Below are 230,686 nucleotides of genomic sequence, written 5' to 3' on the forward strand. Positions count from 1 at the left end.
ACAGACCCAGGGCACCGAAGTCCGTATCGAAACCGCGAAAACCATCATTACCCGCAACAGCTCGCCGGATATCCCGTTTGACCGGGCGATCAACCCGTATCGCGGCTGCGAGCATGTTATCGTCGAAACAAAAATGTATGGCCAGACTGTCTAGTGATGCTTGATATTGCTGGCTAAAGACCCAATCCAATTGGAGGTCAGATGCCACGCAAACCCTTCTCCAAGTCTGCCCTTGAGTCGAGTGAACGACCGCTCCTCCAGCGCAAGCTGCCAGAAAACACCCCCCAAGCAATCCAAAAAAGAAGCACTGCAAGGGGACAAGTGGATGTTTCAGCTCAAGGGTTGCTTGTCCGAAACAAGACCACTGGCACCAAGGACTTCGTCCGTGACTTCACCGATTTTGTCAATGAGTATCCGCACCATAAATTAATTGTTCAGCAGTTACTCATAGGTGCGCAGCTCCATGCCGCAAAAAGATTGATCACGTATCAATCCCATCAAGACATCTATTACTCAATCCAAGAGTTTGTGCTGTTTCTAAATAGCGCTGAGCCGATCAATAAATCAGTCAAAGGTGTTGCTGATGTCGATGGGCAGGTATGCATGAATTTTAGGTCATTTTTAATTCGTTCGTATCCAGGCCGCACCGTAAATAGAAAAAGATACGGTGCATTAAAAAATATATTCATCTCGTTGAAAAATAAATATAAAGGGCAGGGCTGGGTCGGCAAAGAGTTTCAATGGCCACTTGGACCGGCGATGAACGAGCAAGTAACAGAAGGATATAGCAGGGAGATTCATAATAAGCTTGTAGAGGGATGCCTGGTTGATATTAAGTTTATTATGAAGTGGATGGAGAGTTACAAAGGTCTAGTGAAAGACGGGCAACCAATGCTGGAATACGATCTTTCATTAGAAAACTTGATGTTTGATCTAGTTATGAATGAGCAGGCCAAAAGATCCAATGGGTCGATCAAGGCGACACATGTTAAGGGGTTTGAGTGGGTCATACGCATCACTGGAGATGTTAAATATTACATACGGGAAAATGGAATAAGTATAGAGAAGTTTCTGGGCATTTACCGAGCCCGCGCCCATGAACTGGCGGCTAAAGGTCGCCCTGTAGTTGGTACTGAGGTCAGTGAACGGGGGATGGTGTATGGCTGTGATCGAGAAGAATCTGGGCGAATTGCAACTGCAAATGTAGGAAGACTTTATCCTGATTGGCCTATGCAAGTGAGCTTCGAGGAAGCTGGACATCTCTTTTCCTCTGAGTGGAGTAAAAACACCGCTCACGGAACAAACAAAAAATATTCTACGCTGGAAAAAAGATTACGGTCGGCCTTGATGTATATGAGGGTCGGGCCAGAGCACCTACCCTATGAAGTAGGTCAAATGGCATACTTCAGCAGAGTAGCTTTCACAATGGGAACTATATTCCCATTCTTTCTCTTCGTGATGTTGCAGACGGGCTGGAACTTTGAGGTTGTGGTATCGATAAGCGATAACCTAGACGACCACATTGAGGAGGACCTTCTGGATGATGACTATGTGATTATTTATGGGTACAAGGGACGGTCCGACAAAAGCCAAATGCATAGATCAAACAAGCGAGATAAGTTTGGCGCGTATCAGGTCTTGCGCTTTGTTGCCGCTGAAGTAACCAAGCATTTGTCGTCGCCTCATTATTTAAAGGGTAAATTATTCCAGTGTGTCATTTCGAAGAATCTTTGGAATAAGTTTGGTCGCTTATGCGCGCCCGTAACCACTACGAATTTTGGGCACGCTTCAACGGAGTTTCTACTTCGCCACGGCATAAAATTGGATACGGATACCAAGTCCCCCAGAATTGAAACGAAACGTCTTCGAACTACCTATGAAACTCGACGGAGAGAACAGGGTTTAGATATTGACGAGGTTTCGGCAATGATGGGGCATTCGAATCTCGATACCACAGTAAATCATTATGATAGTGACTGGGGGGCGGCAGAAATATTAAATGGTCGTCTAAGGAAGATTCAGAGAAAACATGAAGAAGATTTTAGAAGTTACTCAGCAAATCTTCTTACAGATGTGTCTTTGGTTGAGCTGCGTGAAGCCACTCTACGTTGCGGTAGCAAAGAAGAACTAAGGTCAGTTGTTGCACCATTAGTCGGTAGGCTGAATTCTTCTGAAGATGCGGTAATACAGTTGCTTTCTCCGGAAGGTCAGACATTCATTGCAAGTTGTCTAAACTCAAGGCGACCAGATTGGCCAGGCGCTGAAAGTTTTCTTAGGACGGATACGCCGTGCAACTACTTCAATCGTTGTCCGTTATGCTCACAGTGTGTGATCTTCAAAGAAGCATTACCTTTTATTGCAAGAAGAATTTCCGACCTTGACGGTCTGAGGGAGCGGTTAAATCCCTTAGAATGGGAGAAAAGCTATCGGGCTGAGTATTTAGGGTGGAAGGGGGTTATAGAGGGCTGGGGGGACCCGATTGAGATTGCGGAGGCAATAGATCAATCGAAACATCACTGCTATGCACTGCCATTGACAATGATAGGGCTCTCATGACAACTCCAACACGTGACCAATTAAAAGCAGTTTTAGAAGAAATAAGAAGTGGACTGGGTTATTACGAGGAAGAGTCAGAGCCTATCTCTGCTGAAGAAGATGATGAGGCTCTGAGTGGCGACTCTTCACTTGGGCTCATTTTCGATAATGTAAATATACTCAATCTTTCAAAAATAGATAAGAGCGAGTGGAGTTATATTAGGGTAAGTCCTAGAAGCTCTTTCGGCGATCCGGTTTGGGATTTTGGGGATTACCCCTCACCCTATGGATACCCCATACGAATCAATTTTGATTATGATAATATGTATGGTGTGAATGTTTGTGGCGTAGGGCACGAACATTGGGTGAATATTGCTAGGGCGCTGCTATTTTACCGTGTACCGCATTTCGGAATTCATGGTCGTGTTAATGCTTATACATCTCTAGAGACAGATAAAACTAAAGTATTAAGACTTGTCGGGTTGTTTCATGCCGAGGGTCTATATTTAGGTTCTGATAATTCACCAGATTATAGGACGGTGAATGATTTGGCCAAGTCGAGTGTGGAGCACTATATAGAGTCGCTTCCCACCTCTGGAATTAAGTGGGAGTTCTGTTACTTAATGTCCTTCTGGCAGGGCATGTCATCGATGGGTATGCTTCCGCCAGAGTACTCACTATACGATTCATACGTAACTAAAGATCTTGTCGCCAAATATAGAAGAGAATACGACGAGTCCTCTCGACCTTTCGAACCAATTCCGCTCGATGACTATGCAGAAATATTTAAATACTGCGTGGGATTTGTTGAAAACTATAGCGCTGATGTCCTATGGTTGTATAAAAACTTTGCACCAACGATAGTAGGCGCTTTTGAGACTCCCGAAAAGCTTGCCGCGATTAATTTTGGTGTTTCAACGGCGTCCGTTGAGGGGGTTGAAAGATTTAGGGATTATAAGCCAAAGTTGCTAGATAACGGTATGCCCTGGTGGGGAATAGTAATCAAAGAAAGAACGCATGAGAATGATGAGGGGCAGTATTTAAATCAAGCAGCTGTAATTAGCGTCGTTGTAGCTCTGATAGATGCGTGTATCGTACTTCTTCTTTGTCTGACTGGCATGCGTCGATCAGAGGTCATTGGACTTAAGGTGGATTGTCTTTCATTTAAGGCTGATGGATATTGGCTTACTTATACTGTTTTCAAAACTTCGATTTCTTCACAGGGCGATATTAAAACAATACCTATTCCGAAAATTGCTGCGGACGCAATTGAAGTCGTAGTAGAAATGGGACGTGATGCTCGTGCTTATGGTAAGCACGACTATCTGTTTGCCAAGATACCAAAGTTCAGTTTTGGAAACATTCCGCAGACCACTGGGATTGAGCGATCTTGCAATCGAGTGGCAGGCAACCTAGGTATTCAATATAGAGTACACCCACATCGTTTTCGGAAGTCTCTAGCCCTTTATATAATTCATCAAGACTCGCGTAATCTAGAAATTATTAAACGCCTTTTTTCTCACCGTAGCTTAAAAATGACGCTAAAGTACATCCTTTCTTTACCTGGCGTGAACGATGAAGTCAAAGCTACCTTGATTGAGGAAAATACGGAGATTCTTGTCGAAGTTTTGCAAGGAGTCATTTCTGGTCAAATTGGGGGCATTGGCGGGAAAAGGTTGGCCAAGACTGCTAATTCTTCTCCAATACTCAGGGCTAAATTGCAAAACGCGGGGAAAGAAAGCTTAAGTCAGTATGTCGCATCTTTGCTTGATGAAGGTGTGAAGCTTTTGCATAGAACGAATCTTGCAATCTGTTTGCGAACGCCAGGACTTACCAGCGAGTCACCTTGTGATGCTAAGAATGATAGCCCTGGGTCGAGGCTTCATCCAAATTTGTTTGCGTGTGACCCATATAATTGTAGATATGCTGCATTTGTCGAGGCTAATGTTCCATCATTAAAGAATGAGATAATTTTCCACGATAATATGATTAAGCATAGGTACTGTGGAGCGACTCAGAAGGAGTATTCGCAGAAACGAATCGCTGAAGCTTTTAAGAGGCTTCACGAGGTTGTAGGGGATGAGGCACATAATTTCCTTAAGCAGGTAGCGAATGGCTAAGCAAGAACTGCTCAACCGGGTATATGGGACTATTTCAGCGCTCCACAGAGGCGGCCGAAAAAAAATATCCGTGATGGAGGTTGCTAAATTATCTGGTGTCGCTCGGGCAACAATCAATCAAAAGCATGATCCTGACTGGGTGAAGGTCAGGGAAGTCATAAAAAGAACAGTTCATTCGGGGGGGGATGTAGAGGATTCAAGTGTGGTTTTCGAACAACCACTCAAAAACTCTCAAGAAATACATCATCGACTGAAAGAGTTGGAGGAGCAGTTATCCCTACTAAGGGAGAGAGCTAACACCACATATAATCAGTTGATCGAGAGGGTGCAATATTACTTTGCGTTGGCTAGTGAAAAGCCAGCTAAGCAAGTTGAGAAGGCTAAGGTCCTTCAAGAGCTAACTCATCAGAAGAATCAGAACGCAATTTTGCGTGCAGATCTCAAGGCGGCTCTTGCTGAATCATTAACTCCTGCGGTATCAGGAATTATTACTTCAAAAATTATTTTGGAAGTGCCTAATGCAGTATCAGAATCTGAGGCCATTCTGAATTTTTTGGAGAAACTGGACTCGTTATCTAATCAAAATCGATCTTCACTTGTTACCACAGTCTACATAATGTTCGGTCTTCCAATGTGCGGCAAGTCATCTTGGATTGAAAACCACAAGCCATCTACTCCAGGTGTATCCTTATATGTTAGTGGAGCAAGTGATACAGTTTCAATTCGGAGTTTGTTAATTTCTAGAATTAGGAAGGAATTTAACGTGCCTGTGCACTGTGTTCGATTTAGTATAGGCCTTGATGTCTGTATCTCTAGGGCCGAAAAACAGTTCAATGGTGCGGCTCTTGAATTGAATATTTTATCCATTAAAGGTGCGGCTGCGCGGCTCGAAGAAATACAATTCAGCGAAAATTTCGACTCAATCATTTTGGCATGAAATCAGTGAATGGTCTGAAGCGTTTCCAATCGTTTGTTGAAGAGCGACGTCGCTTGGGAGACTGGGCGGAATACGGTTCAGCAGATATGACTAGGCTTTCAAGAGTAAAGCTTGTTGAAGCATGTGGGATTAAGCGGAGCTTAATTTATCAAAATTCACAGGTAGTAGCTCTGCTTCGTGACCTAGAATCCGAATTAAGAGCACATGGTGTTCTATATGCGCGCAGTGCGGATAATAATTGTGTTCCCCAGAATGGTTCAACTCATGACGAGGAATTTGAGCTACGGTTAGTTGATTTATCTGCTTCGCTTTGTCAGTTTAATCAGTATTTAAGTGATGTTTCTAAGTCACTTCTGATGTACCCCTTATCGAGGCCAAAATAATTGTGTGTATCCTTCATTTTGGAAACGGTTTGGCCAGCCACTCTGGCTATATGCGAGCGCGCGTAGGAATTTATTTTGATGATAATCACAACGTCCTTGAAGCACCGACCATGTGGGCGATGGCTGTCTCGAAGATACGTTCAAGGAGTGATGAAACGACAAGAAACTATGCGAATATCCTGAGAAGGTTTTTGCAGTGGTTGGACGATAGCCCAATCGAAGGGGGTGAAGTTGTATTTGGTGCGCAGAACTGGCAGTTGGTGGATGAGGATGTTTTTGATGCCTTCCTTGTTCACATAGCATCTCCAACGGATGCGCTTCCTGATGGTCCGTCTCACAAAACCATGTATCACATTGCGGCAAGGGTCTGGAGCTTCTATCAGTGGGCCGAAAGGCAGGGCTATAAACACTATTTGGATATCAGTAGGACTGATATCCGATACATGCTGAAAGACCAGAAACTCCTGGCCCATATCAACCCAGGGGTTAAAGTTACTACCTTGGGATTTAATCTGCCCAGTGGTAGACCAGCAATGCATCAACGAGAAATGCAGAAATTTGTAAGGCAAACTGATTATGAAATAGCTCTCGGTGTGATGAATGATCCTGTTTATCAAATTATCGCAGCGATCATACGAATTACCGGGCTTAGACCGATTGATCTTTTTCAATTGCCCTACCGAGGGAAAAATGAAAATTATGGATTCATTCCTTATGATGAGGGTGAGTACCCAGAAGGGTTAGATAATGGAGCTATCTATTATTATTTTAGGTCCAAGGGAAAATGGCGTTCCATAGACTTTCCAGGGAAGCTGTGGAGAGTTATTTGCGAGTATTATTTACCCTTAAGGCGGCAACGAGCGAAGCTATATGAGGCTAAGCATGGCATTCCACCAAGGAATAGCGACTTGTTTCTTTCCGCTCGTGGTGATGTTGTTACTCATGGAATGCTTGGTTATAACTTTAGCAAGGTGGTTTCTGCAGCGAAGAACTCCGAGAGCGCTACTGATTTTAAAGCCATACGATTCAATGCACGAATGCTCAGGCACACCTGTGCGACATATTTTGTTTATGAGGCGTTGAAAGCCCAGAATAGACTTGGAAGGAGTTTTGTTTACGATGCAGCGCTCGACGAAGATCTCAGGAAAATGCTGGGCCACACTAATGTTAGAACTACACTCGAATACTATGTTCATCTAGTCAACCGATATGTGCACGACAATCTTCTGACTGATCTTCATCGCTCACGCGTTGATGCTGGTTTGTCCGCTATTTTAGACCGACATAATTACTCTGAGATTGTGGTATAGAACAGGCACTAGAGATGCTGCCTTCTTGGTGAGCAGCTCTGGACACGTCGATATGGTCCGCCTTCAGTCTCTTGGGGCGGCATTGGCCTGAACCCGCAGTCCAAGCTTGCCGCAATTTCCCCAATAATTTTCCTACCTGATTCCTGCGTTGGGAGGGTGTTCCGTGTGTTCTTTTTAGCGCAAGGCAGCTCGCGCGGTGAAATTATGTATTTTCACATAATTGCGCATAATTTAGAAATCTTGGCAGCAACGGCTTGATTCACCGCCCGGTTAGCAACTTTTCCATAGGTATTTGTTGGATAGGCGGAAATATTTGCGTGACAGGTGGAAGCTGGAACTATCTTCCGTCCTGGCCAAGTGACAGTATGCTCAATGTCTTGAGCACCTGGTTACTATGCCGAGGTGTCCTTATCTTCAGTAACTGGGCGGCCGCATGGAGGCACCATGACCACAGACCAGATCCCTGCTTCCTCTCTCACCGATAGCCCACCCTTGATCCCAGCGGGGCCTTCCCCCAAAGCAGCTGCAGCTATCGACACCCCACCGATCCGGCTCGCCTGCCTTGAGGTCTGTAATTTTCGACGCCTGGCCAAGACCCGACTTGAGCTCGACGAGGTCACTACCATTTTGGTAGGTGCCAACAACAGCGGCAAAACTTCCCTTCTTACAGTCCTCCGCAACTTCTTGAGCGAGTCACCCGGATTCCGCGCGTTCGACATTAGCCTTTCGCAGTGGGCGAAGCTGCGCGAGGTATGCCACCGCTGGGAGGCACTTGATGAGGATCCCACGACGGACTCCAAGGATGCCGAATCATGGGAGGCCGAGTATCAGGAACTCCAGGCGTGCATGCCCTTCATTGATCTTTGGTTCGACGCTAAGGAGGGGGCGTACAGCCATGTTGCGCCGTTCATCACCTCGCTGAAGTGGTCGGGTGGCGCAGTTGGTGTACGGGTACGGCTCGAACCTGTTGCAGACGCGAACGAACTTCGCAATCTGGCTTGGCGCTACCGTGAGGCGCGCGCCCCGGTCCGAGAGCTTCCGAAGGATGGCCATGCCTGGCCGATAGATCTGCTTGACTACTGGCTTAGACATTCTGCGGATCTGCGACGCATAGCCGCTTACCGTCTCGACCCCGTGAAGGGCCCCTTGGCCGATAAATCGCGCCGTGACTTGCAGGAGCTGCCACTTGGATCACAACCGATCGAGTTGCAGCATCTGCGCAAGCTCATTCGTGTGGATTTTGTACCGGCTCAACGAGGACTCGGTGCCGAAGAAGACGAAATGCGGTCAGAGTCCGCAAGTTCTCGGCCCGGATTGTTCTCAAGCCAACTCATGAAGTTCGCTCGGCAACACTTGAACGTAGCCCCATCCGGTCACGGACATCGAGAAGACTTGGTCAAGGCCGTTGCTAATGCACAAGCAGACCTCGACAAATCTATCTACAAGGCGTTAAAGCCAGCGATGGAGGACGTGGAGATTCTGGGTTACCCAGGCCTGCATGACCCTCACCAGTTCCATTTTCGTACAAGAATCCAGACCGCAGACCTTCTTGCTCACAGCACGGCCGTACAGTACCTCCTGGACAAAACTGCTGTTGATGAGTCCTTGCCTGAACACTCTATTGGCCTCGGCTATCAGAATCTGCAGTCGCTGAGCTTCATGCTCGTGTCATTCCGCGCCGCACGCCTCAATCCGCCGCAGGGCAGTCCGGCGGCAGTTCACCTCGTGATGGTTGAAGAACCTGAGGCCCATTTGCACGTTCAGGTTCAACGAAATTTTTCGAAGAACGCCCACGAGCTCATTCGTCCAAAGGAGCAGGTGCATAGCTACCTCCGCAGTCAGCTGCTGATCAGCACGCACTCGAGCCATCTGGCTCATGGAGACAACTTCACGCGTCTGCGGTACGTGAGGCGGGTGGCCAGCACGGTGCTTGGCGCAAAACCCAGCACGCAGGTCGTTAACCTGGGCGATGCGTTCGGCGAAGACGCTCCAACCAGGACGTTCGCCGAACGCTACTTTCAGGTGCAACACACCGACCTGCTTTTCGCTGACGCCGCCATCTTCGTGGAAGGAACAGCAGAGAGAATGCTGGTGCCACTTTTCATCGAGCGGGATTTCCCCAAACTTGCCAAGAAGTATGTTTCTTTCCTCGACATCGGCGGTAGCCACGCTCACCGCCTTAAACCCCTGGTGGAGCGATTGGGGATTCCGACGATCGTTATCACTGACTTGGATCCGGTTCTGCCAACCCGAACCGATAAGGGGCGCCTAGTCCGGGCAGCGGTGCACATCGCCGGCCAAGAAAAATTGGAGTGTGGGAATGACACATTGACCTCATGGCATCCGATGCTGGCGGAGTTTCAAGCTTTTGGTAAGCCGACGCCTGCCCAGCTGGTGTGGACATCCGACACAGGCGTTCAAGTCCGCTTCGCGTGGCAGCTTCCGGTTGCGGCTGCCAGCGAGCAGTGGCCCAGCTCGTTTGAGGACTCTCTAGTTCTCTCCAACATCGATTGGTTCAAAGCGTTGGAAGAGGAGGTTGACCCAATCACCGCTGCCAAAGTAAAGCACCGCGGCACCTTGGCAAAGGTGATAGGTCTTGTGCTCGACTACCCAGACCACGCCGAGCTGCTCAAGGAACTCCATGCGATGCTCCGCGGGAGCTTCAGTAAAGGAGATTTCGCGGCAACCCTGTTCGAACGGCTAAATGCTGGCCAAGACCTGAAATGCCCCGCATACATCACAGACGCGCTCACCTGGCTGAGCGGGCAACTCAACGTCACTGCGGGAGAGACCCCTTGAGTACCGCTCTGCCATCGTTTGGAAACGATCGCGACGCTCATGTCGTCGAAGATATCTGCGGCTACATCACGACAACCCCGCCTCGGAGTTTCTTTCTCTTCGCTGGCGCAGGGTCCGGAAAGACTCGCACGCTAATTGAGGTTTTGCGTCGAGTTACTGGAGTGATAAAGCATGAAGCGGGGGCTCACTATGCCGAACGACTTAGGTCTCGTGGACAGTCGGTGCGTGTTATCACCTACACCAAAAACGCGACCGCCGTCGTCAACGGTCGTCTCGGCGAAAATTACCTGACCGAAGTATCGACCATCCATTCCTTTTGCTGGGAACTCATCCAGGGCTTTGATGATGACATCCGGGAAGCCTTGCTTGCGTTCAATGCCGAAGATCTTGTGGCTGCCAAGGCCCATGCGATGGGTAAGAAAAGGGGCGAGTCCGACACCGACCGGCGGAAGTATGCGGAGATCGAGGCAGAGGCGGAGGAATTACGAAAGACTGATGAATTTAGGTATAGCCCGGACAGAAACACATTCGGTCCGGGGGCGCTATCGCACACCAACGTCCTGGACGTGACCGCATGGCTAATTGTTAAACGCCCAACGCTGCAGCGCATCCTAGAAGACCGTCACCCCCTCATCCTTATTGATGAATCCCAGGACACGATGAAGGGAGTACTTGATGCACTATTTGAACTCTCCAAAAACCGTCCGGATCGCATCACATTGGGGCTCCTCGGGGATCATCGGCAGCGAATCTACCCTGACGGTCACCACGACTTACCGTCACACGTGCCGGAAGATTGGGCGCGCCCTGCATTGCAGATGAATCATCGTAGCCAAAAGCGCATTGTTGAACTCATTAACAAGATTTGGGACTCGGACATCGAGGGCCGTACTCAGCCCAAGACTGGTGTCCCCCAGCACCCTAGGACAGAGAAAAACGGTGGAACCGTTCGAATCTTTGTCGGCGATGCTAAGACCGATTCCGCCGAAAAGATCCGGAGGGAAACGGAATGCGCGTTGGCCATGTCGGCCGAAACTGCCTTATCCGCCTGGCAAGAGCGTGGGAGTGGCTACAAAACCCTCGCCCTTGAACACAAACTTGCCGCCAAACGAGGCAATTTTTACGAGGCATACCGCGCGATGGAGCTGCTGGACAAGGATGCCGCAGTGCCTAAGAGCAATGGCGAGCGGACGGGGCCCACTATGGTGAGGCCGCTCCTCGGCCCAATGGTTGAACTTGCAGAATGTCTGCAGCCTGATGGTTCAGTGAACGAGTTCGCCGTCATGGATGTGTTGCGTAGGCACGGCGCACTTGCAAAGGTCCCGGAATCTCGCGCCGAGCGTCAGGCCGCGCTGGACAAAGCTCACGCTGCAGTTATGAGGTTCGCATCCGCCGCCACCAAGCCCGGAATAACCGTGCGAGAAGTCTTGGAACCGATCATCGAAGCCAGCCTCTTCGAAGTGGATAGTCGCCTAGTTGAGGCCTACGGTGATTCGTCGCCTCCTCCTCCAGAGCCAAAGACAAGGAGCAAGGAAGCGAAGGAGGACCGACGTAAGCGTGGCTGGCACGCCCTCTTCGGCACGCCCTGGCAAGAAATTGCTCGTTATCACGCCTATCTTGGGGGTGAAACCGAACTCGCGACGCATCAAGTCGTTAAAGGCTCTGAGTTCAAGCATGTCATGGTCATCATGGATGATGAGGAAGCTGGCGGCACGTGGTTCTCCTACGACAAGCTCTTCGGCGCTGAGGAATTGAGCCCGACTGATCTTGAGAACGTTGAAGGGGGAAAAGAGACCACTATTGATCGGACCCTAAGGCTACTTTATGTCACCTGCAGTCGAGCCGAGGAAAGCCTCGCTCTGGTTCTTTGGGCGAAGAACCCCGCTACAGCGCTCGACGCAATCAAACAGTCCGAATGGTTTACCGAGAACGAGCTTACCGCTTTGTAGTAGCTACTGCAGGCGCGTTGCGATGACCACGCGATTTTACAATTGTCGGTTTCCCTGCACTGGCGTTGGGTCTCCCTCAGCCGCTTGCCTTGTTATGCGACTAGATGATCTGTCTCGAAGAAACAAGCTTCAACCTCAGCGAGGTGCGACGGTAACTGCCGAATCAATCGCTGCCAGCCAAAGTGGCAACAGGCTTCGAGAACGGTATGGGAGTGCATACGGTCAGGACAAATCGGGAAGGTGCCGCCGGCTGACTTGCCTCTGTAGATAGGTCTGGACGCATCAGCGCTTTAAACGCCAACGGCTTTGGGTTCGAAGTGATTTCGCCTGCCCCTCTTCAGTTACACTCGGCGCTTTGCACGCCTTTCAAGGAGCAGTTGCGTGAACACGGAAAACCATTCCCAGACGGCCGCTTTCCTCTGGTCGATTGCCGACCTGCTGCGCGGTGATTTCAAGCAGTCCCAGTACGGTCGCATCATCCTGCCGTTCACCCTGCTGCGGCGGATGGAGTGTGTGCTGGAGCCGACCAAGGAAGCGGTGATCCGTGAGTCCTATGCGCAGGAAGGCCGGCCTGATCTGGTGCGTGAGCGTCTGTTGCTACGCGCCGCCGGCCAGCAGTTCTTCAATGCCTCCAAGCTGACCCTCGGTACCCTGTCCGACACCCAGACCGCCGCCGACTTGATGAGCTACGTGCAGTCCTTCAGCAAGGACGCCCGCGAGATCTTCGAGCACTTCCACTTTGAAGACTTCGTGCAGCAGCTCTCTGCGGCCAACCTGCTGTACCAGGTGGTGCAGCGCTTTGCCGCGACTGACCTGAGCCCGGAGCGCATCAGCAACTTCGGCATGGGCATCATCTTCGAAGAGCTGATCCGCAAGTTCGCGGAAAGCTCCAACGAAACCGCCGGGGAGCACTTCACCCCGCGCGATATCGTGCACCTGACCACCTCCCTGGTGATCACCGGGCAGGACGACAAGCTCAAGCCCAACAGCATCGTCACCATCTACGACCCGACTGCCGGCACCGGCGGCTTCCTCTCCGAGGGCGACGAGTACATCCAGTCCATCAGCCAGCAAGTCACCGTGTCGCTGCACGGCCAGGAGCTCAACCCCGAGTCCTATGCCATCTGCAAGGCGGACATGCTGATCAAGGGTCAGGACGTCACCAGCATCAAGCTGGGCAACACCCTGTCTGACGACCAGCTGGCCGACAGCCGCTTCGACTTCATGCTCAGCAACCCGCCGTTTGGCGTGGAGTGGAAGAAAGTCCAGAAGCAGATCACCGACGAGCACAGCGAAAAGGGCTTCAACGGCCGCTTCGGCCCGGGCCTGCCGCGCGTGTCCGATGGCTCGCTGCTGTTCCTTCTGCACCTGGTCAGCAAGATGCGTGACCCGCGTGAAGGCGGCTCGCGCATCGGCATCATCCTCAACGGCTCGCCACTGTTTACCGGCGGCGCCGGTTCGGGCGAGTCGGAGATTCGCCGCTACCTGCTGCAGAACGATCTGGTCGAAGCCATCATCGCCCTGCCCACCGACATGTTCTACAACACCGGCATCGCCACCTATGTGTGGGTGCTGAGCAACCACAAGGCCGCTGTGCGCCAGGGCAAGGTGCAGTTGATTGATGGCAGCCAGCACTTTGCCAAGATGCGCAAGTCCCTCGGCAGCAAGCGCCAGTACCTCACCGAGGAGCAGATCGACGAGCTGGTGCGCCTGTATGGCCGCTTCGAGCAAACCGCGCAGAGCAAGATCTTCCCCGTCGAAGCCTTTGGCTACCGGCGCATCACTGTCGAGCGCCCGCTGCGCCTGAACTTCCAGACCAGCGCCGAGCGCATCGAAAAAGTGCAGGAAGAAAAAGCCATCGAGAAGATGGACGCCCCGGCACGCCAGCGCCTGATCGAAGCCCTGCAGGCGATGGACGAAAGCCAGCTGCACCGCAACCGCGAGCAGTTCAGCAAGCTGCTGAAAAAGGCGCTCAGCGCTCACGATGTATCGCCCAGCACGCCCGAACTGAAGGCCATCCTCAACGGCTTAAGCGAGCGCGACCCCGAGGCGGATATCTGCCTGGTCAGAGGCCAGCCGGAAGCCGATGCCGGCCTGCGCGACAACGAAAACGTGCCGCTGGGCGAGTCGGTGTACGACTACTTCGAGCGCGAAGTAAAACCCCATGTGCCGGATGCCTGGATCGACGAGAGCAAGCGTGATGAACAGGACGGCGAAGTCGGCGTGGTCGGTTTTGAGATTCCCTTCAACCGCCACTTCTATGTGTTCCAGCCACCGCGTCCGCTGGCAGAGATCGACCGCGACCTGAAAGCCTGCACCGACCGCATCAAGCAGATGATCGAGGGGCTGTCGGCATGACGTTTCCGAGTTATCCGGTTTACAAGGATTCCGGGGTGGAGTGGCAAGGGGCTGTGCCTGCTGAATGGCCACGATCCGCATTAAAGTTTCTTGCCGATTATCAAAATGGCTATCCATTCAAGCCTGAGGACTGGGGTGAAGAAGGGCTACCGATTATCCGCATCTCTCAGCTAACAGGTGATACAGCACCAAATTATTACTCCGGCGAGCTTGATTTTCGTGTCAAGGTTGGCGATGGAGATTTGCTTTTTTCATGGTCTGCAACAATCGACTCGTTCATTTGGACGGGTGGCGCCGCCTGGTTGAATCAACACATATTTAAAGTCTCGCCTACAGTCGAAGCTGATCAAAAATTTCTTTTCTATTTGATAAAGCTTGTTGCTCCAAAATTGGCAGACTTTGATGCTCATGGCAGCACCATGAGGCATATAAAAAAGGAGAGCCTTTCTGAGCGTCTCCATGTTCCGACTTTGGTAGAACAAACCCAAATCGCCCGTTTCCTCGACCACGAAACCGCCCGCATCGACGCGCTGATCGAAGAGCAGCAGCGCCTGATCGAACTGCTCAAGGAAAAGCGCCAGGCCGTGATCTCCCACGCCGTCACCAAAGGCCTCGACCCGACGGCGCCGATGAAAGACTCCGGCGTGGAGTGGCTGGGTGAGGTGCCGGCGCATTGGGTTGTTAGGCGCATCAAACACTTGACCGAAGTGATTTCTAAGGGAACTACTCCAACAACCATTGGTGAAGACTTTCAGGACGAAGGTGTTAGGGATGGTCTGAAGTAGCCATGTATTTCCCCGGCATACCACCTAGCGCAACTTTTAAACTCGCCAAATGATCAAAAAACAATCAATTCGACGAGTATTTCTTACGTTTTCGCCACCCGGACCCCACTCCGGTGGCCATTTCCCGCATTACAGGCGCACCTCTCCTGCATTCGTCAGTAAATGTCGGCGCGCCATCCACAGGTTCGACAGAGCGAACAGTGTCACCAGTTGCGCCGTGTTTTTGGCCAAGCCGCGAAAGCGCACCTTGGTGTAACCGAACTGGCGCTTGATTACCCGGAACGGATGCTCGACCTTGGCGCGCACCTGAGCCTTGGCCTTTTCAATCTTGCGCTTGGCTTTGTACAGCACGCTGCGCTTATCGAGTTTTTTGTAGGTGCTGCGGCGTGCCGCCACCTGCCAGATAACTTCACGTCCTTCATGCTCGGGCCGCTTTTCGACACCGGTGTAGCCTGCATCGGCGCAGACCACGTTTTCGTCGCCATGCAGCAATTTGTCCACCTGGGTGACATCCGCCACATTGGCCGCCGTGCCCACTACGCTGTGCACCAGACCCGATTCGTCATCGGCGCCGATGTGGGCCTTCATGCCAAAATAATACTGGTTTCCCTTCTTGGTCTGGTGCATTTCCGGGTCGCGCTTGCCGTCCTTGTTCTTGGTCGAACTGGGCGCATTGATCAGCGTTGCATCGACGATGGTGCCCTGGCGCAGCGACAGGCCGCGGTCGCCCAGATAGCCATTGATGACAGCGAGGATGCCGGCCGCCAGCTCGTGTTTCTCCAGCAAGCGGCGGAAGTTGAGAATGGTGGTTTCGTCGGGGATGCGCTCCAGGTTCAGCCCGGCAAACTGGCGCAGGATCGTGGTTTCGTACAGCGCTTCCTCCATCGCTGGATCGCTGTAGCCGAACCAGTTCTGCAGCAGATGCACACGCAGCATCGCCATCAACGGGTAGGCCGGACGGCCACCTTCACCCTTCGGATAATGTGGCTCGATCAAAGCAATCAAGCCCTTCCACGGCACCACCCGATCCATCTCGATCAGGAACAACTCCTTGCGGGTTTGCTTGCGCTTGCCAGCGTACTCGGCGTCGGCGAAGGTCATCTGCTTCATCGGGAAACTCGGTGGGTGGGGTCGCGGTATTTTGCCAAATCAGAAAGTCTTTTTCAGAGTTTCCCTAGGCTGACAAGCCAAGCGCTGGATCGCAACCATCCATCACCTTATCCAGCTAGATCTGCCTCCTCCAATAAGTGCCGCACAAATCCCGGCGGGTGCAGATTTCCGGGAGGTTTGCGCCAGATCAGTTGGAGACGCTTTTCAAGCCCCGGGATGGGAAGAGCTACCAGCGCGCCACTGCGAACTTCGTCTTGTACTGCGGAAGCCATCACCAACGACACGCCGAGTCCCGCCCTCACTGCTTGTTTGACTGCCTCGGTGCTGCCTAGCTGCATACCGCTGCGAGGCACGCCCAGTTCGCCAAAGTATTCGGTCAGAAGCCGTCCGGTACCGCTACCCGGTTCACCTCCCAGCATCGGCAGGTCCACCAGACGATCACGTTCTATGCACCCTGCTTCAGCCAGCGCATGGTCGGGGCTGACGATAAGCACCAGCGGCTCGACCCGCCAGAGGCGGTGTTCGAAGTCGGGGTGAGGTAGCCACCATTCCATGATCGCGGCGTCGAGCTGGCCCGCCAGTAGCTGGTCGGCCACATCCGGGTTGGCGGCGATGCGCAGATCCACCTCGCCCCTCTCATTTGCGGTCGTCAGATAGTTGCGCACGAATGGCAGGAGAAGGTAGGTGCCGATGTTGGAGCTGGCCCCGACGCGCTCACGATTGCCATGCAGGGCTTCTAGCGCCCGGGCGTGCATGTCGAGCAAGGCGGTCGCATGCGGCATGAAGGCCAGCGCCCGTGTGGTAGGCTGGCAGCCGCTACGACTGCGCTGCACCAGCGTTACGCCGACCTGCTCTTCAAGCTTCTGCAAGTGCTGCGACACCGTCGGCTGGGCCAGCCCCAACGCCCTCGCCGCGCTCTGAAAACTGCCTGTTTGAACGATCGCTACCAGGCTCTTCAGCCAGACCGGATTCAACATGCGGCAGGCTCGGCCTTGGGCAGACGGTTCGCAGCGTTGATTGGGCGCGCACCTGCCAATGCCTGGATGATGTTCTGCGCTGCACAACGTTCAATCTCCAGGCGCACCGCGCGCACTGCCGACCCTATGTGCGGAGTGAACAGCGTATTCGGATGCGCGAGCAGCGCAGGATCGATCAGCCGCGGCCGGTCCGCGCGAGCCCAGTCTTCCATTTCGAATACATCCGCCGCATACCCGCCGAGCTGGCCTCGCTCAAGCGCCGCGAGCACGGCGGCTTCATCCACTACCGAACCACGACAGGGGTTTACAAGCAGAGCGCCCGGCCGTACGAGGGCAAGCAGCTCGGCGTTGACCAGATGCTGGGTATCGGCATTCAAGGGAAGCGCCAGCAGGATGAAGTCCGAGCTGGCGAAGAGTTCGCTGCACGCCACCCGGCGCAGGCCGAGCCGTTGCTCGGTTTGTGTATCCAGAGCCTTCGCCTCGTGGTACTGCAGGGTCGCGCCCCATCCCTGCAAGCGATCAGCCATGGCCAGTCCGATGGCGCCCATGCCAAGGATGCCGACCGTAGCGTTATCCAGCCCCGTGCCGTAGAACTGTGGTTGCCAGCCCTGGAACTTGCCAGAGCGGACGAACGCATCTGCTGCCCGCAGATGCCGCCCCAGCCCCACCGCCAGTCCGATCGCCAGCTCGGCAGTCGGGACCGTCAACAGATCAGGCACGAAGGTCAGCCAGACCCCGCGGGCAGTACAGGCGTCCACATCGAAATTGTCGAAGCCCTTGAGCGCGCAGCCGACTACACGCAGCTCAGGGCAGGCTTGAAGAAAGTCTGCATCGACCCGATCGGGCATGAACGCCATCATCGCCTGAGCATCGCGGCAGCGGCGCAGAATTTCCTCGCGCGGCAGCGTGCTGTCGGTCTGGTTGGTCATCAGCTCGCAATGTGGCGCCAGCAGTTGCAGGATCTCATCGTGTACTCGGTGAGTTATAACGAGTTTCGGCAGCATGGTTTGTCCTATTTGAAACGTTTGCGCAGCACGCCACTGAAGGCGTCTACTAGCGTGACCATGGCCAGGATGACCAGCAGGATTGCTGCAACCTCCTGGTACTGCATGATGCGCAGCGAGCCCATGAGTTCGAAGCCGATACCGCCGGCGCCAACCATGCCCATCACGGTGGAGGCGCGAAAGTTGTATTCCCAGCGGTAGATCGCCACGTCGGCGAACTGCGGCGTCACCTGTGGCAAAACCGCGTGCAGCAGCACTTGCATCGGCGTAGCCCCCGCCGCCCGAGCGGCTTCCACCGGCGCTTCGTCGACGTGCTCGATGGCCTCGGCGAAGAACTTGCCGACCATGCCGACCGAATGCAGACCCAGGGCAAGCACGCCCGGCAAGGCGCCGAACCCTACGGCTGCAACGAAGATGATGCCCATGATCAGCTCCGGCACCGACCGCAGGGCATTGAGCAGCACCCGGGCAACACCGAACACAAGGGGGTGCGGCGCCGTATTGCGCGCTGCAACGAAGGCCACCACCAGCGAGAACACCACTGCGATGGCCGTACCGGCGATGCTCATCGCCAAGGTGTCGATCAAGGGGCGAATCCAGCTTCGATAGCCCGAAAAGTCTGGCGGCATGGCCTCGCCTGCCAGGGTCGCGATGGAGGGCAGCCCGTTCAGCAGCGTGGTGGCATCGAGCAGCCCCACGTACCAGCAGGCCAACAGCACCACTCCGAATACAATCGCCACCTGCCCCAGCTGGCGCCACCAACCGAGGCCGAAGCCTCGAAGGATGTGCTCGCGTTGCTCTGCAGGCAGCGCCTGCACGTCGTAATGAGTAGACATATCGGTGCTCACATCGTGGCGAAGTCGAGGCCGAGCAGCGATCCCATGTTGCGGATCACATCGTAGTCGGCGTCGGTGATTGGCGCGAAGGCCTCGGCCTTGAAGTTGCGCAGCACTTCGGGATCGTCGATACCGACGAATACATCCCGCACCTTGGTTTTCAGCTCGGGGCTCAGGTTCGAGCGCATCGCCCAGGGGTACTGGGGGTATTCGCCGCTGTAACCAAGTACTTTCACCTTGCTCGGATCGATTAGGCCACGTTCGACTGCGTGATTGAAAATTACCTCCGACAGCCCACCCGCATCGGCGTTGCCGTTCGCCACGTTGACGGCAACGGCGTCATGCGTGCCCACAAAATGTTGTTCGTAGTCCTGCCCACCCGTCAAACCGGCCGTCTCAAGAAGCACGGCTTTGGGAATCAAATGGCTGGACGTCGATGCCCGGTCACCATAGGCCATCTTCTTGCCCTTAAGGTCGGCATACTCATTCACGCCTGACGCCACATTGGCGATAATCACCGAGCGATAGGTCGGCTTGCCGTCGATGACCATGGCAGCGAAGGGCTCGATGTCGCTTTTGCTTTTGGCCATGACGTAGGACAGCGGACCGAAATACGCCAGGTCGATACGGCCAAAGCGCATCGCCTCAATCATCGAGGAATAGTCGGTGGTTACGATCAGCTGCACCTTCTTGTCCAGATGCTCTTCCAGATAATCCTTCAGCGGCTGGTTACGCTTGATCAGCTCGGAGGCGTTTTCGTCCGGCAGCAGGGCAACCTTTAGCACATCCGGATCGGCATCGGCCGCTAGGGCGGACAAACTTGAAACAGCGGACAGCAAGCAAGTCAATAAGAGCGCGGATAAGCGTTTCATCGGGACATCTCCAGTGAAGGTTCGAGCATGACAGGTGGTTCAGCCGGAGCATTCGCTGGCTGAGTCGTAGAGCGGCCTGCATAGATGCGCTCAAGCTGCGCATCGGTGAGTTCCGAGGGCGCGGCATCGAAAACGATCTGAGAATCGGCCAGCCCGACGACGCGATCGGCGAAGCGGCGGGCATATTCGAGTTGATGCAGCGAAACGATGGCGGTGATGCCGTCTTCCTTGCAGATGTCGCGCAGCAATCCGAGAACACGGACCGAAGTGGCCGGGTCGAGACTGGCTACCGGCTCATCGGCCAGAATGATCGCCGGCTGTTGCGCTAGCGCACGCGCGATGCCTACCCGCTGCTGCTGGCCACCGGACAGTTTGTCCACCCGGCTTAGCGCCTTGTCTGCCAGACCGACCCGAGCGAGGCAACTGAGCGCAATCTCCTGATCGGCACGCGGCAGAGGAAACAGCGAGCGGAGCGTGTTGTGAAAGGCCAGCCGACCGGTAAGCACATTAGCCAGTGCGCTTTGACGTTCGATTAGCTGGTGGTGCTGAAAGATCATGGCGGTACGCCGACGATGCTGACGCAAGGCCGAGCCGCTGCCGAGTTCACCGAGTTCGCTGGTGACACTGCCGCCAGTGGGCGTGACGAGTCGATTGAGACTACGGAGCAAGGTCGACTTGCCTGCGCCCGAGAGACCAAGCAGCACGGTGAACTCACCACGCCGAAATGCAATCGAGGTATCGCGTAGGGCTGTCACGCCGCCTGGATAGACGACGCTCAACCGGTCGACCCGCAGCACGGCGTCCTGTATCGGATGGGGCGTCATTTGATCACCTTTCGCAATATTGCTGGCCGCACAATTGCGGTTCGCGATGCAAAGGGTAGAAATTCCTTGTTAACGCACTGCTTCTAAAGGATGACATTTCGATGAATACTTCGAATCTGCCGTAGCGGGGCGGCAAGCGAAGCCGTGGAAGAACGGGCGCAACGTAGCGTCTTTCTTCACGCGGGATACAGGAGGCTTTGATTGATACTGCTGCGGATTCGCTACAGTAACGTTGGGCCAGAACGTAATGCCATCCAAGCAAGAGAGCGCACACTAGCGGACTATAGGAGACATTCTATTCTTGCCCGTCGATTGACCTAGGCCGTTATGTGGCTGGTCGAAACCTTCAGGTGCCGCCCAACTAGACGTCTGTTGTCGCGCCCAGCTTAATGCTAGGGAAACTCTGAAGAAGACTTCCAGATTTTGGCAAAATACCCGGATTCCACCCACCGAGTTTCCCGATGAAGCAGATGACCTTCGCCGACGCCGAGTACGCCGGTAAGCGCAAACAAACCCGCAAAGAGTTGTTCCTGATCGAGATGGATCGGGTGGTGCCGTGGAAGGGTTTGATTGCCTTGATCGAGCCGCATTATCCCAAGGGTGAAGGCGGTCGTCCGGCCTATCCGCTGATGGCGATGCTGCGCGTGCACCTGATGCAAAACTGGTTCGGTTACAGCGATCCAGCGATGGAAGAGGCGCTGTACGAGACCACCATCCTGCGCCAGTTCGCGGGGCTGAGCTTGGAGCGTATCCCCGATGAAACCACCATCCTCAACTTCCGTCGTTTGCTGGAGAAGCACGAACTAGCCGCCGGCATCTTGGCTGTCATCAATGGCTATCTGGGCGACCGAGGGCTGTCGCTGCGCCAAGGCACGATCGTCGATGCCACGCTGATCAATGCGCCGAGTTCGACCAAGAACAAGGACGGTAAGCGCGACCCGGAAATGCATCAGACCAAGAAGGGTAACCAGTACTGTGTGTCACGAACACAGGTCAGATGACCTGTGCTGCTGTGCCGAAGATGGAAGTAGGCCTTCCGAAGTCGGCTTGCAGGAGCGGACTTCAAACCACCCGGTGCTGCTGCATCCAAAAGGTGTGGTGGTGAGCGACCGAGGAAAAGTCATCCCTGAGGATGGCAGGTGAGTATGGAGAAGATGAGCGAAAGCAAACCGTCCGATGACGCATCGTTATGCCCAAGGTGCTGCCGAAACTGAGGTGGAGTACTGGCTTCAGGACAAGTCGGGGCGTTACCTGCTTACGGACCCGATGGCAGCCGGTGTATAGGCGGCATGATCTTCATACAGGCTTTGGTACGGAACGTGAGAACCTTGTTCCAGATGCGAAGGAAAATGACAAATGGCCAACACCATGAGGAAGAATACCGATGCTGGAACGAGGGGCGGAGCCTCCCGTAGTAGCGATGAAGCCTCTGTAATGGAGGTGGAGCGAAGGGGCGGCGTTATCCGGCCGACGAGCGTTGCCAACCTCCGGGGATGAGTGGCGTGAGCTCGGCGAAACCTTATGACATAGCGAAACGCACGGTATGGGACGCCTACCAGCAGGTCAGGGCCAACCGCGGTGCTGCCGGCATCGACGATGAAACCATCGCCGATTTCGAGCGGGATCTGTCTAAGAATCTCTACAAGCTGTGGAATCGGATGTCGTCGGGGTCGTACTTCCCGCCTCCGGTCAAGCAAGTAGAAATTCCCAAGGCATCGGGAGGCACGCGCAAGCTGGGAGTGCCCACGGTTGGTGATCGTGTCGCGCAAACCGTGGTCAAGCTTCTCATCGAGCCGGAGCTGGACTCGATCTTCCACTCGGACTCCTATGGGTACCGGCCGGGACGATCAGCGAAGCAGGCGGTGGCGATCACGCGTGAGCGCTGCTGGCGATACGACTGGGTGGTGGAGTTTGATATCAAGGCAGCCTTCGATCAGATCAATCATGGGTTGCTGATGAAGGCGGTGCGCCTGCACATCAAGGAGGACTGGATACTTCTGTACATCGAGCGGTGGCTGGTTGCGCCGTTCGAAACGGATCACGGTATGCGCGTCCGACGCGAACGCGGCACCCCGCAAGGTGGAGTGATCAGTCCCCTCCTGATGAATCTGTTCATGCACTATGCCTTCGACACCTGGATGCAACGTACCAGCCCCAACTGCCCGTTTGCCCGCTACGCCGATGATGCGGTGGTGCACTGCCGCAGTCGAAAGCAAGCGGAGTACGTGATGCGCTCCATTGCTTCACGGCTGGCTGCCTGTGGCTTGACGATGCACCCCGAGAAATCGAAGGTCGTGTACTGCAAGGACAGTAACCGTCGCGCAGGTTATCCGCATGTGAGCTTTACCTTCCTCGGCTTCACCTTTAGGCCGAGGAAGGCGCTCAGCAAACAAGACCAGCTCTTCACGAGCTTCCTTCCGGGAGCGAGTGCGGATGCCTTAAAGCGGATGCGGCAAGCGGTACGCAGGTGGCGACTCAATCGCCAAACCCACGTGACGCTGGTCGACGTGGCTCGGCTCTACAATCCAGTGATACAGGGGTGGTCGCAATACTATGGCTCGTTCTATCGGACAGCCATGCTTGGCATCTTCCAGCACATTGACCGCGCGCTTGAACGCTGGGCCCGACGAAAATACAAGGCTCTTCATAGGCGCAAGCGGCGCATTAGCCAATGGCTGGACAAGATGCGGACTGTGGTACCCCGGCTGTTTCATCACTGGCGAGTGACCGGGCAGCAAGGTTGGATAACGGGAGCCGTATGACGCGAGAGTGTCACGTACGGTTCTGCGAGCGGCTGCGGGGGCAGTTCCCGCGGCCGACTCACCACTTCGGCATGAAGGCGCACATCGGTGTCGATGATGAGTCGGGCTTGGTGCACAGCGTGGTGGGCACGGCGGCCAACGTGGCCGATGTCACCCAGGTCGATAAGCTGCTGCACGGCGATGAGAACATGGTCGGTGCCGACGCGGGTTACACCGGCGTCGAGAAACGCCCTGAACATGAAGGCCGGGGGGTCATCTGGCAGATCGCCGCCCGCCGTAGTACTTACAAGAAGCTTGATAAGCGCAGTGCTTTGTACAAAGCCAAGCGCAAGATTGAGAAGGCCAAGGCTCAGGTACGAGCCAAGGTCGAGCATCCGTTCCGGGTGATCAAGCGCCAGTTCGGTTATGTGAAGGTGCGCTTCCGTGGTCTGGCGAAGAACACGGCGCAACTGATGACGCTGTTCGCGCTGTCGAACCTGTGGATGGCGCGCCGACATTTACTGGCGAATGCAGGAGAGGTGCGCCTGTAATGTGGAAAATGGCTGCCGCGAGGTGCTCGCGGCGGCTAAAAACACAGAAATAAGCGGGTGATCTGAGCGTTTTTGATCGATTTGCCGCTTTTAAAATCGGCAGGGGCTGAAGTCAGCCAGAAATACACAACTACTTCAGACCATCCCTAGGTTCGTCGGATCCTGCCGATGCTATTTACGGGAGCCCAGTGTACGAGCGATTTTGCGAGGAGATTGATAACCTGCTATCGGGCGAAGCGGCAGACACCAATGCCTACGACTATTCGTGTGAAGATTTTGAGGTGACATCTTCGTCGTATGATGAAACCAAAGGCCTACTGGTACTGGAGGTTTCGTTTACTTACTCGGGTGAGCAGGATCAAGATCGTCCATACGCTGGTTGTGAATTTTATCTGGACGTTGAAGTTACGTTGGTGCGGCGCCCTGGTGAGTGGCTATTCGAAGAGGGCTGGGTAGCAGTAACCAAGATTGAGACAGATCAGGATCGCGACCGAGAGGCTGAGCTTGCTGACATGTACGCAGATTACTTGAAGGATAAAAAGCGAACTGATGGCATGTAAGTAAGAGCGCTGCGTGCGCAAAATGGCCGATAGTGGACTCTGGTGATAGCCGCTGTCGGCCAGGAGCAGACATCTGCGAGCTGCAACTCGGACAGTCAGTACCCGCGAATTACCGCGATCATTGAGCCGTGGCTGGGCAGACCGTGACTGGTCGGAAGCTAGGGGCTCGGGTACGCTGGCGACTCCATGAGTTGTAGTGTTAATTCGAATTTATTCTATTTAGCAATTACGAGAGATCAAAAAAATGCAGGGAGGCGATGAAAAAAGCACTCCAGATGTGCTAGATGTTACTCAACTGATACGCATCGAAGCGGTACACAGAGGATTCTTATATCAGCACCTGTATACCGTTGGTTGCTTGCTATTAGCGCAGGCGGCCGCCGTCGATGTGGTGATGGTTGAGCTTGATGAGGATATTGAGCTTGTTACCGATCAGGGACGAATCTATGTGCAGGTTAAGACCCGTTCAAAACCAATCATTCCCAGCGATATTTCAAGCGCCCTAGAGCGTTTTGAAAACCTGCGAAATGAGCATGCTGAGGGGATGCGCAAAGGCGAGGCTGCCTTTGTTATCGTCGCGAACCAAGCACCGAGCGTTCAGTTCCAGCAGACTATCAACGATAAAAAACTCCCCCCTGATGTTCTTTTCGTTTGGCCCCAATCTACTTCTGAACGCCACCCGGCACTTCCGCCCGCCTGGGAGTCGCTAACTGATGCAGCGGCATGGTGTATCGCCCAAGCGGAGAAGCTGAATTTTTCATTGTTGTCCCCGGATTCCCTGATATGGAAGCTAGCCGGACTGGCGCAGCTTGCAGCCACGGGTAGTGCCCCGAACAAACAGCATGCGTTTCACGCCAAAGACCTACCTGCGCTATTTGAGCAACTCATCGTTCAACTACAGGATTTCCCCGCACCTCCAGCGTTTTACAGGCCACAAAAACTGGAGCCATCTCTCGCATCCGACGAGCGTGTACGTATCATTTGCGGATTATCCGGTGCAGGCAAGACAGCGTGGGCAGCGCAGGCAGCTCTACACTGCTCTCAGCTGTGTGCCTACTATGACACCGGCGACCTTCCGGGCCCTGCTCTGGCGAGCACACTGGTTCGTGAGTTGGCAGCGAAATTTGCAACGCCGGATCGGGATGGTCTGCGAAAAATCCTGCTGCCGGGCGCCAGTGGTTACGAGGCACTCAGAACATTCGACACATTTCTGGATCAGCAAGGAGCCACCCTGCTGCTGATTTTAGATAATGCGCATCGTGTTCCTGTAGAAAATCTGCGCGATACACTGAATGCAACCAAATGCATTCGTTTCGTCCTGCTGTGCCAGCCCCATGACAACGTCCGCGAGCTGGAAGCTGTTACTGGACTGCAGCGTGAGGCACTTTTGGGGTGGGATATTGATACGGTGGCCGCAGCAGTAGACGATCTCGGTGGCTATGCCACCGCTCAAGGCTACGAGCAACTGCGGACTTATACCGGTGGACTGCCGCTGTATGTTCAGAGCGCTGCAAAAATAGCGGTCACAGAATACGGAGGCAATGTCGATGTGCTGTGCGCTGAACTTCAGCAGCAGGAAAACAGTGTCGAGACTGCGCAGGAAGTCATCCTTACCCGTATTTATCAGGGGTTTGATAAGTTAACTCAGGATTCGCTGGCATTGTTCAGCCTGACTGATGTGGGGTTGAGTCGCGAAGAAGTTTGTGAGCTTCTGGTCAAGTCACTAAATGTATCCACAGGTGGCGCTGCCTCAATTCTTAAGAAAATGCGGGCCACCGGCACCGTTGAGATTTTTGGGAACCAGATGCTGAAGGTACATGACGCCGTCAGAGCACTGGGGCTGCAGCACTTGGAGCTTATGGATCCGGCGGTGGCAAATAACGCACTTATGGCATTGAAAGAGCTGCTGGTCGTGAGCCTTCACAAAACTCGCGACACATCAAGATTCGCGTTGTTGACCCAGGTTTATATCAAACTCAACGATGTCATGACACTCATCGCACTTTCAGGCGAGGAGCTATTTTATGAGATGGGTATTAACGTCGACATACTGGCAAGTCTAGAACGAGCAACGAATTCAGATACACTGGAACCTGTTCATAAATTCTGGGCGTTGGATGGACTAGTTTTCTCTGAGCTTCGAGAAGGCCGTCCTGATAAAATCGTCCAGCGACTTGAGGCCATGGAAGCTCTTCTTATTGAGTATAAGTTTGATTTTCGTGAACAAATTGCATATGCAATGAAACGGATATTATTCTCAGCAGAAAATGGTAACGCATACGAGGTTAAGCGGCTTGTAGAGCAGGCCATCACGAAGTTGCCCGATGCTGAGCATGAACGCATATTTGACTATAACCATGCCATAGCTCTATGGAAGTTAAAGAGATATAAGGAGGCAGAAGCGCTGTGCTGGAAGGTCACTGATGGATATTACGACCTGTTCGGTATTCGTCCGGCAGATGTGATGGGTAAAAATGCGGATGTGCTATGGAAAATTATAAAACGCCCAGAAAATGTTCATGAACATCTCAAACATCTCGCCGACGCACTAGAGTTGTACGCAATAATCCTTCAAGCGCGTGGAAAACCAACGCCATTCATCCGTATTCATTCGATGAAGTTCTACAACATGGCCGGTGCGCCAGAGTCTATGGTGCGGGTCGGCCAGGATTTGGCGGATGAATTTGTCGCCAGGAAAGACTATGAAGGCGCCAGAGAAGTCATGGAGCAGCACGTTTTGCCGATTGTAAATACGGCTGGACTGGTGAACAGGCTGGTTCAGGTACGAAGCCAATATGCGGTGATACTGGCACTATGCGGGCGGCACGATGACGCAGATGCTGAAATGACACGTTTGGGTCCTTATTTTGACGGGTTGACTGGCGAGCAACGTCAGGAAGTTGAAAATCAATCAAATTACATTGCCCAACTCGCCTATGAGGCGTTGAAACCTACTATCGGGCAGATGTTCGGTGCGGTAGGAAGAAATGATCGATGCCCCTGTGGCTCTGGCCTGAAATATAAAAAATGTCATGGGGCTTGACGGCCTAAGACTGAACAGGGCGCGAGCCTCTTCAACATCGCAGAAATGTCTGCTCTTGGCCGAAAACTGACCACTCCAAACGGTCAATGAGCCGGTTCGGCCGTACGCTTGTATGGTGGGTTATTAGCAGGGAAGCAGTCTTGGAACTCCTTGTAGATGCCTGCCATCATCCCTGTCTCCGGCGGTACACCACTAAGGATCAAAAGCAGATTGCCTGCGATTCCGAGCAGACCATTCGAGTGCTGGATCTCTGCTAAAACCAGCTCTGGCGGAAACCCCCTTCCGTGACGATTAACTGCATGGATGCCTCCATGCACGTAGGAACTCAAAGGTCTCCAAGAGTAATGCTTAAACTCCTTTAGGTGTGCTACCGGAGCGTGCGGAGCTTTCACCTCAATCTCTTCCAACATTTGGCTGAGCATAGGGATTTTGCTTGCCTGCTTTGCCGTCTCATGTGTGAGCTCAGCAAGCATTAAATCCGCCTGACCATCCTTGGCTACATAAAGCACCCACAGTGCGCGAACTAGTGATTCGTACTGTACTCGCAGCAATGCTGCAGCAGAGGTGTACAGCCCTGCTGCCACCAGATGCTTCAGGCCCCGGGCGTGCTCAAATCCTAGACTAGCTAGAGCTTGGGTTGCCTGCAGGCGACTGGAGGCATTGACCAAGGGCAGGGCGAAAAAGCCGACAAGCCTGTCCTCAAGCATGGCCGACCGTGCCAGTAATTCATCGAAGTGCATACAGATGCCCAAGTCAGAGCAGAGTCATGTAGCCAAGGATTCTATCGACACCGGGCAATGACCGCATCTGGCCGATTCCGGCCTGCTACTACCTGGAACTCCCAGCCAAAAGTGGCATCGTGTGTCTCAAAAGCTGGGACGATTCACTACCTGCAGCCATAAACCTATGACGTAGTGGCAGGTTCGGCTCTGGTCGAGGCTTGTTAAGGAGCCGACATCTGCTGTTAGCTGGGCAGCCAATGCCGATGAGCCCGTTGGCCCTAGGTCACGCCGCGGATGCGATTCATTTCTGTTAGACCCGGTATTTCTACCTCTCCCTGGTGATACCCTCACACATCGGTGTCTAGGGGTTGACTTAATGGATAAGGACCGGTTGTATCTACTGCTATGCGCGGCCCAGCCACGCGTATTGGGACCTGTCGCCGGGGCTGGACTTCGAAACCAAGCTGATCGCCAAGACCAACGCCGCCGAGGTGCTTGAGCAGCAACTGTCGAAACCGGGCTACACCTGCGCGCCGATCAACCTGGGCTCCAACACCGACCCGTACCAGCCCATCGAGCGCGAGTACAAGATCACCCGGCAAATCCTCGAAGTGCTGCTGCGCTACCGTCATCCGGTGACGATCATTACCAAGGGCTCGCTGATCCTGCGGGACCTCGACCTGCTGACCGAGCTGGCGCAGCAGCGGCTGGTGGCGGTGATGATCAGCCTCACCAGCCTGGACGATGAACTCAAGCGCATCCTCGAACCGCGCACGGCTGCGCCCAAGGCCCGGCTGCGGGCGATCCGGGTGATGCGTGAGGCGGGGATCCCGGTGGGCGTGCTGTGTTCGCCGATGATCCCGATGATCAACGACAGCGAGCTGGAAAGCCTGCTGGCCGAAGCTCATGCCGCGGGGGCACAGAGCGCGGCGTACATGATGCTGCGTTTGCCTCTGGAGGTGGCGCCGCTGTTTGAGGAATGGCTGGCGGCCCATTACCCGCAGCGCGCGGCCCATGTGATGAGCCTGGTGCGGCAGGTGCGCGGCGGTGAGGTCTACGACAGCCGCTTCGGTGTACGCATGCGTGGCGAAGGGCCGTTTGCCGATTTGCTGGCGCAACGTTTCGCCAAGGCGATCAAACGATTGGGGCTCAACCGGCGGGAAGGGTTTAATCTGGATTGCACGGCGTTTTGTCCGCCGGGCAGACAGATGGCATTATTGTAAACTGCTGGATAAGCGTACTTTTCTGTAGGAGTAGTCGCGTTTTGATATCACTGAAAGCCCCGATCTAGAGCGGCTCATTCAGTTTGAGTTAAGTTTCGGCGGGTACCTTGTTCATCGAGTGACTAATGAGTCGGCGTTTCAGTTCGGGCGCCGGCCGCACTGGAAAACTCCCCTGCTCCAACCAAGAGGATGAATTATGAGTGACAAGGATAAACAGCCGTTGGCTGCGTCGGCTTCAGCCCCTCACGAGGCGGAATCCGCCGATGCAGCGCTGCAGCACATCGTTGAAGGCTTTTTGCATTTCCATAACGAGATCTTCCCCCAGCAGGAAGAGCTCTTCAAAAAACTCGCCACGGCCCAGAGCCCGCGGGCGATGTTCATTACCTGCGCCGACTCGCGCATCGTTCCCGAGCTGATCACCCATAGCTCCCCTGGGGATTTGTTCGTGACCCGTAACGTCGGTAACGTCGTGCCGCCTTATGGGCAGATGAACGGCGGTGTTTCAACGGCTATCGAGTACGCGGTACTGGCCCTTGGTGTGCAGCACATCATCATTTGCGGCCACTCCGACTGCGGCGCCATGCGCGCGGTGCTCAACCCCCAAAGCCTGGAAAAAATGCCCACGGTAAAGGCCTGGCTGCGCCACGCCGAGGTCGCCAAGACCATGGTCCAGGACAACTGCGATTGCGCCAACGAACACGAAAGCATGCACGTGCTGACCGAAGAAAACGTGATCGCCCAACTGCAGCACCTGCGCACTCATCCCTCCGTGGCCTCGCGCATGGCCAACGGGCATTTGTTTATCCATGGCTGGGTCTACGACATCGAGACCAGCGAAATCAGGGCCTACGATGCGGATCAGGCAGCGTTCCTGCCCTTGAACGGTACCCAGCCGATTCCATCCGCGACGCCTAAAGCGCGCTTCTAAAACAATCCCCTGTCGGGTAATGCGATGGCTGCCATTCGAGCAGCCAGGCCTTGCCACGCCCGGCGAATGCCTCGGGAGAGTCATTATGCGTGCTGCTCAATTGAAAGCTGTGCTGCCACGGGAGCTGCTGGCTTCCGTGGTTGTGTTTCTGGTCGCCCTGCCGCTGTGCATGGGGATCGCCATCGCGTCCGGAATGCCTCCGGCCAAAGGCTTGATCACCGGCATCATCGGTGGCCTGGTGGTCGGTTGGCTGGCGGGGTCGCCGTTGCAAGTCAGCGGTCCGGCGGCAGGTTTGGCGGTGTTGGTGTTCGAACTGGTTCGCCAGCATGGCATGGCCATGCTCGGGCCGATCCTGTTGCTGGCGGGCTTCCTGCAATTGGTGGCCGGGCGTTTGCGCCTGGGCTGCTGGTTCCGCGTGACTGCGCCTGCAGTGGTGTACGGGATGCTGGCAGGGATCGGGGTGCTGATTGTCCTGTCGCAAGCACACGTGATGCTCGACGGTGTGCCAAAGCCCTCGGGGCTGGATAACCTCGCCGGCTTCCCTGCGGCACTGATCCAGGCGATCCCCACATTGGGCGGCGGGCTCGGCTGGCAGGCCGGTTTGCTCGGGCTGTCGACGATTATGGTGATGTGGCTGTGGGACAAGTTCCGCCCGCAAAAGCTGCGCTTCGTCCCCGGCGCCCTGCTCGGCGTGGGTTTGGCGACAGTCACCAGCCTGGTGCTGGCGTTGCAGGTCAAGCGGGTGGAGGTGCCGGAAAATCTCGCGGATGCCATCGATTGGCTGCGCCCCAGCGACCTGCTGAACCTGGCGGATCCCAATCTGTTGATCGCGGCCTTCGCCGTGGCATTTATCGCCAGCGCTGAAACGCTGCTTTCGGCGGCGGCAGTCGACCGTATGCACAGTGGCCAGCGTTCCGACTTCGACAAGGAATTGTCGGCACAAGGCGTGGGCAACATGCTGTGTGGCCTGGTCGGCGCCCTGCCGATGACCGGTGTGATCGTGCGCAGTTCGGCCAACGTCCAGGCCGGCGCTACCACGCGTTTGTCGGCGATGTTCCACGGCTTGTGGCTGCTGGCGTTCGTGCTGTTGCTGTCCAGTGTGCTGCAAAGCATTCCGGTGGCAAGCCTGGCGGGTGTGCTGGTGTACACCGGGATCAAGCTCGTGGACATGAAGGCGTTTCGTGGCCTGGCGCGCTACGGGCGAATGCCGATGTTTACCTACGCGGCGACGGCGCTGGCGATCATCTTTACCGACCTGCTGACGGGTGTGTTGGTGGGCTTCGGGTTGACGCTGGTGAAGCTGGCGTTCAAGGCCTCACGCTTGAAGATAAGCCTGATCGACCTGCCGCAGGAGGGCGAGATGGAGCTGCGATTGACGGGGGCCGGGACCTTTCTCAAGGTGCCTGCATTGACCCAGGTGCTGTCGACGGTACCCGCCGGGACCATCTTGCATGTGCCGCTCAGTAACCTGAGTTATATCGACCACTCCTGCCTTGAGCTATTGGAGGAATGGGGTCGGGCCAATGCGGCCAAGGGCTCGAAGCTGATGATCGAGGCGCGGGGGTTGAAGCGCAGGTTGGAGGGACGGGTAAGAACGACGACCGGAATAGGCTCGGCGCCGTCTGTTGGCTGACGAAACCGGATCAAAATGTGGGAGCGGGCTTGCTCGCGAAGGCGCAGTGTCAGTCACTGAATGTGTTTCTGATACACCGCTTTCGCGAGCAAGCCCGCTCCCACATTGGATCTTTGCAAGCCGGCAAATCTAAGCTGGCTGGTCCAGCTCAAGACCCACGCCCAACTGCCGCGACAGGCACGGCCAGCGCTTCCACGCCGCTTCCGTGTCCGGGCTCTTGAGCTTGTCGCGGTAGGCTTCGACCGACTCCAGCGCAAAACTCTCTTCGTTAAGCATCTCATCCACCGCGTGGTGCACCGCCTCATCCAGCTGATTGGCAAACGCCTCGCCGATCAATTGGTGCGCAATCACGTTCGCCACAGTGGTATCCAGCGGAATCAACGGCTGGCCGAAGTGCTTGATATACAGATCGTTGACCTCTTCCACCAGGCGATGCGCCAGGTAAGCCTCATCCAGCAAACCGTCCAGGCCTTCATGCCCGGCCAGGATCGCCGGCGGCTGCAGGAAGAAATGCTCGGCGATTTTCAGCACCGGTTTGATCTGGCTTTCAATACCGGCTTCGCGGGCAACATCGTTGGCCGCGTCCAGCAGATCGGGGACCTGGTCGATGTAGGCGCTTACAAAACGCGTCATCACGCCCTTGGCGTCGACGTCAGGCACGGAAATCGCCGGGTGCAGGTGCGGTAACTGGACTTCCAGCTGCTGAGCAAGCTGGCCAGTGCTGGATTCGTGTTGATGGGCACGGGAAATCTGCTCGCGCAATGCGGCGGTGTTCATGAAAGCTCCAGTGATGCAGGCGTAGGAAATAGGGAGAGCATAAGGTAGCTCGTTTATACGAGAGCCTAAGACGCATTTGTCATAATTATTTCATGGTTATGCGCTGGCGTTATATCAAATTGCCATCGTTCGTCGGATAACGCGCGCCACCGGTCCTGTTGTGTGGTCCGTTTCCTCATTTTCGTTCATTTGCCCGATCACATTGCGGGGTGGCGGTCGCTGTCTATACTCGATTTTGTACGCAATTAGCTGATGACGCCCGACTGCATGAGCAGGCAAGGCCTGGCGGTTGTAAGCAGTATGGAAGCCGCTCCCTTGGCCGCAGGTGCAAACCGGCGGGATAACAAGAATGATAAGGGGAACCCGCAATGACGCGACATCCACATGTTTGGATGGGCCTCCTGTTGTGGTCAGTATTCGGCCAGGCGCAAGCCGCCTGGACAACGAATATGGCGCCAGGGGCCACTGAAGTCAGTCACGCCGTGTTTGACCTGCACATGACCATTTTCTGGATTTGTGTGGCGATTGGCATCGTCGTGTTTGGCGCGATGTTCTGGTCGATGATCGTTCACCGGCGCTCCACGGGACAGGTGGCAGCCAAGTTCCACGAGAGTACGACGGTGGAGATTCTCTGGACCGTGGTGCCCTTGCTGATCCTGGTGGCGATGGCCATTCCGGCCACCAAGACGCTGATCAACATCTACGACAGCACTGAGTCGGATATCGATATCCAGGTCACCGGCTACCAGTGGAAGTGGCATTACAAATACCTGGGCCAGGATGTCGAGTTCTTCAGCAACCTGGCCACGCCCGCCGAGCAGATCCATAACCAGGCCGTCAAAGGCGAGCATTACCTGTTGGAAGTCGACCAGCCGCTGGTGCTGCCGGTGGGCGCCAAAGTGCGTTTCCTGGTGACCGCTGCGGACGTGATTCACTCCTGGTGGGTGCCGGCGTTTGCGGTGAAGCGTGATGCGATTCCCGGCTTCGTCAACGAGGCCTGGACCCGCATCGAAAAGCCCGGCATCTATCGCGGCCAGTGCGCTGAACTGTGCGGCAAGGACCACGGCTTCATGCCCATCGTGGTGGAGGTCAAATCCAAGGCCGACTACGACACCTGGCTCGGCGAGCGTAAGGAAGAGGCGGCCAAGCTCAAGGAGCTGACCTCCAAGGAATGGACCCTGGATGAGCTGGTGGCCCGTGGCGACAAGATCTACCACACCACCTGCGTCGCCTGTCACCAGGCCGAAGGCCAGGGCCTGCCGCCGATGTTCCCGGCGCTCAAGGGCTCGCCGATTGCCACCGGGCCCAAGGAAGACCACCTGCACCGCGTGTACTTCGGCAAGCCCGGCACCGCCATGGCGGCGTTCGGCAAGCAACTGTCGGAAGTCGATATCGCGGCGGTCGTGACCTATGAACGTAACGCCTGGGGCAACAACAAAGGCGACATGGTCACACCTAAAGACGTGCTGGCTCTGAAACAGGCGGAAAGCAAATGACTTCCTTCATTGCATATTCCCTGAACCGTCCCGCCCACTCGTTCGCAGGAGAAAGGCCATGAGCGCTGTGATCGATGACCACGGTCATGCCGGTGACCACGCTCACGGCCCCGCCAAGGGCCTGATGCGTTGGGTACTGACCACCAACCACAAAGACATCGGCACGATGTACCTGTGGTTCAGCTTCTGCATGTTCCTGCTTGGTGGCTCGTTTGCCATGGTGATCCGTGCCGAGCTGTTCCAGCCGGGTTTGCAGATCGTCGAGCCGGCGTTCTTCAATCAGATGACCACCATGCACGGCCTGGTGATGGTGTTCGGTGCGGTGATGCCAGCGTTTGTCGGCCTGGCCAACTGGATGATCCCTTTGATGATCGGCGCGCCCGACATGGCCCTGCCGCGCATGAACAACTTCAGTTTCTGGCTGTTGCCGGCGGCGTTCCTGATGCTGGTTTCCACCCTGTTCATGCCCGGCGGCGGGCCGAACTTCGGCTGGACCTTCTACGCCCCGCTCTCCACCACCTACGCGCCGGAAAGCGTGACGTTCTTCATCTTCGCGATCCACTTGATGGGCATCAGTTCGATCATGGGCGCGATCAACGTCATCGCCACCATCCTCAACCTGCGCGCTCCCGGCATGACGTTGATGAAAATGCCGCTGTTCGTCTGGACCTGGCTGATCACAGCCTTCCTGCTGATCGCGGTGATGCCGGTACTGGCGGGCTGCGTGACCATGATGCTGATGGACATCCACTTCGGCACCAGCTTCTTCAGTGCCGCCGGTGGTGGTGACCCCGTGCTGTTCCAGCATGTGTTCTGGTTCTTCGGCCACCCCGAGGTGTACATCATGATCCTGCCGGCGTTCGGTGCCGTCAGCTCGATCATCCCGACCTTCTCGCGCAAGCCGCTGTTCGGCTACACCTCGATGGTGTACGCCACGGCGAGCATCGCGTTCCTGTCGTTCATCGTGTGGGCGCACCACATGTTCGTGGTGGGCATCCCGCTGGTGGGCGAGCTGTTCTTCATGTACGCCACGCTGCTGATCGCGGTGCCCACGGGCGTGAAAGTGTTCAACTGGGTCAGCACCATGTGGCAAGGCTCGCTGACCTTCGAGACGCCGATGCTGTTCGCGGTGGCCTTCGTGATTCTGTTCACCATCGGCGGTTTCTCCGGGCTGATGCTGGCCATCGCCCCGGCGGACTTCCAGTACCACGACACCTACTTCGTGGTGGCGCACTTCCATTACGTACTGGTGCCTGGGGCGATCTTCGGGATCTTCGCCTCGGCCTACTACTGGCTGCCGAAATGGACCGGCCACATGTACGACGAAACCCTGGGCAAGCTGCACTTCTGGCTGTCGTTCGTGGGGATGAACATGGCGTTCTTCCCGATGCACTTCGTAGGGCTTGCCGGCATGCCGCGTCGGGTGCCGGACTACAACCTGCAGTTCGCCGACTTCAACATGGTCTCTTCCATCGGTGCCTTCACCTTTGGCGCGACGCAGATCTTCTTCCTGTTCATCGTCATCAAGTGCATCCGTGGCGGCCCGCCTGCGCCGGCCAAGCCGTGGGATGGCGCCGAAGGGCTGGAGTGGAGCATTCCTTCGCCCGCGCCGTACCACACCTTCACCACGCCACCGGAGGTCAAATGAACACCTCCCTATCCTGTGGGAGCTGGCTTGCCTGCGATGGCATCACTTCGGTGTACCTGAAAGACCGAGTTGCCAGCATCGCAGGCAAGCCAGCTCCCACAGAAAGGCCATTCGCAGAACATTCATTCGCAGGTGGCCGCCATGCTTGAGTCCGTGCCTATCAAGCGCCTGGTCACGCGCCTGCTGATCCTGGTGGTGGCGATGTTCGCCTTCGGCTTTGCCCTGGTGCCGATCTACGACGTGATGTGCAAGGCGTTCGGCATCAACGGCAAGACCGCCGGGCAGTACGAAGGCGAGCAGGTGGTGGACCCGACGCGGCAGGTGCGGGTGCAGTTCCTGTCCACCAATGCCATCGATATGGTCTGGGAATTTCACTCCAAGGCCGACGAGGTGGTGGTCAATCCCGGCGCAGTCACCGAGATGCTGTTCGTGGCCTACAACCCCACCGACAAGCCGATGACCGCCCAGGCGGTGCCGAGCATTTCGCCGGCCGAGGCGGCGATGTACTTCCACAAGACCGAGTGTTTTTGCTTCACCCAGCAAGTGCTACAGCCAGGTCAGCGCATAGAGATGCCGGTGCGCTTCATTGTCGACCGCGACATGCCCAAGGATGTGAAGCATTTGACCCTGGCGTACACGCTGTTCGATATCACCGCGCGCCAACCGCCCGTGGCTGTCCATACCGGCGGCTAGGCGTTGCTTGCGGGCTCGATTAGGAGAACGAATACATGTCGACTCATGATACGTACTACGTACCAGCGCAAAGCAAGTGGCCCATAATTGCTACGTTGGGGATGCTGATCACGGTGTTCGGATTGGCGACCTGGTTCAACGATTTGAAGGCCGCACGCCCGGAATCCCACGGCCCGCTGATATTTTTCGTCGGTGGCCTGCTGCTGGCCTACATGATGTTTGGCTGGTTCGGCGCGGTGATCAAGGAAAGTCGCGCCGGTTTGTACAGTTCGCAGATGGACCGCTCCTTTCGCTGGGGCATGACCTGGTTCATCTTTTCCGAAGTGATGTTCTTCATCGCTTTTTTCGGTGCGCTGTTTTATGTGCGGCACATGTCGGCGCCGTGGCTGGCGGGCGAAGGCCACAAGGGCATCGCGCACATGCTGTGGCCGAACTTCGAATTTGCCTGGCCGCTGCTGAACAATCCCGACCCGAAAATGTTTCCGGCGCCCAAGGGCACCATCAGCCCGTGGGGCTTGCCGCTGATCAACACGATCTTGCTGGTCAGCTCCAGCGTGACCATCACTATCGCCCACCATGCCTTGCGCAAAGGCCATCGCGGCGCACTGAAGATCTGGCTGGCGATCACCGTGTTGCTGGGTTGGGCGTTTCTCGGGTTCCAGGCCGAGGAATACATCCATGCCTATAAGGAGTTGGGCCTGACCCTGGGTTCCGGCGTGTACGGCGCGACCTTCTTCATGCTCACCGGCTTCCACGGTGCCCACGTGACCATCGGCACGATCATTTTGTTTGTGATGCTGATGCGCATCCTGAAAGGGCATTTCAACAACGAACACCAGTTCGGGTTCGAGGCGGCCAGTTGGTATTGGCACTTTGTGGACGTGGTGTGGATCGGGCTGTTTTTCTTCGTTTACGTGCTTTGAGGTGTTTCACCAGGGCGCATGAGATACCAGCTGGCCGCTGAAGAAACCCCAGGTGATCAACCCCAGGGTGATCACGGCCAGCACCACACGCACGGTCAAGGCAGTGACGAGGCGGTTGGAGTTGCCCTCGTCCTTGACCAGGAAGAACAAGCCACTGAACAGGCTCACGACGGTAGCAATCAGCATCAGGGCAATGGCTGCTTTGAGCATGGTGGGCTCCGGGGCTCTTTTTTGGAGGGGGCGAGCAATGAGATTCAGTATAGCCAGCGCAGCACCGACCTCTGCGGCAATGCCATGAAACCCTTTCGCCCCGGTATTGCGCCGACGCTGGTGGTACTCGTGCTGCTGCCGTTACTGGTATTTCTCGGCTTTTGGCAGCTGTCTCGCGGTCACGAAAAACAGGCGCTGCTGGACACTTACGCCGAGCGCCGCGCTGCCGAGCCCATGAGCAGTACGCAACTGCAGGCCACCGAAGATCCGGCGTTCCGTCGTGTGCATTTGCGCGGGCAGTTCGATGCCGAGCACAGCGTGTTGCTGGATAACCGCTTTCGCGACGGCAAGGTCGGTGTGGAGCTACTGCAACCTTTCCATGATCAGGCCAGCGGCGAGTGGCTGTTGCTCAATCGTGGCTGGCTGCCCTGGCCGGACCGCCGTGCACCGCCGGTTTTCACCACTCCCGAACAACTGTTGAATCTCGACGCCTGGGTCTATGTGGCGCCTGGCGAGACCTTCCAGTTGCATGCCGATCCGGCGGGCGCACAGTGGCCACGATTGTTGACCGCACTGCATCCCGCAGCGCTGTGGACCGAGTTGGGCCGCAGCGGATTCGCCTATGAAGTGCGGGCTGAAGCGGGCCCTGGCACTTTCGAAACCAACTGGCCCGTGGTCGCCATGGGCCCGGAAAAACACCTGGGCTATGCCGTGCAGTGGTTCGCCATGGCGGTGGCGCTGTTCGGCCTTTACCTCTACCTCGGATGGCACAACACAAAAAAGGAGAAGCGCCATGGGAGCGGCCATGAATCCACTCAACATGTCTGACACGCCGGCAGCGCCCAATCGGCGCAAGGGCCGCTGGCAACTGATCCTGATCCTGCTGATGGTGGTCGGCCCGATGGTGCTCGCCACCTTTATGTACAAATTGCAGTTCTGGGTGCCGGACAGCCGCAGCTACCACGGCGAGATGATCGGCAATGGCCAGACCCGTGCCGACATTGGCGTGCAGGCTGACGAAGACCGCTGGCAACTGCTGGTCACCGCGCCCACCGCCTGCGCCGCCGACTGCCAGCAACTGGTGTACCTCGCACGCCAACTCCAGATCGGCCTGGGCCGTGATGCCTCCCGCGCCAGCCACGCCCTGGCCAGTGCGCAGCCGGTCAGCACCGCGTATGACGCCAAACTCAAGGCCGAATACCCGCAACTGCAACGCTATTCCCTGGACCTGTCGACCTTCAACAAAGACGCCGCCGCCCAAGGCAGCGGCGATGCCCAGCTGTGGATCGTCGACCCCCACGGCAACCTGGTGCTGCGCTACGACGCCCGGGTCAAGGGCAAGGACCTGCTCAACGACCTGCGCCTGCTGCTGAAACTGTCGAACATCGGATAAGGACACCGTCATGGCCAAACCTGGATTTCGCCTCGCGCTGTTTGCCACCCTGCTGGCCCTGATCGTGGTGCTGCTGGGCGCCTATACCCGCCTCACCCACGCGGGTCTCGGTTGCCCGGACTGGCCGGGTTGCTATGGCTTTATCAGCGTGCCGAAAAGCGAAGCCCAGCTGGCCCATGCCGAACTGCATTACCCGGACACTCCGGTCGAGGCGGACAAGGGCTGGAACGAGATGACCCACCGTTACTTCGCCGGCACCCTCGGGCTGTTGATCGTGCTGCTGGCGGCGCGCGCCTGGACCCATCGGCATCATCCGGGCCAGCCGTTGAAGCTGCCGTTGTTCCTGTTGGCGGTGGTGTTCGCCCAGGCAGCGTTTGGCATGTGGACGGTGACGCTGAAGCTCTGGCCGCAAGTGGTCACCGGGCATTTATTGGGCGGGTTTGCGACGTTGAGCCTGCTGTTCTTGCTGACGCTGCGATTGTCCGGCGTATTGCCGGCGCTGATTGTGCCCAGGCGTTTGCAGTATTGGGCCACGGCCGGGCTGGTGCTGGTGATCGGCCAGATCGCGCTGGGTGGATGGGTCAGCTCCAACTACGCAGCCGTGGCGTGTATCGACCTGCCGACCTGTCACGGGCAATGGTGGCCGGCGGCGGATTTCGCCAATGGCTTTCACCTGACCCAGCATATCGGCCCCAATTACCTCGGCGGGCAACTGGACAGTGATGCGCGCACGGCGATTCACCTCACCCACCGGATTGGCGCGCTGCTGGTCACTGTCGTGTTGCTGGGCCTGGCCTGGCAGCTCAAGGTGGTCGGCATGACCCGCCTGGCGGGCCTGTTGCTGATCGCCCTGGCGGCGCAACTCTGCCTGGGCCTGAGTAACGTGTACTTCCACCTGCCGCTGCCGGTTGCGGTCGCGCATAACGCCGGCGGCGCGGCGTTGCTGCTGACGCTGGTGCTGGTCAATTACCACGCCCGCACCAGCCTGGTTCGGGTGCGACATCAGTTGCCGTTCGGCTGGCGCTTCAGCCCGCGTAAACACGTGTCGGGCCTCATGACCATTAAAGGAGAGATGCCATGGCGACCTTGATCAGCGAGCGTCACAGCCAGGCGATCTGGCGTGACTATCTGGAGCTGACCAAGCCAAAAGTGGTGGTGCTGATGCTCATCACCTCGCTGGTGGGCATGTTCCTCGCCACCCGCGCCGGGGTGCCGTGGCCGGTGCTGATTTTCGGCAACCTGGGGATCGCGCTGTGTGCCGGCGGCGCGGCGGCGGTCAACCATGTGGTGGACCGGCGCATCGATGCGCTGATGGCGCGTACCCATAAGCGCCCGCTGGCGGAAGGGCGCGTATCGCCTGTGGCGGCGCTTGTTTTTGCGATGGTGCTGGCGGTGGCCGGGCTGGCGCTGTTGCTGGCGTTTACCAATCCGCTGGCCGCCTGGCTGACCCTGGCTTCCCTGTTGGGCTACGCCGTGATCTACACCGGTTTTCTCAAGCGTGCGACGCCGCAGAACATCGTCATCGGTGGGCTGGCCGGCGCCGCGCCGCCGTTGCTGGGTTGGGTTGCCGTCACTGGCCACGTCAGCGCCGAGCCGTTGCTGCTGGTGCTGATCATCTTCGCCTGGACCCCGCCGCACTTCTGGGCCCTGGCGATTCACCGCAAGGAGGAATACGCCAAGGCCGACATCCCGATGCTGCCCGTGACTCACGGCGAGCACTACACCAAGGTGCATATCCTGCTCTACACCTTCGCCTTGCTGGCGGTCAGCCTGATGCCCTATGTCATCCACATGAGCGGCATGCTGTACCTGGTGTGCGCACTGGTTCTGGGCGGGCGCTTTCTGCAATGGGCCTGGGTGCTGTACCGTGGCAGTCGGCCGCACGCGGCGATCAACACCTTCAAGTACTCTATCTGGTACTTGTTCGCGCTGTTTATCGCCCTGCTCGTAGACCATTACCTATTGTTGAACCTATGACTCGAACTCAAAAAACTGTCTTCATTCTGGTGGCCATTGTCGCGTTGATCATGGGCCTGACCGTCAACAAAGTCCTAAGTGGCAAAGGCCAGGGCGACCCGACGGCCTTGATCGATGCCGGCATCATCCTGCTGCCGCAAAGCCGCCAGTTGCCGCCGGTGACCATGACCAACCAGGACGGCCAGCCGGTGGTGGTCAACGAGCTGAAAGGCAAGTGGAGCGTGCTGTTCTTCGGCTACACCTTCTGCCCGGACATCTGTCCGACCACCCTCGCCCAGCTGCGGCAGATCAAGAGCGAGCTGCCCAAGGACGTTGTGGATAAGTTGCAGGTGATTTTGGTCAGCGTTGACCCGAACCGCGATACACCGGCGCAGCTCAAGCAGTACCTGGGCTACTTCGATCCACAGTTCGAGGGCCTGACCGGTGCGAGTGTGGACGATGTGCAGAAGGTTTCGAATGCGGTGAGCATTCCGTTTATTCCGGCAGACACCAGCAAGCCCAACTACACCGTCGACCACAGCGGCAACCTCGCGCTGATCGGGCCGGACGGCACCCAGCGCGGGTTTATCCGGGCGCCGTTGAACAACCAGAAGCTGGTAGCGCAGTTCCCGGGGTTGTTGCAGCGTAAATAAGCCTGCCGACCATTTTCTGAGCGACACAAATCAAATGTGGGAGCGGGCTTGCTCGCGAAGGCGGTGTGTCAGTCAACAGATGTATCGACTGAACCACCGCCTTCGCGAGCAAGCCCGCTCCCACATTGGTTTGGATCGTTCCCACGCTCTGCGTGGGAATGCCCCACTGGACGCTCTGCGTCCGCTTTTTCGATCGGGGTTTCGGCCTTGGATCAGAACGCCGGCAGGATCGCGCCTTTGTACTTCTCAAGAATGAACGCTTTCACTTCCGGGGTGTGCAGGGCTGCTACCAGCTTCTTCACCGCGTCCGAATCCTTGTTGTCTTCGCGGGTCACCAGGATGTTCACATAAGGCGAGTCGTTGCCTTCGATCACCAGTGCGTCCTTGGAGGGGTCCAGCTTGGCTTCCAGGGCGTAGTTGGTGTTGATCAGCGCCAGGTCGACCTGGGTCAGCACGCGCGGCAGGGTGGCGGCTTCCAGTTCGCGGAATTTCAGGCCTTTCGGGTTTTCAGTGATGTCCTTGATGGTCGACAGGATGTTGGTCGGGTCCTTCAGGGTGATCAGGTTGTGCTTGGCCAGCAGCAACAGCGCACGGCCGCCGTTGGTGGCGTCGTTCGGGATCACGACGTTGGCGCCGCTTGGCAGGTCTTCCAGCTTCTTGTACTTGCTGGAGTAGGCGCCCAGAGGCTCCAGGTGCACAGCGCCAACGCTCACCAGGTGAGTGCCCTTGGCTTTGTTGAACTCATCCAGGTACGGCTGGTGCTGGAAGAAGTTGGCGTCCAGGCGCTTTTCGGCTACCTGTACGTTTGGCTGAACGTAGTCGGTGAAGACTTTGACCTGCAGGTCCACGCCTTCCTTGGCCAGAGCCGGCTTCACGAATTCGAGGATTTCAGCGTGCGGCACCGGGGACGCGGCCACGGTGAGGGTTTCGGCGGCGTGGGCGGAGAACGCGGCAACGGCGGCGAAAGCAACCAGTAGTTTTTTCATTCAACAAGCTCCTTGTTCGGGAATTGGCCGGCTTAACGCCGGCAATAGCCGTTATTTTCGAGAAAAGTGCACCACCAGCTTGTCGCCGACGGTTTGCAGAATTTGTACCAGGATCAGCAGCAGCACCACGGTGACCACCATCACGTCGGTCTGGAAGCGCTGATAACCGAAGCGGATCGCCAAGTCACCCAGGCCACCGGCACCCACTACACCGGCCATGGCCGTGTAGGAAACCAGTGTAATCGCCGTCACCGTAATCGCCGCGAAGATGCCGGGGCGGGCTTCGGGCAGCAACGCGTTGGTAATGATCTGGCGAGTGGTCGCGCCCATGGCCTGGGTCGCTTCGATAATCCCGCGGTCCACTTCACGCAGCGCGGTTTCCACCAGGCGCGCAAAGAACGGCGTGGCACCCACCACCAGTGGCGGAATTGCACCGGCAACACCCAGCGAGGTGCCGGTGATCAGCACCGTGAACGGGATCATTACGATCAACAGGATAATGAACGGCAGCGAACGCAGGATGTTCACCACCAGCGACAACAGCGCATAAACATTCTTTTGCTCGAACAGCTGACGCGGGCTGCACAGGAACAGCAGCACGCCCAACGGCAAGCCCAGCAATACGGTGAACAGCAGCGAGCCGAACAGCATGGTCATGGTGTCGCCGGTGGCGAGCAGGATTTCCGACCAGTCGATGTTCGAGAAAAAGCTCAAGAGGATTTCCATTAGCGCAGCACCTCCATATGGACGTCTGCCGCGGTGAAGGCGGCGAAGGCGGCCTCCATGTCACCGCCGGTGACGGCGAGGGTCAGTTGCCCGTAGGGAATGTCTTTGATGCGGTCGATACGACCGGCGAGGATGCTGTAGTCCACACCCGTGTCGCGGGCGACGGTACCCAGCAGCGGCGCGTAGGTCGCTTCGCCCTGGAACGTCAGTCGCACGATGCGCCCCGGTACATGGGCGAAGTCATCACGCTGTTCGCCTTCGTCGACTTGCTCGGATTCCTGCACGAAGCGCTTGGTGGTCGGGTGCTTGGGGTGCAGGAATACGTCAGCGACGGTGCCTTGCTCGACGATCACGCCGGCGTCCATCACGGCCACGTGGTCGCACACGCGGCGGATCACGTCCATTTCATGGGTGATCAGCACGATGGTCAGCTTCAGCTCGCGGTTGATCTCGGCCAGCAGTTGCAGGACCGAGGCCGTGGTCTGCGGGTCGAGGGCGCTGGTGGCTTCGTCGCACAGCAGGATTTTCGGCTTGGTGGCCAGGGCGCGGGCGATGCCGACGCGCTGCTTCTGGCCGCCAGACAACTGCGCCGGGTACTTCTTGGCATGGTCGGACAGGCCGACCCGCGCCAGCAATTCGGCCACGCGCAGGTCGATTTCCTTGCGGGAAAGTTCGCCCGCGAGAGTCAGCGGCAGCGCCACGTTGTCGGCAACGGTCTTGGATGCCAGCAGGTTGAAGTGCTGGAAGATCATCCCGACCTGTTGCCGGAAACGGCGCAGGCCGTTGGCGTCGAGGGCGGTGACTTCTTCGCCATCGACCTTGATCTGGCCGCCGCTGGGTTGCTCCAGGCGGTTGATCAGACGCAGCAAAGTACTTTTTCCCGCACCGGAATGGCCGATCAGACCAAACACCTGGCCATTTTCGACGCGCAGGTTGGTGGGATGCAGTGCGGGGATATCCTTACCGGCGACCCGGTAGGTTTTATGGACGTTATGAAACTCGATCACGTAGCGAACCTTGTGGGGCGCATTAAAAAGGGATCAGCGGTTAGCCGGGCGCGCATTTTAGCCTGTCCGTATAGCGTTTCTTAGCATTTATTTCTCATCCGACCAGCGATTTGGCAATAACGCGATCAAAGGTCATAAAAAAGGAACGGTACAAAACCGTGTCAGTCACTACATAAGCAACTCGAAACTCCCAGGTGCCGTGCCTGGGGTTTTGCTCAAGAAGAGCCGGGGATCGCTCTGGCCTACGCAAACGAGGAGTTTTTGTCTGATGAGTACTAAAAAGCCAGTTACCCCGCCCAAGAGCGAACTTGCGGGCACCGACACTCTGGACCGTGGCAACACCAACGCCAAGCTGCAAAGCCTGGAAACATTCCGCTCCGACGCGACGGGCCAGGCACTGCGCACCAACCAGGGCGTGAAGGTTTCCGATAACCAGAACAGCTTGAAGGTCGGCTCCCGTGGCCCATCGCTGCTGGAAGACTTCATCATGCGTGAAAAAATCACGCACTTTGACCATGAGCGGATCCCGGAACGTATCGTTCATGCTCGGGGTACCGGTGCCCATGGTTATTTCCAGACCTACGAAAACCACTCGGCGCTGACCAAGGCCGGATTCCTGCGTAACCCCGAACACAAAACCCCGGTATTTGCGCGTTTCTCTACGGTGCAGGGCCCTCGCGGCTCGGGTGATACCGTGCGTGACGTGCGTGGCTTTGCCGTGAAGTTCTTCACCGATGAGGGCAACTTCGACCTGGTGGGTAACAACATGCCGGTGTTTTTCATTCAGGACGCGATCAAGTTTCCTGACTTCGTGCATGCGGTAAAACCTGAGCCCCACAACGAGATTCCTACCGGCGGCTCAGCCCACGATACGTTCTGGGATTTTGTCTCGCTGCAGCCGGAGTCGGCGCACATGGTGATCTGGGCCATGTCTGACCGGGCGATCCCGAAAAGCCTGCGAACCATGCAGGGTTTTGGCGTGCACACCTTCCGCCTGGTGAACGCCGAGGGCAAATCCAACTTCGTCAAATTCCACTGGCGGCCTACCGTCGGCACCTGCTCCCTGGTGTGGGACGAGGCGCAGAAGCTGGCGGGCAAAGACACGGACTTCCACCGTCGTGACCTGTGGGAATCCATTGAAAGTGGCGATTACCCGGAATGGGAATTGGGCGTGCAGATCATCGCCGAAGAAGACGAGCATAAGTTCGACTTCGATATTCTCGACCCGACCAAGCTGATCCCCGAAGAGCTGGTGCCGATCACGCCGTTGGGCAAGATGGTGCTCAACCGCAACCCGGACAACTACTTTGCCGAGACCGAGCAAGTGGCGTTCTGCCCGGGGCATATCGTGCCGGGCATCGACTTTTCCAATGACCCGCTGCTGCAAGGCCGTCTGTTTTCCTACACCGATACGCAGATCAGCCGACTCGGCGGGCCGAACTTTCACGAGTTGCCGATCAACCGTCCGGTAGCGCCGTTCCATAACGGCCAGCGCGATGCCATGCACCGCACCACCATCGACAAGGGCCGCGCGTCCTACGAGCCGAACTCGATTGATGGCGGCTGGCCGAAAGAAACTCCGCCTGCGGCGCAGGACGGTGGTTTTGAGACGTATCCGGAGCGTATTGATGCCCACAAGATCCGTGAGCGCAGCGAGTCGTTCGGTGATCACTTCTCCCAGGCGCGCCTGTTTTTCCGCAGCATGAGCAAGCACGAGCAGGAGCACATCATCGCCGCCTACAGCTTTGAACTGGGCAAGGTGGAGCGTGAGTTTATTCGCGCTCGCCAGGTGAACGAGATCCTCGCCAACATCGACTTGGAACTGGCCAAGCGTGTGGCGCAGAACCTGGGCTTGCCAGCACCGACTAAAGGTACGGTGCCAGAGCGCAAGACGTCTCCGGAACGCTCGCCAGCGTTGAGCCAGGCCAATTTGCTGTCGGGTGATATTAAGACCCGCAAGGTGGCGATTCTGGCGGCGAACGGTGTTGATGGTGCGGCGATTGATGCCTTGAAGAAGGCGCTTGAGGCTGCAGGTGCGCATGCGAAGTTGCTGGGGCCTACCTCGGCGCCGGTAACGACGGCGGATGGCAAGAGCCTGCCGGTGGATGCTTCCATGGAAGGCTTGCCTTCGGTGGCGTTCGATGCGGTGTTTGTGCCGGGTGGCGCCAAGTCGGTTCAGGCGTTGAGCGCTGATGGTGTGGCGTTGCATTACCTGCTGGAGGCCTACAAGCACTTGAAAGCAATTGCCCTGGCCGGTGAGGCGAAGCAGTTGCTGGATGTGCTGAAGCTTGAGGCGGATGCGGGCTTGATTGTGGGCGGCGACGCGAAGGTGTTTAAGGCGTTCTTTGCGGCGATTGCCCAGCATCGGGTCTGGGATCGGGAGCCGAAGGCTAAAGCTGTTCCGGCTTAAGGTATTGGTCGTTTGTTAGATCGCCTTCGCGAGCAAGCCCGCTCCCACATTTGACCGCATTCCAAAGTTGGAACTCGGTTAAATGTGGGAGCGGGCTTGCTCGCGAATGGCGTTATTCAGTCTTACGCGGAATCAGCACGACCTGCGCCGGAACCTTCTTCAGGATCTGCCGGTGAATCTTCAGGTCATACCCCGAATCGATGCGCTTCACCCGTTTGGTCAGCAACGTGGCCAGCCATGGGTAATCTTCGGTGCGCGGTGCCTGGATGCTCACATCGCACTGGTAATTCACCACATCGGTGGCGATCTCATCCAGTTGATGGCGCAGCGCCTCGATATCGGTGAGGTTCAGCGCAACCGTAGTGCTTGGCGCTGCCGGGTCGATGACCTTGGCCGGCGGCTTGGCTTCGGCGGCTTTCAGGGCGGCCTCGGCTTTGTCCAGCTCGACTTTACGGGCATGGGCGATCGCACTGTTGACGCCACCGGTCAGCGCCGGAGCCTTGGGCATCAATGCCCGTGCGCGGCTCAGGGCCGTCGCGGCAGCGTTGACATCACCCTTTTGCAGGACGATCTGGCTGCGCTGCAAATAGGCTTCGGCCAGTTGGCGCTGATAAGGCTCCAGCGCCGGATCGTTGGGCGACTGGGCCTGCAAGGCGGCCAGCTCGTCTTCGGCGGTGGCCAGTTCACTGCTGGCGAGGTTTTGCTCCAGCTGTGCGATGGCCGCAGCACGTGCGTCCGGCGCCTGGGGGGCGGCGGGCGGGGTGCTTTGGCAGGCGCCCAGCAGCAAGGAAAATGCGGCAAGGAGCAGATAACGGGCGTTGAACAGCTTCATTCCTGCGACTCTCTAATTGCGCAAAAAGCGAGCAAGTCTACACCCCACGACGGGGCAGGACAAAACTCAGCAGAAACAGGGCGGCCGCCGTGACCACAATCGACGGCCCGGCCGGGGTGTCCTTGAACCAGGACAGCGCCAGGCCACCACACACCGCGAGCATCCCCAGAAGGCTGGCGCCGAGCGCCATTTGCTCCGGCGAGCGGGCGTGACGCTGGGCCGCAGCAGCCGGGATGATCAGCAGCGATGTGATCAACAATACGCCGACAATCTTCATCGCGACAGCGATCACCACGGCGATCAGCAGCATCAGGGTCATGCGCAGCGCCGCCACGGGCAAGCCTTCGACGGTGGCCAGTTCTTCGTGAACGGTGATCGCCAGCAGCGGGCGCCACAGCGTCACCAGCAGCACCAGCACTGCCGCGCTGCCGCCTAGAATCCACGCCAGGTCGGTGGGGCTGATCGCCAGCAGGTCGCCGAACAGGTAGGCCATCAGGTCGATGCGCACTTCATGCATGAAGCTCAGCACCACCAGGCCCAGGGACAAGGTGCTTGGGGCCAGGATGCCCAGCAGGGTATCGGAGGCCAGAGGCTGACGCTGTTGCAGGGTCACCAGCAGCACAGCCAGCAGCAGGCAGCCGACGGTGACGGCAATGGTCGGGCTCACATCCAGCAGAAATCCCATGGCCACGCCCAGCAGCGCAGCGTGGGACAGGGTGTCGCCAAAATAGGCCATGCGCCGCCAGACCACGAACGAGCCCAGTGGGCCCGCCACCAGCGCCAGAGCCAAGCCTGCCAGCAGGGCGTAGAGCAGAAAATCAGCCATGCTTGCAGCTATCTCCATGAACGTGGGTGTGGGATGCGGTGGAGTCATCGACTACAGCGCCATGCAGGTCATGGGCGTGGTCGTGATGGTGGTGGTAGATCGCCAGGCTCTGGGCGTTCTTGCCGAACAGTTCGACGAAGGCCGGGTCACCGCTGACCTGTTCCGGGTGGCCGGAGCAGCACACGTGGCGATTGAGGCACACCACCTGGTCGGTGGTGCTCATCACCAGGTGCAGGTCATGGGAGACCATCAGCACGCCGCAGCCATGACGGTCCCGCAGGCGGGTGATCAGGCTGTACAGCTCGGCCTGGCCGGCCACGTCGACACCTTGCACGGGTTCATCGAGTACCAGCAATTCCGGCTCGCGCAGCAGGGCGCGGGCCAGCAGCACGCGCTGCATTTCGCCGCCGGAGATGCTTTGCACCGGGCTGTCGATCACCTGTTCGGCGCCCACTTCCTTGAGGGCGGACTGTGCGCGGGCACGGTCGACACCGGGCACCAGGCGCAGGAAGCGCAGCACCGAGAGGGGCAAGGTCGGGTCCACATGCAGCTTCTGCGGCATGTAGCCGACCCGCAGCCTCGGCTTGCGCCACACGCTGCCGCTGTCGGGCTTGAGCAGGCCGAGTACGGCGCGCACCAGGGTGGTCTTGCCGGCACCGTTGGGGCCGATCAGCGTGACGATCTGACCTGGCTCGACGCTCAGGGCGATGTTGTCCAGCACGTTTTGCCCGGCGAACGTGACCCCGACCTGCTCCAGGCGGATTAACGCAGTGCTCATCAAGCCCCCTGGCAGCCCGAGCACACACCGACGACTTCGACGGTTTGCCCTTCGACCTTGAAGCCGACGTCGCCGGCGCTCTTGATGATGCTGTCGCTGATGCTTTTTTGCTCAAGTTCGATGGCGGCGTGGCACTCGCGGCAAATCAGGAACTGGCCCTGGTGCGCGTGTTCCGGGTGGTTGCAGCCGACAAAGGCGTTGAGCGATGAGATGCGGTGCACCAGGCCGTTGTCCAGCAGGAAGTCCAGCGCGCGGTACACCGTGGGCGGCGCGGCGCGGCGGCCATCCTGCTCGCTGAGCACGCCGAGGATGTCGTAGGCACCCAGCGGCTTGTGGCTTTGCCACACCAGCTCCAGCACCCGGCGACGCAGGGCGGTCAGGCGCAGGCCTTGGCGCGCGCACAAGGCGTCGGCCTCTGACAGTGCGCTGTGCACGCAGTGAGAGTGGTCATGGGGACGGCTGGCAAGCGGTGTTTTAGGCATGAGCGGCGACAGATATTTGTGAGAGACGTTATTATGTTACCTGTTCCTGCCTCCTTGAGTGGTCATCGTGTCCAGACTTTTTCCCGTTTTTGTCGTATTTGTCACCAGTTTGCTGCTTGCCGGTGCCGCTCAGGCGGAGGTTCGGGTGCTGACCAGTATCAAACCGTTACAACTGATTGCTGCTGCTGTGCAGGATGGCGTGGCGATTCCCGAGGTATTGCTGCCGCCGGGCGCTTCGCCGCATAACTATGCGTTGCGCCCTTCCGACGTACGGCGCGTGCAGTCGGTGGACCTGCTGTATTGGATCGGCCCGGACATGGAAAGCTTTCTGCCGCGTGTCTTGAAAGGCCGCAGCTTGCCGACGGTGGCGGTGCAGGACCTTCCGGGAATGAAACTGCGTCGGTTCGCCGAAGATAGCCACTCCCATGCTGAAGATGCCGACGAACATGATCATGACCATCGCCCGGGCAGCCTGGATGCGCATTTGTGGCTGTCGACGGTCAACGCCCGGGTGATTGCGAACCGCATGGCGGCGGACCTCAGCGCTGCCGACCCGGCGAACGCCGAGCGTTACCAGAGCAACGTGAAGGCCTTTGATGGCCGTATGGATGCACTGGACGCGCGCTTGAAGGCACGTATGGCGGACGTCGCCGGCAAGCCGTACTTCGTGTTCCATGAAGCCTTCGATTACTTCGAAGATGCCTACGGGCTCAAGCACACCGGGGTGTTCAGCGTGGCCGCAGAAGTGCAGCCGGGCGCCCAGCATGTGGCAGCGATGCGTACGCGTTTGCAGGAAGTGGGCAAGACTTGTGTGTTCAGCGAGCCGCCGTTGCGCCCGCGCCTTGCGGAAACGCTGGTGGCGGGTTTGCCGGTGAAGCTGGCGGAGCTGGATGCGTTGGGCGGCTACACGCCGGCCTCCGCCCAGGGGTATGAGCAGGTGCTGGAGAAGCTGGGGAATGACCTGGCTGGGTGCCTGGAGTCGCTCTGACAGACGCCGCATAACCACTGTGGGAGCGGGCTTGCTCGCGAATGCGGTGGATCAGTCAGCGCATCTGGTGACTGAAACTCCACATTCGCGAGCAAGCCCGCTCCCACATTTTGATCGCGTACGATCTTTACAGCGCGAACGGCAGCGGGGTCTTGACCTGCTGGCGTTGCGCCAGGCGCACTTGAAACTCTCGCGGGTCGTGAATCAGCACGTCCTGCCCGGCGAACGATTCCGCCGCAATCAGGCGTGACAGCCAGAACCGCACACAGGCCACACGCAGCATGGTCGGCCACAGCTCCGCTTCCTTGGCGGTGAACGGCCGCAAGCCCGCATAAGCCCCCAGCAACGCCCGCGCCCGTTGGCCGTCGATCACGCCGTCGGCGTCCGAGCACCAGTCGTTCAGGGCGATCGCCACGTCGTACAGCATCGGCCCCGAGCAGGCGTTGTAGAAGTCGATCAGCCCGGTCAGGTGCGTGCCTTCGAACATCGCGTTGTCGCGAAACAGGTCGGCGTGGATGTTTGCCCGGGGCAGCGTGAGGATCTGCGCCTTGTGCGCCTCGATCTCATCCAGCGCGGCTTGCAGCAGGCGCTGTTGTTCTGTGTCGAGGTGCGAAATCAGTTGCGCGCCTTCGCTGAGCATCCAGTCCAGCCCGCGATCGGTCTTGCGTTCCAACACCTTCTCGCCTTGGGTGGCCAAGTGCAGGTGCCCGAGCAATTCGCCCACTTGCACGCAATGCTGGGCGTTGGCGTCCTTGATGTGCTTGCCCGCCAGGCGCGGTTGCAACAGCGCCGGTTTGCCCGCCAACTCGCGCAAGGCCACGCCGTCGGTGGTACGCAGGGCGTAAGGCACTGGCAAATCAGCGTCGTGGAGCACGTCCAGCAGTTCGATGAAGAACGGCATTTCCTGCACGGGGCCGCGTTCGACCAGGGTCAGGACAAATTCGCCCTGTTCCAGGCTGATAAAGAAATTGGTGTTTTCACTACCAGCGGCAATCCCCTGGAAATCAAGCAGGCGGCCGAGCCCGTAAGGGGCAAGAAAGGTTTCCAGCTCGGGCCGAGCCAGGGGGGTGAACACAGACATGGTTAAAACTGCCGTTACGGGCGCTGCGGGGAGCAGCGCCGATTAAAGTTAAGAAATCATTTCCATTCGAAGATCTTCCATGACGGGATCAGCATATCCGGCTGGTCAGAGCGGATGAAGTTCGCATCGGTTCCGTCCGCGCGCACCAGGAAGTAAGGCGGAAAGCCTTTCTGGGTCACCTTGATCGCGTACAGGAAACCATTCTGGCGGTATTCCTGGATGGTCTTGTCGCCTTCCGTGCGAATGGTGACTTCCGGGTCGCCCGAAGGGGCAGTATCTGCCGCCATGGCCACCATCGGAGTGAGTGCAATCAAGCCGGTCAACAACAGGCGATTTACTGTACGCATGATAACCTTGTCCCTTTGTCGTCATTGGTCCGGCTATTCTAGCGCCTGACCCGCCGAAAAGGTTGATCCTGCTCATGAGCCAAGCCCCCCTCGTCCTGGTGGACGGTTCTTCTTACCTGTACCGCGCCTTTCACGCGCTGCCGCCGCTCACCACTTCCAAAGGCCTGCCTACCGGCGCGGTCAAGGGCGTGTTGAACATGCTCAAAAGCCTGCGCAGGCAATACCCGAACAGCCCGTTCGCGGTAGTGTTCGACGCCAAGGGCGGGACATTTCGCGATGAGCTGTACGCCGAATACAAGGCCAACCGCGCAAGCATGCCCGATGACATGCGCGTGCAGATCGAGCCGCTGCACCAGAGCGTGATCGCCCTGGGCTTCCCGCTGCTGTGCGTCGAAGGCGTCGAAGCGGACGACGTGATCGGCACCCTGGCCCGCAGCAGCGCGGCCGCCGACCGTCCGGTGGTGATTTCCACCGGCGACAAGGACATGGCGCAGCTGGTCGACGGGCACATTACCTTGGTCAACACCATGACCGGTAGCGCCATGGACGTTGAGGGCGTGAAGGAGAAATTCGGTGTCGCTCCCGAGCAGATCATCGATTACCTGGCGTTGATGGGCGACTCGTCCGACAACATCCCGGGCGTTCCCGGCATTGGTCCGAAGACAGCGTCCGGCTTGCTGGTAGGCGTCAACGGCGGTTTGAAAGAGCTCTACGAGCAGCTCGATATCGTGCCGACCTTGCCGATTCGTGGTGCCAAGACCCTGGTCGCCAAACTGGAAGAGCATAAGGCGAGTGCGTTCCTGTCCTACGAGCTGGCGACGATCAAGATCGACGTGCCGCTGGATGTGGGCCTGGATGATTTGCACCTGATCGAGCCGGATCGCGAGAAGCTGCTGGAGCTGTACACGCTGCTGGAGTTCAAGAGCTGGATTGACGAGATTCAACGCGATGCCAAGCGCGTCGAGTTGAGCGCTGCTCCTTCGGCCGCGGTCGCCGAGGAAGCGGTTGAGGTGGTCGCGCCGGTTTCTGTGGAGCCGGTGTACGAAACCATCCTCACCCAGGCCCAGTTCGATGTCTGGCTGAAGAAGCTCAACGACGCCAAGCTGTTCGCCTTTGATACCGAGACCACCGGGATCGACGCCCAGAAAGCGCAACTGGTGGGTGTGTCGTTTGCCGTGCAGGCCCATGAAGCAGCCTACATTCCGCTGACCCACTCCTACATCGGCGCGCCGGAACAGCTGGATCGGGACACCGTGCTGCTGGCCCTGAAGCCGTTGCTCGAAGACCCGGAAAAACTCAAGGTCGGCCAGCACGCCAAGTTCGACATGAACATCCTGGCCAACTGCGCCATCGGTGGTGACCCGGCACTCGGCATCACCGTGCGCGGCATTGCCTTCGATACCATGCTTGAATCCTATGTGCTGAACTCCGTGGCGACGCGCCATGACATGGACAGCCTGGCGAAGAAGTACCTGGACCACGACACCGTCAGCTTCCAGGACATCGCCGGCAAAGGCGCCAAGCAGCTGACCTTTGACCAGATTGCCCTGGAGCAAGCCGGCCCTTACGCGGCGGAAGACGCGGATGTGACCCTGCGTTTGCACCAGGAACTGCACAAGCAGCTTGCCGCTATTCCTACCCTGGCCAGCGTATTGTCCGACATCGAGATGCCGCTGGTGCCCGTGCTGGCGCGCATTGAGCGTCAGGGCGCCCTGGTGGATGCCGCCTTGCTGGGCATCCAGAGCATCGAGCTGGGCAACAAGATGGTCGACCTCGAGCGCCAGGCGTATGAGATCGCCGGCGAGGAATTCAACCTGGGCTCGCCCAAGCAGTTGGGCGCGATTCTCTACGAGAAACTCGGGCTGCCGGTGTTGAAGAAGACCGGCAAGGGCCAGGCCTCGACGGCCGAGGAAGTCTTGGCCAAATTGGCTGAAGACGACTACCCACTGCCGAAAGTGCTGATGCAGTACCGCAGCATGAGCAAGTTGAAAAGCACCTACACCGACCGTTTGCCGGAGCAGATCAACCCGCGCACCGGTCGCGTGCACACCTCCTATCACCAGGCCGTAGCAGCAACCGGGCGCCTGTCCTCCAGCGATCCAAACCTGCAGAACATTCCGGTGCGTACCGCTGAAGGCCGGCGTATCCGCCAGGCATTTGTCGCGCCCAAGGGCTACAAGCTGCTGGCGGCGGACTACTCGCAGATCGAGCTGCGCATCATGGCGCATTTGTCCAAGGACGAAGGCTTGCTGAATGCGTTCCGCGACGACCTGGACGTGCACACCGCCACGGCGGCCGAAGTGTTCAAGGTTGAGTTGACCGAGGTCACGTCCAATCAGCGTCGCAGTGCCAAGGCGATCAACTTTGGCCTGATCTACGGCATGGGCGCCCAGAAGCTGGGCAAGGACATCGGCGTCGACACCAAGACCGCCAAGGCTTACATCGATGTGTACTTCGCCCGTTACCCGGGGGTGCGCGAGTACATGGAGCGCACCCGCGCCCAGGCGGCTGATCAGGGTTATGTGGAAACCCTGTTCGGGCGCCGCCTGTACCTGCCGGAGATCAATTCCAACAAGCCTCAGGAGCGTGCTGGCGCCGAGCGTACGGCAATCAACGCGCCGATGCAGGGCACTGCGGCCGATATCATCAAGAAGGCCATGGTCAAGGTCGACAACTGGCTGACGGACTCGGGCCTGGACGCCAAGGTCATCCTTCAGGTGCACGATGAATTGGTGCTGGAGGTGCGTGAGGACCTGGTGGCTGAAGTCAGCGCGAGGATTCGTGAACACATGAGCGAGGCGGCAAAGCTGGATGTGCCGCTGGTGGTAGACGTCGGCGTGGGCGACAACTGGGACGAAGCGCACTAAACCTGGGGCCTGGGCCGCGTCATCATGCCGCGGCAGCGCTTTAGATCGGAAAACGCGGCGGGTTATTTCCAATAGTTTTTTGAACGTGCCGGAACTTAACCCGTGAATTGCTACTCAGAGTTACTGAATGGGTGGTGAAGCCCTTCAATGCTCCTATGTTGTGTTAAGTGTTGGCAGATATCTGGACCCCGCCCTAGCGGTCCGGAACTTGGACCCCGAACTTCCCCTCCCCATACGAAGTCCGGGGTTTTTTTTGCCCCGAGTTTTTACTCGGCGGCTTCCGAACCCTTGTCAGCCAGTTCCATCCAGCCTGCCAATACAGTGTAGGCATCTTCCAGCCCCATGCGTTTTGGCGCCGAGAACAACTGGATAGTCACCGCATCACCCCAACCCTTACGGATTTCTGCCTGCACTTTGAGCAGGGTGTTTTTCGCTGCGCCGTAGGTCAATTTGTCGGCCTTGGTCAGCAGGACGTGCATCGGCATGCCGCTGGCGACGGCCCAATCGAGCATCAACAGGTCGAAGTCGGTCATTGGATGACGGATGTCCATCATCAGAATCAAACCCTTCAAACTCTCCCGGCCACCCAGATACGCTTCGAGGTGACGCTGCCAGTGCAGCTTCAGCGGGATAGGTACTTTTGCATAACCGTAGCCCGGCAGGTCGACCAGACGCCGATCATCGTCTAGCTTGAAGAAGTTGAGGAGCTGTGTGCGCCCCGGGGTTTTCGAGGTGCGGGCCAGGCTGGCGTGGGTCAGGGTGTTCAGCGCGCTGGATTTGCCGGCGTTGGAACGGCCGGCGAATGCGACTTCGAAGCCTTCGTCATCGGGGCATTGGTCGACTTTGGCGGCGCTGAGCATGAAGGTGGACTGTTGGCACAGGCCGAGGATGGGATTCTTGAGTTGCATGAGTTTTCCGATGTGGGCGGTGCCGGGAATAGGTGCGGCAAGCGGTGTCGTTTCCGTTTCAGTAGCGCCAGTATATAATGCCGCAGATTTTGTGTGTGCTTTGTCCCAGCGAAGGATGAAGTTCACGGGAGCGATAGACCTTTATTGCGCATTAGAACGCAAAACGCTCTCAAACCCTGAAAAGGTCGATGTATGACCAAGTGGCTGCTGGCCTTCGGTTTCTTGATGCCACTTTACAGTGCGCAGGCTACACAGGAACCGGAGGCTGTGTACAACCGCTTTTGCGGGGCCTGCCATGCCGGACAGCTGCCCAACGCCCCTGGACGGGGTGACCAGGCAGCCTGGAAGCCAAGATTGGCTCAAGGTATGGACACGCTGGTGCAACACGTGACCCAGGGTTTCAAGGCGATGCCGCCGCGTGGTTTGTGCATGGACTGCAGTACCGAGGATTACCATGCCGTCATTCAGTTGATGGTGAGTGAACCCGGTCCATAACTCTTTAACCCTTAGCCGTAGTTGGATTAGCTGATGAACAAACTGATCGTGAGTCTGCTGTTGACCCTGGGCATCACCGGTGTTGCCCATGCCGCAGGCGACGCCACTGCTGGCCAGGCGAAAGCCGCCGTATGTGGTGCTTGCCATGGACCGGACGGTAATAGCCCGGCGCCTAACTTTCCAAAACTGGCCGGCCAGGGTGAGCGTTACCTGACCAAGCAGATGCACGACATCAAGGATGGCAAGCGTACGGTCCTGGAAATGACCGGCTTGTTGACCAACCTCAGCGATCAGGACCTGGCGGATATCGCGGCGTATTTTGCCAGCCAGAAAGGCAGTGTGGGAGCTGCTGATCCGAAACTGGTGGCCCGCGGTGAAGAATTGTTCCGCGGCGGCAACCTGGAAAAAGGCATGCCTTCCTGCCTCGGCTGCCACTCGCCTAACGGCGCAGGCCTTGCTGCCGCTGGCTTCCCGCACTTGAGCGGCCAGCATGCCCAGTACATCGGCAAACAGCTGACAGACTTCCGCGAAGGCAATCGCACCAACGACGGCGATACCAAGATCATGCAGAGCATCGCCGCGAAACTCAGCAACAAGGACATCGAAGCCGTGTCCCAATACATCCAGGGCCTGCACTAAGTGCCCCGGCTACGTTAACGCTCGATTAATCCGTCGATGCAAGCATAAAAAGGGTGGCCCAGGCTGCCCTTTTTTGTGGCCGGTGCCGTTACACTAACGAACTCATGCCCGCGTAGACCTGTCACAACAAAGGTCGCGTGAGGCGACTTTATTTGTCCAGGAGTAAAGCATGCGTAATCTGATCCTCAGCGCCGCTCTCGTCACTGCCAGCCTTTTCGGCATGACCGCACAAGCTGCCGATAATGTGCCGCTTGAAGCCGGTAAAACCTACGTTGAGCTGGCCAATCCTGTGCCGGTTTCCGTACCGGGCAAGATCGAAGTGGTGGAGCTGTTCTGGTATGGCTGCCCGCATTGCTACGCTTTTGAGCCAGTCATCAATCCGTGGGTCGAGAAGCTGCCTGAGGACGTGAACTTCAAACGTATTCCTGCCCTGTTCGGCGGCCCATGGGACGCCCACGGCCAGCTGTTCATTACCCTGGACACCATGGGTGTAGAACACAAGGTTCACGCGGCTGTCTTCAATGCCATCCAGAAAGAAGGCAAGCGCCTTGTGAAGCCTGAAGACATGGCCGATTTCGTCGCCACCCAAGGCGTCGACAAAACCAAGTTCCTGGAGACATTCAACTCGTTCGCTGTGAAGGGCAAGATGGCCCAATACAAGGAACTGGCCCAGAAATACGGCGTGCAAGGCGTACCGACGCTGATCGTCAACGGCAAATACCGCTTTGACATCGGCAGTGCCGGCGGCGAAGAGCAGGCGCTGAACGTGGCCGACCAATTGATCGCCAAAGAGCGCGCAGCCAAGTAAGGGGCCCGTCATGCGTCGCTGGGGTACTGAACGTGTCGTTGGCCTGCATGACCCGAAGGTCAACGAACATCACCTGGAATCCACGGGCCTGCCGGCTGACAGTCGGTTGCGCCTGCTCAGTTTCAATATCCAGGTGGGTATCAGTACCGAGAAATACCGGCATTACCTGACCCGTGGCTGGCAGCACCTGCTGCCCCACAATGGGCGTGCCGGCAATCTGCAAAAGATCGGCGACCTGCTGGGTGACTTCGACCTGGTAGCTCTGCAGGAGGCCGATGGTGGCAGCCTGCGTTCCGGCTACATCAACCAGGTCGAACACCTTGCGCAACTCGGTGCCTTTCCCTACTGGTATCAACAACTCAATCGCAACCTCGGCAAACTCGGCCAGCACAGCAATGGTGTGCTCAGCCGTCTGAAACCGTGGGCGATCGAGGACCACCCGTTGCCTGGCCCGAAAGGCCGCGGTGCAATTCTCGTACGATTCGGCGAAGGGCCGGAAGCATTGGTCGTGGTGATGATGCACCTCGCACTGGGGGCTCGAACCCGAACCATGCAGTTGGCCTACATCCGTGAGTTGATTGGCGGCTACAAACACCAGGTGCTGATGGGTGACATGAACACCCATGCCACAGACCTGCTACAGAATTCCCCGTTGCGCGACCTTGGGTTGCTGGCGCCGCAAGTCGAAGCCACCTTTCCCAGCTGGCGACCGCAACGTTGTCTTGATCACATCCTGCTCAGCCCGACCCTGACACTCGAAAGTGTGCAGGTACTGGCGCAGCCCATCTCCGATCACCTGCCCGTCGCGGTAGAGATTCGTCTGCCGGGTTCGCTCACGGCTGATGCATTGCCCGCGTTGAGCCCCGGCCCTCGCGGACCCCTTGCATGAGCGACGACGCCCAGCGTTGGAAAGAGAAATACCTTAAAAGCGTCGAGCAACAAGAAAAGCTCGAGCGTCGCTGGGCCGCCCGCCTCGACCTGCTGCGCCGAGGGCTGGTGCGCAGCACCCTGGCGGCAGAAGGGACCGACCGAGCGGTTGACCAATGCATGAAGGAAATGCGCGATGTGGTGCGCACCGACGACATGGACGCCGCCCTCGCTGCATTGCTGCCGCGCCTGGAAAAGGCCGTGCTGGATTCGGAGCAGCGCCGCGAAACCCGGGTTGACCAGATCGGCAGCGCGTTGACGGCCCTGGTCACTCAGTTGCAGAAACTGCCCTTGCCACGGGACGTGAGTCGCCCGCTGAAGGCTTTCGCCAAGCAGCTGGACGGTCGGGTTGGCCAGGCGCGGGAGATCCCGCTGTTGCTGAGCGAGCTGAGCGGCCTGCAGGGGCAGGCGCTGAGTAACCTGGAGCCGGAGGGCGAAACCAGCCGTTCGAGCCCGGGGCTGTTGCAGCGTCTGTTTGGCACCAAGGACGCAATCGACACGCCGGAGGTTGAAGCGCTCACGCCATCCCGCCCGGCTTCTCCGGCGCCTGCTGCGCCAAAGCCCAGCCCGGTGGATGAAGTTGAAGCGCCGGCGCAATCGGCGGAACTGGCCCAGGCGCTGCGGGCTTTTGCACCGCAGCCGAAGGTCCCGGCCCCCATCGAGTCGCCCCCTGAGCCGGTATCGCCAGTAGAGGCTACCGACGCTGTCAGCGAAGCAGTGCCTGTTGTTCCGGCCGTCGCGGTCACAGCGCCTGTCGTCGAGGCACCCGCTACGATTATCGAAACGCCAGAACCCGAGCAACCGATCGAAGCGGAGGTTGAGCTCGAGAGTGCTCTTGCCGCCATGGTCGAGGTGCCAGAGGTGCAGGCCCGTGAGCCGGAGCGGACAGAGATCGGCAGTCTTTCCCTGCCCCCGGTCCTGGCCGATGAACCGCAAGAATCGCCCGAGCAGGCAGAGCCGAACCCAGACGAGCTGCAAGCGGATCAAGCCTACGCCCTGCCCGACACCCCCGAGCCGTCTTACAGTTCGGTGGCCAAGCACATCGAAGATACCCTGCTCGGCTTACTGGAAGACCTCTCGCTGCCCGAGCGCCATCGGCCCCAGGCCGAAGCCATGCGTGAGCGCCTGGCCCACGGATTGAACTGGTACGAATTGCTGCCGATCCTCGATGACCTGGCGGTGTTGATGCTGGCGATCACCGACAGCGGCCAGCACGAGTTTGAAGCCTACCTCAAGCAGCTCAACGATCGTCTCGAGGCGTTCCAGGGGCACCTGCAGGTCGCCAGTGACGGCCACGCCGACAGCCGGTCGGCGGCCAGGGAGCTGGATACCCAGATCCGCGAACAAGTGGATGGTTTGCAAACCAGCATGCAGGACGCCGCGGACCTCGACAGCCTCAAGCACGTGCTGGAGAGCCATCTCGAAGGGCTGCTGGGCACCATGGATGAACACCGCCACCAGCGTGACCAGCGCGAACAGGAAGTGGCTGCACGGCTCAAGGGCCTGGCCGAACGGGTCGCCAATATGGAGCAAGAGGCTCAGGGCTACCGTGAACACCTTGAGGTTCAGCGCCAGAAAGCCCTGATCGATCCGCTCACCGCACTACCCAACCGCGCTGCCTGGAGCGAGCGCCTGGAGCAGGAGGTCAACGCCTGGCACCAGCGTGGAAATAACCTGTCACTGGCGATGCTGGACCTCGATCACTTCAAGCGCATCAACGACGGCTATGGTCATCTGGCGGGCGACAAGGTGCTGAAAATCATCGCCACGGTGCTTCGCAAACGCCTGCGGCCGAACGACTTCATCGCGCGTTTTGGCGGTGAAGAGTTTGTACTGCTGATGCCCAACTCGTCGCTGTCCGATGCGTTGGCGGTGGGTGAAACCCTGCGTGCAGCCATCCAAGCCTGCCCGTTTCACTTCAAGGGCGAGCCGGTGACGATTACGGTGTCCATGGGCATGGCGCAGTTTCAGCCGGGAGAACGCAGTGACCTGGCGCTCAAGCGCGCTGACGAGGCGTTATATCGTGCCAAGGCGGCGGGGCGTAATCAGGTGCAGGCGGCCTGACCGGAAATGTTCCATTTTGTTTAAAACATCGCATTTGGCCGCCTGGCAGCAAACGGTACGTTACACTGTTGCATTATCGTCTTAAGCGTACTATTTGCTGCCATGAAACTTCTGTGTTCTGCCTTTCTGTTTCTCCTGCTCGCCGGTTGCGCGAGCGGCCCTCGCCTGGACACCAGTCATCCTTCGGTGAACCACGACAATCGTGTGCAGTTTGTCGTCGTGCACTACACCTCGGCGTCCCTTGAGCGCTCCCTGGCGCTGTTGACCCATGGCCAGGTCAGCAGTCATTACCTGATCGGTGATGACGCCTCGGCCACCATCTATAAGCTCGTGGATGAAAGCCAGCGCGCCTGGCATGCCGGAGAAAGTGAATGGATGGGCCGCACCTGGCTCAACTCCAGCTCCATCGGGATCGAGATCGTGAACCCGGGTTATCGGGATTTGCCGACGGGCCGCGTCTGGTATCCCTATTCCGAAGCGCAGGTGCAGTCACTGGTGGTGCTGCTCAAGGACATCAGCAAACGCAACGGCATCGACCCGCGAAACATCATCGGCCATAGCGACATTGCCCCGCTGCGCAAGCTGGACCCGGGGCCGTTGTTCCCCTGGAAGCGCCTGGCGGATGAAGGGCTGGGCATGTGGCCGGACGCCAAGGCGGTGGCCCGTTACCAGGTGCAGTACGCAGCCGATCTGCCGAGCATTACCTGGTTCCAGGAAGAGTTGGCGAAGCTGGGCTATCCGACGCCGCAGACGGGCGAGCTGGATGTGGCGACGCGGCATGTGGTGGCCGCGTTCCAGATGCATTTCCGGGCGTCGCTGTTTGATGGGACGCCGGATGCCGAAAGTGCTGCGATCCTGCGGGCGTTGAATCACCAATAACGGTTGGCGCGTTGGTCCTACAGGGGCAACGCCATGTAGAACTGCGTCCCCTGCCCCGGCCGCGAATACACCCCCATGCGGCCACCGTGCAATTGCACGATCTCCTTGCACAGCGCCAGGCCCAGCCCGGCGCCGCCTTTCTTGCGGCCTACCTGCACAAACGGTTCGAAGATTCGTCCCTGCTGGCCGTAGGCAATGCCTTCACCGTTGTCTTCAACGCTGACAATCACCCGTTCGCCATGGCGACGCGCCTGCAAGCGGATCTGCCCACCGTCGGCTGTGTGCCGCAGGGCATTGCCCAGCAAATTGTCGAGCACCCTTTCCAGCTGCGCTCGATCGGCATGCAACCTCGGTAGCGGGGATTGTTCCTCAACCAGCAGCTCGATGTTCTGCGCATTCGCCTGCTCCGCGAAGCGGGCGCGGGCATGTTCGAGCAGGTCGCTGATGTCACACGGGCCCAGGGTGAGTTTCTGCAAGCCATTCTGGTAGCGCGAGAAGTTGAGCAAGTCGTTGATCAACTGCATCAGGCGCTGCATTTCCTCGTTGACCGTATCCAGCAGGTCCGCTTCGCGCGACTCCGCAGGAAACTTCGCCCGTTCCCGGAACAAGCCGAAGGCCATGTGCATGCCCGTCACCGGCGTGCGTAATTCATGGGACGCGCGCAATACAAACTCACTGCGCACCCGTTCAAAGGCACGCTGCTCGGTAACGTCATGCAGCACCATCACCGCGCCCAGAATGTGCCCCTGGGTATGGCTGACCGGCGTCAGGCTGTACGTCAGCAGGCGCAGCTCACCCTCAACCTCTACTTCCAGGTCTTCAGGTGCGCGCTCCAGGTTGCCGCCGCGCAGTACCAGCTGCAGCTGTTCATCCAGTTCCGGGCGGCCCAGGGCGTCGCCAAGGCCTTGGCCCAGGCGATTCTCGTCCCAGCCGAGTTGACGTTGTGCCACCGGGTTAAGGTGTTCCAGGCGACCCTGGCGGTCGATCATCAGCAGGCCGTCGTCGATGCTGTCGAGCACCGCTTGCAGGCGTTGCTGCCCGGCGAGTAGCTCGTCGACATTGGTTGCCTGATGCTGGCGCAACGCCTCGGCCATGATGCCGAAGCGTCGGGTCAGCAGGTTCATTTCCGCGGCGGATGAAATGGGCAGCGTGACTTCGAAGTTGCCCTGGCCGATCTTGTCGGCGGCCTTGGCCAGCGCTTCGATCGGCCCGCCAAAGCGTCGGGCGATACCGTGGGCGGTAACGAAACCGATGATCAGCACCGCCAGCCCGACCAGGCCCAGCAGGCCGGCAATCAGCAGCGCACGTTCACGGGACTTGTGTTCGGTATCGTTGATGTTATCCAGGGCTTTCTTGTGCTCGGCGATCAGGCCGTTGCGCAGGATGTTGAAGCGTTTGGTCAGCTCGTCGTTGTTGCGCAGTTGCGGCGGAGCATTCTCCTTTTCATCGAACGCCTCGAGAAAGCTCAGGTAATTGGTCTTGGCCTGGGTAAAACCGCTGGTTACCGCGTCCTTTTGTTCGTGGTCGATACCTTGCTGCAACAGGGCGAAATAGCGTTGCTTGGAGTCCTCCAGCGCAGCGGTATTCGGCTGTTCATTGAGCATGATCATCAACTGGTCGCCGAGGGTCTGCCGAAGCTTGAGCCCCAGGTCCAATGTGATGAAGTTGCTGCGAATCAACGATTCCTGGGTCTTGGCCATTTGCATGACGCTCACCAACCCCAGCAGCAACCCCAACAGGGCGACGGTGATCAGCGCGGAAATACTCAGGAACAACCGAGTGCGCAGGGTCATCGCAAGCTTCATAGGCTACAGCTCACAGGTTGTATTGTTTGCGTTTGCGATACAGCGTCGACGCATCAATGCCAAGGGTTCGGGCCGCCTGGTCCAGGGTGTCGCTGGTGGCCAGCACGGCGCCGATATGCGCCTTTTCCAGTTCATCCAGGCTCAACGCCGCACCGATACGCGGGGCATTGTTGGTCGGCTGCTCGGCCATGCCGAGGTGGCTGATCTCAACTTTTTCCTGCGGGCAGATGATGCTGGCCCGCTCAACCACGTTGCGCAGCTCACGGATGTTCCCCGGCCAGCGGTAGTTGAGCAGTGCCTCACGGGCTTCATCGCTGAAGCCGCGCGCCGGCCGCGCATATTCCTTCACGAAGCGCGCCAGGAAGCGGTCGGCCAGGGTCAGGATGTCTTCGCTGCGTTCGCGCAGGGGCGGCAGGTGCAAGGTGATGACATTCAGGCGATACAGCAGGTCCTCGCGGAAACGACCATCGCGAACCATGTCTTCCAGGTTCAGGTTGGTAGCGGCGAGGATTCGCACATCGGCACGGCGCGTCACCGGGTCGCCGACGCGCTCGTATTCCTTGTCCTGGATAAAGCGCAGCAACTTGGGTTGTAAAGTAAGCGGAAAGTCGCCGATCTCGTCGAGAAACAAGGTGCCGCCATCGGCCTGGTTGACGCGGCCGAGGGTGCTTTCGCTGGCGCCGGTAAACGCACCACGGCTATGACCGAACAACTCGCTTTCCATCAGTTCCGCCGTCAGGGACGGGCAGTTGATGGTGACACAGGATTTTTTCGCGCGTTTGCTCCAACCGTGGATCGCCCGGGCCAGTTCACCTTTACCGGTGCCGGATTCGCCGAGAATCAGGATGTTGGCATCAGTGCCCGCCACCTGGCGTGCGGTTTCCAGCACCACCATCATCGCCGGGCTATGGGAGTCGAGGCCGTCCTTGGGCTGGCGCACTGCGCCTTCCAGGGCTTCCAGGCGTGCCGAGAGCTGGCGCACTTCCAGCTGCTTGGCCGTGGCCAGGCGCAATTGGTCGGGGCTGCAAGGCTTTACCAGGTAGTCGGCCGCGCCGGCCTGGATCGCATCCACGGCGGTGTCGACGGCCGAGTGGGCCGTGACGATCACCACGCGCATCCACGGCGCCTGGATACGCATTTGCGCCAGTACGTCCAGACCGTTGTCTTCGCCCAGGCGCAGGTCCAGGAAGCACAGGTCAAACACCTGGCGTTGCAACAAGGCATCGGCCTGGGCGGCGCTGTTGGCGGTGGCTACGGTGTAGCCTTCATCTTCCAGGCAGTAACGGAAGGTGCGAAGGATCGCGGATTCGTCATCCACTAAAAGAATGCGGCCTTGAAGTTCCTTGGCTGATTCCATCTGTCCCGCGCTCCCTTAAGAATGAATGATGTTGTTTAGTCCCGGAATAATCGGGCAAGTTGCATGGTTTATTCTGATTGATTAAAGCCGTCACCGCGCAGCTATCTGCGCTTCTTCTTACAAAGACGCCCACAAGAGGCGTTTTTGTCTCCCTCTTGCCACTTCGGCAGTCGAACGTTGCCTTCCTATCCCTTGATCCGACCAGTGACCATCGTGCATTTCGCACGGCAAGGATAGGGGCATCGTGCAGGATGCTCGTGGTGTCAAAGCGCTTTTGTTTTTAACTTATTGATTTTATTGGGTTTTATTTTGTTAAAAAACTGGCACGCAGGCTGCAATACACCTCATACGAGTTTCATCTACGAATAATCAGAATGCGGGAGAGATACAGCATGACTCGCCAAAGCCTGACCCAACTGCGTGTATCGCCACTGCGCCTGCAACAGGGGCTGTTTGCCAGCCTGGCCCTGATGGTGACCTTGATTGGCGGTCAGCAATTGGCGCATTGGCAGCAGAGTCAGCAGCAAGTCGTGCAGTTTGAACGTCCGATGATGACCCAGACCCATTTCCGCTCCGTCGGCAGCACTGCCGCCGATGTGACAACCCCGCAATTGGCGGCGGTTGAACAGGACTCCACACTCGGCGACCTGCCATCGCAGGAACGCTGGGTGTTCTAGGCAATACACGGTCCTCGAATCGAGCGACCGCAGGCACTACCGCTGTTACCCCTAAAAGAAGCGTAAGGAGAATCACCATGTTGAGTTGGGCAATCACATTTCTGATCATCGCCATTGTGGCTGCAGTCCTGGGCTTCGGTGGTATCGCGGGCACCGCCACGGGTATCGCCAAGATTCTGTTTGTCGTCTTCCTGGTGATGTTCATCGCTTCCTTCTTCTTTGGCCGTCGTGGTCGAGGCTAAGCATGTTCAACTCGTCCCTTAAAGCCCTGGCTGCCGCCCTGTTGTTGGGCGGCAGCGGCTTGGTGCTGGCTGCCAATGATGGCCAGTCCCGAGCCAACGAACTGCTGAGTGCGGACCCGCAGTACCGCGAGACCTGGCAGAGCGTGGTCAAGAAGGAAGAGCGCCTGCCTGAATGGGTGATGAACCTGTCGGGTAGCGCTGAACAGATGAATGCCGTTGAAGAGGATGGTGACAAGTACTTGGTCGGGCCGCTCTGTGAAACCGCAGACACATGCCTGAACAAGCGCCTGATCGTCGCTTTCAGCTTCGACAAGGAAGATGCCTACGCGATGTTGGTAGAAGTCCCGGCGGGCCTGCCCGCGGACAAATCGCCAACGCGGCACGCCGACTACCGTTTTCTTGGCAAGCCGGACGAAGGCATGCAAAAGCTGCTGATGGAACAGCTCAAGAAAGATCCGAATTGGTACTAGGTTCGGTCTGACGACGCTGTCGTCTACCGGCTTAACGTCCATAGAAAGAAGCGCCGTGCTTCTTTCTGTTTGCATCGCCCGACAAGGGTGGTGCATGACCAAGGGGCCGGGTTGCTCTGATCGTTTGGATCGGCGTGACCTACGGGGACAGGGAGTGCCTGCGCAAGGGCCGGGTCAGGTGAAAAGCTGCGACGCAAGTTCCCAAGCCGATGGTTTGTGGAACTTGCGACGGGCTTGCGGCTCCTATGCCCGCTTCTGTCATGCCGCCCATAGCGGCAATTCTCCTTTTTGCGTCCGCCCAACCATTTCTTGGTGTTTCCGCGTGACCATCTATCGAGAAAGTTTGTCTCCTGCCAGACGAGTTTTTCGATGGTATGCGTAGGAATTTTCAGGGGTTTTCAACTGCGACCGTAGATTTTCAAAAAACCCTGCGCGAGCCTGAAATGGCCGGTTCGCGGCATTTATGCCTGCCGAAATGTCGTATTCGAACTGACCGTTCAGACAGAAAAACTCAAAAAAACTCATGCCGATTCGGCATAGGGTAGGCGTTTACGGCATTAGACGTCGCCTCCTTGCATCGGAATAGTTGCGCCTTTTTTCGCCTGCCAGTGAGCCATATCGGCCAACTGCGGTGACCTTCTACGGGGGCAGATGCACACACTTTTTCGCTCTCGAGCGTTCCAGCTGCTGGCGCATCTGCCTGAGTCCACTTGAAGTAAGGGTAATGACATGAAGAAGGCAAAGCTAAGCCTCGCCTGGCAGATCCTCATCGGTCTGGTGCTGGGGATTGCAATCGGTGCGGTGCTTAACCATTTCAGTGCTGAAAAGGCCTGGTGGATCAGCAACGTGTTGCAGCCCGCTGGCGATATCTTTATCCGCCTGATCAAGATGATCGTTATCCCGATCGTGATTTCGTCGCTGATTGTCGGAATCGCCGGTGTTGGCGATGCGAAAAAGCTCGGCCGGATCGGCGTTAAAACCATCCTTTACTTCGAAGTGGTCACCACCATTGCCATTGTGGTCGGCCTGTTGCTGGCCAACCTGTTCCATCCGGGTACCGGCATCGACATGAGTACCCTGGGTACCGTCGACATTTCCAAATACACGGCCACCGCCGCCGAGGTCCAGCACGAGCACGCGTTCATCGAGACGATCCTCAACCTGATCCCGTCGAACATCTTCGCCGCCGTGGCCCGTGGCGACATGCTGCCGATCATCTTCTTCTCGGTGTTGTTCGGCCTCGGCTTGTCGAGCCTCAAGCCTGAATTGCGCGAGCCCCTGGTGACCATGTTCCAGGGCGTGTCCGAGAGCATGTTCAAAGTCACCCACATGATCATGAAATACGCCCCGATCGGTGTATTTGCCCTGATCGCGGTGACCGTCGCCAACTTCGGTTTCGCCTCGCTGCTGCCGCTGGCCAAGCTGGTGATTCTGGTTTACGTCGCCATCCTGTTCTTCGCCTTTGTGGTCCTCGGCCTGATCGCCCGCCTGTTCGGCTTCTCGGTGATCAAGTTGATGCGCATCTTCAAGGATGAGCTGGTGCTGGCCTACTCCACTGCCAGCTCTGAAACCGTGCTGCCGCGTGTGATCGAGAAGATGGAAGCCTACGGCGCGCCGAAGGCGATCTGCAGCTTCGTGGTACCGACCGGCTACTCGTTCAACCTCGACGGTTCGACCCTGTACCAGAGCATCGCGGCGATCTTTATCGCCCAGCTGTATGGCATCGACCTGTCGATTGGCCAGCAACTGATGCTGGTGCTGACCCTGATGGTCACCTCCAAAGGCATCGCCGGCGTGCCGGGCGTGTCCTTCGTGGTGCTGCTGGCGACCCTGGGCAGCGTGGGCATTCCGCTGGAAGGCCTGGCGTTCATCGCCGGTGTCGACCGCATCATGGACATGGCCCGTACCGCACTGAACGTGATCGGTAACGCCCTGGCCGTACTGGTCATCTCCCGTTGGGAAGGCATGTACGACGATGCCAAGGGCGAGCGCTACTGGAACTCCCTGCCGCACTGGCGCACCAAGCAAGCACTGCCGGCCGGCGAGACTACTCGCGGCTGACCGCCAGGACTGGCTCCTACACAAACCCCGGAAAATCCGGGGTTTGTCGTTTCTGCCAGCCCCGCTATCATTCGCCCCATCTTTCGGGGGATTCAACTGATGCTCAATGGCCTGTGGCTTGGCTTCTTTATCGTGGCGATGGTGTCTGCGCTGGCGCAATGGCTGATCGGCGGGAATGCCGGGATCTTTGCGGCCATGGTGGAAAGCATTTTCGCCATGGCCAAGCTGTCGGTCGAGGTGATGGTGTTGCTGTTCGGCACCCTGACCTTGTGGCTGGGCTTCCTGCGTATCGCCGAGAAAGCCGGGATCGTCGACTGGCTGGCCAAGGCCCTGGGGCCGCTGTTCCGGCGCCTGATGCCGGAAGTGCCTGCCGGTCATCCGGCCATCGGCTTGATCACGCTCAACTTCGCCGCCAACGGCCTGGGCCTCGATAACGCCGCTACGCCCATCGGCCTCAAGGCCATGAAGGCGCTGCAAGAGCTCAACCCTATCCCCAATACCGCCAGCAACGCGCAGATCCTGTTCCTGGTACTCAACGCGTCTTCCCTGACCCTGCTGCCGGTCACCATCTTCATGTACCGCGCCCAGCAAGGTGCGGCGGACCCGACGCTGGTGTTCCTGCCGATCCTGCTGGCCACCAGCGCCTCGACCCTGGTGGGCCTGTTGTCGGTGGCGGTGATGCAACGCCTGCGGCTGTGGGACCCGGTGGTGCTGGCGTATCTGATTCCGGGTGCGCTGGTACTGGGTGGCTTCATGGCCTTGCTGGCGACGCTCTCAGCCACGGCGCTGGCGGGGCTGTCGTCGATCCTCGGCAACCTCACGCTGTTCGGGCTGATCATGTTGTTCCTGGTGATCGGCGCGCTGCGCAAGGTGAAAGTCTACGAGGCGTTTGTCGAAGGTGCCAAAGAGGGCTTCGACGTTGCCAAGAACCTGCTGCCGTACCTGGTGGCGATGCTGTGTGCAGTGGGCGTGTTGCGGGCGTCCGGCGCGCTGGATTTCGGCCTGGAAGGCATTCGCCACGTGGTGGCCTGGACCGGCATGGACACGCGCTTTGTCGATGCGCTGCCGACCGCGATGGTCAAGCCGTTCTCCGGCAGTGCGGCGCGGGCGATGTTGATTGAGACCATGCAGACCCAGGGCGTGGACAGCTTCCCGGCGCTGGTGGCGGCGACGATTCAGGGCAGTACCGAGACCACGTTCTATGTGTTGGCGGTGTACTTTGGCTCGGTGGGAATCCAGCGGGCACGGCATGCGGTGGGGTGTGCGTTGTTGGCGGAGTTTGCTGGTGTGGTGGCGGCGATTGCGGTGTGCTACTGGTTCTTCGGCTAAGACCTGAATCCCTGTGGCGAGGGCGCTTGCTCCCGTTGGGCCGCGAAGCGGCCCCAGTCAGTTATCGCAGGTGTGTCAGTCAAAGCTCATTGACTGGTTTTGGGGCTGCTGCGCAGCCCAACGGGAGCAAGCTCCCTCGCCACAAAAGCGCGGTTTCCCAGGCCGACGGCCCAATCCACCACCTGCCTGTTCAGCGCATCCCCAGCCTGACCAAACCCGGCCACCACCGCCGGCACCTTGGTATCCCCCACCGGCTGCCTCACCTCGAACCGCTTGCTGGCAATAATCCGTTGATCACTGCCGCGCACCAACCGTGCGTCCAGCCGTATCACCACTTCAACTGCGCTGCCGCGATACTCACTCTGAAACGCCTGCAACTGCCCGCCCAACTCAAAGTCCGCCTGCAGATTGGTCTCATCGGTACTGAGCAACGTCACCCGCCCATCCCGCTGGAACCCGTCCAACAACCGGTTACGCAACAGCACGGGGGCTGGATCGCTCCAGCGGGAATTCGCATAGCTGCTGATCAAGTCACCGTTAGGCACCACGGCAATCCGCGGGCTGTCGAGGAATTCGCTGGTCTGCGGCTTCGCCACCCGCAGCGACCAGGCCACCGGGCTGGCCTGCGTGGCGGCCTGCGCCGATGGCAACCGGTACACGTCCGAGGGATCCGCCTTCGGCAGGATGGAACACGCACTGACCAATACCAGCGCAACGGGGGCGATCATTTGGTACGCACGCTTCATGGCGTGAACTCCTTGTTCTTGTCGCTGCCCAGCAGGTAACCGCTGGGGTTGGCTTCCAGGCGGCGGGAAATGGCGCGCAACGAACCCAGGGTTTCCCGCAGCTCGCGCACCGCTGGCGCCAGTTCGTTGAGACCCTGCATGCCGCTGTTCAGGGAATCCTTGTTGTTGGTCAGCAAGGTGTCGATCGTGGCCGTGCTCTGTTGAAGGGACTGCATGGCTTTTTCAGCACTGCCGAAAACCTGCTTGCCCTGGTCGTTGAGCAAACCGTTGGCGTTGCGCATCAACGCGGTGGTTTGCTCCAGGGTGGCGCTGGCCTGTTTGCTCACCTGCATCAATTGCTGCATCACCACCTTGATGTCGCCGCGCTGATCGGCAATCGCGCCGGTGGTCTGTTGCAGGTTGTCCAGGGTATTGCTGAGGCGCTCGACGTTCTCCCGGGAGAACATGTGATTGGCGTTGTGCAGCAGCAAGTTGATGCTGGTCATCAGGTCATTGCTGTTGTTCAGCAGTCGCGCGATCGGCGATGGCGACGCAATGATCTCCGGCAGGTTGCCGTCCTTGCCCTTGAGCTCAGGGCTTTGGGGCGTACCGCCGCTGAGCTGGATGATCGAGGTGCCGGTGATGCCGGTCAGGGCCAGCTTGGCCTGGGTGTCTTCCTTGATCGGCGTCTGCCCGGCCAGGCGGATGCGCGCCAGCACCCGGCGCGGGTCTTTCGGGTCGAGGCGCAGGCTGGTGACGTCGCCCACCTTGATCCCGCTGTACTGCACGGCACTGCCTTGGGACAGCCCACTGACCGCCTCGTTGAACACCACTTCGTAATCCTGGAATGCGCTGTCGACGCTGGACTTGGCCAGCCACAGGCCAAACAGCATGGCGCCGACCACGACGATCACGCTGAACAGACCGATCATCACATGATGGGCTCGGGTTTCCATGTCATACCTCGTTGAGCAGTTGAGCGGCATCCAATGCCGCGCGGCCCCGTGGGCCATGGAAGTATTCGTGAATCCAGGCGTCGTCGGTTTCCGAGACGACATCGATGGCATCCGCCACCAGTACCTTTTTCTGCGCCAGCACCGCTACGCGGTCGGTGATGGTGTACAGCGTGTCGAGGTCGTGGGTGACCAGGAACACGCTCAGGCCCAGCGCATCGCGCAGGGTCAGGATCAGTTGATCGAAGGCGGCGGCGCCGATCGGGTCGAGGCCGGCGGTGGGTTCGTCGAGAAACAGGATGTCCGGGTCCAGCGCCAGGGCACGGGCCAGGGCCGCGCGCTTGATCATGCCGCCGGAGAGTGACGAGGGGTATTTGTCGGCGGCCGACAGCGGCAGCCCGGCCAACGCCAGTTTCACTGCCGCCAGGTGCTCGGCATCGGGACGGCTGAGGCCGGCATGCTCTATCAGTGGCAACGCAACGTTCTCGGTGACCGTCAGCGAGGAAAACAGCGCGCCCTTCTGGAACAGCACGCCGAAGCGCCGCTCCACCAGTGACCGCTCGTGTTCCGACAGGCTCGGCAAGTTCTGCCCGAACACCCGCACCTGGCCTTCGCTGGGCTGGCGCAACCCAATGATGCTGCGCAGCAGCACCGACTTGCCGCTGCCGGAGCCACCGACGACGGCGAGGATTTCACCCTTGTACAAGTCCAGGTCGAGGTTCTCGTGCACGCTTTGCGAACCAAACCGGTTGCACAGCCCGCGGACTTCGATCACCGCCTCAGTGGACGCACGGCGCAGACGACTCACCAGCCCATCTCCATGAAGAACAGTGCGGCGACCGCATCCAGCACGATCACCACGAAAATCGATTGCACCACACTGGAGGTGGTGTGGGCGCCGACGGACTCGGCGCTGCCGCTGACCTTGAAACCTTCGAGGCAGCCGATGGCCGCGATCAGGAACGCGAAGATCGGCGCCTTGACCATGCCGACGAGGAAGTGCTGCACGCCAATGTCCGATTGCAGCAGCGACAGGAACATTGCCGGCGAAATATCCAGGGCCACGGCACACACCACACCGCCGCCGATAATGCCCGAGAGCATTGCCAGGAACGTCAGCATCGGCAGCGCCACCAGCAAGGCCAGTACGCGGGGCAGCACCAGCAACTCCATCGGGTCGAGGCCCAGGGTGCGGATCGCATCGATCTCTTCGTTGGCCTTCATCGAGCCGATCTGTGCGGTGAAGGCACTGGCAGTGCGGCCCGCCATCAGGATCGCGGTGAGCAACACGCCGAACTCCCGCAGGAAGGAGAACGCCACCAGGTCCACGGTGAAGATGCTCGCGCCAAAACTGGCCAGCACCGTGGCACCGAGAAACGCCACCACTGCGCCCACCAGGAAGGTCAGCAAGGCCACGATGGGGGCCGCGTCGAGGCCGGTTTGTTCGATATGCGCAACCATTGGCGTCACGCGCCAGCGCTTGGGCCGGAATACGCCACGGGCGAAGGTTTCGAGGATCAGGCCGATAAAGCCCAGCAGTTTCATGCCGTCTTGCCAGACGGTGTAGACCGCGCCGCCGATGCGCGCCAGCAACATGATGCCGGCGGCTTCTTCGGGTTCCTTGACCGGCACACAGAAGTCGTTCAGAGAGCGGTAGACGGTTTTCAGTAACGCGCGGTCGGCGGTCGAGAGGCTGCAGTCGGTCTGTTCGGCGGACTGTTCGATGCGCTCGGGGCCGAGCAGTTCCACCAGCAGCGAGGCGCCGGCCGTGTCCAGGGCGCCGAGGCCGTTAAGGTCGATACGTGCGCCAGCGTCGTACTGGCCGTCGAGCTTTTCCGACAGCTTCTTCAGGTTGGCATAGTGGGCAAGCGTCCAATCCCCTGTAATCCTCAGCAATGGAGGCTGGGTGGACGTGTCCAGATGGGCTGCACCGGCCGTTGTGCTACTGGTCATAAGCTCCGAGCTTGTTTGGCTATTCCAGAATTCCTACGTAATAGCACGATCCTGCCTACTTTGGCGCGTCTGGCGTTGTAGCGCCCTGACCGGGGTCAGTCACCTTGAAGCGCAACACGCCGATCACTTGGCCATCTTCGGTCAGCACCCGTACCTGCCAGCGTCCTACCGAGTCGGGGGGGAAGTTCTGCTTGTGGGTCCAGGCCCGATAGCCTTCCTTGCGCCCACCATGGATGTCCAGGGCGATGCGGTCGACTTCCTTGCCGTTGAATTTCCACACATGGTAGATCCGCTCATCCAGGCCGCGCGGCGCGTTGATCGCGGTGTAGGCATACAGCCCGCTGCTGCGCAGTTGGGCGGCGCTGACTTCTTTCAGGTCATCGCCGGGCGTGCGGTCCTGCAATTGGGTGCTGATGGCCACTTCGGTCATCCACAGCGTAGCGGGCGGCACCCAAGTGCGCAGGAACCAGCCGGCGCAACCAATCGCTGCGGTAACCCCCAACAGCATCGCCCAGCCCTTGATGCTACGCAGCGGCAGGCTCACGGCCAGGCTCGGGATAGAGAGCGCCATCGCCACGCCGAGGGCCAGTTTGTAACTCTCGGCGGTGGTCAGGTGCAGGATGATCGGCAGCGCGGTCAGCAGGGCTGCGAACAGGGTCAGGGTGTGCAGTGCGAGAAACAGCGAGCGCTTGGGTGCCAGCCACTTGTAGTACAGCGGGTCGGTGATGGAGACCAACGCCGCCGCGCCCAGCAGGCCGGTAAAGATCGACTGGCCGCTGTTCCAGGTGGTGGTGACAAAAAAGAACGGCAGGACAAAAAACAGGCTTTCCTGATGGATCATCTGCGTGGCGTAGCGCAGCAGCGGTTCGGGGATTTCCCGTTTGAAGACTTTGCTGAACAGCTGGGTGAGGCTGTTTTCGAGCATCAGCCATAACCAGCTCACCAGCATGATGATCGCGATCCAGCTGGCCATGCCTTGCTGGCGATCCACCAGGATGAAGCTGCCCACACCCGAGATGAAACCGCCGAGTGCAATCACCCCTGGGGAGCGCTTCATCAGCTCGAGGATGCGCTGGATGGTGTGAGTCAGGATAGGCATTCGGCAGTTCACAGTCTTTGTAGGAAAAATCCCAGACAGAATAACGTTTTAGCCGTTTTCTCGGGGCCCGATTACGCAATCCCTTTGCGATAACGCCACACGCCTAGTAACACAATCGCAATCAGCCCCAGTGCGCCTGCGGCGATCCAGTTGAGGCTATCGTAGCTGAACAACGGTTTCTCGATGCGCCAGTAGCCGTTCTGCTTGAACAACTCGCGCATGGCCTGGTTGGCTTGTTCCAGGCTTACAGCCTTGATGCGCTTGGCCGGGTCGCTGAAATGCCCTTTGGCGTAGTCGCCCGAGGCACTCCAGTAATAGTCGGCCAACGCGCTGTTGCCTTGAACGGCCCACGCCTGGCGGGCAATGGCGGCTTGTTGCAGGCGGGCGAAGGTGGCCGGGTCGAGGCCGTCCTTGAGCAACTGGGCCCTGAGGGTTTCCAGCACGTGCTCGGCTTCCGGCAGGTTGTCGCGTTCAAGGTCGGCGTTGAGGCTCATGAAGCCGACGCCGCCCAGCACTTCGCGCTCGCTCCATGGGCCATAGGACAAGCCGTGCTGCAAGCGCAATTGACGATACAGCGCCCAATCCAGGTAGTCCTCGAGCAGGTCGAAGGTTTCATCGTATTGGTCGTCCAGTACCGGCTCGGGGAATAACCAGTGCAGCTTGGCGTTGTCACCGACCCAGCCGTGGATAAGGTCGCGGCGGACGGCGGCGGCGTGTTGAATCTCCGGCAACGGGCGATGTTCGCTGGGGTCAACCGGATCCAGTGCGCCGTAAGTGCGTTCGAGATAGGCCGGCAGCAGCTTGTCGAGGTCGCCGACGATGATCAGGGTCATGTTGTTGGGGGCGTACCAGGCCTTGCGCAGCTTTTCCAATTGGTCGCGGGTCAGGTGCTCGACTTCGGCCCGCTCGGCGCATTTGAGCCCCAGTTCGACGGCAAGCTGACTGCTGGCCTTGTGGCCGAGGTCCTGGCGGTCCAGCAGCCGTTGCAGGTGTGAGTAATGGCCGCCGTCTTCGCGCTCCACCACCTGTTTGGCGGCATTGATGTTGGCGTCGGTCAGTTGGGTGCGGGTGATGATGGCCAGCAGCAGGTCGAGCACCTTGCGCTGGTTCTGCGCCGGAGCCTCGATGACGAAAGTGGTGTCGGCATTGCTGGTGTAGGCGTTCCAGTCGCCGCCGAGGGCTTGCATGCGTTCTTCCAGTTCACCTTCGCCGCCACCGTCGATCCCGCTGAACAGCAAATGCTCCAGCAGGTGCGGCAGTTCCTTGTCTTCACAACTGAAGTCATCCAGGCCCACACCCACCACCAGGCGAATTGCCACGTGGCCGCGTTCGGTGCCCGGCTTGAGCAGCAATTGCAGGCCGTTGGGCAGGGTGTAGCCCTCGACTTGCAGGCGGTCAAAGGCAAAGGTGTGTGCCGAACCCATGAGCAGGCAGGCGAATAGCAGGCGACGCATAACAGGCTTCCTGGCGAGTGAGGTCCGTTGTTAACTGACTTCACTCGCCGTCGTACGTTCAGGGCGAATGGGTGATGTCGGCAATATCGTCCGCCGAGAGGGCGCCGGTGTCGGTGGTTTCCAGCACCACATAAGCGCTGCTGCAGAACAGCGAGTTGAGACGCTTCATGTCGGCAATCAGCTCCAGGTGCAAGGAACTGGTCTCCAGGCTCTGTACGATTTTACGTTGCAAGCGGCTGACGTGGGCGTGGGCCAGGCGACGCTCCTGGGCGCGGAAGCGGCGCTTTTCCCGCAGCAGTTGCCGGGCGCTTTCCGGGTCGGCACTGAGGAACACCGAGAGCCCCAGGCGCAGGTTGGCGATCAGTTGGGTTTGCAGGCCCGCGAGTTCCTCCAGGCCGACTTCGGAGAATGAGCGGCGCTGGGAGGTCTTTTGCTGCTGGACCTTGCGCAGCATGCGTTCGATCAGGTCGCCGGCCAGTTTCAGGTTGATCGACAGTTCGATGATCTCGGCCCAGCGTCGGCTGTCCTGTTCGCTGAGGTCTTCCCGGGGCATTTGCGCGAGGTAGAGCTTGATCGCGCTGTAGAGCGCCTCGACATCGTCGCTCAGGCTGCGCATTTCCTGGGTGATGGCGGTTTGCTTGCCGCGCAGCACCTCCAGCATCGAGGTCAGCATGTTGTCGATCAGGTCGCCCAGACGCAGGGTTTCGCGGGCGGCGTTGGCCAGTGCCAGGCTTGGGGTGGCGAGTGCTGCCAGGTCCAGGTGGCGCGGCTTGGCCAGGCCGTTGACCTCTTCGCGTTCCGGGAGCAACCAGGCGCACAAGCGGGACATCGGGCCGATGGTGGGCAGCAGGATCAGGCAGCGAATAACGTTATAGAGCAGGTGGAAGGTGATCACCATGCCTTGGGCGCTGTAGTCCAGGTTATCCATCCAGCCGACCAGCGGGTCGAGTACCGGGATGATCAGCAGCAAGCCGATCAGCTTGTACAGCAGGCTGCCCAGGGCCACCTGGCGCCCGGCGGCGTTCTGCATGCTGGTGCTGAGGAAGGCCAGCACGCCGCTGCCGATGTTGGCGCCGATCACCAGGCCGATGGCCACGTGCAGGCCGATCACGCCGGCACCGGCGAGGGTCGCGGTCAGCAGGACGGCGGCCAGGCTGGAGTAGGAAATCATCGCGAACAGTGCGCCGACCAGGGCATCGAGCAAGATGTCGCCGGTCAGCGAGGCGAACAGGACCTTGACGCCCTGCGCGTGGGTGATCGGGCCCGCGGCTTCGACGATCAGTTGCAGCGCAAGGATGATCAGCCCGAGGCCGATCCCGACACGGCCCATCTGCCCGGCGCGTGTCTGTTTGCGCGACAGGAAGAAAATCACCCCGAGGAAAATCAACAGCGGCGACAGCCACGACAGGTCAAAGGTCAGCACCCGGGCCATCAGCGCGGTACCGACATCGGCACCGAGCATGGTCGCCAGGGCGGGCATCAGGCCCATCAGGCCCTGGCCGACAAACGAAGTCACCAGCATCGCCGTGGCGTTGCTGCTTTGCACCATGGCCGTCACCAGGATGCCGGCGATAAACGCCAGCCAGCGCTTGGACATGTTCTGCCCGATGACCTGGCGCAAGTTGGAGCCGTAGACCCGCAGGATGCCGGTACGGACGATGTGCGTGCCCCAGATCAGCAGGGTTACCGCGGAAAGCAGATTGAGCAGGGTCAGCATGCTGGGCCCCCTGTGTTGAGTCGTGCTCCAATCGGAGCAAGTGAATAGTGCCGCGTGCCGTTCTACGTCTTGTACTTAAGCTGTAGTTGGCGAATGGGCTCGGCGCCAGCATCGCATAGCTAAAGTCGGGATTGAAACAAAACTGTCATGAAATCAGCTTTTTGCAGATGAAAAAAAGGGGCTCTAAAGCCCCTTTTTCAGCAGCGGGTCCAGGTTATTGACCCGGAATGTCCTTGCGCAGTTTCACAGGGTCCTGCTGTTTCTTCTTTTTCGCGATGGCGGTACGCATCTTGATGTTCACCGCTTCAACCGCCAGGGAGAACGCCATGGCGAAGTAAACGTAGCCTTTTGGCACGTGAACGTCGAAGGCTTCGGCGATCAGCACGGTACCCACCACCAGCAGGAACGACAGCGCCAGCATCTTCAGCGACGGGTGTTTGTCGATGAAATCGCTGATGGTGCCGGCGGCCAGCATCATCACCAGTACGGCGACGATGATCGCGGCCACCATCACCGGTACGTGGGAAACCATACCAACGGCGGTAATCACCGAGTCGAGGGAGAACACGATGTCGATGATCGCGATCTGGATGATGGTGTAGATGAACTTGCCACCGGCGCCCTTCGGCTCGTCGTGGGTTTCGTCTTCACCTTCCAGGGCGTGGTACATCTCCTGGGAGCTTTTCCACAGCAGGAACAGGCCACCGAAGAACAGGATCAGGTCGCGGCCGGAAATGCCTTGGCCGAACACCACGAACAGATCGTCGGTGAGGCGCATGACCCAAGTGATCGACAGCAGCAACAGGATCCGCGTGACCATCGCCAGCGCCAGGCCGAAGATCCGGGTACGCGCCTGCATGTGCTTGGGCATGCGGCTGACCAGGATCGAAATCATGATGATGTTATCGATGCCCAGGACGATCTCGAGGGCCGTCAGGGTGAAGAAGGCAATCCAGATTTCCGGATTGGTCAGCCATTCCATGTGTATTCCTTTGAGCGAGTGTTAGACCGCGCCAGCCTTAAGAGCCGGCGCAGTGAGTTGTACGATTATAGAGTGCTGAACAGCGGAAAAATCCCCATCAGCAAAGCGGCGACCATTATGCACAGGCACACCAGCACCGCCCACTTGAGGGTGAAGCGCTGGTGATCGCCAAATTCGATACCCGCCAGGGCTACCAGCAAGTAGGTCGATGGAACCAGTGGGCTCAACAAGTGCACAGGCTGGCCAACGATCGAGGCGCGGGCCATTTCCACGGCAGTGATGCCGTAGTGGCTGGCGGCTTCGGCCAGTACCGGCAGAACGCCGTAGTAGAAGGCATCGTTGGACATGAAGAAGGTAAACGGCATGCTCACCAGCGCGGTGATCACGGCCAGATAAGGCCCCAGCGCGTCAGGGATGACGGCCAGCAGGCTCTTGGACATGGCATCGACCATGCCGGTACCGGACAGGATGCCGGTGAAGATACCGGCGGCGAAGATCAGGCCGGTGACCGCCAGGACGCTGCCGGCATGGGCGGCGATCCGGTCTTTCTGCATCTGCAGGCACGGGTAGTTGACGATCATCGCGATACTGAAGGCCACCATGAACAGTACTGGCAGTGGCAACAGGCCGGCGATCAAGGTGCACATCAGGGCGAAGGTCAGTGCGCCGTTGAACCAGATCAGTTTCGGACGGCGGGCGTCCGGGTATTGCGAGACGCTGATTTCGCTGTGGTCGATTTCATCGCCTTGCAGGTGCAACTCGCCCAGGCGTGCCCGTTCGCGCTTGCCGTACATATAGGCAATCACCAGGATGGCGACGACGCCGGCGGCCATGGCTGGAATCATCGGTACGAAAATATCCGATGGGTCCACGTGCAATGCACTGGCGGCGCGGGCGGTCGGGCCACCCCATGGGGTCATGTTCATCACCCCACCGGCGAGGATGATCAGGCCGGCCATGATCCGCGGGCTCATGCCAATGCGCTGGTACAGCGGCAGCATGGCGGCCACGCAGATCATGTAGGTGGTGGCGCCGTCTCCGTCCAGTGATACCACCAGGGCCAGCACGGCGGTGCCGACCGAGACCTTCAGCGGGTCGCCCTTGACCAGCTTGAGGATCTTGCGCACGGCCGGGTCGAACAGGCCGGAGTCGATCATCAAGGCGAAATAGAGGATGGCAAACATCAGCATTACGCCGGTCGGCGCAAGCTTGGTGATGCCCGCGAGCATCATCGGGCCGATCTGCGGGGCAAAGCCGCCGAACAGCGCGAACAGGATCGGTACGATGATCAGGGCGATCAGCGCAGACAGGCGCTTGGTCATGATCAGGAACATGAACGTGATGACCATGGCAAAGCCAAGGAAAGTCAGCATAGGAATACTCCAGGCGTAGCGCGGCTAGGGAATGGCGAACCGGTTGGGTCAGCGCAGAACGAAAGGCACGAGGCGTACGGGTGGAGTCGGGGCAAACAGGCGGGTACGGGCGGACATCGGGAATCACCATTGTTGTTGTTAACAACCGGTCTGTTGCCGGTAGTGGTGGGCGATCCTAGTCCCGGAAGCTTTCAGCCAGCTTTCGCTTGAGAAACGGGCTACGTTGAATGGACGACTGGTCCTGTATGAAATAAGGATGTGGGAGACAGAGCATGCATGAGCAACACCAAGGCGGCTGCCATTGCGGGCGGGTGCGTTATCAGTTCAGCGGGGCGTTGGTGGATATTGCCCACTGCCACTGTTCGATTTGCCGGCGGGTCAGCGGCGGCTTGGTGACAACCTGGATCACCCTGCCCCGTTCCGCGTTCGCCTGGGTGGCGGGAACGCCGGCGCAGTACGAATCTTCGCCGACATGCGTGCGGTATTTCTGTTCTAACTGTGGGGCGCATTTGGCGCTGGTAACGCAACTGAGTACCGAGAGTATCGATGTGACCATCGCAACCCTGGATCACCCGGAGCTGGCCCCGGCAGATCGGCACATCTGGGTAGAGAGCCGATTGCCGTGGTTACACCTGGATGAGCAACTACCGGAAGAAGCCGGAGAAGCGCTCTAGGGCAGTTCGAACCCGCCGGAGGCCTTGTGCAGTGCGCGCAAGTGCTCGCCTAGCTGCTTGAGGTTGGCTTCACATGCGGCAATCTCCGCCGCGCGGGCCGGTTCCAGCAGCGCCCTCACCTCTTTGTCCAGATCGCCGGTCAGCGACTGCAACTGCTTCTGGCGCGCGGCGCTCTCTGATTCCAGGCGTTTGGATTCTGTTGGTTGTGGCAAGCCGTAACCGCTGGTGCCCAGCAGCTCTGCCGGGCGACTGAGGAAGCCACTGTTGGCGAGGATCTGCTGCAACGTCGCGTTGGCCTTTTCCATGCCGCCGTTCTTCAGCTCGCGGGCGCCAAGGTAGCGTTGCTTGACTTCATCCTGGGCCAGCATGAGCTGCTTGCGGAAGCTTGCCTGTTCCAGCAGCAACAAGGCGGCGCTGGCGCGCAGGTCGGCTTCGGCGAACCATGGGCGGCGCTCTTCGGCACTCAGTGACAACCAATCCTCCACTTCAGCCTGTTTGATCGGCAGGCGCTTTTTCAACACCTCGAACATCGCCTGGTAGCGCTCGCGGAAGGAGTCGAAGTGATAGCCGAGGCGCAGCGCGCGTTTTTTGTCGTCCAGCACACTGGTATCGGCCAGGCCTCGGCCCTTGAGGACTTCCAGCAGGCCATTAGGCGTGATGTTGTCCAGGCCGGTCAGCTGCGGGTTGGCGCTGCCGCTGCGTAACAGTTTCAGGCTCTCGACTGCGCAGTTGTTGGAGATGAAGAAGTAGTTGCCGTCGTAGCTCCAGTGCATTTCGGCGGCGTGTTCGACGGTGTCGTTGATCTCCTGGCGCGTGAGCTTCAACGGCACCGACGCCAGGCCGCGCAGCTCGGTCTTGGTGTACTCGTCGATGACCTGAGACAGCGGCAGCACGAACAGCCGCGACGGGTATTTGCCGATCAGGCCGTCCCAGCTCGACAGTTGTACGTCACCGACAAACGCGCGGTAGGACAACACCAGGTGCTGGTCCAGGTCCAGGCGGCAGTCCGGGCCCCGTGGCCGGCCGGGGGCGCAGATCACCAGGCGCAGCATGCTGTGGCCCCAGCGACTCACGAGGTTCTGGTTGGCTTCGGCCAGCAGGTAGTCGATTTCGTAGACCCGCTCGGGGTCGACCTGGCCCAGTGGAGTCTTGGCGAAGTCGTTGCCGGCGTTGAGGAAGGCGTAGGTTTTGGCACAGGTGTCCTGGGCGGGCGGCGCCCAGCCAAAGTGTTCCTTGTAATAGCGGTACAGCGAAGGCCGGCGGCAGGCATAGCTCGGGTCGAGGAGGAAGTACTCCATGTTGACGGCGACGAATTCCAGCGGGCTGGTGGTTTCGTAGATGTCCGGGCTGCGGGCGACCTGATGGTTGTTCTGTTCACGTTCGCCGCGACGGCCGACGTATTGCGGCCACCCGGCGAGGTCCAGCAGGCGTGGGTCATCGCTGAGGGTAAAGCGGCGGTCGTTCTGGCCCCGGCATTGATCGGGCAGGCCGATCAGGCCGGTGATGTTGTTCTGGCGGCTGCAACGCTGGATCAGCTTGCGGTCGGCGCTGGACCACAGGCGGGCACGGTCATAGATGTGGGTCAGTTCATGCAGCACGGTGGCGAGCATTTCCCGGCGCACGGTGCCGTGGGGGCGATTGGTTTTTTGCGTCGCGGCACTGCCGTCGGTAAGGCTTTCCAGCAAGTTGCTGTTGAGGTCCAGTTCGGACACCAGCGAAGCCTGGCCGTAGGCGTTCTCGGGCATCTTGTCGGTCCAGCCGACGTCGATGGTCCGGTCCAGTTGCTCGATGAAGCGCGGCGGCAACGCCTGCATCGCTTCATCGAGCAATGCCTGGCTCGCCTGCTGCTGGGCCGGGCTCAAGCCATCGGTCTTGAGCCGCAGTTGCAGGGCGGCCTGAGCCGCGCTGGCGCCCAGCAGCAAGGTGCCGGCCAGTAGCCAGGCGGCAATGCGCCTCACAGAGAGAGGATAGCTTCGGCGAGGACCTGGTCGCTGGCGTCGCGGGCTTCCGGCACGCGGGTTCGCAGGGTGTCGAAGGCGGCTTCCAGTTGAGCGCCACGAATCTCGCCATTGCTGGCGACGAAACTGGCGGCATCGTCGTGGGCTTCGCGTACGACTTTGGAGTCGCGGATGGACGTGGTGGTGTCCGAGGTGAAATCGATGGTACGGGCCGAGGCTCGGACGATGATGTTACTGGTGGCCTTCAGGGTTTGTGCCTGGGCAACACCGGCCAACAACAGCAGGCCGAGAGCGCCGGCGATCAGCGGGCTACGCATGGAATGACTCCGAAATACAAAGATGATTATTGGACGAGAATTGCTTGCGCCAGTTCAAGGTCACTGGCGTTAAGTTTTGGCTGGGTATGGCGCAGATAATCCAGCGCTGATTCCAGTCGGGCTCCCCGCCATTGGCCGTCAGTGGCAATGAAAGCGGCAGCGTCATCCTGGGCGGCCAGTATCAGTTTATGGTCGAACGGTGCGGAGGTCACTTTGCTGGTGGCATACGCACTGACAACGAGGCTCTGGGTGGACAGGTCAAAGGCCGGAGCTTGCGTGGACCAGCAGGTGCAAAACACTACGGGAGCGATCAACAGGCGGTATGAAAAAGCCATGGGACTCGACAACTGAAAACGAGCGCCAAGGCTAGCGCAATGCCCGGGCGAGAGCCAGCGCGGAGGGTTCGGGGAGCGCCTGGCGCCCCCTTTATCCCACCTGCGGTCAGATGGCCAGGATCGCCTGGGCCAGCTGCGCGTCAGTCGCGGTATTCAGTTGTGGAGCCTGTTGGCGGATCTGGGCCAGGGCGCTTTCCAGTTTTACGCCACGGATGGCGCCTTCGCTGGCAACGAAGCTGGCGGCGTCGTCACGGGCGGCACGTACGACCTTGTTGTCACGCAGGGAGGAAGTGGCATCGGAGGTGGCGTCTGAGGTGGCTTTCAGTGCGCCGACGATCGAATCCGTGGTCACGATCAGGCTGGAGGCGTTGGCATTGGCAACCAGGGCCAGCAGGGCTGCAGCGCTCAGCAGGTGAAGACGGGACATGGGGTGACTCCTGTAAATGAACGAAAGGGTGGCACAAAGCTACTGCTTGAGCAGCGAGACCATGGGCATCAGACGCCCGTTCTACAGGGTTCGCCACGTGGTAGCCGGATATTAGCCGCCGCTTATCTGTTCGGATAGCTTCCTGCGGTGATTACTCGCGCCAGAACGATTTGGCCAGCTCAGATGCCCGGTCGCCGTGACTGATACCCGCATCGGACAATTCCCGCGGATCCAGTTGAGCCAGCAGCCTGCGTGTGCGGGCCCGTTGCCCCCAGCAGACGAGTGCTGCAGCGGTGCGCTTGAGTAGCTGTATCAACCGAGGGTGTTGCTGGTTTTTGGTATTCATGACGCGCGCCTTTCATGAGGTCCTGGAACACCATCTTGGGCTGGAGGGTGCTACCGGTACAGATACACGCGGGTTAAATTGTACTGCTTAATTGTTATGTTTTTTAAACTGTATCGGTCTTTAGAAAGCCGACTGTTTTCGCCATTGAAAATCCAAACCCCAGAAACAGCAGAACCCGCCGCCGGTTACCCGGGGCGGGTTCTGCTTTAACAATTCGGAGTGCTGGCGGTGGACCCGGTGGGTCAGGGCCAGCGGACGCTAATTAGCGCCAGAACGGCTTGCTCAGCTCTTCGTAGCGTTGTGCTTCGCTGATACCGGCGTCAGCCAGCAGACGCGAATCCAGACGAGCCAGTTGATGGCGGCTGGAGATGCGGCGCTGCCACAACATCAGGTTGGCGAGAACGCGCAGAGGCAGGGAAGCCTGGGTGTTTACAGCTTTTTCTTCGAAGAACAGATCGGAACTGAGTGTACGTTCCATGATGACATCCTTCCGCTTGTGGCGGGATTAGGTAGTGGTTTAACTGGTGCCAATGATCCTCCTCCCAGGCAAGACTCTCTAGATACAGTTCACCTGTATTGTGAGGGGCCAGTTAACTGTTTATAGGGGCTGTACTGTACGAAATTGGGGCAACTGTACCTGTCGGCACTTTTATGGTGCGTTTTAGGCGTTTATGGAGTTCGAGGTAGGATATTTCAGTAGGAAATGACCGGTACAGCAGTACAGTTTTTTATAAAAGTTGGGCTCGGAAGCTCGGGCTGATGAAACTGTGTTTGCATCAGCCCGAATCTGTATCAATCACGCCTTCAGCATATGCCCGGTTTCTTCCAGGTTGATGTGCCAACTCAGTGCTTCTCGCAGGATATGCGGGGTGTGCCCGCCCAGCACACAGGCTTGGGTGAAGTAGGTGTTCAGGGCATCGCGGTACGCCGGGTGCACACAGTTGTCGATGATGACCCGAGCCCGCTCCCGCGGCGCCAGGCCCCGCAGGTCCGCCAGGCCGACCTCGGTCACGAGGATGTCGACGTCATGCTCGGTATGGTCCACATGGCTGACCATTGGCACCACGCTGGAAATCGCGCCGGCCTTGGCAATCGACTTGCTGACAAAGATCGCCAGGTGCGCGTTGCGCGCGAAGTCGCCCGAGCCGCCAATTCCGTTCATCATCCGGGTGCCGCAGACGTGGGTGGAGTTGACGTTGCCATAGATGTCGAACTCCAGCGCGGTGTTAATGCCGATGATGCCCAGGCGCCGCACCACTTCCGGGTGATTGGAGATTTCCTGGGGCCGCAGCACCAATTTGTCTTTGTAGCGCTCCAGGTTGCCGAACACGTCGGCGTTGCGCCGTTCCGACAATGTGATCGAACTGCCTGAGGCAAAGCTCAGCTTGCCTGCGTCGATCAGGTCGAATGTGGAATCCTGGAGGACTTCCGAATACATCGTCAGGTCTTCGAAGGGCGACTCGATCAAACCGCACATCACCGCATTGGCAATGTTGCCGATGCCTGCCTGCAGCGGGCCGAGCTTGTTGGTCATGCGTCCGGCGTCGACTTCTTCTTTAAGGAAGTTGATCAGGTGATTGGCGATCGACTGGGTGTCGCTGTCGGGCGGCGTCACGGTGGAGGCCGAATCCGCCTGATTGGTGATGACGATCGCGACGATCTTTTCCGGCGGAATCGGAATCGCGGTGCTGCCGATACGGTCGTCCACGGCCACCAGCGGAATTGGCGTGCGGGTCGGGCGATAGCTCGGGATATAGATGTCGTGCAGGCCTTCCAGGTTCGGGTTATGCGCCATGTTGATCTCGACGATCACCTGCTTGGCGAAAATCGCGAAACTGGCGGAGTTGCCCACGGAAGTGGTTGGCACAATGTGGCCTTGCTCGGTGATCGCTACGGCTTCGATCACCGCGATGTCCGGTAGCTTGAGCTGATTGTTGCGCAACTGCTCGACGGTTTCCGACAAATGCTGGTCGATAAACATCACCTCGCCGGCGTTGATCGCCTTGCGCAGGGTGCTATCTACCTGGAATGGCATGCGTCGCGACAGTACACCGGCTTCGGTCAGTTGCTTGTCCAGGTCGTTGCCCAGGCTGGCGCCGGTCATCAGGGTAATTTTCAGCGGTGATGTCTTGGCGCGTTCGGCCAAGGCGTGGGGCACGGCCTTGGCCTCACCGGCGCGGGTGAAGCCGCTCATGCCGACGGTCATGCCGTCCTGGATCAGTGCGGCAGCGTCAGCCGCGCTCATGACCTTGTTCAACAACGAAGGCAAGCGGATACGATCACGGTACATGGATTGTTATCTCGGGCTACGGAAGCAAGATGCGCAGTCTAGTGATTTCAAAAAATTTCGTCCCGCTACCATGGTCGAATGCCAGGCAGCGATTTAGAGCCTTTTGTCGGTTTTTACCGGCAATAAAAAACCCCAGCCTACTAAAGGCCAGGGTTTTGGGTATTGCGCTGGCGCAGTGTTTATTCGACGGCCTTGACCATGTCTTCGATGACCTTCTTGGCGTCGCCGAAGACCATCATGGTCTTGTCCAGGTAGAACAGTTCGTTGTCCAGGCCGGCATAGCCGCTGGCCATCGAGCGCTTGTTGACGATGATGGTCTTGGCCTTGAACGCTTCGAGGATCGGCATGCCCGCGATGGGCGACTTGGGATCGTTCTTGGCGGCCGGGTTGACCACGTCGTTGGCGCCTAGCACCAGCACCACGTCGGCCTGGCCGAACTCGGAGTTGATGTCTTCCATCTCGAACACCTGGTCGTAAGGCACTTCTGCCTCGGCCAGCAATACGTTCATGTGACCAGGCATACGGCCTGCAACCGGGTGGATCGCGTACTTCACGGTCACGCCGCGGTGGGTCAGCTTCTCGGTCAGCTCTTTCAGTGCATGTTGTGCCCGTGCCACCGCCAGGCCGTAGCCCGGTACGATGATTACGGTATCGGCGTTGGTCAGCAGGAAGGTTGCATCGTCAGCCGAGCCGGATTTCACCGGGCGCGCTTCTTTCGAGCCGGCCGGGCCGGCGGCGTCTGCCGTGTTGCCGAAACCGCCGAGCAGTACATTAAAGAAGGAGCGGTTCATCGCCTTGCACATGATGTACGACAGGATCGCACCGCTTGAACCCACCAGCGAACCGGCGATGATCAGCATCGAGTTGTTCAGCGAGAAGCCGATCCCCGCCGCAGCCCAGCCGGAGTAGCTGTTGAGCATCGAGACGACCACCGGCATGTCGGCGCCGCCAATCGGGATAATGATCAGCACGCCCAGCACGAACGCCAGGGCCAGCATCAATGCGAAGGCGCTGAGGTTGCCGGTGAACATGAAGGCCAGGCCCAGGCCCAGTGTCAACAGCCCCAGCACCAGGTTCAGCTTGTGCTGACCGCCGAACTGTACCGGTGCGCCCTGAAACAGGCGGAACTTGTACTTACCCGACAGCTTGCCGAAGGCGATGACCGAGCCGGAGAACGTAATTGCACCGATGGCTGCACCGAGGAACAACTCCAGGCGGTTACCGGCGGGGATCGAATCCCCCAGGTGTTTCACGATACCCAGCGACTGTGGTTCCACGACTGCGGCGATGGCGATAAACACTGCAGCCAGGCCGATCATGCTGTGCATGAACGCCACCAGCTCCGGCATCTTGGTCATTTCCACTCGCTTGGCCATGATCGAGCCGGCGGTGCCGCCGACCAGCAGGCCAACGATGACGTAGCCAATGCCGGCAGTGGCCAGTTCGGCGCCGAGCTTATAGATGAGGCCCACGGTGGTGAGCACTGCCAGCGCCATGCCGAGCATGCCGAACAGGTTGCCGCGCCGGGACGTCGTCGGGTGTGACAGGCCTTTAAGGGCCTGGATAAAGCAGATCGACGCGATCAGGTAGAGCGTCGTGACCAGATTCATGCTCATGACGATGGCGCCTCTTCTTTTGCTTTCGGGGCTTTCTTCTTGAACATCTCAAGCATCCTGCGGGTAACCAGGAAGCCACCGAACACGTTGACCGCCGCGAGGGCTACGGCCAGGGTGCCCATGGTCTTGCCCAGTGGTGTCACGGTGAGTGCGGCTGCCAGCATGGCGCCGACGATCACGATCGCCGAAATCGCATTGGTCACGGCCATCAGCGGGGTGTGCAGGGCCGGGGTGACGTTCCAGACCACGTGATAACCGACATAAATCGCCAGCACGAAGATGATCAGGTTGTAGATACCGGGGGAGATAAGCTCTTCCATCGTCTGAATCCCTGCTTAGGCGTTTTTGCGGATGACTTGGCCGTCGCGGCACATCAGGCACGCGGCGACGATGTCGTCTTCGAGGTTGATTTCAAACTGCCCTTCCTTGGTGAAGACCAGCTTCAGGAAGTCCAGCAGGTTGCGTGCGTACAGCGCCGAGGCATCGGCGGCGACGGCGCCGGCCAGGTTGGTCGGGCCGCAGATGGTCACACCGTTTTCCACGACCACCTGGTCTGCCACGGTCAGCGGGCAGTTGCCGCCCTGGGCTGCGGCGAGGTCGATGACCACCGAGCCTGGCTTCATCTGTGCGACGGTCTCGGCGCTGAGCAGGGTCGGTGCCTTGCGACCCGGAATCAATGCGGTGGTGATGACGATGTCGGCTTGCTTGGCACGTTCATGCACGGCCAGGGCCTGGCGCTGCATCCAGCTTGTTGGCATTGGGCGCGCGTAACCGCCCACGCCGACCGCGCATTCACGTTCTTCATCAGTTTCGTATGGCACGTCGACGAACTTGGCGCCCAGGGATTCGATCTGTTCCTTTACCGCCGGACGCACGTCGGACGCTTCGATGACCGCACCCAGGCGTTTCGCGGTAGCGATCGCCTGCAGCCCTGCTACACCAGCTCCAAGAATCAGCACGCGAGCGGCTTTCACCGTTCCGGCGGCGGTCATCAGCATTGGCATGAAGCGTGGGTAGTGATGGGCGGCGAGCAGTACAGCCTTGTAGCCGGCAATGTTTGCCTGGGAAGAAAGCACATCCAGGCTCTGCGCGCGGGAGGTGCGCGGCGCGGCCTCAAGGGCAAAGGCCGTGATGCCATGCTCGGCCAGTCGGGTGATGGTTTCGTTGCTGAACGGATTGAGCATGCCCACCAGCACTGCGCCGCTTTTGATCAGCGTCAGTTCGCTGTCATTGGGGGCGACTACCTTGAGGATCAGCTCGGCGCCGAATGCATCACTGGCGTTGCCAATGGTTGCGCCTGCCGCTTCATAGGCACTGTCGACGACACTGGCATTGATGCCTGCCCCGCTTTGCACAGTGACCTTGTGGCCCTGGCCGATCAGCTTCTTGATGGTTTCCGGGGTGGCAGCCACCCGCGTTTCACCGGTCTGGGTTTCGAGAGGAACACCAATGTGCACGTCAAATCTCCTGCATGATCTTTTTGCTTTGATTTTTGTAAAAGGCCAGTGCGCCACGACAGGCGAATCTGGGCGGCCGATCAGCACGATCCCGCTGAAATACAGCGGGGCGCGGCATTTTGCAGGCGAACTTTACGGCCTTCAAGAGATTATGACGGGTGACGAAAAATTAACTACAAGTCACCCCGTGACCGATTGTCGCAATGGATAGATTAAAGTCGTTTAAATACAGGAGATTAAAGAGTTTTTACCGAAATATCATCGCATCTCCATCGCCGACGTGAATGTTTGGGCATCGCTGCAATTTTATGGCTACAGGCCAATACCTACATGGCTTAAAGGCCATTTCAGGGTCAAAAGATGCGGTCTTCTAAATTGCGACATATATATACATATGTAGGTATTTTATTTTGTTGACTACAAAGTTAATAAATTGACGAAGACCCTTTAGATATTGGGGTTGTAACGATGCGACTGATCAATCAGCCAGTCTCTGAACGCATGCAGAGAAGCTGATTCGACCTTTCTCTCGGGAATCATCAGGTAGTAAGCCTTTGAGCTCGCCAGTACCTGAGGGCTGGCAATCACCAAGTGCCCATCGCTCAGTTCCCTTTGAATAAGGAACGGCGGTATCAGTGCAATGCCCATATCGTGCATGGCTGCCTGGGACAACATGGAGAATAGCTCGTAACGCGGGCCTGTCATGTCGCGGGGTATGTCCAGCTGTTGCGCGTTGAACCACTGGCGCCAGGCATAGGGTCGAGTGGTTTGTTGCAGCAGGGGCAGTTCGGCGATTTCGTGTGCAGTGAAGTGCGTGCGATCGCCCAGCAAGCGCGGGCTGCATACCGGGAGCGGGTTTTCTCCCATCAGTTTGTGGGATTCGGTACCGGACCAGTCGGCATCGCCAAAGTAGATTGCCGCGTCGAATTCGGTATCGGCGAACAGGAAAGGCCGTGTGCGGTTGGTCAGGTTGACGGTGACTTCGGGATGCTGGTGCTGAAAGTCCTTGAGGCGCGGGATCAGCCATTGGGTGCCGAAGGTCGGGACCACCGCCAGTTCAATAACGTTGGTGCCCTGCTGTCCCATGATCGAAAGGGTGTCGCGTTCCACGGCGTCAAGTTGCGTAGCCACCCGGCGACTGTAGGAAAGCCCTGCTTCTGTCAGTTTCACGCCCCGGCGCGAGCGTCGAAACAGCTCGACACTTAAAAACTCCTCAAGACTGGCGATTTGTCGGCAGATTGCGCCCTGGGTGATCGAAAGCTCCTGTGCCGCCTTGGTAAAGCTCTCGTGGCGGGCTGCAGCCTCGAAACTGACCAGCGCCGTGGTGCTGGGAATTTTTCTGCGCATGTACCGTGACCTCACAAGTAAAGAGCATCTATGCCGCTTTTGAATGTTACGGAGTGAGAAATTAGCACAAGGCTATGCAAAATCCTCGTTTGCCCTCCTCGCCTGCCCGGCCTAGGCTCCATGCACGACTTTTGATTTACTTCGCGAGGACTCACTCATGGGCGGTAAGGCAAGCTTCAACTGGATCGATCCACTGCTGCTGGATTCACAGCTCACCGAAGAAGAACGCATGGTGCGCGACAGTGCCGAACAGTTCGCCCAGGACAAGCTGGCGCCCCGTGTTCTCGAAGCCTTCCGCCATGAAAAGACTGACCCTGCGATCTTCCGCGAAATGGGTGAGACCGGCCTGCTGGGGGCGATGATTCCAGAGCAGTACGGTGGCAGTGGATTGAACTACGTCAGCTATGGCCTGATCGCTCGTGAAGTAGAGCGTGTGGACTCTGGCTACCGTTCGATGATGAGTGTGCAGTCCTCACTGGTGATGGTGCCTATCAATGAATTCGGTACCGAAGCGCAAAAGCAGAAATACCTGCCGAAGCTGGCCTCTGGTGAATGGATTGGCTGCTTTGGCCTGACCGAGCCTAACCATGGTTCCGACCCGGGCGCGATGATTACCCGCGCGCGCAAAGTGGATGGCGGCTACAGCCTCACTGGCAGCAAGATGTGGATTACCAACAGCCCGATTGCGGATGTGTTCGTGGTGTGGGGCAAGGACGATGCGGGCGACATTCGCGGCTTCGTGCTGGAAAAGGGTTGGAAAGGCCTGAGTGCTCCGGCGATCCACGGCAAGGTCGGATTGCGCGCCTCGATCACCGGTGAAATCGTCATGGATAACGTGTTTGTTCCTGAAGAGAACATCTTCCCGGATGTGCGTGGCCTGAAAGGACCGTTCACTTGCCTTAACTCGGCACGCTACGGGATCTCGTGGGGTGCCTTGGGGGCCGCGGAGTTCTGCTGGCATACCGCGCGTCAGTACACCCTTGATCGCCAGCAGTTCGGGCGGCCTTTGGCGGCTACTCAACTGATCCAGAAGAAGCTCGCAGACATGCAGACTGAAATCACCCTGGCGCTGCAAGGATGCCTGCGGTTGGGTCGTATGAAGGATGAGGGCACTGCGGCTGTGGAAATCACCTCGATCATGAAGCGTAACTCGTGTGGCAAGTCGCTCGACATTGCCCGGATGGCGCGTGACATGCTCGGTGGTAACGGCATCTCGGATGAGTTCGGCATTGCCCGCCACCTGGTCAACCTTGAAGTGGTGAATACCTATGAGGGTACTCACGACGTGCATGCATTGATCCTGGGGCGAGCGCAAACCGGTATTCAGGCGTTCTATTAATAGGAGAACGACCATGGGCGCGCTTTCGCACCTGCGGGTACTGGATTTGTCGCGAGTGCTGGCGGGCCCTTGGGCCGGGCAGATACTTGCAGACCTTGGCGCTGAAGTGATCAAGGTCGAGCGGCCCGGGAATGGCGACGACACTCGTGCCTGGGGGCCACCCTTCCTCAAGGATGCGTATGGGGAAAACACCACTGAGGCGGCGTATTACCTGTCTGCCAATCGCAACAAGGAATCGGTGACGATCGACTTCACGCGGCCGGAGGGCCAGAAGCTGGTGCGTGACCTGGCGGCGAAGTCCGACATTCTGATCGAGAACTTCAAGGTAGGCGGCTTGGCGGCCTATGGGTTGGACTATGAGTCGCTCAAGGAGATCAATCCGGAGTTGATCTACTGCTCGATTACCGGGTTTGGTCAGACCGGGCCCTATGCGACGCGGGCGGGCTACGACTTCATGATCCAGGGGCTTGGCGGGCTGATGAGCCTGACTGGCCGCCCGGAGGGTGAAGACGGCGCCGGGCCGGTTAAGGTTGGAGTGGCGCTGACGGATATTCTTACGGGGCTTTACTCGACAGTTGCGATCCTGGCGGCCATGGCTCACCGGGATCATGATGGTGGCGGCCAGCATATCGATATGGCGTTGCTGGATGTGCAGGTGGCTTGTCTGGCTAATCAGGCGATGAACTACCTGACGACGGGCGTCTCTCCAAAGCGCCTGGGTAACGCTCATCCGAATATCGTTCCCTATCAGGATTTTCCTACGGCGGATGGCGACTTCATTCTTACTGTGGGTAATGATGGGCAGTTCCGCAAATTTGCCGAAGTGGCTGGGCAGCCCCAGTGGGCGGATGATCCTAGGTTTGCTACTAATAAGCTGCGAGTGGCTAACAGGGCGGTGCTGATTCCGTTGATCCGTCAGGCTACCGTGTTCAAGAGCACGGCTGAATGGGTAGTTCAGCTGGAGCGAGTAGGTGTGCCTTGCGGCCCGATCAATGACCTGGCGCAGGTGTTTGCCGATCCTCAGGTAAAAGCGCGCGGGTTGGCGATGCAGTTGCCTCATGCGTTGGCTGGTACTGTGCCCCAGGTGGCAAGTCCTATGCGCCTGTCCAAGACGCCTGTTGAATACCGCAGCGCACCTCCGCTGTTGGGTGAGCATACCCATCAGGTGCTGCAGCAAGTGCTGGGTTTGACGCCAGCGAATGTGTCGGCTTTGAGGGAGGCCGGGGTCATCTGAAGCTTCTCTTCTATATAGAGGGTTGTTGAGGCTCTCTATATGGAGGGAAGTTGGTCGGTTTTTAGCCAGAAATGCCTATTTGATAGAAAAGCTGAATTAAGGGTTGACGGCAGATTCTGGAAGTCTATAATTCGCCCCACTTCCGGCGCAGTCGAAACGGAAAACTCCTTGGTAAACAAAGAGTTATGTAGGTTTCGGCAGCGAGTTGCTTCAGATCATCGAGGCCCAGAAGGAGTTAGTAAGGCAGTGTTGTTTGGCCCTATTAACGTTTCGATCTTCTCGGTCGAAAGCGGAGAAAAAGAGGTGTTGACAGCAGCGTGTAACGCTGTAGAATTCGCCTCCCGCTAACGAGAGATCGGAAGCGCAAGTGGTTGAAGTTACAAAGGAAACTTTGAAAACTTCTGAAAATAATCACTTGACAGCAAATGAGGCTGCTGTAGAATGCGCGCCTCGGTTGAGACGAAAGATCTTAACCAACCGCTCTTTAACAACTGAATCAAGCAATTCGTGTGGGTGCTTGTGGAGTCAGACTGATAGTCAACAAGATTATCAGCATCACAAGTTACTCCGCGAGAAATCAAAGATGTAACCAACGATTGCTGAGCCAAGTTTAGGGTTTCTTAAAAACCCAAAGATGTTTGAACTGAAGAGTTTGATCATGGCTCAGATTGAACGCTGGCGGCAGGCCTAACACATGCAAGTCGAGCGGTAGAGAGAAGCTTGCTTCTCTTGAGAGCGGCGGACGGGTGAGTAATGCCTAGGAATCTGCCTGGTAGTGGGGGATAACGTCCGGAAACGGACGCTAATACCGCATACGTCCTACGGGAGAAAGCAGGGGACCTTCGGGCCTTGCGCTATCAGATGAGCCTAGGTCGGATTAGCTAGTTGGTGGGGTAATGGCTCACCAAGGCGACGATCCGTAACTGGTCTGAGAGGATGATCAGTCACACTGGAACTGAGACACGGTCCAGACTCCTACGGGAGGCAGCAGTGGGGAATATTGGACAATGGGCGAAAGCCTGATCCAGCCATGCCGCGTGTGTGAAGAAGGTCTTCGGATTGTAAAGCACTTTAAGTTGGGAGGAAGGGCAGTAAATTAATACTTTGCTGTTTTGACGTTACCGACAGAATAAGCACCGGCTAACTCTGTGCCAGCAGCCGCGGTAATACAGAGGGTGCAAGCGTTAATCGGAATTACTGGGCGTAAAGCGCGCGTAGGTGGTTCGTTAAGTTGGATGTGAAATCCCCGGGCTCAACCTGGGAACTGCATTCAAAACTGACGAGCTAGAGTATGGTAGAGGGTGGTGGAATTTCCTGTGTAGCGGTGAAATGCGTAGATATAGGAAGGAACACCAGTGGCGAAGGCGACCACCTGGACTGATACTGACACTGAGGTGCGAAAGCGTGGGGAGCAAACAGGATTAGATACCCTGGTAGTCCACGCCGTAAACGATGTCAACTAGCCGTTGGGAGCCTTGAGCTCTTAGTGGCGCAGCTAACGCATTAAGTTGACCGCCTGGGGAGTACGGCCGCAAGGTTAAAACTCAAATGAATTGACGGGGGCCCGCACAAGCGGTGGAGCATGTGGTTTAATTCGAAGCAACGCGAAGAACCTTACCAGGCCTTGACATCCAATGAACTTTCTAGAGATAGATTGGTGCCTTCGGGAACATTGAGACAGGTGCTGCATGGCTGTCGTCAGCTCGTGTCGTGAGATGTTGGGTTAAGTCCCGTAACGAGCGCAACCCTTGTCCTTAGTTACCAGCACGTTATGGTGGGCACTCTAAGGAGACTGCCGGTGACAAACCGGAGGAAGGTGGGGATGACGTCAAGTCATCATGGCCCTTACGGCCTGGGCTACACACGTGCTACAATGGTCGGTACAGAGGGTTGCCAAGCCGCGAGGTGGAGCTAATCCCAGAAAACCGATCGTAGTCCGGATCGCAGTCTGCAACTCGACTGCGTGAAGTCGGAATCGCTAGTAATCGCGAATCAGAATGTCGCGGTGAATACGTTCCCGGGCCTTGTACACACCGCCCGTCACACCATGGGAGTGGGTTGCACCAGAAGTAGCTAGTCTAACCTTCGGGGGGACGGTTACCACGGTGTGATTCATGACTGGGGTGAAGTCGTAACAAGGTAGCCGTAGGGGAACCTGCGGCTGGATCACCTCCTTAATCGACGACATCAGCTGCTCCATAAGTTCCCACACGAATTGCTTGATTCATTGAAGAAGACGATAAAGAAGCAGCCCGAAATTGGGTCTGTAGCTCAGTTGGTTAGAGCGCACCCCTGATAAGGGTGAGGTCGGCAGTTCGAATCTGCCCAGACCCACCAATTTTGTGTGGGAAACGCCTGTAGAAATACGGGGCCATAGCTCAGCTGGGAGAGCGCCTGCCTTGCACGCAGGAGGTCAACGGTTCGATCCCGTTTGGCTCCACCACTACTGCTTCTGTCTTGAAAGCTTAGAAATGAGCATTCCATCGATATGATGGTGAATGTTGATTTCTAGTCTTTGATTAGATCGTTCTTTAAAAATTTGGGTATGTGATAGAAAGATAGACTGAACGTTACTTTCACTGGTAACGGATCAGGCTAAGGTAAAATTTGTGAGTAATTGCGAATTTTCGGCGAATGTCGTCTTCACAGTATAACCAGATTGCTTGGGGTTATATGGTCAAGTGAAGAAGCGCATACGGTGGATGCCTTGGCAGTCAGAGGCGATGAAAGACGTGGTAGCCTGCGAAAAGCTTCGGGGAGTCGGCAAACAGACTTTGATCCGGAGATGTCTGAATGGGGGAACCCAGCCATCATAAGATGGTTACCTTACACTGAATACATAGGTGTATGGAGCGAACCAGGGGAACTGAAACATCTAAGTACCCTGAGGAAAAGAAATCAACCGAGATTCCCTTAGTAGTGGCGAGCGAACGGGGACTAGCCCTTAAGTGGCTTTGAGATTAGCGGAACGCTCTGGAAAGTGCGGCCATAGTGGGTGATAGCCCTGTACGCGAAAATCTCTTAGTCATGAAATCGAGTAGGACGGAGCACGAGAAACTTTGTCTGAATATGGGGGGACCATCCTCCAAGGCTAAATACTACTGACTGACCGATAGTGAACTAGTACCGTGAGGGAAAGGCGAAAAGAACCCCGGAGAGGGGAGTGAAATAGATCCTGAAACCGTATGCGTACAAGCAGTGGGAGCAGACTTTGTTCTGTGACTGCGTACCTTTTGTATAATGGGTCAGCGACTTATTTTCAGTGGCGAGCTTAACCGAATAGGGGAGGCGTAGCGAAAGCGAGTCTTAATAGGGCGTCTAGTCGCTGGGAATAGACCCGAAACCGGGCGATCTATCCATGGGCAGGTTGAAGGTTGGGTAACACTAACTGGAGGACCGAACCGACTACCGTTGAAAAGTTAGCGGATGACCTGTGGATCGGAGTGAAAGGCTAATCAAGCTCGGAGATAGCTGGTTCTCCTCGAAAGCTATTTAGGTAGCGCCTCATGTATCACTGTAGGGGGTAGAGCACTGTTTCGGCTAGGGGGTCATCCCGACTTACCAAACCGATGCAAACTCCGAATACCTACAAGTGCCGAGCATGGGAGACACACGGCGGGTGCTAACGTCCGTCGTGAAAAGGGAAACAACCCAGACCGTCAGCTAAGGTCCCAAAGTTATGGTTAAGTGGGAAACGATGTGGGAAGGCTTAGACAGCTAGGAGGTTGGCTTAGAAGCAGCCACCCTTTAAAGAAAGCGTAATAGCTCACTAGTCGAGTCGGCCTGCGCGGAAGATGTAACGGGGCTCAAACCATACACCGAAGCTACGGGTATCACCTTCGGGTGATGCGGTAGAGGAGCGTTCTGTAAGCCTGTGAAGGTGAGTTGAGAAGCTTGCTGGAGGTATCAGAAGTGCGAATGCTGACATGAGTAACGATAATGGGTGTGAAAAACACCCACGCCGAAAGACCAAGGTTTCCTGCGCAACGTTAATCGACGCAGGGTTAGTCGGTCCCTAAGGCGAGGCTGAAAAGCGTAGTCGATGGAAAACAGGTTAATATTCCTGTACTTCTGGTTATTGCGATGGAGGGACGGAGAAGGCTAGGCCAGCTTGGCGTTGGTTGTCCAAGTTTAAGGTGGTAGGCTGGAATCTTAGGTAAATCCGGGATTCTAAGGCCGAGAGCTGATGACGAGTTATCTTTTAGATGACGAAGTGGTTGATGCCATGCTTCCAAGAAAAGCTTCTAAGCTTCAGGTAACCAGGAACCGTACCCCAAACCGACACAGGTGGTTGGGTAGAGAATACCAAGGCGCTTGAGAGAACTCGGGTGAAGGAACTAGGCAAAATGGCACCGTAACTTCGGGAGAAGGTGCGCCGGTGAGGGTGAAGGACTTGCTCCGTAAGCTCATGCCGGTCGAAGATACCAGGCCGCTGCGACTGTTTATTAAAAACACAGCACTCTGCAAACACGAAAGTGGACGTATAGGGTGTGACGCCTGCCCGGTGCCGGAAGGTTAATTGATGGGGTTAGCTAACGCGAAGCTCTTGATCGAAGCCCCGGTAAACGGCGGCCGTAACTATAACGGTCCTAAGGTAGCGAAATTCCTTGTCGGGTAAGTTCCGACCTGCACGAATGGCGTAACGATGGCGGCGCTGTCTCCACCCGAGACTCAGTGAAATTGAAATCGCTGTGAAGATGCAGTGTATCCGCGGCTAGACGGAAAGACCCCGTGAACCTTTACTATAGCTTTGCACTGGACTTTGAATTTGCTTGTGTAGGATAGGTGGGAGGCTTTGAAGCGTGGACGCCAGTTCGCGTGGAGCCAACCTTGAAATACCACCCTGGCAACTTTGAGGTTCTAACTCAGGTCCGTTATCCGGATCGAGGACAGTGTATGGTGGGTAGTTTGACTGGGGCGGTCTCCTCCTAAAGAGTAACGGAGGAGTACGAAGGTGCGCTCAGACCGGTCGGAAATCGGTCGTAGAGTATAAAGGCAAAAGCGCGCTTGACTGCGAGACAGACACGTCGAGCAGGTACGAAAGTAGGTCTTAGTGATCCGGTGGTTCTGTATGGAAGGGCCATCGCTCAACGGATAAAAGGTACTCCGGGGATAACAGGCTGATACCGCCCAAGAGTTCATATCGACGGCGGTGTTTGGCACCTCGATGTCGGCTCATCACATCCTGGGGCTGAAGCCGGTCCCAAGGGTATGGCTGTTCGCCATTTAAAGTGGTACGCGAGCTGGGTTTAGAACGTCGTGAGACAGTTCGGTCCCTATCTGCCGTGGACGTTTGAGATTTGAGAGGGGCTGCTCCTAGTACGAGAGGACCGGAGTGGACGAACCTCTGGTGTTCCGGTTGTCACGCCAGTGGCATTGCCGGGTAGCTATGTTCGGAATAGATAACCGCTGAAAGCATCTAAGCGGGAAACTAGCCTCAAGATGAGATCTCACTGGAACCTTGAGTTCCCTGAAGGGCCGTCGAAGACTACGACGTTGATAGGTTGGGTGTGTAAGCGCTGTGAGGCGTTGAGCTAACCAATACTAATTGCCCGTGAGGCTTGACCATATAACACCCAAGCAATTTGCGTCGAAGAGACCAGATTGCGGTGTGTGAAGACGAAACGAACCGAAAGTTCGAGATCTTGCAAAACACCGAAAGCTATCACATACCCAATTTGCTGAAGCGAGGCCAGCTGGCCGCGACTCAGTACCCGAATTTCTTGACGACCATAGAGCATTGGAACCACCTGATCCCATCCCGAACTCAGCAGTGAAACGATGCATCGCCGATGGTAGTGTGGGGTTTCCCCATGTGAGAGTAGGTCATCGTCAAGATTAAATTCCAGAACCCCTGATTGCTTATGCAGTCAGGGGTTTTGTTTATGTAGAAGTCCATGATTTTCACCGGCACGTTGCGAACGCAACGGTCTGGTACACAGAATTTCTTGACGACCATAGAGCATTGGAACCACCTGATCCCATCCCGAACTCAGCAGTGAAACGATGCATCGCCGATGGTAGTGTGGGGTTTCCCCATGTGAGAGTAGGTCATCGTCAAGATTGAATTCCGAAACCCCTGTCTGCTAGCGCAGACAGGGGTTTTGTCGTTTAAGGGCTGGGCAAACAACTAGAACCGGCTCACCCTTTGCGTGCCTTACTGCTTCGCCTGGCCATTAACTTGCGCCACCATATATAGATCCCGGTAGCAGACAACATCGCGATCACAGCTCCCAGCAGCGCAATCAGCACCTGACCCGTCACCCCGATGATCCTGCCCCCATGGATCGGCAGTTGCAGCCGATAAAAGCGCTCTCCCAACGTACCTTGCCCTGCTATTTCCTGCCCCAGTAAACGCCCATCCGTCCCGTGGAAAAACAACCAGGATTTCCCATGGGCCTCGGTATCATGTTGTCCAAAACCCGCCCCATAAAAGTTGTACTCAAAGCTGTAGTAAAGCTCTCCAATCGCCGCCGTCAGTCCCAGCCGCTTGCCTTCCTCCAGCGCCCGCTCATAGGCCTGTTGATAACTCAGTTGTGTCACGCCCAATTGCTCGGCGGGTAACCTGCCACGGGCCTCATAGACGCTAGGCTTAACCGATGAGAACAGCGAGACAGCAGGCTTGAACACCTGGCTCGGCAAATTCATCGCGACGCTGCTGACTGCAATCGGCAGCAACAACAGCCAAAGCCATAACCCGCCTGCACGATGCAGGTCGAAGTTCAGCCGATAAGCGTGGCCGCCCTTGATCTTCCACGCCGTGGACCACTTCTTCCAGAACGGTTTACCTCTCGGTAGGGTCAGCCACAGCGCGATAAAACAATCGAACACCCATGCGATCGCCACCAGTCCCATCAGCCACAAACCCCAATTACCCGGCAGTGTCAGGTTGTAGTGAAATTCCAGAATGAACGGAATGAAGTTCTCGCGCTGAAAGCAGCAAGCCCCCCAAACACGCCGGCCCATTTCTTCGCCGCTGACCGGATCCAGGTAAAAGACCTGGTTGGGCTCCTCAAAGGGTTTGCCCGTCGCCGGATCGTTTCTCGCAACTGCCGCCAGCATCGCGGTATGACCGGCCTCTTGTGGATACTCCATGTACCAGACTTGCAGTTTGGGATGCTGCCCCTGCAGCGTGTCCACCAGTTCACCTGGCGGCAATGCCGAACCTTTGGCCGTGGCTTGATAAAAGCCGGGATTGAGCCATTCATCCAACTCATGGTTAAACGCCAGAAGGCTGCCCGTGAGTCCCGCCATCATCAGAAACAACGCCGTTGCCAACCCGACGTAGCGATGAATTAAAACCAGCAATGCGCGCATAAAAATTTCCTGCAAAGACGACAAAGCCAGCGCCTGGAATCAGGAACTGGCTTTGTATGAATCGAGAGGGATTAGAACTGGTAGCTCACCGTCGCACTGACGTTGCGCTCTTCACCCAGGTAGCAGAAGTTCAAACTGGCACACGACGCCACGTACGACTCGTTCGTCAGGTTGTTGGCATTCAGGCGTACATCCACACCCTTCAGTCCAACCTTGCCAAGGTCATAACCCATCGAGGCGTCAAACAGCGTGTAGGCGGGCACCTTCATGGTGTTCTCCGCATCTGCCCAGCTGTAGCCGACATAACGAACACCACCACCGAGTCGCAGGCCATCCAGTGCGCCGCTATCGAACTTGTAGTCTGCCCATACCGACGCCATATGACGCGGCGCCTGCGTCGGCGAGTTCCCCTTGTTCTCGATCACGTTGTCTGCGGTACTCAGCGTGCTGACCATCGACTTCGAATACTCGATATCGGTGAAGGTATAGCTGCCCAACAATTTGAGATGGTCGGTCAACTGCATATGCGCCTCCAGCTCCAGGCCCTGGGAGCGCACAGCGCCGACCGCGCGATAGAAGTTTTCCTGCGGCAGTTTGGTCGCCAGGTTTTCCTGGTCGATGCGGAACAGCGAGGCCGTGAACAAATTGTCGGTACCCGGCGGCTGATACTTCAAGCCGACTTCCCACTGGGTGCCGTCGGTAGGTGCAAGGGGATTGCCGGCACTGTCCGAATAGGAGTTCGGGTTGAAGGATTCGGAATAGCTGACGTAGGGCGCGAGACCGTTATCAAACAAGTAGAGCGCTCCGGCCCGGCCGGTCAGTTTGGTACGTTTATCACTGATCTCTGTGCCCAGCGGTCGTCCCGCTTCGGCAATGCGATTTTCATCGGAGGTCTCAACCCAGTCCTGACGCAGCCCGAGGGAGAACCGCCACTTGTCCATCTCAATCAGGTCTTGCAGGTAAACGCCGGTCTGCTCGAGCCGGCGCAGATAACTGGTTGGGCTGTAATAGCTGATCTCGGAATTGCCATACACCGGGTTGAACGCATTGATTGGCGCAAGAGAGCCGCTGCTCCAGTCCACGACGGTTTTGCGCCGCTGATAGTCCGCCCCCATCAACACCGTATGCTTGGTCGCGCCGGTAAAAAATTCAGCCTGCAGCATGTTGTCGATGATGAACGCATGCAGCTTTTCGTCACCGCCTGAGTAATAGCGATTCAACTCATTACTGGTGGGCGTAGTCCAGCCATAGGCATATACCTGGTCCAGCCGGACCTTGGAGTCCAGATACCGAAAGTTCTGCCGCGCGGTGAAAACATCATTGAAGCGATGCTCGAACTGATAGCCGAACGACTGTTGATCACGCTTGTACCCATCAATGCCCGGCTCGCCTTCGAAGAAGTGGTTGGAGATCCGCTGGCCGTTGCGCTGGTGCAACGCGCCATCTGCCGGCATGCCTCCGTGGTAGCCACCGTCGGGGTCATGCTGCAGGTAAGCCTGGAGTGTGAGGGACGTGTCATCGGTAAAGTCGATGCTCAAGGTGGGTGCCAGCGCGTAGCGTTTTTCCTTGGCATGGTCGAATTGCGTGTCGGACTTGTCTGCAAGCCCGGTCAGTCGGTAAGCAATGCGCTTGTCGTCATCCACCGGGCCGCTGAAGTCGAAACCCATGCCTCGCTGCCCTTGGGAACCTATCGTGGCCTGGACCTGATGGTATGGCTCAAACAATGGCTTCTTGCTGGTCAACGCCACCAGCCCACCCGGCGAGCTGCGCCCGTAGAGCACCGATGACGGTCCTTTGAGGATATCTACGCGCTCGAGGAAATACGGGTCCACCTGCATGGTGCTGTAGGTTCCGCTGTCACCCATGGATTTCAAACCGTCCAGGTAGATGTTATCCACCGAACCGTCGTTGAAACCACGCATCGCCACATAGTCATAGCGGTGAGTGGCGCCATAAGGGTTGGTCAGCACGCCAGGGGTGTAACGCATGGCCTGGGCAACGGTTTGCGAGCCTTGGTCGTCCATCTGCTCGCGGGTCACCACTGAAACCGTCTGAGACGTTTCCAGCAGCGCGGTACTGGTCTTGGTGGCGATCTGGCTGTGGGTCGCGTTGTAGCCTTCCATGCTGCCCAGGGCATTACCCAGGGCGAAGCCTTTGATGTCGGTGGTCGGCAAGGTCAGCGCCTCGCTCTCGGGCTGGACCTGCAACACGAAACTCACGTCGTCCTGCGCCTGCGCCTGCAAGCCTGAGCCGTTGAGCAATTGGCTCAGGCCCTGTTCGGCCGAGTACTCCCCGTGCAGCCCGGGAGACTGTCGGCCCTGAGTCTGCGCAGGCGTGCTCGAAAGGGTGATGCCTGCCTGACGGGCAAACTGATTGAGCACATCGCTCAGCGCGCCTGCCGGGATGTCATAGCGCTGGCTGATACGTTCGACCCCGCTATCAGCCGCGACACCGGCCACTGGCAGCAAGCCGATGCCCATCGTGGTCGACAGCAATGCTGCGCGTACGGCTTTGCCGAGCAAAGGGTAGGAAGAGGGAGAGTTGCTGAAAAAACGCACAGTCATTATCGAGATCCGTAGAGGTCGCTGAAGGCAGATTGAATTGCTTACCGTCTAAGCCGGACTCACGGAAAAAAGCCGCCAAAAATAAATCAGGCACGCCAAAAATAATCAGGCCTGACGCTCCAGGCTCACCCACCAGCGGGTGCGATAGCGCAGGCGCACAGGCAGCGTCTGCGGAAGGATCGCCAATAGTTTCTCGGTGTCCTCCAGGCGAAAAACACCAGACAAGCGCAAATCTGCGATATCGCTCGAGCAGCCCAGATAACCATGGCGATAGCGCCCCACCTCCGCCAGGAAGTCGGCAAGACGCATGTTGCGGGTGACGATCAATCCGTCGGCCCAGGCCCCTGTATCCATATCCGAAGGCGGCGCCAGAGCGGCCGCATTCTGACGCACCAGGTAGCTTTCTTCTGCATGCACTTGAGTGAAAAGCCCGTCGGCGGTATGCGGTGAATGAATCGCCACGTTGCCTGACGCGACGCTCAGGCGTGTGCAATCGCTGTCCTGGCGCACCACAAATCGCCCGTCTATTCCTTCGAACAAACCATGACGGGTGCGAACCAGCAGGGGGGCGGTCGCCGCGGCGCCGCAGGTCACCAGGATTTCCCCGCGCACCAATGTGATCAAGCGTTGTTGCGGGTTGAAGTCGAGGTCCACTGCGCTATCGGTATTGAGCTGCAGGCGCGTGCCATCCGGTAGTTGCACGCTACGGCGTTCGCCAGTGGTGGTAGCCAGGTCAGAGGTCCAACGCTGCCAGCCGGTGAGGTCTCGGCTGACCCAGGCCGCCGAACCCATCAACAGCACGCCGGACAATACCTTCAATGCCTGCCGGCGCCCAAGGCGCTGGGCACTGTTCTCCAGCGCCACATGGGCCCCGGGAATCGCCGCCAACTGGCTGCTTAATTCATGCTGCAGTGCCTGCACGCGTTGCCAGGCCAACTCGTGTTCATGATGAGCCTCGCGCCAGTGCTCGCACTGCGCCTTCAGGCGGACATTGGCGCGATTGTTACGCAGGCGCAGCATCCAGCTGATGGCCTGCTTGACCACCTGCGGGTCGATTCCTGCGCGCGCGGTGTTATCCATCGAGGTCATGCCTCATACCGCAGCACATAACAGTGATAAAGCGCCTCGGCGACATAGCGTTCCACCGAACGCAGTGATACACCCATCTGCTGCGCAATCTGCTTGTAAGTCAGGCCGTCGCATTGAGCCAGTAGAAACGCCTTGCGTACCTTGGGCTTGAGTCCGTCCAGAAGCCGGGCGATGGACTCCAGCAATTCCAGAATCAACGCACGTTCTTCAGCACTCGGCGCCAAGGCTTCGGGCAAATGCGCGATGGACTCCAGGTAGGCGCGCTCGATTTCTTCGCGACGCCAATGATCGATCACCAGGCCCCGCGCGATAGTGCGCAGGAAAGCGCGAGGGGCCTTGAGTTCGAAACGTTCGGTTTTTTGCAGCAGCCGCACGAACGTGTCCTGGGCCAGGTCCGCCGCATCCGCTGCGTTACCCAGACGGCTGCGCAGCCAAGTGTTCAGCCAGCCATGATGGTTGCTGTAAAGCGTCTGTACTGCGTACTCGGATGAGGGCATTCACACGGCCTGGCAAAGCGTCACAAATGATAATTAGTCGCATTGTCGACAAGCCTGAAAAATTTTGCAACTCCTGACGTTAGAGCGCTACCACTGGTCGGTTTCTGACATTAAAAGCAGATGCTTCTCACAAATTCCTAAGATTTATCCTGCCTTGGCCGAAAGCCTGACGAGCCATGCGTGCACCGAAATAGAGCAGTCGCAGAGTCTGCCTATACCGTTACATGGAATGTTGCATCCGGCACGCTCACCCCCTTTTGGCAAAAAGAAGTCAATGAAATGAATCTCAAGTTCAGTCATAAAATTCTGTTGGCCGCGTCAGGCGTAGTGGTTCTGGCCTTCGCGTTATTCACGTTCTACAACGACTACTTGCAGCGCAATACCATCCGGCAAAACCTGGAGTCGTCCATTCAGCAATCCGGTGAACTCACCGCCAGCAGCGTGCAGAACTGGCTCAGCGGGCGGGTGCTGGTACTGGAAAGCCTCGCGCAAAACGTGGCCCATCAAGGCAGCTCTGCCGATCTTCCGGGGTTGGTCGACCAGTCGGCATTTACCTCCAACTTCCAGTTCACCTACGTCGGTTCCACCAACGGCGTGTTCACCCAGCGTCCCGACGCCAAAATGCCCGACGGCTACGATCCGCGTCAGCGTCCCTGGTACAAGCAAGCTGTCGCAGCCGACAAGACCATGCTTACACCGCCCTACATGGCTGCGGTAGGCGGGCTGATCGTGACCATCGCGATGCCGGTGAAAAAGAATGGCGAACTGCTTGGCGTGGTCGGCGGTGACCTGAGCCTGCAAACCCTGGTGAAGATCATCAACTCGGTGGATTTCGGCGGCATCGGCCATGCATTCCTGGTCAGCGGTGATGGTCAGGTGATCGTCAGCCCGGACCAGGACCAGGTGATGAAGAACCTCAAGGACATCTATCCCGGCACCAACGTGCGCATCGAGAAGCTCAGCCAGGAAGTGGTCTTGAATGGCCAGGAACGGATTTTGTCCTTCACCCCGATCAGCGGGTTGCCGAATGCCGACTGGTACATCGGCCTGTCGATCGACAAAGACAAAGCCTACGCACCGCTGGGTAAGTTCCGCACCTCGGCATTGATCGCCATGTTCATTGCGGTTGCCGCCATTGCCGTGTTCCTCAGCGTCCTGATCCAGGTCTTGATGCGCCCGCTGACCACCATGGGCCGCGCCATGCAGGACATCGCCCAGGGCGAGGGTGACCTGACCCGCCGCCTGACAGTGGAAAGCAAGGACGAGTTCGGTGACTTGGGCAGTGCCTTCAACCAATTCGTCGAGCGTATTCACGCGTCGATTTCCGAAGTTTCCTCGGCGACGCGCCAGGTGCACGACCTGTCCCAGCGAGTAATGGCCTCGTCCAATGCGTCGATCATCGGTTCCGACGAACAAAGCGCGCGCACCAACAGCGTGGCCGCAGCGATCAACGAACTGGGGGCCGCCACGCAGGAAATCGCGCGCAACGCTGCTGATGCTTCGCAACACGCCAGCGGTGCCAGTGAGCAGGCCGATGATGGGCGCAAGGTGGTTGAGAAAACCATCCTGGCGATGTCGGAGCTTTCGCAAAAAATCAGCCTGTCCTGCACGCAGATTGAAACCCTGAACGCCAGCACCGACAACATCGGCCACATCCTGGACGTGATCAAAGGCATCTCCCAGCAAACCAACCTGTTGGCCCTCAACGCCGCGATTGAAGCGGCACGTGCCGGTGAGGCCGGGCGTGGGTTTGCCGTGGTGGCGGATGAAGTACGCAACCTGGCGCACCGCACCCAGGAGTCGGCAGAAGAGATCCACAAAATGATCACCTCGCTGCAGATTGGCTCGCGTGAGGCCGTGACCACGATGAACGCCAGCCAGACCTCGAGTGAAGAAAGCGTCGAGGTCGCCAACCAGGCCGGTGAACGCCTGGTCAGCGTGACGCAGCGGATCGTCGAGATCGACGGGATGAACCAGTCGGTAGCGGCCGCCACCGAGGAACAGACCGCCGTGGTGGAAACCCTCAACGTCGACATCAACCAGATCAACCTGCTGAACCAGCAGGGCGTGGCCAACCTCAACGAAACCTTGAAGGATTGCGACGCCTTGTCTCAACAGGCCAACCGCCTGAAGCAGTTGGTCGACAGTTTCAAAATCTGATCGATGAACACACAGGAGCGAGCCTGCTCGCTCCTGTCTCCTTTAGCCAAACATCGCTCGCACATTCGCCAGCGCACCGTCGGCGAATGCCTGCACAAACGGCTCAAATCCCTCCGCGCCAGGTTCAACCGGCTCGGCGATGATCGTCCAGGTCACCCGTGAGGATCCTGCTCCCAACGGTTCGACATCCATGGCGGCCCACAACCGTGCTACGCCCAAGGTGTTGTAGATCGTGGTCCAGGTCATGCGCATGGCCTGCTCGTCGCGGCTGTTGAGTTGCTCCACCACCAGGTGTCCATCGTGGAAGAACTTCTTGCGCAGCGATCCCGCGCCCGCACCAGTGATTTCGATGTGGGACAAGGCGGGGATGAATCGATCAAATCCGCCAAAGTCACCGACCACCGCCCACGCACCGGCGGCATCACAGGCAACCACAACTGAGGACACCACAGGTTTGGCGCAAGGGTTGCGAATCAACGTATCGGGTTTCATAAGGTCTTCCTTCAATTGAGAGCCTGGTCACAGGAAACCGGTGCTGCGCAGGTACTCGCAGCCCTTGCGTAACAGCGCCGGATTTTTTTCGGGGTAGCGTCCGCCCATCTGCTCTACTCCGCGTCGTGCGTTGTCATGGCGGATCATCGAGGTATCGCCGATGTCTTCGCCCACACCGTTGAGGTAGAAGCCCAGTACGCCGAACAGCGCATTGCGGCTGTCCACTGTGTGCAGGTGACGTTGCCAGTGAGCCACGCTCACCAGCTCGAATGTATGGCCTGCCTGGCGAAAGGCGTCGACGTAGGTTTCCCAGCTCAGGGGCTGCGGGTTATGCAGGTTGAACACCGTCCCTCCAGCACGGCAGCGGCTGCTGTGGAACGCAATAAACCGGGCGAGAAAGTCCACCGGCATCAGGTCGAAATTCAACTCAAGGTGCGGCACCAGGCCCAGTTGGAGTGAACCTTTGAGCATCAACATCAGGCGATTCTTCTGTGGCTCGCAGACTCCGCTGCGGCTGTTGAAGCTGATGTTCCCCGGGCGATGGATATTGACCCAGGCACCTTGAACTGCGGCGCGTCCCAGCAAGCGTTCGGCAACCCATTTGGACAGGTTGTAGCCATTCTGGATGTAGAGCGGCGGGGTGGCCGCGGCGGGGTTTTCGAGTACCTGGCCATGTGCGTCGATAGTGCTGGCGGCCGACAGCGTCGAGATAAAATTGAAGACCTTCTTGCACCGGGTTTCACACAGGCGCAGGCATTCCAGCACCGGTTCGACGTTGTCCTTGGCCAGGGTGGCGTAATCCATCACATGATTGACGTGGGCGGCGTTGTGCACCAACACGCCGAACTCCCCGGCGAGGTAGTCATACACCTCACTCGACAGGCCAAGACGCGGCTGGCTGATGTCGGCGGCATACACCTGCACCCGGCTCAGGTCCAGGTGTTCCAGACGGTACTCTCGCAGGGCCTCGGCAAACCTCGCGGTCGCCGAATGTCCGGGCCGTTCGCGCACCAGGCACGCCACTTCAAGTGCACCCTCGGCCAACAGTGCCTCGACGATATGCACCCCGAGAAAACTGTTGGCCCCGGTCACGATCACCCGGCGACGTTCGCCCGCCTGTTCAGCCGGCAATGTCTGCACATGCAGCTCACGCAGCGCATCCCGGGTAGCCTGGCCGGTCGGTGCTTCGGGTGGTGCGTCGTCCCCCATCAGCGTAGCGAGGGTACGAACCGTGGGGGTTTCAAAAAAACGGCTTAGGGAGAGGCTGCGCCCGAACTGCTCGCGGATACGCAGCAGCATCGTCGACAGCAGGATGGAATGGCCGCCAAGATTGAAGAAGCTTTCGTCGGCCGACAGCTGTGTGACCGGCATGCCCAGCAACTCGCTCCACAGGTTGAGCAACTGCACTTGCATGGGCGTGTGCGGTTCGCCGTGAATGATGGCCGGCAGCGTTGGAGTCGGTAACGCCAGCAATGCCTGGCGGTCGACCTTTCCGTTGGGGGTGCACGGCATGCTCGCAAGTTCCGTGCACAGGGTTGGCCGCAAATAGTCCGGCAGTATTTGCCGGGCATGCTGCGTCAGTGCAGGCAGGGCGTCTTGTGTTTCGGGCTGAGCAACAAAAGCCAGGATTCGCCGCTCACGGTCAATCACCACCGCCACTTGGCGAAACAGCTGACTGCTGCGCAGGCAATGTTCGATCTCTTGCGGTTCGACCCGGAACCCACGGATCTTCACCTGCTGATCCCGGCGCCCGACCAACTCGATGCCGGCAGCGGTCCACTTCGCCAGGTCGCCTGTGCGGTAGGCCCGCAAGGTCTGGCCGTCGGGCAACTCCAGGGGGACGAAATGCTCGGCGGTCTGACGCGGCTGGTTGAGGTAACCCAGGCTGACGCCGGGACCGGCGATGTACAGTTCGCCCAACACCTGCTCATCCACCGGTTGCAGGTGCTCGTCGAGGATCAGTACCTGGCTGTTGGCGATGGGCGTGCCGAGGTTGCGATTGCTGTCGCCCGGCTGCAACGTGTGGCTGGTCACCAGCACGGTGGCTTCGGTGGGCCCGTAGAAATTGTGCAGGCGGCACTGGCCTGCCAACTGCTCGATGACATAGGGCTCGCACACGTCGCCTCCGGTCATCAGGTGCGCCAGGCCCAGGGGTTGATCCAGCGGCAGGATGCTCAGCAGCGCCGGCGGCAGGAAGGCGTGGGTGACGCGCTGTTGTCGGATCAACTCCACCAGTTGCTGCGGGTCGCGTCGCTGGTCTTCACTGGGCACGATCAGCTCGGCGCCCGCGATCAGGCTCGGGAAGATATCGATCAGGGACGAGTCAAAACTCAAGGGCGAAAACTGCAAGACCCGGCTGTGTTCGCTCAGCTGCACATGACCCCCGAACCAGGCGCTGAAATGGGCCAGGTTGTGCTGGCTGAGCAGCACGCCCTTGGGGTGGCCGGTAGTGCCCGAGGTGTGGAGCACCATGCAAGGGTCGTCCATGGCGGGGCGCTGGCGCATTGGCAGCGAGGTGTCGGGAGTGTCGACGGCACTCACATCCAATGCACAAAACCCGTCCCGCAGTGGATGCTTGCCATCATCCAGCAGCACCGAGACGCCGGCGTTTTCCAGCATCGCTTGCTGGCGTTGCAGCGGGTGGCCCGGCTCCAGGGGCAGGTACACCGCACCGCAGGCGAGTACCGCGAGAATGCTGGCGTACAGCTCCAGGGATTTGTCCAGGCAGACGCCGATTACCGGCGGTGTGTCGTGGGGCCCAAGCAGAGGTCTCAGACGGTGCTGGATAGCCAGGCTCTGGCGATGCAACTGTCGGTAAGTCAGCCCGCTGCCGGCAATGTTCAACGCTGGCCGGTCGGCGAAGGTTTGCAGACTGTTTTCCAATCGTTCGATCAGGGGTACCTGGGCTTGCTGCTGCAGAACCAAATCGGCCGTCAGGTTAAAACGATGCAGGTACGCCAGGGATGCGAGCGCTTGCAGGCCGTGTTCCGGATCATCAGAGGCGACGGCCGCCTGCGAGAAATAGCCCGGGTCCCGGGAGAACCCACTCACCTGTTGGGCTACCCACTCCACCAGGCTGCTTACTGCGTGTTGACGCAGCCGTTGACCATTGCCACAGGCTTCTCCGGCAACCTCCAGGGTTGTCAGGAGTCGCCGTGAGTGGGCGTAACACCTGAGCTGCAGGGCCGGCAATCCACAGCCGGTCAACGCTCCCATACCCACGCGCAGGCTCATCAAGGCTGTGCACGTCACGCCGGGCGGAACCTCCTCGCTACCGTCATCAATCAGCAGGTCTAGGTGGGTGACATCCTGTGCTCGCACCACCCCATGACCGTATTGCGCCAATGTCTCACCCAGTTCATTCAGCGCCGCGCTGAAGCCCGCCAGCCCAATCTTCAGGTGCCTCATGGGTGCCCTCCTGGCGCCGCAAGAAAGGCATCCAGCGCCCCAACCACACTCGGCGTTTGCAGCAGGCCGCTGTGGTTCAGGAAGCCCATGATATTGCCGATCAACGGGTGCTGGCGGGTAATGGGAAAGCCCATCGCCTGCACTTCAGTGCGCAGCGCAGAGCGCGTGCCGTCACTGACATCCAGGTGCTCGATCAAGTGCAGGTCGAAGTTTTTCTGCAGGTCGTGGGTCAGGTAATGCTGGAGAAAAACCGGCAGGATCCGGGCGATACAGTCGCGGTCCGCGGCGTCTGCAGACTGCCAATAAATACGCACCAGGCGCGTCCAGAAAAGCGCGTGGCGGCCCTCGTCAAACAAGTGGTCGGCCATCAACCCACGGATGGACTGCTTGACACTGTCGTCCTTGGAAAACGCTGCCACGTCATGGGTCACGGTGTTCTCGGCGATGGCCACGGCAATCAGTTCCACGGCATCGCGCAGGTGTTCGGGCGCCAGCGCCAGTGCGGCAGGCAAGGCGCGGCTCAGCTCGATTTGCGCGGGTAGTTCAAGGGGTGGGATCCCGGTCATCTCGATGGTCTGTTGCATGAAATCGAGGGCGACGAGGGCGTGGTAATCCTCGTCCACCACCACGGTCATGGCGTCGTAGCGACAGGCAAGCGGGAAGGGCACCGAAAAGCGATTCTTGGCGATGCTGCGGGCGGTCTTGTCGACGATCTCGGTTTCAAAGATCACCACGTCGTTGATGAACTTGTAGAACGTCTGCAGCAAGACAAAATCACGGCACTGCGGGCATCGGTCGATAAAGGTTGCGCTCAGCACCAGGGGCTGTCGGCTCAGGGGGTAGATCAGTTTCTGATCGTTTTCCAGCCGCCGCCGCGGGCGTGTGCGGATGGTCGCGCGGCGCTCCCAGTCGTCGGCAAATGAGCGGTAGTCTGCAGGGTTCATGCGCTCATCTCCGGCAGGCACCTATGCAACCCATCCCATAAGGCCAGGCGGCTTTCCACGGCGCCGAGGGCGCAACTGTCGGCTTGCTGCTCGCGGCTTGGGTCGCCGAGGGTAAGGCGTTGCAGCAATTGCGTTGCCGCCGGGCCATGCTCCTGGGCGTCGATCTCCATGTGGCGCTTGAGGTAGTAGCAGAAGGTGGGCGCCTGGCGATGGAGCACCTCGCACTCCTCCAGGATGCGCTTGAACATCGCCGGGATGACGCTCTCGCGCCCGTGGAGAAAGGCAGCCGCCACGCAGTGCGTCGGGGCGTCCAGGGCAACCTGCAGGGTACTTCTGACGAACCGGGCCACGGACGGGTGGATATCGATTTTTTGCAGGGCCGTTTCTGCATCGTTGCCGTCACGCTGCAGGCTGACGAACCGCTCGATGTTCGCCGTGCTCGCGCCGACTTCACGCATGGCTTCCAGGTACAACTCGAAGTGGCTGCCGTGCCCATGGCCGGGATACGCGTCCGACTCTTCGCCCAATACGATCTCATTGATCAGGCGAGCCGCTTGCGGGTCCGTTGGCGGTAACCAGGGCAGGCGCATACCGGTGAGGTCATGTTGCAGGCGTTTGGTGAGTGTCATGAAGTCCCACACGGCGAATACGTGGTTTTCCATAAAGTACTGCAACTTTGGAAGGGTATTTATATGTTTGAATATTGGATGGATATGTAACTTCTGCTTTTTTTGTTTAAGCAGGTGTGAGTGCTGGAACATGTTGATGCCTATAAGTCGTTGTCTCTTCCCTGATAAAAGCGTTGTGCTTTAGCGACAAATAAACATTGGTTTTCACGGATGCGCGGTTGCCTTGATAACAGGCAGCCCTGTACGAGGCTGACACTGTTACTGGCAAGCAGCATGCTGTGACAAAATACCAAGGCTTTATTTAAAGGAACGCCACGCGCAGTGACGCACCGAGCATGGATTCACGCTGTCGATTGGGAGAATTGGAGTGTTGGTAATAATCTGATTAAGTATTCAGGTGTTTTTAGTTTTATAAGTTTTTCGAGTTGGAATATTGCGGTAGTTGGATCGCTCTGCGGAGTGTGTGAAGTTTTCTTTGGGCTTAATGGTTTAACGGGAGTAATGGTGGTGCACTGGCCTCCGTCGGCCAGCGTCACTTTGCAGCGCTTTGTGGTCGAGGGAGGCGTTTCAGTTCCACGCGGAATTTACAGCGCAGCGTTCTGTTCAGTCTCTTCAAGACTTTTGAGGTAACCCGTAATCACCTCCATGCCGCGGGTAAGGTGGTTACGCAGGGTCAGGATGCTTTCGTCGACCTTCTTTTGCGCCACGAGGTCGAGCAGTTCGCGGTGATCTTCCTGGGACGTCTTGCCCAGGCCCATGGCCTCGAGGTTGAAGCGCAGGAAACGTTCCTCTTCGTTCAAGCCGTGTTCAACCAGCTTGAGCAACCGCTGATTGCCCGCCTTGCCATATAGCGCCATGTGGAACAGGCGGTTGAGGCGGCCGATTTCGGTGTAGTCGCTTTCCCGTTCCAGCGCGTCGATAAAGGCGCCAGCCTGGGCGATGTCATCGGGCGTGAGCAGGGGAATCGACAAGCGCAGCGCTTCGGATTCGAGGAGTATGCGCAGGGCGTAGGTTTCCGCCGAGTGGTCCTCGATCAGTGGCGCCACCACCGCGCCTTTGTGGGTGACCACATGCAGCAGCGATTGGGCTTCCAGTTGACGCAATGCCTCGCGCACCGGCATCCGGCTGACCCCGAACAAGCTGGCCAGCTCCTGTTGACGCATGGCGGTGCCACAGGGCAAGCGGCCATCCAGGATGGCGTTGCGCAATGTTTCTTCAATCACGGAGCGGGCGAGATGGGCGGGGATAGGCCCGCTGATCTGGATGCTGCTCAAAGGGTTCGGCTTCTGCGTCACGACTACGCTATCCTCCTTTTCAAGGTGAGGTGGCTAATTGGATCCAATGCACACTAGAGATTGTCCACAAGCTTGTCAAACGGGCAAGGTTTCGGCTTGTAAGCGACTCAACAGCGTGTTCTTCGGGCCCACAGCTCCCATTTGTCAGGTCTTACAGGCTAAAGGTCCGTCGTGCACATTTTATTCCCGGGAGTCAGGCCAACAGCGGTATTGCTGCATATCGATATTCACTAACGGTATTTAAAATGCGGTTCTTATGACTATAAAGTCACTCTCCTGACTGCACGGGAGTGAACTCATGTCTGCCACCTCTACTGTTCCAACAGCGACCGACACCACACAAACCTTCGAGATCCGTCCATTTCCCGGCAGCGTCGGCGCCGAAATCATAGGCCTGGACCTGGCCCGCCCGGTCAGCGACCAGGACTTCGCACGCATTCACCGCGCGCATCTGGACCATCACGTCGTGGTCTTCCGCGACCAACGTATCACCCCCGAGCAACAGATCGCCTTCAGCCGCCGTTTCGGCGTGCTGCAAATCCATGTGCTCAAACAATTCCTGCTGGCCAACCACCCGGAAATCCTGATCGTCTCCAACATCATCGAAAACGGCCAATCCATCGGCCTGGGAGACGCCGGCAAGTTCTGGCACTCGGACCTCTCCTATAAGGAGCTGCCGAGCCTGGGCTCGATGCTCCATGCCCAGGAGCTGCCGTCCGAGGGTGGCGACACATTGTTCGCCGACATGCATAAAGCCTGGGACAACCTGCCCGAGCCCTTGCGCAAGGCGGTCGAAGGCCGCAGCGCCGCGCACTCCTACACCGCACGCTACAGCGAAACCAAATTCGAAGGCAATTGGCGCCCGACCCTCACGCCCGAGCAACTCGCTCAAGTGGCGGAAGTGGTACACCCGATTGTGCGCACCCACCCGGAAAACGGCCGCAAGGCGCTGTTCGTCAGCGAGGGCTTCACCACCCGTATCGTCGGCCTGCCTGAGGATGAAAGCCGCGACCTGCTGGCCCAGCTGTACGCCCACAGCGTGCTGCCGGAAAACATCTACCGCCATCAGTGGCAGCCCCACGACATGGTGTTCTGGGACAATCGCTCGCTGATCCACCTGGCGGCCGGCTGCCCCAGCCACCTGCGGCGCAAGCTGTACCGCACCACCATCCAGGGCGACGCGCCTTTCTGACCCGGAGCATGACCATGTCCAAGAAAACCCCATTTGCGCGCCTGGCCGCGACGGTTGGCCTGGGCGTCAGCCTGCTGGCCGGCAGTCTTGTGGCGCCTGCCGCCGCCCAGGCCGAAGGCGAAATTCGCATCGCCGAGCAGTTTGGCATCGTCTACCTGTTGCTCAACGTGGTGCGCGACCAGAACCTGATCGAAAAATACGGCAAGCAGGAAGGCATCGACATCAAGGTCGACTGGACGCAACTGTCCGGCGGCGCAGCCGTCAATGATGCGCTGCTCTCCGGTTCCATCGACATCGCCGGGGCCGGCGTTGGCCCGCTGCTGACTATCTGGGACCGCACCCATGGCAAGCAGAACGTGAAAGCCGTCGCCTCCCTGGGCAACTTCCCCTACTACCTGGTGAGCAACAATCCCAAGGTCAAGACCATTGCCGACTTCACCGAAAAAGACCGCATTGCCGTACCGGCAGTGGGCGTTTCCGTGCAGTCGCGTTTCCTGCAATACGCTGCCGCCAAGCAATGGGGCGACAAGGAATTCAATCGCCTCGACAAGTACACCGTTGCCGTCCCGCACCCGGATGCCACGGCTGCGCTGATTGCCGGTGGCACCGAGCTGACCGGGCACTTCTCCAACCCGCCGTTCCAGGAGCAGGCCCTGACCAACCCGAACGTGCATGTGGTGCTCAACTCCTATGACATCCTCGGGCCTAACTCGCCGACCGTGCTGTTCGCCACCGAGAAATTCCGCAACGACAACCCGAAAACCTACAAGGCGTTCGTCGAGGCACTGACTGAAGCGGCGCAGTTCGCCCAGAACGACAAAGGCGCCGCAGCCGATACCTACATCCGCGTGACCAAGGCCAAGATCGACCGCGCCGAGCTGCTGAAAATCATCGAAAACCCGCAGTTCGAATTCAGCGTCACACCGAAAAACACCTACCCGCTGGCGGAATTCCTCTACCGCGTCGGCGCGATCAAAAACAAACCCGAATCGTGGAAGGATTACTTCTTCCAGGACGCCAAGCCGCTGCAAGGGAGCTGACATGAACGCGCCCTTGCAAGGCCACACGGCCAGCAACCCGACCACCACCGAAGCACTGCTTTCGGTGGATAAAGTCAGCCTTGAATACCGCACGCCCGAACGGGTGGTGCGCGCCACTCACCAGGTCAGCTTCGCGATCGATCCGGCAGACCGCTTTGTATTGCTGGGGCCTTCGGGCTGTGGCAAATCCACACTGTTGAAATCCATCGCCGGCTTTATCAAGCCGTGTGAGGGCGAGATCCGTCTGCTCGGGCAAAAAGTCGAGCAGCCAGGGCCGGACCGTATCGTGGTGTTCCAGGAGTTCGACCAACTGCCGCCGTGGAAAACCGTCAAGCAGAACGTCATGTTCCCGCTGCTGGCGTCCAAAACCCTCAAGCGTCGCGAGGCCGAAGAGCGGGCGCTGTACTACCTGGAAAAAGTCGGCCTTACGGCCTTTGCCGATGCCTACCCGCACACCCTGTCCGGCGGCATGAAAGCCCGCGTGGCAATCGCCCGGGCGTTGGCCATGCAGCCGAAAATCCTGCTGATGGATGAACCCTTCGCCGCCCTCGACGCCCTGACCCGGCGCAAGATGCAGGAAGAACTATTGCTGCTCTGGGAAGAGGTGCGTTTCACCCTGCTGTTCGTCACCCACTCCATCGAGGAAGCGCTGGTGGTGGGCAACCGCATCCTGTTGCTGTCGCCGCACCCGGGGCGAGTGCGGGCGGAAATCCACAGCCATCAATACGACCTGCACAGCCTCGGCGGTGTGGAGTTCCAGGCTTCGGCGCGGCGCATTCATCGGCTGTTGTTTGATGAAGCGCCCGAGGTGGAAACCGAACTGGGTTTCGCCGATATCCGCATCGCTTATTGAAGGGTTTGCACCATGCGCCAGGAATATGAAATCACTCTCGAACCGTTGCCCGGTGTACGCGTAGAGCGCGAGTTGCCGTGGCGCCAGCGCCTGTGGCAACAAGGCTGGCTGCGTAAAAGCCTGATCCTGATCGTGCTTGCGATCCTCTGGGAAGCGGCTGCCCGTTATCAGAACAATGACCTGCTGCTGCCGAGCTTCCTGCAGACACTGAGCGCGTTCTACGACGGCATGGCCAGTGGCGAGTTGTTGAGCAAGGTCAGCATCTCGCTGGTGGTGCTGATCAAGGGTTACCTGATCGGCATTGTGCTGGCGTTTGCCCTGACCACGCTTGCGGTGTCGACCCAACTGGGGCGTGACCTGCTGAGCACCCTGACCTCGATGTTCAACCCGTTGCCGGCGATTGCCCTGCTGCCGCTGGCGCTGTTGTGGTTTGGGCTGGGGCAGAACAGCCTGATCTTCGTGCTGGTGCATTCAGTGTTGTGGGCGCTGGCGCTCAACACCTATTCAGGGTTCCTCGGCGTCTCCGAAACCCTGCGCATGGCCGGTCGAAATTATGGCCTCAAGGGTATGCGCTTCGTGTTGTTCATCCTGATCCCGGCTGCGCTGCCGTCGATTCTCGCCGGGTTGAAAATCGGTTGGGCGTTCGCCTGGCGCACGCTGATCGCCGCCGAGTTGGTGTTCGGTGCTACCAGCGGCAAAGGCGGTTTGGGTTGGTACATCTTCCAGAACCGCAACGAGCTGTACACCGACAAAGTGTTTGCCGGCCTGGCGGTGGTGATCCTGATCGGGCTGCTGGTGGAGAACCTGGTGTTCGACACCCTGGAGCGGGTCACCGTGAAGCGCTGGGGCATGCAACGCTGACTGAACACCAACCCGGACTGAAACACCAACCCTGTGGCGAGGGAGCAAGCTCCCTCGCCACAGTCTGCTACGATTGCGCCAAGTTCACTCATAACCAATCACGAGTGCTTGGCATGCAATTACCGGACATGAACCTGCTGGTCGCCCTCGACGCCTTGCTCGACGAGGGCAGTGTGGTAGGCGCCGCGCGGCGGATGAACCTGAGCCCGGCCGCCATGAGTCGCACCCTCACGCGTATCCGCGAGGCAGTGGGCGATCCGATCCTGGTGCGCGCCGGTCGCGGCCTGGTACCGACGCCCAAGGCCCTGGAGCTACAGGGCCAGGTGCGCAGCGTGGTGGAGCAGGCGGCGCTGCTGTTCCGCTCGGCGGACGAAGTGGACCTGCGCACCCTGCGCCGACGCTTCAGCGTGCGGGCCAATGACTTTTTTGTCGGTGTGTATGGCGGTCGGCTGTTCGACACCATGGAACGCATGGCGCCGCTGTGCGAACTGCGCTTCGTGCCGGAAGGCGACACCGATGACGAGGCCCTGCGTGAAGGCCGTCTCGACCTGCGGGTGGGCAACACCATGCCGATCACTCCGGAAGTGAAGGTGCAGAACCTGTTCACCACCACCTTCGTCGGCCTGGCACGGGAAGGGCACCCGTTGTTCGATGGAGAAATCACCGCCGAACGGTTTGCCAGCTATTCCCATATCAGCATCTCCCGCCGCGGCATTGCCCGGGGGCCCATCGACACCGCCCTGAACGCCCAGGGCCTGGAACGCCGAGTCGCGATGATCGCCCCGGGGTTTCACGGCGCGATGTTCATGCTGCCGGACTCCGACCTGATCCTGCCGGTGCCCAAGGAAGCGCTCTACAGCGCCAATCGCCTGAAGCTGCCGTTGCGAGCCTTCACCCTGCCAATTTCCCTGCCGACCCTGGTGCTGACCCAAGCCTGGCACCCGCGTTTCGACAAGGACCCGGCCCATAGATGGCTGCGCGAGACCATGCGTGAATGCTGCGAGGCGACGTGGAAGGAAGCGCAGCCCACGTGAGTCGCAAGTGAGCTCGGCTAATGTGGGAGATGGATTGCCTGCGATGCGGGCGACACGGTTTTTCAGGCATAGCGAGGTGATGCAATCGCGGGCAAGCCCGGCTCCCACAGAGATCGCCTACATTTTGATCATTGCGTCTGGTGCACTTATAAGCTTCCGATAAGTCACTTTTTGTCATGTCTAAGCCTTATTAAACTGCTCGGGTATTTCCTATTCCGAGTTGTAGTTCATGACGTCCCTCGCTGCTCCCGCACCCCTGGCCGCAGCCAAACCGACCGCCATTACCCCGCCCGTTTTCGGCCCGCGTATCATCATCGGCCTGGTGGGCGTATTGCTTGCGGTACTGGTGTCCGGCCTCAACGAGATGGTGACCAAAGTCGCTCTCGCCGATATTCGTGGTGCGATGTACATCGGCTTCGACGAAGGCACCTGGCTGGTGGCTGCCTACACCGCCACCTCTGTCTCGGCGATGGCCTTTGCACCCTGGTGTTCGGTGACGTTCTCTCTGCGCCGTTTCACTCTCTGCGCCATCGGCCTGTTCACCGTGCTTGGCGTGCTGTGCCCGTTCGCACCGAACTACGAAAGCCTGCTGATCCTGCGCACCGTGCAAGGCCTGGCCGGTGGCGCCTTGCCGCCGATGCTGATGACCGTGGCCCTGCGGTTCCTGCCGGCCAACGTCAAGCTGTACGGCCTGGCCGGCTATGCCCTCACGGCCACTTTCGGCCCTAGCCTCGGCACACCGCTGGCGGCCATGTGGACCGAATACGTCGGCTGGCAATGGGCGTTCTGGCAGATTGTCGGGCCGTGCCTGCTGGCCATGGCGGCCGTGGCCTACGGCTTGCCCCAGGACCCGCTGCGCCTGGAGCGCTTCAAGCAGTTCAACTGGCGCGGCTTGCTGTTGGGCTTCCCGGCGATCTGCATGCTGGTGATCGGCCTGTTGCAGGGCAATCGGCTGGACTGGTTCGAGTCGCCGCTGATTACCTCATTGTTGATCGGCGGCCTGGTGTTGCTGGTGCTGTTCATGATCAACGAGTGGTCGCACCCGATGCCGTTTTTCAAGTTGCAGATGCTTGGGCTACGCAACCTGTCGTTCGCGCTGATTGTGCTCGCCGGGGTGCTGATCGTGCTGCTGGCGGTGACGATCATTCCGTCCAGCTACCTGGCCCAGGTCCAAGGCTACCGCCCGCTGCAAACTGCACCGGTGATGCTGATCATGGCGCTGCCGCAGTTGATCGCACTGCCGTTGGTGGCGGCGTTGTGCAACTTGCGCTGGGTCGATTGCCGCTGGGTATTGGGCATTGGCTTGAGCATGTTGATCCTGTCCTGCGTGGGCGGGGCGCAACTCACGTCGGCATGGATTCGCGATGATTTCTACGTGCTGCAACTGCTGCAAATCTTCGGGCAACCGATGGCGGTGTTGCCGCTGCTGATGCTCTCCACCGGCAGCATCACGCCCCAGGACGGGCCTTTCGCCTCGGCGTGGTTCAACACCGTCAAAGGCTTGGCCGCCGTGGTCGCCACCGGCGTGCTCGATGCCCTGACCACACACCGCCTGCATTTCCACTCGACCATGCTGGTGGACAGCCTGGGCAACTCGCCCCTGGCCGACAGCGATGCCGCCGGCCTTGCCCATCGGCTGCACGAGCAGGCCGTGGTGCTCACCTCTTCGGATCTCTACTACGTCATGGCCGGTGTCGCGGCGGCGTTGATCCTGCTGATTTTCTGGATGCCGACGCGGATTTATCCGCCCCGCGCGCCGACTTGATTGCTCACTGAGCCAAAGGGATTGTTATGAAACGCAAAGACAAAATCGCTGTAACCGTCATCACCGTGTTTGCCGTCGGTGTGCTGGTTTACCTGCTGGCGCCGGGTGTGTTCGGCAGCAAACGCCAGAGCACCAACGACGCCTTCGTCGCCGCTGACTACACCCTGGTGGCGCCGCGTGTGGCCGGCTTCATCAAGGAAGTGCTGGTGGAAGACAACCAGCGGGTCAAGGCCGGGCAGTTGCTGGCGCTGATTGATGACCGTGACTTCCGCGCCGCTGCCCAGGCGGCCGATGCCGATACGCTGGTGGCCCAGGCGCAGCTGAAAAATGCCACGGCAACCCTGGAGCGCCAAAGCTCGGTGATCGCCCAGGCCCAGGCGACTGTGGCGGCAGATCGCGCCGAAGTGGCGTTTGCCGAACACGAACTGAACCGCTACAACCACCTCGCGGGTGTAGGCGCCGGCACCGTACAGAACGCCCAGCAAGCCAAGACGCGTATTGACCAGGCCACCGCGCGCCTGGCGAATGCCACGGCGGTGCTGGCCGCTGAACGCAAGCAGGTGGAAATCCTCAGCGCCCAGCGTGATGCGGCAGAGGGCGGCCTGAAACGTGCCCAGGCCGCACTGGAAATGGCCAGCTATCAGCTGTCGTACACCCGCATCGTCGCGCCGGTGGACGGCATGGTCGGCGAGCGCGCGGTGCGGGTCGGCGCCTATGTGACGCCGGGCAGCAAGATCCTCGCCGTGGTACCGCTGGCCGAGGCCTACGTGGTGGCCAATTTCCAGGAGACCCAGTTGTCCCACATGCACGCTGGCCAAACGGTGGACGTGAAGGTCGACAGCCTCGACGGCGAAGTGCTCAAGGGCCACCTCGAAAGCCTGGCGCCAGCTACCGGCGTGACATTTGCCTCGGTCAAGCCCGATAACGCCACCGGCAACTTCACCAAGGTGGTGCAGCGTATTCCGGTAAAAATCATCCTGGAGCCCGGCCAGGCGTTGACCGAGCGCCTGCGGGTCGGCATGTCGGTGGAAGCCAGCGTCGACACCCACGCCGCCGCCCAGCAACGTGAGGTGGCGCAGCAATGAGACGCCTTGCCTGGTTAACCTTGAGCCTGCTCACCCTGAGTGCCTGCACCGTCGGCCCGGACTTCCAGCGCCCGCAGAATCCCGTCGGCCAATGGACCGAGCCCCATGGCCGGCAAGCCGCCAGCCACGCGGTCAACGACCCGCTGGAAGAGCGCTGGTGGGAAGTGTTCCACGACGCGCAGCTCACCGCGCTCACCCGTCGCGCGCTGACCGATAACCTTGACCTGAAACTCGCCAGCAGCCGCCTGCAACAAAGCCGCGCCGCGCGCCAGGTGATCACCGCCGAGCGCTACCCGACCGTCAACGCCACCGGCGATTACCTGCGTCAGCGCAACAGCGCCGATGGCTTGAGCGATGCCTCGGGCAAGAACGGCCGCTCGGCGTTCAACCAGTGGGACATGGGTTTCTCCGCCGCCTGGGAACTGGACTTCTGGGGCCGGGTAAAACGCGAAACCGAAGCCGCCGACGCCACCCTGCAAGTCGCCGAAAACGACCGCCGCGCGGTGCTGTTGTCGGTGCTGGCGGAAACCGCCCAGGACTACATCCAGCTGCGCGGCGTGCAAAACACCCGCGCCGTCACCGAGCAAAACCTCGAGGTGGCGCGCCACAGCCTGAAGCTCTCGCAACTGCGCCTGGCCGACGGTGTCGCCACTGACCTGGACGTAGCCGAAGCCGCTGCTCAAGTGGCCGCCATCGAGGCGCGCCTGCCGGATTTGCAGCAACGCCAGGACCAGTTGATCAACGCCCTGAGCCTGCTGATGGGCGAGCCGCCACAAGCCTTGTACGCCGAATTGTCCAAGGACGCTGCGGTGCCGCAAACCCAACGCCAGGTCGCCATCGGCCTGCCGTCGCAACTGGCCGAGCGCCGCCCGGATATCCGCCAGGCCGAAGCTCGCTTGCATGCGGCCACCGCCTCCATTGGTGTGGCCAAGGGCGACTTCTACCCGCGCATCACCCTGTCTGGCAGCGTGGGCTCCCAGGCGTTGCAGCTGGCGGATTTCGGCTCGTGGAGTTCGCGTGCATTCGCCTTTGGCCCACAACTGAGCTTGCCGATTTTCAACGGTGGCCGGTTGCAAGGCATGCTCGATCTGCGCGAAGCCCAGCAACAGGAGGCAGCCCTGGCCTACCAGCAGACCGTGCTGCGGGCCTGGCATGAAATCGATGATCAACTGACCCGCTACAACGCCAGCCAACTGCGGCGCGACAGCCTTGCCGAAGCCGTGCGGCAGAACCAGATCGCCCTCGCTACTGCGCAGCATCAATACGTCGAAGGCGTGGTGGATTTCGTCAACGTACTGACCGTGCAAAGTGCGTTGCTGGCGACCCAGGAGCAGTGGGTGGAAAGCTCCACCGGCGTGTCCCTCGCCATGGTCGGGTTGTACAAGGCATTGGGTGGGGGCTGGGAGTCGGTGTATCCGGAACAGACGGCAGGGCGTTAATACCAGTGCCCACAGTCCAGGGACTGTGGGCATTCAAGGATTCTGCAAAAACACCACATACCCTCGAAACCACTCACTGCCCTTCAAATACCCCGGCTCCTCCCACTCTCCACCCTGAATCAACCCAATCTTGAACGGCACCCCCAACCGGTTCATGCGTGGCAGATACGCCGCGTAGTCCGGGATGCTGTGGCGGCCCTGGTAGGTCTGCACCACCACTTCATCAATCACGCCCTTGAGTTGTGCGATGGCGGCCGGGTCGGCATTGCTGCTCCAGTCCATCAGCCCGGTGATGCTCAGGCGTAGGTCCTTGGGCAAGCGTTGGCGCAGGTCACGCAGGAAGTCCGCGTATTCGTCGAGGTATTGCGTGCGCGCATCGAAGTCGATCTGGATGCCCACCACCGGGTTGCCCGCATCCCGCCAGCGTTGCACCTGGCCGAGCATCTGGCTGTACACCGACTCGGGCCAGTGCAGGGTGTGGGCGCGGTACACCACCCAGATTTCACCCTGGGTGATGCGCGGCACACTCATGCCCTGGGCGATGAATTGCACGCCACGCCGGGGCGCGCGGCGGGTCGAGTTGATCTGGCCCTGGAGGATGTACAGGGTTTTCGCCTGCTTGAGCACCGGCTGCGGCGCGACGCCGCTCCACAGCCAGAACGCGTCATGGTCGCGGGCGTCCACCGCGCCGAAGGCCGGGCTTGCCAGCAGGAGCAGGGCCAGCCAGAAACGCTTCACGGCTTACCAGTAGTACTGCAGCGACTTGCCCCACTGGGTGTCGGCGAACCCGGTTTTCAACTGGCGGAACCAGCCTTTGCGCACGTTCTTGTCGACGTCCTCGCCACCGCAACTGTTGTAGCCCGAAGGTCCGTAGCAGTTGATGGCACGAAACAGCGCGTAGGCCTTGTCGTTTCGCGGTGCCTTGGGATTGCCGATCACCCGCTTGTAGCCCTCCAGTCGCGAGAAGGTTTCACCCTTGAAGGGCGAGGCAGTGCTGCCCAGGCTGCCGGCGGAGCGCGCTTGTTCCAGGGGCATGCCGTCCAGGCCGTTACGCAGGACGAATTCCCCCAGGCAGTTCAGGCCCTGCGGGTTTTTCGGATCGGCCTGCAAGGTGCTGGCGATTTGCGCGATGCTCGGGCAGGTGTAGCCGGACTCGGCCTTGTCACCGTTCCACTGGAACAGTCTCAACGACTGGCCGCCGCTGTAGACGTAGCCCAGGCTGGTGCCGAGCTTTTCATCGGGAACCGAGGCGGGCAGTTGCTTGAGGTCCTCGGCAAAGGTCTCGAACTGGCCGCGCAGCAGGTCTTTATAGAGCAGCGTGAATTGCGCAGTCTGGCGCTCTACCGGGTCTTCGGCATGGGCAAGCTGTTGGCGCAGCAGGTCGGGACCGGCGACGTTGCGCAGCAGGATATAGCGCACCTGCTTGGCACTGATCGGCGAATCGGCGGCGAATACCTTGGCCAGCTGGCCGCTGCGTTCGTAGTTCATCGCCAATGCCAGCTCCAGCTGGTCACGTTGCAACGGTTGCTTGGTCAGCGGCAGCAGTTGCAGCCACAGCGCTTCGGCGGCTTTCCAGTCTTCCTTGGCTTCCAGCGCGAGGCCACGCAGGGTCTGTTGGCTGAAAGCGAAGTAGTCGAGATTCGACGGCACGTCTTGCGGCAGCAGCTTCAAGGTACGGTCGGGCTGATGCTCGACGTTCAGGGCAAACGCCGCCTGCACGTAGGCATACAGCGCGGGCTCCTGCGCGAACACCGCTTTTTGTGCATCGAGCGCTTCACGCGTGAGCTTCGGCGGCTCACCGGCACGCATCCACATCAGGTCGTTGAGGGCCAGGATCAGCGGGTTGCCCACAGGTGCCGTGGTGCTGGTCAGCAGCTTGGTGTCGGCTTCCTGCACCAGTTCATCCAGCGACACGTTGCGCTGGGCATCGGTGGCCTGGGTCAGTTGCCAGGCAAAGTCGTCCGCCAGTTTGTCGGGGTTGGGCGCCAGCCAGTGCACCCGGCGCAACAGGCCACGGGCGGAGGCGGCGTATTCGCCCTGTGGATAAGTTTTCAGGTAGTCGTTGAAAGCGCTTTCGGCCCGTTGCAGGGCAGACTTATCCACATGCTCAAGCGACGGTGTGCCGTATTCATCGAAGGCATTTTGCTGGGCGTCGTTCAGCGCGGTGCGGGCGGTCATGTACAGCGCTGTTTCCTTCAGCCAGGGCAGCGAGCTGCTCGTCAGCCCGGCAAAACCTTTTTGCGCATCGCTGAAGCGTCCGCTGTAAAAGTCCCCGGCGGCTTTCAGGTAGGTGAGCAATGCCTGGCCGTCTGCCGATTTGATTTGGTCGGCCTCGCCTGCCGCTACGCCGTCCGAGGAACAACTGCCGAGCATCTGCAGCCGCAGCTTGGCCAGTAACTGGCGCTCGGCCTGCGGTACATCGGCCTTCACCACCTGGCTGATAAACGCGGCGGCACTGTCATCGGCGTTGCTGCGGCAGCGGCTGCCTTCGCCGGAAAGGAAGGCTTCACCGGCGGTCTTGGCGTCGTCGCGCTTGATGCCCAGCGGGCTGAGCAGTGCATCCAGTTCGGCGGTGCGCGAGTCGTCGGGTTTGTTGTCGGGCTCATCCGCAGCCGGCATAAGCCGATACACCGGAAAGGGCACCGGGCCAAATCCTTCGGACACGTCCTGCTCGCCCAAGGCATTCGGCGCCAGCGGCATGACGTTTTTGTCCGCCAGCAACAGCCGCAGGTTGACCCGGCTGTCATTGCCGGGGCTCAGGAAGGGCAGGTTGCTGCACACGTCCAGGCTGTTGCGCGACACCCGCCAATCCGGGTAGCAAGAGTCATCGCCGCTGGCGTGGGCCTGGAGGGGAAGGGTGGCGAGCAATGCCAGTGCCAGGGGTGACAGAAGACCGATGCGCATGAAATGTCCTTGATCCTGAATCCATGGAAGGCAGCAATCATAGCGTGATCCGATGAAAGCGTCGGAGACGTCCTGCGCAAAATTCAGATTTGTCCGATTGGCGGATGGTTGGTCAAATCCATGCAAAACAGCGGGCGAATCAAGGCCTTTTGACCTAGAGTGGCGGGTGTTCGCGCAAGCGCAGGTTCAGTAGTGGGTGAGGAAGTAGAGGTGCGACGCTCTGTGGCGGAACAAGACAACAAGGCCGGGGCATTGCCCGTGCTCAATCCTGGCCTTTGGGAGAATGCCGGCTGGCTGGCTCGGTTGTGGTGGGTACCGCTGGTGGCGTTGGCCATGGCCGTGCGTTTCTATGGCCTGACCGCCTCCGCCATCTGGGGCGATGAAGGTTCAAGCCTGCTGCTCGCTGAGTATTCCCTGGAAGACCTGTGGTTTCACGCCGCACATGACGTTCATCCGCCGCTGTATTTCTTCATGCTGCGCGGCTGGATCGAGGTGTTCGGCGACAGCATTTTCTCCCTGCGCAGCATGAGTGCGATCCCCGGTGTGGTCGCAGTCGGCCTGGGAATCTGGCTGACAAGGCTGATCGCGACCCGTCGCGCGGCGGTGCTGGCCGGGATTCTGTTGGCGTTGCTGCCCACGGCAGTGCGCTACAGCCAGGAAGTGCGGATGTATTCGCTGCTGGGCGTATGGCTGCTGGCCGCCACCCTGGCCTTGGTGTATTGGGTCCGCCAGCCTGAGCGCAAGCGCTATCTGGTGGCCTATGCGCTGTTGATGACGGCAGCCTTCTACACCCACTATTTCACCGCGTTGTGCGTACTGGTGCATTGGTCATGGCTGCTGTTGCTGCGCCAGCCACGGGCCGGCGGCTTGCGCCTGGTCACGCGCGCGGGCTGGTGGTTGGCCAACATTGCCATTGTGTTGCTGTACTTGCCCTGGCTCCCGAATCTGCTGGGCCTGGTGCAGCACACCGAAGAACTCAAGGTGGGCGGTGATATTGGCTGGGAAGACCCGGTCAACCTGTATTCCGTGCCGTCGATGGTGTGGCAGTTCCTCATTCAGGACCCGGGCGACCACTTGTGGCGACCGTCCTTTGTGGTGTTTCCGTTATTGCTGATGGCGCTGGTCGGTGTGACTGCCTGGCGCGATCAAAGCCGCTACCGCTTCGGTTGGCTGCTGGGGCTTTTTTTCATGCTGCCGGTGCTGCTGGTCTATGGGGTTTCGTTTATTTCCCCGGTGTTTATCGAGCGTTATCTCACCGCCTACGCGATGAGTTTGCCGATCATCGTGGCGTTGGCCGTCGACCGTCTGTCGCCGCGCCTGCCGCTCGCAGCGGCGGCAGTCTTCGTGTTGTTTGTCGGGGTCGAGCTGGTGGGCGTGAAAACCAACTCCACCGTCGATGAGCATGATCAGTTCAACGTGGTGGTGGAGTTCGTCAATCGCAACTACCAGGAAGATGATCGCATCGTCATCAGCGACATGCTGTGGTTCCTGCCCTACGTCTATTACGACGAGACCGACGCCCAGTTGCAGCTTTTCACACCGCCGACCGCCGCCGGCAAGTCCACCCGGCCTAATGCCTATGGTTTTGGCACCCTGGTGGACCAGGATGGCGGGCGCATCTACCTTGATCGCTTGTCGGCGTTACCCGCCGAGATCCAGCGTGTATGGCTGATCAGCGCCGCGGAGCCGCCGGATGAGTTTGCCCCGTTGCCGGCCGGATGGCGTCAGCTCAGCCAGCAGGACGGCGGCGGCGCGCGGGCCCGGCTGTTCGTGCTGTGTAACGCGCCAGCGGGCGTGCACCGTGAGGGCTGCGATTAATCCGCGCAACACCTGAGAGGTTTATGTTCGCCTGGGGCGCTAGACTCAGGTGAACCCTCTCTCCAGGAACGCCTCATGGAATCCCCAGTCCACAACTTGCCATCGTTGTTCAAACAGCTCGGTTTGCCCGATGACCCGGTCAGCATCGAGCGGTTCATCGCGGTCCACTCCCCACTCAAGCCCGAATTGCATCTGGCGGAAGCGTTTTTCTGGACGCCGGCCCAGCGGGCGTTTTTGCGTGAAGAGATTCTGGAGGACGCGGATTGGGCGGAGGTAGTGGATGAGTTGAATTTGCGGTTGAGAGAGGGGCGAGGAGTCTAGGCCGTCAAGAGGCGGTTGCTTTCTCTGGTGGCCATTGGCGAGCGGTGTGCGCAAGCGCCACGATCCCTACTACGTCGGGCTCAAGTTGGTAAGCAAGGCGGTAGCTTGGATGAGGAATGACTTCGCGTGTGCCTGTGATCCTGCCGAGTGGGCCGATTTCTGGGTGTTTTGCCAACCCCAGCACTGCACTACTGAAGCGTCGATCCATATCGGCTGCGGCTTGTGGGTTTTTCTCAAATAAAAAGTCCCAGATATCCCTACGGTCCTGCGCCGCTTCCGGCGTCCAGGCAACCCTCATTCCTGATTATCTACGTGAGCGCGTTTCGCAGAAAACTCAGCTTCCAAATCCTCATTGGAAATCTCTCTGCCTGCCTGTATCGAGGCGCGAGAGGCGTCTATTTTACGCTGCAAGAACGCGTCGTACTCCCGTGATTCCTGCTGGGCCTGGACAAACTGACGCATCATATCTCGCACGATTTGCGATGCAGGACGGTGGGTAGCCTCGCACTCGGCCATGAATTGGTCGCGTAGTTCCGACTCAAGCTTCAAGGTGAAAACGGCTAGTTTTGACATTAGTGAATGCTCTAGATTGGTATGTACGAAGTATATACAACGTGCATACCTGACGACGCATGTGAGCTGAGTGAGGCGACTGACGGTTGCTGACGGCGAAACACCTTTCCCCAAACCAGCTTTACTTAGCCCACGGGCCATCCTCCCATCCGCAAATTTGTATCAAAACTTGACTGCATTGGATCCATCGACCATATTGATAGTTAGCAAACTAACTGTATGCGAATAATCCAGTGTCCCAGACCCTCGAACAACTCCAGATGAACATCAGCAGCAGCATGGTGGTAGGTGCCAGGACCTGGCGCAAAATCTGCCAGACCACGCTCGTCAGCTATGGCATCTCCGAAGCCTGCGCCGTGCCGCTGCTGATGATCGGCCGCCTCGGCGACGGTGTGCACCAGGTGAAGGTAGCCCAGGCCGCCGGGATGGAAAGCCCGTCCCTGGTGCGCCTGTTGGATCAGCTGTGCAGTTCCGGCTATGTGTGCCGCACCGAAGACATCCACGACCGCCGCGCCAAGGCCTTGAGCCTCACCGCGCGTGGCCGCGAGCTGGTGCAGGCAGTGGAACAGCAACTGGTGCGCCTGCGCCGCGAGGTGCTGGCGACAATCGACCCCGATGACCTGGAAGCTGCTTTGCGTGTACTGCGGGCCTTCGAAGGTGCCAATCAACATCCCATGGTTGTGAGTTCTTGAACGGATTTTTTACCGGCATGCCGCCGGCCAGGGATTGGTTCTATGGCGTAAGGACATTCGCCGCTTCAATGATCGCGTTGTACATCGCCATGCTGATGCAAATGCCGCGTCCATATTGGGCGATGGCCACGGTGTATATCGTGTCCAGCCCGTTTGTCGGCCCTACCAGCTCCAAGGCGCTGTACCGGGCGGTCGGTACCTTCATGGGCGCGGCCGCTGCGGTGTTTTTTGTGCCGATGTTTGTGCAGACGCCTTACGTGTTGGTGGTGGTGATCGCGCTGTGGACCGGGATTCTGCTGTTCCTGTCCCTGCACCTGCGCACCGCCAACAGCTATGCGCTGATGCTGGCCGGCTACACCTTGCCGCTGATTGCCCTGCCGGTGGTGGATAACCCGCTGGCGGTGTGGGATGTGGCCGAAGCGCGGACCGAAGAGATCTTCCTCGGCATCGCCGTGGCGGCGGTGGTGGGGGCGATGTTCTGGCCGCGACGCCTGGCGCCGGTGTTCGATGACTCGGTGAGCAAGTGGTTTGCCGACGCCCAGGTCTACAGCCAGCGCTTCCTCAGCCGCAACGTGCAACCCGAGGAAATCAGCACCCTGCGCGGCGGCATGGTCGCTACCTTCAACACCCTGGAATTGATGATCGGCCAACTGCCCCACGAGGGCTCCCGGCCGCAAACGGTGCGCAATACAAAGGAGCTGCGCGGGCGGATGATCCACCTGCTGCCGGTGATCGACGCACTGGACGACGCCGTGTACGCGCTGGAACACCGCGCGCCGGAATTGCTCGAGCGCTTCACGCCGCTGCTGACCGCCGCCAACGAGTGGCTGGCCAGCACGCAAAAGGATGCGCCCCTCGAACGCTGGCGTGTCCTGCGTGACCAGATCGAAGCCCTGCAACCCGATGCCGACGCCCTGGATGACCGCCATCAGTTGCTGTTCTCCAACGCCCTGTATCGCCTGGGCGAGTGGGTGGATCTGTGGCAGGACTGCCGCAGCCTGCAAGCCGCCATCCAGTGCGAAAGCCAGGACAGCTGGCGCGCAGTTTACCGCCATTGGCGCCTGGGCCGGCTGACGCCATTCCTCGACCGGGGCCTGATGTTCTACTCGGCGTTTTCCACCGTCACCGCGATCATCGTCGCCTCGGTGTTGTGGATCCTCCTGGGCTGGACCGACGGTGGCAGCGCGGTGATCCTCGCGGCGGTGGCCTGCAGCTTCTTCGCCTCCATGGACGACCCGGCGCCGCAGATCTACCGGTTCTTTTTCTGGACCGCGATGTCGGTGCTGTTCGCCAGCCTCTACCTGTTTCTGGTGCTGCCCAACCTGCACGATTTCCCGATGCTGGTGCTGGCGTTTTCGGTGCCCTTTATCTGCATCGGCACGCTGACGGTACAGCCGCGCTTCTACCTCGGCATGCTGCTGACGCTGGTCAACACCTCGTCGTTCATCAGCATCCAGGGTGCCTACGACGCGGACTTCCTGGCCTTTGCCAACTCCAACCTGGCGGGCCCGGTGGGCCTGTTGTTCGCCTTTGTCTGGACCCTGATTGCCCGGCCGTTCGGCGCTGAGCTTGCGGCCAAGCGCCTGACCCGTTTCAGCTGGCGCGACATCGTCACCCTGACCGAGCCTGCGACCCTGGCCGAACACCGCAAGATGGGCGTGCAAATGCTCGACCGCCTGATGCAACACCTGCCGCGCCTGGCCATGACCGGCCAGGACACCGGCATCGCCCTGCGGGAAGTGCGGGTGGCGCTGAACCTGCTGGACCTGCTGGCGTACTCGCCGCGCATCCTCGGGGTGCCGCGTGTGTTGTTGAACCAGGTGGTGGAAGGCGTCGGCGGTTACTTCAAGGCCTGCCTCAAGGCCGGTGAACGTCTGCCGGCCCCCAGCGGTCTGCTGATGACCCTCGACCGTACCCGCCGCGCCCTCAACGGCCAGGGACTGCAAGGCGAGGACGAAACCCGCCTGCATTTGTTGCACGCCCTCAGCGGCTTGCGCCTGGCGCTGTTGCCCGGCGTGGAATTTCTTGGCGGCACAGAGATGGAAGCGCCGTTACCCGATGGAGCGCCTTTATGATCGGTGATCTGGATATCAGCGGGGTGTTCCTGCCCACGTTGCTGGTGCTGATGGGCATTACGTATGTGTTGTACCTGGTGGTGCACGGGCTGTTGACCCGCGTCCACTTCTATCGCCTGGTCTGGCACCGGGCATTGTTCAATGTGGGTCTCTACGCTCTGTTGCTGGGCGCAGTGGATTCACTCAGTCGATACCTCATGACATGAAAAAACCTTTTTTGACCATTGGCCGTGTAGTCCTGACGTTACTGGTGGTGACCTTCGCCTGCGTCGTGGTGTGGCGCATGGTGATGTACTACATGTTCGCGCCGTGGACCCGTGACGGCCACATCCGTGCCGACATCGTGCAGATCGCCCCGGACGTGTCCGGGCTGATCCAGCAAGTGGACGTGCGCGACAACCAGTTGGTGGTGCGCGGCCAGGTGCTGTTCTCCGTCGACCAGGACCGTTTCAAGCTGGCCCTGCGCCAGGCCCAGGCCGCCGTGGCCGACCGTCAGGAAACCCTGGCCCAGGCCGTGCGCGAGAACAAGCGTAACCGTGGCCTCGGCAACCTGGTGGCCAGCGAGCAACTGGAAGAAAGCCAGTCCCGCGTCGCCCGTGCCCAATCGGCCCTGGCCGAGTCGCAAGTGGCGGTGGATGCCGCGCAACTCAACCTGGACCGCTCGGTGATCCGCAGCCCGGTGGACGGCTACATCAACGACCGTGCGCCGCGTAACCAGGAGTTCGTGACCGCCGGACGCCCGGTGTTGTCGGTAGTGGACAGCAACTCCTTCCACATCGACGGCTATTTTGAAGAGACCAAGCTCGACGGCATTCACGTCGGCCAGAGCGTCGACATCCGCGTGATCGGCGACAACGCTCGCCTGCGCGGGCATGTGCAGAGCATCGTCGCCGGTATCGAAGACCGTGACCGCACCAGCGGCTCCAACCTGCTGCCCAACGTCAACCCGGCGTTCAGCTGGGTGCGCCTGGCCCAGCGGATTCCGGTGCGCATCGCCTTTGACGATGTGCCGGCGGACTTCCGCATGATTGCCGGGCGCACCGCCACCGTGTCGATCATCGACGACCAACCCAAGTCGGAGAACAAGCCATGAAACGGCTTTTAGCAACCGCCGGGCTGGGGTTGTTGCTGTCGGCCTGCCAAGTGGTGGGGCCCGATTACAAGCTGCCGGACAAGGCGGCCGTGAACCGCGGTGACCTTCAGGGCCAGTTGGCCGGGGAGGGCAGCAATGTGGTGTCGGCGCCGGTACCGGCGGACTGGTGGAAGCTCTACCAGGACCCGCGCCTGGATAAGCTGGTGGAGCAGGCCATGGCCTCCAACACCGACCTGCGGGTGGCTGCGGCCAACTTGCAGCGCTCGCGCTATCAGGTGCAGCAAGCCGAATCGGCCGGCGGCTGGAGTGCCGGGGCCAAGGCCGAAGCCCAGCGCCTGCAAGAATCGGGTGAGGCCTATTTGCTGACGGAAAAAGTCCCGGTGGCGAATATCGGCAGCGCCAGTATCAGCACCTCCTATCAATTCGATTTGTTCGGCACCTTGCAGCGCGGCATTGAAAGCTCCCAGGCCACTGCCGATGCGGCCCAGGCGGCGTCCGATATCGCCCGTATCACCCTGGTGGCGGACGTGGTGCGCTCCTACACCCAGGTGTGCGCGGCCAACGAAGAGCTGGCGATCGCCAACGAGTCCCTCGACCTGCAAGCCCAGAGCACGCACCTGACCCAGCGCCTGCGGGATGCCGGGCGCGGTGATGAAACCCAGGTCACCCGTTCGCAAACCCAATACAAATCCTTGCGCGCCGAAATGCCGCGCTATGAAGCACTGCGCCAGGCCGGGCTGTTCCGCCTGTCGATGTTGCTGGCCAGGCCGCTGGATCAACTGCCGGCCGGCACTGCCCAATGCGCCGAGCTGCCGCACATCGCGCAGTTGTTGCCGGTGGGCGATGGCGCCACGCTGCTCAAGCGTCGCCCTGACGTGCGCCAGGCCGAACGCCAACTGGCGGCGGCCACCGCGCGCATCGGTGTGGCCACCGGCGCGCTGTACCCGGACATCAGCATCGGCGCCACCGTGGGCACCGTCGGCATCCTGGATGACCTCGGCACCCCGGCCACCAACCGTTGGGGCTTTGGCCCGCTGATCAGCTGGACGCTGCCGACCAACGGCGCCCGCGCCCGCATCCACGAAGCCGAAGCCGCGACCCAGGGCGCCCTGGCGCACTTCGACGGGGTGGTGCTCAACGCTATCCGTGAAACCCAGACCGGCCTGGCGCAATACACCGCGCAACTGCAACGCCGCGATGCCCTGGCGGATGCCGGCGCGTCGGCCAAAGAGGCGGCGGAGCAGACGCACCGGTTCTTCCAGGCCGGCCGCGCGTCGTTCCTGGCCGACCTGCAAGCCACCCGCACCTACACCGACGTGCGGGCGCAACTGGCCGCGGCGAACACCCAGGTTGCCATGAGCCAGATCGATTTGTTCCTGGCCCTGGGCGGCGGCTGGGAAAGTGGACGAACGCAAGCCACACAAGCCAGCAAACCCTGAGCTGATTGCTATGCTTTGACAGGCGGACTTACGTGATGGTCCGCTGGTCACTGCTCGCGTTTGCTCATGGGGATTCCAATAATGAAAAACCCTTATGCTCCCGCTTTCTGGTGCGTGTTCTTCGCACTGGTGTTGCTATCGGCGACTTACTTCTACGGCATCATGCTGGCCCATCAAATCGACAAGGCCATGGTGTTCCTCGACAGCGCCAGCGCGCTGATCGCGGTGCTGTCCATCGGCGTGGTGGCCTGGGCCTCCTACCAGGGCCAGCGAATCAAGCGAAGACTGCTCGAACAAGGCAAGACCCGCGTGGCGATCTGGGACACCAAGGTTGCCCTGCGTCGGGTCGAGACAGTGTTCGACCGCTACTTCTGGGGCAGCTACTGGCAACCGGGGCGCACCTTCCAGGAAGTCATGGGCGAACTGACCGGCACACCGCTGGAAAAAAGCCTCGAAGCCCTGAAAAAATAATGCGTGATGCTTGATCGGCAAGTCGCCGACGGACGGCATTGGCTGAATAACGCCCGGGAATTATCCGACGTGGCCACTGCGATGGCGCGAGAGCGTTACCAGCTGGATTTTTATGATCCCAAGTCGGATACGCCGGGCAATGCGGTGATTCACCGTGAGTTTGAGGTGCTGGTGTATACGTGGACGGCGCGCCTGAAAAGCTTCGACCATCAACTTGATGAGATCGAAACCGAGTATTCCTGAAATCTGTGGTGTCTGTACTGACGCCTTCGCGAGCAAGCCCGCTCCCACATTCGATCGAGTTCCATCTTTGGAATGCAGTCGAATGTGGGAGCGGGCTTGCTCGCGAAGGCACTTTACCGTTCAGCGCTGAAGTCTGCGCCTATTGAAAAATTGGGCTGCATACGCCAGCCAATGCTAATCTTCCCCGGATTTCGGCGGGCTTGAGCCGACACCCTTCGGGGTTCAGGGAAGACAGCCCACTTCACAGGATTTGATCAGGTCACTACATGAATAAGCCAGCAGTCGTTCTCTTGGGTATCGTCGTCGCCATTGGTGCAATCAGCGCAGGCGGTGCCTGGTACACCGGCAAGCAACTGGAGCCGGTGCTGCAAACCGCCATCCAGGACGCCAACAAGGAACTGCAGACCTCCATGGCCGGTGTCGACGGCACTGTGACCCTCGAACTGGTCTCCCTCGACCGCCAGCTGTTCAGCAGCACCGCCCACTATCGCCTCAAGGCCCAGGGCGCGGTGTTCGGCGAAAATCATCAGGACACCGAACTGCTGTTCGTCGACCATGTCGAACACGGCCCGCTGCCGTTCTCGCGCCTGGTGTCGCTGAAGTGGCTGCCGGTCATGGCCACCAGTCACTACGAACTCGAGAAAAACCCCACCACCGAAAAATGGTTCGCTGCCAGCAAGGACGTGTCGCCCCTCAAGGGCGTGGCCAACATCGGCTATGACCGCTCGGTGACCGGCAACGTTGAACTGCTGCCCCTGGAACTCAAGGACGACAAGTCGGCCGTGAGCTTCTCCGGCGCCAACCTCGACTTCGACTCCACCGCCGAAGGCAAGAAGGTCAAGGCCAGCGGCTACATGGACAGCCTCAAGGTCTCGGTTGTCGATGCCAACAACGCCAAGCTGGATGCGGAGCTGAGCGGCCTGACCATCGCCAGCAACCTGGAAAAAACCACCTTCGGTTTCTACACCGGGCAAAACACCGTCGAGCTGACCAACACCAAGGTCACCTTCGGCCCGCAGCAAGCAGTGCTGACTCTCAAGAACTTTGAGCAGAAAGACAGCAGCGAAACCAAGGACAACAACCTGGCCGGCCGCGTCGACTACAAGATCGACGAGATCGGTTACCAGGGCAAGCCCGTGGGTTCGGCGGCCATGGCCGTCAGCATGAAGAACGTCGACATCCCGTCGATGCTGGTACTGACCAAGCTCTACCAGGAAAAAGTACAGCCGGCCCAGGCCGCTGCCGCTGCTGGCCAGCCCGTGCCTGAGCTGCAACTGACCGAAGCCGAGCAGACCCTGGCCCAGGCCAACGTCGACCAACTGCTGGCTGCCAAGCCGCAAGTGGCGGTAGAAAACCTGTCGCTGAAAACCACCAATGGCGAGAGCCGCTTCAACCTGGTGGCGGACTTCGCCAAGCCGTCGAGCATGGACCTGCCGCCGGTTGAACTGGGCAAGCAAATCGTTGCGCTGCTGGACGCCAACCTGACCCTGTCCAAGCCGATGATCCAGGACGTTGCCGGCCTGCAGGCGCAGATCGGTGGTGTGACCGACCCGAAAGCCATCGAGCAGCAATCCCAGATGGCCAGCGAGATGATCAGCGGCATGGCCGTGGGTACTCAACTGGCGACCCTGGTGGGTACCGATATCGTGTCCAAGCTGCACTACGCCAACAATGAAGTGACCTTCAACGGCCAGAAAATGACCGTCGAGCAATTCATTGGTTTTGTGCTGGGCAAGTTCGGCGCGGTCAGCGGCGCTCAATAAGATTCGGCTCAAAGTGATGTAGGCCAATTCTGAACAATTGTTCTGAATTGGCCTTTTTTGTACCCCCCTCAAGGATATTGCGCCCCGGGAAAGCTTGGCCGCGTCATCAGATGCCGGCCGCCTGGAGTGTCGTGCAGGTGAACTTATCGCTACAGCTTTCCCTGGTGAGGAAGCTGACGACATGTCGCGTAATATTCATCCGTTTATCCGCCTGGCCCTGTGCAGCCAACTGCTCTGGCCCGTCGTGGCATCGGCCGATGCGGCCTATGATTCGCTGATCAACCAGGCCCGCAGTGGCAACTATGGTCCGGCCCTCAACCTGTTGCGCCAAATGCCCGCCGAGCGCCAGACCTCGGGGCAGGTCAGCGATCACCTGTTGATTGCCAGCTGGGCGCGCCAGGACGCCGAGGTGCTGACGGTCTACGAGGCCCAGGGCCGCTCACGCACCCTCACCACCCAGGCGCTGGCCACCGTCGCCCGCACCTATCGCAACCAGCAGCGTTGGGAACCGGCGATTGCTGTGTATCGCCAGGCGTTACTGCGCGAGCCGAATAACCCGGACCTGCAACTCGGCCTGGCCCTGACCCAGGCGGACGCCGGCCAGACCGCTGAAGCGGTGCAGCGCACCCGCGCCCTGGTGGCCGCCAAGCCCGACGACGCCGACCGCCGCATGGCCCTGGGTTACGCACTGACCCGTGCCGGTTCTACCTATGACGCGCTGTTCGAATTCGACCAGGCGTTCATGCGTGCCGGCAACAAACCTGAAGTCGCCCGCGAATACATCGTCGCCCTGCAACGTGCGCGCCTGCCGGAACCGGCCCTGCGCCTCGCTGCCCGGCGCCCTGGCCTGTTGGACCCGGTCACCCAACGCCGCCTCGAAGGCGACCTGGCCGCCGAGCGCGTGCGCATGGCCGAGTTCGCGACCCGCAGTGAAAAAGAGCGCTACGTCATCGCCGACCGTGCCCTCAAGGATTACGACCAACTGCTCACCACCTGGACACCGGATGCCAACGCCCATGATGACGTGGTGCGCTGGCGCATCGACCGTCTGGGCGCGCTGAAAGCCCGGGCGCGCACCGCCGAGGTGATCCGCGATTACCAAGTGCTGAAGGGCGAAGGCGTACAACTGCCGACCTACGCCCTGCGCTGGGTCGCTGCCGCCTACCTCGACCAGCGCCAGCCGGAAAAGGCCGCGCCGCTGTATCGCCAGGCCCTGGCGGCAAGCGATGCGGACGCCGGCGATCACGTCGAAGACAGCACCGCGCTGTTCTACGCCCTGCTCGAAAACGATCAAGTGGTGGAAGCCCGCGAAGTCGCCGACAACCTGGCGAGCACCCAGAAACCCCGGGTCGAGCTCAAGGGCTTGCCCATCGGCAACCCCAACGACGCCTGGATGGACGCCCAACAATTGGCCGCCCAGGCCGGCACCTATGGCGCCGACCTGCCCGCCAGCGAAAAAGGCCTGGAAGCCCTGGTGCAACAGGCCCCGGGCAATATCGGCCTGCGCCTGGCCCAGGCCGATATGTACCGTGCCCGCGACTGGCCACGGCGCGCCGAAAACACCCTCAAGGAAACCGAAGCCCAGGCCCCGCGCGACATCGGCCTGGAGGTTTCCCAAGGCCACACTGCCCTCGATCTGCAGGAATGGCGCCAGCTCGATGCACTCACCGACGACGTGGTCGACCGCGCCCCGGGCAACCGCCAGGTACAGCGCCTCAGCCGCCTGCGGGATGTGCACGACATGGCCGAATTGCGCGTCGAGGCCTACACCGGCAAAAGCAACGGCGGCGGCGATGACGGCGCGGGCGCGGTGTCCGGCAGCCGCGATTTCGGCATCGAAACCTTGCTCTACAGCCCGCCCATCGATGAAGACTGGCGCGTGTTTGGCGGGGCCGGCTACGCCACCGCCGATTTCGAAGAAGGCACCGGCCAACACCGTTGGCAGCGCCTCGGTGTAGAGCGGCGCACCCGCGACATGACCCTCGAAGCCGAGGTCTCCAACCACTCCTACGGCTTTGGCGACAAGCAGGGCGCACGCATCGCGATTGCCCGCGACATCAATGACCAATGGCAGTACGGCGGCAGTCTCGATTACCTCTCCGCGAGCACCCCGCTGCGGGCACTGAATGCCGACATTACTGCCAACGGCGGCAGCGGGTTTATCCGCTGGCGCGCCAACGAAAGCCGCGAATGGAAACTGGCCCTGAGCCCGTCCCACTTCAGCGACGGCAACAACCGCCTCGAAGCGCTGCTCACCGGTCGCCAGGGCGTGTACAGCTCGCCGGGGGTGCAAGTCGACCTGGGCCTGGAAGTCGGCACCAGCCGCAACACCAAGGAAGACACGCCGTACTTCAACCCGCGCTCGGACTTCAGCGTGCTGCCCACGGCCACCGTCAACCACGTGCTCTACCACCGCTACGAAACCCAGTGGAGCCAGCAGTTCCAGGTGGGGGCGGGCACCTACAGCCAGCGCGACTACGGTACCGGCGGCGTTGCACTGGTGGGCTACGGCCAGCGGTTTCGCTGGAACGACGTGCTCGAAACCGGCGCCAACCTCAGCTGGATCAGCCGACCTTATGACGGTGAGCGCGAAAGCGACCTGCGCCTGATCGTCGACCTCACCTACCGCTTCTAGAAGAGTCCGATCATGCCCGTCTTGTCCCGTTGCCTGTTGGCCCTGGGGTTAATGCTGAGCAGCGCTTGCGCCCAGCAACCCGCACCTTTCACTCCACCCGCCGAGCGGCTCAAGCCTGCCAGCGAAGCGGCGTGGCCGAAGAACCATTTCCTCGGTATCGCCTACCACGACATCGAGGACCGCGACCCCGATCAGGCTGTCGTGGCCGTGCGCACTGAACGTTTGATCGAGCAGTTGGCGTGGCTGCGGGAAAACGGCTACCAGCCCGTCACCGTCGACCAGATTTTGGCGGCCCGCAACGGCGGCCCGGAGTTGCCGGCGAAGGCGATCATGCTCAGCTTCGATGACGGCTACGCGAGCTTCTACACCCGTGTGATGCCGATCCTGCGCAGCTACAACTGGCACGCGCTGCTGGCGCCGGTGGGTTCGTGGGTGGATACGCCGCTGAACCAGCCGGTGGACTTCGCCGGTACACCACGCCCGCGTTCGGAATTCCTGACCTGGCAGCAGGTGCGCGAAATCGCCCAGTCCGGCCTGGTGGAAATCGCCGCGCACACCGACGCCAATCACAAGGGCGTGCTGGCCAACCCACAAGGCAACCTGCAACCGGCCGCCACCACCCGACGCTTTGACCCGGCGACCCATCGCTACGAAACCGAAGCCCAGTTCCAGGCGCGGATGCGCACCGACGTGACGGCGATCTCCAACAAGATCCGCGCCGTCACCGGCAAGGCGCCGCGCGTGTGGGTGTGGCCTTACGGCGCTGCCGATGGCACCTCGCTGGCGGTGGTGGGCGAGCAGGGTTACCAGATGGCCCTGACCCTGGAAGACGGTCTCGACAGCCTCGGCAACCTGATGAGCAGCCCGCGCTTCCTGGTGGCCTCCGACCCGGACGGCGAACACTACGCCAACGCCATCGTCGCGACCCAGACTGAAGCCCCGCTGCGGGTGCTGCATGTGGACCTGGACAACGTCTACGACCCGGACCCGGAACAGCAGGTGCGCAACCTCGACAAACTGATCCAGCGTGTGGTCGACATGGGTGCCAGCACCGTGTTCCTGCAGGCTTTCGCCGACCCCAAGGGCGATGGCCTGGTGCGTTCGCTGTACTTCCCCAACCGCCATTTGCCGGTGCGCGCCGACCTGTTCAACCGCGTCACCTGGCAACTGCGCACCCGGGCCCACGTGAACGTATTTGCCTGGATGCCGGTGCTCAGTTTCGCCCTCGATTCGAAGCTGCCCCGCGTTACCCGTTGGGACCCGCAAACCGGCAAGGTCGCCATCGACCCGGACCAGTACCAGCGCCTGTCGCCGTTCGATCCGAAAGTGCGGCAGGTCATCGGTGAGATCTACGAAGACCTGGCGCGCACCAGTGCCATCGACGGCGTGCTGTTCCACGACGACGCGGTGCTGTCGGACTTCGAAGACGCCAGCCCGCTGGCGCTCAAGGCCTACGCCGCCAATGGCCTGCCGGACACCATCGAAGCCCTGCGCGCCGACCCTGCGGTGATGCAGCGCTGGACGCGTTTCAAGAGCCGCTACCTGATCGACTTCACCCATGAGCTGACGGCCAAGGTCCGCAAGCTGCGCGGCCCGCAGGTGCAGACTGCACGCAATATCTTCGCCGAACCGATGCTCAACCCGGGCAGCGAAGCCTGGTTCGCGCAGAACCTCGACGACTTCCTCACCAGCTACGACTGGACTGCGCCGATGGCCATGCCGCTGATGGAAGGCCAGGACCTCAAGGGCTCCAACGCCTGGCTGGAAAAGCTCGTGGCCACCGTCAAGGCCCGCCCCGGCGCGCTGCAACGCACAGTCTTCGAGTTGCAAGCCAAGGACTGGCGTACCTCGGCCGCCCCCGATCTGGACGGTGCACAAATGGCCGAGTGGATGGGCGTGCTCAAGCGTCAGGGCGTGACCAGTTTTGGCTACTACCCCGACAACTTCCTGGAGAATTCGCCGGATCTGAAAACCGTGCGTCCGGCCCTTTCCAACCAGTGGAATCCTTGACTCATGTTCGACAGAATCCTCGCGCTTATCGTGTTGTCGCTGGTATTGGGTGTGCCCCTGGGCCTGATCTTTCTGGTCACCGGGCAGTTCCTGATGGACTTCGTCTTCTTCTATCCACTGTTCATGTCCGGCTTGTGGATCGCCGGCGGCCTGTACTTCTGGCTGCACTGGGAGCGCCACTGGCCGTGGGCGGATGACACCCCCGCGCCGGTACTCGCCGGTGAGCCGCTGATCTCGATCCTGATCCCTTGCTACAACGAAGGCGACAACGCCGCCGAGACCATCGGCGCCGCGTTGGCCCAGCAATACCGCAACATCGAAGTGATCGCGATCAACGATGGCTCCAGCGACAACACTGCCGCCGTGCTCGATGCGTTGGCCCTGAAAGAACCGCGCCTGCGGGTGCTGCACCTGGCGCAAAACCAGGGCAAGGCCGTGGCCCTGCGCATGGGCGCAGTGGCGGCGCGCAGCGAATACCTGGTGTGCATCGACGGCGATGCGTTGCTCTCGCCGAACACCGCGGCGTACCTGGTGGCGCCGATGCTCGACAACCCGCGCCTCGGTGCCGTCACCGGCAACCCGCGCATTCGCACGCGCTCCACCTTGATCGGCCGGGTGCAGGTGGGCGAGTTCTCTTCGATCATCGGCTTGATCAAGCGCACCCAGCGGGTCTTCGGGCGGATCTTCACCGTCTCCGGCGTGGTGGTGGCGTTTCGGCGGGCGGCTCTGGACCGGGTCGACTACTGGAGCACCGACATGATCACCGAAGACATCGACGTGAGCTGGAAGCTGCAACTGGACCACTGGAGCATCTTCTACGAGCCCCGCGCGTTGTGCTGGATCCTGATGCCGGAAACCCTCGGCGGCCTGTGGAAGCAACGCCTGCGCTGGGCCCAGGGCGGCGCTGAAGTGCTGTTCAAAAATATTCGTGGCATCTGGCAATGGCGCCATCGCTACCTGTGGCCGCTGCTGTTCGAGTACTGCCTGTCCACCGGTTGGGCCTTCACCTTTTTGCTCTCGGTGATTTTCTGGGCCGTGGGCAAAGTGGTGACGCTGCCCGCCGCCATCGCCGTCGACTCGCTGATGCCGCCGGCCTTCACCGGCCTGCTGCTGGCGGTGGTGTGCCTGGTGCAGTTCGCGGTGAGCATCATGATCGACCGGCGCTATGAAAAGGGCCTGTGGAAAACCCTGTTCTGGACCGTCTGGTACCCGCTGGTGTTCTGGTTGGTGAGCCTATTCACCACCCTGGTCAGCTTCCCCAAAGTGCTGTTCCGCCAACACCAGAAACGCGCGCGCTGGGTCAGCCCGGATCGCGGAATCAAAGCCCCCACTACGGATGTGCAGCCATGAATCTGATCCGAACCCAACAGCGCCCGGTGATGTGGGCCATCGACGTATTCCTGACCCTGCTGGCCTGGGCCGGGCTGATTATCCTGCTGGTGCGCGGGCTGGTGCCGATGCTCGACAGCCACGGCGGCCCGCGGATCGATGCGCCGATTTTCGCGGCGCTGGATACCTTGCAGATCTACCTGTGGATTGCCGTGTTCAACGCAGTCGTGCTGATCAGTTGGGCACGCTACCAGCAGCGACGTGGCAAGCACTTTGCCCAGCGGCGCTCGGCGGCCAAGGCCTTGAGCGACCAGCGCTTGAGCGACAGTTTCAGCCTGGGGGAAGGCGACCTGGAACAACTGCGTCGCCCGGGTGTGCTGGTGATTCATAACGACCAGGAGGGCGGTGTGCAGGAAGTGACGGCGCACGTGTCGCGGCATGTGGAGAAGCCAGGGTTGAAGCTGGTGCCGGGGCAGGAGCGGGCCAAGGAAGTCGGTTAGCCTGGATGCAGAAATATGGGATCCAATTCACAAAACAACCGCGAACTTTTTTCAATTTTTGGCTACTAACCAGTCTTGATAGCGTATTGCTGGCCAAGTAATGGCAACTGTAAGCGCCACGGTTGAAGGTGTATCAAAACTGTTACCGCTTGTCGGAATAAAAATTCCAATTGCAAGCGATTAAGCGTTGCATGATTTATTTATTGTTAATAATCAGAAACTTAAAGGTCTATTAAACATAACTTCGAACTAAGTCAGATTCTTGGCCGACTGGAAGTTCGATGTTAGTTTGCCGGCCCCCGCTTTTTCGACGGATCGAACATGTCTTTATTATTGCCACGGACTCGGCTGCTGCTGGGCGTTTGCCTGCTGACTTGCTTCGCACTCAATAGTGCGGTGGCGGCGCCTACGCCTGGCGACCAGGACCTGATCCGCGACCGGCAAAACCGTCTGCTGGAAGAACAGCGCCGGCGCCTTGAAGACCTCAAGGAACTGCCCGGCAAAGAAGCCAAGCCCCAAGCGCCTGCCACCCCGGCCGACACCCGTTGCTTCCCGATCAAAGACATCGAACTCAAGGGTGCCGACAGCCTGCCTGCACCGGACCGCGAGCGCCTGCTCAAGCCGTATATCGGCCAGTGCCTGGGCGTCTCCCAGCTCAACCAAGTGCTCAAGTCGATCACCGACTACTACATCGACAAAGGCATGGTTACCAGCCGTGCTTACTTGCCGCAGCAGGACCTTTCCACCGGCCACCTCCAGGTGTTGGTGGTGGAAGGCAAGCTCGAAGGCTTGAAGGGCGCCGACGGCAGCAACCTGTCCCCGCGCGAGCTGGCCATGGCCTTTCCCGGCAAGGTCGGCGAGCAGCTCAACCTGCGGGAAATCGAGCAGTTGGTGGACCAGTTGAATCGCTTGCCGTCCAAGCAGGCGCAAATGGAACTGACCCCCGGCAGCCAGGTGGGCGGCAGTGAAGTGCAGGTCAGGAACGTCCCGCAGAAGCCCTGGCGCGCCAGCCTGTCGCGCAATAACGACGGGCAGAAAAGTACCGGCGAACAGCAGTGGGGCGCCGGCCTTGAGTGGGACAGCCCCCTGGGCCTGGCCGACCAGTTGGTGTTGCGCGGCGGCCACGATGCCGTCAGCGACCACCAGAAAACCTCGAAAAACAGCATGCTGTATTACAACGTGCCGTGGGGCTGGTGGAACTTCAGCTACACCTACAGCGAGAGTGATTACCGCACCTTTGGCGTAACCAACGACTTTAAATTCAAGCAGAACGGCGACAACGAAAACCACCAACTGCGCGCCGAGCGGGTGATCCATCGTGACGACGTGAGCAAGACCTCGGTGAACGTCGGCCTGTCGCACCTGCGCACCAACAACTACATCCTCGACGTGCGCACCGAGCCCAGCAGCAACCGCCTCAGTGAACTGCAACTGGGCATCAACCACGGTCGCCGCATCGGCAATGCCTTCGTCAACCTCGACCTGGGCATGCAGAACGGTATCGGCGCCTTCGATGCCCAAGCTGAAAACGAGCGCGATCAGTACGGCAATCGCCTGCCCAACGCGCGCTACCGCAAATACACCGCCACCGTCAGCTACTTGCAGCCATTCACGCTATGGGGTGAGTCGTTCAGTTTCTCCAGCCTGGCCACCGGCCAACGCAGTGAAGACATTCTGTTCAGCCCCCAGCGCATGAGCCTCGGCGGCTCGGCCTCGGTGCGCGGTTTCAAAGACCAGCAGCTCACCGGCGACAGCGGCGGCTACTGGCGCAACGACGTGCGCTGGGCGCGCCCGGTGACCTGGGACTGGATGCGCCCGGCCTTTGCCGAATACGGCGCCAGCGTCGGCTACGACCAGGGTGTGATCAGCAACGACCGCTATAACGGTGAAGTGCATGGCCGGGTCTCGAGCAACTCGTTGGAGCTGTTCGCCCGTGGCAAATACGTCAGCACCAGCGTGACCTTTGCCCATTCCCTGGAACGCCCGGCAGTGATGAGCGAGCGCGAAGCGCCGATCTACTTCCGCATGGATTTCTTCCTGTAATTCAACGCCCCGTTACATCGAGAATATGACAATGGATGTTCGCCACTTTGCCTTCCTGGCCCGCCAACCTTCTGCTGCGCTGAAACCGCGAGACTCGTTCTTCGGCCTTCCCAAGCGCGGTTTGGTGCTGATCCTGGCCAACGCGCTGTTCTGGCAGCCACTGCTGGCTCAGGCCGGAGGCATTGTGGTCAGTGCGCCGGGCACCACCGTCGGCCAGGCCGGCAATGGCGTACCGGTGGTGAACATCGCCACCCCCAATGGCAGTGGCTTGTCCCATAACCAATTCAAGGACTACAACGTCGGCCCCAACGGCGTGATCCTCAACAACGCCAACGGCCCCATGACGAACACCCAGCTGGGTGGCTACATCGTCGGCAACCCCAACCTCAAGGGCGGCGCGGCCAGCGTCATCCTCAACGAAGTCAACGGCGGCAGCCCCAGCCAGTTGCGCGGCTACACCGAAGTGGCGGGCCAGTCGGCCAAGGTCATCGTCGCCAACCCGTACGGCGTCACGTGCAGCGGTTGCGGCTTTATCAACACCCCCAACGTGACCCTCACCACCGGCAAACCGGTGCTCGACGCCAGCGGCCAGTTGCAGCGCTACCAGGTTGACGGCGGCGCCGTGACCATTGACGGCGAAGGCTTGAATGCCAGCAACGTCGACCGCTTCGAAATCATCACCCGCTCGGCCAAGATCAATGCGCAGATCAACGCACGAGAATTGACCGTCATTGCCGGGCGTAACGACGTCGATGCCAAAAGCCTGAAAGCCACCGCGCGCGCCGATGACGGCAGCGCAAAGCCCGAGCTGGCCATCGATTCCTCGGCATTGGGCGGCATGTACGCCGGTGCGATCAAACTGGTGGGCACCGAGGCCGGCGTAGGGGTGAAACTCGACGGTACGCTGGCCGCCAGTGGCGGCGATATCCAGCTGGATGCCAACGGGCGCCTGAGCATGGCGCAGACGGCGACCACCGGTAACCTCAAGGTCACCGCGCAGAACGTGAACCTGACCGACAAGGTCTACGCCGCCGGCAATGTGCAGGTGAGCAGTGCTGAAGAACTGGTCAACCAGAAGAGCCTGGCCGCTGGCCAACGCATCGAACTCAACGCCACCACCGTCACCAACCCGGGCATCATCGAAGCAGGCGTGCAGGCCGATAACAGCCGCAATGCTACCGGCGATGTGGTGGTGAATACGCAAACCCTGAACACCAGCGGCAACGTCCTGGCCAGCCGCTCGCTGAGCGCCACGGCCACCCGGGAACTGAACAACCAGGGCGCAGTGATCCAGGGTAAAACCGTCACGCTGAACAGTGCCAGACTGACCAACCAGGGCGCCACCGCGCGGGTGTATGGCGAGCAAGCGCTGGCGATCAACGCGCCGGCCATCGTCAACCTCGGCGGGCTGATTCGCTTCGGTGCCGATCAGGCGGCAACGCTGCAAACCGATTCGCTGGATAACCGCCAGGGCCATATCCAGGTCGCGGGCGGCAGCTTGACGCTCAACAGCGGCACGCTGAATAACACCGGCGGGCAGATTGTCGCGGGCAACCTCGGTGTAACAGCGGACACAATCAACAACCAGAACGGTTTCCTGGTTGCCGACGCCGTGACGGTCAACGCCGCCCGCCTCGACAACAGTGCCAAGGGCTTGATCAGTGCCGAGAAAGGCGCGCTCAACCTCACCGTCACCAACACCTTCAACAACAGCCAGGGTCATGCCCAGGCTGGCACTGACTTGAACCTGCGCGCCGGTGACGTCGCCAACCAGGACGGCAAGCTGGTGGGTGGTCAACTCACCGCTACCCTCGGCAGCCTCAGCAACAACGACGCAGGTGTACTCAGCGCGGATGCCGGCAAGTTGACCTTGACCGTCGCCCAACAGTTGAACAACGCCAAAGGTCACTTGCAGGCCGCCCAGGGCGACATCGAACTGCACGCCGCGAGCCTGGATAACCAGGGCGGCGCCATCATCGGCAAGCAGTTGCTGCTGGATGCGCGAAGCGGGCAGATCGACAACCGCGCCGGGCGTATCGTCGGTGACCAACTGGACGTCCGCGCCGGCAGCCTCGACAACCGCAGTGCCGGGTTGCTGGCCGGTGGTGTGCCGGGTGTGAGCGTGGTGCTGAACGACCAATTGCTCAACACCCAGGGCCGTATTCAAAGTGAGGGTGACCTGCTGCTGACCGGCAAGCGCCTGGGCAACAGCGCCGGGATCCTGCTCGGCAAGGCCCTCACTGTCACCGCGCAAGACCTCGACAACAGCAGCAAGGGCGCGCTGGTCAGCAATGACGGCGACATCACCCTCAACATCAGCAACCTGCTGACCAACACCAACGGCGTGATCGACGCCGCCGAACGCAGTGTGCTGGTCAAGGCCTTGACCACCCTCGACAACCAGGGCGGCACCTTGCGGGGCAAGCGCCTGGATATCGCGGCGCAAACCCTCGACAACGACCAGGGCCAACTCCTGGCCGGCAATCAGGGCGTGAGCTACCGCGGCCAGGACCTGAGCAATCGCCAGGGCATGATCCTCAGCGGTGGTGCGGCGGTCGACCTGACGCTGGGCACCTTGAACAACCAGGGCGGCACCGTGCAAGGCGACAGCTTGACGGTGACAGCCGACAGCGTCGACAACAGCCAAGACGGTACCAAGGCCGGCGCGTTGACCGCCTTGAAGAGCGACCTGCAACTGACGGTCGAGGCCTTGACCAACCGGGGCGGCAAACTGTTCGGCAAGGAGCACGTCACCGTCTCCGGCGCCACCCTGGACAACAGCGCCAACGGCCAGATCAGCGGCAATCAGCTCAGCCTGACCTCGCGTACCCAACTGACCAACCAAGGCGGCCTGATTGAGTCCAACCAGGGCCTGACCTTCAATGGCGGCAACCTCGACAACAGCGCGGGCGGCCAACTGCGGGCGATGGAAGGCGCCAGCAGCACGCTGACGGTCACCGACCAACTGAATAACCAGAACGGCATTCTTGAATTCGGCAGCCAGGCCTTCAGCCTCAGCGCCGGGCATCTGAATAACCAGGCCGGGCAACTGCAGCACGCTGGCACCGGCGTGTTCAGCCTCAATACCAGCAGCCTCAGCGGCAGCCAGGGCAGCATCAATGGCCTGGGCACCGCCGACTGGTCGTTCGGCCGGGTCGATGGCCTCGGCCGTGTGCAACTCAATGAAGCCTTGCACTACACCAGCACCCAGGGCCTGAGCCTCAAGGCCGGCGACCGCCTGGCCAGCGCCAAGGGTCTGACCCTGGATATCGCCAGCCTGGATAACGCGGGCGAGTTGCTCAGCGACGGTGACCTGAGTGTCAACCTGACCGGCGACATGACCAACAGTGGCCGCCTTTCGGCCCAGCAAAAACTGAGCGTGGTCGCCAACAACCTCAGCCAGAACGGCGGGCGTTTGGCCGGCGGCACCACCACCCGCATCACCCTGGGCGGTACGCTGGATAACCTCGGCTACCTCACCGCACGCCAGCAACTCGACATTGCCGCCGCACACATCAACAACCGCGGCACCCTCGGTTCACAAGGCAACGTCAACCTCAGCGCCAGCAATGGCATCAGCAATAGCGCCGACACGCTGCTGTTCAGCGGCGGCGATCTGACCCTGCGCGGGAACAGCTTCAGCAACCTGTACGGCGACGTCTACAGCAAGGGCAACCTGAGTTTCGCGGCGCTCGATGGCGGCATGGCGGCGGGCTTCAGCAACCTTTCCGGTACGGTTGAAAGCGAAGGCAATATCGGCATCAGTGCGCGGAATGTGGAAAACGCCAAGGCTGAATTCGAGTTGGGCCAGACCATCACCACCGGCAGCCTCAATTGGCAGTGCGGCCAGCACTGCGGCGGGCACGACTCGTTCAAGCGCGGTCAAATCACCATCAACCAGACCTACCTTGAATCCGCGATCAAGGACTCGGCCTCTGCGCGCCTGGTGGCGGGCAAAGACCTGCTGATCCAGGGCGACAACGTCCAGAACCGCTATAGCCTGCTGGCGGCGAATGGCAACCTGAGCATCACCGCCAACGACCTGCTCAACCAGGGCGCCGCGACTCGCACCGGGCAGAACACCATCGTCATCGGCACCCCGCAGCGCATCGACACCGATGAGTGGGACCGGATGGAATACATCGACGTACCCGCCTTCAACGCAGCAGTGGCAGCGGGTAATTTCGATGAAGCACGCTTTGAGGTGCTCAAGGCCCGGTCGAGCGACTGGCGTTTCTCCGAGCAAAGCAACGTCACCACCTGGACCGACAACGGCGGCCCAGGCTACACCGCGACGATACAGGCCGGTGGCGCGGTCAACCTCAACGTTGCGCGCACCCTGCAAAATGGCACGTTGCACACCAACACCCTGGAGCAACTGACCGGCACCCTCGGTGACGACCAGACCGGCATCCCCGTCGGCGGCATCAACATCAACCTGAGCAAGCACGTCAACGACGCCACCGCCCAGGCGCCGAGCAGCGTATTGCCGGTGACCAGCATCGCGCCCGACGGCCGCTACGTACCCGTGGACTACACCGGCGAGTCCTTCACCCCGGTCGACCCCACCACCGCGCCCGGCTTCCAGTTGCCCAAGGGCGACTACGGCCTGTTCATCAAAAACGCCGACCCCACCAGTCACTACCTGATCGAGACCAACCCGAACCTCACCACTGTGGCGGGCTTCTTCAGCTCCGACTACATGCTCGGCAAGCTCGGCTACAGCCCCGACAACGCCTGGCGTCGCCTGGGTGACGGGCAATACGAGTCACGGCTGATCCGCGATGCGGTGCTGGCGCAAACCGGGCAACGCTTCCTCGCCGGTGGCCTGACCAGCGACTACGACCAGTTCCGCTACCTGATGGACAACGCCCTGGCCAGCAAGGACGCCTTGCGCCTGAGCGTCGGCGTATCCCTCACTGACCAGCAAGTCGGCGCCCTGACCCACGACATCGTGTGGATGGAAAACCGCGTGGTCGACGGCCAGACCGTGCTCGTGCCGGTGCTCTACCTGGCCCAGGCCGACTCCCGCAACGTGCGCGGCAACAGCCTGATCCAGGGCCGCGACCTCAACCTGATGACCGGCGGCGACCTGATCAACGTCGGCACCCTGCGCGCCAGCAACAACCTCTCAGTGGCCAGCAGCGGCAGCCTCTACACCGGCGGCCTGATCGAGGCCGGCAACAACCTCAGCCTGCTGGCCCAGGACAGCATCCGCAATTCCATGGCTGGCGAGATACGCGGCACCCAGGTCAGCCTCACCACCCTGAAGGGCGACATCACCAACGACAACACCGCCATCCAGGTGCGCCAGGGTGCCGGCATGCGCACCCTCACCGACAGCAGCGCCGGCACCATCACCGCCCGCGAAAACCTGGCCATCGACGCTGGCCGCGACCTCACCAACCACGGTGCACTCACCGCCGGCGGCGATGCCGACCTGAAAGCCGGGCGCGACCTCAACCTGATCGCCGTCAGCGACACCAGCGAGATCCACGCCTTCAGCGACGGCGGGCACAAATCCAGCATCACCACCGACGTGAAAAACCAAGCGGCCACGGTCACGGCCGGTGGCAACCTGAGCATGGTGGCGGGGCAAGACGTCAACATCATCGGCAGCAACGCCACCGCGGGTAAGGACCTGAACATTCAGGCCGGGCGCGATTTCAACGTGGCGTCTGTCAGCGATGTGCACAACGTCGAAGGCAAGGAAAAAGACGGCAAGAAACGCATTAAGACCGCGGATGAGCAGACCACGCAGTTAGCCAGTGTGCTGACGGCGGGCAGGGACTTTACGAGCCAGGCCGGGCGCGACACCACGCTGGTGGCGAGCAAGATCAGTGCGGGGAATGAGGCTTATCTGTATAGCGGGGATAAGTTGAATTTGCTGGCGGCGCAGAACAGTACTCATACGTTGTATGACATGAAGGAGAACGGTGGCTGGGGCGCGAAGAAAGAGCAGCGAGACGAAGTAACCCGCACCACGAACGTTGGGACCGAGATCAAGACTGGCGGCAACCTCACGTTGATCAGCGAAGGTGACCAGCGTTACCAGGTCGCGAAGCTTGATAGTGGTAATGACATCATTCTTAACAGTGGCGGGGCCATCGTCTTTGAAGGCGTCAAAGACCTTCATGACGAGAGCCATACCAAGAGCAAGGGTGACCTCGCTTGGTTCAGCGCCAAAGGTAAAGGCAACACTGACGAAACGCTGCGCCAGAGTGAAATGATCGCTCAAGGGCAGGTCGTTATCAAAGCTGTCGACGGATTGAAGATTGATGTCAGGCAGATCGATCAGCAAACCGTTAGTCAGACCATCGATACCATGGTCAAAGCCGATCCGAATCTGGCTTGGCTCAAGGATGCTGAAAAGCGCGGTGACGTGGACTGGCGCCAAGTCAAAGAGATCCACGATAGCTTCAAATACAGTAACTCCGGTTTAGGTGCGGGCTCGCAGATTGTAATAGCAATTCTGATGGCCGCATTTGTCGGGCCGTTGGCAATGACTGCGGCTGCAGGTGCTGGAGCAGGCGTCGCTGTCGCGGCAGGTGCGGGAGCCGTAGCGGCAGGCGCTGCGACCAATGCGACGGTTAGTGTCGTTAATAATCGTGGCAACTTAGGGGCGGTGTTCAAGGATGTCACCTCTTCGGATGCTTTGAAGGGGTATACGATTTCCGGTGTGACCGCTGGATTGACCGCAGCTTATTTTGATGGCTGGACCGGAACTCATACTGATCAGGCGACTAAGCAAATAACGGGGCCACAGCTCAACACATGGACTGGTGTAGGGCAGTTTGCCGCGAACCAGACATTGCAAGGCGGTACTTCAACGCTGTTGAGTAAAGCATTGGGGCAGGGCGGCAGTGGGAGTGAGGCGCTGAAAACTGCGCTATTCAATACCCTGGCAGCGGCCAGCTTCAATGCCGTCGGCGACTACACGAAAAAGTGGAACATCGAAAACGGTTCAATTCCCAAGATCGCGATTCATGCGATGGTCGGTGGCCTCTTGGCCGAAGCAACGGGTGGAGATTTCCGTACAGGCGCATTGGCAGCCGGCGCCAATGAGGCACTGGTCGTACAGCTTAACGACATCGTGAAGGGCGACAAGACATTGTTGTCCATGAGTTCTCAACTGGTCGGTGTTTTAGCTGCGGCCACACAAAAAGATGCAGATGCTAGCAAATTGGAGAAGGGTGGCTGGGTGGCGAAAAATGCCACGCAGTACAACCACCAGCTTCACAAGTCTCAAGCCGATGCGTTGGATGAACAGCGACGGTTCCATCCGGAAAAGGCAGATCGTTTGAATGCGGCGGCCTGCGCTTTGGTTAGTTGCGCAGAGTCGATCCCGACCAACGATGAAACCTATAAGGACTTCAAGGCACTTCAGGATCGCGGCGCCACTTTTAGTGAGGAGATCGCGTTACTTGAGGCGACCGGCCAGTTTGGTGGCCGTAGTTGGCAGGATTGGAGCGACGATACGCTCAATGCTCACGGCAAGGCGGTGCAGGTCGTTGGAGCAAGCAAAGACACTGCCCTTGGCCTAGTCGGAGGGGCTACTGCATATACCGGGATGGTGATGTCGTCACCCGCATGTGTTGGCGTTGTTACCTGTGCCTTACCCATCGGCTTAGGAGCGCTTGGCACCACCTCGATGGTGGGGGCATGGGATTCTGCTAGCCGGATTACGGCGGATTTTAAATCCAATGAGCCCGACCGAGTGCTAGCTTCTTTCTTTCCGGAAACCTTTCCAGGAGAGTCGAGCGTAACGTCTGACCTGGCATGGAGCACGGCGAAATCCGCAGCTCAGGCGGCTCTGTTTGGCGGCGCGAGTAAATACTTTAATGGTAAGTTAGCTGGAGAGCTTGCCAGTGGTGCAAAAGGGCTAGGTTCTGCTGGTACGGGCACGACGGCGGGTAGTAATGTTGCAAGTACGACGCCTAAAGTTGATGTTTTTTGGAATAAAACAACAGTTCTAGATAGGACTGTTTATCAACGTAACGACCTCTTTGACCCAGAGGCCCTATCGACCTGGAGAGTACGAGGTAAAACTGTTGAAGGCTCAAACCTTGAGAGGATGGCCTCGGGTCGAGCACCAATTGGGTATGATGGGAAATCAGTTGAGTTACATCATCTCTCGCAAACTGAAGTTAATGGATTCGCTGGTACTCGTGGTTCACTTGCAGAAGTTGGTTCTGTTTTCCATAGCCAGAATAGCAGTGTTCTTCATGTCCCATCCAATGCCGCTCAAAGCTTTAGGTATACTCGTTACAAAGACTCTGCAGAATACAGAAACCCTACGACTGACTATGTTTCAGTTCCTACGGATTTGAATGCAAAAACATTGACAAAGCAGGCTAAAGAGTTTAACTCTTATCAGTCGGATTATTGGAAGTTGCGGGCTCGGAGCGGGGAGTAATTAGGCGTGGATTATTCGAGAATAATTAATCTTATTAAAGAGTCGGATTACGTTGAGTTTGCTGATTATGGTGACGGGATTGCTGATGAGTGGATTTATAAAGCTGAAGCTCGTCTTGGGTTGAAGTTGCCTGATAGCTATAAATGGTGGCTGAAGTGTTATTCTGGCGGGGAAATATCTGGGGAGGAGATTTATAGTATCTACGAAATGGATTTTGATAGTGTAAGGGGGGGGGATATCGTTTATATGTCAATCGTTAACGGTCGAAATGGGTTGTGTGGGAAGGAGAGGCTATTTATCTGCGAACCGCCGGGTGCAGGGGAATCATTTTATTTTGCCACGGACGATGGTCTTAATGATGGAGAGTATCCTGTTTATAGGCTTGAACTTTCTGATCAAACTTCTAGTTTGTATGCGAAAAACTTTATCGATTTCTTAGAAAAAAGAATAATGTCTTTCAGTTGAATAACGATTCTGCGTTTAAAAAATGGTTGAGAAAGGCTCGGTGCAAAAGCGACAGGAGAATTAGCTAGTTCTGGTGGGAAACCCACTGTTGAGTTATTTGGTGGGAAGAATGCTCAAACTCCTGGTGCTATAAACGTGGATGTCCGAGCAGATATTCAGTCTGGTATTCGAGCGGACGCAACGAAACTTCCTTTCAAGGATAGTTCGGTGGGAGAGATTGTTGCTAGTAACCCATTCATTCCCAAGAGTGCAGGTGGTACTAACTCAATGATGGATTTTCTTCCGGAAGCTACTCGCGTGGTTGAGCCTGGTGGAAAGATATTTGTCAACGCAAATGCTGCGAACCCTTACGGAAAAATACCAAGTGCGTAAAGGGGACGGATTTATTTAAATATTTAAAAATCCAGATGAGTTGATTAAATAAATCCGTCCCCTTTGACCCAATGTGGTGAGTTTGAAAACGATTGATACCCGAGGTAAAGGGTGGTCTTATGACATGAGAACCCATATGGACACCTTGCAAAGTTCAAAAATTACCGTGGATGGCGTACCGGCAACGAAAATTTTGGACATCCGAGTTCAACCGGGCGGAATGGCTGACGCGAGCAAGCTTATAGAGTATGGAAAGCAACGTAATATTACTGTGATTATTAAAGAGTTCGGTGGCTAATCATATGGCTGAAATTGAAATTGTCTTTAGCGAGAGGCTACATGATGGCGCTTCAGTTGTATGGGGGCGGCTAATACAACAGCTCAAAAACTTTAATGAGGATACCGTCATTGATGGCTTTACCGGCAAGAAAATAGGGTTGGCGGACGTTTCGAATTACTTGGAGAAAAACAAGTGTCAGAGTTTTTTTATTGAGCTGGCAAACGGTTCTGTCGAGTTTTCGTATGTGGCAGATAAAGCGTTTTATCGGCTTGATATGAAACACCTGGCGAATTCGATTGAAGTTGCACAGACCTTGATTGAAGCTTTAATCGATGAGCCCGGCTTTGTTCAGGCTCGAATTTACGACGCCGAGTATGATCGATGGCAAAATGCCGAGAGTCTTACGCTCTTTGAAGTTGAGCGCGTCGAACACGCTCATCTGCCCAAGAAAAGTAATGGGCTGCCTTTTCCGCTGACCCAAGAGGTCGTAGATATATCAAAAAATCCTGGGCGTTGGGTTTTAAGAAACGGCTACATTGAGGCGGTTGGCGCTTTCATGTGGGTAAGCAAATCCTTGCTTCAGTTAGTGGGTGTCGACGAAAAGAAGTTAATGGATATCGACTGCTTTGCAGTAGAAGATTTGGGCGGCGTTTTGAAGATTGCTGCCTATAATCAGTGCTTCACTGCAGCCGTAGGGGCTCAGGCAGAGAGGCAGGACTTGCTGAGAGAAGTTTTGTTTAACGCGTGAATTAGAGCGAGAATCGGGCGCGGGAAATAGGGTTCAGGCCACGGTTTTCTAATTAAAGTATTAATAGTGGTCTGACCCCCTATTTCTCGGTCGATGATATAACAGCGTAAAGGGGGCGGATTTATTTAAATATTAAAAATTTCTTATGAGTTAATTAAATAAATCCGTCCCCTTTAACCAAATGCAAGTGGTATCTGTAATAAGTGTAGTGCAGGTTTGACGGGTAATAGTGACCTGAATGGGGTGGTTAAACAATTCAGTCAGCGCTATCCTACTCTTCTGCTAAGAGTTACCGCTGAGGGAGGGGCAGCAATGCCAAATCGTCTAACAGTCCTAGTTAAAGATGGGAGAATAGTTAATGGACAATGAAGAAGCGCTTAAAGTCATTGACAGTATGATGTGGGTAAAGAAAGCCTCAATTTTCCTTCTGTTGCTTGATTATGCTCTACGTAACCTTGACTCGGCGAGTGATACGCAAAAAAAATGTCAGGAGGCAGTTGATAAGTGTTGGCGATGGTTGTCTGATCGAGGGCTCAGTGCTGATGAATTAGCATATTATCTAGACTCCGATGATATGCAGAGCGGACCGCTGGCAGAAGGAAATTTTGCATCTGAAAGCGTAGAACAAAATAGTTTAATTTTAATATTGTTGGTGATCGGTTTTTTTGCCAATAAGGCCTATAAGATTGTAGGGCTACAAGAGCAAATGTCTGAGCCGGTATGTGAGGCGGACGAGAGCTCTGCTGTATATATTGTTGCTTATATTGAACGGATAGGCTTGTCTGATAAGTTGAGTGTTTATCTATCTGCACACGTTTTGGAAAATAGGGGGCAATCCACGTTTTAATGCTGGCAGAGTTGCTCTTTAACGTAAAGGGCAAGGATTTATTTAGGACGTAAAAGTGACGGATTTGTTTAAATATTAGATTTAAAAACTCCAGCTAGGTCAATTAAATAAATCCGTCCCCTTTGCCCAGAGTGAGTATAAAAAATGGAAAACTTGGAACTCTCCGAGTTAAAATTTCCGAGTATGAGAGAGGAGCTGGTTTCCTATCTGGCAGGTTTGTCGGACTCAGATTACCAGTTCCGTGCCTGGGTAGAACGTTCATCGCCGAATTTAGCTTATGATGAACTTGATTACACAATACATTTTTTATATGACGATACAGGGCTCGCTGAAAATGCATACACTTGGATAGGGCTAGTTTTGAAAAATGATCAGGAAGCTAGAGCCATCGAGGACGTGGTTCAAGCTATTGACGCGCTTTTTGATAAGTATGGTCCTGATCTTTCTGATAAAGAGTATTTGGAAAAAGAAGAGTGGGCACGCATAGTGTGCGTTTCTAAAGATGCTTTAAAAGTTTTGCTTCATGGTAAGTGAGGTTGTTTAACCGAGTTAAAGGGGCGGCACCCAGGCCGCCCGGCTTTTACTCAGGATGGATCGGTATTGAGTCTGCGACTGATGACATCCAGCAAATCACACCCATCGCGCAGCGGAATCGCCAGCAATTGGGCGAAGTCTTGAAGCACCACAGCATCGCTGCTGAGTTGGTCGCGGAAGGCCAGGTTTTCCAGCAGTTGGGTGACGGCGCGAATCCGGTACACGGCGGCGTCGTGGAGGACATCGAGGGGCGCATGGGTGTCGATAAGCAGGGCGGGGACGGTGCAGTCGTGGCCCGTGAGGGGCATGTATCGATTCATTGTCAGTACTCTGTTGGTGGATTAAGCCACCACTCATTCGTCGCCAAACGAATGGGTGGCGGCCGTACGCAGGTTGGCGAACCGGCAACAGAGAAAACCGGCAGACCCGAAGGTCTCCCGCGCACAGCCGCCATATCATGCACAGCTTTGCGGGTGCAAAAACACCTGCATAGAAGCGGGATGCTTTTGCGCTCTGTTGTCAGGTCGCCAAACCTGAATCGCCATGTGGGCGACGGCCCGGACTATAAGCCCGCACCCAAACCCACGCAAGGCAGCAAAGTACTGGCCCACTCCCAATGCCTCATGTCTTCACCCCCATTGCCGACACCCTGGCGATGATTAAACGCATCCACCCACCACCAACATTAAAGGACTGATGTGAAAAACCTTCTCCTGATTCTCCTCTCCACCCTCATCCTCGGCGGCTGCGTCAGCCAGCCCCTCACGCCCGAGCATCGCGCACAGGTCAAGACGGTCAAAGTGCTGCCCGTAAAGTGGGAAAAGAACATGGTCTACATGGGCCGTGAACAAGCCTGGGGTGCGGCCCTGGGCGCCGGGCTTGGTGCGGGCGTCGGCATGGCCAGCGGCGCGTCCAAGCTGGGCACGGCGGCCTTGAGCGGCGCGGGGTTTGCCGCCGGCATGAAGGCAGGGCAACTGGCCGAGATGTCGACGCCGGCCGCGATCCTCACGGTGATGGACGCCGAAAATATCGACTTGGGCGTGTTGCTCAAGCAGGCCTTTATCGATGCCTTGGGTAAGACGTCATCGCTCAAAGTGGTGGGTGACGACGAGCCGGCCGATGCGCAGATTCAACTGACGGTAGGCGAGTGGGGCTTTCGCCTGACCCAGGGTTTCAGCAGCGTGGTCTACCCGACGCTAACCGTGGTGGCGCGCATGGACCGTGGCGACGAGATGCTCTGGCGCACGGTGGAGTCGATCACGCCGTTCAATGGCCAGAATGTCTACGGTTACACGCCGCTCACTTATCGCACTGATCCTGAGGCGTTGCGCCGCGCGTTGATGGGTATCACGCAGATCTCCGGGAGTTATCTGGTGAAGGAGCTCAAGTAGACCAGCGAGAGGTCGCCGCGTGGCTTGCGGTGGCTGATCCTGACGCGAGCAGTTTGATAGAACCCGCCGAGCACCTTGAACATTTTGTATATCCCAGTGTCTTTACCCCGCCCACCCGCAACCGGTCGGGCTGCATGGACTGCAGCGTTTTCAAATGACATTAAGGATTAATGTGAACCTCGCCCCCCAAGCCTCTTTTCTGTCACCGCCCGCTGTGGTGCACAGGCGCGCGCCTGCGTTTCAGGAAGGCACCCTGGGGGAATGCATTCGGATCAATTGATCCCTCGCTTAGTACACCTACTGCCGCCGGGCCTATTGGCGGCTTTTAATGTAGTTCATGGAGTTTGAAATGAAGCGTAAGCAGTTCCAGAAAAGCCTGTTGGCACTCATGGTCGGCGCAATCAGTTCGCAAGCGCTGGCGGTGGAATTCGACCTGGGGCAGGGCAAGAACATTTGGGTCGGCGAGACCTTTAATGAGTCATTGATTATCAACGGGACGTTCTCCGAAGTAGTGGTGCCGACCACCACCAACCCTGCCGGACTGGGTGTGGCCAACACCACTATCCAGGGTTCGTTGATCAACCGTGCCGACATCACTCTGGATTCCCAGGGCGCCGCCATCCGTGCGATTGCCCTGGACCCGCTGTTCTGGTCGGGCCCGCAGAACCTGAGCCCGGGAACTGTCACCGGGGACGTGGTCCAGGCGGGCAACATTCTTATGAAAAATGGGGGTTACGAGGGGCTTGAGATCGGCGCGACGACCATCGGTGGAAGTGTCATCAACTCCGGCACCATCCGTTCCACGCTGCCCCTGAGCCCGCCGGCTTCACCTTCCTACGTGGATGGCGGTGAAGGCATTTACCTGCATGGCACCACCATCGCCGGCGACGTCTCGAACACCGGTGTGATCGACATGAACGGTGATTACGCCATCGGCCTGATCCTCGACCGCCAGAACAATCTGGGGACCACTGTCGGCGGCAAAATCCTCAACGCCGGCACGCTCAAGGCGACGGGCGAGGGCGCCTGGGGCATCGAGGTGGAAACCGACACCAACCCTCTGCGCATCGAAAACAGCGGCCTGCTTTCTGCCAACGGCAATGACGCCAAGACGGTGATGTTTCTAAACGGTTCGGTCGACTACATCCTCAACACCGGCACCGTCGAGGCCACGGGCACCAACGCCAATGCCTTCGAGTTTGCCGGGGCAACCTTTGCCCAGAACAGCGCGACCGGCGCGCGCGGCATCGTTAACCGCGGCACGATCAGCGCCGATGGCACAGCCATTCATGTAGATGCCGCGGACCAGACCTCGGCGTTCGAGATCAACCAGCAAGCCGGCGAGATCCGCAGTAACGCCGGCATCGCCATCGACGCCGCCAACCTTGCCACGCTGAATTGGACCGGCGGCAAAATCACCGGCGACCTGCTCAACTTGAGCGCGGTGAATGTCGCAGGCCAGGCCGATTTCACCGGCAGCCGCATCATCGCGCCGGTATCGGTCAACTCGGGCTCGCTGAACCTGTCGGCGCCCGGTACTGCGATCACTGGCAACCTCAACGTTGCTAGCGGCGCAGGTATTGATATCCACCTGGCCGACAGCGTAGTGCCGACCACGCCGTACCTGACCGTCAACGGTGCAGCGAATTTCGCCCAGGCTTCGAAGCTGACCGTGAGCGCCAAACCGGGCGACTTCGCCAGCACCAACAACGGCACTCAGTACACCCTGTTGCAAGCCACCAGCGTGCAAGACAATGGCCTGTCTGTGGCCAGCTCGTCCTCTCTGCTGAACGTGCTGAGCTACTCGGCCGACGCGCAAACGGTCAAGGCCGTGGTGGCGGTTAAAGACAACCAGCAAGTGCAGCAGGAGCTCGCCGCGGTGGGCGCCGGCGCTGCGTCAGCGACGGCGGTGAACACCTTTAAAAACGACGTACTGAGCGGACTCAATCAGAACGACCCAGTGTTCCAAACCCTGGCTGACGCCGGCACAGCACAGCAGCTTGCTCAGGTCAGCGAACAACTCAAGCCGGACGTCAATCGCGGCGCCCTGGACGTGGCGTTGTCGGGCCAGACCGTGGTCAACGGCGCGATCTTCAACCGCCTCACCGACCAGCGCGAAAGCCATCAAACCGGCGGCGTGTGGGTGCAGGGCCTGAGCAGCAACATGGACCAGGACGGGCGTGGCGGCAACAACGGCTACTCGGCCAACAGCAGCGGCATGGCCGTGGGTGTGGACGGGCGCTTGAACGACACCACCACGTTGGGCGTGGCGTACAGCTACCTTAACTCCAACATCCATTCCGACCTCGGCAACAAGACCGATGTGGAGGGCCATGCGCTGTCGCTGTACGGCAACTGGTCGCTGCAAAACTGGTTTGTCGACGGCAGCCTCAGCTATGGCCATAACGACAACGACAGCAAACGCCATATCGCCGGCACCACAGCCAAGGGCAGTTACGACAGCAATGTGCTGTCTGCCAGTGTGATCGGCGGCTACAGCTTCAAGCCGTCGCAGGCCGTGGTGATCGAGCCGCGCGTGGCAGCGCGTTACGCCAACGTGCGCATGGACGGTTTCAACGAGAAGGGCTCCTCGGCCGCGCTGAGCACCCAGTCGCAACGCTATGAAGTGGGCGAGCTGGGCGCTGGTGTGCGCTTGGCGGGCAACTTGCCCATGGGTGCCGGTAGCTTGCAGCCGGAAGCAACCTTGATGGCGTATCACGACCTGATGGGTGATCGCGTCGCACAAACCTCCAGCTATGTGCTCGGCGGTTCTGCGTTCACCGTCACCGGCGCTTCGGTGGCGCGTGACAGCTATGAAGCCAGTGTCGGCGTGAACTACCAGGTGTCGGACTTTACCGTGGGTGCCAGCTACACCCGCCAGGCCCGCAGTGGTTTTGATGCCGATGGGGTCATGCTCAAGGCGCGGTACGCGTTTTAAGTATTACGGCCGATAGAAAACGGCATCGGGCTGCGGTTCTCCCACGTAGCCCGAGCCAGACTTTTAAATGTGCTCAAGGAAGTAACCCATGAAAAAGACCTCACTCTTAATCCTCGCCCTGGTCTTGGCCGGCTGCCACTCCACTGCCAGGAACTCCTCGCCAAGCCTGCTGACGGACGGCGTCCAGTTGCAGCAGAAAAAGGTCGAGGTGGACGCCGAACACGCCAAGGTCATCATGAAGGCAACCGGTTTTACCTATCCGGTGCAGTTCTCCGTACGCCGTAGTTCCGATGCAGATCAGCGTCCGGAAATCCTCGGGACGGTGGTGGATTCCGGCCGTGGCAAGGTATTCGGCTGGATCGCCAAGATGAACGAAGTGGGCAACAGCGCCGTCGCCAAACGCTTCCCGCAGTTGGAAGTGCAGGCTGACCCGGGGCAGCCCTTTGAAGTGATCGGCGAGTCACGGGTCTACAACGCCAACTATGTCGGCCTCGTCAAAACCTATGTGTATGAGTGCGGCCCCATGAGTTCGACCTTCAAGCCTGAGAAGCAAAAGGTTTACCTGGTGGAATTCGTGATTATCGGGAAGGGCTGTGAGCAGCATGTGTATGACGTAACTGCGCCTAACGAGCGTGTCCCGGTGGCGACTGTGGCAGCGACGGGAAATATTCCGTCGCTCTAAGTTGCTTTAACCCGAATCGCCAGCCCCTTGCGTCTGACCTTGTGAACGGATCATTCATTCACGAGGTTCAGCCCATGTCCCGTCCTCTTCTGCTGTTACGCCCTGCCGCCCAAGGCTTCACCGTGACCCTGCTGGTGGCGCTTGCCGGGTGTGGGCTCTCTTCATCCCGTGACGTGGCCAAGCCCGCTGAGTCGGCGCCTGTCGTGGAGGTGCAAAGTGAGCCCGCCAGCGTCCAGGGGGCCATGGTCAAGCGGATGGTTGCGCCTGCACCGATGGCGTCGCGATTGGTCATGAACGACTCGATCGCCATGCAATACCAGACCGAGCCTCGGGAGCACTATCAGAACCTCCCGGACAACCCGATTCGCAGCGTTGCCGAAACACCGGTCTCCACCTTCAGCGTCGATGTCGACACCGGCAGCTATGCCAACGTACGACGCTTCCTCAATCAAGGCAGCCTGCCGCCCGAAGGTGCTGTGCGACTTGAGGAGATGGTCAATTACTTCCCTTATGACTACGCCTTGCCCACCGACGGCTCGCCCTTTGGCGTGACCACTGAAGTAGCACCGTCACCCTGGAACCCCCACACCCGACTGTTGCGCATCGGCATCAAGGCCTCGGACCGCGCGGTGGCAGACCTGGCACCGGCCAACCTGGTGTTCCTGGTGGACGTATCCGGCTCGATGAATCGCCGCGAAGGCCTGCCTCTGGTCAAGAGCACCCTGAAATTGCTGGTGGACCAACTGCGCGACCAGGACCGCGTCTCGCTGGTGGTCTACGCCGGCGAATCGCGGGTGGTGCTCAAGCCCACCTCGGGCCGCGACAAAACCACGATCCGCAATGCCATCGACCAACTTACCGCCGGCGGCTCCACCGCAGGCGCGTCGGGGATCGAAATGGCCTACCAAATGGCCCGCGAAGGGTTTATCGACAAAGGCATCAACCGCATCCTGCTGGCCACCGATGGCGACTTCAACGTGGGCGTCAGTGACTTCGACAGCCTCAAGCAAATGGCCGTCGACCAGCGCAAAAGCGGCGTGTCCCTGACCACCCTCGGCTTCGGTGTGGATAACTACAACGAACACCTGATGGAACAACTGGCCGATGCCGGTGATGGCAACTACGCCTATATCGACAACCTGCGCGAAGCCCGCAAAGTGCTGGTGGACCAGCTCAGCTCAACCCTCGCCGTGGTGGCCCGGGATGTGAAACTGCAAGTGGAATTCAATCCGGCACAGGTCAGTGAATACCGATTGCTGGGCTATGAAAACCGCGCCCTGAAGCGTGAGGATTTCAACAACGACAAGGTCGACGCCGGCGAAATCGGTGCAGGGCATACAGTGACCGCGTTGTATGAAATTGTCCCGAAGGGTGAACAGGGTTGGCTGGAGCCACTGCGCTACGCATCGGCGGCCAAGGCTGACGGTAAAACTGATGAGTTGGCGATGTTGCGGGTACGCTACAAACCAGCGGAAGGCGGCGATAGCCGACTGATCGAACACCCGATCAGCAACCAGCACAGCGGCAAACCCAGCGACGACCTGCGCTTCTCTGCCGCCGTGGCCGCCTTCGCCCAGCAACTCAAGGGTGATGGCCGCTACACTGGCAGCATGAGTATCAAGGACACGGCCGCACTGGCACGTTCCGCACGGGGCGACGACCCTTTTGGTTTGCGCGGCGAGTTTGTGCAACTGGTCGAATTGGCCCAGAGCCTCCAGGCCCCGGCCAGACACTGATCCACCTCAAAGGAGTGCGCCACCTGATGGATTCACCCAGCGACGAAGCCTTGCTGTCCCGCTACCGCAGCGGCGACGGTGCAGCGTTCGAGGCCCTGTACGCGCGGCATCGACAGGGCCTGTACCGTTTTCTCGTGTCCTTGAGCAACAAGGCCGAACTGGCCGAGGAAGTGTTCCAGGACACCTGGCTCAGCCTGATCCGCAGCACCAGCGAGCCACAGGGGCGGGCGAGTTTTCGCACCTGGCTGTTCCAGATTGCCCGCAACCGCCTGATCGACCACTGGCGCAAGCACGGCATCCACAACCCGCTGCACGACAGCTACGATGAGCAGCTTCACGGCCAGCCCGACGACAGCGCCGGGCCTGAGCAACTGCTGAGCCTGAGCCGCGACCAGGCGCGCCTGGACAGCGCGTTGCAAGACTTGCCCGAAGATCAGCGCGAAGTGTTCCTGCTGCGCCTGCATGGCGAGCTGGAAGTGCCACAAATCGCCGCGCTCACCGGCGCCCCACTGGAAACGGTAAAAAGCCGCTTGCGTTACGCCCAGCAGAAACTGCGCCGACTGCTGGCCGAGGAGGTACCCGCATGACTGACTCCCGACATACCCAGGACTCGAACGACGAGCTGCTGATCGAGCATTTCCGTCAACACACCAGCGGCGAGCCGCCGGCTTCCCTGGACGCCTTCATCCTGGCCACCGCCCACCGTGAAGCACCGGTGCGGCAACCCGGCCTGTGGCAGCGCTGGTTACAGGCGTGCCAACGGCCGCGCTGGCAGATGGCGTTTGCCACCGTCGCGGGTGTGGCCCTGATGATTGGTTTGGTCACGCGCTCGCCGGTGCCGCAGCCGGAGTTATCCACAGGCACTTACGCGGCCGCCCCGCAGGAACTGGCCCGCCCGGCCCCGGCTGCCGCGCCGATGGCTCGATTCTCCGTGGCTCCGCAGGCTGACAGTGCGCCTCAGGTGCAGGCAGAAGTCGCGGGCTCGCTGGCGGATGAGCCGGTGGCGAAGATGAGCAAGCGCGCGGCTGTTGTGCTGCCGTCATTGGAGCAAGGGCTGCAGGAAATCCTGCGGTTGCGGCAGGCGGGAGAGGCGAAGGCGGCGGATGAGAAGCTGTTGGAGTTGCATAAGCGCTTTCCCAAGGAGGATCTGCCGGCGCGGTTGGAGGCGTTGAAAAATCCTTGAGGTGGAGGTCGCCAGCCGGTGGTTGACGAGAGACTTCCGGCCTTTATAATCATCCGCAACACGGCCCCTGTCGGTTGATGCGCTTCGGTGCAGCAATTGCTCAGGGGTTTTTTATTGCCTTGATTTTTTCGATTACCAATCGCGCTCCTGCCAGTGGTGATCCACTCCCATGCCCTCCAAATTCAGATCAAGGTGGGACAAGTCTGGAAAGTCATTCTCCAATAGTGCTTTCAGCCGTCGTCCCCAGCTTGATGACGGATTGATGACCTTCATCAAGTGGTGGGTGATACACAAGAGCATAAAAGGCCGCGCGCGTCGGTGTGCATCATCATGGAATGCGGCCAGTGCAGGAGCTTGTTCCTCAGGTGGCAGTTTTGGCTGATCAACGATGTTCCGATTCCACAGGCGACTGTGATGGGCGCATACGTTTCGCAGGTAGTTCAGGCTGCGCAGCCAACTGGCGAAGACCCTTCCATTGCTGATCCCGTACTCTTGAGATATGGCATCTTGATCCGCCTCAGTCATGCCAGCATAAAGGGTCGACAACGTGCCGAAGTCCCAAACCTCGCAAGCCACCCAGACCGCCAGCGGTAGGCCGTATTTTTCCTTGTTATGCCGGATAAAGTCTTCGTTCGAGCGGCTGATCAATGCGGCGTGTTTGCCTACCCAGGCATGATGTTTGGTGAGCCCGGTTTTGCCATCGAGCTGGGCGGAGAAACTTTCATGGAAAAGCTCAGGTTTTAGATACGCAAACTTTTCGTGCTTGCCCAGCCCATGGGATATGTCCACCCTCAATGCGATTTCGATACGTTCCAGGGCATCCATGGCCAGCAGGCGAAGTCTTTTATCAAACACATAAAGATCGACTGCGTTTTGGAATGTGGTGCCGGGTTTGAAAATGTCTAGTGGGATCCGCCCCGGTTTGGTTTTGGTCGGTTTCTGGTTTTTGTGCTGAATAAGCGGGCAGCACAGCTCGGTACGCTCACGAAAGGCGAACCAGTAGCCGCTGAGGCGGTAATAGCCAATGCGCTCCAGATACTCCAAGGCTTTAGATCGGTCTGTAACGATCATTCCGCGGGCTATCAATATCTCAAGTTGGTCCTGGTAGCTCTGCCAAGGCTTAGGGTAACCCTGGATCATTGGTGCATCACTTTAGGCATGTGCGAGTCCCTCCAGCTTGAAATCGATGCAAGCGCCCGCCCTTCTATGTGTGGCGTCACTCGGGCTTTCACTTTGCTGTTCGAGGAACTTATGGTCAGCCAGAAAACTGTTACTTTATTTGCATCTTCCTCCTTATCTTGCGCCCACAAAAAAGCCCCAGGCCTTTCGACCTGGGGCTTTTTCATCTGTATCTGGTGCCCCGACGGGCCTATAACCGGATGTATAACCTGATGATTTACATAGAATAATTATTCAGCTTCTTCATCAGGGATACAGGTCGGGATACAGGCTGTTCTTTCGCAGCGAGCTTTCTGGTATCAATGGCCCACTTCGATATCCGTTTCCAAATGCGTCGCGTTTTCTACGAATCCCGTGAGCTTACCCACCATGGAGTTATAAATACTTGGTGCATCTTCTGGAGCTTGAAACGTAAGTACAAATGCTATTTCTTGCTCTGGCAATTCGTGATGGTCGTTGAGGCCAAATTGATAGAGGTCTCTGGTGAAGACGCGAGCATTAAGCCTCATCGAGCCAGGCTGGATAGACCTTCCTGAGAATGGTTTTGCATGCCTCCTTATAGGACTCCACTTAGATAAATCCTTCCTCGCATTTTCTTCTTTAACCTTAGCTTCTTGCATCGATCCCAAAAGGTTCACGATCTTGCCGTTTGGACCTTTCGCTTGAAGAGCTACCTGTAGGCGTGTGGCAAAGTAATTAACACCACCAAGACCAGATACAAGAGGTTTAATGATTGCTGTAAGAGACGCTCTACCGGTGAGCTTCCCGTTGACCATCATCTCGGGAGGCACGGGAATGTCGTTCCAGTAATAGCTGCTGCCGGCTTTCAATCTGGACACCCAGGCCAATGTCACTGAGCCATCTTTGCAAACCCATGGCATCGTTTCAGGAGTCCACGGGGTGCCCCAACCCAACTCGTGGCAGTGGTCATCTCGTTCCGAGCAATTGATTAAAAGCGCACGTACTAGGTCGGGCGTTGGATTTTTCAAGTTGGCAAAAGTATGTGCCGCAAGTGAAGAAATTAACGTAGTGCTGTAACTAGTACCAGTATTAGTTACGCCGCCTATCATTCTAAGGCTCGAAAACCATGAAAGATCTGGCTTTTTCATTCCTGCCGGAGCAGGACCCTTTAAGCTCAAGGAGCATGCGGCTGAAGGAGCACCTGCAGTGCTGGCGGTGCGGCCACTTACAGTTAGTGCACCTTCGCAATCGGCTGGAGGGCACAGTTTTGATTTGTTTGAAATAGACGAATTTCCAATGGAAATTATAGGAAGTATTCCAAACTCTCGTGCAATTTTATTGATTTCGTGCCCTAAAAAACTAATTTCTTTAGAGTTGGCTGAGGGAGCTATTTCGTTGAAAGATAAGTTCCATACTTTTGCAAAGCTGCTGGTTGCAGAGGCTACATCTCTAAGGTAGGAGAGGAACTGATTTTGCGTAGGTTGTTTTGCGGTTCCATTTTTAGCAATTGCCTGCACTGTAGCAAACCGACAATTTAGCTCTGGAAGTGTTAAGTTATTATTCCAGGCATGACCGTTGCAAACTAGAGAGGTAATTTGATTGCCATGGATTCTATTTGCTGTGTAATCGTCAATGAGTGGGGGCGCTATCCAGTATTCGAAAGGCTCATAGCTGAGTGCCGAGCGCCCGCCATCAACCACCACTACAATAGGCAAATCGTCTGGGGAAATACTCGAAAGATCTGGCTCTTCCCCTTGGCCTGGAGGAGTAGAGTTAGAAGTTATGCCTGAAACAGGCTCTATTCGATACGTTGTCCCTGATGCGGCGATTTCCTGAAGCGATTCAATCGAGTTTACCTCGGCAGAAAAGGAAGCGATGCCGGAGTGTAAGTATTCTTGGCATGCTCTTGTAAGTACCGGATCTATATACTCCCCAAGTGGCACATCGGGTGTGGCGGAGTTGAAGAGATTTGAATATTTTTCATCTCCGAAAGATATTTTTTTATTTTTATAAAGCTCTATGATTTCGGAGACAACGGATACCCTGGCTGATTGTTCAGAGTACGGTAATAGCCAGAAGCTGAATTGCTTTGAGCTTTCGTTGCTTTCAGATTTCCATATCTCTTGAATGTTTTGACCGCGAAACGTTTCTGCTATATCAAATAAGTTGATCGACTCCACACGAGATATATCTACACGATCAACTATAGTTTTCGCGGTTTTTATACGGTTTGCCATCAATTCAAAGGCGTCGATATCACTCTCTATAAGATATCCGTCAAAGGCGGGCGCGACAATTCGACAACCAAACTGGCTTGAAAATATATCTTTCGGGGTCCAGGTGGATGCGTGTGAATCACTAAACATACGAGCAATAATATGGGTTTTGTTTCCATGTGTTTTTATTTTTTTTGCTTCTAGCATGAATCCATCAAAAGATTCTGAAAGCTTTTTCCGTTGTGTAGCAAGCCTACTTTGGCGAATGTCCTTCTCGTTCTTACCTCCTCCTTTAATAGGAGCCGGGGCAGGCCTTTTAAGGAAGGTTAGAACGGGGTTTATTAGTCTTTTTCCATTGCCTTCGGCCATTTTCTTAATCCTTTAAATAACTTGATATAGTTTGTCTGCTGGTGTTGAGTATTCTTGCCAAATCCACCTGAGTGACACCGTGTGTTCGATGCAGCAGGTTCGTTATACTCTTTTTTTCGACTGTAGAAAGCTCGCCATTAGTAGGGGTTGCCGTGTTCCCAAGTGAGCTCGCAATTACAGCGCTTACTACCGAACCGATATTGATATCCATTTTCGTTAGCACGCATTTTCTTCGTGTTGCGATCGAGATGCTTTCAATGTCTGCACCACTTAGTCCCTCAGATAACTTTGCCAATAGCGCTGTTATACTTTCATCCCCGCTGTCCAAGAATAAAAAGTGGCTCCAGAGATTTTGTCGTAAGTCATAGTCTGGAGTTTGAAAGTTTATTTTGTAGGGGAATCTTCTCCAGATCGCCGGATCTAGAAGGCCTGAATGGTTTGTAGCAGCAATAACTACTGCATGGTCGTCAAGTGAGTCTAAACCTTGGATTAGCGTATTAACTACTCGCTTGAGTTCACCGAGTTCATGTCGATCATCCCTAAGTTTCGCAACCGCATCAACCTCGTCCAAAAACAATATGGCATTTTTCTTTGGAGCGAAATCGAAGATTTGTCGAAGGTTTTTTGCAGTATCTCCGAGCAATGAGGATATTACAGAGTCAAGTCTAACGATATATAACGGGCGGTTGAGCTGAGCTGCAATATGTCCTGCAACAAGCGTTTTTCCTGTCCCTGGTGGACCAGACAGCAAAAGGTTTAATCGGCCTGCTAAACCGTGGGATATAAGTTCTTCGATATTTACTACGTCTGCTATAAAGGTTTGAAAAACATTTTTTGCTTCGCTATTTAAAAATAACGGACTAACCGGCCATTGAGCCTCTTCTAATAGCGGCGCCCGGGACTTCATGTCTACAGGGAGGCTCTCCATATAGCCTGAACTTTGAAGAGGTACCCCTCTCTTTCTTAATATCGACTTTATCTTTTGCGCTGATTCTAAATCATAGTTGCTTATGCACTTGGCAATCTTGTTGCTAGCAGTTCGGACATTTGAATAGTTAGCTTCGAGAGATGCTTCTATTAACGCGATGATGTCTTCTGAGCTAACCTGCATTTTGGATATTTCCTTTACATACAGCTGAAAATCGTTTGGCAGTGATGTTAATCAAAATGCTGAATATGTCAAGGTCTTGGCAGGTTTGTGCCAATTGATTTTGAATTTCTGTAAAGCTTGCCAATGTGAGTGCCCTGTTAAGCACTCTGAGGCAGCCTCAAGACTCGCAGAGCCCTTCTTTATAAAATTTTTTTTGACTTTGCGTGAGTGCGACTAACTAGAGGTGCCAATCTGCCGCTGCAGCGTTGCCGGTGCAGGGATTTGCAGGTTTTTCAGGAGCCAGTGGACAGGCGTTCGCCCCTGGCCAGGCTGAGCTGTACGCCAATGCAGGCCTGCAGAGTTTTCGGTCTGTTTAGACCGCAGGTGTGGTGGGGGGACAACAGCGCGCGCCGGGGTGGAGGCTCGCCATCCAGCGCCGGGAGCTCGACCAGTGGGACCATCCAGAAATTGGCTCTCAGGAGCTCAACTGGCGCCATGGCCAGCACTTCCATTGCGCTAGTGGGGAATCTCATCGAAAACGAAAAAGCCGCCCTAAGGCGGCTTGCATGCTGTGTGTGGATCGAATTCAGGACGTTTGCGTTTGAGTGTGTTGCTCAATCATTGCATTCAACTCCGAACGGCGGCGCGCTCGATAGATCGGGCTCTTCAACTCTTTCTCGCCGGTGGTGAAATCGTCACGCGGAACGATAGAAAGCGCCTGCCACACGGCATTGTCATCGACGGATAACGCAGCACTTGCTCGATCAATAAAACCGAACAAGGCTTCTCCTAGGCGTCGTGCTTCCTCGCTGCTGACGGCCTTTTTTTCGTCGCTAAACGTCGCCTCTTGATAGAACGCATCCTTCTCTATATCCCGTTGGATGATGAGCTTTTTACGCTGTAATGCTTTAAGAAACGCTTCTGCTTCGGGCAGTGCGAAAAGAGCGGTCGCAGAGGTGGTGAGGCAATGATCGCCATAGAGCGCAAACGCCGTCTCGCGACTACTCAGATAGCGCTCACGGGCTTCATAGGTATCTATCTGGCACAACTCCATTGCCGGTTGCAGTTCGCCGGCCAGGCAAGCGTACTCCAATGCCAATTCGCGGCTGTCCAGTTCCTGGCGCTTGAAGTTGCGAATATCTTTGGTCAGCACGCCATCGCTTTCCCGGAAAAGCTTCCGCCAGGTAGCTCCATCTAGCATCGCTTGCTGTTCGGCCGCGCCGGCTGTTTTGCGGTGTTTTTCTTCTCGCGCTCTCAAGCCTTCAAAGCGCTCGCGTATAGACAGGTAACCGCCTGCTTTGACAGAGGTACTAGATGGTCGCGGCGATTTTTCATGCGGGCAGCCGGAATGCTCCAAAGTGCGTTTTCAAGGTCAAACTCCGACCAAGGCGCCTCACGTAGCTCGCTTGGCCGCACGCCGGTCAGCGTCAATAGGTGCAGGCCAAGGCGCAGATCTAAAGCGTGAGGATATGTGCGGATGGCGCGGAGCAGTTCAGGAAGCTCTTTCGCCGTGACGTGGGCGTAGTTCTCGGCTGGCTTGGATTGCAGGAAACGACTAAGGCCTTCCAGCGGATTGTGAATGGCTCTGCCTGTCACTCTCGCCAGATCTTAGATTTCCTTGCAGGAGCGGCGAACGCGGCTCATTTGTTCAAGGATTCCCTTTCGCTCAAGTGTTTGTAGAAAGTCCATCCATTGCTTGGGCGTTATCTCTGCATACGGTCTTTTGCCGAAAACGGGGAAGACGTGGAGCTGTAGAGCGCCGACTGCGCGTTTTGCGGTGCTGGCTTCCCAGCCAGGGCTGCGAATTTCGATCCACTCGCGAGCCAGGATCTCGAACGTGTTTGTTGCCGCTTCGAGTTCAGCCGCCTTGCGGGCTTTGCGTGCAGCGATAGGGTCGCCGCCGTTGGCTATTTCCTTGCGGTACTCGGCGGCCTTTTTCCTGGCCAGCGCACCACTGACCTCCGGGTAGCCGCCTAAGCCAAGCCAGCTCCACTTGCCCGCTTGGTTTTAGTATCGAAGTTGCCAGGATTTCTGGCCATCCGGTTAACGCGCAGATAGAGGCCGCTGCCGTCGAGCTCGCGATATTCCCTGGTCTCGGGTTCGATGCTTGCTAGCGCGGTGTCACTGAGCGGCCTGCGTTTGATTTCTGACCGTTTCACGCTCGTGTATCCCCTCGGTTCTAGATATGGCCAAGGATACACCGAGGGATACACACAGCTGAAGTATGAGGGGAGATGACTATAGACAAGCAGAAACAACAAAGCCCGCACAGGGCGGGCTTTGCGGGGCGTTTCGTAGTCATCAGGAGACAACCAGAAACATCATTTTGGTGCACCCGGCGGGATTCGAACCCACGACCCCTGCCTTCGGAGGGCAGTACTCTATCCAGCTGAGCTACGGATGCTTGTGCGGGCGACATCATACCCATGTCGACCTTGGGCGTCCATGCCGCTTTTCGCCCGGCCACCGGTAGGAATACGCGCCGCTGACGCCCTGTGCCGGGCGTCTCGGCGCAATAGGGCGGAACTCGCCCGAAACACGCTGATCAGAAAAATCGAGCAAATGCGCCGTTTTCGTTCTTTTTTTCGAACAGACTATTGCCCTGCACCCCCATTGATCCTAGGATTCGTTTGAGATTTCAAACGCTCCTGCCTGGGTGCTGAACCGCACATTTGTCCTTTCGTGCGCTATTTACGTGCTTGCGCCCAGTGAATGATTTCCCTGACGGCAGCCCTCAAGGCGCCTTTCAACAACTCTAATTCGCTCCGCGCGTGCGCGGTGCTGTTAAGGAAAGCCGACATGCAGCTCAAAGACACCCAGTTGTTCCGCCAGCAAGCCTTTATTGATGGCGCTTGGGTCGATGCGGACAACGGTCAAACGATCAAGGTCAACAACCCCGCTACCGGCGAAATCCTCGGTACCGTGCCAAAAATGGGCGCCGCCGAAACCCGTCGCGCCATTGAAGCAGCTGACAAGGCCCTGCCGGCCTGGCGTGCACTTACCGCCAAGGACCGCGCCAACAAGCTGCGCCGCTGGTTCGAGCTGATCATCGAGAACCAGGATGACCTGGCTCGCCTGATGACCCTGGAACAAGGCAAGCCGCTGGCCGAAGCCAAGGGCGAAATCGTCTATGCCGCCTCGTTCATCGAGTGGTTCGCCGAAGAAGCCAAGCGCGTCTACGGTGATGTGATTCCCGGCCACCAGCCGGACAAGCGCCTGATCGTGATCAAGCAACCAATCGGCGTTACCGCTGCCATCACGCCGTGGAACTTCCCGGCCGCGATGATCACCCGTAAAGCCGGCCCGGCCCTGGCTGCCGGTTGCACCATGGTGCTCAAGCCTGCATCGCAAACCCCGTTCTCCGCGTTCGCCCTGGCCGAGCTGGCCCAGCGTGCCGGCATTCCGAAAGGCGTGTTCAGCGTGGTCTCCGGCAGCGCCGGCGATATCGGCAGCGAGCTGACCAGCAACCCGATCGTGCGTAAGTTGTCCTTCACCGGCTCCACCGAAATCGGTCGCCAGCTGATGGCCGAATGCGCCAAGGACATCAAGAAGGTTTCCCTGGAACTGGGCGGTAACGCGCCGTTTATCGTGTTCGACGACGCAGACCTGGATAAGGCCGTCGAAGGCGCGATCATTTCCAAGTACCGCAACAACGGCCAGACCTGCGTCTGCGCCAACCGCCTGTACATCCAGGATTCGGTGTACGACGCGTTCGCCGAGAAACTGAAAGTGGCAGTGGCCAAGCTGAAGATCGGCAACGGTCTGGAAGAGGGCACCACCACCGGCCCGCTGATCGACGAGAAGGCGGTGGCCAAGGTGCAGGAGCACATCGCTGATGCCCTGAGCAAAGGCGCGACCCTGTTGGCTGGCGGCAAGGTGATGGAAGGCAACTTCTTCGAGCCGACCATCCTGGTCAACGTGCCGAAAGATGCTGCCGTGGCCAAGGAAGAAACCTTCGGCCCACTGGCGCCGCTGTTCCGCTTCAAAGACGAAGCCGAAGTGATCGCGATGTCCAACGACACCGAGTTCGGCCTGGCTTCCTACTTCTATGCCCGCGACCTGGGCCGTGTGTTCCGTGTGGCTGAAGCCCTGGAATACGGCATGGTCGGCGTCAACACCGGGTTGATCTCCAACGAAGTGGCGCCGTTCGGCGGCATCAAGGCTTCGGGCCTGGGCCGTGAAGGCTCCAAGTACGGGATCGAGGACTACCTGGAAATCAAATACCTCTGCCTGGGCATCTAAGCCCGGCAAGGCATTGTTGCAAACGCAAAGGGCACGAGAGCGCTGTCCCTTTGCGTGTTTCACCCGATATTCGTAGTGGCCGGGAAAGCTGTGGCAGTCGATCATCGCATGCTGCCGTAGTTGCCTCCCCGCCACGTATTCCTTGGACCACGCCACCCGATGAGTGGCGAATGAGGACTTTATGAGCAAGACCAACGCATCCCTGATGAAACGCCGCGAAGCCGCTGTACCACGCGGTGTTGGCCAGATTCACCCGATCTTCGCCGAGTCGGCGAAGAACGCCACCGTGACCGACGTTGAAGGTCGCGAGTTCATCGACTTCGCCGGCGGTATCGCCGTGCTGAACACCGGCCACGTGCACCCGAAAATCATCGCCGCCGTGACCGAACAGCTGAACAAGCTGACTCACACCTGCTTCCAGGTACTGGCCTACGAGCCGTACGTTGAGCTGTGCGAAAAAGTTAACGCCAAGGTGCCGGGTGATTTCGCCAAGAAAACCCTGCTGGTCACCACCGGTTCCGAAGCGGTAGAGAACGCCGTGAAGATCGCCCGCGCCGCCACTGGCCGTGCCGGCGTGATCGCGTTCACCGGCGCCTACCACGGTCGCACCATGATGACCCTGGGCCTCACCGGCAAAGTCGTGCCGTACTCGGCCGGCATGGGCCTGATGCCAGGCGGCGTGTTCCGCGCGCTGTTCCCGAACGAACTGCACGGTGTGAGCGATGACGACTCCATCGCCAGCATCGAACGCATCTTCAAGAACGATGCCGAGCCGCGTGATATCGCTGCCATCATCATCGAGCCGGTGCAGGGCGAAGGCGGTTTCTACGTCGCGCCTAAATCCTTCATGAAGCGCCTGCGCGAACTGTGCGACAAGCACGGCATCCTGCTGATCGCCGACGAAGTGCAAACCGGTGCCGGCCGTACCGGTACTTTCTTCGCCATGGAACAGATGGGCGTTGCCGCCGACCTGACCACCTTCGCCAAATCCATCGCAGGCGGCTTCCCGCTGGCCGGTGTGTGCGGCAAGGCTGAATACATGGACGCCATTGCTCCGGGCGGCCTGGGCGGCACCTACGCTGGCAGCCCGATCGCTTGCGCCGCGGCCCTGGCCGTGATGGAAGTGTTCGAAGAAGAGCACCTGCTGGACCGCTGCAAGGCTGTGGGCGAGCGCCTGGTGACCGGTCTGAAAGCGATCCAGGCCAAGTACCCGGTGATCGGCGAAGTGCGTGCCCTGGGCGCGATGATTGCGGTCGAGCTGTTCGAAAATGGCGACAGCCACAAGCCGAACGCCGCTGCTGTCGCTTCCGTGGTGGCCAAGGCGCGTGACAAGGGCTTGATCCTGCTGTCCTGCGGCACCTACGGCAACGTGTTGCGCGTGCTGGTTCCGCTGACTTCGCCGGACGAGCAGTTGGACAAAGGCCTGGCGATCATCGAAGAGTGCTTCTCCGAGCTGTGATCAAAAGTTGACCTGATCGACAAAAAACCCGCTTAGGCGGGTTTTTTTGTGCCCGATGAACGGTATTCAGCCGTTGTTCATTGTACGCAGGCGGCTCCTTTGTCTAAGGTGCTGGTATTGCCGATGGAGCGTGCTGGATGACTGCTGTTGATTTACCGGCTGTACCCCGTGTGTTGATTGCCGAGGCCGACCCTTGGTCCCGAGATCTGCTCAAGCAGGTGTTGCTGAATGTGCGCTGTGACGCACGGCTGGATGTGTGTGCCGATGGCCAGCGGGCCACCGAGTTGCTGCGTGACAAACCCTATGACCTGATCATTGCCGATTGGGAGCTGCCCGGCGTCGATGGCCTGAGCCTGCTGCGCAGTGTGCGCCTGCAACGGCGTACGCCGCTGTTGCCGTTTATCCTGCTGAGTACCCGCAACGACAGCGCCAGTGTGCGCGAAGCCTTGCCGCTGGCACCGACCGCGTACCTGACCAAACCCCTGAACATGGAAAGCCTGACCCAGCGCCTGCAGGACTTGCTGCTGAACGAAGGTGAGACGGTGTATTGCGAAGTCCCGGCCCTGGCGCCGGGCATGACCTTGCCGGTGTTTCTGGAGCGCCGCCGGGAAGCCTCAGACGGCGCGCCGCTGCGGGTCGACGTGCAGGCTGCGGTGCAACATAGCCTGGAGCCGGAGGGCCTGGACCTCAAGCGCCTGGAAGAGCAGGTGCGCATGGACCCGCAGATTACTGCCGTGTTGATCGCCGCCGCCAACAGCGCCGGCCATCACGGTTCGCCGGTACAGACCCTGGGCATGGCCCTGCACAAGCTGGCGGCGGGGCAGAGCATGAACCTGATCCTGGGGCTCGCCCTCAAGCACAACGTGGTACTGAGCGACCCGAGCCTTGTGGATTACGCCGAGCGTCATTGGCAGCTGTCCCAGCGCACCGCTGACTACGCCCGCAGCCTGGCGCGCATGCTCGACCTGGATCACGAGCGCTGCTACAGCGCCGGGATCCTCCATCGCCTTGGCGACCTGGCCTTGCTGCGGTGCCTGCAAGACTGGCTGCTGGGCGGTGGCGAACTGGATGATGAAGCGATTGGCGAGTCCCTCTACACCTTCGGTGCGGCCTATGGCTCGGCACTGCGCACACGCTGGCGCCTGCCGCTGGAGTTGCGCCAGTTGATCGCGGCGATTTATTCGCTGGAGGGCGGGGTGTATTCCCGCGAAGCGCTGGTGATGAACCTGGCGGCGCAACTGGCGCGGCTGACCGAGCATGAAGGCGTCGAGGCATTGGCGAAAGGCAAGACGGCACGCTTGCTCAAGGTGGGTTTGCCGGAGTTGACGCGTATGCGCAAAACCTAGCAGGCGATGCGGGCCAGTGTGGGAGCTGGCTTGCCTGCAATAGCATCATCCCGGTACAACTGACACACCGAGGTGCCTGCATCGCGGGCAAGCCCGGCTCCCACAGGTCATCGTGTAGCGTCAGCCGGGGAGCACGCGGTTTTTGCCCTGGCGCTTGGCCTCGTACATGGCCGCGTCAGCGCGGGCAAACAGGCTGTCCACGTTGGCGTCCTCGGCGGTCAGGCTGGCCAGGCCCTGGCTGACGGTGACCGCAAAGCTCTCACCGTCGTGGCTGAAGCTCAGCTGCGCAATCTCGTGCCCCAGGCGTTCGGCCACCTGCATTGCCATCTCCGGGGCACAACCGGGCAGTATGGCGGCGAACTCTTCGCCGCCAATGCGCCCGAACAGGTCGCCACGGCGCAGAACTCCCCGACCGCTCTCGGCGATACGCTGCAACACCTGATCGCCTTCCAGGTGGCCGTAGGTGTCGTTCACCACCTTGAAGTCATCGATGTCCAGCAACAGGAACGCCAGGGGCGTGCCTTGCAGGCAGGCGCGTTCAAACTCGTGGTGGGCGCACTCGAAGAAATGCCGGCGATTGCTGCTGCGGGTCAGCACATCGGTGGTGGCCAGGCGGTGCAGCTCGAGCTCCAACTGCTTCTTTTCGGTGATGTCTTCGGCTATGCCTACCACGATCACCGGCTGGCCGGGCTCGGCCTGCTGGTTGATGTAACACTTGTCGCTGAGCCAGCGGATCTGCCCGTCGGCGGTGATGATGCGGTACTCGCGGTCTTCCACGGCGCCGCTGTGCAGCACCTGGGCCAGGCTGTGCTCGGCGTAGTCGAGGTCTTCGGGGTGGATGCTGTTGCGCCATTCCCGATAGTCGGTCAACAACATGCCCGCCGTACGTCCGAAAACCCGCTCATAGGCCGGGCTGACGTACAGCACGCGGCGAGTGTCCCACTCGATTGCCCAGAGCACGGCATTCACACTGACCAACAGCGAACTCAGCAGTTGCTCGCGTTCACTCAGCCGTTCCACTTCGCCCTGGGCATGCATCAGGGCCAGCAACGTAGCGGCGGCTGCCGGTCGTGGCTGTTCGAGGACGGGGGTGTCGGTGAAGGTCTTTTCGTGGACCATCGGCACAACTCTCTCTGGGCAGGCCGCGGGGTTGGGCAGCGGTCACAACAAGGGCCGCCGGGATGGCGAAGTGTTGATTGAGAGGGGGAATTTGCTGCGAAGTTCCGTTATCAGCGCCGATTAGAGGCGACCAAGAAATGGCGCCAGAAACATGTAGGAGCGAGTTTGTTGGGGGGAGGGGCTTGCTGTGGGGAAGGAGTTGCGGTGGGGAGGGGGCTGCTGTCGGGAAGGAGCTGCTGTGGGGAAGGAGCTTGTTGTGGCGAGGGAGCTTGCTCCCGCTGGGCTGCGTAGCGGCCCCAAAATCTTGGGAGCGCTGCGCACTCCAGCGGGAGCAAGCTCCCTCGCCACAGAAGCTCCCTTGCCACAAAAAATCGGCTCGCTACAGCCGTATCAGGCCGCGGCAGGCCGCAGCGAATAGGTCTTCAGCTGATGGGCAAAGTCCCGCAGTGATTGAATCCCGCTCGCCTCGGCCTCGTGCACCCATTCCTTGATCGCCGCCAGCATGTCGTGGCCGTTGGTGCTGGTTTTCAGCCAGATCTGTTGCAGCGCCAGGCGCTTCTCGTAGATCACTTTCAAAGCCTGGCTGTGTTCCAGCATGCTCTGGATGCGCACATGGTGGCGGTCATCCAGCAGGCTGGTCTCCCGCGACAACAGGCGCTTGGCGCGATGGAATTGGTGGCGCACCGAGTGATCGACCTTTTCCAGTTCCTGCTTGACCAGCGGGCCAATCACCAACTTGCGGTACTGGGCCATGATCTGGAAGCGGTTGTTGAGGATCGCCATCGCGGTATCCATGTCCAGGCTGCCCTTGCCTTCGACCCGGTGAGCGATCGGCGCGACCCGTTGCACCTTGGCCAGGCGCAGGAAGCTGAACACTTTGATCCAGGCCCAGCCCAGGTCGAACTCCCACTTCTTCACCGACAGCTTGGCGGAGTTGGGGTAGGTGTGGTGGTTGTTATGCAGTTCTTCGCCACCCACGATGATGCCCCAGGGAATCAGGTTGGTCGCCGCGTCGCGGCATTCGAAGTTGCGGTAGCCGATGGCATGACCCAGGCCGTTGATTACGCCGGCAGCCCAGAACGGGATCCACATCATCTGGATGGCCCAGATGGTGATGCCGATGGTGCCGAACAGCAGCAGGTCGATCACGCCCATGATCGCCACGCCCAGCAGCGGGTACGGGGTGTAGAGCTTGCGCTCGATCCAGTCTTCCGGGCAGTTCTTGCCGTAGATGCGCAGGGTCTCGGGGTTCTCGGCTTCGGCGCGATACAGCTCGGCACCTTTGCGCAGCACGGTGGACAGGCCCTTGATCACCGGGCTGTGGGGATCGTCGACGGTTTCGCACTTGGCGTGGTGTTTGCGGTGGATAGCGGTCCACTCGCGGGTGTTCTGCGCCGTGGTGAGCCACAGCCAGAAGCGGAAGAAGTGTTTCAGGCCAGCATTGAGCTCCAGGGAGCGGTGGGCTGAATAGCGGTGCAGATAGACCGTGACCCCGACAATGGTCACGTGGGTCATCAACAGAGTGACTGCCACCAGTTGCCAGGCCGACAAGTCAAGAAAACCGTTGTACCACATAGGCTGTATGGCCCTCAGATAAAGAAAAAACCAGCTTGCGCATTATCACTAAGCCTACAGATAAAACCAGCCGCCCTTTCAGATAGGAGTGACTGGATGTTTCTTATTCTATAATCCGTAACCTTTGTAGGGCGAATCTGGTTTTTTAGTAAGGATTACTGAACATATGCTGTTTTCATACCGAGGTGCCCTGCGTGCCGGGCTGATGTACCTGCTGGTTTCGATTGTGTGGATTCAGCTCAGCCATCAGGTATTGATCAACTTTATCGATGAACCCGTGGAGCTGGGCCGCTGGCTTCAGATACGCGGTTACCTGTGGGTCAGCCTCAGTGCCCTGGCGATCTACCTGCTCTGCGCACACTTTGCCCGGGCCAACCTGATCCAGCAGCCACTGAAGGAAAACCGCGAGCGCCTGCGCCAGGCCGCCGCCGTGTTCGATTGCACCCGCGAAGGGGTGCTGGTCACCGATGCTCTGGGGCTGATTGTTCACGTCAACCGGGCCTTTATCGAAATCACCGGCTACCAGTGCGAAGACGTGCTGGGGCACCAGCCGAGCCTGTTCAAGTCCGGGCGCCACTCGGCCAGTTTCTACCAGGCGATGTTCGAGACGCTGGAACGTGACGGTGAATGGAGCGGTGAAATCTGGAACCGCCGTAAAAGCGGCGAAATCTACCCACAGTGGCAGACCATCCGGGTGATCCGTGATGAGCAGGGCCATATCAGCCACTACGTCGCGGTGTTCTCCGATATCAGCGCCATCAAGCACTCCGAGAGCGAGTTGGCGCACCTGGCCCATCACGACCCGCTGACCGACCTGCCCAACCGCCTGCTGTTCACCGATCGTGCCGAACAGGCCCTGGCCTCCGCGCAGATCCATAAACGTGGCTGTGCCTTGCTGCTGCTCGACCTCGACCATTTCAAGATCATCAACGACAGCCTCGGCCATAACGTCGGCGACCAGTTGCTCAAGGCCGTCGGCGAGCGCCTGCAAGGCCTGTTCGGCCCCGGCGTGACCCTGGCGCGCCTGGGCGGCGACGAGTTCGCGGTGCTGGCGGAAAGTTGTCCACAGGTGGGCCAGGCCGCCGCCCTGGCGCAACGTATTCTCGACGCGATGAAAGAACCGGTCATCTTCGACGGCCATCAACTGTTTATCAGCGTGAGCATCGGGATCAGCCTGTTCCCCAGCGACGCGCTGAGCGCCGAGCAACTGCTGCGCAACGCCGACTCCGCGTTGTTCAAGGCCAAGAGCGCCGGCCGCGAAGGCTATGCCTTGTACACCGAAGAACTTACCGCCCACGCCCAGCACCGCGTGGAAATGGCCGGTGAACTGCGCCGCGCGCTGGATCAGCAGGAGCTGCGGGTTTACTACCAGCCAGTGCACGACCTGCAAGACAGCCGAATGATCGGCGTCGAAGCCCTGGTGCGCTGGCAGCACCCGGAGCGCGGGCTGGTGCCGCCGGGGGAATTCATCCCGATTGCCGAGCGCACCGGACTGATTGCCGACATCGACGCCTGGGTCATGGACCAGGCCTGTCGCCAGATGTGCCAGTGGCTGGCAGACGGTGCACCGTTGACGTTTCTCGCGGTGAATGTGTCCAGCCGCCTGTTTGCCCGGCGTGAGCTGTATGAGCAAGTGGCCAAGGTGCTGCACGACACGGGGCTGGATCCGGCGCTTTTAGAGCTGGAAGTCACCGAAAGCGCGGTGATGGAGGACCCGGAAGTCGCCCTTGAGCAAATGCATCGCCTGCGTGAGCTCGGCTTGCGCCTGGCTATCGACGACTTTGGCACCGGTTATTCATCGCTGCTGCGGCTCAAGCGCTTGCCGGTGCAGAAGCTCAAGATCGACCAGGGTTTTGTCGCCGGGTTGCCATGGGATGAAGACGATGCGGCGATTGTGCGGGTAGTGATCGCGTTGGCTCAGAGCATGGGCATGCAGGTGCATGCCGAGGGCATCGAGCAGGTTGAGCAGGCGCGGTTTCTATTGGAACAGCGCTGTGACCTGGGCCAGGGGTACTGGTTTGGTCGGCCGATGCCGGCCAGTGAGCTGGATTGGGCGAGGGCGCCGACCATTCGTTAACCACCGCCTGTCCTGATTTCAAACAGGGCCAAAATGTGGGAGCGGGCTTGCTCGCGAAGGCGGTGGGTCAGTCAGCAAATCTGTCACTGACCCACCGCCTTCGCGAGCAAGCCCGCTCCCACATTTGGATCTCCACACGGCTTTATTTCACGGGTCGTCCCGCCAAACCCCTCGCAACCCCTCGTCCCATCAGAAAATTCTTTCTGGTTATATAAACATTCTTAAATAGTATTTTTAAGAATATCCGCGCTTATCTACTATCGCCCTCACGCCGCAAGCAGTGCCGCCACTGCGAGGCACTTCTCATTTCAGGAGCACGACCATGAGCGCATCTCTACGTAGCGTTGACGGCCAGGACGAAGCAGCCATTTTGCGCGAGATCCAGAGCGCCCTGCGCGATCTGCGGTTTGGCGCGGTGGAAATCACTGTGCACAACGCCCAGGTAGTACAAATCGAACGCAAAGAGAAATTCCGTTTGCAGAACCCGGGCAACAAACCGAGCTGAGCAACACCGGCGATTCGATTGCAAGACCCGCAACTATAAGAAAAAAGCCAACACCCAAGAATTTCAGGAGCCTTCTATGTCGTCGATTCGCCGTTATGCCCTGGCAGCACTGGCCAGTGCCGTGTTTGCCGGTTCCGCTGTTGCCAAGGATTACGAACTGCTCAACGTGTCTTACGACCCCACCCGCGAGCTCTACCAGGACTACAACGCTGAATTCACCAGCTTCTGGAAGCAGTCGCACCCGGGTGACAACGTCAAGATCCAGCAATCCCATGGTGGTTCGGGCAAGCAGGGCCGCGCGGTAATCGACGGCCTGCGCGCCGACGTCGTGACCCTGGCCCTGGCCGGCGACATCGACGAAATCGCAAAACTGGGCAAGACCCTGCCGGAAAACTGGCAAACCCGCCTGCCGGACGCCAGCACCCCGTACACCTCGACCATCGTGTTCCTGGTACGCAAGGGCAACCCTAAAGGCATCAAGGATTGGGGCGACCTGATCAAGAAAGACGTGTCGGTGATCACCCCGAACCCGAAAACCTCCGGCGGCGCCCGCTGGAACTTCCTAGCCGCCTGGGCCTACGGCCTGAAAGCCGGTGGCAGCGAAGCCAAGGCCCAGGAATACGTGAAAGAGCTGTTCAAGCACGTGCCGATCCTCGACACCGGCGCGCGCGGTTCGACCATCACCTTCGTCAACAACGGTCAGGGTGACGTGTTGCTGGCCTGGGAAAACGAAGCCTTCCTGGCCCTGAAGGAAGACGGCGGCGCCGACAAGTTCGACATCGTTGTACCTTCGCTGTCGATCCTCGCCGAGCCGCCAGTGGCCGTGGTCGACAAGAACGCTGAGAAAAAGGGCAATACCGAGATCGCCACCGAGTACCTCAAGCACCTGTACAGCCCGGCTGGCCAGGAGATTGCGGCGAAGAACTTCTACCGCCCACGCGATGAGAAAGTCGCCGCCAAATACGCCCAGCAGTTCCCGAAACTGGACCTGGTGACTATCGACAAAGACTTCGGCGGCTGGAAAACTGCCCAACCGAAATTCTTCAATGACGGTGGCGTGTTCGACCAGATCTACTCGGCGCAGTAAGCAAAATCAAACTGTAGGAGCCAGCTTTCTGTGGGAGCCGGGCTTGCCCGCGATAGCATCACCTCGGTGTAACTGATACACCGAGGTGCCGGCATCGCAGGCAAGCCAGCTCCCACAGAAGCTCGCTCCTACAGTGGTATCTACCCGCTAACCAAGGACTCTTATGTCGCGTCGTATCTCCCCCGTCATACCCGGCTTCGGGCTGACGCTGGGCTACACCGTGGTGTACCTCAGCCTGATCGTACTCATCCCCCTTGCGGCGATGTTTGTACATGCCGCTCAACTCACCTGGGATCAGTTCTGGAACATCATCTCCGCACCGCGTGTGCTGGCGGCGTTGAAACTGAGCTTCGGCACTGCGTTGTATGCCGCGATCATCAACGGCGTGATCGGTACCCTGCTGGCATGGGTACTGGTGCGCTACACCTTCCCCGGGCGCAAGATCATCGATGCGATGATCGACTTGCCGTTCGCCCTGCCCACCGCCGTCGCCGGTATTGCACTCACCGCGCTGTACACGCCCACCGGGCTGGTAGGCCAGTTCGCCGCCGACCTGGGCTTCAAGATCGCCTATACCCCCCTGGGCATCACTCTCGCGCTGACCTTCGTCACGCTGCCATTCGTGGTGCGTACCGTGCAGCCGGTGTTGGCCGATATCCCCCGGGAAATCGAAGAAGCCGCCGCCTGTCTCGGCGCCAAGCCCCTGCAAGTGTTCCGCTACATCCTGGTACCGGCGCTGCTGCCTGCCTGGTTGACCGGCTTCGCCTTGGCGTTTGCACGAGGTGTCGGTGAGTACGGTTCGGTGATCTTCATCGCCGGCAACATGCCGATGAAAACCGAGATCCTGCCGCTGCTGATCATGGTCAAGCTCGACCAATACGACTACCACGGCGCCACGTCCATCGGTGTGCTGATGCTGGTGGTTTCCTTTGTCCTGCTGCTGCTGATCAACTTGCTGCAGCGGCGCATCGAACACCCATAAGGAGGCGCGGAACATGTCCCAATCGTCTATTTCCGCCGCGTCCTCGGCCAACGCTGCCCGTCGTGGCAGTGCGGTGTCCCGACGCATCCTGATCAGCCTTGGCTGGCTGGTGTTCTTCCTGTTTTTGTTGCTGCCGCTGTTTATCGTGGTGTCCCAGGGCCTGAAGAATGGCCTGGGTGCGTTCTTCACCGCGATCCTTGAGCCGGACGCGCTGTCGGCGCTGAAACTCACGGTGATCGCCGTGGTGATTTCGGTACCGCTCAACGTGGTGTTCGGCGTCAGCGCCGCCTGGTGCGTGAGCAAGTACTCGTTCCGTGGCAAAAGTATCCTGGTGACCCTGATCGACCTGCCGTTCTCGGTATCGCCGGTGATCGCCGGCCTGGTCTACGTGTTGATGTTCGGCGCCCAGGGCTTCTTTGGCCCGTGGCTGCAAGACCATGACATCCAGATCGTGTTCGCCTTGCCGGGCATCGTGCTGGCGACCATCTTTGTCACCGTGCCGTTCGTGGCCCGTGAGCTGATCCCGCTGATGCAGGAGCAGGGCACCCAGGAAGAAGAGGCCGCGCGCCTGCTGGGCGCCAACGGCTGGCAGATGTTCTGGCATGTCACCGTGCCGAACATCAAGTGGGGCCTGATCTACGGCGTGGTGCTGTGTACCGCGCGGGCCATGGGTGAGTTCGGTGCGGTGTCGGTGGTGTCCGGCCACATTCGCGGCGTGACCAACACCTTGCCGCTGCACGTCGAGATCCTCTACAACGAATACAACCACGTCGCCGCGTTTGCCGTCGCGAGCCTGTTGCTGATCCTGGCGCTCTTCATCCTGCTGCTCAAGCAGTGGAGCGAGAACCGTATCAACCGCCTGCGCAAAAGTGCTGGTGAGGAATAAGTCATGTCGATCGAAGTCCGTAATGTCAGCAAGAATTTCAACGCCTTCAAGGCCCTGAACAGCATCAATCTGGACATCCAGAGTGGCGAGCTGGTGGCGTTGCTGGGCCCGTCCGGCTGCGGCAAGACCACCCTGCTGCGGATCATCGCCGGTCTCGAAACCCCGGATGCCGGCAACATCGTGTTCCATGGTGAAGACGTCTCCGGCCACGACGTGCGTGATCGCAACGTCGGCTTTGTGTTCCAGCACTACGCGCTGTTCCGCCACATGACCGTGTTCGACAACGTCGCGTTCGGCCTGCGGATGAAACCGAAAAACCAGCGCCCCACCGAAAGCCAGATCGCAGTGAAAGTCCACGAGCTGCTGAACATGGTGCAGCTCGATTGGCTGTCGGATCGCTACCCGGAACAACTCTCCGGCGGCCAGCGCCAGCGTATCGCCCTGGCGCGCGCCCTGGCGGTAGAGCCGAAAGTGCTGCTGCTGGATGAACCCTTCGGCGCCCTCGATGCCAAGGTCCGTAAAGAACTGCGCCGCTGGCTGGCGCGCCTGCACGAAGACATCAACCTGACCTCGGTGTTCGTGACCCACGACCAGGAAGAAGCCATGGAAGTGGCGGACCGCATCGTGGTGATGAACAAGGGCGTGATCGAGCAGATTGGCTCACCGGGCGAAGTCTACGAAAACCCGGCCAGTGATTTTGTTTATCACTTCCTCGGCGACTCCAACCGCCTGCATTTGGGTGAAGACAAGCACGTGCTGTTCCGCCCGCATGAAGTGTCGTTGTCGCGCCATGAACTGGAAGACCACCACGCGGCTGAAGTGCGTGATATTCGCCCGCTTGGCGCGACCACCCGGGTGACCCTGAAGGTCGAAGGCCAGAGCGAGTTGATCGAGGCTGAAGTGGTGAAAGACCACGACAGCCTGACGGGTTTGGCGCGGGGCGAGACGTTGTTCTTCAAGCCCAAGGTCTGGCAAAAAGCCTAAAAGCGCCGCAAAACCCATGTGGGAGCGGGCTTGCTCGCGAATGCGGTGGTTCAGTCGGTACATCCGGTGACTGACACTCCGCTTTCGCGAGCAAGCCCGCTCCCACATTTGGATCTCCAGTGTTGCTCAGGCCGTGGCGTTCTTGTGCCGCACGGCCACGGGCCCCGAGCGCTCTTCAATCTGCCGCTTCAGGTCATGCCGCAGCCCCACCAGGAACGCCAACTCCGCCACCACGAACAACGGCCCCACGATCAACCCGGACACGTCATCGACAAACGCCGGCTTGCGCCCCTCGTAGTAATGCCCCACAAACTGGATCACCCAGCCCACCACGAACATGCCGATGCCGCTGCTCAGCCACACCAGCGTGCTTTGTGCCGCCAGCACATGCCCGGCCCACACCGACAGGCCCATCAGCACCGTCATCAACACGCCGAGCGCCAGTTCCAGGCGCAGGTAGAACCATGCCGAAAGCAGCGCCACTACCACCGCGGGCGACAGCCACAGCCCGGCCACCGTCCATTCGGGGCGTGACAGCAGCACGGCCACGGCCACCACGATCAGCGGGATGCCGATAAAGTGGCTGGCGATATTGCGCGGGTCGCGGTGGTAGGCGGCGTATTGACTGAGATGGTCGACGAGGCTTTTCATTGTTGTTCCTCCTGTAGGATGTTTGATCATGCCCTGTAGGCCCACGACACACTGTCAACTGGCCGACAATCTTCGGAGTTCGCATGGATGTAGAGAAATGGCACCCACGGCTGGCCACCGGTCACTGGTACAGCCATCTGCCTGCTGATCTACAGAATAGCTTGCTCGCCAGCGCCCGGTTGCGGCAGCTGACGGCGGGGCAATACCTGTTCAAGCGCGGCGATCCGCCGTGTGGGTTGTATGCGGTGCTGGAAGGTTCCCTGCGTATCAGCGCGGTGAACGAGCAGGGCAAGGAGGCAGTGTTGAGCCTGGCGGAGTTGCCATACTGGTTCGGCGAAATCTCATTGTTCGACGGGTTGCCCCGCACCCACGATGCCTGCGCCGTCGGGCCGTGTACGTTGCTGCAGGTACCGCAGCCGGCGTTGCTGCACATTCTTGAACAGACTCCGCGTTACTGGCGCGACATGGCCCTGTTGATGAGCCAGAAACTGCGCCTGACCTTTATCAATATCGAGCAATTGAGCCTGATGCCGGCGTCGGTGCGGGTGGCGCACCGCCTGCTGATGATCGCCGAGGGCTATGGCGACATCGAGCAGGCCCGGCAGGTGCTGCAACTGCCCCAGGAAGACTTGGCCGCGATGCTGAGCCTGTCGCGCCAGACCACCAATGCGTTGCTCAAGGACCTGCAAGGCCAGGGCATCGTGCGCCTGGGCTATGGCGAGATCGAAATCCTCGACCCGCAACGTTTGCGCGAGGCGGCGCATGCCTGAGGGTGGTAGCCTGCGTTCACGATTATTCGAGGTGTGTTATGCGCGTCCTGCTAGTGGAACACGAGTCAGAGGCGGCCGAGGCGATGGGCCGCAGTCTTGAAGAGGCCAGCTACACGGTGGAGGTGGCGGCCAATGGCATGGCGGCCCTGCGCTTTGTGGAAAGCACCGAATACGACCTGGTGATCCTGGATGTGATGCTGCCGGGGCTGAATGCCTGGAAGCTGCAGCAGGCGATCCGGTTGAAGGGTGAGACGCCGATGTTGTTTTTGACCACGCCGGACGGGATTGAAGATCGGCTGCGTGGGCTGGAATTGCATGAGGATGATTATTTGCTCAAGCCGTTTGAAGCCCGGGCGTTGGTGGCGCGGGTGAAGAAAGTGTTGCGGCGGGATCGCGGGCGCTGACTGCCACTGGCTTTTGTGGTGTTTGATCGACCGCTTTCGCGAGCAAGCCCGCTCCCACATTTGACCGAGTACATCCATTGGAATGCGGTCAAATGTGGGAGCGGGCTTGCTCGCGAAGAGGCCCTCACAGCCGCCGCAACTCCAGCTACCTCAACCCATCCCGAAACTGCCCCGGCGTCATCCCGGTCCAGCGCTTGAACGCCCGGTTGAAGCTGCTGGTATCGGCAAACCCCAGCAAATGACTGATCTCCGCCAGCGAACACTCGGGGTCCCGCAGATGCAGCAGCGCGAGGTTCTCCCGGCATTCGTTCAGCAGCGCATCAAACCGGCAGCCCTCATCCGCCAGATGCCGCTGCAAGCTGCGCAAGCTCAAATGCAACGCCTGGGCGATGCGCTCGGCGCTCGGCTCACCGTCAGGCAACTGCGCTTCGATGGCCGAACGCACCTTGCGTTCCCAGGTCAGCGGCCGCAGTTGCGCCAGGGTGCGCTTGAGCACGGTTTCATTGTGCTCGGCCAACTCGGGGTTGGCATCGTCCAGGTGGCTGTCAAAGTCCCGGGCCGCAAATTCCAGACGGTCTTCCTCGGCGGCAAAAAACACCGGCGCGCGAAATACCGTGTGCCACGGCTTGGGATCAGCCGGCTCGGGCCGCCGCAGGTACACCGCCAGCGGCGCGTACTCCCGGCCCAGGCGATTGCGGCAGGTGCGCACGTAAATCGCGGCGAACGCATCAATCGCCTCAAACGCGGGTGCGGGTGTACCGGCGGGCTGTTGCAGGCGAAAGCGGTAACGTTCGCCCTCACGGCTAAGCTCCAGGCTCAGGGCGTCGCTGACCACCTGGTGATAGCGCACGATCCGCTCGAACACTTCCCGCAGGCTGCCGCTGGCCACCAGCGCATAACCCAGCGCGTGAAAGGTGGTGGGGCTGACAAACCGCGACACCCGCAAGCCAATCGCCGGGTCGCCGCTGGCCTGTACCGCCAGTTCCCACAGGCGCGTGGTGGCCGATAGCGGGTAGCGCGCGTTCGGATCTTCCATCAACTGCGGGTCGAGCCCGGCCTGGGCGCACAGCGCGGCGCTGTCGAGGCCCAGGGCGTCGAGCTGCTTGCGCAGGGCGCGGGTCCAGCTGGCGAGAGAGGTCGGTTCGGTCATGTTGATTGGCGCTTGCGGTCAACAGGTTGGCGTGTGGGGCTAGCGTCCCGCCAGATCGCATAGGGCAGGATGTACGCATCAATAAGACAGAGGATGGAAGCATGGACGGTACTTCTGCAAGTCCCCGGCAGATGAACGCACAACAGCGTTCAGCGCATATCCGTGAAGTGGTGCTGGCCGAGGGGCTGTTATTGCGCCAGCGCCACCCCTGGCTGCTGCATCAGGATGCGTTGGGCGCGGGCATCCTGGCCTTTGCCCTGGTGGGCATGCTGGGTTCGGCGGCGCTGTATATCACCGGGCACATGGCGTGGTGGGTGTGCCTGCTGCTCAACGCATTCCTCGCGTCATTGACCCACGAACTGGAACACGACCTGATCCACAGCATGTACTTTCGCAAGCAGCGCCTGCCCCACAACCTGATGATGGGCCTGGTGTGGCTGGCGCGGCCCAGCACCATCAACCCTTGGGTACGACGCCATATCCACCTCAATCACCACAAGGTTTCCGGCAGCGAAACCGACATCGAAGAGCGCGCGATCACCAACGGTGAACCGTGGGGCCTGGCACGTTTGCTGATGGTCGGCGACAACATCATGTCGGCACTGATCCGGGTGCTGCGCGCACCATCCTGGAAGCACAAGCTGGGCATTCTCAAGCGCACGGCGCTGGTCTACGCACCGCTGGCGCTGCTGCATTGGGGCGCGTGGTATGTGTTCCTCGGCTTTCATGCCGCCAATGGCATCGCCAGCCTGCTGGGCGCGCCGATCGACTGGTCGGCCAACACGCTGGCGGTGATGCAAGTCATCGACATCGCCGCCGTGGTGATCATCGGCCCCAACGTGCTGCGTACCTTCTGCCTGCACTTTGTCAGCTCCAACATGCACTACTACGGCGACATCGAGCCGGGCAACGTGATCCAGCAAACCCAGGTACTCAACCCGTGGTGGCTGTGGCCGTTGCAAGCGTTCTGCTTCAACTTCGGCAGCACCCACGGGATTCACCATTTTGTGGTCAAGGAGCCGTTCTATATCCGTCAGATGACGGTGAAGGCGGCGCACAAGGTGATGGCTGAGATGGGCGTGCGCTTCAACGATTTTGGCACGTTTGCCCGGGCCAATCGGTTTGCGCGCCAGGAGGGACGGCTGAGCGAACTCAACCCGGTGGAAAGGACAGCGAGCTGAGCAAGCGTCCCGGTCACCCTGGGGTGACCGGGTGCGATTTACTGAATGGCCTGGTAGAAGTTCACCTGTGCTTCATCCAGGTACGCGAGGATTTTCGCCGGCAGGCGCTCGGTGGGTTTCGCCGGGCCGAAGGCTTTGTAGAGCGTTTCGAAATGCGCGTGCAGGTCCGCGACGCTTTCCCACTGTTCGTTGAGAAAGAACCGGTTGAGGTTCTCTTCATCCTTATGCCATTGATAGACCACGGCCTTGTCGTGCTGGTGGGTGAGCTTTTGTGAAACGGCCGCTACATCACGATAGAACTCGGCCTGTTTGCCTTCTTTGATGGTGCCGCTGAAAACCAGGTAGAGCATGTTGGAATCCTCGGTTTGGGGAGATTGCAGAACATCTGCATCGCCAAACTAGCCTCAGTGAGCAGGCGCTTGTAGCCAGCCCGCCGCGAATTCAGAATTCGTAAAAGGCCTCGTTGCCCAATCTGGCCAGGGGGGCGAGCCAGGCGCGCAGGGTGTCGGGATGCCTTGCCAGCCAATCGATCGCGGCGTCATCCGCGGATTGCCCGCCACGGTTGAGCGCATCATCGAGTTCGGCAACGATGAGGTTGGAGAGGCGGATATTGTCCAGTACCTGGATCTCGGCAGCCGTGAGTAATACCAAGCGATCCTCGCGCGCCAGCAGCACCGCTCTATCAACACTGCCGAGTAATCCCTTGGGGTCTTTCAGGTCGCGAATTCGATAACGGTGGTGCAGGAACTGAGGATGCCACAGCGGCACGATGCCCCAGCGCCGCTGCTGATACAGAGCCTCGAACGCCTTAATACAGTCGTCCTGGCTGCCCGTGCGGAACCGATATCCGGCGTCGTTCAACCCGTATTCGTCCATGATTTTCAGCGAGAAGCGGGTAATGCCCGCACCCGGGCCGATCCCCTGGATCAGCGGGTTCATCCGGGCCCGGACGTCGGGCTTGAGCAGGTCCTCGATGGATTCCACGTCATGCTCGCTGACATAGTCCGGCACTCCCCACAAGGCATAAGGCTGATAGTGCAGGCCCAGTTCGCGAGTGGGCGTCACTGCCTCCACCGCTTGCTTGTACAGCCCGTGGCTGAAAGGAATCCAGGCGGAGACCAGCATGTCGACCGAGCCTTTGCGCAACTGCTCGAAGTTTTCCTCGTGCAGGGCATAGTGGCGCTCAACGGTCAGGCCCATGCGTTGCAACACCAGCGCTACCACCGCAGCGGTAACCCGATGGAAAGACAAGTCTGTCACCCCTAGTCGAACGACGCGTGGACCGCTCGCGAGATTTGTTTTGACTGCAGCTTGGTGAGTCACCGTCATGATTTTTTCCCTATGCTAAAAATCGCCCTGGAACTCGGCGATCATGAACTCGACGAAAGCCCGAGCCTTGGATGAGATCAACCGCGCGCTGGGGTAGATCGCCCAGATATCCCGGGTTTGCTCCAGGACACAGGACGGCATGATTTCCACCAATGCGCCGCTTTCCAGTGAGGGCCTGACGTTCCACTGTGAAACAGAGACGATGCCGAGCCCACCCTCCGCGGCAAGCCGTGCGCTTTCGCCGCAATTGACTCTGAGCGAACCACTGATTGCCGTGACTTTGTGTGACTGGGCACCCACGAAACGCCAATGGTCCTCGTCGCCCAGCAGGATGCAGGAATGATTGACCAGCTCCGCAGGTGAAGTCGGTTCGCCATGCGCCTGGAGGTAGGCGGGTGCCGCACACAGGATGCGTCGGTCGCAGCCGAGCTTGCGCGCCACCAGGGATGAGTCCTTCAGGGCGGCGATGCGGATTGCCACATCAATCCCGATCTCGGTCAGGTCCTGCATTTGATCGGACAGTATCAGGTCGATCTTCAGCTTCGGGTTGGCGTGCAGGAACCGGGTAATGGCCGGCATCAGGCACATCCGCGCGAAGGACCCGGGGGCGGATACTCTTAACACCCGTTTGGCCACGTCCTTGCCTTTCACCGCGACCAGATAGGCCTCGTCCACGGCTGCCAGCACCCGGATTGCATGGGGCAGAAACAGCGCACCGTCTTCGGTCAGGCTGACCTGGCGAGTGGTGCGATGCAGCAGGCGCATGCCCAGGTATTCTTCAAGCTTCGCCAGTTTGTGGCTGGCCACCGAGGGCGCGAGTCCCAGCTCCCTGCCGGCTGCGGTGATATTGCCCAGCTCTGTTGATCGCATGAACAGGTTCAACGCATCAATATTCATGCTTCGGCGCCGCTAGTGTGTGGGCGCCGGCGCGGCATCGATCTTCACGCGCAGCAGGCTGTAGGGTTTCTGGCGCAAGTCTTTGCCTGCGTGAAAGATGCTTTGGCGGTGCAGCTGATTGGCGATGAAGTACAGGTAGCCATCAGGACCGATTGACAGTGTGTCGGGCCAGAGCACACGCGGATCATGGACGATGGTCTGCCATTGCCCGTTCGCCAGCCGTTTGCGCACGCTGTTGTTTTCGTAGTCGCCGGCATACACGGCCCCCGAGGCGTCGGCTTCAAGCCCGTCCGAGGCGCCTTTTTCCCCGAGGCCTTTGACCGCCATTTCGAGCCGTGCTTCGCTGACTGTCTCGTCACGCAGCAGTGCCGTGGGGATGGCGTACAGGTGCCGACTCGACAGCGGGCAGAAATACAAGGTCTGTCCATCAGCCGACAGGGCGATGCCGTCCGAAGCCACGGCAAAAGGCTGGGTGCCGCCTTTGGCATCCCGCACTTTCAGGACCTGGCCTTCGACCGTGGGTACGAAGTTCGGGTCGACCGAGGTCGAGGGTGCACCACTGAGCCGGCGTATGGCCGTGCCACTGGCGATGTCCATGACGATGATCGCGCCCGGGCCGGTAAGTGAAGAGTCGGTGATATAGATCACGCCTTGGTCACCCACGCGAAAATCAAAGCGCATGTCGTTGACGTAGGTGCCGGGCAGCATGACGTTTTTCGGGAATACGAGGGTCTTGACCACCTTGTTGGTGGCGAGCTCAACTGCGACGAGCTTGGCACCACCTGGCTGTGGAGGCGAGAAGCCAGGCGCCGCGGTGTCCAGTATCCAGAGGCGTCCGCGCCCGTCGGCCACCACGCTTTGTACGCTGATAAACCCTTTGGCCGGGTCTTTGGGGTTGGCCTGATTTATCGCCTGGTCAGGGTAGGGTACGACTTTGCCGTCGCGCAATTCTGCGACGGTAAACGGCACCTCGTCGCCCCAGCGAGGAAAGTTGACAAAGATGCGTCCGGTCTCGGTAACGCTCACGCCGGTGGGCATGGCATCGTGGAAGGCGTGCACCTGCTCGATGGCGCCAACGCTCTGATCGGCGGGCAGGTTCGCCGGCATGGAAGCCTGGGCGGCGGTGCCGGTGAGGGCCGCTGCCAAGGCAAGGGCAGTCCAACTGATTGGGTATTTCAAGTACATGGCAGGGCTCCAGGTTTTTCTGTTCTGGAGCCAATGGTGTCGGTTCCCGGCAGGCGAAAAAACCCGCTGATTGCCGATAACAGTTTCATTGAAATCAAGAGAATGGGCTGTCGCGCGCAAGCCTGGTTTTTAATTGCGGGCGAGCAAGCTTGCTTCAGCAGAGGGGGTATCCACGGTGATCAGGGTTTCGATCATCGCCTTCGCCGCCGGCGACAAGCGAAACCCGGTACGGCTGATGATCCCGCAGCGGTTGTTCAAACTGTCGAGGCTGTGAGGCACGTTGCGCCAGTGCAACACCGTCAGTGCGCCACGGGCAAAGTCTTCGGCAAACGCATCCTCGGCACCCAGGCCAATCGCGTTGGACTGGTGCACGATGGCTGCCAGCGCCGCAAACTGCTCCAGTTCGATAGCGGGAGAAAAGTCGACACGCCCGCTCAGGTTGGCCAGTAGCTTGCGTACCCCGGGAGCGATCAGCGGTGTGGCCAGCGGGTAGTCAAACAAGTCGTTGGTCGAGAGGCTGTCCTTGGCCAGTAACGGGTGCCCGGCGCGGCAGAAAAATACATTGCGCCGGGGTGTCAGGGCCTGGGTCTGGAAATTCGGATCGGCCTCGAAGTGGCGCACATCGGCGATGAAGAATTCGATCTCTTCGCGACTCAAACTGCGTCCGAGTTTTTCCCAGTTATCCACATGCAAACCGCTGCGTACTCGTGGATGAGCGCCGACAAACCGTGCGATCGCTCCAGGCACCAGGTTCACCGCCGCCACGGCATCGCAGCCAAAGCGCAATTCGCCGGCGTCGAGCTTGGTCATGCGGGTGACTTCGTGGCTCAGCCGCGCCGCGCCCTGAACGAGCGACAAGGCATGTTGCAACACCACCTGGCCCTCGGGAGTGGGGCGCAGGTCTTTGTGGGCGCGGTCCACCAGCACACAGCCAAACTCCTGTTCCAGGCTTTGGATGCTGCGGCTGAACGCCGGCTGGGTAATGCCCATGGCGTCGGCGGCGCGCACAAAACTGCGGTACTCATTCAGAGCAATGAAGTAGCGCAGTTGGCGAAGGTCCATGGAGTTTTCCGGCGTCCTGAAGGAAACCGCGATTCTAATCGCCTCGCTTATTCCGCAAAAGAATGTTCATTGTTTTATCTAGATTCAAATTGCATATCCATAGAGCCTGTGCGGTAGGTGCCCGGGCTGAATACCCGGGTGAGTATCAGCATCGCCACCACCGTCAGCGTCAGCACCATCCAGGCGCTTACGAAACTGCCAGTCAATTCCCGCAGCCAGCCGGTCAGCCACGGTGATACGGCGTTGATCAAAAAGCCCACGCCCTGGACGAACGCCGCCAGTTGGCCGGCCTCCCGAGGGTCGCGGCGGTGATCCAGGGTCAACAACAGGCTCAGGGCGAAACACGCTCCCAGGCCGAAACCGATCAACGCCACCCACACGTGGGGGAATTCCAGCGGCGCCGTCAGCAGGCCGATATAGCCCACGGTCTGGGCCAGCAGGCTGATGCTCAGTAACGGTCGACGATCAATACCGCGTTGCGCCAGTGCGGGCATCAACAGCGCGGCGATTACCTGGAAGATCGTCATGAACGCCAGCAGCGAACCACTGGGCAGTACGCCCCAACCCAACTGCTGATAGTAGGCCGGCAGCCACGCGACCATGCTCATGTAGCCGCAATTCACCAGGCCGAAATACAGCGCCAGCAACCACGCCCGACGGTTGCGCAGGCCCTGGAACGGCGCCGTCACCTGCGGGTTTTTCGCCGCACCCAATGGCAGCCACGCCCACAACAATAGTGCGCCCAGGGCCGGTAGCAGCCAGATCCCGAGCCCCGCCTGCCACTGCTGGAAATGCCCCGCCACCAACGGGCTGAGCAGCGCGGCCAAGCCACCGCCGCCCATCAGCGAAGCCGAGTAAACCCCCATGGCCAACGGCACGCGCTGGTGAAACTGGCGCTTGATCATCGCCGGCACCAGCGCCTGGATCAGCGCCACACCCGCACCGCCGAACAATGCCGTGGCCAGCAGCGCCGGCGCCTGGCCAAACAGCCAGCGCGCGAGGCACGCCAGCAGAATCATCATCAAGCCCAGGGCGATTCCGCGACGCTCCCCCAGCTTCGCCTCCAGGCGCACACCTACCAGCGCCACCAGGCCCATGCAGATCACCGGCAGGCTGGTGAGCAGGGCGCTGCTCTGGAAACTCAGGCCGGTGGCCAGACGGATTTCCCCCAGCAACGGGCTGATGGAACTGAGGATCGGTCGCAGGTTCAGGCCCAGCACCACCAGCAAACCCCAACCGGCGAGCTTGCCGGCGAATGAATTATTCAGCGTCATGCAGGGCCTGCCACTCGCGGTAAAGGGCTTGCATCGCTGCCTGCGGCAGGTGCTGCACGGGCAATTTTTGCTCCGCCAGCGGCAGCGCCAGTTGCTGGTAGATCGCTGCTGTGGACAAACCAAAGGGCGCCGCCACGTCGTTGCTGGCAGCGAACACCACACGGGATATGCCGCACAGGTGCATCGCACTCAGGCACATCGGGCAGGGCTGGCCGCTGGCGTAGATCACACAACCGTCGAGGCGCGGGCCGAGTTGTTGGCTGGCGGCGCGGATGGCGAGCATCTCGGCGTGGGCGGTGGGGTCCTGGCTCAAGTGGATTTCGTTGACCGCTTCCACCAGCACCTCGCCGTCGCGCACCAGCACGGCACCAAACGGGCGGCCACCGGCGGCTACGTTGGCCTTGGCCAGTTGCACGGCGTGATGCAGATGCTGTTGATCGTCAGTCATGGAAAACCCCTCGTGCGCAATGAGGCGTGAAGTATGGGTAGCCGCAGGGGTATTCTGAAATTAAATATAACCATGCCAATCAGTGGCAAATGGAATGGTGAGCCCATGTTCGATCCTGTGTTGTTGCGCAGCTTTGTTGCCGTCGTCGATTGCGGCAATTTCACCCGCGCGGCCGAGCGGCTGCACTTGACCCAGTCCACGGTCAGCCAACAGATCCGCCGCCTGGAAGATGCACTGGGCAGCCAGGTACTCGACCGGGATCAGCGCCGCGTGGTGGCCACGGTGGAGGGTGAGCGGTTGCTGGCGTATGCGCGGCGCATCCTGGCGCTGCACGAAGAGGCGGCCGACGTGCTGATCAATCAGCAGAGCGATGGCGTGTTGCGCCTGGCGGTGCCCGAGGATTTTGCGGCCGAGCGCCTGATGCCGCTGCTGTCGGCGTTTGTGCAGGCTTATCCCCGGGTGCGCCTGGAGGTCACCAGCGGCTTGGGGCCGGAATTGTTGCGGGATTATCGCGGCGGTGAATTCGACGTGCTGCTGGTCAAGCAAATGGGTGACAGCGATGACTGCCTGGTGTCCTGGCCGGAGCCGTTGTGTTGGGTCGACAGCCGCAGTTCGGCGTCCCTGGGACGTGATCCGCTGCCGTTGGTGGCGTTTCCCGCTGGCGGCCTGTACCGCAATGAAATGCTGCATCACCTGGAGGTGGGCGGCTGGCGCTGGCGCATCGGTTATTCCAGCGCCAGCTTGGCCAGCGTGTGTTCGGCGGTGGCGGCGGGACTGGGGATCAGCCTGTTGCCGGTGCGGGTGGTGCAGCCCGGGCACGTGGTGTTGGGCGCGAACAGCGGTTTGCCTGCGGTGCAGGGCGTGCGGCTGGCGCTGTATGGCCGTAACGGCCTTGGTGCGGCCGGGCAGGCGTTGCTACGCCAATTGCAGGATTTGTGTGCCGGTAATCCACGCTGAGCCATGCCTTCAGTGAATATTTTGTATGCCTCAAAAGCATTGAGATTTTCCCCCTCGGCGCCAGGCCGCGCAGGACGTGGCTTCGGCGTATCCGGATGTTTCGGTTATTCAATTTAGATCTATCTATAACTTTAAAGATTACTTTAAGAGATAAGCGTCTGCCCCCGATGATTCAGCCCTCGACGGCCGCCAAGGCAGGCCCGTCGGTTTTTTTGCTTAAGACCGCAGGGGAGTTAATCAATGGGCAATGTCCAGACCGCCGCCAGTGCACAAGAGGCGCAGTGGCGCCACGCACCGGGTGGTGAGTTGGTCGACCTTGGCCGGCCGCATCGCGCGCCGTTGGGGCAGTTGCGTACGCAGAAAACCCCGAAGGGTGTGTTGAGTCGGCGTGAAGCGATCCTGTTGGGGATTCTCGCGCTGGCCTTGCATGGCGCGGTGATCTATTGGGTCAGCCAGAAGCCAACCCCGGTGCTGCCGATTGTGCCGCCGGAAATCCCGCCGATGACGATCGAATTTTCCCAGCCGGCTCCGCCGGTTGTGGAGCCGCCGCCGCCTGTACCGCCACCGCCGCCGCCACCGGTTGTCGAGCCACCGCCGCCGGTGGTTGATGAATTGGCCGCCAAGCCGGCGCCGAAAAAGATTCCGAAACCCAAGCCGGTGCCGAAGCCTGTGCCCAAGCCCGCACCGAAACCGGTAGCCGAGCAGCCGCCCGCGCCGCCTGTACCCGCGCCACCGGCTCCAGCACCGCCGGCACCGCCTGCGCCCGCGCCGGTCACACCGGCCTCGGCCAACGCCGCGTACCTGAAGAACCCGGCGCCGGAATACCCGTCACTGGCCCAGCGCCGGGGTTGGGAAGGCACGGTGCTGTTGCGGGTGCATGTATTGGCCACCGGCAAGCCGGGTGAGATCCAGATTCAGAAAAGCAGTGGTCGCCAGCAACTCGACGAAGCCGCACTGGCTGCCGTGAAGCGCTGGAGTTTTGTACCGGCCAAGCAGGGTGATGTGGCCCAGGACGGCTGGGTCAGCGTACCGATCGATTTCAAGATTCATTAATTATTGGATGCGGTGTGTTGGACACATCGCGACCTGCACAGAGGGAAAACATCATGGCATTAGCATCTCCAACTGAATCCATCGAAAGCGCTGTGATCTGGCTGCTGGTGGTCTTTTCGGTCGCTACCTGGGGCCTGGCCCTGCTCAAGGGCGTCCAGTTCGGCCGCCTCAAGTCCCAGGATCGCAAGTTCCACAAACAGTTCTGGGCGGCATCCAGCCTGGACTCGGCCGCTGAGTTGGCCGAAACCAAACCCGGCGCCGCCGCTCGTGTGGCCCAGGCCGGTTACGCCGCGATCCAGGTGGGTGAGGCGCCACACGCTGCTGACTTGAGCCAGGCGATCAACCATCAGGACCGTCTTGAACGCGCTTTGCGCCAACAGATCGTGCGTGAGCGTCGCTCCCTGGAGACCGGCCTGGCCGTGGTTGCGAGTATCGGCAGCACCTCGCCGTTTATCGGTCTGTTCGGCACTGTGTGGGGGATCATGGAAGCCTTGAAAGGCATCAGCGCCGCCGGTTCCGCCAGCCTCGAAACCGTGGCCGGGCCGATCGGTGCGGCACTGGTTGCCACGGGTGTGGGTATTGCCGTCGCGGTGCCGGCGGTGCTGGTCTACAACTACTTCCTGCGTCGCCTGAAGCTCACGGCTGCTGACCTGGACGACTTCGCCCACGACTTCTACAGCCTGGCGCAGAAGAACTCCTTCCGCGTGCTGCTGCACCCGACGCTGAGCAAGGCCGGTGCCCAGGGTGGCGCGCAAAAAGTGAAGGAGGCGTCCTGAGATGGCCTTCTCCACGCAAGACAGTGATGAGGTGCTGAGCGAGATCAACGTTACGCCGCTGGTGGACGTGATGCTGGTGCTGCTGGTGGTGTTTATCGTCACGGCGCCGTTGTTGACCAATGCGATTCCGATCAACTTGCCCAAGACCGAGGCCGTGGCCCCGGTGGAGCAGAAGGACCCGCTGGTGGTGAGCATTGATGCGGCCGGCAAACTGTTTATCAACAAGGATGAAATCCAGCCGGATTTGCTGGAATTCAACTTGCAGTCGGCCAAGGCCAAGGACCCGGATGTGCGGGTGCAACTGCAGGCTGATGATGGAGTGAACTACGGCGAAGTGGCGCGAGCCATGGCGTCGATCGAGCGGGCGGGGATTACCAAGCTTTCGGTGATTACTGCACGTTAGTTTCAAATGCCTCGACAATTTTTTTGGCCGTCTCCTTGGCAGGGTGCGGCCTTTTTTTTGGGCTGTGGTTTTGGGGGGCTGGGTACATATCCGTTATTTAGGTAACGGCGGCTTATGGTTCCGCTCTTACAGCGGGTCACTTTTGGCAAACGCCCCAAAAGTAACCAAAAGGTCTTTGCCCCACCACTCGGTGCCTCGCCCAGGCTCGGCATGCCCGCACTCCGGCCCGCTTCCGCGGGCCGCCGCGACGGGCCATCCATGGCCCGGCGCGGCTAAACCGGCGTCCTGCCGGTTTACCCGCTCCACCGTGCCTACTTGCGGCCATCGTGGTTAACGGGGCCCGCAGATCAAAATCAAAAGCAGATCAAAAGCAGAGCACAGCGGCCTACCGGCCGGCTTGAGTGTTAAAAGCAAAGGCAAGATCCAGAGCGAAAGCCAAATCTGAAGCGGTTGCAGATCTGCTTTTCTGTGGGAGCTGGCTTGCCTGCGATGCAGACACCTAGGGTTTTCAGATACACCGAGGCGATGCCATCGCAGGCAAGCCAGCTCCCACATTTGACCGTGCCCGCTTTAGATTTGATTTTGCTTCACCACACTCAAGCCGGCCGGTAGGCCGCTGTGCTCTTGCTTTTGATCTTGATCTTAGGCGCCCCGTTAAACCACGCTGGCCGAACGCAGGCTTTGGAGCGTGGGTAACCCGGCAGGACGCCGGGTTAGCCGCGCTGGGCCAAGGATGGCCCATCGCGGCGGCCCACGGTCCAAAGCCGGAGTGAGGGCACACCGAGCCTAGGCGAGGTGCCGAGTGGTGGGGCAAGAGCGTTTTGCTTACTTTTGCGCTCTTCAAAAGTGAGCCGCTGTAAGAGCGGAACCAATAGCGGCCATAACCGAAGAAACGGATATGTACCCCCATCCCCCTAAACCCCCCATCACTCTCAACAAACATTTTGGTTATTAATAAATAGCTTCTTATTCCTTAACGAACATATACCCCGTGCCTATACTGACCCACAACGTTAAACGCTGCAGGAGGGCACACCCATGCACAGCGAGTCGATTCGTTATCTGATCGTGCCGGGCTGGCAAGGATCGCCAGAAGATCATTGGCAAAGTCATTGGCAGAACAGCCTGCCCAACAGCGCGCGCGTGGAGCAGGCCGACTGGCTCACCCCACGCCGCGAAGACTGGGTGGCAGCCCTGGCCGAAGCCATCGCCGCCGACAGCACCCCGGTGATTCTGATCGCCCACAGCCTGGGCTGCATCACCGTCGCCCATTGGGCGGCCACCGCACCGGTGCAATTCCTGCGTCAGGTACGCGGCGCCCTGCTGGTGGCCCCGGCCGATGTCGAACGCCCTGCCTGCGCACCCGCCCTGCGTAACTTTGCGCCAATCCCCAGCCACCTGTTGCCCTTCCCAAGCCAGGTCGTCAGCTCCGACAACGACAGCGCCGTCAGCGCCACCCGCGCCTTGGAACTGGCACGTAACTGGGGCGCCGAAGCGGGAATTCTCGCGGGCGCCGGGCACATCAACGTGAAGTCCGGCCATCAACGCTGGGAACAGGGTTTCGCCTACCTCTATCGCCTGCAAAATCGCCTGGAACATCACTCCCGGCGCCGTGCATAAAATTTTTTAAACGCCCCTTCCCCTTCGTGGATGGGGCGGGAGCCTGCCATGAGCCTGCATGAAACCTTCGGTCAGCCCCTGCTGACCTTCCCCGACGCCGAAAAAAGCCCCCTGAGCATTCGTGCCAAGGCGCTGGTGTTTGTCGACCCGCGTTCGCGGCAACTGCGCGAAGACCTCGAAAACCTCGCCCCCCGCGCCTTGCCCGTGTTGATCCGCGGCGAAACCGGCAGCGGCAAGGAGTTGCTCGCCCGGCATATACACCGTGGCAGCGACCGCACCGGCCTGTTTGTCTCGGTGAATTGCGGCGCCATCAGCCCGACATACGCCGACGCCGAACTGTTCGGCTACGCCGCAGGCAGCCACAGCGGCGCAGCCAGCAGCCGCGCTGGCTGGTTTGGCTCGGCCAACGGCGGCACGTTGTACCTGGATGAAATCGGCGACTTGCCGCTGCCAATCCAGGTCAAGCTGCTGGCGGCGCTGGAAAACCACGAAGTCACTCGCGTCGGCGCCCATCAGCCAAGCCCGGTGGATGTGCGGCTGGTGGCGGCCACCAGCATCGACCTCGCCCAGGCCGTGGCGGCCGGCAAGTTTCATGAGCGCCTGTTCCATTACCTCAGCGAAGGCCAACTGGAGCTGCCCGCACTGCGCGAGCGGGTGGGCGACATCCTGTCACTGGCCGAATATTTCCTCGGCATCTACAGCCAGCGCCTCGACCTGCCGGTGCCGCTGATCAGCGACGAAGCCCAGCGCGTGCTGGAGCATCACAGCTGGCCGGGCAACACCCGGGAGTTGGAGAACGTGATTCACTTTGCCTTGCTGGTCAGCAGTGGCGACGAGATTCTGCCTGAGCATTTGAACCTGCCCGTGGCGGGTTCGCCTGTGGAGCAGGTGCGGCGAATTCTTGGCCACGCCAGCGCCGCCGAGGTTGAAGCCCTGAAAAGCTATCTGAAAGAACACGCTGTTTTGTAGGAGCCCGGCTTGCCGGCGATGGCGTCCTCAGGAGCATCGCAAGGCTCAAGACCGCCATCGCCGGTAAGCCGGGCTCCTGCATGAACAAAATGGAATATCAAAGTGAATAAAAAGTATTGTTCTGGAATAAAAAACCTCGGTATTGTCCGCTCCACGCCGCGATAGCACTTCGCTGGCATCCACTAAAAAAGCGGCCGTCCCAGACGACCCGGATTTTCGATAAGGACACTGCATGAAAAAGGTTCTGTTGTTTACCGCACTGGCGGCTGCCCTGACTGCAAGCTTCGCCCAGGCCAACGAGAAACTGGTGGTAGCCGCTACCCCGATCCCGCACGCCGAGATCCTTGAGCTGGTCAAGCCGACCCTGGCCAAAGAAGGCGTGGACCTGGAAATCAAAGTCTTCACCGACTACGTACAACCGAACGTACAGGTGGCCGAGAAGCGTCTGGACGCCAACTACTTCCAGACCCTGCCGTACCTGGAAAACTTCAACAAGGGTAAAGGCACCAACCTGGTCACCGTGGTCGGTGTGCACGTTGAACCCTTCGGCGGCTACTCGAAAAAAATCAAAAACATCTCTGAGCTCAAAGATGGCGCCACCGTGGCCATCCCGAACGAAGGCAGCAACTCCGGCCGTGCCCTGCTGCTGCTGCAAAAGGCTGGCGTGATCACCCTGAAAGACCCGACCAACGCCCTGGCCACGCCGAAAGACATCGCCAGCAACCCGAAACACCTGAAATTCAAAGAGCTGGAATCGGCGCTGCTGCCACGCGTCCTGGACCAGGTTGACCTGGACCTGATCAACACCAACTACGCCCTGGAAGCCGGCCTGAACCCGGCCAAGGACGCGTTGATCATCGAAGACGCCAAGTCGCCGTACGTGAACTTCCTGGTTGCCCGCCCGGACAACAAGGACAGCGACGCGATCCAGAAGCTGGCCAAAGCCCTGACCAGCCCTGAAGTGAAAGCTTTCATCGAGAAGAAATACAACGGCGCGGTCGTGCCGGCGTTCTGATCGAACCCAAAAACCTCCTTCAAGGTTTAAACGCCGACGGCTTCTACAGCGTCGGCGTTTTTTATGGCTGGAACACAATCGAAATGTGGGAGCGAGCAAGCCCGCTCCCACATTTGGGACTGTGTCAGCTCAGATATTTCGACTGTTAATGGCCCTGCGCAGTGCCACCAGCCACTTCACCAGTTCCTGCGGATCAATCGGTTTTGCCTCGTTCATCGCTCACTCCCTCGCTGTTGGTTGGCCGTCAGTCTGGCCACGCGCTGCCTATCCCTGAAGTGCAGCTCCGATAAAAAGACCCTTCCTACTTCCCCGGGAACAGTAGCTGTCATCCATCTGCACCGCGAATCCGCAGGTTATCTATTTGGGTGATATCAATATGCTATTTCGGTATTTAAATTTTGCTTTTTATACCTTTAAAGTCGGCGCTACCCGGCGTTACCCACGCTGGACCGGACCGCACCAACGCCGCTTTACCCCTGCGGCGTCAGGGATTTCAGATGACCTTCGATTACGCATTTATCCTCAGCACGCTGCCGGCGTTTCTCAAGGCCGTGGGCGTTACCCTGCAAGTCGGCCTGATCGCCATTGGCACCTCCATGCTGGTGGCCTTGATCAACGCCGCGCTGCTGGTGTTTCGCACGCCCTACGTGTGGCGCCTGGTGGCGCTGTACGTGGAGTTGGCGCGCAACACACCGCTGCTGATCCAACTGTTTTTCGTCTATTTCGCGTTGCCGGCCCTGGGGCTGAATATCTCCGGGTTCTGGGCGGCAATCATCACCATGACCTTTCTCGGCGGCGCCTACCTCACGGAAGTGTTGCGCGCCGGTGTCGAGGCGGTGCCGCTGGCACAGATCGAATCGGGCAAGTCCATCGGGCTGTCCCACTGGCAACTGCTGCGCCATGTGATCCTGCCCCAGGCCGGGATCCTCAGCCTGCCGGCGCTGTTTGCGAACTTTATTTTCCTGCTCAAGGAAACCACGATCGTGTCGGCGGTGGCGGTGCCGGAGATTCTCTACACCACCAAAAGCTATATCGCCCTCTACTACAAAACCTACGAAATGCTCGCGGTGCTCACGTTGATCTGCGTGCTGTTATTCCTGCCGCTGTCGCTGCTGCTCAGCCGCCTTGAAAGGAGGCTCCAGCATGGCCAGTTCGGGTCTTGAATTACTCTGGGTGTCCTTGCCGCAACTGGGCAAGGGCGCGGCGCAAACCCTGTCGATCTCGTTCTTGAGCATCGCCTTCAGCACCGTCGGCGGCGTGGTGTATGGCGTACTGCGCACATTGAATTCGAAAGCGATCAACCTGGTGCTGCGGATTTACCTGGAGCTGTTCCGCGCCATTCCGGTGTTGGTGTGGTTGTACTTGCTGTTCTTCGGCCTGCCGATTTTCTTTGGCCTGAGCATTCCGAGCTTCTGGTGCGCCGTGCTCGTGTTGTCGCTGTGGGGTGCCAGTGAAGTCGGCGAAGTGGTGCGCGGTGCGTTGCATTCGTTGCCCCGAGGCCAGCGTGAAGCCGGCCTGTCGATTGGCCTGTCGGACCCGCAACTGTACGGCTACGTGCTGTTGCCCCAGGCCCTGAAACGCATGACCCCGCCGACCATCAACGTCTACACCCGCATCATCAAGACCAGCTCCCTGGCGGTGCTGATCGGTGTGGTGGACGTGATCAAGGTCGGCCAGCAAATCATCGAGCGCACCTACGAGTCGGTGTTGATCTACGGCGCGCTGTTCCTGTTTTTCTTCTTTATCTGCTACCCGTTGTCGGCCGCCTCCAAGGTGCTGGAACGGCGCTGGGCCCAAGCATGAGCGCATTGATCGAGTTCCAGGGTTTCAACAAGTTTTTCGGCGACCAGCAGGTGCTCGACGGCATCGACCTGAGTGTGCAAAGCGGCGAAGTGGTGGTGATCCTCGGCCCCAGCGGTTGCGGCAAAAGCACCTTGCTGCGGTGCCTCAATGGCCTGGAAGTGGCCCACAGCGGCAGCCTGCGTTTTGCCGGCAAGGAGCTGCTGGACAAGGCCACCGACTGGCGCCAGGTGCGCCAGGACGTGGGCATGGTGTTCCAGAGTTATCACCTGTTCCCGCACATGAGCGTGCTCGACAACCTCCTGCTCGGCCCGCTGAAAGTGCAAAAGCGCGAGCCCCGCGAAGCCCGGGCCCAGGCAGAAAAACTGCTGGAACGGGTGGGCCTCTCCGACAAACGCGACGCCTACCCGCGCCAGCTGTCGGGCGGCCAGCAGCAACGCATCGCCATCGTCCGCTCGTTGTGCATGAACCCGCAGGTCATGCTGTTTGACGAAGTCACCGCCGCCCTCGACCCGGAGATGGTCAAGGAAGTACTGGAAGTGATCCAGGGCCTGGCCCGGGACGGCATGACGCTGCTGATCGTCACCCATGAAATGGCCTTCGCCCGCGCCGTCGCCGACCGCGTGGTGTTCATGGAGGCCGGCCGCATCCTCGAACAAAACACCCCCGAGGCATTCTTTACGAACCCGCAAACCGCACGCGCGCAGCAGTTCCTGGAGAAGTTCTCCTTCGTTTCAACACTGCCCAAAAGAACCAAGGAACTGGAGCTGTCATGAAAACTGCCAAGTTGTTATTCCCCCTGTTCGGCCTCGCTTTGCTGGCCGGCTGCAATAAATCCGAAGAGCCCGCCAAGACGGCTGCCGCTGCCACCCCGGCACCCGCTGCGGTGAGCTACATCGACAAGATCAAGGCGCGGGACAAGCTGATCGTCGGCGTATTCACCGACAAGCCGCCGTTTGGTTTCGTGGATGAGTCCGGCCGCTATGTCGGCTTCGATACCGACATCGGCCGCCGTTTCGCCAAGGACCTGCTGGGCGACGAGAACAAGGTTGAATTCGTCGCCGTGGAACCGGCGAGCCGCATTCCGTTCCTGCAAAGCGACAAGGTCGACCTGATCCTCGCCAACATGACGGTGACGCCGGAGCGCAAGGAAGCGGTGGACTTCACCAACCCGAACCTGAAAGTCGCGGTGCAGGCCCTGGTGCCGCAGGACAGCTCGGTGAAGAGCCTGGACGACCTGGCGACCCGCACCACCATCGTCACCACCGGCACCACCGCGGATATCTGGCTGACCAAGAACCACCCGGACTGGAAACTGCTGAAGTTCGAGAAAAATTCCGAGTCGCTGCAAGCGTTGTCGGCGGGCCGTGGTGATGCCTATGCCCAGGACAACCTGGTGCTGTTCAGCTGGGCCAAGCAGAACCCGGGCTATCGCGTGCTGGAGCAGAAACTGGGGGATGAAGCGCCGATTGCGCCGGCGGTGAAGAAGGGCAACATCGAATTGCGGGATTGGGTGAATGCCGAGCTGGCGAAGTTGGGCGAAGAGAAGTATCTGCTCAAGCTGTATGACCAGTATGTTCGCAAGGAACTGAGCGATGACACCAAGCCTGAGAGTGTGATTGTTGAAGGCGGGAAGTGGCAGGGTTGATCAGTTAGCTGTTGGGTGACTGATCTACCGTCTTCGCGAGCAAGCCCGCTCCCACATTCGACCGAGTTCCACCTTTGGAATGCGGACAAATGTGGGAGCGGGCTTGCTCGCGAAGAGGCCCTCACAGGCGCCGCCTAACTGGGCCAATGCCACGCCGGCTCATCCAGCACCCGCTGCCCCACCACCTGCGTCTGCCCCATCACCTTCTCCAGCACGATCGAATTACACCCTTCATCCTGCTGCAACGCCGCAATCAAGCGGCTGGCATGGGACACCACCCACACCTGACACTGCTGCGACACCTGAATGATCAGCCGCGCCAACGCCGGCAAAAGATCCGGGTGCAAGCTGGTTTCCGGTTCGTTCAATACCATCATCGTCGGTGGCCTCGGCGTCAGCAGCGCCGCCACCAGCAGCAAGTAGCGCAAGGTGCCGTCCGACAACTCTGCTGCCGACAAGGGCCGCAGCAATCCTTCCTGATAAAACTCGATGGCAAAGCGTCCGCCCTGCAACGGCTCGATATTCAACCGCGCGCCGGGAAACGCATCGCTGATCGCCCGCTGCAAGGCGTCCGGGTCGCCAATCTCGCGAATGGTCTGCAACGCCGCTGCCAAATCCCGACCGTCGTGATGCAGCACCGGCGTGCGCGTGCCCAGTTGCGGCTGGCGCACCGGGGCGTCGACGTCGCTGCGAAAATGATCATAAAAGCGCCAGCCGCGAATGCTTTCGCGCAGCAGCAACACCTCCGGCGAACCCCGCAGGCTGCCGACCTGATCGAACAGGCTGTGGTAGTTCGGCGTGTGCTGGGCCAGTACATCCCAGGCGCGGCCATCGCGGGCACGTACCATCGGGCCGGAGCGCTGCACCAGCAGGCTCGCCGGGCGAAATACATGCCCGGCCCAGATGCATTCTTTCTTGATCTCCGGGTCCAGGGAAAAATAGGACAAGGTCTTCTCGGGCAACCCCAGGGAAATCGCATAGCTGAAATCCTCTGCGGCAAACCCCAAGCGCAGCCGCTTGGCGCCCTGGCGCACGATGGGCTCCACCGCCACTTCACCACTGAGCATGCGCCGGCTGATGCTTTCCGGCCCGGCCCAGAAGGTCGAATCCAGCCCACCCTCGCGGGCCAGTGCGTTGATCACGCCGCCCTGGGCCGTCTCCGCCAGCAGCCGCAGGGCGCGGTACAGGTTGGACTTGCCGCTGCCATTGGGGCCGGTAATCAGGTTCAACCGATCCAGCGGCACCACCAATTTGTTGATCGAGCGGTAATTGGCCACCGCGAGGGTTTTGAGCATGAGAGGATGTTCGCGATTATGTGGATCCGCATATTACCTGCGTCGGCTGGCGGAGATGTGTCGCGAGCGTCCTGATTTCCTGTAAGTCAATGCCTACGACGCGGAACCCTGAACTACGCTAGCAGTCGCATAATCACCGACGCGTCAATCAAGCAAGGAGCCTGCATGGGCGGTCCCAAACTCACATTTATCCTCGGCCTTGGCCTGCTGGCGCTGCTGAGCGGTTGCGGCCAGGAAAAAGCCGAACCCAAGGAACATTCCCGGGTGTTTGTGCAGACGGTGAAGTCCACCGACTTTGCCGCCGCCGTGACCTTGACCGGCGATATCCAGGCCCGGGTGCAGACCGATCTGTCGTTCCGCGTCGGCGGCAAGATCATCCAGCGCATGGTGGATGTCGGCGACCGCGTCAGCGCCAAGCAGGTGCTGGCCAAGCTCGATCCGAAAGATTTGCAGACCAACGTCGACTCCGCCCAGGCCCAGGTGGTCGCCGAGCAGGCGCGGGTCAAGCAGACCGCCGCCGCGTTTGTGCGCCAGGAAAAACTCTTGCCCAAGGGCTACACCAGCCGCAGCGAATACGACTCCGCCCAGGCCGCGTTGCGCAGCAGCCAGAGCGCGCTGACCGCCGCCCAGGCGCAGTTGGCCAATGCCCGCGAGCAGTTGGGCTACACCTCGCTGGTCGCCGACGCGCCGGGCATCATCACCGCCCGCCAGGCCGAGGTGGGCCAGGTGGTGCAGGCCACCGTGCCGATTTTCAGCCTGGCCCGGGATGGCGAGCGCGACGCGGTGTTCAACGTCTATGAGTCACTGCTGGTAGAGCCGCCGCCGGACAAACCGATTACCGTCAGCCTGCTGGAAAACCCGCAGATCACCGCCGTGGGCAAGGTGCGCGAAGTCACCCCGGCCGTTGCCGCCAATACCGGCACGGTGCAAGTCAAAATCGCCCTCGACGCACTGCCCAAGGGCATGCAACTGGGTTCGGTGGTCAGCGCCACCGCCAACGGGCCGGCCAAGGCCAGCATCGAATTGCCGTGGGCTGCCTTGACCAAAGACATCAGTGCGCCGGCTGTCTGGCTGGTGGACGACGACGGCAAGGCGCAACTGCACAAGGTCACGGTCGCGCGTTATCTCACCGGCAAGGTGATCATCAGCGACGGCCTCAAGGGTGGCGAAAAAGTCGTGGTGGCCGGCGGGCAATTGCTGCACCCCGGCATGATCGTGGAAATCGCCCAGCCGCCGGATCAGGCCCAGGCCCAGGGAGTGCAGCCATGAAGCAGTTGACGTGTGTGCTCGCCGCCAGCCTGCTGTTGATGGCGTGTTCCAAGGAAGAACCGGCACCGGAACCGGTGCGCCCGGTGCTGTCGATTGAAGTGAAAGCCGAGGACCAGGAAAACCTCGGCCGCTTCGCCGGAACGATCCAGGCCCGCTACGAAAGCAATCTCGGTTTCCGTGTGCCAGGCCGTATCGCCCGGCGCGCGGTCGACGTGGGCGCTGAAGTGCAGCAGGGCGCGTTGTTGGCCGTGCTCGACCCCACCGATCAACAGAACCAGTTGCGCGCCGCCCAGGGCGACCTGGCCCGGGTCCAGGCACAGTGGATCAACGCCCAGGCCAATGCCCGCCGCCAGCAGGAACTGTTCAGCCGTGGCGTCGGCGCCCAGGCCCAACTGGACATCGCCCAGACCGACTTGAAAACCACCCAGGCTTCCCTGGATCAGGCCAGGGCCTCGGTCAACCAGGCCAAGGACCAGCTCAACTACGCCGAACTGCGCACCGACCATGCAGGCATCGTCACCGCCTGGAATGCCGAGGCCGGCCAGGTGGTCAGCGCCGGGCAGCAAGTGGTGACCCTGGCACGACCGGACATCAAGGAAGCCGTCATCGACTTGCCCGCCGGCCTCGCCGAGCGCCTGCCGCCGGATGTGGTGTTCCTGGTCGCCGGGCAAATGGACCCGAACATCAGCACCACCGCCACCGTGCGCGAGATCGAACCCCAGGCCCAAAGTGCCACCCGCACCCGTCGCGCCCGCCTGACCCTGGCGGAAACGCCGCCCGCGTTTCGCCTCGGCACCGCTATCAGCGTGACCTTGAGCTCAGCCATCGCTCCGCGTATCGAACTGCCCCTCAGCGCTTTGCAGGAAGCCGACGGCAAGACCCGCATCTGGGTGATCGACACCCAAAGCCAGACCGTACAACCCCGAGACGTCACCATCGTCAGCCGCGACGCCGACAGCGCCTTGCTCAACGCCGGCGTCAAACCCGGCGAGCGGGTGGTGAGTGCCGGCGTGAACAGCCTGAAGCCCGGGCAAAAAGTCAAAATCGACGAGGACAGCCCGCGATGAAAGGGAGCTTCAACTTATCCGACTGGGCCCTCAAGCATCAGTCCTTCGTCTGGTACCTGATGTTCGTAGCGCTGCTGATGGGCGTGTTCTCATACATGAACCTCGGCCGCGAGGAAGATCCGTCGTTCACCATCAAGACCATGGTGATCCAGACCCGTTGGCCAGGCGCGACCCAGGAAGAAACCCTGAAGCAGGTCACCGACCGCATCGAGAAAAAACTCGAAGAGCTGGACTCCCTCGACTACGTGAAGAGCTACACCCGGCCCGGCGAGTCCACGGTGTTCGTGTTCCTGCGGGACACCACCAGCGCCAAGGACATCCCGCAGATCTGGTACCAGGTCCGCAAGAAGATCGACGATATTCGCGGCAGCTTCCCCCAAGGCTTGCAGGGGCCGGCGTTCAACGACGAGTTCGGGGATGTGTTCGGCTCGGTGTACGCGTTTACCGCCGACGGCCTGTCGATGCGCCAGCTGCGCGATTACGTGGAGCAAGTGCGCGCCGAAATTCGTTCGGTACCGGGGCTGGGCAAGGTCGAGATGATCGGCCAGCAGGACGAAGTGATTTACCTGAATTTCTCCACCCGCAAACTCGCAGCGCTGGGGATCGATCAGCGCCAGGTGGTGCAGAGCCTGCAATCGCAGAACGCGGTGACGCCGGCTGGGGTGATTGAGGCCGGGCCGGAGCGGATTTCGGTGCGCACCTCCGGGCAGTTCGCCTCGGAGAAGGACCTGGCCAACGTCAACCTGCGGCTCAATGACCGTTTCTATCGGCTGGCCGACGTGGCGGAAATCACCCGTGGCTATGTCGACCCGTCGACGCCGATGTTCCGCTTCAACGGCAAGCCCGCCATCGGCTTGGCCATCGCCATGCAGAAGGGCGGCAACATCCAGGACTTCGGCAAGGCCCTGCACAAACGCATGGACGACCTGACCGCCGACCTGCCGGTGGGTGTGGGCGTGCACAAGGTTTCCGACCAGGCCGAAGTGGTGGAGGAGGCCGTCGGCGGCTTTACCAGCGCGTTGTTCGAGGCGGTGATCATCGTGCTGGTGGTGAGCTTTATCAGCCTTGGCGTGCGTGCCGGGTTGGTGGTGGCGTGCTCGATCCCGCTGGTGCTGGCGCTGGTGTTCGTGTTCATGGAATACAGCGGCATCACCATGCAGCGGGTGTCGCTGGGCGCCTTGATCATTGCCCTCGGCCTGTTGGTGGACGACGCGATGATCACCGTGGAGATGATGATCACGCGCCTGGAAAAAGGCGAGACCAAGGAGCAGGCGGCGACGTTCGCCTACACCTCCACCGCGTTCCCGATGTTGACCGGCACGCTGGTGACCGTCGCCGGGTTTGTGCCGATTGGCCTCAACGCCAGTTCGGCGGGGGAGTACACCTTCACGCTGTTCGCGGTGATTGCCGTGGCGATGCTGGTGTCGTGGGTGGTCGCGGTATTGTTCGCGCCGGTGCTGGGCGTGCACATCCTCAGCAGCAAGGTAAAACCCCACAATGCCGAGCCCGGCCGGGTGGGCCGGGCGTTCAATGGCGGTATGCTGTGGGCGATGCGTAACCGCTGGTGGGCCATTGGCATCACGGTGCTGCTGTTTGTAGCGTCGGTGTTTTCCATGCAGTTTGTGCAGAACCAGTTTTTCCCGTCCTCGGACCGTCCGGAAATTCTCGTCGACCTCAACCTGCCGCAAAACGCCTCGATCAACGAGACCCGCAAGGCCGTCGACCGTCTTGAGGCGATCATCAAGGACGACCCGGACATCGCCCGCTGGAGCACCTATATCGGCCAGGGCGCGATCCGTTTCTACCTGCCGCTGGACCAGCAACTGGAGAACCCGTACTACGCGCAACTGGTGATCGTCAGCAAGGGCCTGGAAGAGCGCGGCGCCTTGATTGCGCGCCTGCAAAAACGCCTGCGGGAAGATTTTGTCGGCGTGGGCAGCTTTGTGCAGCCGCTGGAAATGGGCCCGCCGGTGGGGCGTCCGATCCAGTACCGGGTCTCTGGCAAGGACATCGACCAGGTGCGCAAACACGCGATCGAACTGGCGACCATGCTCGATAAAAATACCCACATGGGCGAGATCATCTACGACTGGAACGAGCCGGGTAAAGTCCTGCGGGTGGACATCGCCCAGGACAAGGCGCGGCAACTGGGGCTGTCGTCGGAAGACGTGGCGCAGTTGATGAACAGCGTGGTCAGCGGTGCGTCGGTGACCCAGGTGCATGACGATATCTACCTGATCAACGTGGTCGGCCGCGCCGAAGATGCCGAACGCGGTACGCCGGAAACCTTGCAGAACCTGCAGATCGTCACGCCCAACGGCACCTCGATTCCGCTGCTGGCGTTTGCCACCGTGCGTTATGAGCTGGAACAGCCGTTGGTGTGGCGTCGCGACCGCAAACCGACCATCACCATCAAGGCGGCGGTGCGCGACGACATGCAGCCGACCGACCTGGTGAAACAGCTCAAGCCGGACATCGACAAGTTCAGTGCTGGGTTGCCGGTGGGCTACAAGGTCGCCACCGGCGGCACCGTGGAAGAAAGCGGCAAGGCCCAGGGCCCGATTGCCAAGGTAGTGCCGTTGATGCTGTTCCTGATGGCGACCTTCCTGATGATCCAGCTGCACAGCGTGCAGAAGATGTTCCTGGTGGCCAGCGTGGCGCCGCTGGGGCTGATTGGCGTGGTGTTGGCGCTGATTCCCACGGGCACGCCCATGGGCTTTGTGGCGATTCTCGGGATCCTTGCGCTGATCGGCATCATTATCCGTAACTCGGTGATCCTGGTGACGCAGATCGACGCCTACGAGCGCGACGGCTACACGCCGTGGGACGCGGTGGTGGAAGCTACCGAACACCGGCGCCGGCCGATCCTGCTGACCGCAGCAGCGGCCAGCCTGGGCATGATCCCTATCGCCCGTGAAGTGTTCTGGGGCCCGATGGCCTACGCGATGATCGGCGGGATCATCATCGCCACCTTGCTCACGCTGCTGTTCCTGCCGGCGCTGTACGTGGCCTGGTACAAGATTCGCGAGCCGAAGAAAGAACAAGCCTGACGGCCACAGCGGTGACATTCCTACACGGACGTGGGAATGTTCCCTGAAACATTTTTTTGCCCTTCGCACCCGATCAATTGTTTTACCCTCCGGGCCTGATCCTTTGCCAAGGCCTGCCCCATGCGTTGTTTCCTGCTGGTTTGTAGCTTGTTACTGTCGCCCGTGGCCCTTGCCGGCACGGTGCTGGAGAACGCCCTGTGGCGGGTTGAGATCGACCCGGCGACCCTTGCGATCCACGTTTTCCCCAGCGACAAGACCGCCGTGCAGGCTTCAAGCGGAGGCCCTGCGCACAGGGTCAACCAGCTCTCCCAAAGCACCCGTCAGGCCAGTTGGCAATGGGACGATGGCGCCTATCGCCTGAGCGCCACCCTCGAGCAACGGGATCTTGCCCTGACGATTACCGCCCGTGATGCCGGTGAGTTGGCGATCCTGCGCCAACCCGCCAGCGCCATGGGCAAGGGCCTGATCTGGCCCCTGGCCGAAGGGCATTACGTGCCGGCGGGCAATGGTGTGTGGCAGGACTTCCTGCTGGAACAGGGCGACGTCAACACCACCCAGGACCTCAGCTTGCCGCTGTGGGGCGTGGATCACGGCGCGTTTACCCTCAACTGGCTGATGACCAATCCTTACAACAACCGTCTGCACTGGCAGGCCGACGGCAAAGGACTGGCGTTGTCCGCCTTCCATGAATTCACCACGCTGGACCCCGCGGCACCGATGACCGTTCTGTTGCACCTGGGCGAAAGCGACCCGCTGGCCGGCGCCAAGCGTTATCACCAGTGGCTGGTGGAGCAGGGGCTGTTTGAACCGTTGGCGGACAAGTTGCGGCAAACCCCGGAAGCGGAAAAGCTGCTGGGCGCCAGCCATATCTACCTGTGGGGCAATGATCTGCTGGCTCCGGGGGATGTGCGCGACTGGCCGCAACTGCTCAAGCTGCTACGCAGCGGCAAAGGCTTGGCGGCTGAATTGAATGGCTTGCTGGACAAAGAGGCTGCGCAGGTTCGGCAGGTCAAGCAACCGTATGAGCAGGCTGTCCTGCTGCGCGGCCTGAACGCGGCGATCAACACAAAGGCCCGGCAAAGCTGGCAGCCCTCCACCGAGCCGAATATGACCCAACTCGCTGATGGCTATGGTGCGTTGCGTCGCGAGTTGGCCGTGGCTTTTGCCGGTGCCTTGAGCGCCACGCCTGAGACTTGGGGCAACACCTTGTCCGTCACCAACGCGCTGAAAGGCGCCGGTCTCAAGCGCCTGCTGGTGACCCAGGGCGAAGGCTGGGAAGGCGGGCTCTGGCATCCTGAGGCGGTGAAGACCGGGGTCGACGCCGGTTACCTGATGGCGCCCTACGACTCTTATGAAACGGCACTGTCGGCCACTGAAAATCCCGACTGGACCACCGCGCACCTGGGCAGCAAGGCCTATGGCGAGTGCGCGATCGTGTTGAAGGGCGGCCAGCTCAAGACAGGCTTCCAGAAGTCCGGCCACTACACCGACCCGCGCTGCGTGCGGCCGTTGCTGGAGGCGCGGATCAAGGCGGTGCAGGCCAAGTCCGGGTTCAACGCCTGGTTCCTCGACGCCTATGCCACCAGTATGTTGTTCGACAGCTATCGCACGGGTGCGAGCATGACCCAGGCACAAAATGCCGAAGGCAATATCGATGCGGCCCGCTGGATCAATACGGCGCTGAAGTTGCCGGCAGGTTCCGAGGACGGCAACGCGATCACCGCCCGAGGCATCCTGTTTGCCCACGGCATGCAAACGCCGGTGCTGGGCTGGGGTGATCGGGAGATGACCAAGGACAGGCAGTCGCCGTATTACGTCGGGGCTTGGTACCCGCCGGAACAGCCGGCGGTGTTCTTCAAGTCGGTGCCGTTGAAAGAGCCGTTTCGCACGGTCTACTTTGACCCGACGATGCGCCTGCCGCTGTATCAGGCGGTGTTCCATGGCTCGGTGATCACCACCCACCATTGGCTGTTCGACAGCCTGAAACTGAGCAACGTGCGGGCCGAAAGCGAGCTGACGCAACTGCTCTACAACGTGCCGCCGCTGTATCACCTGAGTGCGGCGACAGTGAAGCAGCGCTTGCCGGTGATTCAGCGCCAGGACGCGTTCTTCCGGCCGCTGCATGAGCGGTTGGCGACTCAGGCCATGACCGATTTTCGCTGGCTGACGGAAGATAAACAGGTGCAGCAGACCACGTTTGCCGATGGAACGCGGTTGGTGGCGAATTTTGCTGAGGGGCGTATTACGGCTTTTGTGCCTGGCGCCCAGGCTGTGGTGTATCAGGTGGATGAGTGGCGGCTGTGAGTCCTTCGCGAGCAAGCCCAAACAACAAAGACCTACAGCTTGCGCCACACACTTGCCAGCCACGGCTGTTGTTCCCGAGGCAATCCCGCTGGCCGGTAGTAATGCTCCAACTCCATAAACCCCGCAGCCGTCAGCAATTCCTGCCAGGCCTGCAAGTCGTGATACGAGCCATACCGCGGCCCATTCCAGCCCTCCTGGTTTTCACCCCGAGGGTTTGAGCTGAACAACACTCCACCGACCTTCAACGCCCCATGCAACTGCCCAAGAATGCGCGGCAGTTCCTGCTTGGGAATATGAAACAGCACCGCATTGGCGAAGATCCCGTCGAAACGGCCGGCCGGCAAATCCAGCTTCAGGAAGTCCTGTTGCAGCACTTCACAGCCGCTGTCTTCCCGGGCCATCTGTGCAAAGCGCTCCGAACCATCGAGCCCCACCGCGATGTGGCCCATGCGGGTAAACGTCTGCAAATCCCGCCCCGGCCCGCAGCCGAAATCCAGCACGGTAAACGGTGCGTCGCCCTGGATATGCCGCAGCAACGCATCAATGTTCTGGCTCACATCGTGATCGCGGGTGCCTTCACGAAAATCCTCGGCCACTTTGTTGTAGTGGCCAAGGGTGGTGGAGGTGATCTGGTCGAGGTCGTCGGGGGCAAGTTTCATGGCAGGTTATACCGGGCGCTGAGATGGCCCGACTATACCTCACCTCTTGTTCAGAACCCTGGCCAACCGATCGCCGCCCAACTGAATCACGGCTACCAGGATCACCAGCAGCACAATCACGGTGAGCATGATCTGCGTGTCAAAACGCTGATAGCCATAGCGATAGGCAATATCCCCCAGCCCACCGGCGCCAATTGCCCCGGCCATGGCCGATGAGTTGATCATCGTCACCAGGGTAATCGTGAACCCGCCGACAATCCCCGGCAGCGCCTCCGGCAGCAGCACATGCCAGACGATATGCCAGCGCCGGCAACCCATGGCCTGCGCCGCCTCGATCAAGCCGTGATCGACTTCGCGCAAGCTGACTTCGGCGATCCGCGCAAAGAACGGCGTGGCCGCGATGGTCAACGGCACCACCGCCGCCCACACGCCATAGGTGGTGCCGACGATCAACCGGGTGAACGGAATCAGCGCCACCATCAAAATCAAAAACGGGATCGAGCGGAACAGGTTAACGAACGCCCCCAGCACCCGATTCAAGGCAGGCGCCTGATAGATGCCGCCCTTGTCGCTGGTCACCAGGAACACCGCCAGCGGAATCCCCACCAGCAATGCAATCAACGACGACACTCCGACCATCAACAGTGTGTCGATGGCGCCCTGCAATAAACGATCAAACCACATAGCCCAGCACCTCCACCTGTTGTGCCCAGCGCCCGGCGCGGCTGCGCAGTTCTTCGGCGGTCAGGGACGAGCCGCTCACCGCCAGCAGCAATTGCCCCAAGGCGTGGCCCTGGATGCGTTCCACACCGCCTTGCAGCAAGCGCACGCGCCCGCCGAGGGCGCTGAACAACGCAGCAAGATCGGGTTCGTCTTCGGCACTGCCAGTCAGTTGCAAGCGCAGCACCACGGCGGCGTCCTTTGAGGTCGGATTGGCCTGCAGGCGGCTTTGCAACTCTTCAGGCAGGCCATGTTGCAGCGGCGCCAGCAGGGTTTTACTGACCTCATGCTGCGGGTTGCCGAACACTTCCCACACCGGACCTTGCTCGACCACATGGCCGTGTTCCAGCACCACCACGCGGTCGCAGATTTCGCGAATCACGGCCATTTCGTGGGTGATCAGCACGATGGTCAGGCCCAGGCGTTTGTTGATCTCCCGCAGCAGGCCGAGGATGGATTGCGTGGTCTCAGGGTCGAGCGCTGAAGTGGCTTCGTCGCACAACAGAATCTGTGGGTCATGCACCAGTGAGCGGGCGATGCCCACCCGCTGTTTCTGCCCGCCGGACAGCTGGGCCGGGTAAGCCTTGTGCTTATCCTGCAAACCGACCAATTCCAGCAGTTCACGCACCTTCTTCTCGCGCTGCTCCTTGGGCACGCCTGCGACTTTCAACGGCAGTTCGACGTTCTGCCACACGGTCTTGGCCGACATCAGGTTGAAGTGCTGGAAGATCATGCCGATGCGTCGGCGCAGGGCGACCAGGCGGTCTTCGTCGAAGTCGCCGATGTCCACCTGGTCAATCAATACCCGGCCGCTGCTCGGTTGTTCCAGGCGGTTGATGGTGCGGATCAGCGACGACTTGCCGGCGCCGCTGCGGCCGATGATGCCGAAGACTTCGCCGCGCTGGATCGCCAGGTCGATGCCTTGCAGGGCGGGCACGGATTGGCCGTCATAGGTCTTGCCCAGGTTGATAAAGCGCACGTGCGCGCGATTCAGGTCCGGGTGCAGTTCTGTCTGCTCGGCGTCCCTGGGCGGCAGGCCCAGGTCGCGCAGTTGAGAGTGGGCGGCGGTCATTTTTTATCTTCCCAGCCCACTTGGTAGAGCTTGCCAAGGGATTTATCCAACGCGGCGCGCACCACCGGCGAGTGCTGGTAGATGTCGACGAACTTGATCACCCGCGGGTCGGTTTTGCTCTTGGGCTGGACCACGAACTGGATCACGTATTCCGGGTGGTCGAGGCCGTCGAACAGCAGCGCCGACTCGGCATCGAAGGTCTTGGACAGGCGGATATACGCCGGGTAGCCCTGCACCAGGTCGGCGTCGTCATAAGCGCGCACCAGTTGCACGGCTTCGACTTGCAGGATCTTGATCTTCTTCGGGTTGGTGACGATGTCTTCTTCAGTGGCCTTGTAGCCTACGCCCGGCTTGAGCGTGATCAAGCCGGCCTTGGCCAGCAGTTGCAGGCCGCGACCACTGTTGATCGGGTCGTTGGCAATCGCCACGCTGGCGCCCTGGGGCAGGTCGTTGATGCTTTTGTACTTCTTCGAATACAGCCCGACGTTATTGATGATGCCCGGCGCGTACGGCACCAGGTCAAAGCCTGCAGCGGCCTTGGCGTTTTCCAAAAACGGGATGTGCTGGAAGTAGTTCACGTCGATATCGCCGGCTGCCAGGCTGACGTTGGGTGCGATCCAGTCGGTGAATTCCACCAGTTCGACTTTCAAACCCTGTTTGCCGGCCTCTTCGACGGCGGCCTCCAGTGGAATGGCGAAGGCGGCGGTGGTGCCGACTTTCAAGGGAGCGTCAGCGGCGAATACCGCCGAGCTGAACAATCCGAGGGCGAGCGCCAGTGCTTTGACTGGGTGGCTGAGCAATGTTTTTTTCATAGTGGATTTCCAGTCATAAGGTGTGAGTGCAAACAATTCGGTCAACTGTGGGAGCGGGCTTGCTCGCGAAAGCGGTGTGTCAGTGAATGCATCCGGCGACTGATACAGCGCTTTCGCGAGCAAGCCCGCTCCCACATTTTGGTTCAGTGGCGGTAGGTGGAGCCGGTGTGTTGATCAGGTAAGTGCGCCGAGTGGTGGAAGACTTTCTCCCGCAACGTCCCGGTCTCATACGCGGTCTTGTACGAGCCCCGGCGCTGCAGCTCCGGCACCACCAGTTCGATGAAGTCGACGTAGCTTTCCGGGGTGACGATGCGCGTCAGGTTGAAGCCATCCAGGCCGGTTTCGCTGATCCATGATTCAAGTTCATCCGCCACCTGTGCCGGCGAACCCACCAGGGTGATGTAGCGCCCGCCCAGGGCGTGCTGCTCAAGCAACTTGCGCCGGGTCCAGTCATTGTTTTGCAGGTTCTTGGTCGCGGACTGGATGGCGTTGCTCTTCACGTACTGGATCGGTTCGTCGATTTCGTACTGTGAAAAATCGATCGCCGTGGATGCCGAGAAATGCGCCACGCCGGCTTCCGCACTGGCGTAGCTCAGGTACTCGGCGTGCTTGGCCCACGCAGCTTCTTCGGTGGCGCCGACAATCACGTTCAGGCCCATGAACACCTTGATATCGTCCGGGTTGCGCCCGGCTTCCACGGCGCTGGCGCGCACCTTGTCCACCTGGATCTTGGTCGAGGCCTTGTTCTGCCCGCTGATGAACACGCACTCGGCGTGGCGCCCGGCAAACAGCAGTCCACGGTCGGAGCTGCCCGCCTGGAACAGCACCGGCGTGCGTTGCGGCGACGGCTCGCACAGGTGATAACCCTCCACCTGATAGAACTCGCCCTTGTGCTCGACCTTGTGCACTTTTTCCGGCTGGGCATACACCCGCGCCTGCGGATCGTTGATCACCGCGTCGTTTTCCCAGCTGCCTTCCCAGAGTTTGTAGAGCACCTGCAGGTATTCGTCGGCCTGGTCGTAGCGCCGGTCGTGCTCGACCTGCTCGGTCAGGCCCATGGCCTTGGCGGCGCTGTCGAGGTAGCCGGTGACGATGTTCCAGCCCACCCGGCCACGGCTCAGGTGGTCGAGGGTCGACATGCGCCGGGCGAACAGATACGGCGGTTCGTAGGTGAGGTTGGCGGTCAGGCCGAAGCCAAGGTTTTTGGTCACCGCCGCCATGGCCGAGACCAGCAGCAACGGGTCGTTGACCGGCAGCTGGATCGCTTCCTTGAGCGGCACGTCCACCGAGTTCTGGTAGACGTCATACACGCCGACGATGTCGGCGATGAACAGCCCGTCGAACAGTCCGCGTTCCAGCAATTGCGCCAGTTCGGTCCAGTACTCGATGGTTTTGTACTGGGTCGAGTTGTCCCGTGGATGGGTCCACAGGCCGTGGTTGATGTGCCCGATGCAGTTCATGTTGAAGGCATTGAGCAGGATCTTTTTCTTCGCCATCAGATAGTCCCCCGCAGTGGCGGGTTTTCATCGTTGAGGTAGTAATTGCCCACGGCGTGGTACTTCCAGCGCACCGGGTCGTGCAGGGTGTGTACCCGGGCGTTGCGCCAGTGGCGGTCCAGGCCGTGTTCGGCGAGGGTCGCCTGGCTTCCGGCAAGTTCGAACAGGGTGCTGCCGGCCGCCAGGGAAATCTCGGTGCTGAGGGCGCGCACTTCGGCGACCGCGATGGATGCGGCCGCGACGGTGTCGGCATTGCTGTCGGCCTGGGCGCGGTCGAGGAATTCGCCTGAGCGTTCCAGCAGGGCTTCGGTGGCGTGCAGGCGGATGCTCAAGTGGCCGAAGCTTTTCAGGGTCAGCGGATCTTCGGTGGCCTTGTCGCTGGTGGCGTCGATCCACGGCCGGGTCTTGGTGCGCACGAAGTGCAGCGCATCCTCATAGGCAGCGCGGGCGATACCGGTGTCGATGGCGGCGTGAAGGATCTGCGCCAGCGGGCCGACAGTGGTCGGGCGTTCGAAGGCACTCTGGAACGGGATCACGTCCTGGGCCGCGACCCACACGTTATCGAACACCACCGAACCGCTGCCGGTGGTGCGCTGGCCGAAGCCGCTCCAGTCGTCGATCACGCTCAGGCCCTCGCTGTCACGGGTGACAAAGGCCAGTTGCTGCACACCGTTTTCGTCCACCACGGACGTGGGAATACGTTGGGCGTAGATCGCGCCGGTCGAGTAGAACTTGCGGCCGGTGATACGGAAACCGTCACCGTCGCGGGTGATCTTGGTGATGCGGTCGTGGGCGGTCTTGGTGCCCAGTTCTGCCAGCGCATTGCCGAAGCGCTGGCCGGCGAGCACTTCGGCGTACAGGCGTTTTTGCTGCGCCGGGCTGCCGTTCACCCGCAGCACTTCGAGGGCATAAAAATGGTTTTGCGGGATCTGCCCCAGGGACGCATCCGCCTGGGCAATCAGTGCCGTGACCTTGGCCAGGGTGACGTTGGAAACGCCGGCACCGCCGAACTCCTTGGGTACGCTGATGCCCCACAGGCCGGAGCGGGAAAACACGTCCAGCTCAGGCAAGGGCAGGCGGCGTTCACGGTCACGCAAGGCGCTGTCGCGGCGGAAGTCTTCGGCCAGGTCGCTGGCGACAATAAGGGCTTGTTCATCGCTGGTAATAACCGCGACGTGATGAGAAAGGGTCATAGGTTTCTCCAGAGGTCTGGTCGGTTAAATCCAGGAATGTCGGGCAGGTAAAGTGCCGTTGAGGTGGTAAGCGCCCACCGCGTGGTACTTCCAGCGGACCGGGTCGTGCAGGGTGTGCACCCGGGCGTTGCGCCAGTGGCGGTCGAGGTTGAATTCGGCGAGGGTCGCGCGGCTGCCGGCCAGCTCGAACAGCTTTTCGCTGGCGAGCAGGGAAATCTCGGTGGTCAGCACCTTGGCTTCGGCTACGGCAATCGAGGCGCGTGCGGCGGACTGCGCGGTGATCGGCGCGGCGCTGACTTGGTCCAGTACCTGGCCGGCCTTGCGCAGCAGGGCTTCAGCGGCGTGCAGTTCGATCTTCAGCTTGCCGATATCGGCGATCACATACAGGTCATCGCTGGCCCGTTCGACCTTGGCGTCGATCCATGGCCGCGAGCGTTCGCGTACAAAGCTGATGGTGTCGTCGATCGCGCCACGGGCGATGCCGGCGTCGATGGCCGCCTGGATCAATTGCGAGACTGCACCCTGGATGCCCGGTGTTTCGCCGAGTCGCCAGGTTTCCACCACCAGTTCGGCGTCCACCGCCACTTGATCCAGCAGCACTGTGCCGCTGGCGGTGGTGCGTTGGCCAAAGCCGGACCAGTCATCGACGATGCGCAGGCCTTCGGTGCCACGGCGCACGAACGCCATTACGACTTTGCCGTCATCGTTCAAGGCCTTGACCGCCACCCAATGGGCGAACAGCGCGCCAGTGGAGTAGAACTTCTGGCCACTGACGACGTAGCCGTCACCTTCGGCGGTGATGCGTGACTTGAGGTCCAGGGTGTTTTTGGTACCGCGTTCCGGGCCGCCGTTGCCGATGCGCCAGCCGTCCAGAACGCTCTGGAACAGCTGCTTTTTCTGACGCTCGCTGGCCGCACCTTGCAGCACGTGCAGGATGCCGAAATGGTTCTGCGGGATTTGCCCCAGCGCCGGGTCGGCCGCGCTGATGATCGCGAACACCTCGGCCAGGGTCACGAAGGACACCTGCGGGCCGCCGTACTCACGGGGAATGGAAATACTGCCCAGGCCGCTGCGGGTGAAGTGTTCGATTTCAGCCCAGGGCAGTTTGCGTTGCTGATCGCGCCTGGCCGCTTGCAGGCGCGCGGCCTGTGCCAGCTCGTGGGCGGCGCTCAGGGCCTCGGCGTCGTTGCGCAGCACTTTGGCGGGCAACAACAGCGGGGCAACGTCCAGATCACTCTGGGGGGGTGTTTGTGCCAAGTTAGACATCAGCGCCGCTCCTTGGCTGCACGCAATGCCCTGGCGTTACGCACCGGGGTAATTTTGACCATACCTACCTCACATCCGTTGAAAAGATAAAAAAATCAGGAATGTCCGGTGGTCCGGTGCATATACCCTAAGCGTGTTAAATTTTTTAATAAACTAACTTTTAGGAATATGCATAGAAGGTCTGTCACCCCGGTTCACAAGGCGAGCCGGGGCGACGGGGTTGGTAGGCCAGCGGGGCCCTGGCGGGGCTGGTCGGGGCCTGGGGAGCGAGCGCGGCGATGCGCAGGATGCGGGCTGGCGCCCAGCTTGAATTGTTGCCGACCCGGTCGAGAATGCAGTAGGTCACTTCGAGGCGATGGTCGTCCCCAGCCTCGACAATGATGGCCGACGGCACCCACACCTGCACCGCCTTGCCCACATCGCCAGCCTGGATGCTCGGCAGGTCCAGGCGCACGTCACCCCAGCGCAGGGTGATCTCGTCATCGGTCGCCATGTTCAGGTACGGCTCGATGGTCAGGGGCACGCCACGGCGGATCTGGCTGCTGTTGACGCCATGGCGACGGATGGTCTCGGGCAGGCTGACGGCGGCCAGGTTCTGGTTTTCATCAAGGCTCAGTGCCGAGGGCATGCCGCCGGGGTAGTCGGTCTTGACCTGCACCCGGGTGATGGCCGAGCGTGCCGGGCCGTGGCCGACCTGCATGACCCGGTAATGAATCCGTGCCGGGCCATTTTGCACAAAGCTCTCCGGCACTCGCAGGCTGGTGGGCATGCCGATCTTGCCGGCGGTGATGCGCCGGGAGGCGGCAAAGCAGTTGTTCCAGAACAACTCGATCAGGTCGCCCTCGTCCATGCCGCAGTAAGGCGCGATATCGACCTGCAGGTTTGTCGCAGCGAGGGCATTGATGCCTTCTCGATGGGCCTGGGGCAAGGTCGGGGCAGTGAGCAGCGCCTGGGTGGAAATACGCTTCATAAATAATCTCCTTGGTGCAGCCAGCAGCAATCGTTCCGGACATCAGGCGCGGGCAGGCGACGTAGTCCGAAAGAAACGATTTAATAAAAAACCAGAATGGATCCAATCCTCTTGGCGTTAGATAAGAGGCTTGGTTAGTTGGCGTCAAGAGGCTGGGCGGGGCAAACAGGGGGTTATGGAATATTCAGAAGGGTCTTACTGGGAGGGCGCTGCAAGTGCGTGCTTCAGGGTGACTTTTACCCAATGAATAAAGGGTGTTTCCCCAAAAACACTAAAGAGGCGAGTTGCCTTTCGGCAACTCTATAAAGCGAAGCTTCTTACAATGAATCGGCGCAAGTTAGTTGTTGATGAACTTGCTGAGAAACTGCCGGGTACGTTCTTCTTTCGGGTTGGCAAACAGCGCCTTGGCTTCGCCTTGTTCAACAATGACGCCCTTGTCGAAGAAGATCACCCGGTTGGCCACATCCCGGGCGAAACTCATTTCGTGGGTCACGATGACCATGGTGCGGTTTTCTTCCGCGAGGCTGCGAATGGTCGCCAGTACTTCGCCTACCAGCTCCGGGTCCAGGGCCGAAGTCGGCTCATCGAACAGGATCACCTCCGGCTCCATCGCCAGGGCCCGGGCAATGGCCACCCGTTGCTGCTGCCCACCGGAGAGGCGGCGTGGGTAGGCGTCTTCCTTGCCTGCCAGGCCGACCCGGGCCAATAGCTTGCGGCCCAGGGCATCTGCGGCGGCCCGGGGCATCTTCTTGACCACGATCGGGCCTTCGATGACGTTCTCCAGGGCCGTGCGGTGCGGGAACAGGTTGAAGTTCTGGAACACAAAACCCACGTGCTGGCGCAGGCGCCGCACCAGGCTTTGCTGTTGGTTGAGCGGGCGGCTGCTGTCGATCTCGATGTCACCGACCTTGATTCGGCCACTGGTGGGTTCTTCGAGGAAATTCAGGCAGCGCAGCAAGGTGGTCTTGCCGGAACCGCTGGGGCCGATGATGGCGACGACTTCGCCTTCCTTGACCTCAAGGTCGATCCCGTTAAGCACCACCTGACCCTTGAATTGTTTGGTCAGTTTTTCAACCACGATCATGCTTCAAGACTCCAGGTCATGCCGGTTGACTCGTGCTTCCAGGCGGTTTTGCACGTGTGCCAGGACGCTGGCAAGAATCCAGTAGATCAAGGCGGCGGACAGATACATGGTGAAAATTTCGAAGGTACGGGCCGAGACCAATTGCGCCTGGCGGAACAGCTCCGGCACCTGGATGGTGGCGGCCAGGGCAGTGTCCTTGACCAGGGAAATAAAGCTGTTGCCCAGCGGCGGCAAGGCCGTGCGCATGGCCTGCGGCAGGATGGCCCGGCGCAGGGTCTGCGCACGGGTCATGCCGATACTGGCCGCAGCTTCCCACTGGCCGCGCTCGATGGAACCGATGGCGGCACGCAGGATTTCACAGGCGTAAGCAGCCATGTTCAGCGAAAAGCCGATCATGGCCGCCGGGATCGGATCCAGCTCGATGCCCACTTGCGGCAAGCCGTAGTAGATCAGGAACAGCTGTACCAGCAAGGGCGTGCCGCGAAAGAACGACACGTAGACGCGGGCGGTCCAGCTCAACAACTTGAAGCGCGACAGGCGCATCAAGGCCAGGCCGAAGCCCAGCAGCAAGCCGAAAAACATCCCGCCGAGGCTAAGGATGACCGTGAAGTACGCGCCCTTGAGCAGAAAGGGCGCGGAGTCCAGCGCGAGTTGGAAACCTGCTTCCATTATTGAGTAACGTCAGCGTTGAAGTACTTCTCGGACAGCTTCTTCAAGGTACCGTCGGCGCGCAGTTCGTCCAGAGCCTTGTTCACGGCGGCCAGCAGTTCAGGCTCGCCTTTGCGCAGGGCAATACCGGCTTCCTGACGGGAGAAAGCAGCACCGGCAGCGGCGGTGTCCTTGGCTTTCTTGGCGTATTCCAGCGCGGCGAGGCGGTCGATCAGGATGGCGTCGACACGGCCGATGCGCAGGTCCTGGAACTTGGTTGGGTCATCGTTGTAGGTTTTGACGATGGCTTTCGGTTGGTTTTCCTTGAGCCATTGTTCGTAGTTGGTGCCCAGGCCCACACCGATTTTCTTGCCGGCCAGGTCGTCGGCGGTCTTGATGGTGTCGACGTTCTTCGCCAGGGTCAGCGCCTGGATCCCGGAGACGGTGTAAGGCTTGGAGAAGTCATACTTTTCCTTGCGCGCATCGGAGATGGTCACCTGGTTGACTACCGCGTCCAGACGCTTGGATTCCAGGGCGGCGAGGATGCCATCCCACGGCGTGGCTTGCAGCTTGACCTTGACGCCCAGCTTCTTGGCCAGCGCTTCGGACAACTCGACCTCGAAACCGCTGAGCTTGCCGCTTTCATCGACGAAGCTGAACGGCGGGTAGGTGCCTTCCAGGCCAATCTTGATTTCGCCGGCTTTCTTGATGTTGTCCAACTGCTCGCCGGCAACTGCCTGACCGAGCCACCCGGCGCCAAGCGCCAGCCCCAATGTGCCAACCAGTAACGTGCGACGGAATACGGAAATAGTCATGAAGAGCCCCTGTGTTTTTTATGTTGAGCGATGCAGGTGACGCGGTAGTCGTATCCTGCCTTAAAAGCGCGGTGTGTGGGAGCCGGGCTTGCCCGCGAATGCATCAACTCGGTGTTTTGGATCTGCCCAGTCATGCGTATCGCCATCAAGCTCGCCTACGGCGCGACTATAAAGCCGGTTTTTAAGACTTGAAAATAATATAAAATCAGATTGATATTTCTTTATGGAATATCAAAAGCTCGAATCATAAGCAAACAACGCCGGTGCGCCACCCGTGTGCAGGAAGATGATCGGCCCCTCTTCAAAGCGCTGGCGTCCAATGCCATCCAGCAACCCGGCCATGGCCTTGCCCGTGTAGACCGGGTCCAGCAGCAGGCCTTCCTGGCTGGCCACCAGCTTGATCGCCGCCAGCGTGCCGGCACTCGGCTCGCCATAACGGGGGGCGAAGTACTCGTCCCACAGGATCACCTTGAACGCGTCCGGCAGCGGCACGCCGAGCAATTCGGCGGTACGTTCGGCCAGGCCCTGCACCTTGGGGCGCTGGGCTTCGTCGGTACGGGACACCGTTATGCCAATCACTTGCAGCTCGGGCAGTACTTCGGCCAGCGCCAGGGCCAGGCCGCTGTGGGTGCCGGCGCTGCCGGAGGCCAGGACCACGGTGGAGAACGGGATGCCGCTGTCTTCAATCTGCCCGGCCAGCTCCAGCCCGGCGCGCACGTAACCCAGGGCGCCGAGGGCATTTGAGCCGCCGATGGGCACCAGGTACGGCTTCTTGCCGTTGCTGCGCAGGCGGTCGGCGAGGGCGTTGAGCTGGTCGTCGACGTTGTCCAGGTTCTCCACCAACTCGACCTTGGCGTCGAACAGCTCCAGCAACAGGCGGTTGCCGTTGGCCAGGTAGTTGGGGTCTTCGGTGCCCGTCGGGTTTTCCAGCAGGGCAACGCAGCCCAGGCCCAGCTTGGCGGCCAGCGCAGCGGTCTGGCGTACATGGTTGGACTGGATCGCGCCGGCGGTCACCAGGGTATCGGCACCCTGGGCCAGCGCATCGGCGGCAAGGTATTCGAGTTTGCGCAGCTTGTTGCCGCCCATCGCCAGCGGCGTGGTGTCGTCGCGTTTGACGTAGACGTCACGCCCCAGCCAGGCCGACAGCCGCTCGAGTTTTTCCAGGGCGGTGGCGCCGCCCAGCAGTTCCAGACGGTTAAAGCGGTCGAGCTGTTGTTTGATCATGGCTACGCACGGGTGGTCAGAGATGCTGGGACTATAGGCAGGCACTTTTGCGTCGGCAACCGCCAATCGCTTATGTCGACGGGTTATTAGCATTGCACTATTGGTTCTTAAGGACGCTCAGGTTCCTTGCCGTAAAGTGATGGGCATTTCGTCAGGAGTGAAGACCGTGAGTGAGCGTTCCAGTCATTGGCAATTACAGACCATCGTCAGCCAGCTGCGCAGCGCCCGGGACCAGTGGCGCACCCGCAACGGCCGGGTCAGCGGCGAGCAGGGCGGGCGCGAGCTGCCTTCACGGGAAGCCGTGGCGCAGATTCTCGAGGCGTTGTGTGGTGCGCTGTTCCCCATGCGTCTGGGGCCGGTGGACCTGCGTGAAGAAAGCGAAGACTTCTACGTCGGCCACACCCTGGATGTGGCGCTGAATGCATTGCTCGCCCAGGCGCGCCTGGAGCTGCGATATGCCGCGCGGCAAGGTGGCCAGGATGACAGTGAAGTCGACGCCCATGCCATCCACCTGATCCAGGATTTCGCCCTGGCGTTGCCAGGCTTGCGCAGCCTGTTGGACACCGACGTGCTCGCCGCCTACCACGGCGACCCGGCGGCGCGCAGCGTGGATGAAGTGCTGTTGTGCTACCCGGGGATCTTGGCGGTGATTCACCATCGCTTGGCGCACCACTTGTATCGGGCAGGCTTGCCGTTGCTGGCGCGCATCAGCGCGGAAATCGCGCATTCGGCGACCGGGATTGATATTCACCCGGGCGCGCAGATCGGCCCGAGCTTCTTTATCGACCACGGGACGGGTGTGGTGATTGGCGAGACGGCGATCATCGGCGAGCGGGTACGGATCTACCAGGCCGTGACATTGGGCGCCAAGCGTTTCCCGGCGGATGAGGATGGGCAATTGCAGAAAGGCCATCCGCGGCATCCGATTGTCGAGGATGATGTGGTGATCTACGCCGGGGCGACGATCCTGGGGCGGATTACGATTGGCAAGGGCTCGACCATTGGCGGCAATGTGTGGCTGACGCGCAGTGTGCCGGCGGGGGCGAACCTGACCCAGGCGAATCTGCAGCATGATGATGGGACGCAGAAATAGAGCAGCGCCCTCTCTAACGATCACACAGATCCAATGTGGGAGCGGGCTTGCTCGCGAATGCGGTGTATCAGTCGCCAGAAGTGTTGGCTGACACGCCGCATTCGCGAGCAAGCCCGCTCCCACATTTTGTCTGCATTCCAAATTTGAGCCGCACTACTCAAATTCGAGCCGTATTTCACTCAGCAATCGCTGAACGTTTCGTCATCCCCATACGTCATACCTTTCCTTGAGCTAGTGTAGGAAACACCTACCACTCGGCCCTGCGATTAGTCCTCAAACCCCTATCCATGTTTAACTTGACTGTTCGTTCAAGTTAAATCGGTGGTTCGCTGCCCGCTCACAACAGGAGGCTTACCTTTGCTGAGTCCGTTTTTTACAGCCACATCCCATACCCTTGAGGTGCGCCCTACATGAGTGCATCGTCCACACCTTCCAGCGGTCTGGTCCGCATGAACCCGCCGGTGTTTTACTTCGCCGCGAGCTTCATCCTGCTGTTCGGCCTGACCGTCATCGCGATTCCCGAACAAGCCGGCGCCTGGCTGCTGGCCGCACAAAACTGGGCGGCCAACACGGTCGGCTGGTACTACATGCTGGCGATGACCCTGTATCTGGTCTTCGTGGTGGTCACCGCGTTATCGGGCTACGGCAAGATCAAACTCGGTGCCGACCACGACGAGCCCGAATTCAGTTACCTGTCCTGGGCCGGCATGCTGTTCGCCGCCGGGATCAGCATCACGCTGTTTTTCTTCTGCGTGTCCGAACCCCTGACTCACCTGGTGCAACCGCCCCAGGGCGAGGCCCTGAACGGTGACGCCGCGCGCCAGGCCATGCAGATCCTGTTTCTGCACTGGGGCCTGCATGGCTGGGGCGTGTTCGCCTTCGTCGGCATGGCCCTGGCGTACTTCGCCTACCGGCATAACCTACCGCTGGCGTTGCGCTCGGCGCTGTACCCGCTGATCGGCAAGCGCATCAACGGCCCCATCGGTTATGCGGTGGACGGCTTCGGCATCATCGCCACGGTGTTCGGCCTCGGCGCCGACATGGGCTTTGGCGTGTTGCACCTCAACTCCGGGCTCGATTACCTGTTCGGCGTGGCCCACACCCAGTGGATCCAGGTCGGCCTCATCACCTTGATGATGGGCGCGGCGATCCTGGTGGCGGTCTCCGGCGTCGACAAGGGCGTGCGGGTGATGTCCGACATCAACATGCTGCTGGCCTGTGCGCTGCTGCTGTTCGTGTTGTTCGCCGGCCCTACCCAACACTTGCTCAACACCCTGATCCAGAACATCGGCGACTACCTCGGCGCCTTGCCGACCAAGAGTTTCGACCTCTACGCCTACGACAAACCGAGCGACTGGCTGGGCGGCTGGACCGTGTTCTATTGGGCCTGGTGGATCGCATGGTCGCCGTTCGTAGGCCTGTTTATCGCGCGCATTTCCCGCGGTCGTACCATCCGTGAATTCGTGTTCGGCGTGCTGTTGATCCCGCTGGGCTTCACCCTGGCGTGGATGTCGATCTTCGGCAACAGCGCCATCGACCAGGTGCTCAACCACGGCCTTACGGCGCTGGGACAGTCGGCCATTGATGACCCGTCGATGAGCCTCTACCTGCTGCTGGAAACCTACCCGTGGAGCAAGACGGTGATCGCGGTCACGGTGTTTATCAGCTTCGTGTTCTTCGTCACCTCGGCCGACTCTGGCACGGTGGTGCTCTCGACCTTGTCGGCCAAAGGCGGCAACGCCGATGAAGACGGGCCGAAGTGGCTGCGGGTGTTCTGGGGCGCGATGACCGCGTTGGTGACCAGCGCGCTGCTGTTTGCCGGCAGCATCGACTCGCTCAAGTCGGCCGTGGTACTGACCTCGCTGCCGTTCTCGATGATCCTGCTGCTGATGATGTGGGGGCTGCACAAGGCGTTCTACCTTGAGTCGCAGAAGCAGATTGCGCAGATGCATTCCCTCGCGCCGGTATCGGGCTCACGCAAGGGCACGGGCGGTTGGCGCCAGCGCCTGAGCCAGGCGGTGCATTTCCCGTCACGGGATGAGGTGTACCGTTTCCTCGAGACCACGGTGCGCCCGGCCATCGAAGAAGTGACGGCGGTGTTTGTCGAAAAAGGCCTCAACGTGGTCACCCAGCCTGACCCGGCCAATGACAGCGTCAGCCTGGAGATCGGCCACGGCGAGCAGCACCCGTTTGTGTATCAGGTGCAGATGCGCGGCTATTTCACCCCGTCATTCGCACGGGGCGGCATGGGTTCCAAGCAGCTCAACAACCGCCGCTAC

Annotated in this window: 186 protein-coding genes, 3 tRNA genes, 4 rRNA genes and 6 pseudogenes (2 of these 199 running past the window's edge); 114 read left to right on the plus strand and 85 right to left on the minus strand. The window is 59.4% G+C overall.

All coding sequences use genetic code 11. The features are described 5' to 3' along the window. The 9 genes and pseudogenes from V6607_RS00280 to V6607_RS00320 form a co-directional block, all read left to right on the plus strand. Nucleotides 1-115 (plus strand): annotated as a pseudogene (locus V6607_RS00280) (radical SAM protein); its annotated part reaches 110 nt to the left of the window's first position; the annotation flags it as partial. Between the two features lie 86 nt (nucleotides 116-201). Next, nucleotides 202-2,556, plus strand: coding sequence for a site-specific integrase (locus tag V6607_RS00285; protein WP_058410473.1), 2,355 nt, complete (start codon nucleotides 202-204; stop codon nucleotides 2,554-2,556). After that, nucleotides 2,553-4,655, plus strand: coding sequence for a site-specific integrase (locus V6607_RS00290; RefSeq protein ID WP_033988177.1), 2,103 nt, complete (start codon nucleotides 2,553-2,555; stop codon nucleotides 4,653-4,655). The genes V6607_RS00285 and V6607_RS00290 overlap by 4 nt, the downstream gene beginning before the upstream one ends. Further along, nucleotides 4,648-5,592, plus strand: a complete 945-nt coding sequence (locus V6607_RS00295; RefSeq protein ID WP_058410472.1) for a hypothetical protein — start codon at nucleotides 4,648-4,650, stop codon at nucleotides 5,590-5,592. The genes V6607_RS00290 and V6607_RS00295 overlap by 8 nt, the downstream gene beginning before the upstream one ends. Nucleotides 5,593-6,004: 412 nt before the next feature. Then, nucleotides 6,005-7,285: a site-specific integrase gene (locus V6607_RS00300; RefSeq protein ID WP_169882235.1), complete on the plus strand. Its 1,281-nt coding sequence runs from the start codon at nucleotides 6,005-6,007 to the stop codon at nucleotides 7,283-7,285. Nucleotides 7,286-7,729: 444 nt separating this feature from the next. Further along, nucleotides 7,730-10,084 carry an AAA family ATPase gene (locus V6607_RS00305; RefSeq protein WP_033988180.1) on the plus strand — a complete coding sequence of 785 codons (2,355 nt, stop codon included), beginning with the start codon at nucleotides 7,730-7,732 and terminating at the stop codon, nucleotides 10,082-10,084. Beyond that, nucleotides 10,081-12,033, plus strand: a complete 1,953-nt coding sequence (locus V6607_RS00310) for a UvrD-helicase domain-containing protein (protein WP_033988183.1) — start codon at nucleotides 10,081-10,083, stop codon at nucleotides 12,031-12,033. The genes V6607_RS00305 and V6607_RS00310 overlap by 4 nt, the downstream gene beginning before the upstream one ends. A 381-nt stretch (nucleotides 12,034-12,414) precedes the next feature. Then, the gene (locus V6607_RS00315; protein ID WP_033988186.1) at nucleotides 12,415-14,391 is read left to right on the plus strand and encodes a class I SAM-dependent DNA methyltransferase; all 1,977 of its coding nucleotides are present in this window, start codon (nucleotides 12,415-12,417) and stop codon (nucleotides 14,389-14,391) included. Next, complete coding sequence (locus V6607_RS00320; RefSeq protein WP_083514935.1) at nucleotides 14,388-15,176, plus strand: restriction endonuclease subunit S; 789 nt, start codon at nucleotides 14,388-14,390, stop codon at nucleotides 15,174-15,176. The genes V6607_RS00315 and V6607_RS00320 overlap by 4 nt, the downstream gene beginning before the upstream one ends. Nucleotides 15,177-15,305: 129 nt before the next feature. On the opposite strand, the gene V6607_RS00325 is transcribed toward V6607_RS00320, so the two are convergent. The 6 genes from V6607_RS00325 to phnC form a co-directional block, all read right to left on the minus strand. Further along, nucleotides 15,306-16,286, minus strand: a complete 981-nt coding sequence (locus V6607_RS00325; RefSeq protein WP_010466230.1) for an IS5-like element IS1384 family transposase — start codon at nucleotides 16,284-16,286, stop codon at nucleotides 15,306-15,308. A 107-nt stretch (nucleotides 16,287-16,393) separates the two neighbouring features. Continuing rightward, complete coding sequence (locus tag V6607_RS00330) at nucleotides 16,394-17,263, minus strand: LysR family transcriptional regulator (protein ID WP_003127731.1); 870 nt, start codon at nucleotides 17,261-17,263, stop codon at nucleotides 16,394-16,396. After that, on the minus strand, nucleotides 17,257-18,267 hold the full coding sequence (gene ptxD / locus V6607_RS00335) for a phosphonate dehydrogenase PtxD (protein ID WP_003127732.1): 1,011 nt from the start codon (nucleotides 18,265-18,267) through the stop codon (nucleotides 17,257-17,259). Before ptxD ends, V6607_RS00330 begins: the two co-directional genes overlap by 7 nt. Nucleotides 18,268-18,275: 8 nt before the next feature. Continuing rightward, on the minus strand, nucleotides 18,276-19,103 hold the full coding sequence (phnE, locus tag V6607_RS00340) for a phosphonate ABC transporter, permease protein PhnE (protein ID WP_010466252.1): 828 nt from the start codon (nucleotides 19,101-19,103) through the stop codon (nucleotides 18,276-18,278). Between the two features lie 8 nt (nucleotides 19,104-19,111). Further along, entirely contained in the window at nucleotides 19,112-19,975 is an 864-nt protein-coding gene (gene phnD, locus V6607_RS00345) for a phosphate/phosphite/phosphonate ABC transporter substrate-binding protein (RefSeq protein WP_010562501.1), read from the minus strand. Beyond that, nucleotides 19,972-20,799, minus strand: a complete 828-nt coding sequence (phnC, locus tag V6607_RS00350) for a phosphonate ABC transporter ATP-binding protein (protein ID WP_003118432.1) — start codon at nucleotides 20,797-20,799, stop codon at nucleotides 19,972-19,974. Before phnC ends, phnD begins: the two co-directional genes overlap by 4 nt. A gap of 461 nt (nucleotides 20,800-21,260) precedes the next feature. On the opposite strand from phnC, the pseudogene V6607_RS00355 reads away from it, so the two are divergent. The 5 genes and pseudogenes from V6607_RS00355 to V6607_RS00375 all read left to right on the plus strand — a co-directional run. Beyond that, a pseudogene (locus V6607_RS00355) lies at nucleotides 21,261-21,773 on the plus strand (IS5-like element ISPre1 family transposase); the annotation flags it as partial. Nucleotides 21,774-22,292: 519 nt separating this feature from the next. Then, on the plus strand, nucleotides 22,293-23,561 hold the full coding sequence (gene ltrA, locus V6607_RS00360) for a group II intron reverse transcriptase/maturase (protein ID WP_010466266.1): 1,269 nt from the start codon (nucleotides 22,293-22,295) through the stop codon (nucleotides 23,559-23,561). A 59-nt stretch (nucleotides 23,562-23,620) separates the two neighbouring features. After that, nucleotides 23,621-24,091: pseudogene (locus V6607_RS00365) on the plus strand (IS5 family transposase); the annotation flags it as partial. Between the two features lie 188 nt (nucleotides 24,092-24,279). After that, on the plus strand, nucleotides 24,280-24,651 hold the full coding sequence (locus V6607_RS00370; RefSeq protein ID WP_051488632.1) for a hypothetical protein: 372 nt from the start codon (nucleotides 24,280-24,282) through the stop codon (nucleotides 24,649-24,651). 244 nt (nucleotides 24,652-24,895) lie between these two features. Next, nucleotides 24,896-27,694: an SEC-C metal-binding domain-containing protein gene (locus V6607_RS00375; protein WP_033987773.1), complete on the plus strand. Its 2,799-nt coding sequence runs from the start codon at nucleotides 24,896-24,898 to the stop codon at nucleotides 27,692-27,694. 83 nt (nucleotides 27,695-27,777) lie between these two features. Here V6607_RS00375 and V6607_RS00380 read toward each other — a convergent pair whose 3' ends face one another. After that, nucleotides 27,778-28,434 carry a hypothetical protein gene (locus V6607_RS00380; RefSeq protein ID WP_058410394.1) on the minus strand — a complete coding sequence of 219 codons (657 nt, stop codon included), beginning with the start codon at nucleotides 28,432-28,434 and terminating at the stop codon, nucleotides 27,778-27,780. A 371-nt stretch (nucleotides 28,435-28,805) separates the two neighbouring features. On the opposite strand from V6607_RS00380, the pseudogene V6607_RS00385 reads away from it, so the two are divergent. From V6607_RS00385 to V6607_RS00395, 3 genes and pseudogenes are all read left to right on the plus strand, one after another. Continuing rightward, nucleotides 28,806-29,639 (plus strand): annotated as a pseudogene (locus V6607_RS00385) (PA0069 family radical SAM protein); the annotation flags it as partial. Between the two features lie 196 nt (nucleotides 29,640-29,835). Beyond that, entirely contained in the window at nucleotides 29,836-30,567 is a 732-nt protein-coding gene (locus V6607_RS00390; protein ID WP_003214859.1) for a carbonic anhydrase, read from the plus strand. An 85-nt stretch (nucleotides 30,568-30,652) separates the two neighbouring features. Beyond that, on the plus strand, nucleotides 30,653-32,200 hold the full coding sequence (locus tag V6607_RS00395) for a SulP family inorganic anion transporter (protein WP_134325498.1): 1,548 nt from the start codon (nucleotides 30,653-30,655) through the stop codon (nucleotides 32,198-32,200). A gap of 129 nt (nucleotides 32,201-32,329) precedes the next feature. Here V6607_RS00395 and V6607_RS00400 read toward each other — a convergent pair whose 3' ends face one another. Further along, nucleotides 32,330-32,977 carry a hypothetical protein gene (locus tag V6607_RS00400; protein WP_003214855.1) on the minus strand — a complete coding sequence of 216 codons (648 nt, stop codon included), beginning with the start codon at nucleotides 32,975-32,977 and terminating at the stop codon, nucleotides 32,330-32,332. Between the two features lie 368 nt (nucleotides 32,978-33,345). Between V6607_RS00400 and coxB the strand changes: the two genes are divergently transcribed. The 4 genes from coxB to V6607_RS00420 all read left to right on the plus strand — a co-directional run bounded on the left by coxB (nucleotide 33,346) and on the right by V6607_RS00420 (nucleotide 37,737). Then, complete coding sequence (coxB, locus tag V6607_RS00405) at nucleotides 33,346-34,473, plus strand: cytochrome c oxidase subunit II (RefSeq protein WP_003214854.1); 1,128 nt, start codon at nucleotides 33,346-33,348, stop codon at nucleotides 34,471-34,473. Nucleotides 34,474-34,531: 58 nt separating this feature from the next. Then, on the plus strand, nucleotides 34,532-36,121 hold the full coding sequence (gene ctaD, locus V6607_RS00410; protein ID WP_003214853.1) for a cytochrome c oxidase subunit I: 1,590 nt from the start codon (nucleotides 34,532-34,534) through the stop codon (nucleotides 36,119-36,121). Nucleotides 36,122-36,262: 141 nt separating this feature from the next. Then, nucleotides 36,263-36,814 carry a cytochrome c oxidase assembly protein gene (locus V6607_RS00415; protein ID WP_008439615.1) on the plus strand — a complete coding sequence of 184 codons (552 nt, stop codon included), beginning with the start codon at nucleotides 36,263-36,265 and terminating at the stop codon, nucleotides 36,812-36,814. 35 nt (nucleotides 36,815-36,849) lie between these two features. Then, the gene (locus tag V6607_RS00420; protein ID WP_003214849.1) at nucleotides 36,850-37,737 is read left to right on the plus strand and encodes a cytochrome c oxidase subunit 3; all 888 of its coding nucleotides are present in this window, start codon (nucleotides 36,850-36,852) and stop codon (nucleotides 37,735-37,737) included. Between the two features lie 6 nt (nucleotides 37,738-37,743). Here V6607_RS00420 and V6607_RS00425 read toward each other — a convergent pair whose 3' ends face one another. Then, nucleotides 37,744-37,947, minus strand: coding sequence for a twin transmembrane helix small protein (locus V6607_RS00425; RefSeq protein ID WP_010168612.1), 204 nt, complete (start codon nucleotides 37,945-37,947; stop codon nucleotides 37,744-37,746). Between the two features lie 84 nt (nucleotides 37,948-38,031). Between V6607_RS00425 and V6607_RS00430 the strand changes: the two genes are divergently transcribed. From V6607_RS00430 to V6607_RS00450, 5 genes are read left to right on the plus strand one after another with little or no spacing between them, the layout of a single operon-like run. Continuing rightward, nucleotides 38,032-38,775, plus strand: coding sequence for an SURF1 family protein (locus tag V6607_RS00430; protein WP_102370206.1), 744 nt, complete (start codon nucleotides 38,032-38,034; stop codon nucleotides 38,773-38,775). Then, nucleotides 38,741-39,340, plus strand: coding sequence for a hypothetical protein (locus V6607_RS00435; protein ID WP_023659276.1), 600 nt, complete (start codon nucleotides 38,741-38,743; stop codon nucleotides 39,338-39,340). The genes V6607_RS00430 and V6607_RS00435 overlap by 35 nt, the downstream gene beginning before the upstream one ends. 10 nt (nucleotides 39,341-39,350) lie before the next feature. After that, nucleotides 39,351-40,430 (plus strand): COX15/CtaA family protein, encoded by a 1,080-nt coding sequence (locus V6607_RS00440; RefSeq protein WP_008439624.1) that lies wholly within the window; start codon nucleotides 39,351-39,353, stop codon nucleotides 40,428-40,430. After that, on the plus strand, nucleotides 40,418-41,317 hold the full coding sequence (cyoE, locus tag V6607_RS00445; RefSeq protein WP_008439626.1) for a heme o synthase: 900 nt from the start codon (nucleotides 40,418-40,420) through the stop codon (nucleotides 41,315-41,317). Before V6607_RS00440 ends, cyoE begins: the two co-directional genes overlap by 13 nt. Further along, nucleotides 41,314-41,949 carry an SCO family protein gene (locus tag V6607_RS00450; protein ID WP_008439627.1) on the plus strand — a complete coding sequence of 212 codons (636 nt, stop codon included), beginning with the start codon at nucleotides 41,314-41,316 and terminating at the stop codon, nucleotides 41,947-41,949. The genes cyoE and V6607_RS00450 overlap by 4 nt, the downstream gene beginning before the upstream one ends. A gap of 212 nt (nucleotides 41,950-42,161) precedes the next feature. Here the strand turns inward: V6607_RS00450 and V6607_RS00455 are convergent, their stop codons facing one another. Genes V6607_RS00455 through V6607_RS00465 form a run of 3 tightly spaced genes read right to left on the minus strand, consistent with a single transcriptional unit; the run spans nucleotide 42,162 to nucleotide 44,668 of the window. Further along, a complete protein-coding gene (locus V6607_RS00455; RefSeq protein ID WP_003214835.1) occupies nucleotides 42,162-42,935 on the minus strand; it encodes a MetQ/NlpA family ABC transporter substrate-binding protein in 774 nt (257 codons plus the stop codon). Nucleotides 42,936-42,986: 51 nt separating this feature from the next. Continuing rightward, on the minus strand, nucleotides 42,987-43,661 hold the full coding sequence (locus V6607_RS00460; protein WP_003214831.1) for a methionine ABC transporter permease: 675 nt from the start codon (nucleotides 43,659-43,661) through the stop codon (nucleotides 42,987-42,989). Beyond that, entirely contained in the window at nucleotides 43,661-44,668 is a 1,008-nt protein-coding gene (locus tag V6607_RS00465; protein ID WP_134325499.1) for a methionine ABC transporter ATP-binding protein, read from the minus strand. Before V6607_RS00465 ends, V6607_RS00460 begins: the two co-directional genes overlap by 1 nt. Before the next feature lie 268 nt (nucleotides 44,669-44,936). Here V6607_RS00465 and katE point away from each other — a divergent pair, with 268 nt between their 5' ends. Continuing rightward, entirely contained in the window at nucleotides 44,937-47,078 is a 2,142-nt protein-coding gene (katE, locus tag V6607_RS00470; protein WP_134325500.1) for a catalase HPII, read from the plus strand. Between the two features lie 112 nt (nucleotides 47,079-47,190). On the opposite strand, the gene V6607_RS00475 is transcribed toward katE, so the two are convergent. Genes V6607_RS00475 through V6607_RS00490 form a run of 4 tightly spaced genes read right to left on the minus strand, consistent with a single transcriptional unit; the run spans nucleotide 47,191 to nucleotide 50,008 of the window. Further along, entirely contained in the window at nucleotides 47,191-47,910 is a 720-nt protein-coding gene (locus V6607_RS00475; protein ID WP_003214825.1) for a PA5502 family lipoprotein, read from the minus strand. 37 nt (nucleotides 47,911-47,947) lie between these two features. Continuing rightward, the gene (znuB, locus tag V6607_RS00480; RefSeq protein ID WP_003214823.1) at nucleotides 47,948-48,736 is read right to left on the minus strand and encodes a zinc ABC transporter permease subunit ZnuB; all 789 of its coding nucleotides are present in this window, start codon (nucleotides 48,734-48,736) and stop codon (nucleotides 47,948-47,950) included. After that, nucleotides 48,729-49,514, minus strand: a complete 786-nt coding sequence (gene znuC, locus V6607_RS00485; protein ID WP_008439630.1) for a zinc ABC transporter ATP-binding protein ZnuC — start codon at nucleotides 49,512-49,514, stop codon at nucleotides 48,729-48,731. Before znuC ends, znuB begins: the two co-directional genes overlap by 8 nt. Further along, the gene (locus V6607_RS00490) at nucleotides 49,514-50,008 is read right to left on the minus strand and encodes a Fur family transcriptional regulator (RefSeq protein ID WP_173406108.1); all 495 of its coding nucleotides are present in this window, start codon (nucleotides 50,006-50,008) and stop codon (nucleotides 49,514-49,516) included. Before V6607_RS00490 ends, znuC begins: the two co-directional genes overlap by 1 nt. A gap of 46 nt (nucleotides 50,009-50,054) precedes the next feature. Here V6607_RS00490 and V6607_RS00495 point away from each other — a divergent pair, with 46 nt between their 5' ends. Then, nucleotides 50,055-50,984 carry a zinc ABC transporter substrate-binding protein gene (locus tag V6607_RS00495; RefSeq protein WP_008439631.1) on the plus strand — a complete coding sequence of 310 codons (930 nt, stop codon included), beginning with the start codon at nucleotides 50,055-50,057 and terminating at the stop codon, nucleotides 50,982-50,984. A 127-nt stretch (nucleotides 50,985-51,111) separates the two neighbouring features. Here V6607_RS00495 and V6607_RS00500 read toward each other — a convergent pair whose 3' ends face one another. Together V6607_RS00500 and V6607_RS00505 are read right to left on the minus strand one after the other, a co-directional pair. Then, nucleotides 51,112-52,065, minus strand: a complete 954-nt coding sequence (locus V6607_RS00500) for a homoserine kinase (RefSeq protein ID WP_008439633.1) — start codon at nucleotides 52,063-52,065, stop codon at nucleotides 51,112-51,114. 56 nt (nucleotides 52,066-52,121) lie between these two features. Further along, on the minus strand, nucleotides 52,122-52,412 hold the full coding sequence (locus tag V6607_RS00505) for a DUF2782 domain-containing protein (protein WP_003214814.1): 291 nt from the start codon (nucleotides 52,410-52,412) through the stop codon (nucleotides 52,122-52,124). Between the two features lie 74 nt (nucleotides 52,413-52,486). Between V6607_RS00505 and polA the strand changes: the two genes are divergently transcribed. Then, the gene (gene polA / locus V6607_RS00510) at nucleotides 52,487-55,279 is read left to right on the plus strand and encodes a DNA polymerase I (RefSeq protein WP_134325501.1); all 2,793 of its coding nucleotides are present in this window, start codon (nucleotides 52,487-52,489) and stop codon (nucleotides 55,277-55,279) included. 266 nt (nucleotides 55,280-55,545) lie between these two features. Here polA and yihA read toward each other — a convergent pair whose 3' ends face one another. Continuing rightward, complete coding sequence (gene yihA / locus V6607_RS00515) at nucleotides 55,546-56,187, minus strand: ribosome biogenesis GTP-binding protein YihA/YsxC (protein ID WP_003214811.1); 642 nt, start codon at nucleotides 56,185-56,187, stop codon at nucleotides 55,546-55,548. A gap of 192 nt (nucleotides 56,188-56,379) precedes the next feature. Between yihA and V6607_RS00520 the strand changes: the two genes are divergently transcribed. The 6 genes from V6607_RS00520 to V6607_RS00545 all read left to right on the plus strand — a co-directional run bounded on the left by V6607_RS00520 (nucleotide 56,380) and on the right by V6607_RS00545 (nucleotide 61,999). Further along, nucleotides 56,380-56,682: a c-type cytochrome gene (locus V6607_RS00520; RefSeq protein WP_003214809.1), complete on the plus strand. Its 303-nt coding sequence runs from the start codon at nucleotides 56,380-56,382 to the stop codon at nucleotides 56,680-56,682. 33 nt (nucleotides 56,683-56,715) lie between these two features. Further along, complete coding sequence (locus V6607_RS00525; protein WP_003214807.1) at nucleotides 56,716-57,321, plus strand: cytochrome c4; 606 nt, start codon at nucleotides 56,716-56,718, stop codon at nucleotides 57,319-57,321. A gap of 169 nt (nucleotides 57,322-57,490) precedes the next feature. Continuing rightward, a complete protein-coding gene (locus V6607_RS00530; RefSeq protein WP_087694548.1) occupies nucleotides 57,491-58,129 on the plus strand; it encodes a thiol:disulfide interchange protein DsbA/DsbL in 639 nt (212 codons plus the stop codon). 10 nt (nucleotides 58,130-58,139) lie between these two features. Next, nucleotides 58,140-59,018 carry an endonuclease/exonuclease/phosphatase family protein gene (locus tag V6607_RS00535; RefSeq protein ID WP_087694547.1) on the plus strand — a complete coding sequence of 293 codons (879 nt, stop codon included), beginning with the start codon at nucleotides 58,140-58,142 and terminating at the stop codon, nucleotides 59,016-59,018. Continuing rightward, complete coding sequence (locus tag V6607_RS00540; RefSeq protein ID WP_134325502.1) at nucleotides 59,015-61,120, plus strand: GGDEF domain-containing protein; 2,106 nt, start codon at nucleotides 59,015-59,017, stop codon at nucleotides 61,118-61,120. Before V6607_RS00535 ends, V6607_RS00540 begins: the two co-directional genes overlap by 4 nt. Nucleotides 61,121-61,222: 102 nt before the next feature. Beyond that, on the plus strand, nucleotides 61,223-61,999 hold the full coding sequence (locus V6607_RS00545) for an N-acetylmuramoyl-L-alanine amidase (RefSeq protein WP_003214798.1): 777 nt from the start codon (nucleotides 61,223-61,225) through the stop codon (nucleotides 61,997-61,999). 17 nt (nucleotides 62,000-62,016) lie between these two features. Here V6607_RS00545 and V6607_RS00550 read toward each other — a convergent pair whose 3' ends face one another. Further along, the gene (locus V6607_RS00550) at nucleotides 62,017-63,804 is read right to left on the minus strand and encodes a KinB sensor domain-containing domain (protein WP_008439641.1); all 1,788 of its coding nucleotides are present in this window, start codon (nucleotides 63,802-63,804) and stop codon (nucleotides 62,017-62,019) included. 10 nt (nucleotides 63,805-63,814) lie between these two features. Continuing rightward, nucleotides 63,815-65,161 carry a sigma-54-dependent response regulator transcription factor AlgB gene (algB, locus tag V6607_RS00555; protein ID WP_003214793.1) on the minus strand — a complete coding sequence of 449 codons (1,347 nt, stop codon included), beginning with the start codon at nucleotides 65,159-65,161 and terminating at the stop codon, nucleotides 63,815-63,817. 392 nt (nucleotides 65,162-65,553) lie between these two features. Here algB and V6607_RS00560 point away from each other — a divergent pair, with 392 nt between their 5' ends. The 5 genes from V6607_RS00560 (at nucleotide 65,554) to V6607_RS00580 (ending at nucleotide 69,940) form a co-directional block, all read left to right on the plus strand. Continuing rightward, the gene (locus V6607_RS00560; protein ID WP_087694545.1) at nucleotides 65,554-65,838 is read left to right on the plus strand and encodes a hypothetical protein; all 285 of its coding nucleotides are present in this window, start codon (nucleotides 65,554-65,556) and stop codon (nucleotides 65,836-65,838) included. A gap of 77 nt (nucleotides 65,839-65,915) precedes the next feature. Then, the gene (locus tag V6607_RS00565) at nucleotides 65,916-66,080 is read left to right on the plus strand and encodes a DUF1328 domain-containing protein (protein WP_003170804.1); all 165 of its coding nucleotides are present in this window, start codon (nucleotides 65,916-65,918) and stop codon (nucleotides 66,078-66,080) included. Between the two features lie 2 nt (nucleotides 66,081-66,082). Beyond that, nucleotides 66,083-66,550: an inhibitor of vertebrate lysozyme family protein gene (locus V6607_RS00570; protein WP_008439644.1), complete on the plus strand. Its 468-nt coding sequence runs from the start codon at nucleotides 66,083-66,085 to the stop codon at nucleotides 66,548-66,550. A 729-nt stretch (nucleotides 66,551-67,279) separates the two neighbouring features. Then, nucleotides 67,280-68,611, plus strand: coding sequence for a glutamate/aspartate:proton symporter GltP (gltP, locus tag V6607_RS00575; protein WP_003214787.1), 1,332 nt, complete (start codon nucleotides 67,280-67,282; stop codon nucleotides 68,609-68,611). 99 nt (nucleotides 68,612-68,710) lie between these two features. Continuing rightward, nucleotides 68,711-69,940 (plus strand): spore maturation protein, encoded by a 1,230-nt coding sequence (locus V6607_RS00580; RefSeq protein ID WP_003214785.1) that lies wholly within the window; start codon nucleotides 68,711-68,713, stop codon nucleotides 69,938-69,940. Nucleotides 69,941-70,026: 86 nt separating this feature from the next. On the opposite strand, the gene V6607_RS00585 is transcribed toward V6607_RS00580, so the two are convergent. From V6607_RS00585 to V6607_RS00625, 9 genes are all read right to left on the minus strand, one after another. Then, the gene (locus V6607_RS00585; RefSeq protein WP_003214782.1) at nucleotides 70,027-70,686 is read right to left on the minus strand and encodes an ABC-type transport auxiliary lipoprotein family protein; all 660 of its coding nucleotides are present in this window, start codon (nucleotides 70,684-70,686) and stop codon (nucleotides 70,027-70,029) included. Continuing rightward, on the minus strand, nucleotides 70,683-71,621 hold the full coding sequence (locus V6607_RS00590; protein WP_003214780.1) for an MlaD family protein: 939 nt from the start codon (nucleotides 71,619-71,621) through the stop codon (nucleotides 70,683-70,685). The genes V6607_RS00585 and V6607_RS00590 overlap by 4 nt, the downstream gene beginning before the upstream one ends. A gap of 1 nt (nucleotide 71,622) precedes the next feature. Continuing rightward, nucleotides 71,623-72,417: an ATP-binding cassette domain-containing protein gene (locus tag V6607_RS00595; RefSeq protein ID WP_166742183.1), complete on the minus strand. Its 795-nt coding sequence runs from the start codon at nucleotides 72,415-72,417 to the stop codon at nucleotides 71,623-71,625. 5 nt (nucleotides 72,418-72,422) lie between these two features. After that, nucleotides 72,423-73,571, minus strand: coding sequence for an ABC transporter permease (locus V6607_RS00600; RefSeq protein WP_032899919.1), 1,149 nt, complete (start codon nucleotides 73,569-73,571; stop codon nucleotides 72,423-72,425). Between the two features lie 55 nt (nucleotides 73,572-73,626). After that, a complete protein-coding gene (locus V6607_RS00605; RefSeq protein ID WP_134325504.1) occupies nucleotides 73,627-74,670 on the minus strand; it encodes a DUF5924 family protein in 1,044 nt (347 codons plus the stop codon). 71 nt (nucleotides 74,671-74,741) lie between these two features. Beyond that, a complete protein-coding gene (locus V6607_RS00610) occupies nucleotides 74,742-76,124 on the minus strand; it encodes a pitrilysin family protein (protein WP_338742922.1) in 1,383 nt (460 codons plus the stop codon). 58 nt (nucleotides 76,125-76,182) lie between these two features. After that, nucleotides 76,183-77,841 carry a Na/Pi cotransporter family protein gene (locus V6607_RS00615; protein WP_003214770.1) on the minus strand — a complete coding sequence of 553 codons (1,659 nt, stop codon included), beginning with the start codon at nucleotides 77,839-77,841 and terminating at the stop codon, nucleotides 76,183-76,185. A 214-nt stretch (nucleotides 77,842-78,055) separates the two neighbouring features. Further along, complete coding sequence (locus tag V6607_RS00620) at nucleotides 78,056-78,823, minus strand: TerC family protein (protein ID WP_003214768.1); 768 nt, start codon at nucleotides 78,821-78,823, stop codon at nucleotides 78,056-78,058. A 65-nt stretch (nucleotides 78,824-78,888) separates the two neighbouring features. Then, the gene (locus V6607_RS00625) at nucleotides 78,889-80,196 is read right to left on the minus strand and encodes a CitMHS family transporter (RefSeq protein WP_003214766.1); all 1,308 of its coding nucleotides are present in this window, start codon (nucleotides 80,194-80,196) and stop codon (nucleotides 78,889-78,891) included. Nucleotides 80,197-80,468: 272 nt separating this feature from the next. On the opposite strand from V6607_RS00625, the gene V6607_RS00630 reads away from it, so the two are divergent. Further along, nucleotides 80,469-80,870 (plus strand): GFA family protein, encoded by a 402-nt coding sequence (locus V6607_RS00630; RefSeq protein ID WP_087694541.1) that lies wholly within the window; start codon nucleotides 80,469-80,471, stop codon nucleotides 80,868-80,870. Here V6607_RS00630 and V6607_RS00635 read toward each other — a convergent pair. The 11 genes from V6607_RS00635 to V6607_RS00685 form a co-directional block, all read right to left on the minus strand. Further along, a complete protein-coding gene (locus V6607_RS00635) occupies nucleotides 80,867-82,828 on the minus strand; it encodes a DUF4105 domain-containing protein (protein WP_087694540.1) in 1,962 nt (653 codons plus the stop codon). The genes V6607_RS00630 and V6607_RS00635 overlap by 4 nt on opposite strands. Further along, nucleotides 82,825-83,145, minus strand: a complete 321-nt coding sequence (locus V6607_RS00640; protein ID WP_134325505.1) for a DUF2388 domain-containing protein — start codon at nucleotides 83,143-83,145, stop codon at nucleotides 82,825-82,827. The genes V6607_RS00635 and V6607_RS00640 overlap by 4 nt, the downstream gene beginning before the upstream one ends. Nucleotides 83,146-83,171: 26 nt before the next feature. Beyond that, nucleotides 83,172-83,480 carry a DUF2388 domain-containing protein gene (locus V6607_RS00645; protein WP_008439654.1) on the minus strand — a complete coding sequence of 103 codons (309 nt, stop codon included), beginning with the start codon at nucleotides 83,478-83,480 and terminating at the stop codon, nucleotides 83,172-83,174. 106 nt (nucleotides 83,481-83,586) lie between these two features. Next, the gene (locus V6607_RS00650; RefSeq protein WP_003214756.1) at nucleotides 83,587-83,907 is read right to left on the minus strand and encodes a DUF2388 domain-containing protein; all 321 of its coding nucleotides are present in this window, start codon (nucleotides 83,905-83,907) and stop codon (nucleotides 83,587-83,589) included. Between the two features lie 151 nt (nucleotides 83,908-84,058). Further along, nucleotides 84,059-84,253: a DUF1127 domain-containing protein gene (locus tag V6607_RS00655; RefSeq protein WP_003214754.1), complete on the minus strand. Its 195-nt coding sequence runs from the start codon at nucleotides 84,251-84,253 to the stop codon at nucleotides 84,059-84,061. Nucleotides 84,254-84,515: 262 nt separating this feature from the next. Continuing rightward, nucleotides 84,516-84,731 (minus strand): DUF1127 domain-containing protein, encoded by a 216-nt coding sequence (locus V6607_RS00660; protein WP_003214752.1) that lies wholly within the window; start codon nucleotides 84,729-84,731, stop codon nucleotides 84,516-84,518. 318 nt (nucleotides 84,732-85,049) lie between these two features. Continuing rightward, the gene (locus V6607_RS00665; protein WP_134325506.1) at nucleotides 85,050-86,543 is read right to left on the minus strand and encodes an acetyl-CoA hydrolase/transferase family protein; all 1,494 of its coding nucleotides are present in this window, start codon (nucleotides 86,541-86,543) and stop codon (nucleotides 85,050-85,052) included. Between the two features lie 179 nt (nucleotides 86,544-86,722). Continuing rightward, a complete protein-coding gene (locus V6607_RS00670) occupies nucleotides 86,723-88,159 on the minus strand; it encodes an NAD(P)(+) transhydrogenase (Re/Si-specific) subunit beta (RefSeq protein WP_003214748.1) in 1,437 nt (478 codons plus the stop codon). Further along, on the minus strand, nucleotides 88,156-88,479 hold the full coding sequence (locus V6607_RS00675) for an NAD(P) transhydrogenase subunit alpha (RefSeq protein WP_008439664.1): 324 nt from the start codon (nucleotides 88,477-88,479) through the stop codon (nucleotides 88,156-88,158). Before V6607_RS00675 ends, V6607_RS00670 begins: the two co-directional genes overlap by 4 nt. A gap of 15 nt (nucleotides 88,480-88,494) precedes the next feature. Continuing rightward, nucleotides 88,495-89,616, minus strand: a complete 1,122-nt coding sequence (locus tag V6607_RS00680) for a Re/Si-specific NAD(P)(+) transhydrogenase subunit alpha (protein ID WP_003214747.1) — start codon at nucleotides 89,614-89,616, stop codon at nucleotides 88,495-88,497. Nucleotides 89,617-90,063: 447 nt separating this feature from the next. Continuing rightward, nucleotides 90,064-90,963 carry a LysR family transcriptional regulator gene (locus tag V6607_RS00685; RefSeq protein WP_003214745.1) on the minus strand — a complete coding sequence of 300 codons (900 nt, stop codon included), beginning with the start codon at nucleotides 90,961-90,963 and terminating at the stop codon, nucleotides 90,064-90,066. Nucleotides 90,964-91,120: 157 nt separating this feature from the next. Between V6607_RS00685 and V6607_RS00690 the strand changes: the two genes are divergently transcribed. The 8 genes from V6607_RS00690 (at nucleotide 91,121) to rrf (V6607_RS00725) (ending at nucleotide 99,599) form a co-directional block, all read left to right on the plus strand. Continuing rightward, nucleotides 91,121-92,302, plus strand: a complete 1,182-nt coding sequence (locus V6607_RS00690) for an acyl-CoA dehydrogenase (protein ID WP_010168706.1) — start codon at nucleotides 91,121-91,123, stop codon at nucleotides 92,300-92,302. 13 nt (nucleotides 92,303-92,315) lie between these two features. After that, nucleotides 92,316-93,536, plus strand: a complete 1,221-nt coding sequence (locus tag V6607_RS00695; RefSeq protein ID WP_134325507.1) for a CaiB/BaiF CoA-transferase family protein — start codon at nucleotides 92,316-92,318, stop codon at nucleotides 93,534-93,536. A 640-nt stretch (nucleotides 93,537-94,176) separates the two neighbouring features. Next, nucleotides 94,177-95,713, plus strand: a 16S ribosomal RNA gene (locus V6607_RS00700). An 83-nt stretch (nucleotides 95,714-95,796) separates the two neighbouring features. Continuing rightward, a tRNA-Ile gene (locus V6607_RS00705) sits at nucleotides 95,797-95,873 on the plus strand. Between the two features lie 30 nt (nucleotides 95,874-95,903). After that, nucleotides 95,904-95,979 (plus strand) — tRNA-Ala (locus tag V6607_RS00710). Nucleotides 95,980-96,211: 232 nt separating this feature from the next. Then, nucleotides 96,212-99,105, plus strand: a 23S ribosomal RNA gene (locus V6607_RS00715). Nucleotides 99,106-99,258: 153 nt separating this feature from the next. Further along, nucleotides 99,259-99,374: ribosomal RNA gene (gene rrf / locus V6607_RS00720) — 5S ribosomal RNA — on the plus strand. Nucleotides 99,375-99,483: 109 nt separating this feature from the next. Continuing rightward, nucleotides 99,484-99,599: ribosomal RNA gene (gene rrf, locus V6607_RS00725) — 5S ribosomal RNA — on the plus strand. Together the 16S, 23S and 5S rRNA genes with 2 tRNA genes alongside form the textbook arrangement of a ribosomal RNA operon. Before the next feature lie 78 nt (nucleotides 99,600-99,677). Here rrf (V6607_RS00725) and V6607_RS00730 read toward each other — a convergent pair. The 4 genes from V6607_RS00730 to V6607_RS00745 form a co-directional block, all read right to left on the minus strand. After that, the gene (locus V6607_RS00730; protein ID WP_134325508.1) at nucleotides 99,678-100,853 is read right to left on the minus strand and encodes a PepSY domain-containing protein; all 1,176 of its coding nucleotides are present in this window, start codon (nucleotides 100,851-100,853) and stop codon (nucleotides 99,678-99,680) included. Between the two features lie 71 nt (nucleotides 100,854-100,924). Then, complete coding sequence (locus tag V6607_RS00735) at nucleotides 100,925-103,417, minus strand: TonB-dependent siderophore receptor (protein ID WP_008433611.1); 2,493 nt, start codon at nucleotides 103,415-103,417, stop codon at nucleotides 100,925-100,927. Between the two features lie 105 nt (nucleotides 103,418-103,522). Further along, entirely contained in the window at nucleotides 103,523-104,506 is a 984-nt protein-coding gene (locus V6607_RS00740) for a FecR family protein (RefSeq protein ID WP_134325509.1), read from the minus strand. Beyond that, on the minus strand, nucleotides 104,503-105,003 hold the full coding sequence (locus tag V6607_RS00745) for a sigma-70 family RNA polymerase sigma factor (RefSeq protein WP_008433614.1): 501 nt from the start codon (nucleotides 105,001-105,003) through the stop codon (nucleotides 104,503-104,505). The genes V6607_RS00740 and V6607_RS00745 overlap by 4 nt, the downstream gene beginning before the upstream one ends. A gap of 279 nt (nucleotides 105,004-105,282) precedes the next feature. On the opposite strand from V6607_RS00745, the gene V6607_RS00750 reads away from it, so the two are divergent. Continuing rightward, nucleotides 105,283-107,163 carry a methyl-accepting chemotaxis protein gene (locus V6607_RS00750; RefSeq protein WP_003218243.1) on the plus strand — a complete coding sequence of 627 codons (1,881 nt, stop codon included), beginning with the start codon at nucleotides 105,283-105,285 and terminating at the stop codon, nucleotides 107,161-107,163. Nucleotides 107,164-107,205: 42 nt separating this feature from the next. Here V6607_RS00750 and V6607_RS00755 read toward each other — a convergent pair whose 3' ends face one another. From V6607_RS00755 to V6607_RS00775, 5 genes are all read right to left on the minus strand, one after another. Beyond that, on the minus strand, nucleotides 107,206-107,655 hold the full coding sequence (locus V6607_RS00755; RefSeq protein ID WP_008433617.1) for an SRPBCC family protein: 450 nt from the start codon (nucleotides 107,653-107,655) through the stop codon (nucleotides 107,206-107,208). A 27-nt stretch (nucleotides 107,656-107,682) separates the two neighbouring features. Further along, complete coding sequence (locus V6607_RS00760; RefSeq protein ID WP_134325510.1) at nucleotides 107,683-111,063, minus strand: amino acid adenylation domain-containing protein; 3,381 nt, start codon at nucleotides 111,061-111,063, stop codon at nucleotides 107,683-107,685. Next, a complete protein-coding gene (locus tag V6607_RS00765; protein ID WP_102367850.1) occupies nucleotides 111,060-112,007 on the minus strand; it encodes a diiron oxygenase in 948 nt (315 codons plus the stop codon). The genes V6607_RS00760 and V6607_RS00765 overlap by 4 nt, the downstream gene beginning before the upstream one ends. Beyond that, nucleotides 112,004-112,768, minus strand: coding sequence for a DUF3050 domain-containing protein (locus tag V6607_RS00770; RefSeq protein WP_134325511.1), 765 nt, complete (start codon nucleotides 112,766-112,768; stop codon nucleotides 112,004-112,006). Before V6607_RS00770 ends, V6607_RS00765 begins: the two co-directional genes overlap by 4 nt. 452 nt (nucleotides 112,769-113,220) lie before the next feature. Continuing rightward, entirely contained in the window at nucleotides 113,221-113,931 is a 711-nt protein-coding gene (locus V6607_RS00775; RefSeq protein WP_134325512.1) for a GntR family transcriptional regulator, read from the minus strand. A 298-nt stretch (nucleotides 113,932-114,229) separates the two neighbouring features. Here V6607_RS00775 and V6607_RS00780 point away from each other — a divergent pair, with 298 nt between their 5' ends. The 8 genes from V6607_RS00780 (at nucleotide 114,230) to V6607_RS00815 (ending at nucleotide 123,200) form a co-directional block, all read left to right on the plus strand. Beyond that, complete coding sequence (locus V6607_RS00780; RefSeq protein WP_134325513.1) at nucleotides 114,230-115,123, plus strand: TauD/TfdA family dioxygenase; 894 nt, start codon at nucleotides 114,230-114,232, stop codon at nucleotides 115,121-115,123. Between the two features lie 14 nt (nucleotides 115,124-115,137). Beyond that, complete coding sequence (locus V6607_RS00785; RefSeq protein ID WP_003218229.1) at nucleotides 115,138-116,163, plus strand: ABC transporter substrate-binding protein; 1,026 nt, start codon at nucleotides 115,138-115,140, stop codon at nucleotides 116,161-116,163. A 1-nt stretch (nucleotide 116,164) separates the two neighbouring features. Next, a complete protein-coding gene (locus V6607_RS00790; protein WP_008433632.1) occupies nucleotides 116,165-117,016 on the plus strand; it encodes an ABC transporter ATP-binding protein in 852 nt (283 codons plus the stop codon). Nucleotides 117,017-117,028: 12 nt separating this feature from the next. Continuing rightward, entirely contained in the window at nucleotides 117,029-117,877 is an 849-nt protein-coding gene (locus V6607_RS00795; protein WP_003218225.1) for an ABC transporter permease, read from the plus strand. A 113-nt stretch (nucleotides 117,878-117,990) separates the two neighbouring features. After that, nucleotides 117,991-118,911, plus strand: a complete 921-nt coding sequence (locus V6607_RS00800) for a LysR family transcriptional regulator (RefSeq protein ID WP_003218223.1) — start codon at nucleotides 117,991-117,993, stop codon at nucleotides 118,909-118,911. A gap of 229 nt (nucleotides 118,912-119,140) precedes the next feature. Next, on the plus strand, nucleotides 119,141-120,676 hold the full coding sequence (locus V6607_RS00805; RefSeq protein ID WP_102367852.1) for an MFS transporter: 1,536 nt from the start codon (nucleotides 119,141-119,143) through the stop codon (nucleotides 120,674-120,676). 26 nt (nucleotides 120,677-120,702) lie between these two features. After that, nucleotides 120,703-121,761 (plus strand): HlyD family secretion protein, encoded by a 1,059-nt coding sequence (locus V6607_RS00810; protein ID WP_003218219.1) that lies wholly within the window; start codon nucleotides 120,703-120,705, stop codon nucleotides 121,759-121,761. Continuing rightward, on the plus strand, nucleotides 121,758-123,200 hold the full coding sequence (locus V6607_RS00815) for an efflux transporter outer membrane subunit (RefSeq protein WP_134325514.1): 1,443 nt from the start codon (nucleotides 121,758-121,760) through the stop codon (nucleotides 123,198-123,200). Before V6607_RS00810 ends, V6607_RS00815 begins: the two co-directional genes overlap by 4 nt. Nucleotides 123,201-123,233: 33 nt before the next feature. Here V6607_RS00815 and V6607_RS00820 read toward each other — a convergent pair whose 3' ends face one another. After that, nucleotides 123,234-123,938: a DUF3142 domain-containing protein gene (locus tag V6607_RS00820; protein WP_134325515.1), complete on the minus strand. Its 705-nt coding sequence runs from the start codon at nucleotides 123,936-123,938 to the stop codon at nucleotides 123,234-123,236. Between the two features lie 3 nt (nucleotides 123,939-123,941). Further along, a complete protein-coding gene (locus V6607_RS00825) occupies nucleotides 123,942-126,104 on the minus strand; it encodes an outer membrane assembly lipoprotein YfiO (protein WP_134325516.1) in 2,163 nt (720 codons plus the stop codon). A 210-nt stretch (nucleotides 126,105-126,314) separates the two neighbouring features. On the opposite strand from V6607_RS00825, the gene V6607_RS00830 reads away from it, so the two are divergent. Further along, a complete protein-coding gene (locus tag V6607_RS00830) occupies nucleotides 126,315-127,922 on the plus strand; it encodes a glycosyltransferase family 39 protein (protein ID WP_166742132.1) in 1,608 nt (535 codons plus the stop codon). Between the two features lie 75 nt (nucleotides 127,923-127,997). Then, complete coding sequence (locus V6607_RS00835) at nucleotides 127,998-128,243, plus strand: DUF2789 domain-containing protein (RefSeq protein WP_003218203.1); 246 nt, start codon at nucleotides 127,998-128,000, stop codon at nucleotides 128,241-128,243. Nucleotides 128,244-128,247: 4 nt separating this feature from the next. Here V6607_RS00835 and V6607_RS00840 read toward each other — a convergent pair whose 3' ends face one another. Then, nucleotides 128,248-128,541, minus strand: a complete 294-nt coding sequence (locus tag V6607_RS00840) for a type II toxin-antitoxin system RelE/ParE family toxin (protein ID WP_134325518.1) — start codon at nucleotides 128,539-128,541, stop codon at nucleotides 128,248-128,250. Continuing rightward, the gene (locus V6607_RS00845; protein WP_134325519.1) at nucleotides 128,538-128,816 is read right to left on the minus strand and encodes an antitoxin of toxin-antitoxin stability system; all 279 of its coding nucleotides are present in this window, start codon (nucleotides 128,814-128,816) and stop codon (nucleotides 128,538-128,540) included. The genes V6607_RS00840 and V6607_RS00845 overlap by 4 nt, the downstream gene beginning before the upstream one ends. Nucleotides 128,817-129,076: 260 nt before the next feature. Between V6607_RS00845 and V6607_RS00850 the strand changes: the two genes are divergently transcribed. The 19 genes and pseudogenes from V6607_RS00850 to V6607_RS00940 all read left to right on the plus strand — a co-directional run bounded on the left by V6607_RS00850 (nucleotide 129,077) and on the right by V6607_RS00940 (nucleotide 156,771). Beyond that, nucleotides 129,077-129,508: a MarR family transcriptional regulator gene (locus V6607_RS00850; protein ID WP_008433651.1), complete on the plus strand. Its 432-nt coding sequence runs from the start codon at nucleotides 129,077-129,079 to the stop codon at nucleotides 129,506-129,508. Continuing rightward, nucleotides 129,505-131,583 (plus strand): FUSC family protein, encoded by a 2,079-nt coding sequence (locus V6607_RS00855; RefSeq protein WP_134325520.1) that lies wholly within the window; start codon nucleotides 129,505-129,507, stop codon nucleotides 131,581-131,583. The genes V6607_RS00850 and V6607_RS00855 overlap by 4 nt, the downstream gene beginning before the upstream one ends. Next, nucleotides 131,580-131,789: a DUF1656 domain-containing protein gene (locus V6607_RS00860; RefSeq protein ID WP_003218193.1), complete on the plus strand. Its 210-nt coding sequence runs from the start codon at nucleotides 131,580-131,582 to the stop codon at nucleotides 131,787-131,789. The genes V6607_RS00855 and V6607_RS00860 overlap by 4 nt, the downstream gene beginning before the upstream one ends. Beyond that, the gene (locus tag V6607_RS00865) at nucleotides 131,786-132,676 is read left to right on the plus strand and encodes an efflux RND transporter periplasmic adaptor subunit (protein WP_003218191.1); all 891 of its coding nucleotides are present in this window, start codon (nucleotides 131,786-131,788) and stop codon (nucleotides 132,674-132,676) included. Before V6607_RS00860 ends, V6607_RS00865 begins: the two co-directional genes overlap by 4 nt. Continuing rightward, nucleotides 132,673-134,115, plus strand: coding sequence for an efflux transporter outer membrane subunit (locus tag V6607_RS00870; RefSeq protein WP_008433656.1), 1,443 nt, complete (start codon nucleotides 132,673-132,675; stop codon nucleotides 134,113-134,115). The genes V6607_RS00865 and V6607_RS00870 overlap by 4 nt, the downstream gene beginning before the upstream one ends. An 81-nt stretch (nucleotides 134,116-134,196) precedes the next feature. Further along, a pseudogene (locus V6607_RS00875) lies at nucleotides 134,197-134,829 on the plus strand (NADH:ubiquinone oxidoreductase subunit N). Between the two features lie 266 nt (nucleotides 134,830-135,095). Next, nucleotides 135,096-136,592 carry a YdgA family protein gene (locus V6607_RS00880; RefSeq protein WP_134325521.1) on the plus strand — a complete coding sequence of 499 codons (1,497 nt, stop codon included), beginning with the start codon at nucleotides 135,096-135,098 and terminating at the stop codon, nucleotides 136,590-136,592. Between the two features lie 181 nt (nucleotides 136,593-136,773). After that, entirely contained in the window at nucleotides 136,774-139,227 is a 2,454-nt protein-coding gene (gene pgaA / locus V6607_RS00885; protein WP_134325522.1) for a poly-beta-1,6 N-acetyl-D-glucosamine export porin PgaA, read from the plus strand. 12 nt (nucleotides 139,228-139,239) lie between these two features. Then, a complete protein-coding gene (gene pgaB / locus V6607_RS00890) occupies nucleotides 139,240-141,237 on the plus strand; it encodes a poly-beta-1,6-N-acetyl-D-glucosamine N-deacetylase PgaB (protein WP_134325523.1) in 1,998 nt (665 codons plus the stop codon). A gap of 3 nt (nucleotides 141,238-141,240) precedes the next feature. Beyond that, entirely contained in the window at nucleotides 141,241-142,587 is a 1,347-nt protein-coding gene (gene pgaC, locus V6607_RS00895) for a poly-beta-1,6-N-acetyl-D-glucosamine synthase (RefSeq protein ID WP_003218180.1), read from the plus strand. Next, a complete protein-coding gene (pgaD, locus tag V6607_RS00900; protein ID WP_102605398.1) occupies nucleotides 142,584-143,066 on the plus strand; it encodes a poly-beta-1,6-N-acetyl-D-glucosamine biosynthesis protein PgaD in 483 nt (160 codons plus the stop codon). Before pgaC ends, pgaD begins: the two co-directional genes overlap by 4 nt. Nucleotides 143,067-143,387: 321 nt before the next feature. Continuing rightward, nucleotides 143,388-145,109: a ShlB/FhaC/HecB family hemolysin secretion/activation protein gene (locus V6607_RS00905; protein ID WP_134325524.1), complete on the plus strand. Its 1,722-nt coding sequence runs from the start codon at nucleotides 143,388-143,390 to the stop codon at nucleotides 145,107-145,109. 31 nt (nucleotides 145,110-145,140) lie between these two features. Then, on the plus strand, nucleotides 145,141-153,525 hold the full coding sequence (locus tag V6607_RS00910; protein WP_134325525.1) for a DUF637 domain-containing protein: 8,385 nt from the start codon (nucleotides 145,141-145,143) through the stop codon (nucleotides 153,523-153,525). Between the two features lie 6 nt (nucleotides 153,526-153,531). Continuing rightward, a complete protein-coding gene (locus tag V6607_RS00915) occupies nucleotides 153,532-153,990 on the plus strand; it encodes an SMI1/KNR4 family protein (protein WP_008433668.1) in 459 nt (152 codons plus the stop codon). A gap of 135 nt (nucleotides 153,991-154,125) precedes the next feature. Further along, the gene (locus V6607_RS00920) at nucleotides 154,126-154,362 is read left to right on the plus strand and encodes a methyltransferase domain-containing protein (RefSeq protein ID WP_256579544.1); all 237 of its coding nucleotides are present in this window, start codon (nucleotides 154,126-154,128) and stop codon (nucleotides 154,360-154,362) included. Nucleotides 154,363-154,498: 136 nt separating this feature from the next. Beyond that, nucleotides 154,499-154,660: a hypothetical protein gene (locus V6607_RS00925; RefSeq protein ID WP_008433669.1), complete on the plus strand. Its 162-nt coding sequence runs from the start codon at nucleotides 154,499-154,501 to the stop codon at nucleotides 154,658-154,660. 4 nt (nucleotides 154,661-154,664) lie between these two features. After that, nucleotides 154,665-155,390 (plus strand): hypothetical protein, encoded by a 726-nt coding sequence (locus V6607_RS00930; protein ID WP_008433670.1) that lies wholly within the window; start codon nucleotides 154,665-154,667, stop codon nucleotides 155,388-155,390. A 358-nt stretch (nucleotides 155,391-155,748) separates the two neighbouring features. Further along, the gene (locus V6607_RS00935; RefSeq protein ID WP_008433671.1) at nucleotides 155,749-156,237 is read left to right on the plus strand and encodes an Imm6 family immunity protein; all 489 of its coding nucleotides are present in this window, start codon (nucleotides 155,749-155,751) and stop codon (nucleotides 156,235-156,237) included. Nucleotides 156,238-156,381: 144 nt separating this feature from the next. Beyond that, nucleotides 156,382-156,771, plus strand: coding sequence for a hypothetical protein (locus tag V6607_RS00940; RefSeq protein ID WP_008433672.1), 390 nt, complete (start codon nucleotides 156,382-156,384; stop codon nucleotides 156,769-156,771). Between the two features lie 50 nt (nucleotides 156,772-156,821). On the opposite strand, the gene V6607_RS00945 is transcribed toward V6607_RS00940, so the two are convergent. Beyond that, complete coding sequence (locus V6607_RS00945; protein WP_008433674.1) at nucleotides 156,822-157,079, minus strand: hypothetical protein; 258 nt, start codon at nucleotides 157,077-157,079, stop codon at nucleotides 156,822-156,824. Nucleotides 157,080-157,469: 390 nt separating this feature from the next. Here V6607_RS00945 and V6607_RS00950 point away from each other — a divergent pair, with 390 nt between their 5' ends. The 6 genes from V6607_RS00950 to V6607_RS00975 all read left to right on the plus strand — a co-directional run bounded on the left by V6607_RS00950 (nucleotide 157,470) and on the right by V6607_RS00975 (nucleotide 164,701). Next, on the plus strand, nucleotides 157,470-158,162 hold the full coding sequence (locus V6607_RS00950; protein ID WP_008433676.1) for a hypothetical protein: 693 nt from the start codon (nucleotides 157,470-157,472) through the stop codon (nucleotides 158,160-158,162). Between the two features lie 349 nt (nucleotides 158,163-158,511). Next, nucleotides 158,512-161,100 (plus strand): autotransporter outer membrane beta-barrel domain-containing protein, encoded by a 2,589-nt coding sequence (locus V6607_RS00955; protein WP_008433678.1) that lies wholly within the window; start codon nucleotides 158,512-158,514, stop codon nucleotides 161,098-161,100. Between the two features lie 88 nt (nucleotides 161,101-161,188). Beyond that, nucleotides 161,189-161,782 carry a hypothetical protein gene (locus V6607_RS00960; RefSeq protein ID WP_008433680.1) on the plus strand — a complete coding sequence of 198 codons (594 nt, stop codon included), beginning with the start codon at nucleotides 161,189-161,191 and terminating at the stop codon, nucleotides 161,780-161,782. Between the two features lie 74 nt (nucleotides 161,783-161,856). Next, nucleotides 161,857-163,518 carry a VWA domain-containing protein gene (locus V6607_RS00965; RefSeq protein WP_008433683.1) on the plus strand — a complete coding sequence of 554 codons (1,662 nt, stop codon included), beginning with the start codon at nucleotides 161,857-161,859 and terminating at the stop codon, nucleotides 163,516-163,518. A gap of 26 nt (nucleotides 163,519-163,544) precedes the next feature. Continuing rightward, on the plus strand, nucleotides 163,545-164,105 hold the full coding sequence (locus tag V6607_RS00970) for an RNA polymerase sigma factor (protein ID WP_003218160.1): 561 nt from the start codon (nucleotides 163,545-163,547) through the stop codon (nucleotides 164,103-164,105). Next, on the plus strand, nucleotides 164,102-164,701 hold the full coding sequence (locus V6607_RS00975; protein ID WP_134325526.1) for a hypothetical protein: 600 nt from the start codon (nucleotides 164,102-164,104) through the stop codon (nucleotides 164,699-164,701). The genes V6607_RS00970 and V6607_RS00975 overlap by 4 nt, the downstream gene beginning before the upstream one ends. 132 nt (nucleotides 164,702-164,833) lie before the next feature. Here the strand turns inward: V6607_RS00975 and V6607_RS00980 are convergent, their stop codons facing one another. The 6 genes and pseudogenes from V6607_RS00980 to V6607_RS01005 all read right to left on the minus strand — a co-directional run bounded on the left by V6607_RS00980 (nucleotide 164,834) and on the right by V6607_RS01005 (nucleotide 171,920). Then, nucleotides 164,834-165,841, minus strand: coding sequence for an Abi family protein (locus V6607_RS00980; protein ID WP_134325527.1), 1,008 nt, complete (start codon nucleotides 165,839-165,841; stop codon nucleotides 164,834-164,836). 338 nt (nucleotides 165,842-166,179) lie between these two features. Beyond that, a complete protein-coding gene (locus V6607_RS00985; RefSeq protein WP_134325528.1) occupies nucleotides 166,180-168,426 on the minus strand; it encodes a S8 family serine peptidase in 2,247 nt (748 codons plus the stop codon). Between the two features lie 4 nt (nucleotides 168,427-168,430). Further along, nucleotides 168,431-169,537 (minus strand): ATP-binding protein, encoded by a 1,107-nt coding sequence (locus V6607_RS00990; protein ID WP_134325529.1) that lies wholly within the window; start codon nucleotides 169,535-169,537, stop codon nucleotides 168,431-168,433. Nucleotides 169,538-170,102: 565 nt separating this feature from the next. Beyond that, nucleotides 170,103-170,873 (minus strand): hypothetical protein, encoded by a 771-nt coding sequence (locus tag V6607_RS00995; protein ID WP_166742127.1) that lies wholly within the window; start codon nucleotides 170,871-170,873, stop codon nucleotides 170,103-170,105. Continuing rightward, nucleotides 170,804-171,675 (minus strand): annotated as a pseudogene (locus V6607_RS01000) (integrase arm-type DNA-binding domain-containing protein); the annotation flags it as partial. The gene V6607_RS00995 and the pseudogene V6607_RS01000, both read right to left, overlap by 70 nt. Nucleotides 171,676-171,843: 168 nt before the next feature. After that, nucleotides 171,844-171,920: transfer RNA gene (locus V6607_RS01005), tRNA-Arg, on the minus strand. A gap of 395 nt (nucleotides 171,921-172,315) precedes the next feature. Here V6607_RS01005 and gabD point away from each other — a divergent pair. The 3 genes from gabD to V6607_RS01020 all read left to right on the plus strand — a co-directional run bounded on the left by gabD (nucleotide 172,316) and on the right by V6607_RS01020 (nucleotide 176,563). Continuing rightward, nucleotides 172,316-173,758, plus strand: coding sequence for an NADP-dependent succinate-semialdehyde dehydrogenase (gene gabD, locus V6607_RS01010; protein WP_003218155.1), 1,443 nt, complete (start codon nucleotides 172,316-172,318; stop codon nucleotides 173,756-173,758). A 181-nt stretch (nucleotides 173,759-173,939) separates the two neighbouring features. Further along, nucleotides 173,940-175,217 carry a 4-aminobutyrate--2-oxoglutarate transaminase gene (gene gabT / locus V6607_RS01015; RefSeq protein ID WP_087693631.1) on the plus strand — a complete coding sequence of 426 codons (1,278 nt, stop codon included), beginning with the start codon at nucleotides 173,940-173,942 and terminating at the stop codon, nucleotides 175,215-175,217. Nucleotides 175,218-175,354: 137 nt separating this feature from the next. Beyond that, entirely contained in the window at nucleotides 175,355-176,563 is a 1,209-nt protein-coding gene (locus V6607_RS01020) for an HDOD domain-containing protein (protein ID WP_003218151.1), read from the plus strand. Between the two features lie 120 nt (nucleotides 176,564-176,683). Here the strand turns inward: V6607_RS01020 and V6607_RS01025 are convergent, their stop codons facing one another. Continuing rightward, a complete protein-coding gene (locus V6607_RS01025) occupies nucleotides 176,684-177,682 on the minus strand; it encodes a sensor domain-containing diguanylate cyclase (RefSeq protein WP_102367869.1) in 999 nt (332 codons plus the stop codon). 390 nt (nucleotides 177,683-178,072) lie between these two features. Then, the gene (gene desA, locus V6607_RS01030) at nucleotides 178,073-179,257 is read right to left on the minus strand and encodes a delta-9 fatty acid desaturase DesA (RefSeq protein WP_087693634.1); all 1,185 of its coding nucleotides are present in this window, start codon (nucleotides 179,255-179,257) and stop codon (nucleotides 178,073-178,075) included. 166 nt (nucleotides 179,258-179,423) lie between these two features. Between desA and dibA the strand changes: the two genes are divergently transcribed. From dibA to V6607_RS01060, 6 genes are all read left to right on the plus strand, one after another. Next, nucleotides 179,424-181,334 (plus strand): phosphodiesterase DibA, encoded by a 1,911-nt coding sequence (gene dibA, locus V6607_RS01035; RefSeq protein WP_008433689.1) that lies wholly within the window; start codon nucleotides 179,424-179,426, stop codon nucleotides 181,332-181,334. Nucleotides 181,335-181,656: 322 nt separating this feature from the next. Then, nucleotides 181,657-181,839 (plus strand): sulfur starvation response protein OscA, encoded by a 183-nt coding sequence (oscA, locus tag V6607_RS01040; protein WP_003170956.1) that lies wholly within the window; start codon nucleotides 181,657-181,659, stop codon nucleotides 181,837-181,839. 76 nt (nucleotides 181,840-181,915) lie between these two features. Next, nucleotides 181,916-182,926 (plus strand): sulfate ABC transporter substrate-binding protein, encoded by a 1,011-nt coding sequence (locus tag V6607_RS01045; RefSeq protein WP_003218143.1) that lies wholly within the window; start codon nucleotides 181,916-181,918, stop codon nucleotides 182,924-182,926. 163 nt (nucleotides 182,927-183,089) lie between these two features. Then, nucleotides 183,090-183,908 carry a sulfate ABC transporter permease subunit CysT gene (cysT, locus tag V6607_RS01050; RefSeq protein WP_003218141.1) on the plus strand — a complete coding sequence of 273 codons (819 nt, stop codon included), beginning with the start codon at nucleotides 183,090-183,092 and terminating at the stop codon, nucleotides 183,906-183,908. A gap of 13 nt (nucleotides 183,909-183,921) precedes the next feature. Continuing rightward, entirely contained in the window at nucleotides 183,922-184,794 is an 873-nt protein-coding gene (cysW, locus tag V6607_RS01055; protein WP_003218139.1) for a sulfate ABC transporter permease subunit CysW, read from the plus strand. A gap of 3 nt (nucleotides 184,795-184,797) precedes the next feature. Next, nucleotides 184,798-185,778 carry a sulfate ABC transporter ATP-binding protein gene (locus V6607_RS01060; RefSeq protein ID WP_003218138.1) on the plus strand — a complete coding sequence of 327 codons (981 nt, stop codon included), beginning with the start codon at nucleotides 184,798-184,800 and terminating at the stop codon, nucleotides 185,776-185,778. Between the two features lie 126 nt (nucleotides 185,779-185,904). On the opposite strand, the gene V6607_RS01065 is transcribed toward V6607_RS01060, so the two are convergent. Next, a complete protein-coding gene (locus V6607_RS01065; RefSeq protein WP_003218136.1) occupies nucleotides 185,905-186,429 on the minus strand; it encodes an Mpo1-like protein in 525 nt (174 codons plus the stop codon). A gap of 83 nt (nucleotides 186,430-186,512) precedes the next feature. On the opposite strand from V6607_RS01065, the gene V6607_RS01070 reads away from it, so the two are divergent. After that, on the plus strand, nucleotides 186,513-187,199 hold the full coding sequence (locus V6607_RS01070) for a Crp/Fnr family transcriptional regulator (RefSeq protein ID WP_003218134.1): 687 nt from the start codon (nucleotides 186,513-186,515) through the stop codon (nucleotides 187,197-187,199). Between the two features lie 38 nt (nucleotides 187,200-187,237). After that, nucleotides 187,238-187,603 (plus strand): response regulator, encoded by a 366-nt coding sequence (locus V6607_RS01075; protein WP_003218132.1) that lies wholly within the window; start codon nucleotides 187,238-187,240, stop codon nucleotides 187,601-187,603. A gap of 145 nt (nucleotides 187,604-187,748) precedes the next feature. On the opposite strand, the gene V6607_RS01080 is transcribed toward V6607_RS01075, so the two are convergent. Next, nucleotides 187,749-188,753, minus strand: a complete 1,005-nt coding sequence (locus V6607_RS01080; protein ID WP_003218131.1) for an AraC family transcriptional regulator — start codon at nucleotides 188,751-188,753, stop codon at nucleotides 187,749-187,751. Nucleotides 188,754-188,854: 101 nt separating this feature from the next. Here V6607_RS01080 and V6607_RS01085 point away from each other — a divergent pair, with 101 nt between their 5' ends. Next, entirely contained in the window at nucleotides 188,855-189,934 is a 1,080-nt protein-coding gene (locus V6607_RS01085) for a fatty acid desaturase (RefSeq protein ID WP_102606285.1), read from the plus strand. Between the two features lie 38 nt (nucleotides 189,935-189,972). Here V6607_RS01085 and V6607_RS01090 read toward each other — a convergent pair whose 3' ends face one another. The 7 genes from V6607_RS01090 to V6607_RS01120 form a co-directional block, all read right to left on the minus strand. Beyond that, complete coding sequence (locus tag V6607_RS01090; RefSeq protein WP_338742955.1) at nucleotides 189,973-190,284, minus strand: antibiotic biosynthesis monooxygenase; 312 nt, start codon at nucleotides 190,282-190,284, stop codon at nucleotides 189,973-189,975. 91 nt (nucleotides 190,285-190,375) lie between these two features. After that, nucleotides 190,376-191,263 carry a glycine betaine ABC transporter substrate-binding protein gene (locus V6607_RS01095; protein ID WP_134325531.1) on the minus strand — a complete coding sequence of 296 codons (888 nt, stop codon included), beginning with the start codon at nucleotides 191,261-191,263 and terminating at the stop codon, nucleotides 190,376-190,378. A 15-nt stretch (nucleotides 191,264-191,278) separates the two neighbouring features. After that, the gene (locus tag V6607_RS01100) at nucleotides 191,279-192,160 is read right to left on the minus strand and encodes a LysR family transcriptional regulator (protein ID WP_008433706.1); all 882 of its coding nucleotides are present in this window, start codon (nucleotides 192,158-192,160) and stop codon (nucleotides 191,279-191,281) included. A gap of 12 nt (nucleotides 192,161-192,172) precedes the next feature. Then, nucleotides 192,173-193,345, minus strand: coding sequence for an L-dopachrome tautomerase-related protein (locus V6607_RS01105; RefSeq protein WP_338742959.1), 1,173 nt, complete (start codon nucleotides 193,343-193,345; stop codon nucleotides 192,173-192,175). A 129-nt stretch (nucleotides 193,346-193,474) separates the two neighbouring features. Beyond that, the gene (locus V6607_RS01110) at nucleotides 193,475-194,407 is read right to left on the minus strand and encodes a LysR family transcriptional regulator (protein ID WP_003218124.1); all 933 of its coding nucleotides are present in this window, start codon (nucleotides 194,405-194,407) and stop codon (nucleotides 193,475-193,477) included. 74 nt (nucleotides 194,408-194,481) lie between these two features. Then, nucleotides 194,482-195,681: a CynX/NimT family MFS transporter gene (locus V6607_RS01115; protein WP_134325532.1), complete on the minus strand. Its 1,200-nt coding sequence runs from the start codon at nucleotides 195,679-195,681 to the stop codon at nucleotides 194,482-194,484. Beyond that, entirely contained in the window at nucleotides 195,668-196,129 is a 462-nt protein-coding gene (locus tag V6607_RS01120; protein ID WP_134325533.1) for a nucleoside deaminase, read from the minus strand. Before V6607_RS01120 ends, V6607_RS01115 begins: the two co-directional genes overlap by 14 nt. Before the next feature lie 105 nt (nucleotides 196,130-196,234). On the opposite strand from V6607_RS01120, the gene V6607_RS01125 reads away from it, so the two are divergent. The 11 genes from V6607_RS01125 (at nucleotide 196,235) to V6607_RS01175 (ending at nucleotide 206,370) form a co-directional block, all read left to right on the plus strand. After that, entirely contained in the window at nucleotides 196,235-197,086 is an 852-nt protein-coding gene (locus V6607_RS01125; RefSeq protein WP_134325534.1) for a LysR family transcriptional regulator, read from the plus strand. Nucleotides 197,087-197,326: 240 nt separating this feature from the next. Next, nucleotides 197,327-198,139 (plus strand): energy transducer TonB, encoded by an 813-nt coding sequence (locus V6607_RS01130; RefSeq protein ID WP_003218120.1) that lies wholly within the window; start codon nucleotides 197,327-197,329, stop codon nucleotides 198,137-198,139. 50 nt (nucleotides 198,140-198,189) lie between these two features. Further along, nucleotides 198,190-198,915 carry a MotA/TolQ/ExbB proton channel family protein gene (locus V6607_RS01135; RefSeq protein ID WP_085984637.1) on the plus strand — a complete coding sequence of 242 codons (726 nt, stop codon included), beginning with the start codon at nucleotides 198,190-198,192 and terminating at the stop codon, nucleotides 198,913-198,915. A 1-nt stretch (nucleotide 198,916) separates the two neighbouring features. Beyond that, nucleotides 198,917-199,318, plus strand: coding sequence for a biopolymer transporter ExbD (locus V6607_RS01140; protein WP_003218118.1), 402 nt, complete (start codon nucleotides 198,917-198,919; stop codon nucleotides 199,316-199,318). Nucleotides 199,319-200,356: 1,038 nt separating this feature from the next. Next, a complete protein-coding gene (locus V6607_RS01145; RefSeq protein ID WP_003211820.1) occupies nucleotides 200,357-200,938 on the plus strand; it encodes an alpha/beta hydrolase in 582 nt (193 codons plus the stop codon). 48 nt (nucleotides 200,939-200,986) lie between these two features. Then, complete coding sequence (locus tag V6607_RS01150) at nucleotides 200,987-201,907, plus strand: sigma 54-interacting transcriptional regulator (RefSeq protein ID WP_003211821.1); 921 nt, start codon at nucleotides 200,987-200,989, stop codon at nucleotides 201,905-201,907. Nucleotides 201,908-202,139: 232 nt separating this feature from the next. Then, entirely contained in the window at nucleotides 202,140-202,922 is a 783-nt protein-coding gene (locus tag V6607_RS01155; protein ID WP_003211822.1) for a MetQ/NlpA family ABC transporter substrate-binding protein, read from the plus strand. Between the two features lie 497 nt (nucleotides 202,923-203,419). Further along, entirely contained in the window at nucleotides 203,420-204,085 is a 666-nt protein-coding gene (locus V6607_RS01160; RefSeq protein ID WP_003211825.1) for an amino acid ABC transporter permease, read from the plus strand. After that, a complete protein-coding gene (locus tag V6607_RS01165) occupies nucleotides 204,066-204,725 on the plus strand; it encodes an amino acid ABC transporter permease (protein ID WP_008435829.1) in 660 nt (219 codons plus the stop codon). Before V6607_RS01160 ends, V6607_RS01165 begins: the two co-directional genes overlap by 20 nt. Further along, entirely contained in the window at nucleotides 204,722-205,498 is a 777-nt protein-coding gene (locus V6607_RS01170) for an amino acid ABC transporter ATP-binding protein (protein WP_003211829.1), read from the plus strand. The genes V6607_RS01165 and V6607_RS01170 overlap by 4 nt, the downstream gene beginning before the upstream one ends. Beyond that, nucleotides 205,495-206,370 carry a transporter substrate-binding domain-containing protein gene (locus V6607_RS01175; RefSeq protein ID WP_008435828.1) on the plus strand — a complete coding sequence of 292 codons (876 nt, stop codon included), beginning with the start codon at nucleotides 205,495-205,497 and terminating at the stop codon, nucleotides 206,368-206,370. The genes V6607_RS01170 and V6607_RS01175 overlap by 4 nt, the downstream gene beginning before the upstream one ends. Before the next feature lie 134 nt (nucleotides 206,371-206,504). Here the strand turns inward: V6607_RS01175 and V6607_RS01180 are convergent, their stop codons facing one another. Beyond that, the gene (locus V6607_RS01180) at nucleotides 206,505-207,665 is read right to left on the minus strand and encodes an AAA family ATPase (RefSeq protein WP_102606019.1); all 1,161 of its coding nucleotides are present in this window, start codon (nucleotides 207,663-207,665) and stop codon (nucleotides 206,505-206,507) included. A gap of 165 nt (nucleotides 207,666-207,830) precedes the next feature. Between V6607_RS01180 and V6607_RS01185 the strand changes: the two genes are divergently transcribed. From V6607_RS01185 to V6607_RS01200, 4 genes are all read left to right on the plus strand, one after another. Continuing rightward, a complete protein-coding gene (locus V6607_RS01185; protein WP_003211832.1) occupies nucleotides 207,831-208,934 on the plus strand; it encodes an efflux RND transporter periplasmic adaptor subunit in 1,104 nt (367 codons plus the stop codon). Further along, nucleotides 208,931-210,001 (plus strand): efflux RND transporter periplasmic adaptor subunit, encoded by a 1,071-nt coding sequence (locus tag V6607_RS01190; protein WP_134325536.1) that lies wholly within the window; start codon nucleotides 208,931-208,933, stop codon nucleotides 209,999-210,001. The genes V6607_RS01185 and V6607_RS01190 overlap by 4 nt, the downstream gene beginning before the upstream one ends. Further along, entirely contained in the window at nucleotides 209,998-213,051 is a 3,054-nt protein-coding gene (locus V6607_RS01195; RefSeq protein ID WP_087692737.1) for an efflux RND transporter permease subunit, read from the plus strand. The genes V6607_RS01190 and V6607_RS01195 overlap by 4 nt, the downstream gene beginning before the upstream one ends. 120 nt (nucleotides 213,052-213,171) lie before the next feature. Then, complete coding sequence (locus V6607_RS01200; protein ID WP_134325537.1) at nucleotides 213,172-215,355, plus strand: glycoside hydrolase; 2,184 nt, start codon at nucleotides 213,172-213,174, stop codon at nucleotides 215,353-215,355. A gap of 32 nt (nucleotides 215,356-215,387) precedes the next feature. Here the strand turns inward: V6607_RS01200 and V6607_RS01205 are convergent, their stop codons facing one another. The 12 genes from V6607_RS01205 to V6607_RS01260 all read right to left on the minus strand — a co-directional run bounded on the left by V6607_RS01205 (nucleotide 215,388) and on the right by V6607_RS01260 (nucleotide 227,314). Then, nucleotides 215,388-216,014, minus strand: coding sequence for a class I SAM-dependent methyltransferase (locus tag V6607_RS01205; protein WP_008435824.1), 627 nt, complete (start codon nucleotides 216,012-216,014; stop codon nucleotides 215,388-215,390). A gap of 39 nt (nucleotides 216,015-216,053) precedes the next feature. Then, nucleotides 216,054-216,698 carry a methionine ABC transporter permease gene (locus V6607_RS01210; RefSeq protein ID WP_003211840.1) on the minus strand — a complete coding sequence of 215 codons (645 nt, stop codon included), beginning with the start codon at nucleotides 216,696-216,698 and terminating at the stop codon, nucleotides 216,054-216,056. Next, nucleotides 216,688-217,806 carry an ATP-binding cassette domain-containing protein gene (locus V6607_RS01215; protein ID WP_003211842.1) on the minus strand — a complete coding sequence of 373 codons (1,119 nt, stop codon included), beginning with the start codon at nucleotides 217,804-217,806 and terminating at the stop codon, nucleotides 216,688-216,690. The genes V6607_RS01210 and V6607_RS01215 overlap by 11 nt, the downstream gene beginning before the upstream one ends. Next, nucleotides 217,803-218,618, minus strand: a complete 816-nt coding sequence (locus tag V6607_RS01220; RefSeq protein ID WP_003211844.1) for a MetQ/NlpA family ABC transporter substrate-binding protein — start codon at nucleotides 218,616-218,618, stop codon at nucleotides 217,803-217,805. Before V6607_RS01220 ends, V6607_RS01215 begins: the two co-directional genes overlap by 4 nt. 143 nt (nucleotides 218,619-218,761) lie before the next feature. Beyond that, entirely contained in the window at nucleotides 218,762-220,114 is a 1,353-nt protein-coding gene (locus V6607_RS01225; RefSeq protein WP_134325539.1) for an LLM class flavin-dependent oxidoreductase, read from the minus strand. Further along, entirely contained in the window at nucleotides 220,114-221,307 is a 1,194-nt protein-coding gene (locus V6607_RS01230) for an SfnB family sulfur acquisition oxidoreductase (protein WP_003211848.1), read from the minus strand. The genes V6607_RS01225 and V6607_RS01230 overlap by 1 nt, the downstream gene beginning before the upstream one ends. A gap of 24 nt (nucleotides 221,308-221,331) precedes the next feature. Next, nucleotides 221,332-222,573 (minus strand): SfnB family sulfur acquisition oxidoreductase, encoded by a 1,242-nt coding sequence (locus V6607_RS01235; protein WP_008435817.1) that lies wholly within the window; start codon nucleotides 222,571-222,573, stop codon nucleotides 221,332-221,334. A gap of 184 nt (nucleotides 222,574-222,757) precedes the next feature. Further along, the gene (locus V6607_RS01240) at nucleotides 222,758-223,543 is read right to left on the minus strand and encodes a hypothetical protein (RefSeq protein ID WP_003211852.1); all 786 of its coding nucleotides are present in this window, start codon (nucleotides 223,541-223,543) and stop codon (nucleotides 222,758-222,760) included. Nucleotides 223,544-223,880: 337 nt separating this feature from the next. Further along, complete coding sequence (tcyN, locus tag V6607_RS01245) at nucleotides 223,881-224,627, minus strand: L-cystine ABC transporter ATP-binding protein TcyN (protein WP_134325540.1); 747 nt, start codon at nucleotides 224,625-224,627, stop codon at nucleotides 223,881-223,883. A 3-nt stretch (nucleotides 224,628-224,630) separates the two neighbouring features. After that, a complete protein-coding gene (tcyL, locus tag V6607_RS01250; protein ID WP_003211857.1) occupies nucleotides 224,631-225,296 on the minus strand; it encodes a cystine ABC transporter permease in 666 nt (221 codons plus the stop codon). After that, nucleotides 225,296-226,090 (minus strand): cystine ABC transporter substrate-binding protein, encoded by a 795-nt coding sequence (tcyJ, locus tag V6607_RS01255; RefSeq protein WP_003211859.1) that lies wholly within the window; start codon nucleotides 226,088-226,090, stop codon nucleotides 225,296-225,298. Before tcyJ ends, tcyL begins: the two co-directional genes overlap by 1 nt. Nucleotides 226,091-226,321: 231 nt before the next feature. After that, on the minus strand, nucleotides 226,322-227,314 hold the full coding sequence (locus V6607_RS01260; RefSeq protein ID WP_008435811.1) for a D-cysteine desulfhydrase: 993 nt from the start codon (nucleotides 227,312-227,314) through the stop codon (nucleotides 226,322-226,324). 166 nt (nucleotides 227,315-227,480) lie between these two features. On the opposite strand from V6607_RS01260, the gene epsC reads away from it, so the two are divergent. Further along, nucleotides 227,481-228,407: a serine O-acetyltransferase EpsC gene (epsC, locus tag V6607_RS01265; protein ID WP_003211862.1), complete on the plus strand. Its 927-nt coding sequence runs from the start codon at nucleotides 227,481-227,483 to the stop codon at nucleotides 228,405-228,407. A gap of 449 nt (nucleotides 228,408-228,856) precedes the next feature. Further along, nucleotides 228,857-230,686, plus strand: the 5' portion of a protein-coding gene (gene betT, locus V6607_RS01270) for a choline transporter BetT (protein WP_003211865.1). Its footprint extends 132 nt past the window's final position; only the first 1,830 of its 1,962 coding nucleotides appear in the window; the start codon lies at nucleotides 228,857-228,859; its stop codon lies beyond the right edge, outside the window.

Origin of the sequence: Pseudomonas sp. KK18 (assembly GCF_037094675.1) — a bacterium.
Taxonomy (GTDB): domain Bacteria; phylum Pseudomonadota; class Gammaproteobacteria; order Pseudomonadales; family Pseudomonadaceae; genus Aquipseudomonas.

Excerpts from the sequence above, each read along its gene's own strand:
- V6607_RS00285 (WP_058410473.1), top strand. The coding sequence starts at position 202 with ATGCCACGCAAACCCTTCTCCAAGTCTGCCCTTGAGTCGAGTGAACGA.
- V6607_RS00290 (WP_033988177.1), top strand. The coding sequence starts at position 2,553 with ATGACAACTCCAACACGTGACCAATTAAAAGCAGTTTTAGAAGAAATA.
- V6607_RS00295 (WP_058410472.1), top strand. The coding sequence starts at position 4,648 with ATGGCTAAGCAAGAACTGCTCAACCGGGTATATGGGACTATTTCAGCG.
- V6607_RS00305 (WP_033988180.1), top strand. The coding sequence starts at position 7,730 with ATGACCACAGACCAGATCCCTGCTTCCTCTCTCACCGATAGCCCACCC.
- V6607_RS00320 (WP_083514935.1), top strand. The coding sequence starts at position 14,388 with ATGACGTTTCCGAGTTATCCGGTTTACAAGGATTCCGGGGTGGAGTGG.
- V6607_RS00325 (WP_010466230.1), bottom strand. The coding sequence starts at position 16,286 with ATGAAGCAGATGACCTTCGCCGACGCCGAGTACGCTGGCAAGCGCAAG.
- V6607_RS00330 (WP_003127731.1), bottom strand. The coding sequence starts at position 17,263 with ATGTTGAATCCGGTCTGGCTGAAGAGCCTGGTAGCGATCGTTCAAACA.
- ptxD (WP_003127732.1), bottom strand. The coding sequence starts at position 18,267 with ATGCTGCCGAAACTCGTTATAACTCACCGAGTACACGATGAGATCCTG.
- phnE (WP_010466252.1), bottom strand. The coding sequence starts at position 19,103 with ATGTCTACTCATTACGACGTGCAGGCGCTGCCTGCAGAGCAACGCGAG.
- phnD (WP_010562501.1), bottom strand. The coding sequence starts at position 19,975 with ATGAAACGCTTATCCGCGCTCTTATTGACTTGCTTGCTGTCCGCTGTT.
- phnC (WP_003118432.1), bottom strand. The coding sequence starts at position 20,799 with ATGACGCCCCATCCGATACAGGACGCCGTGCTGCGGGTCGACCGGTTG.
- ltrA (WP_010466266.1), top strand. The coding sequence starts at position 22,293 with ATGAGTGGCGTGAGCTCGGCGAAACCTTATGACATAGCGAAACGCACG.
- V6607_RS00375 (WP_033987773.1), top strand. The coding sequence starts at position 24,896 with ATGCAGGGAGGCGATGAAAAAAGCACTCCAGATGTGCTAGATGTTACT.
- V6607_RS00380 (WP_058410394.1), bottom strand. The coding sequence starts at position 28,434 with ATGCACTTCGATGAATTACTGGCACGGTCGGCCATGCTTGAGGACAGG.
- V6607_RS00390 (WP_003214859.1), top strand. The coding sequence starts at position 29,836 with ATGAGTGACAAGGATAAACAGCCGTTGGCTGCGTCGGCTTCAGCCCCT.
- V6607_RS00395 (WP_134325498.1), top strand. The coding sequence starts at position 30,653 with ATGCGTGCTGCTCAATTGAAAGCTGTGCTGCCACGGGAGCTGCTGGCT.
- V6607_RS00400 (WP_003214855.1), bottom strand. The coding sequence starts at position 32,977 with ATGAACACCGCCGCATTGCGCGAGCAGATTTCCCGTGCCCATCAACAC.
- coxB (WP_003214854.1), top strand. The coding sequence starts at position 33,346 with ATGACGCGACATCCACATGTTTGGATGGGCCTCCTGTTGTGGTCAGTA.
- ctaD (WP_003214853.1), top strand. The coding sequence starts at position 34,532 with ATGAGCGCTGTGATCGATGACCACGGTCATGCCGGTGACCACGCTCAC.
- V6607_RS00415 (WP_008439615.1), top strand. The coding sequence starts at position 36,263 with ATGCTTGAGTCCGTGCCTATCAAGCGCCTGGTCACGCGCCTGCTGATC.
- V6607_RS00420 (WP_003214849.1), top strand. The coding sequence starts at position 36,850 with ATGTCGACTCATGATACGTACTACGTACCAGCGCAAAGCAAGTGGCCC.
- V6607_RS00425 (WP_010168612.1), bottom strand. The coding sequence starts at position 37,947 with ATGCTCAAAGCAGCCATTGCCCTGATGCTGATTGCTACCGTCGTGAGC.
- V6607_RS00430 (WP_102370206.1), top strand. The coding sequence starts at position 38,032 with ATGAAACCCTTTCGCCCCGGTATTGCGCCGACGCTGGTGGTACTCGTG.
- V6607_RS00435 (WP_023659276.1), top strand. The coding sequence starts at position 38,741 with ATGGGAGCGGCCATGAATCCACTCAACATGTCTGACACGCCGGCAGCG.
- V6607_RS00440 (WP_008439624.1), top strand. The coding sequence starts at position 39,351 with ATGGCCAAACCTGGATTTCGCCTCGCGCTGTTTGCCACCCTGCTGGCC.
- cyoE (WP_008439626.1), top strand. The coding sequence starts at position 40,418 with ATGGCGACCTTGATCAGCGAGCGTCACAGCCAGGCGATCTGGCGTGAC.
- V6607_RS00450 (WP_008439627.1), top strand. The coding sequence starts at position 41,314 with ATGACTCGAACTCAAAAAACTGTCTTCATTCTGGTGGCCATTGTCGCG.
- V6607_RS00455 (WP_003214835.1), bottom strand. The coding sequence starts at position 42,935 with ATGAAAAAACTACTGGTTGCTTTCGCCGCCGTTGCCGCGTTCTCCGCC.
- V6607_RS00460 (WP_003214831.1), bottom strand. The coding sequence starts at position 43,661 with ATGGAAATCCTCTTGAGCTTTTTCTCGAACATCGACTGGTCGGAAATC.
- katE (WP_134325500.1), top strand. The coding sequence starts at position 44,937 with ATGAGTACTAAAAAGCCAGTTACCCCGCCCAAGAGCGAACTTGCGGGC.
- V6607_RS00475 (WP_003214825.1), bottom strand. The coding sequence starts at position 47,910 with ATGAAGCTGTTCAACGCCCGTTATCTGCTCCTTGCCGCATTTTCCTTG.
- znuB (WP_003214823.1), bottom strand. The coding sequence starts at position 48,736 with ATGGCTGATTTTCTGCTCTACGCCCTGCTGGCAGGCTTGGCTCTGGCG.
- znuC (WP_008439630.1), bottom strand. The coding sequence starts at position 49,514 with ATGAGCACTGCGTTAATCCGCCTGGAGCAGGTCGGGGTCACGTTCGCC.
- V6607_RS00500 (WP_008439633.1), bottom strand. The coding sequence starts at position 52,065 with ATGTCTGTGTTCACCCCCCTGGCTCGGCCCGAGCTGGAAACCTTTCTT.
- V6607_RS00505 (WP_003214814.1), bottom strand. The coding sequence starts at position 52,412 with ATGCGTACAGTAAATCGCCTGTTGTTGACCGGCTTGATTGCACTCACT.
- polA (WP_134325501.1), top strand. The coding sequence starts at position 52,487 with ATGAGCCAAGCCCCCCTCGTCCTGGTGGACGGTTCTTCTTACCTGTAC.
- yihA (WP_003214811.1), bottom strand. The coding sequence starts at position 56,187 with ATGCAACTCAAGAATCCCATCCTCGGCCTGTGCCAACAGTCCACCTTC.
- V6607_RS00520 (WP_003214809.1), top strand. The coding sequence starts at position 56,380 with ATGACCAAGTGGCTGCTGGCCTTCGGTTTCTTGATGCCACTTTACAGT.
- V6607_RS00525 (WP_003214807.1), top strand. The coding sequence starts at position 56,716 with ATGAACAAACTGATCGTGAGTCTGCTGTTGACCCTGGGCATCACCGGT.
- V6607_RS00530 (WP_087694548.1), top strand. The coding sequence starts at position 57,491 with ATGCGTAATCTGATCCTCAGCGCCGCTCTCGTCACTGCCAGCCTTTTC.
- V6607_RS00535 (WP_087694547.1), top strand. The coding sequence starts at position 58,140 with ATGCGTCGCTGGGGTACTGAACGTGTCGTTGGCCTGCATGACCCGAAG.
- V6607_RS00540 (WP_134325502.1), top strand. The coding sequence starts at position 59,015 with ATGAGCGACGACGCCCAGCGTTGGAAAGAGAAATACCTTAAAAGCGTC.
- V6607_RS00545 (WP_003214798.1), top strand. The coding sequence starts at position 61,223 with ATGAAACTTCTGTGTTCTGCCTTTCTGTTTCTCCTGCTCGCCGGTTGC.
- V6607_RS00550 (WP_008439641.1), bottom strand. The coding sequence starts at position 63,804 with ATGAAGCTTGCGATGACCCTGCGCACTCGGTTGTTCCTGAGTATTTCC.
- algB (WP_003214793.1), bottom strand. The coding sequence starts at position 65,161 with ATGGAATCAGCCAAGGAACTTCAAGGCCGCATTCTTTTAGTGGATGAC.
- V6607_RS00560 (WP_087694545.1), top strand. The coding sequence starts at position 65,554 with ATGACTCGCCAAAGCCTGACCCAACTGCGTGTATCGCCACTGCGCCTG.
- V6607_RS00565 (WP_003170804.1), top strand. The coding sequence starts at position 65,916 with ATGTTGAGTTGGGCAATCACATTTCTGATCATCGCCATTGTGGCTGCA.
- V6607_RS00570 (WP_008439644.1), top strand. The coding sequence starts at position 66,083 with ATGTTCAACTCGTCCCTTAAAGCCCTGGCTGCCGCCCTGTTGTTGGGC.
- gltP (WP_003214787.1), top strand. The coding sequence starts at position 67,280 with ATGAAGAAGGCAAAGCTAAGCCTCGCCTGGCAGATCCTCATCGGTCTG.
- V6607_RS00580 (WP_003214785.1), top strand. The coding sequence starts at position 68,711 with ATGCTCAATGGCCTGTGGCTTGGCTTCTTTATCGTGGCGATGGTGTCT.
- V6607_RS00585 (WP_003214782.1), bottom strand. The coding sequence starts at position 70,686 with ATGAAGCGTGCGTACCAAATGATCGCCCCCGTTGCGCTGGTATTGGTC.
- V6607_RS00590 (WP_003214780.1), bottom strand. The coding sequence starts at position 71,621 with ATGGAAACCCGAGCCCATCATGTGATGATCGGTCTGTTCAGCGTGATC.
- V6607_RS00600 (WP_032899919.1), bottom strand. The coding sequence starts at position 73,571 with ATGACCAGTAGCACAACGGCCGGTGCAGCCCATCTGGACACGTCCACC.
- V6607_RS00605 (WP_134325504.1), bottom strand. The coding sequence starts at position 74,670 with ATGCCTATCCTGACTCACACCATCCAGCGCATCCTCGAGCTGATGAAG.
- V6607_RS00610 (WP_338742922.1), bottom strand. The coding sequence starts at position 76,124 with ATGCGTCGCCTGCTATTCGCCTGCCTGCTCATGGGTTCGGCACACACC.
- V6607_RS00615 (WP_003214770.1), bottom strand. The coding sequence starts at position 77,841 with ATGCTGACCCTGCTCAATCTGCTTTCCGCGGTAACCCTGCTGATCTGG.
- V6607_RS00620 (WP_003214768.1), bottom strand. The coding sequence starts at position 78,823 with ATGGAATGGCTGACCAATCCGGAAATCTGGATTGCCTTCTTCACCCTG.
- V6607_RS00625 (WP_003214766.1), bottom strand. The coding sequence starts at position 80,196 with ATGCTGACTTTCCTTGGCTTTGCCATGGTCATCACGTTCATGTTCCTG.
- V6607_RS00630 (WP_087694541.1), top strand. The coding sequence starts at position 80,469 with ATGCATGAGCAACACCAAGGCGGCTGCCATTGCGGGCGGGTGCGTTAT.
- V6607_RS00640 (WP_134325505.1), bottom strand. The coding sequence starts at position 83,145 with ATGCGTAGCCCGCTGATCGCCGGCGCTCTCGGCCTGCTGTTGTTGGCC.
- V6607_RS00645 (WP_008439654.1), bottom strand. The coding sequence starts at position 83,480 with ATGGCTTTTTCATACCGCCTGTTGATCGCTCCCGTAGTGTTTTGCACC.
- V6607_RS00650 (WP_003214756.1), bottom strand. The coding sequence starts at position 83,907 with ATGTCCCGTCTTCACCTGCTGAGCGCTGCAGCCCTGCTGGCCCTGGTT.
- V6607_RS00655 (WP_003214754.1), bottom strand. The coding sequence starts at position 84,253 with ATGAATACCAAAAACCAGCAACACCCTCGGTTGATACAGCTACTCAAG.
- V6607_RS00660 (WP_003214752.1), bottom strand. The coding sequence starts at position 84,731 with ATGGAACGTACACTCAGTTCCGATCTGTTCTTCGAAGAAAAAGCTGTA.
- V6607_RS00665 (WP_134325506.1), bottom strand. The coding sequence starts at position 86,543 with ATGTACCGTGATCGTATCCGCTTGCCTTCGTTGTTGAACAAGGTCATG.
- V6607_RS00670 (WP_003214748.1), bottom strand. The coding sequence starts at position 88,159 with ATGAGCATGAATCTGGTCACGACGCTCTACCTGATCGCGTCGATCTGC.
- V6607_RS00675 (WP_008439664.1), bottom strand. The coding sequence starts at position 88,479 with ATGGAAGAGCTTATCTCCCCCGGTATCTACAACCTGATCATCTTCGTG.
- V6607_RS00685 (WP_003214745.1), bottom strand. The coding sequence starts at position 90,963 with ATGCGCAGAAAAATTCCCAGCACCACGGCGCTGGTCAGTTTCGAGGCT.
- V6607_RS00690 (WP_010168706.1), top strand. The coding sequence starts at position 91,121 with ATGGGCGGTAAGGCAAGCTTCAACTGGATCGATCCACTGCTGCTGGAT.
- V6607_RS00695 (WP_134325507.1), top strand. The coding sequence starts at position 92,316 with ATGGGCGCGCTTTCGCACCTGCGGGTACTGGATTTGTCGCGAGTGCTG.
- V6607_RS00730 (WP_134325508.1), bottom strand. The coding sequence starts at position 100,853 with ATGCGCGCATTGCTGGTTTTAATTCATCGCTACGTCGGGTTGGCAACG.
- V6607_RS00735 (WP_008433611.1), bottom strand. The coding sequence starts at position 103,417 with ATGACTGTGCGTTTTTTCAGCAACTCTCCCTCTTCCTACCCTTTGCTC.
- V6607_RS00740 (WP_134325509.1), bottom strand. The coding sequence starts at position 104,506 with ATGACCTCGATGGATAACACCGCGCGCGCAGGAATCGACCCGCAGGTG.
- V6607_RS00745 (WP_008433614.1), bottom strand. The coding sequence starts at position 105,003 with ATGCCCTCATCCGAGTACGCAGTACAGACGCTTTACAGCAACCATCAT.
- V6607_RS00750 (WP_003218243.1), top strand. The coding sequence starts at position 105,283 with ATGAATCTCAAGTTCAGTCATAAAATTCTGTTGGCCGCGTCAGGCGTA.
- V6607_RS00755 (WP_008433617.1), bottom strand. The coding sequence starts at position 107,655 with ATGAAACCCGATACGTTGATTCGCAACCCTTGCGCCAAACCTGTGGTG.
- V6607_RS00760 (WP_134325510.1), bottom strand. The coding sequence starts at position 111,063 with ATGAGGCACCTGAAGATTGGGCTGGCGGGCTTCAGCGCGGCGCTGAAT.
- V6607_RS00765 (WP_102367850.1), bottom strand. The coding sequence starts at position 112,007 with ATGAACCCTGCAGACTACCGCTCATTTGCCGACGACTGGGAGCGCCGC.
- V6607_RS00770 (WP_134325511.1), bottom strand. The coding sequence starts at position 112,768 with ATGTTCCAGCACTCACACCTGCTTAAACAAAAAAAGCAGAAGTTACAT.
- V6607_RS00780 (WP_134325513.1), top strand. The coding sequence starts at position 114,230 with ATGTCTGCCACCTCTACTGTTCCAACAGCGACCGACACCACACAAACC.
- V6607_RS00785 (WP_003218229.1), top strand. The coding sequence starts at position 115,138 with ATGTCCAAGAAAACCCCATTTGCGCGCCTGGCCGCGACGGTTGGCCTG.
- V6607_RS00790 (WP_008433632.1), top strand. The coding sequence starts at position 116,165 with ATGAACGCGCCCTTGCAAGGCCACACGGCCAGCAACCCGACCACCACC.
- V6607_RS00795 (WP_003218225.1), top strand. The coding sequence starts at position 117,029 with ATGCGCCAGGAATATGAAATCACTCTCGAACCGTTGCCCGGTGTACGC.
- V6607_RS00800 (WP_003218223.1), top strand. The coding sequence starts at position 117,991 with ATGCAATTACCGGACATGAACCTGCTGGTCGCCCTCGACGCCTTGCTC.
- V6607_RS00805 (WP_102367852.1), top strand. The coding sequence starts at position 119,141 with ATGACGTCCCTCGCTGCTCCCGCACCCCTGGCCGCAGCCAAACCGACC.
- V6607_RS00810 (WP_003218219.1), top strand. The coding sequence starts at position 120,703 with ATGAAACGCAAAGACAAAATCGCTGTAACCGTCATCACCGTGTTTGCC.
- V6607_RS00815 (WP_134325514.1), top strand. The coding sequence starts at position 121,758 with ATGAGACGCCTTGCCTGGTTAACCTTGAGCCTGCTCACCCTGAGTGCC.
- V6607_RS00825 (WP_134325516.1), bottom strand. The coding sequence starts at position 126,104 with ATGCGCATCGGTCTTCTGTCACCCCTGGCACTGGCATTGCTCGCCACC.
- V6607_RS00835 (WP_003218203.1), top strand. The coding sequence starts at position 127,998 with ATGGAATCCCCAGTCCACAACTTGCCATCGTTGTTCAAACAGCTCGGT.
- V6607_RS00840 (WP_134325518.1), bottom strand. The coding sequence starts at position 128,541 with ATGAGGGTTGCCTGGACGCCGGAAGCGGCGCAGGACCGTAGGGATATC.
- V6607_RS00845 (WP_134325519.1), bottom strand. The coding sequence starts at position 128,816 with ATGTCAAAACTAGCCGTTTTCACCTTGAAGCTTGAGTCGGAACTACGC.
- V6607_RS00850 (WP_008433651.1), top strand. The coding sequence starts at position 129,077 with ATGAACATCAGCAGCAGCATGGTGGTAGGTGCCAGGACCTGGCGCAAA.
- V6607_RS00860 (WP_003218193.1), top strand. The coding sequence starts at position 131,580 with ATGATCGGTGATCTGGATATCAGCGGGGTGTTCCTGCCCACGTTGCTG.
- V6607_RS00865 (WP_003218191.1), top strand. The coding sequence starts at position 131,786 with ATGAAAAAACCTTTTTTGACCATTGGCCGTGTAGTCCTGACGTTACTG.
- V6607_RS00870 (WP_008433656.1), top strand. The coding sequence starts at position 132,673 with ATGAAACGGCTTTTAGCAACCGCCGGGCTGGGGTTGTTGCTGTCGGCC.
- V6607_RS00880 (WP_134325521.1), top strand. The coding sequence starts at position 135,096 with ATGAATAAGCCAGCAGTCGTTCTCTTGGGTATCGTCGTCGCCATTGGT.
- pgaA (WP_134325522.1), top strand. The coding sequence starts at position 136,774 with ATGTCGCGTAATATTCATCCGTTTATCCGCCTGGCCCTGTGCAGCCAA.
- pgaB (WP_134325523.1), top strand. The coding sequence starts at position 139,240 with ATGCCCGTCTTGTCCCGTTGCCTGTTGGCCCTGGGGTTAATGCTGAGC.
- pgaC (WP_003218180.1), top strand. The coding sequence starts at position 141,241 with ATGTTCGACAGAATCCTCGCGCTTATCGTGTTGTCGCTGGTATTGGGT.
- pgaD (WP_102605398.1), top strand. The coding sequence starts at position 142,584 with ATGAATCTGATCCGAACCCAACAGCGCCCGGTGATGTGGGCCATCGAC.
- V6607_RS00905 (WP_134325524.1), top strand. The coding sequence starts at position 143,388 with ATGTCTTTATTATTGCCACGGACTCGGCTGCTGCTGGGCGTTTGCCTG.
- V6607_RS00910 (WP_134325525.1), top strand. The coding sequence starts at position 145,141 with ATGGATGTTCGCCACTTTGCCTTCCTGGCCCGCCAACCTTCTGCTGCG.
- V6607_RS00925 (WP_008433669.1), top strand. The coding sequence starts at position 154,499 with ATGGACACCTTGCAAAGTTCAAAAATTACCGTGGATGGCGTACCGGCA.
- V6607_RS00930 (WP_008433670.1), top strand. The coding sequence starts at position 154,665 with ATGGCTGAAATTGAAATTGTCTTTAGCGAGAGGCTACATGATGGCGCT.
- V6607_RS00935 (WP_008433671.1), top strand. The coding sequence starts at position 155,749 with ATGGACAATGAAGAAGCGCTTAAAGTCATTGACAGTATGATGTGGGTA.
- V6607_RS00940 (WP_008433672.1), top strand. The coding sequence starts at position 156,382 with ATGGAAAACTTGGAACTCTCCGAGTTAAAATTTCCGAGTATGAGAGAG.
- V6607_RS00945 (WP_008433674.1), bottom strand. The coding sequence starts at position 157,079 with ATGCCCCTCACGGGCCACGACTGCACCGTCCCCGCCCTGCTTATCGAC.
- V6607_RS00955 (WP_008433678.1), top strand. The coding sequence starts at position 158,512 with ATGAAGCGTAAGCAGTTCCAGAAAAGCCTGTTGGCACTCATGGTCGGC.
- V6607_RS00960 (WP_008433680.1), top strand. The coding sequence starts at position 161,189 with ATGAAAAAGACCTCACTCTTAATCCTCGCCCTGGTCTTGGCCGGCTGC.
- V6607_RS00965 (WP_008433683.1), top strand. The coding sequence starts at position 161,857 with ATGTCCCGTCCTCTTCTGCTGTTACGCCCTGCCGCCCAAGGCTTCACC.
- V6607_RS00970 (WP_003218160.1), top strand. The coding sequence starts at position 163,545 with ATGGATTCACCCAGCGACGAAGCCTTGCTGTCCCGCTACCGCAGCGGC.
- V6607_RS00975 (WP_134325526.1), top strand. The coding sequence starts at position 164,102 with ATGACTGACTCCCGACATACCCAGGACTCGAACGACGAGCTGCTGATC.
- V6607_RS00980 (WP_134325527.1), bottom strand. The coding sequence starts at position 165,841 with ATGATCCAGGGTTACCCTAAGCCTTGGCAGAGCTACCAGGACCAACTT.
- V6607_RS00985 (WP_134325528.1), bottom strand. The coding sequence starts at position 168,426 with ATGGCCGAAGGCAATGGAAAAAGACTAATAAACCCCGTTCTAACCTTC.
- V6607_RS00990 (WP_134325529.1), bottom strand. The coding sequence starts at position 169,537 with ATGCAGGTTAGCTCAGAAGACATCATCGCGTTAATAGAAGCATCTCTC.
- gabD (WP_003218155.1), top strand. The coding sequence starts at position 172,316 with ATGCAGCTCAAAGACACCCAGTTGTTCCGCCAGCAAGCCTTTATTGAT.
- gabT (WP_087693631.1), top strand. The coding sequence starts at position 173,940 with ATGAGCAAGACCAACGCATCCCTGATGAAACGCCGCGAAGCCGCTGTA.
- V6607_RS01020 (WP_003218151.1), top strand. The coding sequence starts at position 175,355 with ATGACTGCTGTTGATTTACCGGCTGTACCCCGTGTGTTGATTGCCGAG.
- V6607_RS01025 (WP_102367869.1), bottom strand. The coding sequence starts at position 177,682 with ATGGTCCACGAAAAGACCTTCACCGACACCCCCGTCCTCGAACAGCCA.
- desA (WP_087693634.1), bottom strand. The coding sequence starts at position 179,257 with ATGTGGTACAACGGTTTTCTTGACTTGTCGGCCTGGCAACTGGTGGCA.
- dibA (WP_008433689.1), top strand. The coding sequence starts at position 179,424 with ATGCTGTTTTCATACCGAGGTGCCCTGCGTGCCGGGCTGATGTACCTG.
- oscA (WP_003170956.1), top strand. The coding sequence starts at position 181,657 with ATGAGCGCATCTCTACGTAGCGTTGACGGCCAGGACGAAGCAGCCATT.
- V6607_RS01045 (WP_003218143.1), top strand. The coding sequence starts at position 181,916 with ATGTCGTCGATTCGCCGTTATGCCCTGGCAGCACTGGCCAGTGCCGTG.
- cysT (WP_003218141.1), top strand. The coding sequence starts at position 183,090 with ATGTCGCGTCGTATCTCCCCCGTCATACCCGGCTTCGGGCTGACGCTG.
- cysW (WP_003218139.1), top strand. The coding sequence starts at position 183,922 with ATGTCCCAATCGTCTATTTCCGCCGCGTCCTCGGCCAACGCTGCCCGT.
- V6607_RS01060 (WP_003218138.1), top strand. The coding sequence starts at position 184,798 with ATGTCGATCGAAGTCCGTAATGTCAGCAAGAATTTCAACGCCTTCAAG.
- V6607_RS01065 (WP_003218136.1), bottom strand. The coding sequence starts at position 186,429 with ATGAAAAGCCTCGTCGACCATCTCAGTCAATACGCCGCCTACCACCGC.
- V6607_RS01070 (WP_003218134.1), top strand. The coding sequence starts at position 186,513 with ATGGATGTAGAGAAATGGCACCCACGGCTGGCCACCGGTCACTGGTAC.
- V6607_RS01075 (WP_003218132.1), top strand. The coding sequence starts at position 187,238 with ATGCGCGTCCTGCTAGTGGAACACGAGTCAGAGGCGGCCGAGGCGATG.
- V6607_RS01080 (WP_003218131.1), bottom strand. The coding sequence starts at position 188,753 with ATGACCGAACCGACCTCTCTCGCCAGCTGGACCCGCGCCCTGCGCAAG.
- V6607_RS01085 (WP_102606285.1), top strand. The coding sequence starts at position 188,855 with ATGGACGGTACTTCTGCAAGTCCCCGGCAGATGAACGCACAACAGCGT.
- V6607_RS01090 (WP_338742955.1), bottom strand. The coding sequence starts at position 190,284 with ATGCTCTACCTGGTTTTCAGCGGCACCATCAAAGAAGGCAAACAGGCC.
- V6607_RS01095 (WP_134325531.1), bottom strand. The coding sequence starts at position 191,263 with ATGACGGTGACTCACCAAGCTGCAGTCAAAACAAATCTCGCGAGCGGT.
- V6607_RS01100 (WP_008433706.1), bottom strand. The coding sequence starts at position 192,160 with ATGAATATTGATGCGTTGAACCTGTTCATGCGATCAACAGAGCTGGGC.
- V6607_RS01105 (WP_338742959.1), bottom strand. The coding sequence starts at position 193,345 with ATGTACTTGAAATACCCAATCAGTTGGACTGCCCTTGCCTTGGCAGCG.
- V6607_RS01110 (WP_003218124.1), bottom strand. The coding sequence starts at position 194,407 with ATGGACCTTCGCCAACTGCGCTACTTCATTGCTCTGAATGAGTACCGC.
- V6607_RS01115 (WP_134325532.1), bottom strand. The coding sequence starts at position 195,681 with ATGACGCTGAATAATTCATTCGCCGGCAAGCTCGCCGGTTGGGGTTTG.
- V6607_RS01120 (WP_134325533.1), bottom strand. The coding sequence starts at position 196,129 with ATGACTGACGATCAACAGCATCTGCATCACGCCGTGCAACTGGCCAAG.
- V6607_RS01125 (WP_134325534.1), top strand. The coding sequence starts at position 196,235 with ATGTTCGATCCTGTGTTGTTGCGCAGCTTTGTTGCCGTCGTCGATTGC.
- V6607_RS01130 (WP_003218120.1), top strand. The coding sequence starts at position 197,327 with ATGGGCAATGTCCAGACCGCCGCCAGTGCACAAGAGGCGCAGTGGCGC.
- V6607_RS01140 (WP_003218118.1), top strand. The coding sequence starts at position 198,917 with ATGGCCTTCTCCACGCAAGACAGTGATGAGGTGCTGAGCGAGATCAAC.
- V6607_RS01145 (WP_003211820.1), top strand. The coding sequence starts at position 200,357 with ATGCACAGCGAGTCGATTCGTTATCTGATCGTGCCGGGCTGGCAAGGA.
- V6607_RS01150 (WP_003211821.1), top strand. The coding sequence starts at position 200,987 with ATGAGCCTGCATGAAACCTTCGGTCAGCCCCTGCTGACCTTCCCCGAC.
- V6607_RS01155 (WP_003211822.1), top strand. The coding sequence starts at position 202,140 with ATGAAAAAGGTTCTGTTGTTTACCGCACTGGCGGCTGCCCTGACTGCA.
- V6607_RS01160 (WP_003211825.1), top strand. The coding sequence starts at position 203,420 with ATGACCTTCGATTACGCATTTATCCTCAGCACGCTGCCGGCGTTTCTC.
- V6607_RS01165 (WP_008435829.1), top strand. The coding sequence starts at position 204,066 with ATGGCCAGTTCGGGTCTTGAATTACTCTGGGTGTCCTTGCCGCAACTG.
- V6607_RS01170 (WP_003211829.1), top strand. The coding sequence starts at position 204,722 with ATGAGCGCATTGATCGAGTTCCAGGGTTTCAACAAGTTTTTCGGCGAC.
- V6607_RS01175 (WP_008435828.1), top strand. The coding sequence starts at position 205,495 with ATGAAAACTGCCAAGTTGTTATTCCCCCTGTTCGGCCTCGCTTTGCTG.
- V6607_RS01180 (WP_102606019.1), bottom strand. The coding sequence starts at position 207,665 with ATGCTCAAAACCCTCGCGGTGGCCAATTACCGCTCGATCAACAAATTG.
- V6607_RS01185 (WP_003211832.1), top strand. The coding sequence starts at position 207,831 with ATGGGCGGTCCCAAACTCACATTTATCCTCGGCCTTGGCCTGCTGGCG.
- V6607_RS01190 (WP_134325536.1), top strand. The coding sequence starts at position 208,931 with ATGAAGCAGTTGACGTGTGTGCTCGCCGCCAGCCTGCTGTTGATGGCG.
- V6607_RS01195 (WP_087692737.1), top strand. The coding sequence starts at position 209,998 with ATGAAAGGGAGCTTCAACTTATCCGACTGGGCCCTCAAGCATCAGTCC.
- V6607_RS01200 (WP_134325537.1), top strand. The coding sequence starts at position 213,172 with ATGCGTTGTTTCCTGCTGGTTTGTAGCTTGTTACTGTCGCCCGTGGCC.
- V6607_RS01205 (WP_008435824.1), bottom strand. The coding sequence starts at position 216,014 with ATGAAACTTGCCCCCGACGACCTCGACCAGATCACCTCCACCACCCTT.
- V6607_RS01210 (WP_003211840.1), bottom strand. The coding sequence starts at position 216,698 with ATGTGGTTTGATCGTTTATTGCAGGGCGCCATCGACACACTGTTGATG.
- V6607_RS01215 (WP_003211842.1), bottom strand. The coding sequence starts at position 217,806 with ATGACCGCCGCCCACTCTCAACTGCGCGACCTGGGCCTGCCGCCCAGG.
- V6607_RS01220 (WP_003211844.1), bottom strand. The coding sequence starts at position 218,618 with ATGAAAAAAACATTGCTCAGCCACCCAGTCAAAGCACTGGCGCTCGCC.
- V6607_RS01225 (WP_134325539.1), bottom strand. The coding sequence starts at position 220,114 with ATGGCGAAGAAAAAGATCCTGCTCAATGCCTTCAACATGAACTGCATC.
- V6607_RS01230 (WP_003211848.1), bottom strand. The coding sequence starts at position 221,307 with ATGACCCTTTCTCATCACGTCGCGGTTATTACCAGCGATGAACAAGCC.
- V6607_RS01235 (WP_008435817.1), bottom strand. The coding sequence starts at position 222,573 with ATGTCTAACTTGGCACAAACACCCCCCCAGAGTGATCTGGACGTTGCC.
- V6607_RS01240 (WP_003211852.1), bottom strand. The coding sequence starts at position 223,543 with ATGAAGCGTATTTCCACCCAGGCGCTGCTCACTGCCCCGACCTTGCCC.
- tcyN (WP_134325540.1), bottom strand. The coding sequence starts at position 224,627 with ATGATCGTGGTTGAAAAACTGACCAAACAATTCAAGGGTCAGGTGGTG.
- tcyL (WP_003211857.1), bottom strand. The coding sequence starts at position 225,296 with ATGGAAGCAGGTTTCCAACTCGCGCTGGACTCCGCGCCCTTTCTGCTC.
- tcyJ (WP_003211859.1), bottom strand. The coding sequence starts at position 226,090 with ATGACTATTTCCGTATTCCGTCGCACGTTACTGGTTGGCACATTGGGG.
- V6607_RS01260 (WP_008435811.1), bottom strand. The coding sequence starts at position 227,314 with ATGATCAAACAACAGCTCGACCGCTTTAACCGTCTGGAACTGCTGGGC.